Below are 230686 nucleotides of genomic sequence, written 5' to 3'. Positions count from 1 at the left end.
GACAACACCTATACCTCGCGAGCACTCGTTGAGCCCGACATCGCGAAGAACGTTTTCCGGGTGGATGCAAAGGCGGGCATTCCCACGACGGTCACCAAGTTTGTCGCGTATCACACGTCGCGCGGTGCCCCCGTCAGCGAGTTGATTGATCGCGGTCGTAGGACCCTCGATCGAGCGACGGCGGAGGGTGCGGAAGCGCACTTCACCCGCCAACGTGCCTGGCTGGACGATTTCTGGGATCGTTCCGACGTCAAGATCGCCGGACAGGATTCGATGCAGCAGGCCACACGTTGGTGCCTCTTGCAGGTCGCGATGGCGTCGGCCCGCGCGGATGGTTGGGGAGTCCCCGCAAAGGGGATGACCGGATCCGGGTATAGCGGACACTACTTCTGGGACACCGATATCTACGTCCTTCCGTTCCTCGACTACACCTCTCCGTGGTGGGCGCGCAACGCGCTACGCATGCGATCGGCGATGCTGCCCGCTGCCCGCCGTCGTGCGCGGCAGATGAGCGAAGAGGGCGCGCTCATCCCGTGGCGAACGATCAACGGGGAAGAGGCATCTGCCTATTACGCGGCGGGAACGGCTCAGTACCACATCAACGCCGACGTTGCGTATGCGGTCGTGAAGTATGTACGCGCAACCGGCGACGAGGAATTCATGGCGCGGGAGGGGGTCGATCTCCTGGTGGAGACCGCCCGCCTGTGGGCAACCCTGGGTTTCTGGCGGACCACGCCAGAGGGCGACTCGTTCCACATCCACGGTGTGACGGGCCCGGACGAGTACACGACGGTGGTCAACGACAACCTCTTCACGAACGTCATGGCCCGCTTCAACCTGCGCGCCGCGGCGGTTGTCGTCCGAGAAATGGCCGAACGTTCACCGGCCGATTACCGCGCGATGGTCAGCCGCCTGAATCTGTCAGCGGACGAGCCGGAACGGTGGGAACGCGTGGGTAACCACATGCATATTCCCTACAGCGAAGCGGCGGGAATCCACCCGCAGGATGCCCAGTTCCTCGAGCGTGAGGTGTGGGATCTCGAGAACACCCCTGATTCGCAGCGCCCGCTTCTGTTGCACTATCACCCCCTGGTGATCTACCGATTCCAGGTGCTCAAGCAGGCGGACGTCGTCTTGGCGCAGTATTTGCACGGGCGCCAGTTCACCGACGAGGAGAAACTAGCCGACTTCGACTACTACGATCCGCTGACAACCGGAGATTCGACGCTGTCGGCCGTTGTCCAAGCGGTCATGGCGGCCGAAGTGGGCTATCGCGACCTCGCGCTCGAGTACTTCGAGCATGCGTTGTTCGTCGATCTGGCGGACCTGCACGGAAACACCTCTGACGGCGTGCACATTGCTTCTGCTGGCGGATCCTGGACCGCTCTCGTGAGCGGATTCGGAGGGATGCGCGACGATGATGGCCGTCTCACCTTCGATCCGCGACTGCCTGTCACATGGCCGCAGCTGAGCTTTCCCCTGCAGTGGCAGGGCGCACGGCTCGACGTCACGGTCCGTCAACGCGAGATCGCTGTGGCGATGCGTGACATCGAGGGAACTCCCGCGAAAACAACGTTCTCCGTTCGTGGTGAGGACTTCACGGTCGCTGCGGGCGAGAGCGTTGCCGTTCCGCTCACCCACCACGGTCCGGTGATTGCCGGTAAACCGTGTCTGAAAAAGCGTTTCCGCGAGGATGGGAGTCCGCTCGAGGCCGCCGTTCCGCCGGAGTCGCCGACCTCTCCGATCCCGATCCATGAGTTAACACTCGATGAGGACGTGATGCGGGTTCCGACGAACAGCTGAGACCTCCCGCACCCACGGAGAATGTCAGTGGTCTGGCCGTAGGGTGGAGGGGTGAGCACAGCCCTGTATCGCCGCTACCGGCCCGAGAACTTCGCTGAGATGATCGGCCAGTCCCAGGTGACCGATCCGCTGATGACAGCGCTGCGCTCAGACCGCATCGGCCATGCCTATCTTTTCTCCGGTCCGCGCGGGTGTGGCAAGACAACATCGGCGCGCATTCTTGCCCGGTGCCTGAACTGTGCTCAGGGGCCAACAGACACGCCGTGCGGCACGTGTGACAGCTGCGTGGAGCTGTCACGGGCGGGCGGGGGATCACTCGATGTAGTCGAGATCGACGCCGCCAGCCACAATGGTGTCGACGATGCGCGAGATCTGCGTGAGCGCGCCGTTTTCGCTCCGGCGCGTGATCGCTTCAAGATCTTCATCCTCGATGAGGCGCACATGGTCACGGCGCAGGGCTTCAACGCGCTGCTCAAGCTGGTCGAAGAGCCGCCGGCGCACGTGAAGTTCATCTTCGCCACGACCGAGCCCGAGAAGGTCATCGGCACCATTCGCTCGCGCACGCACCACTATCCGTTCAGGCTGGTTCCTCCGGCTGCCATGCTCACGTATGTCGAGAGTCTGTGCCAGCAAGAGGGCACGATCGCCGAACAGGGCGTGCTTCCCCTGGTTGTGCGCGCGGGCGCTGGCTCGCCCCGCGACACGCTCTCGATCCTCGATCAGCTCATCGCCGGTTCTGAGGGCGACACGGTGTCGTATTCGCGAGCAGTGGCTCTCCTCGGCTACACACACGGCGAGTTGCTCGACGAGGTCACCGATGCTTTCGCATCGGGCGATGCCGCCGGCGCGTTTGCCGCTGTTGACCGTGTTGTGCAAACAGGCCAGGACCCTCGTCGCTTTGTCGATGATCTCCTCGAGCGATTGCGCGATTTGATCGTCATCGCCGCCACCGGTGCTCAGGCTTCTCAGGTGCTCCGAGGATTGCCGGCTGACGAGCTTGAGCGCATGCAGCAGCAAGCCCGGATATACGGAACGGCTCGGCTGTCGCGCACGGCCGATATTGTCAGCAGCGCACTCGATCAGATGGTCGGAGCAACATCGCCGCGTTTGCAGCTCGAGCTGATGATCGCGCGTGTTCTCACGGCCGATACGGCGCCCTCCGCGCCCGTTGCCTCGAACGCCGAGTCGCGGACCGTCGCCCCGGCACCGCGGGAAGCCGCGGCGGTTGCCGCCCCCGAGCCTCGTGCAGAGCCTGCTGCTCCCGCAGCGCAGCCCTCGGTCGCTGCGCCGCCGGTCGCGTCGCCTGTTGCGGCGCCTCCGGTTGCAGCTCCTGCCGCAGCGCCGGTGACGGCACCTCCCGTTGCTGCTCCCACGGCGCCCCCTGCGGCTGCCCCGGCGCCCGTGACCGACGCCGCTCCTACGCCACCTGTTGAGCCGCTTGTCGTCGCCCCGGGCAACCCGGCCGAAGACGACGTTCCCGCCGCTGGCTGGGCCGCCCAGCAGGCTCAGACAGCGTCGCCGGACGCATCGGACGCCGCGGTTTCCAGCACGGAAACGCACCCGGGCGCCGATGCGAGCCCCTCCGTTGCTCCTGCGAACGAGAACGCATCTGCGGCCAGCCCCGAGTCCGAGGCCCCGGCCCTCACGCTCGATGGGCTGCGACAGGCCTGGCCGCGCGTTATCGCGGTGCTCGAGAGCGCGAACCGTTCATCCTGGCTGGTGATGCAGTCGGCCAGCGCCGCGCACGTCGGCGGCGATGTCGTCGGTCTCGCGTTCACGAACCAGTCCGATCTCGGGCGGTTTAAGACGCGCGCTGCCGATGGGTCCGGCGTCAGCGAAGACCTTCGCGCGGCGATCGAGAACGTCCTCGGCCAGCGGGTGAAGTTCCTCGCGAAGCACATCCCAACGCTTGATTCCCCTCCGGCCGCCGATGTGCCACCTGCCGAGCCAGAACCCGAACCGGAGGCCGATCAGCCCCCGGCGCCGCCAGAGACCAGCTCGTACCACTCTGCTCCCGTTACCGGGTGGGCTACTGCGCCCATTCCCCGCAACGAACAGGCCGACACGGCATCCGAGAGCGCCCCCACCGACGCGCCGGAGTCCGTGCCGCCAGCTTCCGAATCCGTTTCTGCGGCGGACGCGGACGCGGCCGCGCCGCAAGAGGCTCTCGCGCCCCCGACACAGCCCGCTGCCGCCCCCGCCGCAGCGTCCACACCATCGGCCACGGTTGACGGCCCGCCCGCCGCGGCCTCCGCTGCTCTGCCCCCGCGCCAGACGGCCGCGGCGCCGCCTCCCTTCCCCTCATCCGTCGCCGCCCCCGGTATTCACCAGGTGGGGCCATCCGACGACGACATCCCTCCCGAGCCAGAGGATGAGCCGCCGTACCCCGATATCGAGCCGACTCGTCCCGTTGGCCCTACCGTGCAGTCTCGGCAGATACGGCTCGATGAGGGCATCGAAAGATACGGCGAAGCCGTCGTTCGCCAGAAGCTCGGCGCACGCTTCCTCCACGAAGAGACCTATGAACCGCCAACGCGGTTCCAGTAAAGGACACCCCACCCTCCATGTACGACGGCATCGTCCAAGAGCTAATTGATGAGCTCGGACGCCTTCCCGGCGTCGGGCCCAAGTCGGCGCAGCGCATCGCCTTCCACATCCTGCAGACGCCAACGTTCGATGTTTCGCGCCTGGCGGGCCTGCTGAGCGAGGTGCGCGAGCGCGTCAAGTTCTGCGAGCGGTGCGGAAACGTCTCCGAAAACGAGGTCTGCGCCATCTGCCGCGATCCGCGTCGCGACCAGAGCGTTATTTGCGTTGTCGAGGACGCAAAAGATGTTTCGGCCATTGAGCGAACTCGAGAGTTCCGTGGGCTGTATCACGTGCTCGGTGGCGCCATTAACCCCATGGGCGGCGTCGGACCAGACGACCTCCGCATCCGCGAACTCATGGTGCGCGTTGGCGATACCGCCGTCGAAGAGCTGATTTTGGCCACCAACCCGAACCTCGAGGGCGAGGCAACAGCGGCGTATTTGTCGCGGATGATGAAGGACATGGCGATTTCCGTCACCCGCCTCGCATCCGGTTTGCCTGTTGGTGGCGATCTCGAATACGCCGATGAGGTCACCCTCGGACGTGCCTTCGCCGGACGGCGATCCGCGTAACCGGATTCTGAGCAGACGCTTGTCGGTCGTAAGGTATCGGGAGGCGGAACTTCCCCGCCCGTCGCATCACCCGGGAGCACCACAGTGGCATTGATCGTGCAAAAATTCGGCGGTTCGAGCGTCGCGGATGCCGAGAGCATTAAACGCGTCGCAAAGCGCATCGTCGATACGCGCCGTGCGGGCAACGACGTCGTCGTCGCCGTGAGCGCGATGGGCGACACAACCGACGAGCTTCTCGACCTCGCCCAGCAGGTGGCACCGACTCCCGCCCCGCGCGAACTCGACATGTTGCTCTCCAGCGGTGAGCGCATTTCGATGGCGCTCCTCGCCATGACGATTCACTCCATGGGCTACGAGGCGCGCTCGTTCACGGGCAGCCAGGCCGGAATGATCACAACGGCCGATCACGGCTCGGCGCGCATCGTCGACGTCACGCCCGTTCGCCTGCGCGAAGCGCTTGACGACGGCGCGATCGTCATCGTCGCCGGGTTCCAGGGCTTCAACCGCGACACCCGTGACATCACCACTCTCGGCCGCGGCGGATCCGACACCACCGCCGTCGCTCTCGCGGCAGCGCTGGGCGCCGATGCCTGCGAAATCTACAGCGACGTCGACGGCATCTTCACCTGCGATCCGCGCGTTGTTCCGCTCGCCCAGAAGCTCAACACGATCACGGCCGACGAGATGCTGGAACTCGCGGCAAACGGCGCAAAGGTCCTGTACATCCGCGCCGTTGAGTACGCGCGCCGTCACAACGTGCTCATCCACGCTCGCTCCACGTTCACGTCCAACGAGGGCACTTACGTTCTGACCGAGGGAATGCCAGACCCTCGTCTCGCCAAGGGAGAAGACATGTCCGAAGTCATCGGCAAGGAAGAGCCCGTCGTCGCAGGCGTGGCCATCGACCGCAGCCAGGCCAAGATCACCGTGGTCGGCGTGCCCGACGTTCCGGGATCGGCCGCCGCGATCTTCTCGCGCGTGCAGAAGAGCGGCGCGAACATCGACATGATCGTGCAGAACGTGCAGTCTGCGAGCCCCGGTCGCACCGACATTTCGTTCACCCTTCCCAAGGAAGAGGGAACGGACGTGGCCAAGCAGCTCCAGGCGGAGCAAGCCGACATTGGATTCGAGAGCCTCGTGCACGACGACCAGGTGGGCAAGCTGTCGGTTGTTGGCGCGGGCATGCGTTCGCACTCCGGCGTCTCTCTCACCCTGTTTGACGCGCTCAGCAGCAACGGGATCAACATTGAGATGATCTCCACCAGTGAGATCCGCATCTCCGTGGTGTTGCGCGATACTGATCTTGACGAGGCCGCTCGCGCCGTGCATACGGCCTACGGTCTCGACGGCGAGATCGAAGCAACCGTCTACGCCGGCACCGGCCGCTGATCTGAGAGGGAAAACGTCATGGCACGTATCGCAGAAGCCGGAGTCTCCGTCGCCATCGCCGGTGCCACCGGTCAGGTGGGCGGCAAGATGCTCGAGATTCTTCACCAGCGCGAGTTCCCGGTCCGAGAGCTGCGTCTGTTCGCCTCGCCGCGTTCCGCCGGTAAGACCCTGACCTATGCCGGCGTTGAGGTCACGGTCGAAGACATCAACACGACCGACCTGTCCGGTATCGACATCGTGCTGTTCTCGGCTGGGGGTGCGGCCTCGAAGGAGCACGCACCGCGCTTCGCCGAGGCCGGGGCCACGGTTGTGGACAACTCCAGCGCCTGGCGTATGGACCCCGAGGTTCCGCTGGTGGTCAGCGAGGTCAACCCGCACGCCATCGACGACGCCATCAAGGGCATCATCGCGAACCCTAACTGCACCACCATGGCGGCAATGCCGGTTCTCAAGGTGCTCGACCGCGAAGCGGGACTGGAGCGACTCATCGTCTCCACCTACCAGGCAGTGTCTGGTTCGGGTCTTGGCGGCGTGCAGGAACTGCTGGGTCAGGTGCAGGCGGCGATCTCACAGGGCGGCGCGGAACGCCTCGTTCACGATGGTTCGGCAATCGACTTCCCCGAGCCCGAGAAGTACGTTGCGCCGATCGCTTTCGACGTCGTCAGCCTGGCGGGCAATATCGTCGACGATGGCCTGAACGAGACCGACGAAGAAAAGAAGCTGCGCAACGAGAGCCGCAAGATCCTCGAACTTCCGGATCTGCGCGTTTCGGGTACGTGTGTGCGCGTTCCCGTTTTCACCGGGCACTCGCTGTCGATCAACGTCGAGTTCCGCGAGGCGATCACGCCGGAACGGGCTCGGGAACTCCTCGCGGACGCCCCCGGTGTGCAGCTGGACGAGGTGCCGACGCCCCTCAAGGCCGCAGGCCAAGATGCGAGCTTCGTCGGGCGTATCCGCCAGGATGAGTCGGTGCCGAACGGTACGGGCCTCGCCCTGTTCGTCTCGAACGACAATTTGCGTAAGGGAGCGGCCCTGAACACGGTTCAGATCGCCGAGCTCGTTGCCCAGCGCGTTTCCGTGTGACATCAGGTTTGTTCGGCGCCTCAAGAACCCGAGTTCTTGAGGCGCCGTTCGTTCGTCTGGCCCGCAGGTGACGGGAGTAGGGTAGATCATCGTGAGTGAAAACGTTGACGTCGTCCTCATCGGCGGCGGAATCATGTCCGCCACGTTGGGAACACTGCTGAAAGAACTCGACCCCGATCTGAAGATCGTGGTGTTCGAGCGTCTTGGCGATGTGGCACAGGAAAGCTCGAACGCGTGGAACAACGCGGGCACGGGTCACGCGGCACTGTGCGAGCTGAACTACATGCCGGACGCGGCGAATCCAGCGAAGGCCGTTGACATCAACGAGCAGTTCCAGGTCAGCCGTCAGCTATGGGCATCGTTCATCGAAAAGGGCATCCTGGATGAGGCGAAGACCTTCATCAACGCCACGCCCCATATGACGTTCGTGCGCGGGGAAAAGGACGTCGCCTACCTGCGCGACCGCTACGAGACGCTGCGCAAACAGCCGCTGTTCTCCGGGATTGAGTACAGCGAAGACTCGCGCGTCATCAACCAGTGGGCACCGCTGCTGATGCAGAAGCGCAAGGCGGGCGAGCCTTTTGCCGCCACGCGCGTCCCCGCGGGGACGGATGTCGATTTCGGCGCGATCACGCGCCAGCTGTTCGCTCACCTGACGAACAACGGCGTGGACCTGCGTCTTGACACCGAGGTGAAGAAGCTCAAGCGTCAGAGCGATGGCTCCTGGCAGGTGCGGTATCGCCGCCGTATCGGTTCGGCGCCCGGACAGATCAACGCGAAGTTCGTCTTCGTCGGCGCGGGCGGCTGGGCCATTAAGCTCCTGCAGTCTTCGGGTATTCCCGAAATCTCGGGCTACGGTGTCTTCCCGATCGGTGGTCAGTTCCTGAAGACCACGAACCCTGACCTCGTTGCGCGTCACCAGGCAAAGGTCTACTCGCAGGCGGCTGTGGGGGCGCCGCCAATGTCGGTTCCGCACCTGGATGCGCGCATGGTCGACGGCGATGGCGCACTGATGTTCGGTCCGTTCGCGACGTTCAGCCCGAAGTTCCTCAAGCAGGGGCGCCTGTTCGACATCGTTCAGCAGGTGCGTCTGTCGAACATCGGGTCGATGCTCAAGGTGGGCCTGACGAACTTCAGCCTGGTCAAGTACCTCGCGGGGGAGCTCCTCAAGAGCCATGCCCGCAAACTGGATAGCCTGCGGGAATTCATGCCGACCGCGAAGGCCGAGGACTGGGAGCTGATCCAAGCAGGCCAGCGTGCCCAGGTAATGAAGGGCGGCAAGCTGCAGTTCGGCACCGAGGTCGTCGCCTCGGCTGACGGCTCGATCGCCGGGCTTCTCGGTGCGTCTCCCGGAGCCTCGACGACCGTGTCGATCATGCTCACGCTGATCGACCAGTGCTTTGCCGACCGTCAAGACGAGTGGCGCCCGCTCCTGGAGGAGCTGATCCCCACGCTGGGCAAGCGCCTCAACGATGATGACGCACTGGCAACGCAGACGCTGGCCAACACGGCTGGCGCCCTGGGCATCAATCCCTGACCGACCTGCATTTTTGTGATCTGAAGGACGCACCCGGTGGCGAAGCTGTATTTCCGATTCGGGGCGATGAACTCCGGGAAGTCCACCGCTTTGCTTCAAGCGGCGTACAACTACGAAGAGCGGGGACAGGCTGTTCTTTTGGCCAAGCCCGCGATCGACACAAAGGGCGCGGCCGAGATCGAGTCGCGCCTGGGGGTGACGCGTCGGGTTGATTTCCTCATCGATCCGGCGGCAAACGCCCGAGAGTTGTTCGCGAGCGAGCGTGATCGTGTGCGTCACGAAGGGCAGGACGCCCTGTTCGACGGCGATCGGCCGAGTGATGTCGCGTGTCTTCTGGTCGATGAGGCGCAGTTCCTCACACGCGAGCAGGTGGACGATTTGTTCCGCATCGCTGTTATCGATGCGATACCCGTGATGGCATACGGAATCCGCACGGATTTCCAGACGGAGGCCTTCCCAGGGTCGCGTCGGCTTCTCGAGATCGCTCATGCGCTCGAGGAGCTGAAGACGATCTGCCGCTGCGGCAGAAAAGCGATGTTCAACGGACGCCTGATCGATGGAAAGTTCGTTTTCGACGGGGACCAGGTGGCGATCGACGCCGCAACGTCTGCCGTGCGAGACGCGCATTTCGTCACATACGAGTCGCTCTGCGGCGCCTGCTATTTGGAGGAATCCGGGGGCTGGCTCGGCCGGGGCTGAACCATCGGCGAGGCCGTCTTCCCATAAGCTGAGGCCATGCGCGTACTTCTTGCCGGCGGCGCCGGTTATGTCGGAACCCACACAGCCATCGCCCTCATCGAAGCGGGTCATGAACCGGTTCTGCTGGACGATCTGTCGAACACCAGCGACGTTGTCGTCGACAGAATCGCGGAGATCACCGGAACCCGCATTCCGCTTGTCATCGGAGATGCAGCGGACGACACGATCGTCGAGGGCGTTTTCGCCGATCACGGGCCCTTCGAAGCGATTATTCACTTCGCCGCCCTCAAAGCTGTTGGTGAGTCAGTGCAGAAGCCCCTGGCCTACTATGCGAACAACCTCGACACCACCTACGCGCTGTTGCGTGTGGGGCTGGCGCAGGGCATCCGGTCGATCGTGTTCTCGTCAACCGGCACCGTGTACTCGGACCCGGCGGATCTGCCGTTCACCGAGGATGCCACCCGCAACCTCGTCGAGCTGTCAAATCCGTACTCGAAGTCGAAGCTGATGAACGAGGTGGCCCTCACCGACGTGCAGACCGCGAACCCCGAGCTCAACGTCACGCTGCTGCGCTACTTCAACCCGGTCGGCGCGCACGCGTCGGGGCTGGTCGGAGAAGACCCGAAGGGCATCCCGAACAACCTGATGCCCTTCGTCGCGCGTGTCGCCGTTGGCTCGCTACCCGAGATCGGCGTTTTCGGCGACGACTACGACACCCCGGACGGAACCGGTCAGCGTGACTACATTCACGTTGTCGACCTTGCGGAGGGTCACGTCGCCGCCCTGGAAAACGCGCAGCCGGGCGTGTCATCGTACAACCTCGGAACGGGAAACCCCGTCAGCGTTCTTCAGTTGATCGCGTCTTTCGAAAAGGCCATCGGTCGCGAGCTTCCCAAGGCGATGAAGCCGCGCCGCGCAGGCGATCTCGCTGCCACATACTGCACGCCGGCAAAGGCTGAGGCGGAGCTGGGGTGGAAGGCCACCCGCACAATCGACGATATGACGCGCGATGTGTGGAACTGGCAGCAGAAGAACCCTTCCGGCTACGCCGGCTGATCGCTTCACAAGCGTTGTCTCTGCGCGGGAACTATCCGCGCGGAGACAACGCCTGTTGTGCTCGTGCGGCTACTCGGGTGCCGGGCCGCCTTCCAGCATCCAGCCGATTCCGAACTTGTCGACGAGCTGACCGAACATGTTGCCCCAGGGGGCGGGCGCGAACGGAAGCGTGACGTCTGCGTCGTCTGACAGCTGTGTGAAGATCGCCTCCATCTCGGACGTGTCCTCGCCGTACAGGCAGATATCGACGTTGCCGGACGATCGTGTTGCGGGGCCGTCGGCCGCCATCAGCGTGATGCCGCCTTCGAGGTCGAGCTGGCCGTGCATCACCCAGTCTGGCGGGCCCGGCATATCATCAATGGGCATCTCGCGGTAGTGAGCCAGTTCGAGCGTGCCGCCCCATGCCGGGATCCTGACACGGCCCGGATCCCGGCGAAAGAGGGCAGACGAGATTATGGGGGCGTGCCTGTGGCCGTCCCTGCGTCCGCTACGGAACCAGGCCGAGGTCAGTGATGACGTGGGTGACGTCCTCCCGCGCCTCGTCGTCGAGCCCGAGCAGCGGTTTCGGCAGACACGACCTCTGGGCACGCCCGACGTGTTCGGCGATCGCGGCGACGACGCGGATGCTGCCGCCGTGCTGGGCGAAGAGATCCCACAGGGGTTGCAACCGGGCGCACTCTGCCGTTGCTGCCGCATCGTCGCCGCGGTGGGCGGCGCGGGTGATGCGCAGGGCGGGTTCGGGAAGCGTTCCCGCGAGCACCGAGTACCAGGCATCACAACCCGCCTGCAGTCCGGCTGCGGCGAAGGCATCTCCGGAGACCCCGATCGTCACGTGTGAGGGGATGATGGCGCGGATCGCGTCGACATGCGCGCGAGCGGTGGTGGGGTCTTCGGGGACGCCCGGGATCTTGATGGAGACGACGTTCGGGAGCTGGGCGACTCGCCCGTATAGCTCGTGTGAGAAGGAGAAGCCGGTTGTGCGCGGGTTGTCGTAGACGACAACGGGCAGATCCGTTGCGCTGGTGACGTCTGCGTACAGCCCGTATACGTCGTCCTCCGTGAGCGGCTGGTACGACACGGGAGCGAGGAGCAGGGCATCCGCGCCCGCCAGCTGGGCGTCTGCGGCGTGCTGGATGACGTGTGATGTGCTAACGGCGCCGATTCCGGCGATGAGGGGAACGCCCTCCGACATCTCGGCGGCGATTTCGATCGCTCGGTGCCGTTCTTCGCGAGATAGGTACACGCAGGAGCCGGTGGAGCCGAGCGCGCCGATCGAGTCCACGCCGCTGCGCGCGAGGCGCACAATCTGGGCGGCAAACGATTCTTCGTCGAGGCGATCGTCGACGAGAGGAGTGAGGGGAAAGGCGCTGAGTCCCGCGATCTTCATGACCACAGGCTAACCCTCGCTGGTGCCGTTTTCTGCGGGCGGAGCGGTGCGGAGGTCACCGGTTTGCCGCAGGGTGCGCTGCCGCGCTACTGTGGTCAGACCACACAAGGAGGGGCGATGGCAGAGCAGCCAAAAGCGTGGCGCACTGTGCTCGATCACGTTGAGCGTCGTCTCCGTGATGGCTCGCTCGGACCGGGGGACCGCCTGCCCGGTGAGCGCGACCTTGCCGCCGACCTCGGCGTTGGGCGGTCGAGCGTTCGCGAGGCCGTGCGCGTTCTGGAGGTGATGGGCGTGATCCGCACGGCAACAGGCTCGGGCCCGCGCGCGGGGGCCATTGTCACAACGTCCGCCGGAAGCGGCGTTGCCCAGGTCCTCGGGCTACACGCAGCGGCGCAGGCCTTCGCTTTCGGGGACGTCGTCGATACGCGACTCGTTCTGGAACAGGACGTTGTTCGGATGCTCGCCGAGCGGCGGACACCAACGGGTGCTGCCGAAGAGATCCTCGCTGCGATGGACCACCCGGATCTTGACCCGGCGGAGTTTCTTGCTCTCGACGCACAGTTCCACAACGCGCTGGCGGAGGCCACGGGAAATGCCGTGATCAGCACCATCATGACGGGACTGCGCGCCGCCATCGAGACCTACGTGCAGGCGGGAGCCGGCGAAATCCGCGACTGGAGCGCGATGCGCGCGCGCCTGCAGGAGGAACATCGCGGAGTCATCGCCGCGATTCACGCGGGGGAGTCGGGCGTCGCCCGCGACCGCATTCACGACCACATCTCCGGCTACTATGCCGCGACGCAACACACGGAGGAATGATCGCCATGGTACAGAGGCAGCTCCCGAATCCCGCTGACGTGCTCGAGTATCTGAAAATTCGGAAGCCGGAGCTCGGCAAGAGTGCGCGGCTGAAAAAGGCCCTCACGGTCTACGACCTGCGCCGAATCGCCCAGCGACGCACGCCCGCCGCAGCCTTCGACTACACGGACGGCGCAGCCGACCAGGAACTGTCGTTGCAGCGCGCACGCCAGGCCTTCGAAGATATCGAGTTCCACCCCGACATCCTTCGACCCGCCGAACACGTCGACACGACGACGGAGATTCTGGGCGGCACATCGGCGTTGCCCTTCGGTATCGCGCCGACCGGTTTCACGCGTCTGATGCAGACGGAGGGGGAGACCGCGGGAGCCGGAGCCGCCGGCGCGGCCGGAATTCCGTTCACGCTCTCCACTCTGGGAACAACCTCTATTGAGGACGTGAAGAAGGCGAATCCGGCGGGCCGTAACTGGTTCCAGCTCTACGTTCTTCGTGACCGCGAGGTCTCCTACGGACTGGTCCAGCGCGCAGCCGAGGCCGGATTCGACACCCTCCAGTTCACGGTCGATACCCCGATCGCCGGAAACCGTATGCGCGACAGTCGCAACGGTTTTTCGATTCCGCCGGCGCTCACGGTCAAGACGATTCTCGATGCGATGCCTCGCCCGTGGTGGTGGTACGACTTCCTGACCACGCCGAAGCTTGAGTTTGCGTCGCTGACGTCCACGGGTGGAACGGTGGGGGAGCTTATTGGTCAGGCGATGGACCCGACGATTAGCTTCGACGACCTCGCGACGATCCGCGACATGTGGCCGGGGAAGATCGTCGTCAAGGGCGTGCAGAACGTCCCCGACGCCGTGAAGCTCATCGATATGGGCGTTGACGGTCTTGTTCTCTCCAACCACGGCGGGCGCCAGCTGGACCGTGCCCCAATCCCGTTCCGCCTCCTGCCGCAGGTCGTTAAAGAAGTGGGCAGCGATGCGACGGTGATGGTCGACACCGGCATCATGAACGGCCAGGACATCGTGGCGTCCATCGCTCTCGGAGCAAAGTTCACGCTCGTCGGACGCGCATATCTCTACGGACTCATGGCGGGCGGACGAGAGGGCGTCGATCGGATGATCCAGATTCTCTCGTCAGAAATTCGCCGCACGATGGCGCTTCTCGGGGTCTCGTCGATCGAAGAGCTGGAGGCGCGTCACGTGACACAGCTCACCCGTCTCGTGCCCGTGAGGTGACGCGCGCGGGCGGCGGGGATTCGGCGGCTGAACAGTGATGCGATAGACTATTTCAGTTGCCACGGGGTGTGGCGCAGCTTGGTAGCGCGCCTCGTTCGGGACGAGGAGGTCGCAGGTTCAAATCCTGTCACCCCGACCATGAGTAACAACGAAGAAGGGCTCGGCCACAGGCCGGGCCCTTCTTCGTTCCCCCTGCGGGTCGCCGTTCCGGGGTTACCGGCCAGAAAGAGTGGATGGGTCTGGCGTGTCACCCGCGTCCCGCCCACCCTGCTCGGGTCCAGAGCCCCTCGCCCGCGTCGAGCCCGGTGTCATAGAGCGCCGGTCCGATCGGTTCCTCGACCGGTGCCGGAGCGGTGACGGGTTCGATCGGCTTGGCGAGGTCGAGAGCGTGTTCGAGCGGGAGCTCGTGCAGGGTGAGGAACCACTCGACCGCGCGGCGGCGGTGTTCCTCGCTCATCCCGCGGTGTCGACGCAACAGATCGCGGATCTGTGCGTTCAGTCCCTCGAGCGGGCTGGTGGTGCGCGGGTTGCCGTAGGTGATGTGGGTGAAGATGAGGTTCTTCCGAACGACCAGGCGGACCAGCAACCAGGCTTTCCGGAGTCGGTCATGGGTGAATCCGAACTGGCCGTTGCGGAACAGGGTCCGTTCGGTGGTGAGGTGACCGAATGACTGCCACCACTGCTCCAGGAGCAGCTGCCACTGGATCGCGGCGTCCGCGTCGCGGACGGAACTGAGGTCCATCACCAGGCGCCGTAGCGCGCGCCCTGCCGGGGTTCTGGGGTTGCGGGTGAGGTGACGGGTGATGTTCATCTGCAGGTGGAACAGGCAGCGTTGATGCTTTGTCTCGGGCCAGGCCTGTCGCAGTGCGGACGGGAGGCCGCTGCCGCCGTCGGAGATGACGATGCCGGGCGCGGGGATCTGCTCGAACAGTGCTTTCCAGGCCGCGGTGTTCTCTCGCGCGCACCATTGCCAGGCGAGGACGTGTCCGGTGTCGCTGAGAGCGATGAGCAGGCACCAGGAGCCGATGTGGATGCCATCGACGAGGACCGCGTGATAGGTCGTCTCGACCGGGCCCAGTCGCGGGGAGATGTCCCAGCACCACGCGGTCCGGCGGCGGAACGAGCGCCCGGTGGCCGTTCCATCGATCTCGGCTTGGGTGAGTTTCCCGACGAGCCAGCAAGCGAAGGCGCGGAGCTGTTCGCGGGCGGTCACGTCGGGTCGGCGGCGCACGCTCGAGGATCCGCAGGACGGGCAACGCCAGCGTTGGGTTCCGGAGCGGTGTTTCCCGTTCTTGACCAGCTTGCTGCCGCATACCAGACAGGTCGTCGAGTTCGTCGGAAGGTCCACGAGTAAGCCTCGCAGACCATGACTGTTCTCGTTCTACCGCGCGATTACGCGGCTAGATCACGAAGTCATCCACTCCTTTTGGCCGATAACCCCCGTTCCGTGTGTGTCTCCTCGCGGAAAAACGATGGTTGATGAGGCCTTGTCGGCTTCGAATGTCAGGGGTGGTTCGTACGCTGGGAGCATGCCGAACGCTCTCGCCGCCCCGCCCGCTCCTGCCGGAGTGATGGCCGGAATCGGCGCGGCGATCGACAACATTGCGGAGGCTGCTGACCACATTGAGGCGCTCTCCGACGGTGATCTTGTGGCCGTGACGCGCGAGGTCGAGCGCCTGGGCCGGCTGGCGGACGCGTTGCGGGTGCGGGTGGCCGGCGAGGTCGATGTGTTTGTCAGTTTCAGAAACGGTGCGAGACTCGCGGGATGCATCACGCAACCGCGAACGTGGCACCCTACCCTGGAGGCGTGGACATGGAAGCGGACATCAAGGAAGCGATGCGGGAGTACGACCGCGGGCTTCCCTCGTACCGCGCGCTTCGCGACGCACTGGAACACGACATCCCCCTGCACCTGCGGCAGTGGGGAGTGTCCTACTTCCGCGTCGAGGCGCGCGTGAAGAAGCGATGGTCGTTTGAGCAGAAGGTACGCCGCAACCCAGCTCGGCAGGTTCACGATGTTGTCGGCGTGCGCATCATGGCTTTTTTCCGCAGCGACCTTGCACAGATCGAACGCATGACGCGGCGCCTTCTCGAGGTCGTCGAAGACTCATACATCGACAAGGGTGATCTGCTGGACGATGAGAGCTTCGGATACCGCAGCGTCCAGTTCGTCGGACGAACGCGGGGCGACGGAACAACGTTCAAAGAAACCGAGCCGGGACTTCCCGTCGAGGTGCAGATCCGCACGATGCTCGAGCACGTGTGGGCCGAGGTCGAGCATGACTTTCGGTATAAGCCGCAATCCGAGCCGCCAACGCCGGAGATCAACCGTCGCTTCGCTCTGACAGCTGCTCTTCTGGAACAGGCAGATCGCAACCTCGACGACATTCGCCGATCGATCGAGCAGTAGACCCTACGGGCGCGGTGCCAAAGTCAGAAGGGACACCTCGGGGCGGCACGCGAAGCGCACGGGGGCGTAGACCGAGTGCCCGAGACCCGCGCTCACATTGAGCGGGATCTCACGTGCGCCATGGCGCCAGGAGGATAGGCCGCGTGCCTGGGCCAACGGGATGTCGCAGTTCGCCACGAGAGCGCCCACACCCGGAACGCGCACCTGACCGCCGTGGGTGTGGCCTGCGAAGATCATGTCCGCTCCGCGGTCGCCGAAGCCATCGAGGATGCGGCGATACGGCGCGTGGGTCACGCCGATCGTCAGGGACCCATCGGCGGCGTCCATTGCCGAGGCATCGAGCGCTTCCCAGTCTTCGAGGTCGTGGTGCGGGTCGTTCGTCCCCAGAAAGCGCAACCGGTGTCCGCGCACATCCAGCGTCACGGCCTCGTTATTGAGGCCGTACCAGCCGAGTTCTCCTTCGAGGACCTGGTCGAGTCCCTGGGTATCGAGAAGCGGCGCTGCCTTGGTGCGCTCCGAGGGCCCGAGGAAGTACCGGAACGGGTTGCGCGGACGGGGAGACCAAATGTCGTTGGAGCCGTGCACGTGCACGCCGGGCAGGCCGGCAAACGGAGCCAGAGCCGAGCGGACGGCGGGGATCGCATCCGGGTGACCGAGGTTGTCACCCGTGTCGATCACAACATCCGGTCGCAGGGACGCGAGATTCGCGATCCACTCGCGGCGACGTGTCTGCCACGGAGCCAAATGCATATCGCTGATGTGGAGAACACGGATGGGGTCGCTCCCGGAACTCAACACCGGCACCACGTGGTGTCGAACGGTGAAGAGATGACGCTCGACTCCCATTCCCCACGCCGCCGCAGCGGCGCCCACCGCGCCCACCGTCATGAGCGCGGTGAGAGGGCCGCTGCGTGGAGCCATCAGTCGTCGTCCTCATCCGGCTCGAAGGAGGTGTCGCAGTTGCGAGCCTCCCACGAGACCGTGACCGTTGTTCCCTTTTCGACGGACTCTCCGGCACTCGGGTTGGTTTCCGTCACGCGCGGACGGTTGGCGTTCCCGTTCTCGGTGCACTGTCCGAGGGACCCACGCAGACCTGCCCGGGAGAGCTCGCTGACGGCCTGAGGTGGCGTCTGTCCCGAGACGTTCGGAACCTCAACACCGTTGCCGTCCGATACGAAGATGTTCACGACGCTTCCCACCGGAGCGCGTCCCGACGGATCGGTGCGCTCGACGCGTCCCGAATCCTGGACGCCGGTGACGCGATCTGAGACGATACGCGGCTGGAAACCGGCTTCGCGGATCTTCCGCTCGGCAGCATCCGGAGCGTCGCCCACGACGGAGGGAACGTCCGCCTCGACAACACGAATCAGGTTGCTATCGGGCTCGGGGAAGGCGTCGCCGCCGTACTTGCGATTGGCCGCGGCCTGAACATCGCGGGCGAGGTTGTACCGCAGGCTCGACATCAGCGTTCCGTGCTGATTGGTCATGCGATACATGTCGATGCTGAGGAACTTCTCAACCGTGTCCTCGCCGATGCTTCCCACCCACGCCGCGGTGGTCACGTTTGTCGTGGTCTGGATCATCCATGTGCTGCGGCCCTCGGCCGTTCCCGTCTTACCGATGATGGGAACGCCATCGTTCGGGTTCGCCTGCGTTGCCGTCGCGCCAGGGCCACCCATCACCGCGGCGAGAGCGTAGGCAGTCGTAGCGGCGATGTTCTCGTCGAGCTTCCGCTCACATGTGGTATCGGGAAGTTCCAGCTCGGTTCCATCCGCCGCGACAACACCCGTAATCGCCGTCGGCTCGCACTGTACGCCGCCGTTTGCGACGGTCGCGTATGCCGAGGCCATGGTGATGGGGTCGATGCTCTGCGAACCGAGAACGGAGAAGGGACCGAGCTGATCGAGCACCGATCCACCCCCACCGGTCTTCACATCTAGCCGCTCGGCAACACCGTGAATATCGCAGATGTCCAGCTGCTCCGCCATCGCGAGGAAGCCGGTGTTGAGCGAGGTAGCGGTGAAATTGACGACGTCCGCCGTTCGACCGGCACCGTTGCCGAAGTTCTGAATCTGTGCGGGCGCGTCCGTCGGCGATCCATGACACGTCATCTGGTAGGGGCGGTTGGCACCGTTGACCATCTCGCGCACGGACCGGCCCTGCTCCAGCCAATCGATCAAGGTGAAGAGCTTGTAGGTCGACCCCACTTCGAAGCCCGTCGCAGCGCCGTGTTCTTGATCAGCCGCGTAGACGAGCGAGGTTTGCCCTTCGCCGCTCTCGACCTCATTGAATCGAGTGTTCTGCGCCATCGACAGGATTTCGCCGGTCTGCGGTTTTATCTGAACCAGGCTCGAGCCCACCCGGAGCTGATCGTGCGTTGCCGGCACGTTGGCTTCCATCGTGGCTTCAGCGGCCTGCTGCATGTCGAAGTCGAGCGAGGTGTAGATGTCGAGACCGCCGCGGCTGAGCAGATCGATGCGCTCTTCCCGCGTCTCGCCGAACACACTCGCGTAACGCGTATCGTTGACGATCGTTTCTTTCACGTACTGGCAGAAGTAGCCGGAGCCGCCCGCTGCTGAGCAACCCCGCTCGCGGTAGCTGAGCTTCGGCTCGATCGGCTGTTCTTTCGCCTCGTCGTACTGTTTCTGGGTGATCTTTCCCTCGGTCACCATGCGGTACAGCACGTAGTCGCGGCGCTCCAGCGTTCGTGCATAGCCGTTCTCGGCGCCGTTGGCTTCGCTCTCAGGAACATCGAGCCGGAACGTGTTGGGGTTCTGCACCATACCGGCGAGAGTTGCCGCCTCGGACAGCGAGACGTCCTTCGCCGACTTCGAGAAGTAGCGCTGGGCAGCGGCCTCAATGCCGTAGGTCGTGCCGCCGAAGTTGGCGAGGTTGAGATACCCGAGAATAATTTCTTCCTTCGAGTACTCCTGCTCGATCGCGATGGCGTAGCGCATCTCCTGCAGCTTGCGCTGGTATCCGTCGACGCCCTCCGAGTCGGTCGCCTCGTTATAGCACGCGATGCGCTCTTCGTCGGATTCGGCCGTGCGCTCACAAGCCTCGACCTGAACGTTCTTGACGTACTGCTGGCTGATCGACGACCCACCCTGCGTTTCGTCGCTCGCCGCGTTGCTGAGGATCGCGCGGGTTGTTCCGATCAGGTCAACGCCGCCGTGCTCGTAGTAGCGCGGGTCTTCCGAGGCGAGAAGCGCATCGAACACCAGCTGCGACACCTCGTCATATTCAACGGGTTCGCGGTTCTGGTCGTAGAACGACGCCAGCTCGAAGTCTTTGCCGTCGGTGGTCTTCGCGTAGATCGTGGTGACCTCCATGGGGCGGTCTACCTCGAGGTAGCCGGGGAGGTTCTCGAACAGCGAGATCGCACTGGACGCCGTATAGCCGGAAACGGCAATCGCGGGGGTCACCGTCGCCGTGACGAGAACACCGGCAACCGCGCTGAGACCGACGAGCCCGAGGAATCCACCGAGAACACCGCCGACCGTCCTTTTCGCATGAGGCATAGGCTAGATGGTAGGGGAGAAGCCTGAAGAGGGTTGCGCCTGCAAAGCGTTCTTCGACGTGATCCCCAGCCTGTGACCTATCTATGAGCCCTGACGACGGGAGCTATTCGTGACCACCTGGGAGTACCTCACTACCCCGCTGATGATCCACAACACAGCGGCAATTTTGAACAACTGGGGCAAGCAGGGGTGGGAACTCGTGCAGATCGTGCCGAACACCGAAGGCGGTCTTGTCGCGTATATGAAGCGCCAGACGGGCCTCGGCGAGCAGAACGCCGGCCTTGCACATGCAGCTGAGGCGGCTAAGCAGTTCGAGGGTCAGCAGTGAGCGTCGCCGCCCGCCTGGCGGAGCTGGGAATCGAGCTGCCGAGCGTCGCTGCTCCCGTTGCCGCGTACATCCCCGCGAAGGTGCATGGGGATCTCGTCTGGACATCGGGCCAGCTTCCCTTCACCGGTGGTGAGCTACCCGCAACGGGAAAGGTCGGCGAGGGCGACGGATCCGTTGCTGCGGCTGACGCGAAGGTATACGCCCGTACCTGCGCTCTGAACGCGATTGCCGCGGCTTCTGCGGCGGCGGGTGGAGTGGACCGGCTCTCCGGTGTGTTCAAGGTAACCGGCTTTGTCGCGTCTGAGTCGTCGTTCACCGGACAGCCGGGCGTTATCAACGGTGCCAGCGAGGTGCTCGGCGAGATCTTCGGCGACGCCGGCGCGCACAGCCGCTCAGCGGTCGGAGTGGCGGTTCTTCCGCTCGACGCGCCCGTCGAGGTCGAAGTGGCCTTCACGATCACGTAGCGAGACCATCGCGAAAGAGCGGCGGGGGAGGGCTGCCCCCCGCCGCTCGTGTGTCAGATCAGCGCACCTGCGCCGTGATTACACTCATCACCGACGTATCGGCGAGGGTCTGCGTGTCGCCCACCTCGCGCCCTTCCGCCACATCGCGCAGCAGACGCCGCATGATCTTCCCTGAACGGGTCTTGGGGAGTTCTCCGACGATGTACACGTCTCGGGGACGCGCGATCGGGCCGATCTGCTCGCCCACCCATCCGCGCAGCTCTCCCGCAAGACCCTCGGCGGTGTTCTCCTTCAGATAGCTCTCTTTGAGGATCACGAACGCGACGACCGCCTGGCCCGTTGTCTCGTCGTTTGCGCCGACAACGGCCGCCTCGGCCGTTGCGGGGTGGGCGACGAGGGCCGATTCGATTTCGGCTGTCGAGAGCCGGTGGCCGGAGACGTTCATCACGTCGTCCACCCGGCCCAGCAACCACACATCACCGTCCTCGTCGAGGCGTGCGCCGTCGCCCGCAAAGTAATAGCCGCGATCGGCGAACATCTTCCAGTACGTTTCGACGAACCGCTCCGGGTCTCCCCAGATGCCGCGGAGCATGCTGGGCCACGGCTCGGTCGCCACCAGCAGACCGCCGTCGCCGCGAGCAACGGGTTCGCCCGTCTCGTCAACAACAGCCACCGAGATGCCGGGAATGGGAACCTGAGCGGAACCGGGCTTCAGATCGGTGATGCCGGGGAGCGCCGAAATCATGATTGCCCCCGTCTCCGTCTGCCACCACGTATCGACAATCGGGGTGACGCCCGCTCCGATGACGTCGCGGAACCACTTCCACGCCTCGGGGTTGATGGGCTCGCCCACTGATCCGAGCAGGCGCAGCGATGACAGATCGCGTGACTGCGGGATCGACCTGCCCTGTTTCATGAAGCTGCGCACGGCGGTCGGGGCGGTGTAGAAGATCGTCACGCCGTACTTCTCAACAACGTCCCACCAGCGGCCGGGCTCCGGGTGGTCAGGCGTTCCCTCGTAGATGACCTGGGTGGCGCCGTTCGCGAGCGGACCATAGACGACATAGCTGTGTCCCGTGATCCAACCGATGTCGGCCGAGCACCAGTACACATCGTTTTCGGGGCGCAGATCGAACACGTTCTTATGGGTGAACGCAGCCTGTGTGAGATACCCGCCGGAGGTGTGCAGAATGCCCTTCGGTTTGCCCGTTGTTCCCGAGGTATACAGGATGAACAGCGGGTTCTCTGCGGGGAATGCACGGGCCTCGTGGGTAGCGGGCTCGGCGGGAACCACATCGTGCCACCACACGTCGCGGCCGGCGTTCCACTCGACCTCCTGCCCGGTACGCCGCACAACGAGGACATGCTCAACCGTGCCCTGTTCGCCGTTGCCACGATCCGCCAGAGCCTGGTCGACGGCAGGTTTCAGTGCTGATGCGCGGCCCTTGCGGTACCCGCCGTCCGCGGTGATCACTACCTTCGCCCCGGCATCGTCGATGCGTGCGCGGAGGCTGTCGGCGCTGAAGCCGCCAAAGACCACCGAGTGGATTGCTCCGAGGCGTGCCACTGCAAGAAGCGACGCGATCGCCTCAGGAATCATCGGCAGGTAGATCGCGACCCTGTCGCCGGGGCCGACGCCGAGACCCTCCAAGACGTTGGCAACCCGCTTGACCTCGCTCGTCAACTCGGCATAGGTCAGCGATCGCGAGTCGCCCGGTTCGCCCTCAAAATGCAACGCGATCCGATCGCCGTTTCCTGCTTCGACGTGGCGATCGAGACAGTTATAAGCAACGTTGAGCTCTCCGTCGTCAAACCAGCGGGCGAACGGAGGCGTCGACCAGTCGAGCACGCGGGTGAACGGGGTATCCCAGTGCAGAAGGTCGCGCGATTGCTTCTCCCAGAACGCGAGGCGATCGGCGCTCGCCTGCTCCTGGATTTCGCGGCCCGCGACGGCTTGCGCCGCGAAATCCATGGGCGGGGCGAATCGGGGATTCGAGGCGGTGGCACCTTCGAGGTGGGAAGACATCTGCGCTCCTTCGCGGCATGGTCAGCGTGCGGACCACTCAACGCCCGCACGTGAACCGTACGGGCATGCCGGTCATCAGAGCCAGAAGCGAGTTGCGTGTCCACATTGTCCGATTCGTCACGTTATCTGACGATGGGGGCACCACCGTGAGCAGCACCGGCGCCGCTTTCCTAGCGTCGTGGCCATGACGGAACCCTTTGTCGTTCAGCCCCGCAACCCGTCGGGTACGCAGCCCGTCGCCGCGACGAGCGACGAGGCCCGTCCACTCGACTCGGGCACCTTCGGCGCGCTCGCCCCCTATGTTGCGGACGCTGATGTCACGGATCTGTTCGTCAACGGGTCGTCGGGGTTGTTCGTCGATCGCGGAGCGGGAGCGGAACGGGTGACGACGTGGCGGGCATCCGAACGGGAAGTGCGAGACCTGGCCACGGCGCTCGTCGGCCGCGGCGGTCGCCATGTCGATGACCAGACGCCGCTTGTCGACGTGCGGTTGGCGGGAGGTGTTCGCGTACACGTGGCCCTTGCACCGGTGGCGACGGGCGGCACGGCGATCTCGGTGCGCGTTCCCCGGCTCGGACGAGTGGACATTGACGGCTTGCGGCGTGGCGGCGCCTTCACCGAGTCCGCCGCGGCCTGGCTGGGCCGGCTCGTCGCTCGCCGCGCCAATGTGCTTGTCACCGGAGGCGCTGGCTGTGGCAAGACCACGCTGCTGTCCGCGCTTTTGGCGGGCGCACCGCCTACGGAGCGCATTGTGACGATCGAGGACGTCGCCGAACTGCGGCTGGAGCATCCGCACCACGTGGCTCTGGAAGCACGCCAGGCCAACAGGGAAGGCGCGGGGGAGATCCCTCTGGCGCGGCTGGTGCGGGAGAGCCTCCGTATGCGCCCCGATCGCATCGTTGTCGGCGAGTGCCGAGGGGAGGAGATCCGCGACCTTCTCACGGCACTCAACACCGGCCACGACGGAGGAGCGGGAACGCTGCACGCCAACAGCATCGCGGATGTGCCCGCTCGCCTCGAGGCTCTGGGCGCGCTCGCCGGATGGGACGACCACGCCGTCGCCAGACAGGCATCGAGCGCAATCGACGTCGTCCTCCATCTCGAACGCACTGCCGACGGCACACGGCGACTGGCCGCGGCCGGAGCACTGCGCATCGACAACGGGCGCCTTGCCATCGAGGAGGTGACACCGTGGGAATGAAAAAGCCCGAAGCGCGGGTGTCCGATCCCGGTGCCACAGTGCTGCCGCTGGCCGTGCTCCTCGAAGCCGGAGCAAACCCGGCGACGGCGTGGCGGGATCTCGCCGTGCACGGTGACGAAGCAGCGAAGCACATCGTTGACAAGATCGATGCGGGAACCTCCGTTGCCCAGGCAATCGCTTCTCGCCGCGAACACGCGCAGGAATGGGGCGATGTCGCGGCCGCGTGGGAGGTCTCCGAAACGGTCGGTGCGCCGTTGGCGGACGCCTTGCGCGCAATCGCTTCCTCCCTGCGTGACGCCGGCGAGTTGCGTGACGACACTCGCGTCGCGCTCGCCGAGCCGATGGCATCCGCCCGGCTGATGGCGTGGCTTCCCGTTCTCGGCATCGTCGTCGGCATTGGCCTGGGACTTGATCCGCTCGGGGTTCTCTTCGCCTCGCCCATCGGCGCGTTGTGTCTGATCACCGGTCTGGCCCTGATGGTCGGTGCGCGGGTCTGGACAGCGCGCCTGGTCCGCGCCGCGCGTCCGCGCCCCGGAACACCAGGGATGTACGAGGAGTTGCTGGCGATCGCGCTCTCCGGCGGCACGTCCATCAGCAGGGCGCGTGCCGTTGTCGCCTCCTGTGATGAGTGGACGCCGGCAGCGGCAGAGGCATCGGAAGAAGCTGATCGCGTGCTCGAACTCTCGCGAAACGCGGGCGTGCCCGCCGCCGAACTCCTGCGAGCCTCTGCGGGATACGCCCGCCACCTGGCCCGCACGGAGGGGCGTCTGCGCGGCGCTCGCCTCGGCACACGGCTGCTCCTTCCCATGGGCGTGTGTACGCTACCGGCCTTCCTGCTGCTCGGGGTTGCACCGATGCTCATTGGCATCCTCGGTGCGACCCCGCTCCCGATGTCCGCCGGATAGCCGGCGGATCCACCAGAAATCGATAGAAGGAGATCGTCATGTATGACCCTGAAACCGTCCCGCTCGCCCTGATGGAGGACGAGCGCGGAGCATCCACCGCCGAATATGCAATCGTCACGATGGCCGCCGTTGCCATCGCGGGAGTGCTTGTGGCGATCATGCGCTCGGGCCAAGTGCAGTCGCTTCTGAACAATATCGTCCAGAACGCCCTCCAGGTCCCATGATCTTCGGCCCCACCAGGGACGACCGCGGCTCCGCTTCGGCGGAGTTCGCGGTCGCCCTGCCCGCGGCGGTGCTCGTCGTGGCGCTGGGGATTGGCGCGCTCGCCGCTGCTGGAACGCAAGTGCGATTGCAGGACGCGGCATCGAACGCCGCGCGGCTCATCGCCCGTGGTGAGCCCGAACGCGCGCCCGGTGTGGTGCACGCCGCCGTTTCCGGCGCGCATGCCGCGATTGGCCGAGACGGCGATCTGGTCTGCGTTACCGCCACCCATCGCGTCAGCATCGGCGTGTTCTCACTTCCTTTGTCGGCAACCGGCTGCGCGCTTGAGAGCGGAATCTGATGGGAGGCGCGGCCTTCACCGGAGCGTCTGTTGCAGCGACGGCGGTTGTTGTGGCCGGTCTGGCGCTTGCCGGAGGCGCGGCGGCCGAGTCCCATCGAGTCGCGGGAGCTGCCGACGCGGCCGCTTTGGCCGCCGCCGACACGCTCAGCGGATTCGCGGGAGGAGAACCCTGCGACCGGGCCCATCGCGTCGCATCGGCGGCGTCTGTAGGGGTCACGATTTGCGAACTCTCAGGCAGAGACGCGACGATCGAGGTCCGGGGTACGTTTATCGGCCTTCCCGTGATCGCACGGGCAAGAGCCGGCCCACCCCGGTAGCGCATACTCCCTTACATGGGAGGCACCGAGCATGGCGACGATCCCGACGTCGCAACACGTGAGCGGTGTGTAGGGTGTGCATCGAAGAAAGGACGCCCCCTTTGGTAGACGGCAAGAAGCTCGTGATCGTCGAGTCGCCCACGAAGATGCGCTCGATCCAGGGTTACCTCGGAGACGACTACGAGGTGCTGAGCTCTGTGGGGCACATCCGCGACCTCGCTGATAAGCGCGACATTCCTGAAAAGGACCGTGAAAAGTACGGCAAGTACTCGATCGACATCGAGGGCGGGTTCGTCCCCTACTACGTCGTCAGCGACCGAAAAACCAAGACCGTCGCTGAACTCAAGCGTGCGATGAAGGGTGCGAGTGAACTCATCCTCGCAACCGATGAAGACCGCGAGGGCGAGGCCATCGCGTGGCACCTTCTCGAGACGCTGAAGCCCAAGGTTCCCGTGAAGCGCATGGTGTTCCACGAGATCACCAAGGACGCGATCACCAAGGCCGCCGAGTCCACGCGCGAACTCGACACCTCTCTTGTCGATGCACAAGAGACGCGCCGCGTTCTTGACCGCCTGTACGGATGGGATGTTTCTCCGGTTCTTTGGCGCAAGGTCGGCTCCGGCAACTCGGGTCAGGCTCTCAGTGCCGGTCGCGTGCAGTCCGCGGCAACGCGCATGGTCGTCGATCGCGAGCGCGAACGCATGGCGTTCGTCTCCGCCGACTACTGGTCGATTTCTGCGCTCGCCGCACGGTCGGCCGAGAGCTTCTCGATTCGACTGGCCCGTCTTGACGGAGCCCCTCTGGCCAGCGGTCGCGACTTCGACGACAAGGGCCAGCTGAAGAAGGCCGTTGTTGTTCTCGACGAAAAGCAGGCCACCGAGCTGGCATCCGCCGTCGAAGCGGCCGGTTCGGCTGAGGTCACCAAGGTCGAGGCAAAGCCGGGAACGCGCCGCCCCTACGCGCCGTTCACAACTTCCACGCTGCAGCAGGAGGCCGGTCGTAAGCTCGGCATGACAGCCAAGGTGACGATGTCGGTCGCCCAGAGCTTGTATGAGCGCGGTTACATCACCTATATGCGTACCGACTCGATCAACCTGTCGGCGCAGGCCGTTCAGGCTGCGCGAGCGCAGGCCGTTGCGCTGTACGGCGACTCCGCTGTTCCGGCCAAGCCGCGGATGTACGCGTCGAAGTCGAAGAACGCTCAAGAAGCGCACGAGGCCATCCGCCCCTCCGGCGACACGTTCCGCACGCCCAGTGAGGTCACGGGGCAGCTCGGCAAGGACGAGCAACGCATGTATGACCTCATCTGGAAGCGCACGATCGCCAGCCAGATGTCCGACGCGAAGCTCGAGACGACCACCGTGACGCTCGAGACCACAGCGGCGGACAAGAAGGTTGAGTTCACCGCGTCGGGAACGGTCTACACCTTCAAGGGCTTCCTGGAAGCGTATGAAGAGGGCGCAGACGAAAAGCGCCACAAGAGCGATGAAGACCAGAACCAGCAGCTGCCGCAGGTAGCCGCTGGCGACGTTCTCGCGGTGTCGGATACGGAGGCCAAGGGCCACAGCACCTCTCCGAAGCCGCGCTACACCGAGGCCAGCCTGGTGAAGGCGCTCGAGGAAAAGGGCATCGGTCGTCCCTCGACGTTCGCGAGCATCATCGGCGTGATCCTCGACCGAGGATATGTCTCCAAGCGAGGTCAGGCGCTTGTTCCCTCGTGGCTGGCCTTCAGCGTGATCCGCCTTCTCGAACAGCACTTCGCCGAGCTCGTCGACTACGACTTCACGGCAACGCTGGAAGAAGATCTCGACCGGATCGCCCGCGGCGAGCAAAACCGTTCGCAGTGGTTGCAGGCGTTCTACTTCGGCGGCGACAACCACCCGGGACTGCGCAACATCGTCGACAACCTCGGTGAGATCGACGCGCGCGAGCTCAACGCAACGCCGATCACCGACACGACCACACTGCGCTTCGGCAAGTTCGGTCCCTACCTTGAGATCGTCGACCCTGAGAACGCCGAGGCCGAGCCGCGGCGGATTAACGTGCCGGAGGAGCTCGCACCGGACGAGCTGACGCAGGAGAAGGTGCAGGAGCTCATCGACGCTCCGGTTGCCGGAAACCGTGTGCTCGGCGAAAACCCCGACAACGGCAAGATCATCGTTGTCAAAGACGGACGCTTCGGTCCGTACCTGGAAGAAACCGAACCCGAGAGCGACGAACCCCAGGCCGATGAGGCCACGGGTGAGGTCGTCGAAGAAAAGCCCAAGAAGAAGACGACGAAGAAGGCGGCTGAGCCAAAGCCGCGCCGTGCATCGCTGTTCAAGAGCATGTCGCCCGAGACAATCGACCTATCAACGGCTCTTCAGCTCCTGGACCTGCCGCGCACCGTGGGAACAGATCCCGAGAGCGATGAAGCGATCACCGCGCAAAACGGTCGCTACGGTCCGTACCTGAAGAAGGGCACGGATTCTCGTTCGTTGGACTCGGAGCAGCAGATCTTCGACATCACACTCGAAGAGGCTCTCGAGGTCTACAAGAAGCCCAAGTACGGCGCTCGCCGCCAGGCCGCTGCTCTGAAGGATTTTGAGAAAGACGATCCGACGAGCGGCAAGAAGGTCGTCATCAAGGACGGCCGCTTCGGACCGTATGTCACGGACGGTGAGACCAACGCGACGATTCCCAAGGGGGAGAACGCCGAGGAGGTCGACTTCGAGCGGGCTGTGCAGCTTCTCGTCGATAAGCGCGCGAAGGGACCGGCGAAGAAGCGCACAACGCGGAAGACGACCACGCGCAAGACATCGACGAAGAAGAAGTGATGCGCGCCTCCGGCGGTCTCTGGATCACCTTCGAGGGCGGCGACGGAGCGGGCAAGACGACGCAGGCCGAGCTTCTGCGTGAGTGGTTCGAACAGCTCGGGCGAACGGTTGTGCGAACACGTGAGCCCGGTGGCACCGAGGTGGGCAGGACGATCCGCGAGATTGTCCTGCACCATCGGGGTGGTCTGGGGGCGCGCGCTGAGGCGCTGCTGTTCGCCGCCGACCGTGCGCACCACATCGACACGATCGTGGCGCCCGCGTTGGCGCGTGGCGAGGTGGTCATCCAAGACCGCTATCTCGACTCGTCCGTGGCCTATCAGGGCGCCGCACGAGATTTGGGCGCGGGCGAGGTTCGAGAACTGTCGCTGTGGGCGACAGGCGGGGCGCTGCCGGACGTGACGGTGCTGATGGACCTCGACCCGGGGGCAGCCCGTCAGCGGCTGGACGCGGACGACAAACCGTTCGACCGTATGGAAGCCGAAAAGGCCGAGTTTCACGCCCGCGTGCGTGACGGTTTCCTCGAGCTGGCGCGCGCTGAACCGGACCGCTTCCTTGTGGTCGACGCATCACTTCCGGCGACGGACATCGCTGGGCGCATCCGCGAAGAACTCGAACGCCGGGGACGATAAGCGCACGTCTCCCCGTCAGCGGCGGTAGCGCCAGCGGGCGACGCCGATTCCGATCGTGACCGCGCAGACGACGATGAGCGGCACGGGCGCCGCGAACATCATGATCGCCGCTGCTCCGCCGAGCGCTGTCAGCACGACGCCATCGACCGCCCACACGGCTCGCGCGGCCGCGCCGATGTCGCCCATTGGCGTGGGAATGGGCGTGAGAAGCGTAACTGGAAGCGGACCCTTGAGCGCGCCGCCTGCACGAGCGATCAGAGACAACGCGCCCGTCACGAGCGTGCTCGCGAGGGGCGCGGGGCCCCCAGCGAATCCGGTTGCGGCACACACGCTCATCCCCACGACGGCGATCGCGATCGCGGGGAACACGAGGTGGTTGGCGAGAAGTGACTCATCGCTGAGTCCGTACAACGGGAGGCCGGCGGCAACGTTTGCGGCATGTCGTATGCCATCGGTGAGGGGACCGAGGCCGGCGAACATTGCGATGCCGGCGACGGCACCCAGGAACACGCTCGGGGCTCCCGGGGCGGACGCGAGAACAACAACGAGCGTGGCGAGCACCAGGGCGGTGGTCCCCGCGATGAGGCGACCCGGTGTTCGGCTGGCACCGACAGCATCGCGGACGAAAAACGTGAGCGGAAGGGGCGCGCGGCGCGGTATCGCACGGAGCGTTCTTCCGACGCGGGGGAGGGGGCGGTAGACCGACACCGCGGCATCGAGGCTCATTGCGGTCGCGTGCCCCGTCGCCTGATCCCAGCGGCTCGCCTGATCGATGAGCACGGACAAACGGACGCGGTTGATCAGCGTCGGCGTGCACGCAATGAATGCGATGCTCACGGCCGTGAGCGCGATGAGCGCGCCGCCTACATCTGCGCCGGGATAGGCCAGCCCTGCCCATCCCCACGGGGTCAGCGCCATCGTGGACGGAATGGCCATCGAGACGGACCCGAGTGTGATGATGCCAGCCGCCGTCACCACAGCCGCTCGGGGCAGCGCCTGGCCCATCAGCCACAACACCGCGGTGATCGTTCCGACCACGGCGCCGGTCACGGCGAACGTCACACCGGCCAACAGATCTGCAGAGCCTGCGCTGACCAAACCGGCTCCGATCGCCCCGCTCGCCGCGGTGGTGAGGAGCACGACGCCGACCCCCGAACGCAGAACCGGGCCGAGGAATGCAACGGATCGCGGTATTGAGCTGGTGGCAAGGGCATGCGTGAGAAACTGGGGTCGCACGGCAGGACCTCGATCACGTCCGAGGATCAGGGAACTCGCCCACACCGTGGCGACGATCAGAGAAGTGACGTGCGCGGATGCGTCAGAGGTGAGCATCGCGATGCCATCCGGGCTGACGATGCCCAACCACGCTGCTCGAGCGATCGGCGCCACAACGGTGAGTGTGAGCATCGCTGCCAGATAGACCGCGAAGGCTCGGTCACCGGGGGAGCGTTGTCCGCGGTCTCGCCAGATCCGAAGAGCCAACCGCACGGGCCGGGTCATGCTGGCGCATCCAGGTCGAGAGTTCGATCGGCGAGCTCCTCGGCGAGTTCCGCGCTGTGTGTCGCGATGACCAGCGTTGATCCGGCATCACGACGGGCGCGCAAAACCTGGATAACGAGCGCGATGTGCTCGTTATCCATGCGCTGTTCGGGTTCGTCGAGGACAAGCACATCGAACTGCCGCGCGAGAACGAGAGCGAGGCCGAAGAGTTGCGTCTGGCCCGATGACAGCTCGTGCGGGAACCGATCGCCGAGCCAGCCCAGGCCCAGCTCATCCAGGAGGTCATCGGCCCGTGCCTCGGCTGATGTCTCTCGATCTGGCCACGTCGTCGCGACGAGCAAAACGTGGTCGCGCACCGTCAGATCGGGGGCCATCGGTGCCAGCTCGATCGCGTCTTCGACACTCGAGAGCAGGCGTGAAGAGCGACAGACCATGCGGGAGAAGAATCTCATCCCTATGGCGGATGTGGGGTGTTGTGCCTCATGGCACAGTCGATGTGACGATAAGGAGACCACGATGTCAACACCCGCACCTGTTCGCGTATCGCGCGGGCCCGTTCGCGACAGCGAGCGCAGTATCGCCCCCGATCTTGCTCGGGGTTTTGCGCTGCTCTTCATCGCTCTCGCCAACACGCCGTTTTACCTGTGGGGTGCGGCGGAAACGGGTCTGACCTCTGCGCATCCCGTCAGCGGGAGCGTTGTTGATCAGGTGGTGCAGTTCCTCATCATGCTCGTCGTGGACGGGCGCACCTATCCGCTGTTCGCCTTCCTGTTCGGCTACGGCATGGTGCAGCTCTATCGCCGGCAGATCGCCGGTGGCGCGGATGACAAGACGGTTCGCCGTCTTTTGCGCGCGCGCAACTGGTGGTTGTTGGCGTTTGGCTTCGTGCACGCGCTGCTGCTGTGGATGGGGGATGTGCTGGGCGCCTACGGGCTCGCTGGCCTCGTGCTCGTCGCGTTGTTCTTCCGTCGCAAGGACCGCACCCTGATGGTGTGGGCGTGGATACTCACGGGGCTTCTGGCGCTGTTTAGTGTCTTCGCGATGGTCGGTGGGTGGTTCTCATCGATGGTCGACCTGGACCCGGAGATGTTCGAGGCCGGCGGTTTTGACATGCACGCCGGTGCCGCGGAATCCAACTACCTGCTCTCCATGCTGACGCGCGTGGGCTTCTGGTTCGTCGTGGTCGCCGGACAGGGGCTCGTCGGACTCGTCGTACCGATCATGATCCTCGTGGCCTTCTGGGCCGCGCGCCGCGGCGTCCTTGACAATCCCGGAGAACACCTGCGCCTGCTGAAGTGGACGGCGGTTGTCGGTATCGCCGTGGGGTGGCTTGGCGCTCTGCCCGGGGCGCTTGTGCACCTTGGTGTGATTGATCTGCCGCTTCATGCCTCGTGGATGTTTGCGGGCCTCACGGCATTCACGGGAATGTTCGCCGGGCTGGGGTATGCCGCTGTCTTCGGCCTGATCGGGCACGCGATGCAGGGGCGTGAGCGTCGCACGCGATTGGGATTCACCGGCGCGGTCATGGCTGTTGGCAAGCGTTCCCTCAGTTGCTATCTCATGCAGTCGGTTCTGTGCGCGCCGCTTCTGTCGGCATGGGGGCTCGGCTGGGGAGGCCACATGTCGAGCGCCGAGATGGCACTGTTCGCGATTGCCGTTTGGGCGGTAACCCTGGTGCTTGCGGCGATCTGGGAGTCGCGCGGCTGGCGCGGGCCAGCCGAAACGCTCCTGCGCCGGCTTGTTTACCGGCGATAACGTGCTGGCAGTGCCGGGAAGAAATGTACCCTTCCTGCCAAAATGGTGAACATGATGGATTCTGACCTCGCGCCAAAGATCGTCTTCTTCGTCTGCATGGTGGGGTCGGGCGTTCTGCTCATCTGGATGGCGCAAGCGGCGGCATCGGGACGACTGAAGAGAAATCCGCTCGCGGGTATTCGCACGTCGCGAACCATGGAGAGTGATGCGGCGTGGCTCGCCGCCCACATTCGTGCTCGGCGCCCGACAGCAATGGGTGGGATCACCGCGGTCGTGGCGGGGTGTTGTGTGCTCCTGCCCGTTCCTGTTGCGGTGTTCTCCGTGATAGTTCTTGCCGGCGCCGTTGCGACGCTGGCTATTGTGATCTATGCCGCGGTCGTCGGTGGCCGGGCCGCAGCTGAGGCCTCGAGCGGCGAGAAGCAGGAGGATCTGGTCTGACGGCGTGCGCCCGTGTGGGTGCCGTGGACACCTATGCGCCGCGGTCGAGCTGGTCGAGGCGTGTAACCGCCGCACGGGCATAATCGCTGATCCACCGATCGCGGATGTCTACGAAGCCGTCGCTGATCCCGATCAGCTCTCGGCCTATTTCACAACGGGAGGGGCGCACGGGCGTCTCGAGACGGGACGTGACGTTTCGTGGGACTTCGCCGATTTTCCCGGACGCTTTCCCGTGAACGTTGTCGAAGCCCATCCTCCCCACCTCATCGTGATCGAGTGGGAGGGCGACCATGCGCTCGCTTCGACCGGGCGCACGAGGGTGACATTCGAGTTTGCGGCGATCGATGACGGTGCGCGCACCCTGGTGACCATTAGCGAATCCGCATGGTCCGCGACTCCCGCCGGTGCGCGCAGTGCCTTCGACAACTGCGAAGGATGGACGAGCATGCTCCAGGCGCTGAAAGCTCTGGACAGAGCATGGAATCAACCTGCGTGACGGGTTTTACGTCTGAGCTCGGACGGGACGGGCAACAGCGTTGCGCCGTGCCGGGCGCGCAGTGACAGCCCGAGAACAGGGCGGTGTTCGGCGCTCATCCTTCGTGTCGGAGGGAGGCCGTAGGCTGAATGGCATGACGACGACCACGGCCGCGCCTCCCCTTCCGTGGAGCGATGTCCTTGGACAGGATGCCGCCGTTGCGACGCTTCGTGCGGCAGCCGCTGATCCCCGTCAGCTCGCACACGGCTGGCTGATCACCGGCCCTCCCGGCTCCGGGCGTTCAACTATCGCGCTCGCATTCGCGGCGGCGCTTATCGCCACGGGTGAACACGAAAAGGACGCGATGGGCCAGGTGCTCGCCGGCACCCATCCCGATCTCACACGCTTGCGCACCGAGGGTGTTGTCATCACCATCGCGCAGGCCAGAGAGATCGTGGAGCGCTCGTATTACGCTCCGTCCGTCGGCCGGTATCGCGTGATCGTCGTCGAAGATGCCGATCGGATGACCGAGCGCACATCGAACGTGCTCCTGAAAGCGTTGGAAGAACCGCCCGAGCAGACCATCTGGGTGCTGTGCGCTCCCAGCGAGGCTGATCTGTTGCCAACGATTCGGTCTCGCGTTCGCACGCTCCGTCTGCAAGAGCTCGAAGTGGATGACGTCGCTCGGCTCCTCGTCGCGCGAACCGGCGTCGACGAAACGCTTGCGGAACAGGCCGCACGCCACGCGCAGCGCCACATCGGGATGGCGCAGCGCCTCGCAACCGACCAGGCATCGCGTGAGCGACGAGATCAGACCCTTCGCGATGTTCTGCGTGTTCGGGGCATCGGGGACGTCGTCGAGGTTGCCGGACGCATCGTGCAGGCGGCAAACGACGATGCGAAGGCCCTGACTGCCGAGCGCGACGAGGCCGAGCGTGCTTCCCTGTTGCGCACGGTGGGGATCGCTGACGGAGCGAAGATCCCGCCGTCCGTCCGTTCGCAGCTCAACGCCCTGAAGGACGACCAAGAACGACGTGCCAAGCGCAGTGTGCGCGATGGAATCGATCGCGTTCTCACCGACCTGCAATCGCTGTTCCGAGACATCCTGATGCTGCAGCTGGGGCGTGAGGAAGGGCTGATCAACATCGAGCTTCTCGACGATGTACGCCGTGTCGCCGAAACGTGGAAACCTCAGCGCACCATCATCGTCCTGGACGACATTGCCGAAACGCGCACGCTTCTTGCGCGCAACGTGCAGCCGGCGCTCGCGATCGAGAGCCTTCTCATTACTGTTGTCAGCGGAAGGAAGCCGTGACCCGTTTGCGAACGCTGATGGCGGGAGCAGTCATGGCTGCTCTCGTCCTGTCCGGATGCACAAGCGTTCCGAACGCGCCCGAGCAACTCCCTCCCGTTCTCGACGGTGTGCCGGACGAGCTGCTGGGGTTCTACGACCAAACCCTGGCGTGGGGCGCATGCGACCAGGAATCAACATCGGCTGATGTCGAGTGTGCCGAGGTGACGGCGCCGCTGGACTGGCACGACCCTGACCGCGGCGAGATCTCGATTGCGATCGTGCGCCCGGCGGATCGTCCCGCCTCCCCCGTGGGGTCGTTGCTGGTGAACCCGGGCGGGCCCGGCGGAGCCGGAGTCGAGTACGTCATGCAGATGACCGAGTTCGAGGCGCTTCGCGACGAACTCACCGGCGCATACGACGTTGTCGGATTCGACCCGCGCGGCGTTGGTCGTTCTACAGCGGTTGAGTGCCTCGACGCCGATCGTATGGACGACTACCTCTACGGGGTTCCCGAGGCCGAGCGCGGAAGCGACGAATGGGACGCGGCGCTCACGGACGCGGCCGCAGAATACGCGGAGGCATGCGGAGAGAACTCGGGTGAGCTGCTTGAGTTCATCACAACGGAACAGGCCGCTCGCGATATGGACCTGCTGCGCGCCGTTCTCGGTGATCACCAGCTCGCCTTCCTGGGTTACTCCTACGGGACATATCTGGGCGCTATCTACGCCGAGCTGTTTCCCGAGAACGTTGGCCGCTTCGTTCTTGACGGAGCGCTTGACCCCTCCGTTCCCGGAAGCGAAGTGGGCCTGATTCAGCTGACAGCCTTCGAGGCGACTCTCGAGCGGTACATCGACAGCTGCCTCGCGGGATCCTCGTGTCCTTTCCGCGGCACAACGGCCCAGGCGCTCGACGAGGTGAAGGGCCTGTTGGCTTCGCTCGACGCGAAACCCCTGCGTGCCGCCGACGGGCGTCTCCTCGGAGCGGACACGCTTGCCACCGCCATCCTGCAGGCGCTGTACAGCCCCGACTACTGGCCGTATCTGACGCAGGCGCTCGCGGGAGTGCAGCAGGGAAGCGCAGACGGCGCCATGTTCCTTGCTGATGTGTACAACGGCCGCGAGACCGGTGCGTACGCCTCAAACGCAACCGAGGCGTTCAACGCCTACAACTGCATGGACTATCCGCCAGAAGACACCGCGGTCGTCGAAGCCAGCCGGGACGCACTGTTGGAACAGGCACCCATCATGGGTCCCTATCTTCTCGGCGCCGACCCCTGCGAGTTCTGGCCGTTCCCGCCCGCCGGAGAACGCGCTCCGATTGAGGCCGCTGGGACGCCCCCGATCCTCGTGATCGGAACAACGGGCGATCCGGCAACGCCATTCGAGTGGGCGGAGGCGCTCGCCGATCAGCTCTCGGGCGGCGTTCTGGTCGCCTACGAAGGGGAGGGGCACACAGCGTACGGCGGCGAGAGTGAATGCATCGACGAAACAGTCGAATCGTTCCTGATCGACGGCGTCGTTCCCGACGACGGGCTTGTCTGCACGAGCTGAATTCGTTGCCTCGCATCGCCACGCCCGGGATGAAGTCTCGGTTCGCGTGAGCGTGCTCGCGCCTGTAATATAGTCTCTCGTGCCGCATGCGGCACAAGCGCCGCCTTAGCTCAGTTGGTAGAGCGATTCACTCGTAATGAATAGGTCGTCGGTTCGAATCCGACAGGTGGCTCAGAAAACCCCCGGCAAACTTCGGTTTCCGGGGGTTTCTTGCTTTCTGTGGGTCGATCAACCGCGCCGAAAGCTCGTCGTGGCCGAGAGGCGCCCGTCCGAGCGGGAGCAATGGATCGTTCCTGAGGATCACATGTATGCCGCTGGCCGCATGTCGGTGCGCGTAGCGTTGAGGAAGCGATGGGCGCCCGCCTCTCGTCTCGGGCCCGAAGGCCGCACCGATCGACGGGATACCTCATCTCTTCCACTCTCGCTTCGGCAGAGGGCCGTCTCGGCCCCGTCCGTCAAACGTATGCCGGCACGGATACGTTCCCCCCGCTCGCGAAAGCCTACACCGACGTCGCAAAGGTCGTCCGTGAGTCTGGTCTGCTGGGCCGCGCCCGGAAGTTTTACCTCTTCGTCGGCGTCGCTCTCGCCGTCGCCTTCGGCGGCGTTGTCACGGGCATGATTCTGCTGGGCGACAGCTGGTTCCAACTGTTGATGGCCGGTGCGCTTGGCCTCCTCTTCACCCAGGTGGCTTTCCTCGCTCATGAGGCGGCTCACCGCCAGATTCTCGCGGGCGGACGGGCCAACGACCGGCTCGCGACGATTCTTGCCGCGGGCGTGGTGGGTATCAGCTACGGCTGGTGGGACCGCAAGCACAGCCGTCACCACGCGAACCCCAACCGCGTTGGCAAAGACCCCGACATTGACGTCGACACCATTTCGTTCCTCGACGAAGACGCTGCTCAGGCACGCGGACTTCGCCGGGTGATTACCCGTCACCAGGGATGGCTGTTCTTCCCTCTTCTCACGCTTGAGGGTCTCAACCTCCACGTTCTGGGGCTGAAGCACCTTGTTGCCCGCGAACCGGTGAAGCAGCGCTGGACCGAGCTGGGCCTGATCGCCCTGCGGTTCACGATCTACCTCGGCGCGATCTTCTGGATCATGCCATTCGGTATGGGGATGGCGTTCCTGGGCGTGCAGCTGGCCGTCTTCGGCGTCTACATGGGCGCATCGTTCGCCCCGAACCACAAGGGCATGCCGGTGATTGCCCCCGACGCCAAGCTCGACTTCTTCTCGAAGCAGGTTCTCACCTCGCGCAACATCTCGGGCGGCTGGTGGGCAACCACCCTCTTCGGCGGACTGAACTACCAGGTGGAGCACCACCTGTTCCCGAACATGCCCCGCACACACCTGGCGAAGACGCGTGAGATCGTGCGCGAACACTGCGAGACGCTTGGAGTTCCCTACACAGAGACCACGGCGTGGCGCTCGTACGGAATCGTCATTGAGTACCTCAACCGCGTTGGTCTCGCGGCCCGCGACCCGTTCGATTGTCCGGCAGCTGCGGAGTTCCGTCGCGGCTGAGGCCGGCACAGCAACTCCGGCGCACGCCTCTTCAGCGCGTTGAACCGCGTCTGATAAGGCGCGCAGGGGGCTTCACGCGTTCGCGTGGGGCCCCCTCATCGCGTTCAATCAGGCGGTCGAGGAGCCGGAGAGCTTCGGTCGCCATCTCCTCGTGTCCGGGGTCGATCGTGGTCAGCGGTGGAACCGTGAATCTCGAGCCATCGAGAGAATCGAAGCCAACGACCTGCACATCCTCGGGGACGCGCCGTCCTGACTCCGAGAGGCCCGCCAGTACGCCGGTCGCGAGCGTGTCGGTGACAGTGAAGACGCCGTCGAACGCGAAGCCATCCCGGACAAGCCGGAGAATGGTCGCGTGACCATGCTCGGCTGACGGGATCTCAAGGGGGATGATGAGATCGTCTTCTGGCGTCATTCCGGCGTCATGGTGAGCCTGGCGCCACCCGTTCGTGCGGGCGAGGGACATGCCGCTTGCGTCGTCTCCCTCTGGTGCTCCGCCGAGGATCAGAATGCGGCGGGAACCGCGGCTTAACAGGTGCGATGTGGCGATGCGCGCACCGCCGACATTGTCCATGCCGACATGATCAAACCGGTTGGAAACGTCTTGTTCGCCGAGGATGACGACCGGCATGTCTGATCGAAGCGTCGCGATTTCTTCCGATCGCATCCCGACGACGGAGAGCAGGACGCCATCGTAAAGGCGCAGTCGTGCGACGTTGAGCGCGGAGAGTTCAGCCTCGCGCCTCGAACCGGTCTGCTCGACGACAAGGTGCCGACCGGTTGACCGCAGCAAACGGTCGAATCGTGCGGCGAGCTCCCCAAAGTACGGGTGATCAAGATTCGGGATGACCAGGGCAATCGTGTTCGTTCTCCCTGCGCGGAGGTGGCGCGCGGTGAGGTTGAGCGCGTAGCCCAGCTGTTCTGCTGCTGCCTCGACGCGCTCACGCGTCGCATCACTGACGACACGTCGGCCCGTCAGCACGTTCGACACTGTCATCGCGGAGACTCCGGCCACCCGAGCGACATCGTTCATCGTTACTGGCATGTCATCCGTTCTGCGGCGGCACGGGAAAACAAGGGTGGCGAACAGTCCTGGTTCTCGTTAGCGTATACGGAACCCTGAGTTTATCGATAAAAATGGGACTGGCCCGGTAAGAAGCGGGCCGCCAATGGTATTGATCAGGGGCGATGACCTTACAGCGATGTAACGAAGGAGTCACTCCGTGTCCGATCCCATCCGCGCCGTGATCAATCTCGATCTCCCCGGCGCGCGCATCTCTCGCCACATTTACGGGCACTTCGCCGAGCACCTGGGACGGTGCATCTACGGCGGGTTCTTCGTCGGTGAAGACTCCGACGTCCCGAACGTGCGCGGTATCCGCTCCGACGTCGTCGATGCGCTCCGGGCGTTGAACATCCCGAACCTTCGTTGGCCCGGTGGGTGCTTCGCCGACGACTATCACTGGCGCGACGGAATTGGCCCCCGCGACCAGCGACCCCGCATGGTCAACTCACACTGGGGAGATGTCGTTGAGGACAACTCTTTTGGCACACACGAGTTCATGGACCTGTGTGAGATGCTCGGAGCAGACCCATACATTTCCGGCAACGTCGGCTCCGGTACGGTCGCAGAAACAAGCGACTGGATCGAATACCTCACGCGCTCAGACGACTCTCCCATGGCTGCGCTGCGTCGGGAAAACGGGCGCGATGAGCCCTGGAAAGTGCCCTTTTTCGGAATCGGCAACGAAGCGTGGGGCTGCGGCGGACACCTGCGTGTGGAACAGTTTGCCTCGCTCGCCCGCCAGTACTCGACATACGTTCGCAATCACGCGGGCAACGAGGTCTATCGCATTGCGGCGGGTGCTAATTCCGACGATTTGCACTGGACCGAGGTTCTCATGACCTCCTTCGATGACTTGACAAAGGTCGATGCGAAGGCCGTGCCGTTTCAGGGGATCTCGTTGCACTACTACACGCTGACGGGCGACTGGCACGACAAGGGCAACGCGCTGACGTTTGACACGGAGGAATGGTATCTCGCGCTTTCGCGGGCGCTGCATATGGAGCAGCTTTTGACGCGACACGGTCAGGTGATGGATCGCCATGACCCCCATCGCCTCGTCGGCCTGGTCGTCGACGAATGGGGCACATGGTGGAACGTGGAGGAGGGAACGGAACCCGGATTCCTCTATCAGCAGAACACGCTCCGCGACGCGCTCGTTGCTTCCGTGCACTTCGATGCGTTCCACCGGCACGCGGACCGCGTTGTGATGGCGAACATCGCGCAGACGGTGAATGTCTTGCAGGCGATGCTTCTGACAGATCCGGAATCCGGTGCCCTCGTAAAGACGCCGAGTTACCACGTCTTCGAGATGAATACGGGCCATCACGACGCAGAAGGGCTTGACATTCACCTGCTCGGCGTTCCGTCACGCAGCGTCGATGGCGGTGAACTGCCGCTTGTATCCGCGTCAGCGTCCGTGAAGGGGGACACCGCCTTGGTCTCGCTCACGAACCTCGACCATGCAGAGGAGCGCACGATCGAATTGGATCTGCGCGGACGCGCTTACCTCGAGGCGACGGGGCGACTGCTGTCGGCATCTGAGCTCAGCGCGCACAACACCCCGGACGCGCCGGAGGCTGTCGCACCCGTAACACTTGACGGAATCCGTCGAACCGACATCGGGCTGTCGGTCACTCTTCCTGCCGGCTCCTACGCGACGATTTCCCTCACACTCGCCTAATCATCGGACCGACGAGCCTCACGGATCACGAACAGCGGACACGAGCCACTAGTGGGACTGCCAGGCGTCTTCGTCAGCCGCGCGCTCCGTGACGGCGAGTGGAAGGTGCTTGGTCTGAAGCTCAGCGATTGTCACGTTTTCGAGCACATCGCGCAGCGCGTGGCGCGCGGCGATCCACACCTGCTGTAGGGGAGCGGCCGCGTCGTTGTATGAGACGGCCTCTGGCCGCTGGTCGTAGACCGATACGAGCGGACCATCCACGGCCCGGATGACGTCCGCCACGGAAACATCGGCTGCTGGCGATTGCAGAAGCCAGCCACCGGCCTGCCCGCGCTGTGAACGCACAACGCCGGCGCGCCGGAGGTCGGCGAGAATCGCGAGGAGAAACGCCTTCGGGATGTCCTGGCGCGACGCGATCTCGTCGGCGCTCACAGCGCCCTGGCCGGTGAGGCTCGCGAGCTCGATGAGCGCGCGCAGAGCGTAATCGGATCGGGTGCTGACGCGCATGAGGAAATTCTCTCAGGCCACGGGGAAAACGGTTGCGTCGTCGCCGGAGTTGGGCGTGTTCAGCACACACGTTGCCGTCAACCGGTATTCCTTTTCGCGTCGGAGTCGGATTGTTGAATTCCTTGACGTGCCCTCTGGGTCGCGCGCGGACCGTCTCATATCGGACGAACAGCACACTGATATTTCAGAGGACGGTGGCTCAACGATGAGCAACATGGCAGTCAGTTACGCAGGTCCCGGCAAGGTCGAGGTTATTGACACGCCCTATCCGGAATTCGAGCTGAAGGACGGGCCAGGTGTGAACCCGGCAAACATCGGCAGGAAAGCGCACCACGGTGTCATCCTCCGCACGATCGCGACGAACATCTGCGGTTCCGACCAGCACATGGTCCGCGGTCGCACAACAGCACCCGAAGGGCTCGTGCTCGGTCACGAGATCACCGGCGAGGTGGTCGAAGTCGGCCGAGACGTCGAGTTTCTCAAGGTTGGCGACGTCGTCTCGGTGCCGTTCAACATCTCCTGCGGGCGTTGTCGCAACTGCAAGGCGCGCCAGACCGGGATCTGCCTGAACGTCAACCCCGACCGTCCGGGGTTGGCATACGGCTACGTCGACATGGGCGGATGGGTCGGCGGGCAGGCTGAGTACGTTCTCGTGCCATATGCGGACTGGAATGCGTTGAAGTTCCCCGACCGCGATCAGGCGATGGAGAAGATCCTCGACCTGACGATGCTCTCCGACATCTTCCCCACGGGCTTCCACGGTGTGGTCGGCGCCGGCGTCACAGTCGGCTCGACTGTCTACGTTGCCGGCGCCGGCCCGGTGGGTATCGCCGCCGCGACATCAGCCCTGCTCCTGGGCGCGGCAACGGTGATTGTGGCTGACCTCAACGCCGACCGGTTGGCGCAGGCTCGGAGCTTCGGCTGCGAAACGGTGGACGTTTCGCTGGGCGATCCGCAGGACCAGATCGAGCAGCCTCGGCATCCCCGGACTCTATGTCACCGGTGACCCGGGCACACAATCCTTCGGCAACGGGTCAGAAATCGCCGACGGATCAGCGTGACGCGGCGGGTTCTGGCGCGCCCAGTGCGGCGATCCGATCGGCGACGAGGCTCTGCACGGCCGCTGCGCCGGCCATCGCTCCCGTGGCAATGGCGTTCGCGACCGAGAACATCGGCTGCGGGGCGTCGGACGTCTGCGCGAGGTCTCCCGCAGCGAAGACTCCGGGCACGCTCGTACGGGTGAACGCATCGACGATCACCGCACCCGCATCGGTGATCGTCACACCGAGCTGCTGTGCGTGAGGCGCGGCCCGAGACCAGTCGGATTTCGTCAGCAGGCCGCCGAACGTATGCGTTAGAACATCACTCTCGCAGAACTCGCACGTCGCACCGGAACGTCGGTCAGCACGTGGTCCCGGCTGGAGAACGGGGGACGGCGCGCAACGATCGAGCTGCTTCTGCCTCTCGCCCGGGCGTACGGGGTCACCCTGGACGAGCTGGTCGGGGCGCCATCCACGGGTGACCCCCGCATCCATATGGCGCCGGTTGTGCGCAAGGGGATCACTTTTATCCCGCTGACACGCCGCGCGGGCGGCGTGCAGTCCTACAAGATCATCTATCCCGGATCGCCGCGACTGACGGGCGATTCCCGTGAAAACCGCGTTACCCATGAAGGATACGAGTGGCTGTACGTGCTCAGCGGACGCCTCCGCCTTCTTCTGGGAGACAAGAACCTTGTCATGGGGCCGGGCGAAGCGGCCGAGTTCGATACGCACATCCCACACGCGCTGGGCTCAGCGGATGGTCACCCCGTCGAGGTGTTGTCGTTGTTTGGAAAACAGGGGGAGCGGGCCCACTTTCGGGCGCGTGGGGATCAGAAGAACGGCGCGACGACGGCGTAGGTCGCGCACACGGCGCCGAACGCGAGCACAGCGCCGAACGCAAGCGCGAGGGGCGCGCCACCGTGTGAAAGCGCATTATTGCGGGTCAATGAGGTGTGCGCGCGCCGGTAGGCAATAGACGCGGCCGCGTATGCCGCAACAGACAGTGTCACGGAGCACATCGCGACGACGACGGAGATGGCACCGAGCACATCGATCGTGAAACGCATCGCCACGAGGCTCGCAACCGCGAAAGTGAGACAGGTGCGGCGCCAGGCCAGCAACGTGCGCTCCGCTTGAAGTCCCTCGTCGTAGACACGATCCGTCACGCGAAGGTTCCGATGATCACGAGCACAACGGCCACAAGGAGGCCAAGGATGATGATTCCGCCGACGGCGAGCCCCGGCAGAGGCTGGCCGCGGCGCATTGCTCGCTCGGTGTGCGCCCATCCGAACCATGCCTGTACGGCTGCCAGAACGCCCAACGCGATGAGAACCGCGGCGGAGGCGAGGCGCCATTCGGCGGATGCTGGCAGCGCGAGCGCCTCAAGAGCAAAGGCTCCCGCGAACATCGCGAGCGCCGTGCGCAACCACGCAAGAAATGTGCGCTCGTTAGCGAGGCTGAATCGGGGGTCAGGCTCGTCGCCGTGACCGAATACGCTGCGGGGGAATCGAGCCATGACTCAAGAGTACGCGGTGAGAAATATCCATTGACCTGGGGAAATTGAGTGATCTCATCATCTTGATGAACGTGCTCGACTTTCTAAGTGTGGACGTTCGTCGCGCATCGGCCCTCGCCCCTGTTCGCGCAGATAGCGTGGAAGGAGCGGGCCGCTTGCTGACGGGTCCGCACACCGAGACGGAAGGAGGCGCGATGACTCGCGTTTTGATCATCGGCGGACACGGCAAAGTTGCGCTGCGGCTTGCACCGATTCTCGCGGCACGCGGAGACGACGTGACGAGCGTTATCCGCAACCCCGATCATGCGACCGATGTTGTCACGGCGGGCGCGACCCCGGTTGTCGCCGACATCGAGACGATCGGCGCCGGCGAATTGGCAACGATCATCGCCGGCCATGACGCTGTTGTGTGGTCGGCTGGAGCGGGCGGGGGTTCCCCCGAACGCACATACGCGATCGACCGTGACGCGGCCATCCGATCGATGGATGCTGCCGCTGCTGCGGGGGTCTCGCGCTACGTGATGGTGTCGTACATCGGATCGGGCCCGGACCACGGTGTTCCCGAGGACCATTCGTTCTTCGCCTACGCCGACTCGAAGACCGTCGCCGACGCGCACTTGCGCGAGACGGACCTCGATTGGACGATCCTCGCTCCGGGCGGGCTCACTCTCGACGAACCAACGGGGCGCATCAACGTGGAAAACCCCGGAGACGGCCGCGTGTCGCGCGGCAATGTCGCGGCGGTCGCCGCAGCCGTTCTCGCGGACGACTCGACGATCCGGCGCACGATCACGTTCGGCGATGGCGATGTGCCCATCGCTGAGGCGATCACCGCCTAACCGTCACGGTTTTCGGGCGGGCACCGTGACAGCGCGGTGCCCGCCCCGTAGGCTCAGGACATGGGTAGGGCTCTCTTGATCGTCGATGTTCAGAACGACTTCACCGAGGGCGGCGCGCTCGCCGTTGAAGGAGGCGATGCCATCGCCGCGCGAATCACACGATTCCTTTCCGAGAATCACCATGGATACGACGCCATCGTCGCTTCACGAGACTGGCACGCTGTCGATGATGACAACGGCGGGCACTTCTCGGATACTCCTGACTATGTCGACAGCTGGCCCGTTCACTGTGTGGCCGGAACTCCGGGAGCAGAATATGACCCGTGGTTCGACTCCGGACCTGTCACACACCATCTGAAAAAGGGCCAGGGCGTTCCGGCCTATTCGATGTTCGAGGGCATCAGCGAAGACGGCGATACCCTCGCGGAGATTCTCGACGGCGCAGGCATCGATTCCGTCGATGTGGCGGGGCTGGCAACGGACCACTGTGTGCGTGCGACGTCACACGATGCTCTCGCGCACGGCGTTGACGTGCGTATCCTCACGGACCTCATCGCGGGAGTTGCCCCGGAGCCCAGTCAGCTGGCACTTCAGCAGCTCGAGGCGGCCGGGGCAACTCTCGCGACAACGCGCGTTATCTGATCCGTTTTAGTCCAGCTGATTCGCCGCCAGCCACTGCGCGGCGATATCGGGCGTCGACATCTCCTCCTGCGTGCTCTGGACATTCAGCGCAACCAGGTCATCGGCCGAGAGAGCCGCGCTGACGGCATTGATCGTCTCCGCGATCTCATCGGCGAGAGTCGCGCTGGCCACGGGAACCACGTTCGACGCGAGGAACAGGGCTTCGGGATCGTCCAAGACGACGAGGTTCTCCAACTGGATGCGCGGGTCCGCGGTGAAGACGTTCGCAACGTCCACGGTTCCGGCGACGAGATCCTCGACGGTCGTGTCGCCCGTCGCGGAGAAGTCAACGTCGACGCCGTAGACATCCGCGAGACCCGTCGGGCCATACGGGCGTTCGGAGAGCTCCGGAGGGCCGCCCAGCGTCAGCGATCCCGAGAGGCGAGCGAGATCGGCGATTGACGAGAGCCCACCCTCGTCCGCGAAGGCTCGCGTGACGGTGTACGAATCCTGGTCGCTCGCCTCGGCCGCATCCAGCGCCACGAGGCTCTCGGGAAGCGCCTCGACGAGAGCCGCTTCGACGTCTGCCGGAGAACGCGCCTCGGTTTCGTTATCGAAGAACTGCAGAAGGTTCCCCGTGTACTCAGGGAAGAGCGAGATGGCACCTTCTTCGAGCAGGGGCATGTACGCATCGCGCTGACCGATGTTGAACTGCCGTTCAACCTCGTGCCCATCGGCTTCGAGCGCCTGGGCATAGATTTCGGCGATGATTTCGTTCGAGTAGTAGGCCTGTGAGCCGACGACGATCGTGCCGTCGGCGTTGTTGCCGCCGGCAAGCGGATCAGACGAGCTGCACCCGGCGAGAGTGAGCGCAGCAGCGGAGAAAACGACAAGTGCGACGCGTGTTCGGGACATGAGGTTCCTTTCGTGGTCAGCCGAGTTCATCCTGTCAGACCTGGCGCGATCTGACCCCGCGGGGGACGGCGGTGCGCTGGGCCACGGCGAGAAGCCCGTCGAGCACCAGCGCGAGGGCGGCGACGAGGAGCGCTCCGCCGAGCACCATGTCGTACCGGCGTAGGTTCAAACCGGTAATAATCGGCAGCCCGAGTCCGCCAAGCCCGACGTACGCGGCGATGGTCACGGTGGCCACCACCTGCAGAACAGCGGCACGGATCCCGCCCACCAGCAGGGGCAGGCCGAGCGGCACTTCGACCCGCCAGAGCAGCTGCCACTCGGTCATACCCATGGAACGCGCCGCGTTGATCGTTGATCGATCGATCGCTTCGAAGCCCGTGTAGGCGCCCGCCAAGAGCGGCGGAATCGCGAGAATCACGAAAGTGATCAGGGCCGCCTCCGTCCGTTGAAGCACCCCCATCACCAGGACGAGCAGGACCAAGAGCCCGTAAGACGGCACCGCACGCGCCGCTCCCGTGAGAGCAACGGCGATTTCCCGTCCTCGTCCCGTGTGACCGATCGCCCATCCGGCCGGCACAGCGATGACGACGGCGATCGCGACGGCGAGCAGCGTCACCCACACGTGTTGCCAGAGCAGCCCGCCGAGGTGAGCTGACCCCGTCCACTGAGCGGGATCACGGAGCCAGTCGATGGCATCGATGAGTAGATTCATGCGCGTGCTCCGGCCGATGCGCGCGTCCACGGCATCAGTTTTCGGCCCGCGAGGACGAGGAGCAGATCCACGATCAGAGCGATGGCGGCGACGACGATGAGCCCGGCAAGTACCTCGGCGACGATGCGGCGTTGCAGGCCGTTCGTAAAGAGGTAGCCGAGGTTCGTCACGCCAACGAGGATGCCGACGGTGGCGAGGGCGATCGTGCTGACAGCGGCTACCCGGAGACCCGCAAGGATGACGGGCCCTGCGAGAGGAAGATCGACAGCCCAGAAGCGGCGCGCGGAGCCGTAGCCGACGGCGGTGGCCGCCAACCGGGTGGCCCCGTCAACAGAGTCGAGACCATCGACGACCGAGCGTACGAGAATCGCGATCGTGTAGATCGTCAGGGCGATGATCAGATTCGCCTCGCTTGTCGCCGGAAATCCGGCGACAAGCGGAAGGAACATCAACAACGCCAGCGAGGGGATCGTATAGAGCAGGCCGGTACCCGTGACGATGGCGCTGCGGAGAAAGCGGAACCGCCACGCAGCCCATCCGATCGGAACCGACAGCAGGAACCCGATCGCGATCGCGATGGAGCTCTGGCGCAGATGCACCAGGGCGAGAGCGCCGATCAGATCGAGGTTCTGCAGAACCCAGGTCATGCTACGAGTCGTCCTCGACGAGGCGTCCCTGTGTACGTCCCTCCGCGTCCACGAGCACGGGGCCGTGGGGAGTGCGTTTGACGCGCAACGCGCGTGAGCCGCGTTGCGCGCCGATGAAGCTCGCAACGAAGTCGTCTGCGGGATTCTCGATGATCGCGCTGGGGCTATCCACTTGCAACATGCGGCCCCCCTTCGCGAGGATGGCGACCTGATCGCCCAGGAGAAAGGCCTCGTCGATGTCGTGCGTGACGAAGACGATCGTTTTCCCGAGTTCGCGTTGTACGCGCAGCAACTCTTGCTGCAGTTCCGCGCGAACGATGGGATCGACAGCGCCGAAGGGCTCGTCCATGAGGAGGATGTTTGGGTCAGCCGCGAGGCCGCGGGCCACGCCGACGCGCTGCTGCTGGCCTCCAGACAGCTGAGACGGATAGCGATCGGCCATCGCCGTGTCGAGTCCAACGGTGTCCATGAGGCTCATTGCCCGGCGACGTGCTTCGCGTCGACTGACGCCCGTGAGACGGAGGACGGTGGCGATGTTGTCCGCCACGGTGAAGTGGGGGAGAAGACCGGAGTTTTGGAGGACGTAACCGATGCGTCGCCGGAGGTCGACAGCATCGGATGACCTCACGTCTTCTCCGTCGATGGCAACGGTTCCCGAGGATGGTTCGACCATCCGGTTGATCATGCGCAGAAGCGTCGTTTTTCCGCAACCTGACGACCCGACGAAGACGGTCGTCTTTCGCGCGGGGATGACGAGGGAGAAGTCATCGATCGCCGTGGCGTCTCCGAACCGCTTTGTTACGTTCGTGAACTCAATCATGTGAGACGCCCGTTCTCCGCCGCGGTGAGGGTTGCACCACCAGCGCAACTCTCGGGTGGGGAAACGCTAGCAAACTTCCGCCAGCGGACGCACGTCTCGCTCATGCATGAGGGCGTCGGGTCATCCCCTCCTAGACGACGTCGAACGCATTCCGGCACCGGCGCACCGTGTCCTGGTCGGCAAGGGATGCGCCGCGGGCCACGGCTTGGTAGTAGAACACGCCATGGAGGAGGTCGATACAGGACTCCACGTCAATGTCGTCTCGAAGCTCTCCGCGGTCAACGGCCGTGGAGAGGGCCTCGGCGATAGCCGCGCGACGTCTGCGTACATGAGACAACCAATAGGCGCGCTGTAGGTCCGGATTCTCCATGACCAGGGCGATGCGTTTGCGAAACTGCCGTTCGGAATAGCTGCCCGCACGAACGGAGAAGAGGGGCGAGAAATAGGCATCCACGATGGCCGACTTGATGTCGCCCGACAGATCAAGGTCTCCCGTCGTCCGACCCTCGTCCAGGGCGGAAGCGAGTAGATCCGTCAGGCTGGGCCAGCGACGATAGATCGCAGAGCGTGAGACGCCGCTGGCCTCGACGACGGGGCGCTTGACCCCTGATCTTGGACACGCTGATTCCAGCACGACGCTGGGGAAGCGAGAATCCAAGGGATGGCAAGGAAGAACTACACGGACGAGTTCCGACAGCGCGCGGTGGACCTGTACGAGTCCACGCCCGGCGCGACGTTGAAGGGCATCGCGGCGGACCTGGGGATCTCCCGCGGTGCGTTGAAGGAGTGGGTCGACAAGCACGGAACCGGGACCACGACCGCCGGGGCGACGTCGCCGCCGGTGTCGGGGCGCCCAGAGTCGCAAGGCGCACGGATCGCGCGGCTCGAGGCCGAGCTGGCCGAGTCGAAAGCGGAGAAGCTGAAGCTCGAGACGGAGCGGGACATCCTCCGCCAGGCGGCGAAGTATTTCGCCGGGGAGACAAACTGGTGAACCGCTTCCAGTTCGTCCAGAACCACAAAGACGCCTACGGCGTGAAGCGGTTGTGTGAGGTCATCGAGATCGCGCGGTCGTCGTTCTATGCGTGGCTCGCGGCAACCCCGGGACGGGCCGCGAGAGTCGCGGACGATGCCCGATTGGCGGCGCGGATCCGGGTGCTGCAGGACCCAAACCAGGGTGGTGACCGTGCTTACGGAGCGCCCCGGATCACCGCCGACCTCAACGACGGCATCCCCGCCGCCGGGCGGGTCAATCACAAGCGGGTCGCCCGGGTGATGCGAGAACACGCTCTCGCGGGGATCCGGCTGCGGCGGCGGGTGAAGACCACGATCCCGGACCAGTCCGGACAGAAGTACCCCGACCTGATCGGGCGGGACTTCTCCGTCGGCGAGCCGAACCGCAGGTATGTCGGCGACATCACCTACCTCCCCATCGCGGACGGCTCGAACCTCTACCTCGCGACCTGCATCGACCTCGGGTCCCGGAAGCTCGCCGGCTGGCAAGTCGCCGACCACATGCGCGTAGGGCTCGTCGAAGACGCTCTCCGCGCCGCCGCCCGCGACCGCGGATCGCTGGCCGGCGCGATCTTCCACAGCGACCACGGCAGCGTCTACGCGTCGAAGGCCTACGCCGCGCACTGCGAGCAGCTCCAGGTCACCCAGTCCATGGGCACGGTCGGCACGAGTGCCGACAACTCACTGGCCGAGAGCTTCACTGCCGCGCTGAAACGCGAGCTCCTCGAAGGCGCTTCGGCGTTCCCCGATCAGGCCACCGCGTATCGGGCCGTGTTCCGCTGGGCGAACCGCTACAACACTCGCCGACGCCACTCCGCGATCGGCCAGATCGCCCCGAACAGCTACGAGACCGCCTACGCGGCGACCACGTCCGCTACCCTCGCGGAAGCGGCATAACCGAACCGACACCGTGTCCACGATCGCGGGTCAAGCCCCAGGAGCAGCATCGCGGCGAGGACACCCGTGCGGTCCTGACCTGCCGCGCAGTGGAAGGCGACCGTGCCTCGACTCTGGGCGATCACCGCAAGCGCGGCGACGAGCTGCGCCGCAGATCGTTCCACGATGCGCACGTACAGCGATCCAAACGACGCCTGATCCAAAAAGCGACGGGGGTCATCAACGCTGGCGGAGAGATCCGTCATGAGGGGGAGGTGGTGGTAGTTCACGGGGAGCAGGCCGAGAGGCCCGCGCCCCGTCAGCGACACCTCTTCGGCGCTTCTGAGGTCAATGACGGCGGTGACCCCGTGACGATCAACCAGATCCTGTGCGGAGACAGCGTCGGCAATCGAGAGGTCGTCCGCGCGAAGGGCGAACCCCGAGCTGATCTGGCCGTGTTGAGTGCGAAGGCCGGCGAAATCTCGCACATTGACCGGGGCAGAAAGCGGAAAAGGCAGGGCGTCGATAAGGGTCATGTGATCTTCTTTCGGATGATGGCGCTGGCCTGGTCGATAACAGTCGCCAGGGCGATGATGCAGAGCACCATCGCGGCAAGGTGGCCGTACTCGTAGCGATTCATCGCCGTTGTGAGTTCGAGTCCGATTCCGCCGGCGCCGACGAGACCGAGAATGGTCGCGCCGCGGACGTTTCCTTCGAACAGCAGCAGCGTGTAGCTCGTGAGCAGCGGCAACGATTGCGGGAGGATCGCGTACTGAATGATCTGTCGTTTGGATGCTCCAACGGCTTCCATCGCCGTGATCGGACCGCGGTCGACGGCTTCCATCGCTTCGGCATAGACCTTGCCGATGGAACCGAGCGAACCGACGGTCATGGCGAGAATCCCCGCGAAGGGCCCGAGCCCTACGGCAGAGACAAACATCAGCGCGATCACGAGGTCGCCGAGCCGCCCACCGCGATCATCTATGACAACGATGTGATGGCCGTAGCGGGGCTGACCGCCGCGATGGAAAAGGGCGTGCGCGTTCCTCGCGAGCTGTCGATCATCGCGTGGGACGATTCCGTATTGTGCGAGCACACTTTCCCCCGGCTGACGGCCCTTCGGCACGATGTGCTGGGGTTTGGCGCGCACGTGGCTCGTCGACTGTTCGGCTTGATCGACGGAGCCGAGGCCGGTTCTTTCGGCGGAGAAGCCGCGCAGTTGACCGTGCGCTCGTCCACCGTCGCGCCGCCTGATCGCGCGGCCTGATCGCGCGGTCTACGACGAACGGCGCGACTTCACCCTGATGTGAGACCGCGCCGCTCGTGCCGGGGTGTTGCGTTAGTGCCCGGAGCCGAGGCCACCGCTCAGGCGGCGGTGGATATCGCCGGTTTCGTCGTCGATTCCTTCAATGACAACGCGCTTGCCGCGCTGGTCATACTTCGTGACAACGGCGTCGAGAGCCGCGACGGTCGACGCGTCCCACACGTGTGACTGTGCCATGTCGATGACGATGCGTTCGGGGTCGTCTGCGTACTCGAACTGCGTGGTCAGATCGTTGCTCGACGCGAAGAACAACTCGCCCTTGACCACGTAGCGGGCAGTGGGCACCGGAGCGTCGAGGTCGATCGTCCGGGTGACCGACGCGAAGTGCGCGACGCGCTGGGCGAAGAGAACTATCGCGGTCAGAACGCCGAGGCCAACGCCGACGGCGAGGTTGTGGGTCCACACCGTTGCGACAACCGTGACGAGCATGACGGCCGTTTCGCTCTTCGGCATGCGCTTCAGCGTGGAGGGGCGGATGCTGTGCCAGTCGAAGGTGGCGACGGAAACGACGATCATCACGGCAACGAGAGCAGCCATGGGAATGATGCCGACGAGGTCGCCGAGAACCAGAACGAGGATCAGGAGGAACACGCCGGCAAGGAAGGTCGAGATGCGGGTTCGTGCCCCCGACGCCTTGACGTTGATCATTGTCTGACCGATCATCGCGCATCCGCCCATGCCGCCGAACAGGCCCGACAGCACGTTCGAGATACCCTGGCCGACCGACTCGCGGGTCTTGCGCGAGTGGGTGTCGGTGATGTCGTCGACGAGCTTCGCCGTCATGAGCGACTCGAGCAGACCCACGATCGCCATCGCGAGCGCATACGGGAAGATGATCTGCAGCGTTTCGAATGTCAGCGGAACATCGGGGAAGAACAGCATCGGCAGGCTGTCGGGGAGCTCGCCCTGATCACCCACCGTCGGAACGTTGATTCCCAACGTGACAACGGCAACCGTCACGAGAATGATCGCGATCAGCGGAGCCGGAACGACCTTCGTGATCATCGGTAGCAGGTAAATGATCAGCAGACCGACGGCGACGAGCGGGTAGACCAGCCACGGAACGTCGATCAGCTGGGGAAACTGCGACGTGAAGATGAGGATTCCGAGCGCGTTGACGAATCCGACCATCACCGATCGCGGAATGAAACGCATGAGTTTGGCCACGCCGAGGATCGCGAAGATGATCTGGATCACGCCAGCCAGAAGCACGGTGGCGATGAAGTAGTCCATGCCGTACTCACGCGCGACAGGAGCGATCACCAGGGCGATGGCTCCCGTTGCCGCCGTGATCATCGCGGGGCGGCCGCCAAGGAAGGAAATGGACACCGCCATGATGAACGACGAGAACAGGCCCAGGCGCGGGTCGACTCCCGCGATGATCGAAAACGCGATCGCCTCGGGAATGAGCGCGATGGCCACAACGAGGCCCGCGAGAACCTCGCGGGTGAGAAGTCGCGGGCTCTTCAGCGCCTGAAGCACCGTCGGCTCAATGCGATAGCGGGATGCGGGATCCTTCGCTGGCGTGACGGAGGTCATACAGCTCCTTGTGTGATGACGTGGGGGAAGAGAGCGCGCGAGACACGCGCAGACCGCCGGCATAGCTCGACGGGGAAGAATGGGGAGGTCGCGGGGCAACCTCGCAAAAGGCTACCGTAACGTGAGGGTCGGGTCGCATTGATGGGAACTGAAGTGACGGACGACACGGTGATGCACATCGGAGAGCTCGCCGAGCGCACGGGACTCTCGCTCCGCACCATTCGGCACTACGACGAGATTGGCCTCGTCACCCCCTCCGGACGATCAACGGGCGGATTCCGGCAGTACAGCGCGGACGATCTGGGACGCCTCATGCTGATCCGGCGTATGAAACCCCTCGGGTACACCCTCGAGCAGATGGCCGAGCTGCTTTCCGTCATCGATGCCCGCTCCGCGGGCGATGACTCCGAGGAGACGGCCGCAGCACTCGCGCGCTTTCGCGCGGACGCCGACGCCCGCCGCGAGAAGCTCGCAGCGCAGGTGGCGATGGCCGACGAGTTCATTGACGCGCTGTCGGCGCGCTGACACAGAAAACGCCCCCTTCCCGAAGGAAGGGGGCGAAGGGTGGGCCCAGCGGGGCTCGAACCCGCGACCCGCGGATTAAAAGTCCGATGCTCTGCCAGCTGAGCTATAGGCCCACATATCAGCCTACCTGGATCGCGGCGGTGCGTGCTCAGCGGACGCGCAGGGCACCGGCTTGCACCTCAATGCCGAACCGTGTTACTTCTCCGAGGACATCGCCGTCCACCTCGAACTCGCGGGGTTCAGCGAGCTCGATCGTCAGAGACGTGACCCTGCCGTGGGTGGTTGATTCGCTGCTTTCGGCCGTGTCCGCCGAGCCCGGCAGGAGTTTTTTGAGGCCGTTGTCCCACAGCATGTTCCGCATCGTGTCGAGCCATCCGGCAATGCCGTCGGCGTTGAGGAGCAGAATGTCGAGTTCACCGTCGGAGGGATCGGCGTCGGGGAGAAGCGTGATCCCGCCCTGCACGGTGCCGCAGTTGCCGATGAGGAGAGTGTGCGCCGTGCCCTCGATCGGATCTTTTCCCGGTTCTGTGAGCATGACCCCGATGACCTCGCTGGCCTCAACGGCGCGGCCGAGGGACTCAACGTAGGCCAGCCATCCCGCCCGGTCCTTCAGCTTGTCGTCGGTTTCCGTGATCATGTGCGCGTCGATGCCAAAGCCCGCCATCACGGCGAAGGCGTGCCGCTGCTCATCGCCGTTGATCGTCGCTGTCACCCACCCCAGGTCGATGGTGCGGGTAGTGCCCGTCAACGCGCGTGTGAAGGCAGCGGTGAGGTTTCCAATCGGCACTTCGAGATTGCGTGCGAGCAGGTTTCCCGTGCCGAGGGGCGCGATCGCGAGATCCACATCGTCTGCTTCGGCAACACGCTCGGCGACGAGGCGCACCGTACCGTCACCGCCGGCCGCGACGACGACGGATGCTCCGGCCGTGATCGCCGCATCGGCGGCCCCGTATCCGGGGTCATCGACGGCGGTTTCGAACCACTCGACAACGGGATCGATGCCCGATGACTCCGCCGCTCCGGCCAGGCCCTTTTCCAGTTCTTCCCGCGAGGTCTTCGACGAGTTCCAGACGATACCAATGCGTGGGGTGGTCATACGCACATTGTGACCCCGTGGGCGCCCGGTGTCACGGATTTCACGATGGTGAGGCCGCGTGTTCATCCGGTCGTTCGGAGACGAAGCAGAGATGCCCGACGCGGCGTAGCCTGGGAGGTGATCATGAGCGACTTCTCCAAACCTGTTTTTCGGCCGTCCGACACGCTCGATCGACTTTTCGAGGCGGAGGACCCGGCCGAGGTGTCGCGCGCCGCGCATCAGACGGCGGCGACACTCCTCGCGCGCGTGAGAAACGAGGAAGACCCAGAAGTCGTAGACCGGCTCATCGGATTCACGGCGACACATGGCATCGATGACATCGCCCAGCTCTGGTCGCACATGCCCGCCAAATCCCTTCCGGGCGCGCTGTGGCGGATGTACCTGGTGCAGCTCAGCATTCACCACGACGCGCAGACCGCGTCGTTGCTGTACGAACGGGGGAGGGCGCACCTACACACGGGTGACCCGATCATTGCGGGGGCTCCGACTCCCGCCAGCCCCGACGAACTCGTCGCCCTGATCAACACGATCTTCCGTGGCGCATTCACGGGAGATTTCGCCGTCGCCCTCGATCGCACAGCCGCGTTTTGCCGTGTACAAGCATCGGGCGCGACGCACATCGCTGACGACTACGAGGTGACAGAGCCTGAGCGGGCGACGGAACTCACCACGCGCGCCGCGCGGCTCAGCAGCTTTGCCGAGGAGCTTAGCCTGGCCGCCCGGCTCTGGCGGCGCGACGACCTGATGTAGCCGTCTGCTCTGCTGAGGAGGAGCGTGCTCCCGGAGCGGAGCTCGGCGGGAAAGAAAAGACCGGGCCGCGGAAAAACGCCTCTCGGCGGAAGGCCGCTCGAAGCGGCAAATTTTGGAGCCCGGGGTTATCCGCGACCCGGCACACCCAGTCTAACCATGAGGCCCCCGGGAACATTCCCGAGGGCCTGAGGCTTTCTTCAGCCGGATCGGTTACCCGAAGCGGCCCGACACGTAGTCTTCGGTTGCCTTCATCGCCGGGGTGGTGAAGATCTTGTTCGTGTCGTCGAACTCGATCAGCTTGCCCGGCTTGCCGGTTCCGGCGATGTTGAAGAACGCCGTCTTGTCGCTCACGCGTGACGCCTGCTGCATGTTGTGCGTGACGATCACGACCGTGTAGTCGTTCTTGATTTCGGCGATGAGCTCCTCGATGGCGAACGTCGAGATGGGGTCGAGCGCGGAACAGGGCTCATCCATGAGGATCACATCGGGCGATACGGCGATGGCACGCGCGATGCAAAGGCGCTGCTGCTGCCCGCCCGACAATCCGGAACCGGGCTTCTCGAGGCGGTCCTTCACCTCGTTCCACAGGTTTGCTCCGCGCAGGGACCGCTCGACGAGCGCATCCTGGTCTGATTTCGCCATGCGGCGGTTGTTGAGCTTCACACCGGCAAGCACGTTGTCGCGGATCGACATCGTTGGGAACGGGTTCGGACGCTGGAACACCATCCCGACCTGCCGGCGGACGAGCACCGGGTCGATGCCCGGGCCGTACAGGTTGCGCCCATCGATGAGGACTTCACCCTCGACGCGTGCGCCCGGAATGACCTCGTGCATGCGGTTGAGGGTGCGCAGGAACGTGGACTTGCCACACCCTGACGGGCCGATGAAGGCCGTCACGGTTCCCGGCTGAATGTCGATGCTGACACCCTCGACGGCGAGGAAATCGCCGTAGTAGACGTTGAGGTCGTTGACTTCGATGCTCTTGGACACCTGAGAGAATCCTTCTGTTCGGGTCTCGGAAACGGTAACGGCGCTCAACGGCCGGTCATTTTGGGGGCGAAGAACTTCGCGACGAGGCGTGCGACAAGGTTGAGCGCCATCACGATGAGAATCAGCGTGAGGGCCGCGGCCCATGCGCGCCCGTGGGCGGCCGCGAAGTCCGTTCCGGGCATAATGTATTGGTTGTAGACGAAGACCGGCAGCGTCATCATGTTGCCGTTGTCCATTTCGATGGGATTCGTCTGCAAGCTGTGCGTGAAGCCGGCCGTGAGAAGCAGCGGAGCGGTCTCGCCAATCACCCGGGCGATGGCGAGCATCACCGACGTCATAATCCCGGCGATCGAGGTGGGGAGCACGATTTTCACAATCGTCAACCACTTCGGCACGCCGAGAGCGTAGGACGCCTCACGGAGCTCGTTCGGCACGATCCGCAGCATTTCTTCCGAGCCGCGCACAACGACCGGGATCATCAGCACGCTCAGCGCGAGGGCGCCCATGATTCCCATCCGGATGCCGGGGCCGAGGATGAGTGCGAACGCGGCGTAGATAAACAGACCCGCGACGATCGAGGGAATTCCCGTCATGACATCGACGAAGAACGTGATTGCACGGGCAAGCTTGCGCCCCTCGCCGTATTCGACGAGGTAGATCGAGGTCATCAGCCCGACAGGAACGGAGATCACGGTGGCGAGCAGCGTGATGATCACGGTGCCCCAGATTGCGTGAACCGCACCGCCGCCCTCGCCGAGGACATTGCGCATCGTGTACGTGAAGAACTCCGCGTCGAAGCGGCCAATGCCGTTGATAACAACAGTCCACACGACCGAGGCCAGCGGGAGGCAGGCGATGACGAAGGCGGTCGCGACAAGAGCGGTCATCAGCCGGTCTATTGCGTGGCGACGACTCTCCGCGAGCGTTGAGATCACGAAAATCGCGACGACATACAAGACCATGCCGATGAACAGGAGCCCAGCGACGTTCAGCTCGGCGAGGTCAGAGCCGGCGTTGGCGAAGGTGAACACGGCTCCGGAGATCGCGAAACACGCTCCGAGAAGCGCCCAGGGCGCCCACCGGGGGAGATGCCCGGCTGCCATCTGGTGTGGGGGAGCGGACGTGGCAGTAGTCATATCAGTTCGCTCCCGAGAACTCGGCACGGCGGTTCACAATCCAGCGCGCAACGGCGTTGACCGCGAAGGTCACGATAAACAAGACCAGACCCGTCGCGATGAGCGTGTTGATGCCCTCGTCGTGCGACTCCGGGAAAGAAAGGGCGATGTTTGCGGGGATCGTTGTCGGGTTCGCGGATGTCAGCAGCTGGAAGACGACGATGTGCGATCCCGAGAGCACCATCGTCACTGCCATCGTCTCTCCGAGCGCTCGGCCGAGGCCGAGCATCATCCCGGACACCATTCCGCCGCGAGCAAACGGCAGGACGGCCATCGTGATCATTTCCCACCGCGTGGCGCCGAGCGCCAGAGCGGCCTCCTCATGAAGCTTCGGTGTCTGCAGGAACACCTCGCGGCAGATGGCAGTCATCACGGGAAGGATCATGACGGCCAGAACCAGCGCCGCCGTGAGGATGGTGTTTCCGGTGGGAGAGACAACGCCACCGAAGAGGATGTTGAGAACGGGAACCTGGCCGACCGTGCTCCCCAGCCACACATAGAACGGCTGCAGGAATCCGGAGAACGTCAGCGCCCCCCAGAGACCGAAGACGACCGACGGAACGGCGGCGAGCAGGTCGATGATGTAGCCGAGCACGGTCGCGAGCCCGCGTGGAGCATAGTGCGAGATGAACAGGGCGATGCCGATGGCGATCGGCGTCGCGAGGACGAGTGCGAGGACCGACGACCAGATCGTTCCGAAGATGAGCGGGCCAACATAGGGCCAGAAGCTCTCACCGCGCAAGATGTGGTTATTCGACGTGTCCGCGCGAAACGCTGGAAGCGATTGAATCACCAGGAAGACGGCGACGGCGGTAAGCGTCAGGAGGATCAGCACGCCGGCGGCGAGGGCTGTTCCCGAGAACGCGAGGTCTCCGGGGCGCTTCTTCGCGACGATGCGTCCGGCATCGATCGCGGGTGCGTCCGTGGGCGGGGGCGTCTTCTCAGACGTGGACATGGGCTCCCAGTCTTCGGGTGATGAGAATGTCTGGTTCATGCGGGTGCCCCCGTGAGTGTGACAGAGTGCGTGCTCTGCCACGCTCACGGGGGCGACGCGTCGGTGCTCAGATTACCCGGCTCAGGGCCGGTCCTCGCACCGGCGTGATCAGGAGATCGCGCTGATGGCTCCGAGAACCGTCTCGCGCAGGCTGTCGGAGAGCGGAGCGCTGCCGGCGTACTCCGCTGCAGCTTCCTGGCCCTCAGCCGAAACGACGTACTCGAGGTAGGTCTTGACCAGCTCTGCCTTGTCCGCGTCAGCGTATGTCGCACACGCAACGGCGTAGGAAACCAGTGCGATCGGGTACGAACCGGCGGGCGCAGCTGCGGGGTTCACGTCGAAGACCAGGTCGGCCGCACCGCGACCCGTTTCGAGGGGCGAGCCCTCGATCAGCATCGAGGCTGCGTCTGACGAGTACGGAACGTACTCGCCGTCGACACCGACGTGCACCTGGCCGGAGCCTTCGGGGATCTGCGAGGCGTCGAGGTAGCCGATCGTTCCTTCGCCCGACTCAACAGCCGAGCGAACGCCCGCCGTCTGCTGACCCGACTCGGTGCCCTGGATCGGCCAGTCGCCGGATACCTCGAAGTCCCAGACATCGGGCGCGGTCGAGGCCATGTACTCAGCGAAGGTCTCCGTTGTGCCCGATGTGTCGGCACGGTTCACGGGAGTGATCGGAAGGCTGGGCAGCTCGACACCGTCGTTCTGCTCGGCGATCTGCTCGTCGTCCCATGTGGCGATGTCGCCCTTGAAGACAGCGGCGATCGTCTCCGGGTCCATGTTCAGCGACTCGATGCCGGGAAGGTTGAAGGCAAGAGCAACCGGCGAGACGTAGACGGGAACCTCGACGATGTCCGCGGACGTGCACGCACCGAAGTCGTTGTCGGCGATTTCCTCGAGGTGGAACGCGCGGTCGGAGCCGGCGAAGTCCGCAGCCCCGGAGATGAAGTTCTCGCGTCCGGCGCCGGAGCCCTCGGGTGCGTAGTTCACGGTGACGCCGTCGTGGATGGTCTGAAAACCGACCGTCCACGCGTCCTGTGCGGCGCCCATTGAGGACGCGCCGATGCCGGAGAGCGTTCCGGTCAGAGCAGAACCGTTTCCGGTCTCGGCCGAATCGTTGCCGTTCGAGTTGCCGGCGGGGCCCTCGTTGGCTGCGCAGCCGGCGAGCGTCAGAGCGGCGATCGCGCCGAGAGCCGAGATGCCGGAGAGGCGGGTGAGCTTCACGTGTGTATCCGATCCGTGAGGGAGGACAAAATGGTGGAGGGTGATGGGAACGGGACCCAACAGACAGTGAAGTTAAGCGGGGGATCTGTCCGGATCGGAGCGCGCAGGTAAACGCCGAGTGAACGAGCCCTGGAGGTTCGCCTGGCACGGGTTTCGCCCAGGGTCAGCGAAACCATATGATCCGGACATGGGTAAGTCGACGACACCTGAACAAAAGGCACGGAATGCCATCGCGGACGCCGAGAAGGCGGCCAAGAAGGCAAAGAGGGCCGCCAAAGCGCTCGCGGGCGATGCGCGCAGTCAGCTGAAGGAACTGGCCGCTGACGCAAAGACGGTTGCCGCAGACGCGGAGAGCAAGGTCGCGAAGAGCCCGAAGAAGGCGCGCAAGAAGGCCGAGAGGGTGGTTGTCTCGCTCAGTGATGGGAAGAAGCAGATCCTCAAGGATGCAGAAAAGGCGGCAGCCGCTGCGAAGAAGGCTGAGCAGAAGGCTCGCGCGAAGGCGAAGAAGAAGGCCAAGAAGTCCGCCAACAAGAAGGTCGACGACGTCGTTGCGGCGGCGAAGAAGGCTAAGAAATCGGCTAAGAAGACAGCGGCGAAGAAGACCTCGTCGATCGAGAAGGTCGTTCGAGAGATCTCAGATCAACCGCGTGTGGCGGCAGCCGCCGCAAAGAGTGCGGGCGAGGATGCTCAGGATCTCGCGGCGCTGACCGTTGCCCAGCTGAGGCAGCGCGCACGTGAGCTCGGCAAGAGCGGCTACTCGCGTCTGACCAAGTCTCGGTTGGTCGAAATGCTCCAGCGGTAGCGCGTCGACGAACGCGCGTCACGTGCCAGGAGTGCCACACGGCACTCCTGGCACGTCGCTTTACCCCAGGCGGTAGTCGACGACGACGGGGGCGTGATCGCTCCAGCGCGTGTCGTACGAGGGGTAGCGGTCGACGCGGTATGCCTCAACGCGCTCAGCGAGGGACGGCGTTGCCAGGTGGTAGTCGATACGCCACCCTGTGTCGTTGTCGAACGCCTGGCCGCGGTTGGACCACCACGTGTATGGTCCGTCGACCTCGCCGGCAGCGGTGCGCCCGACGTCGACGAAGCCGAGGCCCGTGCCGACCGTGCCATCGACGCAGTCGGTCTGCTGTCCGAGCGGTGCGAGCCAGCGGTCAAAGTAGGCGCGCTCGCGGGGGAGGAAACCGGACTTTTTGCGATTACCGCGCCAGTTCTTGATATCGAACTCGCGGTGCCCCACATTGAGGTCTCCCGTGACAACGGCAAGGCCGCCGTCTGCGAGCTGGGGGAGACGCACCGTCATGGCGTCGAGAAAAGACCACTTCTGTTCCTGCTTCGGAGTGTCAGCCTCGCCCGAGTGCACATAGGCGCTCACGACCGTGACAACATCGGATCCGATGGCGAAGTCTGCTTCGAGCCAGCGACCATCGGCGTCCAACGGGTCGATTCCGAGATCCGTTCGATGAGCGACGGCGGGTTCGCGTGACGCGATGGCCACGCCCGCTCGGCCCTTCTGCGGTGACTCATGCTCGAGAACATGCCACCCGGGTAGCAGGCTTTCGAGGTGTTCGCGTGTTCCGCGCACCTCCTGGATCGTGAGGATATCGACGTCCGAGGAATCGAGCCAGGCGTTCATACCCTTGCGGGCCGCTGCGCGAATACCGTTGACGTTGACGGAGGCGATGCGTGTCATGATCACCACCGTACCGGCGACCCCTGACGCCCGAATGAAGAAGGCGCCGAGCTCCTGAACGGAACCCGGCGCCTTCTTCGGACGGACGTTACTTCACGCCCGAGATAACAGCCTGCTTGACCTCGGCGATCGCCTTTGTGATCTGGATGCCGCGGGGGCATGCCTCGGTGCAGTTGAAGGTCGTGCGGCAACGCCACACGCCCTCTTTGTCGTTGAGGATGTCCAGACGAACCTGGGCCTCGTCGTCACGCGAGTCGAAGATGAAGCGGTGCGCGTTGACGATCGCTGCCGGACCGAAGTACTGGCCATCGGTCCAGAAAACGGGGCAGCTGGTCGTGCACGCGGCGCAGAGGATGCACTTGGTCGTGTCGTCGAAGCGCTCGCGATCCTCGATCGATTGGAAGCGCTCCTTGCCCTTCTCCGGAGCCGATTGCGCCTGGAGGAAGGGCTGCACCTCGCGGAATGAGTCGAAGAACGGCTCCATGTCGACGATGAGGTCCTTTTCCAGAGGCAAACCCTTGATGGCCTCGACGTAGACGGGCTTCGAAATATCGAGATCCTTGATCAGCGTTTTGCAGGCAAGACGGTTGCGGCCGTTAATACGCATCGCATCTGAACCGCAGATCCCGTGTGCGCACGAACGGCGGAACGACAGCGTGCCGTCGATGTCCCACTTGATCTTGTGCAGGGCGTCGAGAACACGGTCCGTCGGATACATCTCGACGTCGTAGTCCACCCACTTGGGCTCTTCGTCGACCTCGGGGTTGTACCGGCGCACCATGAAGGTGACGAGGTACGACTGGATCGCCTCGGAATCGGAATCGGAATCGGGAGCGGGTACAGGAGCGGCGGCCTCTGTCTGGATCGCTGTGGCAGCCATCAGTACTTCCTCTCCATCGGCTGGTACCTGGTCATCACGACAGGCTTCCAATCGAGCGTGATGTGGTCCTCGGGGTTCGGCGAGTGGGGATCGCCCGTGAGGTACGCCATCGTGTGCTTCATGAAGTTGGCGTCGTCGCGGTCGGGGTAGTCCTCACGCATGTGACCGCCGCGGCTTTCCTTGCGGTTGCGCGCAGCGTAGGCAACGATCTCGGCGAGGTCGAGCAGGAAGCCCAGTTCGATCGCCTCGAGCAGATCGGTGTTGAACCGCTTGCCCTTGTCATCGACGTAGACGTTCTGGTAGCGCTGGCGCAGGCTGTGGATCGTTCCCATCACGTTCGTGAGGGTCTCTTCCGTGCGGAACACCTGAGCGTTCTTGTCCATCTCATCCTGCAACGTCTTGCGCAGGTCGGCGACGCGCTCGGTGCCCTGAGAGCTGCGGATGCTCTCCACCAGTTCCCGGACCTCCTTGGCGGGGTCCTCGGGAAGAGGAACGAAATCTGCCGACTTCGCATACTTCACGGCGTTCTGGCCGCAGCGCTTGCCGAAGACGTTGATGTCGAGAAGTGAGTTGGTGCCGAGACGGTTCGAACCGTGCACCGAAACACACGCACACTCTCCGGCCGCATAGAGACCAGGAACAACGGTCGAGTTGTCCGAAAGGACCTCACCATCGTTGTTCGTGGGGATTCCGCCCATCGCATAGTGAGCCGTCGGCATCACCGGAACGGGCTCGACAACAGGGTCGACGCCGAGGTAGGTGCGGGCGAACTCCGTGATATCGGGCAACTTGGTCTCGAGAACCTCGGCGCCCAGGTGGGTGCAGTCGAGATAGACGTAGTCCTTCTCGGGGCCGGCTCCGCGGCCCTCGAGAACCTCCTTGACCATCGACCTGGCGACGATGTCGCGCGGCGCGAGGTCTTTAATCGTGGGTGCGTAACGCTCCATGAAGCGCTCACCCGAGGCATTGCGCAGAATGGCGCCCTCACCGCGAGCACCCTCCGTGAGCAGAATGCCGAGACCAGCGAGACCCGTCGGGTGGAACTGGAAGAACTCGATGTCCTCCAGGGGCAGGCCCTTGCGCCAGATGATGCCGACGCCGTCACCCGTGAGGGTGTGCGCGTTCGAGGTGGTCTTGAACATCTTGCCGAAGCCGCCGGTGGCGAAAACAACGGACTTGGCGTGGAAGACGTGCAGTTCACCCGTTGCCAGCTCGAGCGCCACGATGCCGGCGACCTTGGTCGAGCCGTCGTCTTCCTTCACCGTGATGAGGTCGAGCGCATAGAACTCGTTGAAGAAGTTGATGCCCAGCTTGACGCAGTTCTGATACAGCGTCTGGAGAATCATGTGGCCCGTGCGGTCTGCTGCGTAGCAAGCACGACGAACGGGAGCCTGACCGTGATCGCGGGTGTGACCACCGAAGCGGCGCTGATCGATCTTTCCGTCGGGCGTGCGGTTGAAGGGCAGGCCCATGTTCTCGAGGTCGATGACCGCGTCGATGGCTTCCTTCGCGAGGATCTCCGCCGCGTCCTGGTCGACGAGGTAGTCGCCACCCTTGACGGTGTCGAACGTGTGCCATTCCCAGCCGTCTTCTTCGACGTTGCCCAGAGCTGCCGCCATGCCGCCCTGCGCGGCGCCCGTGTGGGACCGCGTCGGATAGAGCTTCGTGACAACAGCGGTCTTCGCACCGGGGCCGGCCTCGATGGCTGCGCGCATTCCTGCGCCGCCGGCACCGACGATCACAACGTCGAACTGGTGGTAGTAGACGCCGTCTTTAAGCTCAGCGTCGGGATAAGCAGTAGAAGTCATTCCTCAGTCAATCTCTCGCGTCAGCCGACAGCGCCCTCGGCGACGCAAGCGTCCCAGAGCGTGCTCGTCTCGGTGACACCGAGGCAGGGGTCAAAGGTGAAGACGACCAGCGTGCCGAGCAGGATCATGAGCGCGGCGACGATCCAGATCACCCAGACGAGCGTCTTCTGGACGGCCTTGTTCAGCACGTAGTCGTTAACAATCGTGCGCATGCCGTTGGAGCCGTGGATGAAGGCGAGCCACAGCATGGCCACGTCCCACCACTGCCAGAACGGGTTGGCCAGCTTGCCGGCGACGAACGCAAAGTCGATTGCGCTAATGCCGTCGCCGATCATGAGGTTGACGAACAGATGGCCGAAGATCAGCACGATGAGCAGAACGCCCGAGACGCGCATGTAGATCCAGCCCCACTTCTCCAGGTTCGAACCCTTGGTGCGAGCGGGAGTACGGGGAGCGTCGATGTTCTGGACGGACATCAGTGACCACCTCCGACGTGCGAGAGGACGTTGGGGATGTGTCGTGCGGAGAAGCCGACCATCACGACGGCCCACACGGCGATAACGCACCAGAAAATCTGGCGGTGGTACTTCGCGCCCTTCGACCAGAAGTCGATGAGGATCACGCGAAGCCCGTTGAAGGCGTGGTAGACGATCGCGCCGACGAGGCCGATTTCGCCGAAGCCGAGCAACGGCGTCTTGTAGACCCCGATCACGGCGTCGTACGACTCGGGGGAGACGCGGATCAATGCGGTGTCGAGGACGTGCACCAAGAGGAAGAAGAAAATCGCGATTCCCGTGATGCGATGAAGCACCCAGGACCACATTCCTTCACGCCCGCGGTAGAGCGTCCCCCGCGGAACCTTTGATGAGGTCTGAGACACATCGGGTGTCAGACGCGCGGTTGCGGACACGATCGTCCTCTCTGATCGACACTTCGTTCCCCGATGGGAGCGCTCCGGCGACGGCGCGCAGATCGGGCCTCCTCTAGCCTACTCGCGGCAGGCCGCGGCATCGACAAAGGGCGACCTAAGTCACGCTGAACGGGCGGGAACGCGGCGCCCGAGACGCCTCCGGGGATGTCTCAGCAGTGTGCCGGACGCGTCGGATACCGTTGGGGGCATGTCTCAGCCGATCGATGACTTTTTCGCCGTGATTCCTGCCGGCGGTATCGGATCACGTCTCTGGCCGCTGTCGCGGGCTGAGTCCCCGAAGTTCCTTCATGACCTCACGGGCGAGGGATCATCCTTGCTCAGAACAACATGGGACCGCCTTCTGCCGTTGGCCGGCCCGGGCCGCATCAGCGTTGTGACGGGGCGCGCCCACGGCGACAAGGTGGAAGAGAGTCTCGGTGACATCGACCTGGCGAACGTCTTCATCGAACAAGAACCCCGCGACTCCGCAGCGGCGATCGGCCTGGCAGCGGCCATCCTTGAGCGGCGTCACCCGGGCGTGATTATCGGTTCGTTCGCGGCAGATCACGTCATCAAGCGTCAGCGCGTTTTCGAGTTCACGGTGCGTCAGGCTGTTGCCGCGGCGCGCGAGGGGTACATCGCCACGATCGGTATTCAGCCCTCAGAGCCCGCTGTCGGTTTCGGGTACATCAAAACCGGTCAGGAGCTCATCATCGACGAAGCTCCGATGGCGGCTCTCGTTGAGCGTTTCGTCGAGAAGCCCGACCTGGAAACAGCGCGGCAATACTTCGCCGACCGCTCGTACCTGTGGAACGCCGGCATGTTCATCTCGCGCGCCGATGTGCTGCTCGAAGAGTTGCGCATCAACGAACCGGAGCTCCATGACGGACTCGTGGAGATCGCGGCGGCCTGGGACACAGACGCGCGCGACGAGGTCGTGGATCGCGTGTGGCCCACGCTGAAGAAGATCGCCATCGACTACGCGGTCGCCGAGCCTGCCGCTGACAAGGGCCGTCTCGCCGTGATCCCCGGCCAGTTCGACTGGGACGATGTGGGCGACTTCGCGAGTCTGTGGACGCTCATCAGCGGCGGCGTCCGCGACGGCGTCACCGTGCTGGGCGAGAACACGAACGTCCTGAGCGACGATGCAAGTGCTCTCGTTGTTTCTCAAACGGATCGCGTTGTCGCGCTGATCGGCGTGGAAAACGTCATTGTCGTTGACACCCCGGACGCCCTGCTGGTGACCACGCCAGAGCATGCGCAGCGCGTCAAGAGCGCCGTGAACGCGCTTCACGACCGCGGCCAAGACGACGTTCTCTAGACGCGCATTCGTTCGGATCAGGCGTGCCGGTGGGCGAATGTGCACACCAGCATGTCGTTTTGTAACTATCGCGTTGCGGGCATCACCGATGAACTGATTGCTCGTTGTTGACCATGTAGCGTGTGCACAATGCCTCTGCGGCGCCGATCCGTTTGGAGACCGTGCGCTGGAGGCCCTTTCTCTCAGGAGGACACAGCAGATGAAGACAATGAAGCGTGCGGCACTCAGCGGCCTCGCCGTGACGAGTGCGGCGATTCTGCTCGCAGCCTGCGGCACAGCGCCGGAAGCAGAAACGCCGGTTGACGCGGGGGACGGTACGGAAGTTGAAGTGCCCGAAGGCCTCGACTTCCTGCCCTGCCTGATCTCGGACGAGGGCGGCTGGAACGACCGCTCCTTCAACCAGTCGGCGAAGACGGGCATGGATCGTGCCGGTGACGACCTCGGCGTGACACCGACCGAGATGGAGTCCACCAACTCCAACGACTACGGCCCCAACCTGTCGGCACTCGTTGATGAAGGATGCGATCTGATCGTGTCCGTTGGGTTCAACCTCTCGGCCGCAACGGTCGAATCGGCGCTCGCGAACCCGCACCTGAACTACGCGATCATCGACGACTGGGCAGACAACGACTTCGACGGCGAAACCGACGCTCCCAACATTCGTCCTCTCGTCTTCGACACCGTTGGAGCAGCGTTCCTCGGGGGCTACGCGGCAGCCGCGTACTCGCACGAGATCGGCGGCAGCGACTCTGTTGGCACCTTCGGTGGCATGCAGATTCCGTCGGTGACGGTGTTCATGGACGGTTTCGCGCTCGGCGTTGACAAGTACAACGAAGAGCACGACGCAGATGTCTCTGTTGTCGGCTGGAACGTCGAAACGCAGGAGGGCCTGTTCACGGGCGGCTTCGAGGCGAACGACCGTGCGCGTCAGACGGCGGAGCAGGTGCTCTCACAGGGCGTCGACGTCATTCTCCCTGTTGGCGGACCGATCTACACGCCGGCGATTGCCGCGATGCGCGACTCCTACGAGGGCGTCGTCCTCCTGGGTGTCGACAGCGACCTCGTGCTCGAAGAGCCCGACAACGCCGACATCATCCTGGTGTCCATCATGAAGGCGATCGACCAGGCAACGTATGACGCAACGGTCGAGGCGGCGCAGGATGGCGCCGACTTCAACACCGACGCCTACATCGGCACGCTGGAGAACGGCGGAACGGGCCTGTCCGGCTTCCACGACTTCGAGTCGGAGCTTCCGGATGGCCTTCTCGACGAGCTGGCTGATCTGCAGGAGCAGCTGATCTCGGGCGACCTCGTTGTCGAGTCGGAGAACTCGCCGTAATCGGCCCACACACACACAAGCGGGGCGATCGGAATCATCCGGTCGCCCCGCGTGGCGTCCACAGGGACATGTCGTCCCTCACTAGACCCCCGTTGCCCTTCAGGTTAGGTTGACTGCATGAAGCTCGAGCTCCGCGGAATCACGAAGAGATTCGGCAGCCTCGTCGCCAACGATCACATCGATCTCACTGTGGAACCCGGCGAGATCCACGCACTTCTCGGCGAGAACGGAGCCGGTAAGTCGACGCTGATGAACGTCCTCTACGGCCTGTACCAGGCCGATGAAGGCGACATCCTCATCGACGACGTCGTCCAACATTTTCAGGGCCCAGGAGAGGCGATGGCGGCCGGCATCGGCATGGTCCATCAGCACTTCATGCTCGTTCCGGTGTTTACGGTGGCCGAGAACGTCGCTCTCGGGCATGAGCAGACGACGAAACTCGGTGCGCTCGACCTCGGGCGCGCTCGTCAGCAGGTGCGAGATGTGGCCAAGCGATTCGGCTTCCAGGTCGACCCCGACGCCAAGGTCGAGGATCTCCCCGTCGGCGTGCAGCAGCGGGTCGAGATCATCAAGGCGTTGTCGCGTGATGCCGAGGTGCTCGTTTTCGATGAGCCAACGGCTGTTCTTACCCCCCAGGAGACCGACGAGCTGATGGCGATGATGCGTCAGCTCAAGGCCGAGGGCAAGGGAATCGTTTTCATCACGCACAAGCTGCGTGAGGTGCGTGAGGTTGCTGACCGGATCACGGTCGTCCGCCGTGGCAAAATCGTCGGGACCGCATCGCCGCAGTCCACGAACGCCGAACTCGCCAGCCTCATGGTGGGCAGGGCCGTCGAACTGACCGTGCAGAAATCCCCCGCCGTCCCCCGCACCGCGGGCGGACTGGAGGTGCGAGGTCTTCGCGTGCGCGGCGACGATGGCGCGATCCTGGTTGATGGCGCGAGTTTTGATGTGCGACCGGGAGAGATCCTGGCAATCGCCGGTGTGCAGGGAAATGGGCAGACGGAGCTCACGGAGGCCCTCGTGGGGCTCGAGAGCAACGTTGACGGTTCGATCAATCTCGGTGGGATCGAACTGAACGGTCGCAGCGTTCACGCGATTCTCGGCGCTGGCGTCGGATTCGTTCCGGAAGACCGCAAAATCGACGGCCTTGTTGGCACGATGTCGATCGCCGAGAATCTCATCCTCGACCGCACCGACACGGGGGAGTTCACCTCGGCCGGTACGCTGCGTCGTTCCCAGCTCGATCGTTTCGCGCACGAGTGCATCGAGGAGTTCGACATCCGTGCGCAGGGGCCAGAGACGAGGGCAGGAATGCTCTCCGGCGGAAACCAGCAGAAGGTCGTCGTCGCACGAGAAATGAACCGGGACATCCGGTTGTTGATTGCCGCTCAGCCCACCCGCGGCGTTGACGTTGGGTCGATCGAGTTCATTCACAGCCGCATCGTGGCGGCGCGCGACGAGGGCCTCGCCGTGATCGTCGTATCGACGGAGCTGGACGAGGTTGTCGCGCTCGGCGACAGGATCGCTGTGATGTATCGAGGGAAGATCGTTGGAATCGTGCCGGGGGACACCCCGCGTGAGACTCTGGGCCTCATGATGGCCGGCGCCGAGGTCGAGGAGCAGGCAGCATGAGCGAGCAGACCCCCATCACAACCGCAACGCAGAGCGTTCCCGAGCCGCCGCGTGAGAATCAGCTGATTCGCGACATGCTTCGGGGAAATGTCGTGACGACGATTCTCGCGTTTGTTGTGGCGTTTGCGGTCGGTGGCATCCTCATCGCCTTGACGAGCGACGACGTTCGCTCGTCTGCCGGATACTTCTTCGCACGTCCCGGTGACACCTTCGCCGCGCTGTGGCAGGCGATCGCCGGTGGTTACGATGCGATGTTCCGCGGCGCCATCTACAACACGCGTGCAGCCGAACCAGCCATTGCGATCAGGTCGCTGACGAACTCGATTGGCTACGCGGCTCCTCTGATCGCAGCGGGTCTCGGTGTGGCCGTCGCCTTCCGCGTCGGAATGTTCAACATCGGTGCTCAGGGACAGATCCTGATGGGAGCGGCCTTCGCCGCGCTGATCACGTTCCCCATGGGGCTGTCGATGCCGTTGCAGCTCGTGATGACGATGATCGGCGCCGTTGTTGGTGGCGCCATCTGGGCGGGAATCGTCGGTCTCCTCAAGGCGCTGACAGGCGCGCACGAGGTCATCTTGACGATCATGTTCAACTACGTCGCGGTCTACCTCGTCACGTGGATGGTGTCGACGTCCGGCGTTCTGCAGCGGGCCGGGAGTAACCAGCCGATCTCGGAACCCACACCGGCTGCCGCGCAGTTCCCCGATCTGATCGATGCGCGCTATCCGGCGCTCGACTGGGGCTTCATCTTCGTGCTGATCGCCGCGGTCTTCGTGCACTGGCTCATGGAGCGTTCGAGCCTCGGAATGCGCATGCGGGCCGTCGGTGAGAACCCGCACGCCGCAAAGGCCTCGGGCATCAGCGTGCAGCGGATGTACGTCTACGCGATGCTGATCGCCGGTGGCCTTGCCGGACTTGCCGCATCGCAACAGATTCAGGGGGCGATCACGAGCGGGTTTACCTCGACGATTGACGCCGGGTTCGGTTTCGACGCGATTACCGTTGCCCTCCTGGGCCGGAGCCGGGCGTTCGGTGTTGTTGCCGCGGGCCTCCTCTTCGGCGCGCTGAAGGCCGGGTCGTACACGATGCAGTCGTCCGAGGGCATCCCGGTCGACATCGTTCTCGTTGTTCAGGCGGTTGTTGTGCTGTTCGTCGCGGCGCCGCCTCTCGTGCGGACGATTTTCTTCCTCCCGAAGACAGCACAAGAAAAGCAGGCGAAAGCGCGCGGCAAACAGGCCAAGCGGGCGAAGATGGCGGTGGCGCGATGAGCCAGATCACGGTAGGCGACACCACGGCGATGCCGGACGAGGGCCCGATCGAGCGTGAGCACGTGAAGGTGCGATCGTGGAAGCTCCCGATCACGCTCCTCGTGATGACGGCGCTTTTGGCGCTGCTGTACAGCCTGTCACCGCGTGAGGGCATCGCGCGATTCAACCTCGCCGGCGGTCCGGCAACGATCCAGCTGGGCCAGATCAGTGTTCCGGCTGCGACCTCCGCATGGCTGAGCATCGCTGTTCTCGGGCTGCTCGCGGCATTCGCCGTGTGGAACACGCTGACTTACCGGCGGACGGCCATCTGGGTCCCCATCGCGTTCGCGGCCTTTGGGCTCTTCGGCTTTCTCGCCTGGGCAGGCGCGGGTGGCATGGTTCCCGTTGTCACACTCCTAGCCGGTGCGCTATCGCTCGCGGTGCCGCTAGTCTTCGGCGGTTTGGGCGGTGTTATCGGCGAACGCGTTGGCGTTGTCAACGTGGCGATCGAGGGACAGCTGCTGCTGGGCGCGTTCAACGCGGCGCTGGTGAGCTCGATCACGGGAAGCCCCATCGCCGGCCTCATCGGCGCGATGTTCGGCGGCGTGCTCGTTGCGCTGGTTCTTGCGGCGTTCTCGATCAAGTACCTCGTTCAGCAGGTCATCGTCGGTGTTGTGCTGAACGTTCTCGTGCTGGGTTTGACAACGTTCCTCTACAACATCCTGTTGTCTCCGAACGAGGCGGCGCTCAACAACCCGACCCGCTTCTCGACGATGCCCATTCCCGTGCTCAGCGAGATCCCGGTCATCGGCGGCATCCTGTTCAACCAGACGCTGATCGTCTACCTGATGTACGTCGCCGTCGTCGTCGTCACGTGGGGGCTGTATCGCTCGCGTTGGGGCCTGCGGTTACGTGCGGTGGGTGAACACCCCCAGGCGGCTGACACGGTCGGCATTCGGGTGAACGCGACCCGCTTCTGGAACGTGACGCTTGCCGGTGCGATTGCCGGAGCGGGCGGTGCGTATTTCACGCTCGTCTCCGTTCCGCGCTTTGGTGAGAACATGACGGCGGGACTGGGGTTCATCGCTCTCGCCACGGTCATCTTCGGCCAGTGGGATCCGATCAAGACGGCCCTGGCCGGTCTGCTCTTCGGATTCGCTAGCCAGCTCCAGGGCCTGCTCGTTGTGCTCGGAACGCCGATTCCGAGCCAGTTCATGCTGATGCTGCCGTATGTGATCACGATCCTCGCCGTTGCGGGCTTTGTCGGCACCTCGCGTGCGCCGGCTGCTGCGGGTACGCCGTACGTGAAGGGCTGACGGCGATGACGGACATCGATTGGTCAGCGCTTCGAGACGCGGCGAACGCCGCCATGAGCAAGGCATATGTGCCGTACTCGCACTATCCCGTTGGCGCCGCCGCGCTCGTCGACGATGGCCGCATCGTTTCGGGCTGCAACACGGAAAACGCTGCGTACGGTGTCACGCTGTGCGCTGAGTGTGGCCTCGTGTCGCAGCTGGCGATGACGGGAGGGGGCAAGCTCATCGCCTTCACCTGCGTCAACGGTGCCGGCGAGACGATCATGCCGTGCGGCCGTTGCCGGCAGCTGCTGTACGAACACTCACACGAGGACATGCTGCTCGAAACGGTGTCGGGTATCCGGCACGTGGATGAGGTGCTACCCGACGCCTTCGGGCCCCGTGACCTCGCGCGCGTGGCTGGCTGAGAAGGAGAGAGACACATGAGCGAGCCATTCGATGCGGTTGATGTGATCCGCACCAAGCGTGACGGCGGGGCGGTTCCCGAGGAGAAGCTCCGCTGGCTCGTTGACGCCTACACCCGCGGCTACGTTGCCGACGCGCAGATGGCGGCGTTCGCGATGGCCGTTCTGCTCAACGGCATGGGCCGCGAGGAGATTCGGGTGCTCACCGACGCGATGATCGCATCGGGGGAGCGGATGGATTTCTCCGGGATCGGAAAGCGCACAACCGACAAACACTCGACCGGTGGCGTCGGCGACAAGATTACGCTTCCGCTCGCCCCTCTTGTCGCGGCGTACGGTGTTGCGGTGCCGCAGTTGTCCGGGCGCGGCCTTGGCCACACGGGAGGAACCCTCGACAAGCTCGAGTCGATTCCCGGATGGCGGGCAGCTCTCACGAACGACGAGATGATGTCGCAGCTGGCGGGCCCAGCGGGCGCCGTGATCTGCGCGGCCGGAACGGGTCTCGCGCCCGCCGATAAGAAGCTCTACGCGCTGCGGGACGTGACGGGAACGGTTGAGGCGATTCCGCTCATCGCCTCGAGCATCATGTCGAAGAAGATCGCGGAGGGCACAGAGTCTCTTGTTCTCGACGTGAAGTTCGGTTCCGGCGCTTTCATGAAGGACGAGTCTCGCGCGCGAGAACTTGCCGAGACGATGGTGCGCCTGGGAACTGATTCCGGTGTGACGACAACGGCGCTTCTCACGGATATGTCGACGCCGCTCGGGCTGGCCGTCGGAAACGCCAACGAGGTGCGCGAATCGGTTGACGTTCTCGCCGGCGGCGGCCCTGTCGACGTCGTCGAACTCACCGTGGCGCTGGCGACCGAGATGCTGCGTATGGCGGGCGTCGATGATGCGGACCCCGCTGATGCGCTGGCGGACGGCCGTGCGATGGACTCGTGGCGGCGCATGATCGAAGCCCAGGGCGGCGACGCGGACGCGCCGCTTCCCGCGCCGAACGAGACCGAGGTCATCCGGGCCGATCGCGACGGTGTGATCACTCGTATCGATGCGTTCGGCGTCGGAATCGCCGCATGGCGCCTCGGAGCGGGACGTGCCAGGGCAGAGGACAGCGTCGACCATGCTGCCGGCATCGACCTCGCCGTGAAACCCGGTGACGCCGTGAAGCGTGGCGACATCATCATGACCCTCGGCGCGTCGGAGGCCGGGCGATTCGACCGGGCGGCTGATGCGCTGGTGGGCGCGTGGGAGATCGGCGATACTGCTCCCGGGCCCGCTCCGATCGTTCGCGATCGCATCACCGCATGAGCAGCCGTCCTCAACGCCAGGAGAAAAACATGTCCCGCCGCACATCATCCCGTGGGTCGTCACGTCGCGAGGCGATGGTGGGCAATGTCCCCATTCGTAGCCTTCCGAAGGTGTCGCTGCACGATCACCTCGACGGAGGGCTGCGAGCCTCGACGGTTTTCGAGCTCGCCCAGGAGCTCGACGTTCCGCTTCCCGCCGACAACCCGCGTGCGCTCGGAGAGTGGTTTGCGGAATCAGCGAGCAAAGGCACACTCGAGGAATACCTCGACACCTTTCATCTGACGCTTGCGGTGATGCAGACGGCCGACAACCTCACGCGAATTGCGCGCGAGTTCGTTGAGGACCTGGCTAACGACGGCGTCATTTACGGCGAGGTGCGATGGGCTCCCGAGCTGCACACGGACGGCGGGCTGACAATGGCCGAGGCCGTTCAGGCGGTCCAGGACGGCATCGAAGAGGGCGAGGACGCTGCCGATGAGGCGGGGCACGCGATTCGCGTCAGCCAGATCCTCACGGCGATGCGCCAGGCGAACCGCTCGCTCGAGGTGGCCAAGCTTGCCGTTGATTTTCGCGAGGATGGCGTTGTCGGATTCGACCTTGCCGGCCCGGAACAGGGTTTCCCCGTTTCGCGTCACGCGGAGGCACTCAGCTACCTCGCGGGGGAGTTTTTCCCCGTTTCTCTGCACGCCGGCGAGGCCGAGGGGCCGGAGTCGATCCGCGATGCGCTGATCACCGGTCGCGCTCTGCGAATCGGTCACGGCGTGCGCATCGCGGAAGACCTCGAGACGATCGAAACAGAAGATGACGAGGTGCGGGTGCGCTTCGGCGACCTCGCACGCTGGGTGCGCGACCGTGAAATCCCGCTGGAGCTATCGCCGTCTTCCAATCTGCAAACCGGCGCCACCGCGGCGTGGGGAGCGTCGCTGGAGGATCACCCGTTCGATCTGCTCTATCAGCTGGGCTTCTGCGTCACGGTGAACACGGACAACCGCTTGATGAGCCGGACCACGCTCACCCGTGAGCTTTCTCAGCTGGTGGAGACGTTCGAATACGACCTGGACGATCTTGAGCAGTTCCAGCTGAACGCAGCGGCCGCGACCTTCCTGCCCGTTGAGCTGCGCGAAGAGCTGATCGACCTGATCACCGAGGGATTCAACCGCTAAGCGCGGCGCGCTTTCAGCTCAGCGCGTTCCCCAGTTGTACAGCTGCTTGCGCAGGTGAAGGTAGAGGAACGTCTCTGTCGCGGCGACGCCGGGAACACCTCGGATCTGAGAGTTCAAGATCTCGAGGAGCTCGTCGTCGTCCTCACACAGCACCTCAGCCATGATGTCGAATGACCCCGCCGTGAGCACCACGTAGACGACGAAGGGGAACTCGCTGAGCGCATCGGCGACAGCGCGGGTGTCTCCCGAGACGCGGATGCCGATCATGGACTGCCGGTCGAACCCCATTTGTACGGGATCGGTCACGGCGACAATCTGCATGACTCCCGACTCGGTGAGCCGCTGCACGCGCTGGCGCACGGCGGCTTCGCTGAGCCCGACGCTCTTGCCGATGTCGGAATAGGAGCGACACCCATCCGTTTGCGGCGAGCTTGCTTAGGCTCTCGGGAAAGTCCTCCGGGGCTGTATGCGAAGGAGCAGAACATGACCGAGATCACACGCGACGTCGTCATCGTTGGTGCCGGCCCCACCGGCCTGCGTGCCGCAGCCGACCTCGTGGCGCAGGGCGTCACCGTAGCCGTGCTGGAAGCCCGCGACCGCGTTGGCGGGCGCACATGGACCGACACGGTCGACGGAGCGCGGCTCGAGGTGGGCGGACAGTGGGTCTCTCCCGATCAGGATGCTCTCCTGGCCACCCTCGACGAACTCGGCCTTGACACCTTCGATCGATACCGAGCAGGCGAAAGCGTCTACATCGCGAAGTCGGGTGAGCTGGCGCGATTCACGGGCGACATCTTCCCCGTCGCTGCCGAAACCGAGGCGGAGATCGTCCGGCTGATCGCGCTGCTCGACGAGCTTGCGGCCGAGCTTGATCCCGACCGGCCATGGGAGCACCCCCGCGCGAAAGAGCTCGACAGCGTCACGTTCGAGGCATGGCTGGCGGCCGAGACAGACGATGCTGAGGCACGTGACAACATCGTCTGTCTCTCAGAAGGTGGGAAGGCGCAGATCGATTCCGCACGTTTCTGAAAGCGAGGTTGTCGCCGAGGTGATGTCGGTGGTGACGGAAAGCAGGCGGGTACCGATCCTGGCGTAGTCCTCTGGCGAGAGCTCGGTGATGTCGGTGCCGCCGGTGAGCTCCTCGAGTTCGGCGTAAACGGCCGAGAGTACGGCGACCGGCTCGCGGACCTCGTCGGTGATCAGCGCAGCCTCGAGATGATCGAGATATCCGTCAACGCTTGTGGCAGCCGGCCAATCGATGTTCACGACCGTCTCGCAGTCGGCCGCAATGTCTGGGGGCAGGTTGTCGCGGATCGTCAAACCGGGGATGTCGGAGTCGCCACGTCCCGGAATGAGCTGGTTGAAGTCTTCCGTCACGCGAACTGCGTGGTTGACGACGATCGTTGTGACGACAGCGAAGGCTGAGAGCAGAGCGATGACGCCACCGACAACGGCGATGACGATGGCCGCGATGCTCGTCCCCGTTCCCCGTGTTCGCCGAACGAGAGCGACGATGGCCAGGATGAGCGCGATCAGGAAAAACGCCCATGACGCGAAGGACACGTATCCGAGGATCATCGAGAACGACGCGCCGAAGCCGAGCAGAGCGAGGATGACGCCGACGATGGCGAGGACGAGCGCGGCGATGGACGTTCCCGCGCCAGGTGAGGTGTCGTCGAAGCTCATGAGCCGATTCTGCCGTACGCGGTGGTGTGCGTGTTCTGCTGCGTCTCACGGTGAGGAACCCTGCGCCGTGCGGGCGTCCATTGTGCACCGAAACATGGCGTTCCCCGGCCGCGCGAACGCGACCGGGGAACCGTGAGACGGGAGGTCAGGCCGGTGCGGCGGCCACAACCTCCACGATGCGGGAGAACAGCGGGTGGCCGCTCTCCAGACCCGTGACGAACGATGTGAACGTCTCGGCGTCGAGTTCGGTCAGCTTGCGGCGGAGTTCGACGGACTGCTCATCATCCGGGCTGTCAAACGCGATTGCGGCACCGATCGCGGCGAGCAACCCGTCGACGCCGAGTCCGCGCTCTGCTGCCTCGGCCGCGGGGCCGATGAACCTTTCGTGACGTGACAGTTTGCGCAGCGGCTGCCTGCCGACGCGCTGGACCGTGTCCGGCAGGGCGGGATTGCGAAAGCGCTGAAGAATGGTTTCGCGATACGCGGCGAGCTCGGCCGCAGCGAAACCATGTTTCGCCTCCAGCAGGGCCCCCGTCTCTTCCAGAGCCGCGGTCACGGCGTCCGTAACCTCGGGGATCGCCAGCGCTTCGGCGATCTTCTCCGCGCCGTGCACCGCGCCAACATAGGCGGCGGCGGCGTGCCCGGTGTTGACCGTGAACAGCTTGCGCTCGATGTACGGGCCGAGATCGTCGACGAAGTGCGCACCGGGAATCGTCGGAAGAGTGTCGCCGAAGGGGCCCCGTTCTATTGCCCACTCGAAGAACGGCTCGACGGTGACGTCGATGCCGCCGCCGCCCGGCTGCCCCGGAACGATGCGATCAACGGCGGTGTTTGCGAAAACCGCACGGGGGGCGAGACGCTCCCATTCCTCGCCGGCCAGTTCCACGATCTGCGCGCGTAGCTGATCGGTGGCGCCGATGGCGTTCTCACACGCCATCACCTGCAACGGCGCCGCGTGGGGGCTGCGTGCGCGCAGACCGGCGAGCACGTGGGGCGCGATGAAGCGCAGGACGGTCGGTCCGACCGCCGTCGTGACAACGTCCGCGCCCGCAACGTGCTCTGCGACCTGCTCAGGGTGTTGCGCACTGTTGACGGCGGAAAAGCCCGTCACAACCCGGTCTGTGCCGCCATCGCCGACCTCGTGCACGGTGTAGCTGTCCGCCTCGCGCAGCGCCTCGACAAGCGGAGCAGCGACATCCGAGAACACCACCTCGTATCCGCCCTCAGCCAGCAAGAGACCGACGAAACCGCGACCGATGTTGCCTGCGCCGAAGTGAACAGCCTTCATCTGTGTCGTCTCCTCGCCCATTAGTTCAGCGTTCCCGACAGCAACTCGTACAGCTCTTCGGGGGTCTTCGCCGCCGTGAGTTTCGCAACGGCGACGTCGTCACTGAACTGCTGAGCAACCGCACTAAGAATCTCCAGGTGAGCGCCTCCCTTGCCGGCGATACCGACAACGAAGGTTGCTGTGTCACCGTCACCCCAGTCCGCTCCGCCGTCGTAGCGGACCACCGACAGAGCAGAACCCAGCACGGCGTCCTTGGCGGCGTCCGTGCCGTGAGGGATGGCCAAGCCGTTGCCCATGTAGGTGGACACGGTGTTCTCGCGCTCAACCATGGCTGCGGCATACGCGCTCGTCACGGCACCCGCCGACTCCAGGATCGCCGCGGCTTCGGCGATGGCCTCGTCGCGTGACGCGGCACCGGCGTGAATCCGCACATACTCCGGACGGAGCACGTTCTCTGCCGGTGCGGAGTCCGGAACCTCCTCAGCAGGAGATGCCGGGGTGTCCCCGGACTGCTGTGCGCGCAGCATGTCGACGATGTCGTCGTACTCCGGGGCGTTCATAAACGCCCCGACTGAGACGTGCATGGCGCTCGGTTCGTTTTGCCGGGCACGATCCGTGAGCTGCGACTGGGTGATAACGAGGTCGGCGGTTCCGTCGAGGTTCGCGATCGACTTGTTCGTCACGTTCAGGCCAACAAGGCCGGCGTCGGCAAACTTCTTGCGGAGCACGCTCGCGCCCATCGCGGAGGAACCCATGCCGGCGTCGCACGCGAAAACAACCCTCTCGATCGTCTTCGTCAGTGCCGTCTGCGCCCCGGCGAGACCGGCGAGAACGGACGACCCCTTCCCCTTGTTCGCCTGGGTCCTGGCGACGGCCGCAGAGAACTGATCGTCGGCGGCAAGATCGCGGGCCCGACTGGCGCGGAGGATGATCGCGGCGATCACGAACGTCACAGCGGCAGAGATGAACACCGCGAGCGTAATACCCACGTAGTTCATGACTTCAGGTGTGGCCTGCAGATACACCGCGATAATCGACCCGGGAGCAGCCGGAGCGCGTAGCCCCGTGTCGAAGATCATGTTGACAGCAACACCGGACATGCCACCGGCAACAACGGCGATCAGCAGCATCGGCTTCATCAGCACGTAGGGGAAGTAGACCTCGTGGATGCCACCGAAGAACTGGATGATCGCGGCTCCGGGTGCGGAACCCTTCGCGGCGCCGACGCCGAAGAACGTAAACGCGAGCAGGAGTCCGAGACCAACTCCGGGGTTCGCCTCGAGGAGGAAGAGAACCGATCGTCCGGTGGTGTCCGCCTCAGCGATTCCGAGCGGCGTCAGAACGCCGTGGTTGATGGCGTTGTTTAGGAAGAAGACCTTCGCCGGCTCAATCAGAATGCTCGTCAGCGGCAGGAGTGAGTTTTCTACCAGCCAGGCCACGCCGGTGCTGAGCACGTTGGTGATCGAATTCACGATGGGGGCGAGCACGTAGAACGCGAACACCGCGGCGAGGAAGCCGAAGATACCGGCCGAGAACATGTTCACGAGCATCTCGAAGCCCGCCTTGACCTTGCCCTCCCACACGCCGTCGAGCTTCTTCATGATCCAGGCGGCCAGCGGCCCCATGATCATGGCGCCGAGGAACATGTGGATCTGGCCGAGACTATCCGCGCCAGCAGGAAGAGCAGCGTTGGCGTTGGAGATAAGCAGATCGCTTCCGGCGATCGCGCCCATCGTCGCGATCGATCCGACGACGCCTCCGCGCTTGTCATGAATCATGAAACCGCCGGTGTAGGCGATCAGCAGAGGCAGGAGATAGTGGATCATCGGGCCGACGATCGTGGAGAGATCGGCGTTGGGCGTCCATCCCTTCTCGATGAAGAACGCCGTGAACAAGCCCCAGGCGACGAGCGCGGGAATGTTGGGCATGACCATGCCCGACATGAAGGAACCGACCTTCTGCACTCCCACGCGGATCCCGCCGGGAGTCTTCGAATGAGCTGTCTGCGTTGACATGGTGTGCTTTCTTTCGGAGCCCGGGCCCGTCGGCAACGACGGGCCCGGGAGCGGGAACGGTGTGACTAGGCCGCAGCGCGCGCGGCGGCCGTGGCCGATTCGGCATCGGTTGCCGCAAGCGCTGCTTCCGCCATGCGTTGTGCGGACGCGGCGGTGTGTTGTGAGAGCTCGGCGCGCACATCGGTCATGGCCGCGGCCGACATCGAGAGCGTCGTCACACCGAGGCCGACGAGAACAACGGCGAGAAGCGGGTCGGCCGCGGCCTCACCACAGACGCCGATGGGTTTACCCGTGTTCTTGCCGCCTTCGGCGACCATTTTGATCAGGCGCAGCACGGCGGGGTGCCACGGGCTCTGCAGATGCGCGACAGATCCCAGCATGCGATCCGCCGCCATTGTGTACTGCACGAGATCGTTCGTGCCGATCGACGCAAAGTCGGCGACGCCGAGAATGTCGGTTGCCATGATCGCGCTCGAAGGAATTTCGACCATGACACCTGCGGTCTTCAGTCCGAGCTCCTTGGCAAGAGCCGTGAAGTACTCGGTTTCTTCCACTGTTGCGACCATCGGCGCCATGACCCAGAGGTCGGCATCGGTTGACGCATCCGCCTGTGTCAGGGCCGTGAGCTGATCGCGCAGAACGTTCTCGCGGTGACGCAGCGAACGCAGCCCGCGACGACCGAGCGCGGGGTTCTCTTCATCGGCGTCCGTGAGGAAGGGCAGGGGCTTGTCTGCGCCCGCGTCGAGAGCACGCACGACGACCTTCTTGCCGGGGAACGCCGCGAGGAGCTCTTGATAGCTCGCTGCTTGGCTGGCCACCGACGGCGCTTCGTTGCTGGAGAGAAACAGGAATTCCGTGCGGAACAGGCCAACGCCCTCTGCTCCGAGCGCGATCGCCTCTGCTGCCCCGGAGGGGTCCCCGAGGTTCGCGAGAATCGGAACGGGAGTGCCGTCAGCCAGGGCGCCCGGTGTGATCGGCGCCGCCGCGGCGGCCGCGCGTGCGGCGGCGCGTTCGTGAGCCTCGGCCCGCTGCTGTGACGTCGGATCGACGATGACAACGCCTCCTGCCGCATCGACGATCACCGTCTGCCCGTCCACCACGTCGGCCGTTCCGGTTCCGACCACCGCGACAATGCCCTTTTCCCTGGCAAGGATCGCAGTGTGCGAGGTGGGCCCGCCTTCCGTTGTCACAACGGCGAGAACCTCGTCCAGATCGAGCAGCGCCGTATCGGCAGGAGCGAGATCGGGAGCGACGAGAACGAAGGGGTGACCGGGTTCCGGAACGCCGGGTGCCGGAACACCGCGCAGGGCGGCGATGACGCGCTGCGCGACATCCGCCAGGTCCGCAGCGCGCTCTCCGAGATATCCGCCTATCGCTGTGAGCTGTTCGGCGAACTCGGCGAACGCGGTGTGAACGGCGAATTCTCCCGTCGCGCCGTCGTCGATCTTGGCGTGGACGCCATCGATGAGCGTCGGATCTTCCGCCATCATGGCCTGGGCTTCGAGGACATCGCGCGCGGATCCACCCGCGCGCTCGCCCCGGGCATTCAACTCACTCGCGACATCCGCGACCGCGCGGGCCACAGCAGCCTTTTCTTCGTCGGGGGTGAGCCGTGAACGCACATCGGACGGCGGGTCCAGTCGCGCCGCCATGTGCGCGACGGGACCCTGAGCGATGCCCCGACCGATTCCCGTTCCGCGGATCTCGGCCATGAGAATTACTCCGCGTCCGTGTCGGTCTCGAGCAGCGTTGTCAGCTCATCGAGCAGTCCCTCAGCGCCTTCGCCCTCCGCCGTCAGCGTGACGACATCGCCCGTGTTTGCACCGAGCGAGATCACGCCGAGGATGCTGGCGGCGTTCACGGGTGCCCCGTCGCCCTTGGCGATTGTGACATCCAGACCGGAGCTCTTCGCGGCCTCCGCGAACTGCTTGGCGGGGCGCGCGTGTAGACCGTGCGATGCGGCGATGGTAACGGTGCGAGTGGCCATGGTGGTGTCCTTTCGAGGTGACGGAACCGCGTTCGCGGTTTCGGAGACGAGCGACTGAACGAACCCCAGTGTGCGGGTGCCGTCTCTGTCGCGTGCCACGTCCGCTGGCAGAACTCCGACCGGCACGGCTCTTGCCGCGGCGCGCGCGCGGACATCGCGAGAGGCGGTGTCAACGTGCGCTCCGAGGAGAATCGCATCGGCTTCGGAGATATCGTGCGGACGGGGCATGTCCAGGGAGGATGCGATCGCCGTCAGAGCGATCCCGGCGTGGTGTGCCGCGCGCTGAAGGCGCGCCGCCACGAAAGTGCTCGAGGCGCCGGCGCCGCAGATCACAATGATCTTCATTGATCCCATTTCTCCCATTCAGGACCATCTTGTTACGCTCCGAACACCCTGGCAATGACACTCGTTTCCGCACCTGCGGAAATGTTTGTGCCCGGTGATCAAGCACGACGTCAGCGACGGGTGGTTCACTGGTCGGCATGACGCGTAAACGGCAGGAGCAGATGCTCGGCATCCTCCTTCGCCGTCCGGGGTGGGTAACGGCGGGTTCGCTCGCCGACCAACTTGGTGTGACACCCCGTAGCGTGCGCTCCTACGTCACGGCGATCAATGCGCAGTCGCCGGGCGTTCATGCGATCGATTCCGGACCGCAGGGATACCGGGCGACACCCGCGGCAACGGGGATGATCCGAACGGTCTCGGGAGGAAACGGGGGACACCGCACGAGCGGCTCTCAGACGTCTTCCGCATGCTCTTCGATGAACCGGACGGTATCAACATCTATGACGCCGCATCGCGACTCTTCGTGAGCGAGAGCACGGTGGAAGCAGACCTGCGCCGCGTGCGTAGCCGGGTGCGAGATACCCGCGTGAGACTGGAGCGTGACGCGGATACCGCGCGCCTCGCCGGGAGTGAGCGCGACCTGCGCCTCCTCATCGGCGATCTCGTCCATGACCGCGTCGACGAGGAACGCTACGGCCCCGAGGCGCTGCGTAGCGCCGCGGCCTCGCTCCGAATTCCCGCCGATCGTCTTGAGGATTTCGCGAACGGCGTCTTCACGACGCTGTCGGACCTCGGGTATATCGTGGATGAGCTGGCCGTTGCCGATGTTGCTCTCCACGTCACCATCACGGCAGACCGTGTGCGCGGCGGACACGCCCTGACAGCGGCACGTGATCAGCCCGACGTCCGGATCATCGACGCGATGGGTGATCTTGCTGCTCGGCACTTCGGTGTGGAGTTCGGCGCGGGTGATCGAGTACATGTGGCGCAGCTGTCGCTTCTTGCGGTCGTCGGCGCTCGCTCGGAAGATCTCCCCACGCGTGAGCCTGACACGGTTGTCTCCGGGGCCGTGCGCGCCGCGATTCAGCATGTTTCGGCGACGTACGGCGTCGACGTTTCGCAACGCCACTTGGCGGTCACGCTCGAAAAGCACGTGCAGAACCTTGTCGACCGTGCCGAGCACCACGTGCTTTCTCGGAACCCCATGACGCGCGCGTTGAAGTCGGCGTCGCCGCTGCTGTTCGAAATGGCGGTGTCGTTCGTCGGTGAGCTGTCCGATGTGCTCGGCGCGGCCGTTCCCGACGACGAGATCGCCGGTATTGCCATGCATCTGGGAGGCGTTCTCGAGGCGGGACGCGCACTTCCCGATCGTCTTCGCGCCCTGATCGTGTGCCCCGGATACGAGCATCCCGGGCAGCAGCTCCGCCAGAGCATCACGAGGATGCTGGGCCACGAAATCGAGATCGTCTCCGTCGACACACGATTCAGCGAGAACAGTGCCGGAACCGACCTCATTCTCACCACGATCGAGCTGCCCGCCCGCTCCGCGGACATGGCAGACGCCATTGTGCGGATCCCGCCCTTCCTGACGGACAGGGATATCACCCGCATTTCTGACGTTGTCAGCCGGGTGCGTCGGTCGAGGCGGCTGAGCGGGCTGCGATCCGAGCTGCAGCGCTGGTTCCTCCCCGGCGCGTTCATCAGCGACATCGATCCCGCCGCGTCTCCGGAAGACATCATCCGGCGGCTCGGCGCGCTCCTCGTGGCCGAAGGGGTGATCGATGAGGCCTATGTCGACAGCACGATCGAGCGCGAGCGGCTGTCGTCCACCGCGTTCACCGAGAGCCTCGCCGTTCCTCATGCGATGACGATGTCGGCCGCGCGTACGGCGATTGCGATTGGCGTCAGCGAACAGGCGATCGGTTGGGGCACCGACCGGGTGCACGTCGTCGCATTCGCAGCGTTCAGCGCAGCCGACCGATCGGCTTTCCAGGCGGTCTTCGAGCAGTTCGTCGACGTGTTTTCCGGGCCCGACAACGGCCGCCGGATCGCCAGAAAGGGCAACGACCTCCCGTCGTTCCTGACGGAGGTCGTTGCCCTCATCGACGGATAGCGCTACTCCTCGTCGAGGACGTGTTCGACGAACTCCTCGGAGATGTCGATATAGCCGAAGAGGGTCGGGCTGAGCGCCTCTTCACGGGTGATGCCATCGTGATCGAGTGTGATCCGTGGCGAGAGCGTGACGAGATCGTCACGCTCGCACTCGAGGTCGATGGTCAGCGGTGAGCACGTTGGCATGTTCGCGGGATAGGCGCCCGTGACGGTCAGCTCGGAAGGGGAATCCAGACGAGTGAAACTCCATCTGCCCACGTCATAGGTGCGGGGTATTGCACCGTTGTCGATGGCCACATTGACGCTCGTCAGCTCGACCTGATCGACGTCCTGTGGCATCTGCACCATGATCGTGCCGACCCTTATGCCGCCAAGGGTGTCGCCCGTTGGCGCGATGACGATCACATTGGCGGTGATGTCTTCTCCCGCGCCCGTCACGACGTCGCCTGACAGCGGTGCGAAGACCAGTTGGGTGTCATCGGGCACCGCCGCGAGGGTTGACTGTACGGATTCTCACAGACATCGTCGCGCCCAGGCGCCCTACTTACATCCGCTCCGCCAGCTCTGCCCGGACAGCAGCCTCAAGCGCCGTCAGTCGTGCGCGGGCGATGTCGGCCGATTCGCCGCGCACATCGAGATAGGCCTTGAGCTTGGGCTCCGTTCCCGACGGCCGGAAGATCACGCGCGCACCGTCCGATAGCTGGTAGCGCAAAATGTCGCCACCGGGTGTGCCGTCGGCCGGGCGCAGGAGGTCGTCCGCCACCGTCACCGTCATCGCGCCGAACGATCGCGGCGGTTCGGCACGCAACGATTCCATGGCACCGGAGATGAGAGAGAGGTTCTCGACGCGCACCGATATCTGTGTGCTGGTGAAGTGCCCGAATTCTGCAGCGAGCTCGTCGAGAAGGTCCGCGATTGTTGCGCCACGGCCGCGGGCCTCCGCAACAAGACCCAGCACCGCGACGGTGGCGGAAATGCCGTCTTTATCACGAACGGTTTCCGGGTTGACGAGGTACCCGAGCGCCTCTTCATAGCCGAAGACAATTCCGGGGGCCCTCGCGATCCACTTGAATCCCGTGAGCGTTTCGCGCCACGACACGCCGAACCTCTCGGCGATGACGCCGAGGCCGGGGGAGGACACGAGCGAGGAGGCGACGGTGGCGCCTGCTCCGGCGGAGCGCGCCGCACGCGCGCCGAGAAGCAGACCGATGTCGTTGCCCGTCAGCCGACGCCAACCGTCGGCGGACGGAATGGCAACGGCAACGCGGTCGGCGTCGGGATCGTTCGCAATGATGAACTCGGCGCCGCTCGCCGTTGCCGTTTCATACGCGAGGTCGAGAGCACCCGGCTCTTCGGGATTCGGGAACGCCACGGTGGGGAATGCGCCGTCGGGCTCGGTCTGCGCGGCGACGAGAGCGGGCAGCGGGTAGCCCGCCGCCTCCACGACGGCACGCAGAGTCTCCCACCCAACACCGTGCATCGCGGTGTATACCCAGCTCATTCCCGATGCTGATGCGGGCGCGGCCGCAACGGCCGCCGTCGCGGCGACGTAGGCCTCAACGACTCCCTCATCGGCGACGAGGTACTCCGTGGATCGTGGCAGGTCGGGAACGGCGAGCGTATCGGCGACGTGCTGGATCTCGCGGGCGATATCCGCGTCTGCTGGAGTCACGATCTGCGCTCCGCCATCAGCACCGCCGAGATACACCTTGTAGCCGTTGTCGGCCGGCGGGTTGTGGCTGGCCGTCACCATGACGCCGGCATCTGCGTCCAAATAGCGGACCGCGAACGCGAGCACGGGAGTTGGGAGGCGTCGCGGCAACAAAATCGCCTCCAGACCCGCCCCCTGGAACAGCTCGGCAGAGTCCCGAGCGAACACATCGGAGTTCTTTCGTCCGTCAAATCCGATCACCACGCGCGGGGTGTTGTCGCCGCCGCGCTCGCGCAGGTAAGCAGCGAACCCCGCCGCGGCCTGGGCGACGAGCACGCGATTCATCCGCATCGGACCTGCGCCGAGTTCTCCGCGAAGACCAGCCGTTCCGAACTGCAACCGCCCGGCAAAGCGCGCCGCGAGTTCGGACGACGCGTCGCCACCGCCGGCCTCAGCAGCCTTCACCAGAGCGGTGAGCTCATCGCGTGTCTCCGGATCCGGGTCCTGCGCGATCCAGGCGCGCGCCGCCGAGATCATCAGATTCGTCCGATCACATCAGCGAGCAGTTGCGAGATTCGGCCTTCCGCCGCCTGTCCGGCCTCGATGACCTCGGCGTGGCTGAGGGGAGTGGGGGAAATCCCGGCGGCGAGGTTCGTGATCAGAGAGAAGCCGAGGACCTCCATGCCTGCTTCGCGGGCAGCGATGGCCTCGAGTGCCGTCGACATTCCGACGATGTGGCCGCCGATTGCTGACGCCATCCGCACCTCGGCGGGGGTTTCATACTGCGGTCCGCGGAACTGACAGTAGACGCCCTCGTCGAGGGACGCATCGACCTGCCGGGCGATGTCGCGCAGTCGTGACGAGTAGAGATCGGTCACATCGATAAACGTCGCGCCCTCCAGAGGAGAGTCGGCCGTCAGATTGATGTGGTCGCTGATGAGAACGGGCTGACCGGGGGCCCAGGCATCCTTGATCCCGCCGGCGCCGTTCGTCAGCACCATTGTTTTCGCGCCCGTTGCCGCCGCCGTTCGGACGCTGTGGACGACGCGCCGCACGCCATGCCCCTCGTAATAGTGGGTGCGCGCGGCGATGACCAGAACGTTCTTCCCGTCCGGTGTGCGGACGCTGCGCAGTGTTCCTCCGTGACCGGCAACGGCGGGCTTCGAGAAACCTGTCACATCGGTTGCGTCGATCTCAGCGACGGTTTCTCCGATCAGATCGGCTGACTTCCCCCAGCCGCTTCCGAGCGTGACGGCGATGTCATGGGAACTGACGCCCGTCAGCCGGGCGATGTCAGCCGCGGCGGTTCGCGCCACGGCGAAAGGGTCAGCGGGCGAGTCGAGAGGATGAGCGGGGTTCGTCATGCCCCAACGATAATCGGGGTCCAGCGCGTGGGCGGGAATGGGAGAGAATGAATCCATGACCTTCGATTTCGAGCGCAAACAGCGGATTGTGATCATCGGCGGCGGACCGGGTGGGTATGAGGCAGCGCTTGCCGGCGCTCAGCTGGACGCCGAGGTCACGTTGATCGAGAACACGGGAGTCGGTGGCGCGGCGGTTCTCACCGACGTTGTGCCGTCCAAAACGCTCATCGCTACAGCAGACGCAGCGCGCGCGATCGATGACGCCGGCGATCTCGGCGTGCAGTTCTTCGCACGCGGAGAAACCGGGAAGCCCCTCAAGCCCGAGGTCGCGATCAACCTGCACGCGATCAACAAGCGCATTCTTGCGCTGGCGGGGCAGCAATCGGAAGATATGCGCGACCGCCTGCTTCAGGCGGGGGTTCGCATCATTTCCGGGCACGGTCGGCTCGAGGGCGATAACGCCGTCATCGTCTCAACGGGGCTGGACGGCACCGACTTTGACCGTCTGGAAGCCGAAACGATCATCGTTTCCGTTGGTGCGTCGCCGCGCGAGCTGCCGACGGCGGCTCCGGACGGCGAGCGCGTGCTGACGTGGAAGCAGATGTACAACATGACGTCTCTTCCCGAGCACCTCATCGTGGTCGGTTCAGGTGTGACGGGTGCCGAGTTTGCATCGGCCTATATGAACCTCGGGGCCAAGGTCACGCTGGTGTCCAGCCGTGAGCAGGTCCTTCCCGGTGAGGATGCGGACGCCGCCAAGGTTCTGGAATCCGCATTTACCCGCGGTGGAATGACGCTGTTGTCGAAGTCACGCGCGGACACGGTCGTCAACACGGGAGATGGTGTCGAAGTCACGCTCTCTGATGGCTCTGTGATCTCTGGGTCGCACTGCCTCATGGCAGTCGGTGGCATCCCGAACACGCGGAACATTGGCCTCGAGAGCGCCGGCGTTCAGATGCAGGAATCCGGCCACATCGTCGTCAACCGCGTTGGCCGTACGTCGGTTCCCAACATCTACGCCGTTGGCGACTGCACGATGCTCATCCCTCTTGCGTCTGTTGCCGCAATGATTGGGCGCACGGCCGTTTTTCACGCGATGGGCGATGGCGTCATCCCCTTCTCTGATCGCAAGATCGCGTCGAATATCTTCACCACGCCCGAGATCGCAACGGTTGGGTGGACGACGGGCGAGGACGCCGTTGTTCAGAAGATCGACCTGGCATCGAACCCCCGCGCGAAGATGATGGGTGTCAAGCACGGGTTCGTGAAGCTCTATGCGCGCAGGGGGTCCGGAACGGTCATCGGCGGCGTCGTCGTCGCCCCGAAGGCCAGCGAGCTGATCTTCCCGATCGCGATCGCCGTCGATCGTCGTCTCACGGTGGATCAGCTTGCGCGCGTGTTCACGGCGTATCCCTCGCTCGCGGGGGCGATCACCGATGCGGCGCGGTCCCTGCACGGCATTAACATGCGCGGGTTCTAGTCGCCGCTCGTGCGGTAACGAGTGTGGCGGTGCGGTCCGGATGGACCGCACCGCCACACTCGTATCTGCGTTGCTAGATGATGTGCAGGAGCTGGTGCCCCGAGGAGATCGTCTGGCCGACAGTCGCGTCGACCTTTTTGATGGTGCCGTCCTTGTGCGCGTGAAGAGGCTGTTCCATCTTCATCGCCTCGAGAACGAGCACGAGGTCGCCCTTGACGACCTGCTGGCCTTCCTCAACGGCGATCTTCACCACTGTCGCCTGCATCGGCGAGGTGAGGGCGTCACCGGATGCGCCGGACGACACCGACTTGGCCTGGTGGCTACGGCGCGACGGCGGCACACTGGCCGGACGCCCCGCTGACACGCTCTCGGGCTGTGTGATGCGATCAGGCAGGCTGACCTCAATGCGCTTGCCGTTGACCTCGACGACCACGTTGTGACGTGCCTCGGCCACAGAGGGGTCGGAGGGCTGACCATCCCACGGGTCGATGGTGTTGTCGAAATCCGTTTCGATCCAGCGGGTGAAAACGCCGAACTCACCGGACTCCGCGGTGAACGCGGGATCGTCGACGACAACGCGGTGGAAGGGGAGAACGGTGGGAAGGCCCGCGACCTCGAATTCCTCGAGGGCGCGACGGGCGCGGTCGAGAGCCTCGCGACGGTCGCGTCCCGTGACGATGAGCTTGGCGAGCATCGAGTCGAAGGACCCGCCGATTTCATCGCCGGCTGTGACGCCCGAGTCGACGCGGACGCCCGGTCCGCCTGGCGCCTTGAACACCGTGATGGGGCCCGGCTGAGGAAGGAATCCGCGCCCGGCATCTTCGCCGTTGATTCGGAATTCGAAGGAGTGCCCCTCGGCAATCGGGTCCTCATAGTCGAGCGTTCCGCCCTCTGCGATGCGCAACTGCTCGCGCACCAGATCGATGCCCGTGACTTCCTCGCTGACGGGGTGCTCCACCTGCAGGCGGGTGTTGACCTCAAGGAAGGAGATCGTTCCGTCCGCGCCGATGAGGAACTCGCACGTTCCGGCGCCAACGTATCCGACCTCGCGAAGAATCGCCTTGGACGATTCGTAGAGGATGCGCGTCTGCTCGTCGCTGAGGAACGGAGCGGGCGCCTCTTCCACCAGCTTCTGGTGGCGGCGCTGCAGCGAGCAGTCGCGGGTGGAGACGACGACGACGTTTCCTGCCCGGTCTGCCAGGCACTGGGTCTCCACATGCCGGGGCTTGTCGAGGTATTTCTCGACGAAGCACTCTCCGCGGCCGAATGCTGCGACGGCCTCACGCGTGGCTGACTCGAACATCTCGGCCACCTCGTCGAGCGCGCGCGCCACCTTGAGGCCGCGGCCGCCGCCGCCGTATGCCGCCTTGATGGCGATCGGAAGGCCGTACTGCTCGGCGAACGCGACAACCTCGGACGCATCATCCACCGGGCCGGGAGTTCCGGGGGCGAGCGGAGCGCCGACCTTCTCAGCCACGTGGCGGGCGGTGACCTTGTCGCCGAGCTGCTCGATGGCCTCGGGGTCGGGGCCGATCCACGTTATTCCCGAGGCAATGACGGAACGCGCGAACTCGGCGTTCTCGGCGAGGAAGCCGTAGCCCGGGTGGATAGCGTCGGCCCCGGAACGGCGAGCGATCGAGAGGATCTTGTCCGCCACGAGATAGGTATCAGCGCTCGTCGTCCCGTTCAGTGCGTATGCCTCGTCGGCGAGGCGGGCGTGAAGGGCGTCTCGATCCTGGTCTGCGTAGACCGCGACGGATGAGATTCCGGAGTCGCGGGCCGCGCGGATGATGCGGACAGCGATCTCACCTCGGTTGGCGATGAGCACCTTGCGAATTGCAGACATGAATTCGAGCCTATCCAGCCGGGGCGTCCGCGATTTGATTGAACCCCACAGCAATCGGCGTGTTTCGTGTGTCGTGACACATAAAAGTGCTGATCAGTCCGTGCGATTCCACAGCGAGGTCCAGGAGAATCCCAGAGACACAATCAGGCGACGCACCGTGGATAGCGACATGCCGACCACGGTCGACGGGTCTCCGTCAACGCGATCGATGAATGCTCCGCCGAGACTGTCGACCGTGAAGGCTCCCGCCACCTGTAGCGGCTCACCCGTTGCGACGTACGTGGCGATCTCCTCGTCCGTGATGTCGTGCGCAAACGATACGCGGGCTTCCGCGACAGCGTTTCGCTCGTTCAGGACACCGTTCTCGACAGCAATAACGCTGTGACCCGAGTGCAGAACGCCCGTCTTCCCGCGCATGGAACGCCACCGGGCGGTGGCGTTCTCGGGCGTCAGGGGCTTGCCGAAAATCTCACCGCCCAGCTCGAACATCGAGTCGCCGCCAATGACGATGCCCTCGAATCCCTCGGCTGCCAGCCGGTGCGCAACATCGCGCGCCTTGTGCTGGGCGAGAACAAGGACGTGCTCGGCGGGCGGGAGCACACGGCTTTCCGCCCGTTCGAGTTTCGCGATAACGGCTTCCTCGTCAACATCCGGCGCCTCGAGACGGGGTTCGATGCCGACCTGACGCATCAGCATGAGGCGGGCGGGGGACGTTGATGCGAGACAAACCTGCATGCATCCAGACTAGGGCGGACCCGCCGGTATTCAGCGCCTCGCAGGTCGAGCTGGGACGATGGTGCATATGAACACTGGCGACATCATCGAACTCGACATCACGGGCGTCGCCCACGGCGGCGTGTTCGTTGCGCGGCATGGCACCACGGCGAGCGAGCCGGGCATGGTCGTTTTCGTTCCCGACACGATGCCGGGAGAGCGCGTGCGGGCGCGCGTGACACAGGTGAAGAAGTCCTTTGCCCGGGCCGAGGTGCTCGATGTACTCGAGGCGTCCCTCCACCGCGTCGCACACGTGTGGGCGCAGGCAGACGTCGGCACCGCGCCGCAGCAACGGCCCGGTGGAGCAGACTTCGGCCACATCGCGCTCGCACACCAGCGCGAGCTGAAGCAGCGGGTGATCACCGAAGCGTTCGAGAAGTTCGCCGGAGGCGCTGTTCCGGTCGAGGTGCTACCAGCGCGTTCTCACGAGGAGGGAACCCGGTGGCGCACCCGCGTGAGTTTGCATGTTGACGCCGAAGGTCGAGTGGGACCATATGCGGCGCGGAGCCACGATGTGATCGAGGTGACCGAACACCCTCTCGCAACCCGCGCGGTTGAGGCCGCCGCGCTGGGGCTGACGCGTGAGAAAGAAGGACGCGTTGACCTGATTCATCCGGCAGACGGCCGCGTGAGAATCGTGCGGCGCCCAGCATCGACATCGCGGCGCACCGCACCGGAAGTCGTCACGGAGCGTGTCGGCGAGCGCGAGTTCCGTGTGGACACAACAGGTTTCTGGCAGGTCCATCGAGATGCCGCAACGGCCCTGGACCGTGTTGTGCGCAGCGAACTGGCGCAGCTGCCCGTGGCAGAGGACAGCCACCACCTGGATCTCTACGGGGGCGTGGGACTGTTCGCCGCGGCACTTGCGGATCACGGAGGAACGTCTCGGGTCACAACCGTCGAATCCTCCGCGCGGGCAACGCTGCACGCGCGCGCCAACCTCGCCGATCTGAACGTCGCCGCCGTTACCGCCCGTGCCGAGCGTTTTGTCGAGCAACTCGAGCCAGCGCCGGAGCTGCGGCGCGGCGTCATTCTGCTGGACCCGCCGCGGTCGGGCGCTGGCGAGAAAGTTGTTTCGCGCATCGCCGCGCTGTCGCCGTCGGCCGTCATCTACATCGCATGCGATCCCGTTGCGCTTGCGCGCGACGTGGGGGAGTTCCGGCGTGCGGGTTATGACGTCGCCCAGGTGAGGGCGCTTGATCTGTTCCCCTCGTCGCACCATGTTGAGGCTGTCGCCGTTCTCACGCGGTAGACGAGGACGCGGCTTTTCGCCGCGCTGCTGAGCGTGGCGCGCCGTCCGGCACTAGCCTCATAGCGTGACAACGGTGGCGCTCATTGACGATCATGAATCCGTGCGGCTCGGCCTCGAGGCGGTGCTCGTCCGCGACGGCATGATCATCGCCTACAGCGGATCGACGGTTGAAGAGTATGTCCGAGACCTCCGCAGGCGCTCCCGGCGCCCCGCCGATATCGTGCTGCTGGACCTGATGCTCGGAGACGGCACCACGGTCACGGAGAACGTCAGCCGGCTCGTGGCCGATTCGGCGGTGATCATTCATTCGGTTGCCGATCGTCCGGCTGCGGTGCGGGAGGGGCTCGCGGCGGGCGCGGCGGGAATTGTGAGTAAGTCGTCGCCGATGTCCGTTGTGACGCGGGCCGTGAGACTCGTGGCGAGCGGTGAGCCGCTCGACAACGTGGAGTGGGCGGCGGCCGTTGAATCCGACACGGCCTTCGCAAACGCCCACCTCTCTGAGCGTGAGCGCGATGTTCTCCGCCTTTATGCGGCGGGACTGCCGGTGAAGGTCGTGGCGACACGGCTCGGAGTCGCCTATTCGACGGCAAAGGAGAACATCCAGCGCGTACGCGCGAAGTATCTCGTGGTCGGGCGTCCCGCTCCGACCAAGGTTGATCTCATGCGCCGTGCCATGGAGGACGGTCTTGTGGACGCGCCGACGGATTCCGGTCGGCACCCGGAGCCGACACGTGACGACTGAGCTCGGCCCCCACGCCTCGCAGAGCGGGGAGACGCGGGCGCGCATCGAACGCGCCATCGAGGTCGTCACGGCGATCGGGGCGTCAATTATCGCTTCTCAAGCTTTTGCCATCGCGTGGTCGATGCAGACGGGCGACCCCTGGGGTCGGGTGATGTTCAGCCTGACGATGGTGGCTGTTCTCGTGATGATTCTGTGTTGTCTCATGGGGCGCGGAGCGCGCACAACCAGTGGCGTTGTCGCCATCATCATCCCTGTCATGCTCGTCATGTGGATCGCAGGCATAGGCGCGGCCACGATGCAGTCGAGAGAGACGCCCTGGCCCTACTTCATGCTCACCGTTGCAACGGCTGCCGCGATCGTCGCTTTTTCACCGCCGTGGCAGCTGGTATCGGCAATCGGGGTGCCGGCCCTGTTCGCCGCGGGCCGTCTGATACACGCCGATGACACGAGTGACGGTCCGATGGCGGTGTTCTCGGACGTGTCGATGTCGCTGCTGTTGGGAACAGCGTTCGTACTTGTTGCGCGTGTCGTGCGAACGACGGCGTCGAAGATCGACGACGAACGCGGGCGGGCGATACCGGCCTATACCGCCGCCGCCGCCGCTGACGCAGCGGAACGAGAGCGCGTTGAAATCGCCGGGCTGATGCACGACAGTGTTCTCGCCGCGCTGATCGCCGCCTCGCGCGCCCAGATGCCCCGAGAGCGGGAGCTGGCCGTTTCTATGGCACGCGAAGCGCTGACACGGCTCTCAGATGAGGATGGGACCGCGGTGGTGGGGCCGAACCCGCCAATCGATCTCGCGGGGATCGCCGAGCGGCTTCGGGGGCAGATATCCCCCCTCGGCATCGAGCGCATCACCGTCACCGGGGCCCGGGAAGTCCTCGTACCGGCGCGTGCGGCGCGGGCGCTTGTTCTTGCCGCTGCCCAGGCAGCCTCGAATGCGGTGGCCCATGCGGATGGTGTGGGATTGAATGTCCGCATCGCGGAAGCCCCCGGCGGCGTGCGTATCGTCGTATCCGATGAGGGGCCGGGATTCGATGTGAGCGCGATTCCCGCAGATCGCTTGGGTATTCGCGGGTCGATCATCGCGCGCGTTGCCGCCGTCGGCGGGAGCGCGAGGGTCACGTCGAGCCCTTCGGGCACCTCCGTCGAGCTCGCGTACACGGTGCCGCATGTCGTTGAGGGCGATCGCGCGGAAATTGCGCCGGCAGACGGCAGCGCAGAGGGTGAGACGGCGTCATGACGCGTTCGACCGCGGTGCGCGCGCTGGGGATCGCGTTTGTTGCCTACTTCGTTCTTCGGGGTGTCCTGGCACCGGCTCCCTCCGCGCACCCGATCTGGGCGATGGTCGCGATCGCGGTTTTCGTGATGGGCGCGGGAGCCGCGCTTGTCCTTCCTGCCGCTGATCAGCGTCCCGTTGGTCCGGCGGCGATGACGCGCTGCGCCGCCATCGCCGTCGCCGCTGCCGCGGGGGTTTTGCCATTGATCGCCACGGGCTTCGTCCGCGATCAGGACGGGCTGATAGCGGTCAACGCAACGTGGTTCATCGGAGCGGCCGGGGCGATGCTGGCGGTTGTCTGCGTCAGACGCCACCCGATTGTGGCCTGGGCGGGAGTGGCGGCTCTCTCGACAACGAGCTCGATTGTGCTGGAGTCGTTCGGCGTTGCCATGCGCGCCGGTCTGGTGGGGTCGATTCTCTGGGTGGTGATCGCTCAGCTCATGATCGCTTTGGCGGAGCGGGCACATCAGAACACGGAACATCTGGCGGAGCTCCGCACGCACGCATCGGCGTGGCGCGCCGCTCAACTCTCTGCCGCGCGTGCCCGCAGGGAGCGCGTCAGTGTTGCGCTCAGCGTTGCCGGGCCCGTTCTCACACGCGTCATCGAAACGGGCGGCGCGATCTCCGATGAGGAGAGGAACGAAGCCGTTTTCGCAGAGGCCACACTGCGGGACGAGATCCGCGGCACGCGTCTTCTCGACGACGGAGTGCGACGCGAAATCGCCGCCGCGCGTCGCCGCGGCGCCGCCGTTTCTCTGTACGACGAGGGTGAGCTCGACCACCTGACGGCAGAAGAATTGGCGGAGGTCAGGCGGCAGATCGCCGAGGTGATCGGGTCTTCAACGTCGGAACGCATTATCGTGCGCACTTCTTCTCGCGCGGGAACTGCCGCAACGATCGTTGGGCGACGCGAGGAGGACGAGGAAGACGTCGATCTCTGGCATGAGATAGAAGTGGACCCCGGACGGTGAGAGAAAAACCCATCCGGGGCCCAGGAACGCGGAGCGATTACCCGAAAACCGTCCGCAATGGAGCCTGTCGACATCCGCCTACCCTGGGGCGGACGTGACGGCGAGTCGAGGAGCGATGCTCTCGTGACTCGATATTCAGGTTATCCGAGGCCATCTGGAATGTCATAGCGACTCGTGTCCGCCATTCGGCGGACACGAGCTTGGGGACCCGGACACACGAAACGGGAATCCGTTGTGCCTGTCCGCCAAGGGAACGGGCGATTCCGTGGTTAGGGTGGAACGCGTGACCGAACCGGACATGTCGACCACCGCGGGCAAGATCGCTGACCTGCGCGCCCGCCACAACGAAGCCGTTATCGAGCCTGAGAAAAAGGCGCTCGAGAAGCAGCATGCCAAGGGGAAGCAGACCGCACGCGAGCGGATTGCGCAACTCATGGATCCCGGCAGCTTTGTCGAGATGGATGAGTATGTACGTCACCGCACGACAGCCTTCGGCATGGACAAGTCGCGCCCTCACGGTGACTCTGTTGTCACCGGTGTCGGCGCCATCCATGGCAGGCCCGTCGCTGTGTTCTCGCAGGACTTCTCCACCTTTGGCGGATCGCTCGGCGAGGTCGCCGGCGACAAGATCGTCAAGGTGATGGAGTTCGCTCTCAAGGGAGGGATGCCCGTTGTGGGCATTTTGGACTCCGGCGGCGCGCGAATTCAGGAAGGCGTGCTCGCTCTCGGGAAGTACGCCGAGATCTTCCGGCTGAACACCGCGGCATCCGGCGTCATCCCCCAGATTTCCATTGTGATGGGCCCCGCCGCCGGTGGCGCCGTGTACTCGCCCGCGCTGACCGACTTCGTCATCATGGTCGACAAGACCAGCCAGATGTTCGTGACCGGCCCCGACGTCATCAAGACGGTCACCGGCGAGGACGTCGGTATGGAAGAGCTCGGTGGTGCACGCACCCACAACACGCGCTCGGGCGTTTCGCACTACCTCGCGGACGACGAAGAGGACGCGCTGGACTACGCGCGCACCCTGCTGGGGTACTTGCCCGACAACAACATGGTCGAGGCGCCGGACTATACGACGCACTTCGATATGGAAACAACGGATCTCGACCGTGAACTGAACGAGATTATTCCCGACTCCACGAACCAGCCGTATGACATCAACGAGGTCATTACGCGCATCGTCGACGATGGAGACTTCCTCGAGGTGCAGCCGCTGTTTGCCCCGAACATCGTCATCGGGTTCGGCCGGATCAAGGGCGCCTCGGTGGGAATCATCGCCAACCAGCCGTCGCAGATGGCCGGAACGCTGAACATCGATGCGGGGGAGAAAGCCGCGCGCTTCATGCGGTTCTGCGATGCGTTCTCCATTCCGATCGTCACGCTCGTGGACGTTCCGGGTTACCTGCCGGGAACCGACCAAGAGTGGACGGGCGTTATCCGCCGCGGGGCGAAGCTGCTCTACGCCTATGCCGAGGCCACGGTTCCGCTCGTGACGGTGATCCTCCGCAAGGCGTATGGCGGTGCGTACATCGTCATGGGATCGAAGCAACTCGGCGCCGATGTGAACCTTGCGTGGCCAACGGCCGAGATCGCCGTGATGGGCGGGCAGGGCGCCGTGAACATCCTGTACCGCAACGAGATTAAGAAGGCCCACGAGGCGGGCGAAGACGTTCATGCCGTTCGGACGCGTCTTGCCGACGAGTACACCTACAACGTGGCCTCACCATTTCTCGCGGCCGAGCGTGGCGAGATCGACAGCATTATCGAGCCGGCGCAGACGCGCGTCATGATCGCGAAGGCCTTGCGTGGCCTCCGACGCAAGCGCGCGGAACTGCCCCCCAAGAAGCACGGCAATATCCCCCTGTGATCGGTAGGGTTTCGGTATGAGCGTCATCGATGTCGGTGAGGGCGGTCCCGCTGTTCGAGTGATCGCGGGCGGTCCGACGCCTGAGGAGCTCGCGGTGGTTGTTGCCGTGATCTCCGAGCAGTACGCGAATGAAGTCGCCGGCGCCACTGTCGACATCGCCCCACCACGCGACACCTGGTCGCGTGCGTCGCGCACGCGGCGTTTCCCGAGACAGACGTGGGGGCGCTAACGTGACAGCGTCCACCTCCACGTCTCCGCGAATCGTGGAGGTGGACCAGACGGCGTCGACCAACGCCGACCTCGTCACCGCAATCGCGGCGGGGGAGGAATGGCCGCATCTCAGCGTTCTGTTTACCCGTCACCAGACCGGCGGCCGGGGGCGCCTCGACCGTGCGTGGATCGCGCCGGCGAAGAGCGCGCTGGCTGTTTCGGTTGTTGTGAACATCGCGGGCGTTCCGCGGGACCGCCTCGGCTGGATCCCGCTGGTGGCGGGAACGGCGATGGCGGAGGCCGCAGCAAAGCAGTTGCCGGGCAACAATGTCGGGGTGAAATGGCCGAACGACGTTCTGGTGAACGATCAGAAGATCTGCGGAATTCTGACCGAGGTGGTCAGCGCCGACACGGTCGTGGTCGGAAGCGGCATCAACACTCGGATGACCGCTGATCAACTCCCGGTTCCGACGGCAACCTCGTTTGCTGCGTTGGGCGTCACCGTGGATGAGGAACGCCTCCTCGACGACTACGTCGCTGAGCTGGGAATACTCGTGCAGACGCTCGAGACGGGAACTGCTGCCTCACGCGTTCGCTCAGCATGCCTCACGATCGGACAGGGCGTTGTTGCGCATCTCCCGGGCGGAGAGCAGCTTCACGGCACGGCCGTCGGCATCGATGACGACGGCCGCCTGCTCGTCGACGACCGGCCGCTTGCCGCGGGCGATATTGTGCACCTTCGTCGTTCTGCGCCGGCCGACGGAGTGTGACGATCGTGGCTGAGGAGCAGATTATCGCGCGGTTTCGGTCCAGTGGCCGCAAGCTCATGTGGTCCGCGCTCCTGCTGATCGCCGTCTCGGGAGCAACCGGCTACTTCTGGTCCGCGTTGCCGTCCCCCTTTGAGGACTGGATGCTGTTGGCGGCTGCCGGAGCGGTTGTCCTCTTCTTTGTTGTTGTTCCGTGGTGGGCCTGGGCGCAGCGCCGGTACATCGTCACGACGCGTCGCGTCGTCGTCAGCCGCGGCATTCTGATCCGCCGGCGAAGTGAGCTGCTACACGCGGCGGGGTACGGGATCGATGTCCGTCGCGGACCGCTTCAGCGGATCTCCGGAACGGGGACGATCGTTTTGTCAGGTGCCGGGGGCACGTTGGAGCTGCGAAACGTTCCGGGCCCGGGCGTCGTTCGAGAAACGCTTGCTGATCAGGTCGAGGTGGGCCGCATCCTCGCGCACCGCGAGGCGCAGCAGCAGGCCGCGGATCCGTATTTCTCCGCGGGTGAGATAATGGACCGGTGATGAAGCTCGGTGTAATCGGCGGCGGTCAGCTTGCAAGGATGATGATCGCTCCCGCGACGGAACTCGGAATCGAGATTCGCGTTCTGGCGGAAGAAGACGGGATGTCGGCGGCGATCGCCGCGACGGCAACGGGGGACTACCGCGACGTCGACACGGTCCTTGCCTTTGCCAAGGACGTTGACGTCATCACCTTCGACCACGAGCATGTTCCGCAGTCCGTTCTCGGCGCGCTCGTACACGCAGGAATCGCTGTTCATCCCGGGCCGGGAGCACTGCGCATCGCGCAGGACAAGCTCGTGATGCGGGCAACGCTGGCGCAGATCGGCGCGCCGCAGCCCGACTGGGCGCCCGCGTCGAGTCGCGATGATTTGCAGGCTTTTCTCGACGGTCACGGCGGTAAGGCGGTTGTTAAGACGCCGCGCGGCGGGTACGACGGCAAGGGTGTGCGCGTCATCTCGGCGGCAGACGAAGCTGACGACTGGTTCGATGCGTTCGCTGGCGAGCCGATCCTCGTGGAGGAGCTCGTGGACTTCCGGCGCGAACTCGCACAACAGGTCGCGCGTCGGCCGAGCGGCGAGATGGTTCCGTTCGTCGTGGTCGAGACCGTGCAGCGCGATGGAGTCTGCTCCGAAGTTTTTGCGCCCGCACCGCACGCCTCTGAGCGCGAGATGGAAGTTGCCGCAGAGATCGCGGCCACCATCGCCGAGGGCCTCGATGTGACGGGGATGCTCGCCGTCGAGCTTTTCGAGACGGTCGATGGCCGCTTGCTGGTCAATGAGCTCGCGATGCGGCCGCACAACAGCGGCCACTGGACCCAGGACGGCGCCGTCACGAGCCAGTTCGAACAGCACGTTCGCGCGGTTCTTGACCTTCCGCTCGGATCGCCTGAGCTCACGGCCGAAGCAGCGTGCATGATCAACATCCTCGGTGGGCCGCAGAGCGGATCGATGTCGGATCGATTTGCTCTCGCGATGGCAGATCAGCCCACCGCCAAGATCCACACGTACGGAAAGGCGCCGCGGCCCGGCCGAAAGGTCGGACACGTGAATGCGACGAGTGATGAGCTGGAAGACGCCGTCTATATCGCCAGGGCGGCCGCCGCGAGCTTTGCATGAATTGCGTGGAACCGGGGCCATCGTTCAGAGATTTCGGTGCGGAACCCGTACTCTGACATGGTGCTGAACTCGTCTGAAGAGCCCCTCGTCGGCGTTGTCATGGGATCGGATTCCGATTGGCGCGTGATGCATGAGGCATCCGCCGTCCTGACGGAATTCGGAATTCCCCACGAGGTCGAGGTGGTCTCAGCCCATCGCACCCCCGACAAGCTGATCAGTTACGGGCGAGAAGCCCGTTCGCGCGGGCTGAAGGCGATTGTCGCCGGTGCGGGCGGAGCAGCTCATCTTCCGGGAATGCTCGCGTCGCTCACGGCGCTTCCCGTCATCGGGGTTCCCGTGCAGCTCAAGACTCTCGACGGCCTCGACTCGCTTCTGTCGATCGTGCAGATGCCGGCGGGCATCCCGGTTGCGACGGTGTCGATTAACGGCGCGAAGAACGCCGGGCTGCTTGCGGCGCGCGTCATCGGCGCGGCGGATGCCGAGATCGCCGACCGCATCGAGGCCTATGCGCGCGACCTCGAGAAGCAGGTGGAAGAGAAGAACGTTCGGCTGAAAGCGTCACTGTCTGAGGACGCTCCCTCGTGACGATGGCGGCCGAGCGAAGGGTCCCGCGCGCGTCCGTCATCGAGCAGTCGCCCATGCGTCGTCCCGACACAACGGATGGTGCAGCGATGGCCACGCGCGGCTGGTGGCTGATCCTCCTGAACTTCGTCATCCCCGGTTCGGCTCAGGCGCTCGCGGGGAACAGGAAGCTCGGGAAGCTTGGCCTCGCCTCGACGCTCATCATGTGGGTCGTCGGGGCGGTTTTGCTACTGGGGCTTCTCCTGTGGCGAAGCGGGACGCTCTCGATCCTGCTCACTCCGCTCTTCCTCTACGCCGCGGCGCTGGTGTGCGCCGGATACGGCGTGTTGTGGGTGGTGTTGTCGCTGGATGCCCTGCGCCTGACACGCATCGTCACGGTGGCGGCGCCGCACCGATTCTTCATCGCGCTGCTCGCGCTCCTTCTTGCTCTGGTCCAGGGAGGGGCAGCTGCCTACGCCGTTCCGCGCCTGTTCACGGCAGCGGGAACATTCGGATCGATCTTTCATACCTCGGCCCCCGTTGTGCCCCCGAGCGATGGGTACTACAACGTTCTGCTCCTCGGAGCAGATTCGGGAGACGGCCGCGATTCGGTACGGTTCGACAGCATTTCCGTTGTATCCGTCGGGGCGGAATCCGGTGAGATTATCGTCACGGGCATTCCGCGCGATATCGCGCACGTTCCGTTCAGCGCCGGCAGTCCCATGCGGGCGGAGTACCCCAACTACTTCTCCGGTCTTTCCGACCCGGACTGCGGGTGGAATAGCGGAATCAATCAGCTGACCAACGCTGTGGAGTTCTGTCGGCCCGACGGCGGCGCGTCGCTCTATCCCGAGGCGAGGGCCCAGGGGTCCACGCCCGCCATCGAGGCGACCAAGGACGCGGCTGAAGGCCTCATGGGCATTGAGATTCCGTACTACATCGCGATCGATATGCACGGCTTCGAAGCGCTGATCGATGCCCTCGGCGGCGTCGATATCACGGTTACCGAGCGTCTTCCCGAGGGCGGAGGCCCCGCGTACGAGGGCCAGCCCGCAGAGGACTGGGCGTCGGGATGGATCGAGGTCGGCCAGCAGCGAATGACGGGAGAAACGGCCCTCTGGTACGCACGCTCGCGGTACACAACAAACGACTGGGACCGGATGGAGCGCCAGCGCGAGCTGCAGGACGCGATTCTGACCCAGATGTCGCCGCAGAACGTCCTGCAGCGATTCGAAGAGGTCGCGCGGGCGGGCGAGGACGTTGTGACAACCGACGTGCCGCGGGCTCTCGTATCGACATTCGTTGAGCTAGCGGCGGAGAGCAACGGCATGAGAAGCATCGAGCTTTCGCCATCGAACGGCGTTGACCAGGAATGGCCGGACGCCGACGCGGTGCACCGGATGATCCGTGAGGCGATGCATCCCGCAGCAGACTCCGCTGGCTGAGATCCTCCCAGGCTGTCAGCAGGGCGAGAGATAGGATCCAGTGTGACTTTCTGCGGCAATCAGGCGCGAGAAGCAGTGAAGCAGGAGATGAGTCTGTGACGACGATTGATCTGTCGGAGTACGACGTACCCGGCCGCGGCCGCGGTGTGCTCGATGTTATTCGGTGGCGCTACCTCCTCGGCCTCCTGATCCGCAAGAGCACGGCGTTGCGCTACCGTAACTCCGCGCTGGGCTGGACATGGTCGTACGTCAAGCCGCTCATCCAGTTCTTCATCTATTACTGGGTGATGGGCTTCATCTTCGGGATGGCTCGCGGCGAGGTCGACAACTTCCCGCTGTACCTCTTCGCCGGTTTCATCGTCGTGACGTTCTTCAACGAAGCCTTCGGCAACGCCACCACGGCAGTCGTCGACAACCGAGCCCTCGTGAAGAAAATCTATCTACCGCGCGAGCTGTTCCCCATCTCGGCGGTCATCGGTGCCTTTGTCCACTTCTTGCCACAGCTCGCGATTCTGATCGTCGTCGCCCTCGTCTACGGCTGGGTGCCCGGCGTGGCGCACTTCGGCGCCGCGCTCCTGGGACTGCTCATCGTGGCGCTGTGCGCTTTAGGTCTCGGGCTGTTCTTCGCAGGGCTCAACGTGCGCTTCCGCGACGCGCAGAATTTCGTCGAGGTGCTGCGTCAGCTGGCCACATGGGCGTCGCCGGTGCTGTACACCTGGGTTCTCATCCAGGAGCACATGCCGGCCTGGTTCCTGTACGTGTACCTGATGAACCCCATCACCATTGCGGTGGAGCTGTTCCACTTCGCGTTCTGGGAACCATCCGTCGGCCTTGACGGTTGGCACGGATTTCCCCCGCACTTCGAGCTGTACACGGGCGGGGCAATCATCCTCTGCCTGATCTTCCTCGTGATCGGCCAGCTCACGTTCCGCCGCTTCGAGCGCACCTTCGCACAGGACCTGTGATGTCGAATACACTCCTGCAGACCAGCGACGCCACGCCGTCGATCATCGTCGACCACGTCACAAAGCAGTTCCTCAAGCGCAACACACACTCCTTCAAAGAAGCGTTCATTAGGTGGGTCAAACGCGGCAAGGTCCGCGCCGATCAGTTCAAGGCCCTCGACGACGTCTCTTTTCAGATCGGGGAGGGAGAGTCTGTTGCCGTTCTTGGTTTCAACGGTTCGGGCAAGTCGACAACCCTCAAGCTCGTCTCTGGTGTGCTGGAGCCCGATGCCGGACGCGTTTTCACCCGCGGACGCGTTGCGGGTCTCATCGAGGTTGGAGCGGGCTTCCACCCCGAGTTGTCCGGGCGCGAGAACGTCTACCTCAACGCCGCGATTCTGGGGATGTCAAAGGCCCAAACCGACGCGCGATTTGACGACATCGTCGCATTCAGCGAAATCGGCGACTTCATCGATCAAGAGGTCAAGCACTACTCATCCGGAATGTTCATGCGCCTGGCATTCGCCGTGGCGATTCATGTCGACCTCGACGTTTTGCTCGTCGACGAGGTGCTCTCCGTTGGCGACGCCCCGTTCCGGCAGAAGTGCTACGCGAAGATTGAAGAGCTTGTCGCCAAGGGCGTCACGATGCTCGTGGTGAGTCACGATATGGGAACGGTCCAAAGACTGTGTCGTCGCGGCATAGTCATCCACGAGCACAAGGTGCTCTTCGACGGGGGAATAGAGGAGGCCGTCGAGGTTATTAAGTCGACGCCACACTAATCAGATGTCGTCCGAAAAGGGATTGTCCTTCCCGATCGCCGCTCCGCTCACCCCTCGCTATGTAGCGCGGCCCACGAAGCAACCTGGCGCATTCCGACCCGAGATCGAGGGTCTTCGCTCGGTCGCCTTCTTGCTGGTGGCGGTGTTCCACATCTGGTTCAACCGGGTGTCGGGCGGCGTCGACGTTTTCTTTACTGTCGCGGGCTTTCTCATAACGGTCAGTCTTCTCAGCCAGATTCGTCGCTTCGGACGGGTGCGCCCGGGGATCTTCTTCGGTCGCCTCGCGCTACGCCTACTCCCCGCTGCCGCCGTTGTTCTCACCGCGGTGATGCTTGCGATCTGGTTCTTGCTGCCCTACCCCTCGTGGCGTGACAGCTTCACAGAAGTGTTTGCGTCGGCGACGTATTGGGAGAACTGGTACCTCGCCAGGAACGCGATCGATTACCTCGCGATCGACACGATGCGTTCGCCTGTGCAGCACTTCTGGGCGATGTCGATCCAGGGGCAGTTCTACGTCATATGGGCCGTCGTCTTCACAATGGTGTTGCTGATCGCGAAGAGCACGGGAACACGGATGAAGCGGGTCGCGTTCTGGACAATCGTGGTGCTTGTGGCCGTGTCGTTCGCGTGGTCGGTTTTCCAAACCGACGCGAATCAACAGTTCGCATACTTCTCCACAGCGACACGCGTGTGGGAGTTCGGCGCCGGAGCGTTGCTTGCGCTCGTTATCGATCGACTTCGGATCCCCGCCGTGCTTGGCGCGTTGTTGTCGTGGACGGCGTTCGCCCTCATCGCGTCTCTGGGATTCTTGCTACCCGTAGCGGACATGTTCCCCGGCTGGATCGCTCTCATTCCGGTGCTTTCCGCCGTCGTGATCATCGCAACCGGTCGTACCCAGTCTCGGTGGGGTGCGACGCAGTTGCTGGCATCGAAACCCCTTGTCTGGCTTGGTCGCCTCGGCTACGGGGTGTACTTGTGGCACTGGCCGCTACTGATCTTTACGCTCGAGTATCAGGGCGTGCAACAGGCGAGTCTGGTGACGGGGGCTGGCATCATCGCCGCGTCGCTGGCGTTAGCCTGGCTGACGAACGTATTCGTGGAACGGCCACTGTTGCGAGTGCGTGACGGCGGACGTGGCCTGGGGCGCCGCCTGTCGCTGGCAGCGTCAGTGACGGCGATCGCCGCGCTCGCGGCAACCTCGTTGACAGCTACATGGAATCTCGACCGGGCTAGCGACAGCGAAGAAACCGTAATTCAGGCACGTCTTGGTGATGCATGTTTTGGAGCGCTGGCCTTGGCAGATCCGGAGCGCTGCGCCAGGCGCACGGGAACAACGGTCGTCCCGGCTGATCCAACGCATGATCTCGCTCCGATCTTCCGAGAACCCTGTTCGACGCGCTGGGACGAAAGTGACGTGCGGCTGTGCACATGGGGCGACGAGAACGCTGACACCAAGATCGTTTTGATCGGCAACTCCCATGCAGCCGTGTGGTTTCCCGCGTTGCTGTACGTAGCGGAGCAGCATGGGTGGCGCCTCGACACCTACTATCGACAATCCTGCACCTTCAACACGGCCTACCGCGAGGAACGGCGTGCCATTACCGCTGAGACGTGTCTTGAGTGGAATGAGAAGCTACAGGTGGAGTTGGCGCAAGGGCCCCACTACGACTATGTGTTGACATCGGCGCTCGCATTGAACCGGGCATATATAGATTCCGAGACGGGCGAGCAGAGTTTTGAAGCGGGAGTCGCTGGATTCCACGAGGCATGGCAGCCGCTCATCGACCGCGGGTCGACGATTCTCGCTGTGCGGGACTACCCTCGTCTCGTCGGCGAGTCCCGAACGTGCGCGCTTGAGAAGTTCCTTGACGACTGTGTCGTGTCACAGGACGAGGCGTTGATCGATGAGAACGAGGAAACGATCGCCGTGGCTGCTCGAACGGTCAATGGTGCGACGGTGATCGACATGACAGAATGGTTCTGCTCGGACGGGGAGTGCCCAACGACGATCGGCGATGTGCGGGTGTATCGCGACCACGCCCACTTCACAGAAACATATGGGCACACGCTGGGAGAGCCGCTACTGCAGGAACTTCAGCGGCAGGCAGGTCTTCCCTCGCCGAACCAGTGACGCAGCCCGGAAAGGTGTTCGTGGGCAACGGGCGCTTCTCGAACGGGGTGTAATCGGGTCTGAATCTTCCCGTATCGGGCAACGAAACGGCGACCTGTATCTCGGTAGCGAGCTCGGCGTCGGCGGAATCAGTTCGTCGGGCTCGATAGACCGGGTGGCACTTCATGGCTGGCGCTCGAGGCCAAGGAGGGGCGGTCGAAGCGCGGCTCAGCCGCGGCCGAACAGCTTCTTGATGGTGCGGCCGGCTCGCTCGGGAAGGCTATAGCGTTCAACTTCCGCAACGAGGCGACTTTCGACGTCAACGAGGCGTTGGTCAATAAACTTCGTGAGGTACAGCGGCAAACCAATTCCGTGTTGCTGCACATACTCGCGCAGTGCCGCGTCGCGGATCTGCGCGTCGACACGACGGTGATCCTCACGTGCCTCGATCACGCTGTTGCCGGAGTTTCCGCCCTGCCCAGGGCGCTGATGCCAGTAGGCATAGGGGACCGGGCCGAGGTATTCGAGAGGTCCTCGCGTCAGCACCTTCAGGGCGAAGTTCCAATCGCCAACCACGGGCAGCGATTCGTCATAGAGGCCGAGCTCTTGGTGGATGCTACGGCGATAGACGAATCCAATGGGGACAAACCGATTAAACAGCAGCGCGTCGCTGAGGGTCGGGGCAGTCAGCTGGGGCTGGAAGATATCACGCCCCGTCTCGACGAAACCGCGCTCGGTCTGTTCTTCCCAGACGATCTCGATGCGGGAGACAACACCGCCGCGATGGGTGTTATCTTCCCGTTCGAGATAGGACGCGGCTCGATCCAGGAACTCGGGGTGCCACGTGTCGTCATCATCATGCAAGACGAGAAGCGGAGCCGTTGCCGCAAGCACTCCGGCATTTGCGCTGATCCAGCGTCCACGAGGCGTTTCGTGGTGGATGATGCGCACCTGTTCACGCTGGTGGGGCGGCAGGACCGATACGAGCGCTTCGACGGGGTCGCGGTCGCCACCGTCGTTGACGATGATGCACTCCCACTCCGCGAGCGTCTGAGAGGTGATACTCCGCAGAGCGCGCTCGAGAAGGTCGGGACGATTCTTCGTGCGAACGACGACGGCGACGCGCGGCTCGGTCATCGAGTTATCGACCCATTCCTGTGTAGGCCCAGCCGGCGGCCCTCCACGCCTCGGGGTTAAAGATGTTGCGTCCGTCGAACACCACGGCGCGCGCGACCTTCGCGGCCGTCTCGACGGGGTCAAGGGACTTGAACTGCTTCCACTCGGTCACGACGACGACGGCTTCTGCGCCCTCGAGCGCCTGTTCCATCGAGTCAGCGAAGCTCAGCTGCGGGTGCATGCGCGCGGCGTTCGCCATCGCCTCAGGGTCGTACGAGATGACGTCGGCGCCCAGCCCGTTGAGGCGAACTGCGACGTCGAGTGCAGGGGAGTCGCGGATGTCGTCGCTGTCGGGCTTGAAGGCTAGGCCGAGAACGGCGACGCGGTGGTTGTGAACAATGCCGTCGAACGAATCGACGACGAGATCGACGACATGCTGGCGGCGGCGCAGGTTGATCTCGTCGACCTGCTTCAGGAATGCGAGCGACTCTCCACGACCCAGCTCCTCTGCGCGGGCTGTGAACGCGCGGATGTCTTTGGGAAGGCACCCGCCGCCGAAACCGACACCGGCGTTGAGGAAACGGCGTCCGATGCGGGCATCGTGGCCGATCGCGTCTGCGAGCATCGTGACGTCGGCGCCCGTAACCTCGGCGATCTCTGCCATGGCATTGATGAAGCTGATCTTGGTGGCGAGGAAGGAGTTCGCTGAGATCTTCACGAGCTCTGCCGTTGCGTAGTCCATGACGAGACGGGGCGTCTCACGATCGAGAATCGATGCGTATACCGAGTCGAGAATAGCGACGTCAGCATCGCGCGTTGCTTCGTCGACGCCGTACACGAGGCGGTCGGGGTCGACGGTGTCCTTGACAGCGAAGCCCTCGCGCAGGAACTCGGGATTCCAAGCGAGGCGGGCGCCCGTGGGCTTCACGATCTCGGCAAGGCGTGCGGCCGTCCCGACGGGAACCGTCGACTTTCCGGCGACGAGCGACCCAGGCTTGAGGTGCGGAACGAGTGAATCGATCGACGCGTCGACGTAGGTGAGGTCTGCGCCCGCGCTATCCTTCCGCTGCGGGGTTCCGACGCCAATGAAGTGAACATCGGCGTCAGCCGCGTTGGCGAAGTCGGTCGAGAAAGTCAGGCGACCAGAGTCAAGGCCGGCGCGCAGGATGTCCGAGAAGCCGGGCTCGTGGAACGGTGCCTCACCCGCGGACAGCTTTGCAATCTTGATCTCGTCAACGTCGATGCCGACCACGGTGTGGCCGAGGGACGCCATCGAGGCAGCATGCACGGCACCGAGGTAGCCGCATCCGATCACGCTCAGCTTCATTGGAAGGGCTCCTTGCGTAGGAAGTGGGAACGACCCGCCCGCGGAACTCCGCGTGCAGGTGCTCGAAACATCTTGCCACGCGTGGCTCAGGAAGAGCGGAAGAGCATGGCTTCTCGAACGTCTAACCGTGGACTTGCGGGTGTTTCATCAGTGTTGGCCGTATCCTGATGCCGCTATGTCAGACGTCTCGCTCACAGGAGCTCTCCCGCTGCTTTCCGTCGTTATTCCGACACACAACGTTCGGCCGTGGATGCGTCAGACGTTCGATTCCATTCTGAGCCAGCGCGGTGATGACATGGAGGTCATCGTCGTGGACGACCGTTCAACCGATGGCACTCGTGAGTTCGCAGAGCAGTACGCCCTCGACGACCCTCGTGTGTCCGTCATTAGTGCAGCGTCGCCCGGCGGCGGTTCCGCGCGAAACGCGGGTGCGCAACGTGCGCGTGGCCGTTACCTCATCTTTGCGGATGGCGACGATCTGATTCCCGATGGCGCCTATACGGCGCTTGTGGAGAGTCTGGAACGATCCGATTCCGACATGGCTGTGGGGGACTACATCAAGTTCCGCGCGATTGACACGTGGCGCCCGACGGCAACGATGGCAGCCTTTTCGCGGCCGGCAACCGGGGTCACGCTGCGGGACGAGCCCACGCTCTTGCAGTCACGGCCCTGCTGGAATAGGGCATTCCGTCGAGACTTTTGGAAACGTGAGGGCATTGAGTTCCCTGACGTTCTGCGCTCGAATGACATTGTTCCGATGGTTCGCGCTCTGTCAGCAGCCGAGTCGATCGACATCATCGAAGACTGCGTGTATGTGTATCGCGAGAGACCAGGAATCGGGTCGATGACCGCGAAAGCGGGTTCAGCGACGTCACTTCTCAGCTATCTCGATCAGGAGTCGGAGTGTGCGCGCATGATCGCGCGCATCGGCGATGAACAGCTCTCCCGCACCTACGCTTACCTCGTGTACGACCGCGATGGTTGGGTCGCGGTCCAACGGTATCTCTTGGCATGGGATGGACCGAGCGAGAACGATGACGTGGTCGCCGAGGCCATGACCATTCTCATTGGGCTTGCCCCGCAGGCACCTGCTCGTGTCACTCCATTGCGGCGACTTGCCCTTGAACTTGTCGCTCGCGGCGAATTTGCCGCGGCTCACGTTGTTGCTCGTGTGCACGGAGGCGATATCCAGGTGGCAAGCGACCATGATCGAGAGCGCATTATCGATGCTTGGCGCCAGTTGATGGCTGTCATCCCCGATATGCGACCGCTCGCGGGACGTGAGCACCACATGCTGGTGGAGCGCCTTGCGAGGCGTCTCGCGTTGCCCTGCCCATTTGAGCTCGCTCAGGAGCGCAGGGCGCTCCTCGCGGAAGCCACCGAGGTTCTGGGCGAACGTGTGAGGCTCTTTGCCGCAGATAGCTGGTCGGAACCTGCAGACGATGAGGAAACGATCGCACTGCGCGAGCGAGTATCGGGAAGGATCGATGCCGTGCGCGGCGGCGGTCTCGTTGTCATTGAGGGGACAAGCGCACTCGGCGAAGGGGAGGTGCGTCCCGCCCTCTTCGACGGTGAAGGCTCTCTTATTCACGCGTCAGCACAGATTATCGAGCCTCAGAGCGTGACGTGGTCGGCTGGCGCGGACGGGCGCTCGAACTGGACGGCGGCGTTCTCATCGCGCAGCTTACCGATGCATCGCCCGCTTACTCCTCTGCTTGTGGGGCCGAACGAGCAGGCTCTCGTTGTCACAGCAGTTCCGGGAGGGCCACTCCTTCCCGAATACACGTCGCGCGATACGTTCCTGTACGACGTGTCGGAGCGTGTCGTCGTGATTCGACGCCGGAGGCACTGGCTTCCTCGCGCATTCCGTAGAGCGCTGTGGATCGCGCGGGACCGCTTGCGCGGAATCCTCAGGCGCTAAGCGACCGCTTTCGACCTGCGACGGAGATCTCGGAGAGGAGATCACGGTACTGGCGCGCAATGTTCCAGGGAGTGATGGGCGAGAGGAACTCGGCAAACGACGCGGACGTTACATCTCGGAACAGATGCGGATCCGCCAACAGCTCAGCGATGGATTCGCGCGGGTTCTCCGGGTCGAAGAAAGCGACCCAAGCCTCGTCACCGAATTGAGTAACGAGGTGCGGATCAGCAGGCAGGATCACGGGAACCTCGAACGTCGCTGCGAGGTGCAGGCTGCCGGAGTTGAGGATCGCCCGATACGGAAAAACGGCAACATCGGCGGCACGGAACCAGCGCGCAAGATCGCTGTCGTCCACGAACTCGAGATGCGCTGTTGTCTTGACCTCGGTAGGCAGAGAAGCGATGAACTCGTCGCGAGGCATTTCTTTGACGACTCCGCCGAGCAAGAGCGCGAGCTGGGGATCAGAGAGGCTCGCGGCGGCGTCCCCGATCGCCCGAATGAGGCTGTCGACCCCTTTATAAGGACGGATCTGACCGAGGAAGAGGACGGCTCGCTCGTCGTCGAGCGAGAAACTCTGGCGGGCATCGGCGCGTGTGATCCCGGTTTCATAGATCCCCTCGTAGCTGGGATGGGGGATCACGACGGTCTTCTCAGGGTCGAGCGTCATGACCTCCGCAACCGCTTCCGGAGTGTGGGGCGCCATGACGTGGATGCGTGTGGCCTTCTGGGCGATGAGGCGCGAGAGGTCGATCTCAATGTCGCGAAAAGCTAGCTCGTGGGGGAGTCGGTTGTGAATCGTCCACACGACACCGACCTCGGAGGCACGAAGCTCGTCGAGGAGCGCGGAAAACTCGCGTAGTCGCGCGCGCGCCGTGGCCGCGTCGGGAGCCTGTTGCAGGATCGGATTGGTCCAGTGCAAGTGGAACACGTCGCCAGGCTCGAGACCACGTGCTTTGAGTATCAGTTCTTCGTAGTTGCGGGCGCGGTCGGCTGTGAAGCCATCGGCAACTGCCGAGAGCTGCAACAAATTGAGGAAGGGGTTGTCGCGGTACGCGGGAAAAACGAGCACCTGATGGCCGGAACGCATGTCATCGATGGTAGGTGGTGCAGGTGAGGATTCCGCTGAGGGCGCCGCACCGACGCGACCAGGAAACGCGCTGTTGCCCGACTTTTGTACGTGTCACACTAGTTCTCATGCGTCACATGGGAACCTCGCTTCGCCCCGCACGGGTTGCTCTGGCGATCGCTGCGGTTACGGCCCTCGTCATGTCTATTGCCCCGTCGGCCTTTGCCGAAACGGCGGATCCGACGCCGACCCCGGAACCTACTCCGACGGTTCTCGAGACACTGCATCCTGAACCGACCGCGGAGCCGGAGGCACAGCCGTCTGCGCAGCCCACTCCATTGGCAACACCCGACGTCCTGGAAGCGCCCGCCAACCCCAGCCCAATCCGCGGCGACTACCTAGGGTCGGCAACGATTCATGAGGCGAACCCCGGCAACTATTTCGAGACCCAGCGGGGCGGTATAGACGCGCAGCCCGCATGGCGGGATAACTTCCGTCCCGGCAATCTCATCAGCGATGAGAAGCTCTACACCTCCGGCACCATGACGGCATTGCAGATTCAGTACTTCTTCGAGCAGAAAGTACCGCGTTGCAACTCGGGTTATACCTGCCTGAAAGACTTCCGTCAGTCAACGGAATCGAAGTCGCCGAATAGCTACTGCACCGGGCGCTATGCGGGCGCCGCTAACGAACGCGCGTCGACGATCATCTCTAAGGTGTCGAAGGCGTGCGGCGTCAGCGAGCGGGCGCTCATCGTGATGCTGCAGAAAGAGCAGGGTCTCGTCACACACGTCTGGCCGAGCCAGTTCCGATACGACATCGCAATGGGGTATGCCTGCCCCGACACGGGCCCGGGCAACTCCGCCAACTGCGACTCCTCATACTTCGGATTCCAAAACCAGATGTATATGGCGGCCTACCAACTGCAGCGCTATTCCAAAGACACATACTTCAACTGGTTTCCCGTCGGTAAGAGCTCGCGGGTGCAATATCACCCCAACGTCTCGTGTGGAACGCAGAGCGTTCTGATCGAGAACAAGGCGACGGCGGCACTGTACTATTACACCCCCTACGTACCCAACCGTGCGTCGCTGGACGCGGGGTACGGAACAGGTGACTCCTGCTCGTCGTACGGCAACCGTAACTTCGTCAATTACTACACGGACTGGTTCGGGTCTACGCACGGACCGGAGAAACCGGCGCCGCAGGTGCCAACGTACGAAGTTTCTGGCGAGATCGGCGCGCACTGGCGTTCTCTGGGTGGGGCGCAATCTGTGCTGGGTGATCCCGTCGCAAATAAGCGTTGCGGCATCCGTGATGGTGGTTGCTATCAGGCCTTCAAGAGTGGGCGAATCTATTGGTCCGGACCCGGCACGGCGGCGGCTATTTCTGGGGCTGGCCTCGATCGGTACCGAGCGCTGGGAAGCGAGTGGAGTTCGCTCGGTTACCCCACGCGGGACACAGTTTGCGGGCTTGCCGGGGGAGGGTGCTACCAACAGTTCCAGCAGGGAAAGCTCTATTGGCACGATGGCCGCGAGGCTGTGATCGTGCAGGGAACTGCATCGCGTGCGTACCAGCGAATTGGCAATGAAAATGGCTCACTGCGTCTTCCGCTGGCGGACGCCAAGTCGTTGACGGGCGGCGCATACCAACAGTTCCAGGGCGGCAAGGTCTATTGGCGCTCCGGTGGAACGGGATATTCGGTGACCGGTACGTTCTCTCGCAAATACGGATCGCTAGGGAACGAAAACGGGACACTGGGGTTTCCCACTCGCGACCGAGTGACAACGTTGCGTGACGGCGGAAGCTACCAGCAATTCCAACGCGGCAAGCTTTATCAGCACGGGACGAGGGGCGTTGTCGCCGTTCACGGTCAGATGTCCTCGACGTACAAGAGGCACGGCAACGAGAACGGTTCCCTTGGGTATCCCACGCGTGACCGGATGTGCGGACTGACTGGCGGCGGGTGCTACCAGCAGTTCCAAAGCGGCAAGATCTTTCAAATGTCGGCGACGAGTCGTGGCTACGCGGTGCACGGCGCGCCGTCCGCGGCGTATCGAGCGCGCGGCAATGAAAACGGCTGGCTGGGGTACCCGACGTCGAACGCCTCCTGCGCTGGCGACAACTGCCGTCAGAGTTTCGAGAACGGTTCGATGACGTGGAAGAAGGGATCACGGTCAATTTCGGTTCATCGGTCGTGACAATGTCTGACAACGAGGAGCCCGATCAACCGCAATACCAGTGATCGCTCCCCGAAACTCAGCGACGTGGCGTCCCTTGCGGAAGAGGACACGTCGATCAGCGCTCGAGGCAACGCGTCTCGATAGACCCGGCCCCGGTGAAGATATCAAGCGCGGACAGGCGTGGGAGGGTCACTCCCGTGAACGTCACGTCAGGGCCAGACTTCTCCATGCGCCAACGTGCGTTCGCGAGCATGTCGAGGTACGCGGCACGTAGCCCGCTCGTCGGAAGGACATCGAGCGCAGCCTTGGCACGGGCGAGGGTCGGCTCGGGTGCGAGCGCGCCCAAGAAACCCGCAGATCGCGCCACGTTGAGTGAGAAGTGAGAGGGGCCGGCAACGACATCATCAGGGTGACCATAGACCTCCAGCGGTTTCGGTTGAGCGACGGTCCCGCCGAGTTCGCGACACCTGGATGTGAGGTGTTCGAAGCGACGCGCGCGTGCGGGGCTGTCATAGGGGTGGGAAGCGATCTCGGGCGACAAAACTGCCGCCATGTCAATGATGATGTCGCCTGAGCCAGCGAATGATGATGGCGTCAACTGTGAGTGACCGAGTCGTGCGAGGCCCCACTGCATCAGAGGGTTGACTCCCGTCATGCGTAGCCGTGCATCGTGGGCCGTGCCGTGAAGTGAATTTCGATAGCCGAGGTAGAAAAGCTCGCTCGCGCGGGGATCATCTTCGGATGCTCCAAGGCTCCGCAAAGCCAAGCGAAGCTGAGAATCCACGGCTTCCCGGATCTCCCCTGTGGCACCAGTGCGATCGACCAGTGCGTTTCGGTGTATCCATCCCCAGGCGCCTTTGATGGCGCCGGCGCCGAGGCCTTGAAGAGGGAAAGTTCGCGGCGGTACGTGCGATCCACGAACGGGGCCGTAGCCGTCGTAAACACCGAGCAAGCTCGCCGCCCATTCGGTGAGCTCGCGATCTGAAGCCTTGTGCGTTTGTGGTGACAAATCGTGCATGCGCGCGTTGAGGCCGAGCGCACGGGCGACGCCGACCGCCGCATTGACGTCATCAGCGAGTTCGGGGCGGCCGGTATCGGTGACGTCGATCGAGAGCTTGTGCGCGACACCTGATGCAGAGGCCGCGGCGAGAACGAGACGAGAGTCGTAGCCACCAGACAAGCTGAGGCTCGTGCGCCAGCGGGGTACCGTCATCAGCGTCGCCATAACGCGACCGATGTTTGCCGCACCCTCGCGAATCCCCGTTGTATAAGAATCGGGGCTCGCGGACAGACGGTCGAACAGGGGAGTGCCAGTCAGCCGCCAGGAGCACGTCCAGCGTGAGAGGCGAAGACCATGACCAGGCGGAACGAAGGAGATCTCGGTTGCAATCGTCTGCGGCGACGTTTGTCCGCCGACGATTTCAGTCCGCGGAACACGCGCGAGGAGCGACTGCTCATGAGGTGTGACACGGTCACCCATCGCCCGGCGTAGTTCGGCGAGCACAGTGAGGGAATCGGAAAGGGCGGCATATCCGTTGCCTTCGGTTGTGAGCAAGCGTGCACAGCCGAAGACATCGCGATCGATATGGAGGCCCCCATCCCAGCGTGCGATGATATGCATTCCGTCGTGAGCGCCAGCCCTGTTTCTTACGGGGGAGGGAGCGCGCACCCAGCCCATAGGGCCGAAAACCGCGCATCCGTGCTCTAGATCGAAGAGTGTCCCGCGGAAGAATGTTGTTCCCGCGACACTCCTTTTCACGTCGGCGCTAACGATGGTCAGAGTACGGCCACGGCCGAGGGAGAATCGCAAAACGTCCGTCGCAGATGCGTGGGCATTAACCCAAGAATCGCACTGCGCTCGGCGCGCGGCGTTCGTCACGATGAACGTGTAGTTCGACACGCGTCAAGGCTATGCTCTCAGGCGAGCAGGCCCGGCAGTGAAACGATGGGGCGTATGAACACACGCGATGTATCCCGCTTTCACCGTCAGGTGCTGCATCGGCACGTCTCGTGAGCTGGTGGAACGCGACGCCAGCGGTTTTCTGCGCCGTGCTTGTCGTTTTGGGTCCCGGACTCTTCGCAACGTGGCGCCTGCGGGCCGGGGTGTTGGCCCGGTTCGGCATCGCCGCGTTGGTGAGCGTGTGTTCGTGGGGTGCCGCCGCGACGATCTTTGGGGTCGTGGGTGTGCCCTTTTCCCCCTGGCAGGTGCTCCTCCCGCTCATCATCGCGGCGACGTTGAGTGAAATCGTGCGACGGGCGTTCCCCTCGTTCGAAATTGGCCCGCTTCATGCGCGATGGTGGATAGTCGCAACAGCCTGGGCGATCGGCGCTACGATCATTTTCTTCGTTGCATTCCGTGGGGTTCCGGATCCCGATCGCATCTCGCAGACGTACGACAATGTGTTTCACCTCGCAGCTACTGCGGCGATCCTGGACGGAGACTCGGGATCGCCCTTTGGGTTCCGGTCCCTCATCGAGACGGGCGTGGATGGGCTTCGGTATTACCCGTCGGGTTGGCATCTCCTCACCTCAGCGACTGCGATACTTTCTGGAGAGTCCGTCGCCGTGGCGTTCAACGCGGTGTGGCTGGTGGTTGCGACAGCCGTCTGGTTGCCAGGAGTTGCTTGGCTGACGCAGGTGATGGTCGCTGGGAGACTTGCGGAGAGCGCGGCAATTGCGGCGCTGCCCCTCGGCGCGGCAACAGGGGCATTTCCCTATGCGCTTCTCGCCTGGGGGACGATCTATCCGACGTTTCTCGCGCATGCGCTGCTCCCCGGGGCGGCAGCATTGACGATTGCCTCCATCCGAAGCGTTCTTGCTGGGCAGCGGCGACGGCCGGGTATCGCGATGGCTTCGGTCGCCATACTGTTGTCGATCGGGGCGCTGGGGGTTTCCCACCCGCGCGTGCTTCCCAGCTGGGCGCTTGTCGGAGCACTTTTCCTGACATGGATGCTGGCACGTCGCTTCCTATGTGGCGTGCGGCGCGGGGGAACATCGCGACGACGGGCAATCATGTCGCTCGTGGTTACCGGGTCGGCCGTGCTGGTGGCGTTCGGGGGAGCGCTGACATACGCGATCGTTGCGCTCGGCCTGTTCACCGAGCCACTGGCAGATCGACTGGACGGGCCGCAAGCCCGTGCTGTTCAGACCGTATGGCAGGGCATTTTGCAGATCGTGGGGCAGCGGTCGCTCACGGCAGGAACAGAGCCCGTCACAGTTTGGGCGCCGCTGCTCGGGACGGCCGTTCTCGCTGGTATTGCTATCGCGGTGCGCTTGCGCCGCGCCCGATGGCTCGTCGCTGGTTTCGTCGTGACGGCCGCCATGTTCGTTTTAGCCGCGGGGTCGGACGGGGACATCGCCAAACTTCTCACCGGAATCTGGTACAAGGATCGCTTCCGGCTCCAAGCCACCGTCGCCGTCTTTGTCGTGCCGATTGCGGCGTTGGGAGTTGCCGGTGTGAGCCGGAACTTCCGCGCGCGACGCGGTGATCGGTCAGGGGTAGTTCTTTCACTGGGCATGGCCGCCATCGTCGCGGTGGTGTCGGGCGCATCGCTGAGCATGACCGGAACATCGCAGGCCATCGCGGATGTATTCCATCAACCGGAGAGACGCGCTGACTGGGAGATTGTGTCTGACAAACAAGTGGCGTTCATGCAGCAGCAGGTGGCGCAGATCGTTCCTGAAGGCGAGCGGGTCTTGGGAAACCCATGGGATGGTTCGGCCTTGACTCAGTTGTATGCCCAGCGTGAGCCCGTGTTCCCGCACGTCAACGGACAGTGGGACGCTGACCGGTTGACCGTGGCCTGGCATCTCGATGAGATCGAAGGAAACCCTGAGGTATGTGCCGCGCTGCAGCGTCTATCCGTGACATATGTTCTGTACAACCCGCACGAGTTCGGTGGCGGAGATCCCGCGGGCAATCACTTCCCTGGACCGCATGAGGCGGTGGAGAACGGACGTTTCACGGAGGTTGCGACTGACGGTGAGTCCGTCCTCTATCGCATCGACGTCTGCGGTTGAGCCGCGCGCCTCGGAACCCTCCCAAGTTAGTGCGACAACAATGGGCCTTATGGACACCGATCTTCTTGTCGTAGGCTCTGGCTTCTTCGGCCTCACGATTGCTGAGCGCGCGGCGAACGCCGGACGCAAGGTCACCGTGATCGAGCGCCGCGCGCACATCGGCGGAAACGCTTACAGCGAGGCAGAGCCTGAAACGGGCATTGAAGTGCACCGCTACGGTGCACACCTGTTCCACACATCGAACGAGACAGTGTGGGAGTACGTCAACCGCTTCACGAGCTTCACGAACTACGTGCACCGCGTGTACACGAACCACAACGGTGTTGTGTACCCCATGCCCGTCAACCTTGGAACGATCAACCAATTCTTCCACGCGGCATACTCGCCCGCCGAGGCACGCGCGATCATCAAGCAGCAGGCTGGGGAGTTCGACGTCAAGACGGCGCAGAACTTCGAGGAGAAGGGCATCGCTCTCGTCGGACGTCCTCTGTTTGAGGCGTTCTTCCGCGACTACACCGCGAAGCAGTGGCAGACGGATCCGCACAAGCTTTCGGGCGACATCATCAGTCGTCTGCCCGTGCGTTTCACCTATGACAACCGCTACTTCAACGACACCTACGAGGGGCTGCCAACCGACGGCTACACCGCGTGGCTTGAACGCATGGCTGACCACCCGAACATTACGGTCAAGCTTGAGACCGACTTCTTCGATCCGTCGCAGCCGTTCAACAAAGCGGCCGTTGTCGGTCAGGTCCCCGTGATCTACACGGGCCCCGTCGACACCTACTTCGAGAACAGCGAGGGCGCACTCAGCTGGCGTACGCTCGACTTCGAAGAAGAGGTTCTGAACGTTGGTGACTTTCAGGGCACGCCCGTCATGAACTACCCGGATGCCGGAACGCCGTTTACGCGCATCCACGAGTTCAAGCACTTCCACCCTGAGCGCGCCGACAGGTACCCGACCGAAAAAACCGTCATCATGCGCGAGTTCTCGCGCTTTGCCGAGCAGGGCGACGAGCCGTACTACCCCGTCAACACACCCGAAGACCGCGAGCGCCTGATGGCGTACCGCGAGCTGCAGCAGGGCGAGAAAGACGTGCACTTCGGTGGGCGCCTCGGCACCTACAAGTACCTCGACATGCACATGGCCATTGGGTCAGCGCTGTCGATGTGGCGCAACGAGTTCGGCGGCAGTGACAACTAACGCGGTGCCCGCCACATCGCAGGCGCGGATGAAGCGGGTTCACAGGCCGGAGATCGAGGGCCTCAGGGCGCTCGCCGCGTTGCTTGTCGCGGTATGGCATATCTGGGTCGGCGGCGTATCTGGCGGAGTCGACGTTTTCTTCGTTGTATCAGGCTTACTGATCACGACGACGTTGCTCACTCAACTGGACCGATTCGGCAGGGTCCGTCCGTTGATGTTTTTGGGGCGCCTGATTCGGCGGTTGTTGCCTCAAGCGCTTCTCGTGTTGCTCGTTGTTATCGCTGGAGTCTGGGTATGGATGCCGGATGTTCTTCGAGACCGTGCGCTGCGAGAGGTATTCGCATCGGCGTTGTACTTCGAGAACTGGCAGCTGGCTGAGTCTGCTGTCGACTACCTCGATGCAGAAGATCCGCACACCCCGGTGCAACACTTCTGGGCGATGTCGGTCCAGGGGCAGTTCTATGTGCTGTGGGCGGTGCTGTTTCTCATCGCATTGGCGCTCGCTGCGGGGCGCGCGGCTCGAGCAAAGCGGGTAGCTTTCGGGCTGCTCATCGGCGTCGCAACCGTCTCGTTCGCCTATTCCGTGTGGTTCACATCCGTCAACCAGCCCTACGCCTACTTCTCGACGTTTGCGCGTGCTTGGGAGTTCGCGATCGGCGCGATCGTCGCGTTCGCCATCGTGAAGGTGTCGCTGCCAAGAGGGGTCGCTCTTGTTCTTGGATGGACCGGTCTCATTGGCGTGGTGTCCTGCGCCATCGTGCTGGACGTCGACAATCAATTTCCCGGCGCCGTTGCATTGTGGCCCGTGCTGGCCGCCATGATGATTTTGTTCGCGGGCACAGAACGCAACACTCTGGGGCACGCTCCCTGGTTGCTCTCTCGCAGACCGCTGGTGTGGTTGGGCGGGCTGTCTTATGGGATCTACCTCTGGCATTTTCCGCTGGTGATCTTCTATCGACACATTACGGGCGAGCACGAGATCCCTATCTCGCACGGCCTGGGAATTATTGTGGCCTCGATTGCTCTGTCCTGGGTGACCACACGTTTCATCGAGACTCCGCTGCGGGTCTACGGCGACCGCACGTCCGGAACCAGACTTGTTGCGGCACTCGCGCTTGTCGCGGTGGCCGTCGCGACGGCAGGAGCAACGGTCTGGTCGCGGGACGCGCTGAACGCTCAGGCAGTCCAACAACAGGAGGCTGCTCTGGAAGAGCTCGCCTCTGATGAACGCGCAGCCGAGTGCTTCGGGGCCGCAGCCGCAGTGGCTGACGGGTGCGACGGCGTGCAACGCGGAGAACTCCTTGTTCCTGCTCGGGGTGACTTGCTCGCGGACACTGCGGGGGCGTATGGCTGTTACACGGCCGCTGAAGCGATGGATATCACGACCTGCCGCCTCGGCGCCGAGGGCGAGGACGCGCTGCGCGTGGCGATCGTCGGAAACTCCCACGCCGCGATGTTTGCCGCCGGCTTGCGGGACGAGGCGGAAGAGCTGGGATGGAGGCTCGACACTTTCGTCGGCAACGGTTGCATCTGGGGCGAGCCGATTTCAAGCGAGCGATGTGAGCGGCGTCAGAGTCAGATTGACGACCAACTCATGACGGGGGCCCCGTATGACCTCTTGCTCGTAACAACTGGCCGCGGAGATCGAGAGCACTCGGAGGAACGTGTTTCTGCGTATCTCGACGCGTGGGAGGCGGTTGAGGCTCGAGGAACCCAGGTTATCGCCGTTACCGATAACCCACGTCTTCCCGAGGACGTCTCAGAGTGCGTTGTGCAGCGTTCCCTGGACGACATTGCCGCCGGTGCGTGCGACTTCTCGTTGACTGATGGCACGCGCTCTCCGGACCTCGTAGCCGTGGCCGCCGAGCGGACGGATGGTGCCGTGCCACTGGTCGACACGATGGATCTCTTCTGCCGAGATGAGATGTGTGGCGTTGCCCAAGGAAACGTGCTGATGTACCGCGATGGGCACCACCTCACAGGTACGTACGTTCGCACAATGATGCCGTATGTCGTTGAGCGCATTGAGGATGTATTCGTGCGCTGACGGTGCGCAAGAACTCGTCGACGTCAGCGCTATGGTGGGTCGTAAATTCGCCTCAGTAAGGTTCTCTTCGTGTCCGTAGACTTCGCGCGCCTCATCGCCGGTGCGACAACCGCTGTTTTCGCCCTTTCTTTGGTTTCTTGAGCGACGAGCGCTGCCGATGATGCGGACGGATCGATAATCTCGCCGGCCGAAGAGAATGTGCAGAACGCGAATGATGCCACTCCGGATCTCGTGGAGCCGGAGCCGGAGCCGGAGCCCGACTACGACGTTGCCGATCTGCTGACCTGGCCGATTTCCACCGAATCAGTGGGCCCGTTGCATCTCGGGATGTCGATCGACGATGCCGCCCAGATTCTGGGTGCGGAGATCCAGCATGACGAACGTCCGAGCTTTGCCGGATGCTCGCTTGTGCAAGCCGGGGAGTCAGAGTTCTGGGACGCGGGGCTGTGGGTCACGGCGTACGACGGTGTCGTTACTGAGATGGCCGCGCGGTACAGGGGGCCGAAGGACATCGAAGGAGTCGGCATCGTCGAAGATCATGACGAGCTTCCTGCGCTGCTGGGTGAACCGGTCGCACAGGGCTGGGTGCATGGTGCGGGACCGATCTGGGTTCATGAGGGGCAGGGTGTCGGTGTCGTCCTGATCGCGAGCCAGCCAGAGCAGAACCAGGATCTGCCCGCAACAGTGACGGTGATTGACTTGGCGCACTCGTCAACTGACCCCGCCACTTACACCTCCCGCTGCATGTGATCCCGAGTCGACGCGCCTGCAGGTCGCGCACGTTTCGCTGACATATGATCAGCGCGATGACTCGGGTAAGAAGTGGGCGGCGCGGCATGCGGCGGTATGCCCATTCGCTGTGGTTGCTCTCTGCGCGCGATCTGCGCGTGCGGTACGCGACGAGCTGGCTCGGATACCTGTGGAGCGTTCTCGATCCGCTCGTGATGAGCCTGATTTACTGGTTTGTCTTCACGCAGATCTTCCACCGGACGGTTGGTGCTGAGCCGTACATCGTGTTTCTCATCTCGGCCCTTTTGCCGTGGATGTGGTTTAACTCGGCTACGGGCGACCTGACGACGGCATTCAATCGCGACGCAAAACTCGTGCGATCGACGGCGATTCCCCGCTCGATTTGGGTAGGGCGCATTGTGTTGTCGAAAGGGTTCGAGTTCCTTTTCTCGCTTCCGGTTCTCGCGGTATTCGCCATCTTCGCCGGAGCAAACCTTACTTGGGGCGTCTTGTGGTTCCCCGTCGCCGTCACGCTGCAGGCCTGCCTGCTCGTGGGACTCGGGCTCATCATCGCGCCGCTGTGCGTTCTTTACACCGATCTGGCGCGTACGACGAAGCTCATCCTGCGCGCGCTGTTTTATGCGACGCCCATTATTTACAGCGTTCAGGATCTCCCCAACGGTTTCGACTGGCTGGGAATCGCCAATCCCCTCGCCGGTATCTTCTCGCTGTATCGGGCAGCGTTCTTCCCCGAGCAGTGGGATACCGTCTCGATCGCTTCGAGCGCCGCGATTTCCGTCGCGGCTCTCATCATCGGCGTCATCGTGTTTCGACGCCTCGAGCGTTCCGTTCTGAAGGAGCTGTGATGACGAACGTCGCGATCTCTGTTTCGGATCTGGGCGTGCGTTTTCGCCGCAATAGGCGGGGTCGCCGCAGCATCAAGTCGATGTTCGCGAGTTCCAGCCGTCGCACGCCGAAGGGGGAGTTCTGGGCACTACAAGGTGTCTCGTTTGATGTGCGGCCGGGGGAGTCGATCGGCGTTGTTGGGCGGAATGGGCAGGGTAAATCGACGCTCTTGAAGCTCGTCGCCGGGGTCTTGTTGCCCGACGAGGGATCTGTCACCGTCAACGATGGTGTTGCCCCTCTCATTGAGCTCACCGGCGGTTTCGTCGGCGACTTGACCGTTCGCGAAAACGTCCGCCTTACGGCGGGCCTGCACGGCATGTCGAAGAAGCAGATCGCCGAGCGGTACGACGAGATCATCGCGTTCGCCGAACTCGAGGAATTTCAGGATTCAGCGTACAAACACCTCTCGAGCGGCATGAAGGTGCGGCTCGCCTTCTCGGTCGTGTCGCAGCTTGACGAGCCGATTCTGATCGTCGACGAGGTTTTGGCGGTTGGCGATAAGTCCTTCCGTCAGAAGTGCTACCAGCGCATCGATGCGCTTCTCGCCGAGGGACGCACGCTGTTCTTCGTGAGCCATAATGAGCGCGACCTCAAGCGGTTCTGCTCTCGGGGTCTCTATATTCGCGACCACCGTCTCGCGATGGATTCTCCGATCGACGAGGTTCTCGCGCAGTACTCCGCGGACAACGAGGCATAGGGGCAGATCGACTCGTGACCGACGCGTGAGGCGAGACTAGAGCTCTCGGATGATGCGGGCGGGAATACCGCCGACGAGAACGCCGTCGGGTACGTCCTCGGTCACGATGGCGCCCGCAGCAACGATCACGCCTGAACCTACTGTGACGCCAGCCAGCACGGTGGCGCCCGCGCCAATCCAGGTGCCGTCTCCGATCACGATGGGGTCGTGGCGCGGTGTGCCTGCACGTTTCGACGCAGGGCCAATATCGTGCGTGTCCGAGACGAGGCGCACGAAGGGGCCGAGATTTACTCGATTACCGATCGTGGTCTTGGGGCGGATATACGCGTCGCGATTGATGAACACTTCGTCGCCGATTGTGACGCTTCCCGTGATCTCGCTTCCACGATAAATCTTGGTGCGGTCGCCTATTCTGATCGTGACCGAGGCGTTGTGCAACATGCGCACGGAGGAATCGATCTGTGCGTCTTCGCCGATCTCGAGCATAGGACCAGTATGTCAGCCCGCCAGCGGCGGCATGATGCCAAAGTCGCGGTTGCGTGAGATCTGCCATCCATCACGCATGCCGCGCCACAGGTTCGACCAGCCCGTTTTCGTGATCTTCCGTTCGACAAAGGCGAGACGGATCATCTCTTTGACGAATGTCGCGGCCGTGCCGAGCGCAAAAGCGAGGGGGCGGTAGTCGCCGTTCGCGGCATAGTAGTGACGCATGATGCCGCGGTTACGCATGATGTAGTAGCGGTACATGTCGCTGGAGGCGTTGAGGTGCCGTGTTCCCATGTCCCACTGCTTGATTTCGCGTGTGCGGCGCAGCACGAACTCGTTGACGATGACACACGGCTCGTGCCGTGAGGCGAGGTAACCGTAGACCGTGTCGTCCCAGTAGATGAAGAACCGTGGGTCGGGCAGGCCGATCTTCGCCACCAGATCGCGGTGGATGAACATTCCCTCGAAGCAACCGGAGTTCATCTCGCGGTAGCCAGAATCGTCGAAGCCGGCCGGTGCGAAGGGGATCGGGATACCGAGAGAGGGTGAAACGCGGTACTGCCAGTAGAACTCGGAGCCGTCATAGTCGTAGCGGCGGCCCTGAATGTGGCGGAAGCGGGGCGTCCAGGCGCTCAGCCGCGACAGACCGTCGGGAACAACCTCGACGTCATCGTCCATCAGCCAGATCCACTCCGAGCCGAGATCGTACGCGGTGCGCATCCCCTCGCTGAAGCCGCCGGAACCGCCCGTGTTGGTGTCGAGTCGGCGGTAGACGATCTCCGCCCCGATCTTGCCGTCGAACCCGGCCACGATATCGGTTGTGTCGTCCGTCGACGCATTGTCGATGACGACGACGTGACCCGGTTTCGGATCCATGGTGCTGATCGATGCGAGCAGACGCGTCAGCAGGTGTGAGCGATTAAAGGTGACGATGACGATCGTCGACGTGCGGGGATCGAATTCCTGCGCCACGGTGGTGTCCTTCGGTCCTTCGGTCATGTGTTCGCCTCAAAGCTCTTCTGCCACGAATCCTCGGAGACGAGCTGGTCGAACGCGGCGCGGTACTCGCGCTGCAGCCTCGGCCATTCGCGCTGCAAACGGCGATGGAGCCGGATGGACTCCAGCAGCATGCCCCGGAACTTTCCACGGTCGCGTGTGTAGATCTGCTTCCCGGAACCATCGGCGGCGCTGACGATCGCGGAATCGAATGCGGGCAGCCGCCACCAGTGCGCATCGTCCTTGCCGAATTCCACCTCGGGCGTAGCAACGTTTTCGGTGGCCGGCTTTTTCAGCCAGTGAGTCAGAAGCGTCTTCGCCGTGAACCAGCGCAGCCTGATGCCCTCGGGGCTGTCGAATTCGTGACGGCGGCGGCGGGCGAATACCTGCCGACCCTTGCGGGAATGCAGGACCTGCTCGGGATCGCGATGAACGATTGTCTCCGGGAAAGTCTTCGCCAGTTCGCGCGCTTCCGGCATGCGTTTGGCGAGCGCCTCGCGCATGTGAGCGGGGCCGGAGAGCACATCGCGCAGGGCACGGTTGCGCAGAGCGACCGGGTAGTACTGCATCATCATCAGGTGCTTGAGATCGACGCGCCTGCTGTGACGGATCAGGGTGCCGCCCTCCGGCGCGGAGGAGTGCACGAGACCGGCGACGATGCGATTGCGCGCATGGAAGTATGCCTGCCAGTCGATGGAGTCGTCCTTGCCCACCCAGGACACGTGCCACAGCGCCGCGCCCGGGAGCGAAACGGTGGGAATGCCGGCTGAGCGTGCTCGCAGGCAATACTCCGCGTCATCCCACTTGATGAAGCCGGGCATCGCGAGGCCGACCTTTTCGATGGCGGCCTTCGGAATGAGGCACATCCACCAGCCGTTGTAGTCGGCGTCCATCCGCATGTGCAACAGAGGTGACTGGCGCAGGTTCGCCTCACGGAAATCGTGCGGCATCTGTTCCTGGAACAGGTTCCGCCACATGAAGGGGTGCTCGTCGATGACCTCGGCCCATGCGTGGAGGCGCGGCCGATCGAGGAGATCGAACATGTGTGCGCCGACGAGAACGGGTGTTGTGGCAAAGCGGCCGAACGTGACGGCGCGGCGAATCGACTCGGGTTCGATGCGAACATCGTCGTCGAGCAACTGCACGAAGTCGCTCTCGGAGCGCTTCATCGTCTCGCTCATTGCGCGGGCGAAGCCGCCCGACCCCCCAAGGTTCGCTTGGGTGATCACCTGCAGCTGTTCGCCGAGTGCCTCGGCGACGGCGGGGTACGCGCTCTGCCCGTCAACGCGATCCGTTCCCTGGTCGACGAGGAAAATTCTGTCGACAACGTCGAGAACATCGGGGCTTGCCGCAAGGGCTTCGAGTGTTTCGACGCAGTACGTTGGCTTGTTGTAGGTGGTGATCCCGAGCGACGCCTTACCGCTCCGGGCCGGTTCGTGATCTGTTGTCCACTGGGCTCCCGCAAGAACAACGTCCTCACGGTCGGCGACGATGTCGAACCAGATCCAGCCGCCGTCGGAGAACTGTGTCAGCGGAATGTCGAAGGTCGATGTTGCTTCGCCGGCGACCTCCGCCGTGTCAATGCGCTGCTGCACGGCCGACCCGTTGGATCGGTACACGAGAATCGTGGCGGCGCCCTCTGTGCGCACCGTGAGGCGCACCTGACGAACGCTGGTCCAATGCTGCCAGTACGACGCCGGAAACCCGTTGAAGTACGAGGCCAGTGACGTGCGGTTGCCCGCGGCAACGCGCAGGCGCGTCCGGTCGAGAACGTCCCCGATGTGAGCACTGTTCGTCACACGGACGGGCTTTTCATCGATGACGGACCACGTGTCAGCATCGAGATACAGCGGAAGAAGATCGGGGTCGCGGTCGGTGGGGAAGACCACATTCTGCAGAACGAACGACATAAGAGGAGTACTCCGACGGGATCCGGGGAAGCCCGACGCGCAGCGGGCCGCCCTGAGCCTACCCGGACCAGGTGAAGGTTCTACGGAAGCCGGCGCGGCGGAGGGGGAATCGGTGCCGCTGGGTCGATGCGGGTGCGCCATGAACGTTCCTGCCCGGCGCGAACAGCGCAGACGACGAGCAGCATCCAGCCCAGATCCGTGAGGGCGTAGCTTTCGAACGCCGACTCGACCAGCAGCGCAATGAGCACCAGCGGGAGCCAGGCGTACACAACCGAGCGCCGATCAGTCGCCGCGAGCCATGCCCGCGTGAGCGCCACGAGCGCGAGGATGACGAAGAGCACCAGCCCCACCCAGCCCAGCTGCAGAAGAACGTCAAGGTAGGCGTTGAGTCCCTGGTGGTGGGGAACTCCGATCGTGATGTCGATGATGTTCGTGGGGAACGGTCCGCCCTCCCACGAGCCGAACCAACTCCAGCCCCAGATGGGCTTGTGCCGCACCCATTCGAGCATCACGAACCACAAATCGGCGCGAGCTTGGAAGCCGGTCGTTGCGGCGAACATCGAGATGATCGTGTGACGGGCGGCATAGACGATGACCAGGAGCACGATCGTTATCGCCGCGAGCGTCGCGTGCGCACGGGGGCGGCGCGCGCGGGGGAGCCGGCGCACGCTCGCGAGCGCGACAACGGCCAGCAGGGTGATGGTGACCACCACGAAGGCGCCGGGCGAGCGGGCCAGGATGAGCAGAAGCGCGGCGAGGGTGATCGAATAGACCGCCACGTGGCGAGGGATTGCGCGCGCCCGCCACTCGATGATGAACGTGATCAGCGCGAGCACGGCGACAAAGCCGAGCAGATTGCGTGAGCCGAACAGTCCTTGAACCGGACCGCCGTACGCAATGTCGCCGGTGATGCGGAGGAACGCGAACGGCACGTCGAGCACGATCCCCGACAGGACTTCTAAGGCGAGCGATGCCGTCAGAAGCCAGCGCAGCACATCACCAACGCCGCGCACGATCTGCAGGGTGTCGCGCACATGTGCGATCGTGATGGCGATCACCGCCCATCCCGCAAGCGCGATCCAGGCCGTCAGCGTGCGGCCCTTGGCACCGTCGAGCGCCCAGGCCACGCTCGCGAGTGCCCACGACGCGTAGAGAACAAGGCTGGTGGGCGCGAATCCGATAACGGACAGTTCGTCCCGGCGCAAGACGAGGATGGCGATGCCGATCGCAGCGAGACCCGCAACGATCGTCGCGAGAGTCACGGGGCCGTTGGCATGGTGTATCGCGGTCGTCCCGAACGCCGCAGCCAGCGCGGTGAGCGTATACGCGCGGGCGAACGTTGGTGAGCGCAGCAGGTCTACGAGCGCCTGCGCCGCAGTTCCGTGCAGTGAGCTCACGGTAGATCAGTTCGGGCAGGGGAGGGAAAGACGCGCCGCCGGCTTCGTCGCGGGCCAGCGCTTTCCGGATAGGCCAAAACGGGGGAGGCCACGAGCTTGAAGGAGAACGCGGTAACGAGCATCCAGCCCCACAGCATGATCGGGTTGGACTCGGTCATCCCCTGCGTGAGCAGTGCCCACAGCACGAGAAGTGGCAGAAGAGACAGCGGCGAGTAGGGGTGATCGCTTCGGGCATCCCACCGCGGCCGGTCAACGGCGAAGAACCAGGACCGCCACACGGCGCCGCCGAAGATGATCGCGATCAGGGCAACGCCGACAGCGCCGAGCTGGAGGAACACGTCGAGCCACATGTTGTGCGCTTGGAACACCGTGATGGAGTGGTCAACGATCCAGCCGTCGAACGCTTCGTGCCATGGCACCCACGGCGATGAGAACCCGTGCCCGAAGACGGGGCGTTCTACGGCCCGGGCGGTCACGGCCTCCCAGATCCCGTCGCGGCCCGTCAGCCCTTCGGAACGGCCAAGAAGGGTGAGGATCCGGTCGTAGGTCAGCGCAACGGTCAACGCGCAGGAGGCAACGATCGCCCCAAAGATCGCGTAGGCGCGAGCGCGCCCGAGGGACGTCGACTGACTCCGCGTGACGAGGGCGATCACCAGAATGGCCACACACACGGCCCCCGACACGAACGCCGTGGCGGAACCGGCGCGCAGCATCAGCCATGCGGTGAGAACGATCCAGGCGATATGCATGGCTATCGCTTCGCGCGCGCGCCGTCCCAGAACCGCCTGCCGCAGAGATGCCGCGAACACGATCAGCGCGATAACGCAGAGAAATCCGAGAAGGTTCGAGTTGCCGACGATTCCCTGGATACGCGGGCCGATGAGAACCGCGTCGAAAAGATTGCCGCGGACCCAGTACCAGTGCGCATCCGGCTCCCCGTCGAGGGGGAAGAAGTTCGGCATCAGCGGGCGTCGGAGGACGAGCGCAACAGCGGCCTCCATGATGAGGGAGAGACCCATAATCCAGCGCAGCGCCGACTCGAGCGCACGCACGAGTTCTGTCCACGTGAGCGACGACGCCAGGAACAGGCCCTGCACCGTGAACGATACGAGGACGACCCAGGTGGTTGCTGTCGCGCTCGGCCACTCGGACCAGGTCACGGACACGAGCGCCAGCGTGAGATAGCCGAGGGCCGCCCAGGGCAGCGACCTCCACGAGAACGCCTCGTCGCCGCGCGAGCGTGCGATACGAGGAATCCAGATGCCGAGCGTGGCGGCCGTGAGAACGCCGAGCAGGGCGGCGACGCCGATCGGTCCGAGAAGGTTGTACCACCAGGAATACGCCAGACCAGAGAACACCACGAGCACCGCATAGGCGCGCAGCAAGAGGTGCGACGTGCGCTCGCGTTCGGGAGCGCACGGAGGGGGGCCAACGGGATGCCCGGACAGCTGCGCCATAGGGGATAGCCTACGGGGCGCGGGCGCCTGACTCATGGGCATCGGGCGTGTTCCCGAACCCTTACGCTTAGGGAATGCTTGTGACGTTGACGAACGCTCCTCGTGACTACGAATGGGGCTCGCGCACTCTCATCGCTGGCCTGCAGGGTCGTGGGATTTCTGATGTCCCCGAAGCAGAGATCTGGTACGGAGATCACCCCTCGGATCCGTCCGAGGTGGGTGACGGCACCGGTCGCACCCTTGACGCATGGCTGCGCGACGAAAACGTCACGCCCGGAGTGGGGGGCAGGCTTCCCTATCTGCTGAAGGTTCTCGCTGCGGGCCGCTCGCTGTCGATTCAAGCGCACCCGACGAAGGACCAGGCCGTCGAGGGTTATGCCCGTGAAGCGAGCCTTCCGGCGGGCGCTGCGCGAAATTACGCGGACGACAACCACAAACCCGAGATGATCGTTGCGCTGTCCGACACCTTTACCGCGATCTGCGGACTTCGGGAGATCGGTGCGACGCAGCGTCTTCTCGCGAACATCGGACCCGCAGCCCATCCTCTTGCGGAACGAATTCGCGATGAGCACAGCCTCGGTGAGGCCGTGCGCTGGTTGCTCTCCGGCGACGCGCAGGGCGTCGTTGACGCGATCATCGCCGCCCTCGGCGACGCGCGTGCGACCGAGTTCTCCGCTGAGCTGTCCAACGCCAGGGCCAACGCTGCCGAGTTCCCCGGTGACGCGGGCGTCGTCGTGGGACTTCTCATGAATCTCGTCCAGTTGCGCCGCGGCGAGGCGCTGTTCTTGCGCGCGGGGCAGCTGCACGCCTACCAGTCGGGACTCGGCGTCGAGATCATGGCGGCGAGCGATAACGTCCTTCGCGGCGGTCTGACGCCGAAGCACATCGATGTCGATGAGCTCATGAACGTCCTCGATCGTTCGGCCGGCCCCATTCCCGTGATCCTCCCGACTGTGTTCAACGGAGACAGCCACGGTCTCGACCAGTTCCCGGCGCCCGTCGGCGACTTCCAGCTCTTGCGAGGCTCAGTTTCTGCGGGGTCAACGGCGCGTCTGCAGCCCAATGGCCCCATGATCGTGCTCAGCACGGGCGGAGCCGTTCAGGTGAACGCGGGAGGAACAGTGGTTCACCTGCGACCGGGCGAGGCCGCGTTCGCCACGCCGGATGAGCAGCTTGTTGAGATGGGCGGCGACGGCGAGTTTTTCGTCGCCCAGCCCGGCCACGAGCCGCGCGACGACACGCCGAACGCGACAAAACCTTCAATGCGGGGATGAAAGCTTTAGTATCAGCGACTTGATATTCGCGAATCACACGGGTGTAATTACTTCTGGGGAAGGGACCTGTTCAGGGACTGTCCAAGGGGGAGAACATCATGACCGCATCGCAGTATCGATCCGAAGCACCGGCAGACTGGTTCGTTGACCCTGTCGACCTGGGGGTTCCGGGAGTCCGGCCCGACGAGCCCGTCGACGACGGCGCGCTGTCCTGGCAGAGCGATGCGCTGTGCGCTCAGACCGACCCAGAGGCCTTTTTTCCGGAAAAGGGCGGGTCGACCCGCGATGCGAAGCGCATCTGCACCACCTGTGCCGTACGTACGGAGTGCCTCGAGTACGCCTTGCAGAATGACGAGCGATTCGGCATCTGGGGTGGGCTGAGCGAGCGCGAACGGCGCCGCCTGAAGCGTGCACAGCAGGAACAGCAGGCTTCCTGACCTTCGGGCCTGCTGAGCGCAGGCATCGACCCGTGCGTGTCCCTGACCGTCTCTCAGTGGGACAGGCTTAGGCTGTGTCCGTCATGCCCGCCTCAGTTCACGTCGTGCTCGTCGCGCGATCTTCCCCCGGATCCGCGATACGTCTCGAGCGCACGGTCTCCGCGATTCACGCACAGACCGCACCCGTTTCGGGGATCACGATCGTTGTCTGCGGCGACCCCGCCCCGCTTCGAGCAGCGATCGATCAAGCCGGAGTTCGTCGCGTCCTGACAACAGGGGAGTCAACGACCTTCGCCGCGGCGGCGGAAATGGCGCTCGCACGTGTTCCTGACGGCCGCGCGGTCTGGCTTTTGTCCGACGCAACAGTCCCCGAAGACGACGCGCTCGCGGCCCTTGACGCCGCTCTTGAGCGGCAGCCATCTGTGGCGATTGCGGCGCCGAAGCTCGTTCGAACGGGTGACCGGCGCATGCTGGAATCGTTTGGCGTCACGATGACGGCATCGGGACGCGCTGTGGAGCTCGCCCACGCAGAATACGACCAGGGCCAGCACGACGCAGCCGATGACGTTCTGGGCGCCGATATTCGCGGAATGCTCATTCGCGCCGACGCGCGTGAGGGGCTGATGCCCGATCGCGCCCTCATGGGAGCCGACGAGGGGCTTGACCTGGGCGTTCGCGCCCGACTCGGCGGACGACGCCTCGCGCTCGCACCGAACGCGCGCGTTGCGGTGTGGGTTCCGCGACAGTTCTCGATCACCCGTTCCTATGTGTCCCGTGTGGCCCGCCTGCACAGGCGCCTTGTCTACTCGCCGATCTGGGCGCTGCCGCTGGTGTGGCTCACGCTGCTCCCGCTCGCGCTGTGGAACACCGCTGTCGCCCTTGTGCAGAAGCGACCAGGTCGCGTCGCGCCCGAGTGGATGGCGGCCGTGACGGCCTTCGTCCGTGTGCCGGCGATTGTCCGCAGCCGTGCCAGAATTCGTCACGTTCGCACCGGTTCCTGGCGACAGGTGGACCCTCTCCGCATCGGATACGCAGAGGTCCGTGAACGCGAGATCGCGGCAGAGGAACACGCCCCCCGCGTCCGTGAGCCCCTTCGGTTCTTTTCCGGCGGCGGAGCCTGGGCAGTTATCGCCGCGGCCACCGTGGGAATCGCGGCCTTCATCGCTCTTCTGACCTGGCCCGCGATGGCGGGCGGAGCTCTTCTTCCGCTCCGCCGCACCGTCGCGGGTCTCTGGCGCGATGCCACGTGGGGGCTCCGTGCCGAAGGCCTCGGCGAAGTCGGGGCCACCGATCCCTTTGCCGCGATCGTCGCCGTTCTGGGATCGCTCTGGCCCGCATCGCCGTCGTATGCTCTTGTCCTTCTCTGGCTTGCTGCGATGCCGTTGGCCGTTCTCGGAGCCTGGTTCGCCGCGACGCGTTTCGCGAACGGGGCCGACGCTCGCGTGGCGATCGCCGTTCTCTGGGGCATCGCGCCTCCCCTCTGGGATGGGCTGATGGAAGGGCGTCCCGCGGCCGTCATCGCTCATCTTGCGCTGCCATGGGCCGTCTACGCGGCGGCAGCGGCGCACCGGTCCTGGCCCGCGGCGGGAACAGCCTCGCTCCTCATCGCTGCCACGCTCGCCTCGGCACCATCGCTCGCACCGGCGATCGTCATCGTCTGGATCGTCGGCATCGTCCTGGCGTTCTCGTGGCGCCGAGCGTCTGTGGGCCGCATTGTCTGGTTGATGATTCCGTCGTTCGCGCTCTTCGCGCCGCTGGCGTTCGAACAGATTCAGCGCGGCACACCGCTGGCAATCTTCGCCGACCCCGGCGTCGCCGCCTCGTCGGGGGCAGCCTCTCCGCTCGTGGCGGCCGGGTTCGCCGACGGGCAGGCCGCGGCTTGGGCGCGTTTCCTCACCGACCTTGGCCTGGACTCCTTCGCACGGTTCGGGGCCTGGTCCGCCGTTTTGCTCGTCCCCGTCGTCGCCCTTGCACTGGCCGCGCCGCTCACGGGCCGCGGCAAGCCGGTTCTTATCGCCCTCACGGCGGCCGCCCTGGGCGTTGTGACAGCGGTCATCCAGCCCCATCTTGTTGTCACCTACGCCGGGGGCGTTCACCATGGCGTCTGGCCAGGAACGGGCCTGAGCCTTGCGTGGTTCGGCATGATCGCCGCCGCGGCCGTCGCGCTGGAATCGGGATCCCTTCGGCCGTGGCGCGGACTCACAGCGACGGTCGCTATTGCGTGCGTCGCTCTCGCGGTTGTTCCGCAGCTCACCGCCCTCCACCGCGGAGCAACGCCTCTGCACGCGGGCGTGGGAACGACGCTGCCCGCCTATATCTCGGCAGAAGCGCGCGATGACCGATCCGTGGGAACGCTGATCCTTGAACCCCTCGATCAGGGCGTGAGCGCCCGCGTTGTGTGGGGCGCGAGCGAAACGCTGGGCGGACAATCCACCCTCGACCGCACGCACCTTGCGATGCGGGAGAGCGATGAGACCCTGGCCGTTCTCGCCGCTGACATCATCTCTGGCAGCGCCACCTCTGTGAACGACGACCTTCGCGGGCTCGGGTTGTCGTTCGTGCTGCTGCGGGACAACCCCGCCGCAGCGGGCCCCGTGCAGCGTGCCATGTCACTCACCGCGCAGTCGTCGATGGATGCTCGGGCCGGTTTCGTTCGGGTGGGCGAGACCGAACGCGGCGTTCTCTGGCGCGTCGACGATGCCATTGCCGAACGCGAGGGGCTGGACGGCGCTGACGCCTCGATTGCCTGGATGATCGGCGGCGGACAGGCAGCGATCGTCCTCGCGGCGATTTTGCTGGGATTCCCCACGCGCGACACACGCCGCGCGTCACGTCAGTGGCCGCGCTCCGTTGTGTCTTCACCGGAGGACGACTGATGAAACGCACGCTCACGCGCCGTATCGCCGGAACCACTTTCGGGCTCGCTCTGACCGCGGCGGTGGTCGGCGCCGCCGTTCTTCCCTGGCCGGACATCACGGCCGCGGGAGTTGGCAATACCACCGAGGCGCCGCACACGATCGTGACGCCCGTTCCCGGGGAAGCTCTTCTCGCCTGCGACGGACCGATTCTTGCGCTCGGCCGTGATGCGAGCGACGCCCAGGGTCTCATGGCCGTGACGGACCCCGCGATTGCTGCCCTGAATGCGCGCAGCGAAGCACCCGATACGGACGGGCGCACGACGATCGACGGCGTCGGCGAGGCGACCACGATTGTGCAGCTACCAGACGGGACCGACCCCATCGCGGTATCAGGAGCGGGATCGGCGCTGCTGAACGAACCAGATATCACCGGTTTCGCGGCGTCCGCCTGCCGCGCACCCACTCCCGAAGCATGGCTCGTCGGCGCAACCGTGGCAACAGGAATTACGGACATCGTCGTCGTCGCCAACCCGTCCGAAGTGGCCGCGACCGTGTCGCTCGAAGTCTTCGGCGTCGACGGGCGAACACGGCCGCCGGGCGGAGAGTTCGCTCTGCCCGCCGGCGCCGCGCGTGCCATCCCCGTTGCGAGTATTTCCGGTGCCGAACAGAGCCCCGTCGTGCGCGTGATCGCCTCCGGCGCTCCCGTGCGAGCGTCCCTGCAGTCGAGCCGTGTGATGACACTGGACCCCGTCGGTGTCGACGTTCAGGCCGCTGCCGCGCCCGCGACGAGCGCCGTGATTCCCCGGCTCACCATCACGGAGTCCGCGGCGGAATCACCCGACGAGCCGACGGCGCTCCGGCTGTTGAGTATTGAAGGTGTCGACGCGGTGGCCGATGTCACCGTGGTCTCAGAATCCTCCGGGGGAGTCGCCTTTTCCGCGACCCTTGAGCTCGCGGCCGATCAACCCCTCAGCGTCGACCTGGCCGATCTCGCCGCCGGTTCGTACACCGTTCGCGTCGATGCAGAGTCTCCGATCGTCGCCGCGGTCCGCAACGTCGCCGGAGCTGACTATGGGTGGTCCGTTGCGGCCCCTGAGCTCGATGAGACGAGCCTGGTCACCCTGCCTGACGCTCCGGAAGGGCAGTTCCAGGTGGCGATCGCGAATACGGGCGATGAGCCGGTCACGGTCGTGGTCGATCGTCTCGACCGCGATGTGTCTACGCGCACCCTCGACATTGGCGTGGGGCGCTCCGCGTCGTTCCGCGCTTTCTCCGAGGGGACGTACCGTATCGACGTTTCGGACGGAACCGTGGCCGCGTCGGCGAGCCATGTCGTCGACGGCGCGATCGCATCCTTCCCCGTTCAGCCCGACCCCGCTGAGCCGGAGCCCGTCACCGTCTTCCACTGAGCGGCGCGCTAGCGAAAGCTCTCATGCCGGAGAACCGTCCATCCACGCGGCACCGAGAGTTGATCGGTGTGCGAGTGGCAGAGGTCGTGCGCATGCGGATCGTTTCCGCCGCCGAGAGGACCGAGCGCCGCCAAACGATCGTCGTAGTCGAAAGTCATGGTGGAAACAGCGGGGCGCTGGCACCCAACCTTCGAACAGCGGCGATCGTCCATCCTCAGACTCTAAGCTGGTTATATGAAGTGGTGGGATCGCGCACGCCGCGACGAGCAGGTTCCGAAGGTGTCTCGTCCGTCGCCGAACCGGCACGGTCGACACGGGCGCGCAGGGCGGAGCGCCCTGACCAAACCACCGATTCCTGCCATCGGATCCCGCTACGACCGTTTCGAGATGACCGTTGGTGCGGCGTCATCTTTTCTGCGTGGTGCCTGGCCAGACCTGAAAGACATCCGGTTCGAGATCGCCAGTATGCCCCTGCACGAGGGGGAGAGCGGAACGCCGCGCTGGCTCGTTGATCGCGATAACAACCGCATTCTCATTTACCGGGTGCCGGTCGAACGGCTGTCGAAGGCGCACGGGCTGCCGATGCATCGAACCGATGTCCACCACCAGCGCATCCTCATCGAGAGCGCTGTCTTCGGGGGAGCGGCGGAGTTCCTCGGCCGGGAACCGTGGGAGCTCGGCGCGGACGATATGCATTAGGCGTTCGTTCAGCTCAGACGGCGCGTTCCGCTGACGGCTCGGACGAGAACACCACGACGCTGTCACCCGCGAGCCGGGCAACGCGTATGTTCTCGTTCTCGAGAGCCGTTCGATCACGTTCGCGGCGTACTGCCGCGACGCCCTGCAGAACGACCTCGGGCGATGCGTCCGGGAGCGGCGTCACGAACGGCGCCACGTCGTGCATCAGGTCGGCGGCCAGGCGCGCGCGGATGCGGGGATCGATCTTCGCGCCCCCGGTAGCGAAACGCGTGACGCGGGAGTCGACGCGGGGCGGCAGGCGCGATACATCGGCGATCTCCGCCCAGTGCACCAGCTCAGGGGGGACACCAGGAGCGGGCGGCGGGAGCTTCGGACGGCGCACGCGCTCGCTATAGGTTCCGGCGACGAGATCACCGAGGCGCTGCGCGCGCGGTGTGAACGTTCCAACGAGGATCGCAATGCCACCGAACGTCATGTAAATCTCGAGAACGCCTACGAGCGCACGAATAAACGCGTGTCGGAATCCGATGGCGCCGCCGTCGGTGCGCACGATCCTCCCGCCCGCTGCGAGCTTGCCGAGGCTGCGGCCACGCGTCATTGTCTCCACGGTCAGCGGGAGGCCGACAAACGACATGACGAGAAGGACGATCGTGAGGATCTGGATCGTTCCCTGGTCGATGATGCCGGCCGCAGCGATCGTTCCCGCTCCCCACAGCAGAGCGAGAAAGAGGAGCCAACCGGCCACCATGTCGATGAGACCGCCAAGCGTGCGCATCCCCAGCCCGATGGGCTGCAGGTCGAGTGCGACTGCCTCGCCGGTGAGGACCTCGTCGTCTGCAACGAGTGCCCGCGGGCCAGTTGGCCGCGCAATTGCCGAAGGGGACATGCTCCCAGTCAACCAGACCAGGCGCGATGGGCGCCGTCCCGAGATGCGCTGCCGTCGTGACACGGTGGTCCCGTACAGTGGAACGGGTGAACATCGACGCCCTGATCGACGCGAGGCGGCCCGAGTGGGATCGCCTCCACGACCTCGCGAAGCGACGCACGCTGACGGGGCCCGAAACCGATGAGCTCATTCGTCTGTATCGGGCAGGATCGGCTGATCTGGCCGAAATGAAGACGACAACCGGCCGAACTCCGGCGGGCGACTATCTCTCGAACGTTCTCGGAGCGGCGCGCTATCGAATCACCGGTGCACCGGAGAATGCCGCCAAGCAGTTTCCGCGGTTCTTCCTCGAGCAGCTCCCCGCCGCCCTCTATCGGTTGCGATGGGACACACTCGTTGTCGCGGTGTCCTTTATTGCGATCACCTGGGTTGTCGGTTGGTGGGCATCATCAGATGCTCAGCTGATGGCGACGATCGGTGACGAGACGCAGTTGCGCCAGTACGCCGACGAAGACTTCGTTGCCTATTACAGTGATCACCCCGAGGCGGTTTTCGCGGGAATGGTGTGGACGAATAACGCGTGGATCGCGGCGCAGTCCATCATGTTCGGTATCACCGGCATTTGGCCGCTCTACGTGATGATGCAGAACGCCGTCGGTCTCGGCATATCGGCGGCCGTGATGTTCTTCTACGACCGCGGCGACGATTTCCTGCTCTTCATCCTGCCGCATGGTCTCCTGGAGATGACGGCGATTTTCGTTGCGGGAGCCGCCGGTTTCCGGATCTTCTGGGCGTGGATCGCGCCGGGGCGCGTTTCGCGCGGCACTGCTCTTGCGCGCGAGGGTCGCGCCCTTGCGACTGTTGTCGTCGGTTTGATTCTCGCGCTCGCGCTCTCGGGCATCGTTGAGGGCTTTGTCACGCGCCAAGAGTGGCCGCATGTCATCAAGATCGGTATCGGAGCGGTGGCGCTGGGTGTTTTCCTCGCCTACATGCTCATCTGGGGTCGTCGAGCCTCCCGCCGCGGCGCGACGGGCGATCTGACCGAGTTCGAGGCGGGAACGTCGCGGCTCGTCGCCGGGTAGCGCGGATCGCGCGGTCCCGAATTCACTCTGACGCAAAAAGGGGGCGTAGCGGGAGTGTTTCCCCGCTACGCCCCTCTTTCTGCGTCAGATTATGCGCCGAGCTTTGCCTTGATGCCGGCAACGATCTTCTCGTCGACCTGGCCCCAGTACCAGAAGAAGCGTTCCTTCACGGCGTCGACCGTGAGGCCCTGGTACTGACCGGCGAGGGTCGCGTGGAAGCGATCCTTCTCGCCATCGTCGAACACGTCGTTGTAGAGCGTGCTTGCCTGGCCGAAGTCGTCGTCTTCGCTGTGCAGCGTGTACGCGCTACGCACGAGGGCGCCATCGGTTTCCCACGTCGCTTCGGTTCCGCGCTCGGCGTCCGCGTGCGGGTAGCCGAACGAGTTGGTCGCGTGCACGGGCGTGCCGGCCGGGTTGAAGTGGTACTGCATGTTGCCCTCGTGCATGTAGTTGAACACGGGAGCAGCGTGCGGCTGGTTGACCGGCAGCTGGTTGTAGTTCGTGCCGATGCGGTAGCGCTGTGCATCGGGGTACGAGAACACGCGGGCCATGAGCATCTTGTCGGGCGAGATGCCCGTGCCGGGAACCTGGTTCCCGGGCGAGAAGGCAGCCTGCTCGATCTCGGCAAAGAAGTTCTGCGGGTTGCGGTTGAGCGTGAACTCACCGACCTTGATGCGGGGGTAGTCCGCGAAGGGCCAGACCTTGGTCATATCAAACGGGTTGAACCGGTAGGTCTTTGCGTCTTCGTACGGCATGACCTGCACGTGAACCTCCCACGTGGGGTTCTCACCGCGCTCGATGGCCTCGAACAGGTCGCGACGGTAGTAATCGGCGTCCTCGCCTGCGATGCGCTCCGCGTCCTCGCTGGACAGGGGAACAACGCCCTGCTTCGAGACGAAGTGGTACTGGATCCAGAATCGCTCGCCCTCGGCGTTGACCCACTGGTAGGTGTGCGAGCCGTAACCGTTGAGGTGCCGCCACGACTGCGACAGGCCGCGGTCACCCATGAGATACGTGACCTGGTGGGCCGACTCGGGCGAAAGGGTCCAGAAGTCCCACTGCATGTCGGCGTTGCGAAGCGCAGCGGCTCCCGTGCGCTTCTGCGAGTGGATGAAGTCGGGGAACTTCATGGCGTCGCGCAGGAAGAACACCGGGGTGTTGTTGCCGACCACGTCGAGGTTGCCCTCGGAGGTGTAGAAGCGCAGAGCGAATCCGCGCACATCGCGCCAGGTGTCGGGCGAACCCTGTTCACCGGCAACCGACGAGAAACGTAGCAGAACCTCGGCCTCGCTGCCGGGCTGGAACACCGCGGCGCGGGTGTACTTCGACACGTCCTCGGTGACGGTGAAAGTACCGAAGGCGCCGCCACCCTTGGCGTGGGGGTTGCGCTCGGGCACGCGCTCGCGGTTAAACGAGGCGAGCTTCTCAACGAGGTAGCGGTCGTGCAGGGCGGTGACCCCGTCGGAACCGGTTGTGAGCGAGAATTCGTCGCTCGTGACCGGCGTCCCCGTTTGGGTCGTGGTGTAGGTGATATCAGCCAATGCCGTTCCTTTCGCAGCTGGGACAGATGGCACGGAAGGTCACGCTCGCCTCGAGGACGCGCATGCCGTGGGTGTGGGAGGGCTCGAGACAGGGGGCGGCGCCGACGACGCACGGAACGTCTTCGACCTGGCCGCAGACGATGCACTGCACATGGTGGTGGTTATCGCGCGCCGCGAGTTCGTAGAGCGCGCTTGGCGCGCCGGGCAGGCTGACGCGCTGCGCGATTGACGCTGTTGTGAGACCTCCGACGATGCCGTGGACGGTCTGCAGGGCGATGCCCGGGATCGTCATCTGCACCTCGCGGTGAATGTCGTCTGCCGACGAATGAGGTCGTCTGGCGAGACTGTCGAACACCGCGACGCGCTGTGCTGTGACGCGCAGACCAGCGCGACGCAGGGCGTCAGCGGCGCTCGGGGTCACGGTTGAGGTTGTCATCGATGACAACCCTACCTTGTTCTGAATGATTCGTAAAAGCGAATCATGAATAAAAACGAAGAGAGCCCTACAGCCGCCCGGCTTTCTTCAGCGCCAGATACCGATCTGCGATACGCGGCGGCAGAGACTCCGCGGAATCGGCGATCGCTTCCGCGCCGGCGCGGGAGATCGCCCGTGCAACAGCCTCTGCTTCCTGCGCCGTCTGCTCGGCGGCCGCCGCGTGGAACAGCTCGGAAACACCCGCCGCGCTGTCGAGCGGAGAGGGGGCAATCGTGGTGTCCGTCACGGTGCCGACGAGAACAGTCGTTCCGGCGCTCGGCAAACTCGCAAGCGCCGAGAGGAAGCGCCGAGAGGAAGCGATTGACTCTTGGGCCGTCAGAACGACGATGAGGCTGGGCCGTCTAGCAAGCCGCTGCGCTGCAGAGAACGCGCCGTCCCAGCCGGTATCGATCAGCTGGGCTTCAACGGGCGCCAGCTCGTCTGCGATGTCGGGCAAGAGGCGGTTCCCGTCGACGCCCGTGACGCGCGCTCGCGTGACGCGGTCGTAGGCGAGGAGGTGAACGTGGTCACCAGCACGATTGGCGAGGGCGGCGAGGAGCATGGCGGCTTCGAAACTCGCATCCAGTCGCGTTTCGTCATCGACGCGCGCCGCTGCTGTTCGTCCCGTGTCAATGACGATCGTCACGTGCCGGTCGCGTTCGGGACGCCACGTGCGCAGCATCGTCGTTCCCGCGCGTGCCGTCGCCCGCCAGTCGATCGATCGCACATCATCGCCGCGGATGTATTCACGGAGGGAATCGAATTCGGTTCCCTGCCCACGCACCTGAAGGCTTGTCGAACCGTCGAGCTCACGAAGGCGTTGCACGCGGCTGGCCAGGTGGCGTCTCGCTCGAAACGGTGGCAGCACCCTGATCGCTCCCGGCGCCGCGAGACTGGCCTGGCGCCCGGCGAATCCGAGCGGCCCGCGCAGGCGAACGGTCATGAACTCACTGCGGAGTTCGCCGCGGCGGCGGGGGAGCAACGGGACCTCGAAAACGCGCGACTCGCGCGAGGGAATCGTCGCCGACAACCGGTCGCTCGGCGCGCCGGCCGTCGGTTGCCAGGCGTCGCGTGCCGTGAGGTGCGCCCGCCGGTGACCACCGTTGATGATCTGCACGCGGGTCACGGTCCGCTCGCCGAGCTTGGTTCGTGCCGGCACATCGCGTGAAATCCGCAGTGCACCAGGAGATGCCGCCGCCGCGACGTCGACTGCGACGGCGGCGGCGCACACCACAATCCACGCCGCGAGAACTGCCCAGGCGCTGAAGCCCGCTGCGGGGAGGAGCACGAGCGGGAGAGCGCCTGCCGCGACGAGCAGGGGGAAGCGACCGGTGACGAACATCTGTCAGCGGGGGACGGGCGTTGTCCGCACGACGGACGCGAGCGTCTTGTCCACCGAGACGCCCTCGATTTCGGCATCCGGACGCAACTGGATGCGGTGGCGCCACACAGGCGTGAGCATCGCCTGGATGTGATCGGGCGTAATCGCGGGGTAGCCGCCGAGCCACGCCCACGCCTTCGACGCGGCGAGGAGGGCCGTTGCCGCGCGCGGGCTGGCGCCCACCTGAACGCTCGCGGATTCGCGTGTTGCCCTCGCGAGATCGACGATGTACGCGAGCACATCGTCGGTTGCCTCGACAGCATCAACCGACTGCTGTGCCCGGAGAATCTCATCGGCCGTGACAACGGCAGAAACGCCCTCGAGGACGCGCGGGGAGAAACCGTCAGCATGGCGACGAAGAATGTTGACCTCGGCATCGCGCTCCGGCATGCGGATCATCAGCTTCAGCAGGAAGCGGTCGAGCTGTGCCTCCGGCAGTGTGTACGTACCCTCGTGTTCGATCGGGTTCTGCGTTGCTGCAACGAGGAACGGCTCCGGAAGGGGGCGCGTGACGCCGTCGCTCGAAACCTGGCGTTCCTCCATGGCCTCAAGAAGCGCCGACTGTGTTTTTGGCGGGGTGCGGTTGACCTCATCGGCGAGGAGGATGTTCGTGAAAACGGGGCCCTCTCGGAATTCGAACTCACCGGTCTTCGCGTCATACACGAGAGATCCAGACACATCGCCCGGCATGAGGTCGGGGGTGAACTGCACACGCTTCGTATCGAGCCCTGTTGCACGGCTAAAGGAACGAACGAGGAGGGTCTTGGCAACGCCCGGAACGCCCTCGAGAAGGGCATGGCCGCGCGCCAGGAGGGCAATGAGCAGGCCGGTGACGGCTCCGTCTTGTCCGATAACGGCCTTGCCCACTTCTGTCCGCACGCGCGCGATCACCTCGCGCAGGTCGTCGGCATCGGTCACAGGTGTCTCCTGCTCGGTCATGGGTGGCGTCCTTCCCAAAGGTCGGTCGAGGTGAGATCGTCTTCGAGGGCTCTGAGCCCCTCGGCGAAGGCGGCAAAGGCGGCGTCATCGTGCGGAATGGTCGTGAGAATGTCGTGAATCGCGGGCGCGCTACGCTCGGTGAGGTCCGCGGCGCTCATCGCGATGTCCTGGGGGGATGCGCTCGGGGGAAGAGCCAGTCTGCGACGGATTCTGTCGATCGCGCCGCGGCGAAGCGCATCCGCCGCGTGGGCGGTGTCGTTCGCCGCCCGGTACAGGCGCGCTCGTCCCTCGAGTGTTTCGTTCGCACGCACCGTGACCGGGAGATTCTCGGCCACGAGCGGCCCGAAGCGGCGCCCTCGCCACAGCGCGGCGGCGCCGGCCGAGAGCAGCGAGAGAACGATGAGCGGCGTCACCCAGGTGGGCGCGAGGTCTGTCAGCGACGCGGGGTTTTGTCCGCGGGCGTCCGCCGCCGACGGGGTGTACCAGACGAGGTGATCCGTGTCGCCGAGGATGTCGAGCGCAAGCGCGGCATGGCCGTGTTCGGCGAGAGAATCGTTGGCGATGATCGCGCGAGCATCGAACACCGTGACGGTCGATTCCGTCGTCACCGGCGTCTGTAGCAGCGCGAACCCCTCGCCAACGGGATAACACGCCATGACATCGTCGGTCTCGGGCAAAGCGTATGCCGCGCCGGGGGAGATGTCACCGGCAGCCTCCGCGGCGGAGAGAACACACTCGGGCGAAACAGGGCCCTGACCGTGCCCGCCGAAGCCGATTCCGGGGAAGAAGGCGTCGGCACCAGCGAAATCGGTGTCGAGGAGAACCGTGTGGCCGGCCTTCTCCGTGAGAGAGGCGAGGTCGTCCGGCACGAGCTTCCGCGTGTCGGTGATGACCAGTGTTGACTCCGGCGTCAGATCAGCCTCAGCATCCGCCCGCGAACCGACGACATCCACGGCGACTCCGTCTTCTTCGAGCAGCGTCACGATCGCGAGCGCGCCGTCGTAGCGCGGGCTGTCGGCGGCGAGGGGGTCCGGCGCGGACCAATTGCGTTCGAGAGCAACCGCGATGATTCCGGCGCCGATGATGGCGACAATGATCAGCACCCACGCCAAAACGCCCCGTGTCAGAGAACGCGGGGTGATGGCCTGCGCATCAGGCGCCTTCGCCGTTGTTGCGATGAGGCTCATACGAACATCGCCTCCGCAGTCGCGGAGGGACGGGTTCGCGCGATGCTCTCGTCGAGAGCAACAACCTGCAGTGCGACGTCCTGCTGTGCGGCACGTCGCAGATAGCGGACATCGTCAAAAGTGGCCGCGGCTGCCCGGAGATCCTCGGAACGGTCGGAGAAAGCGGTCGCGGCGCGAGCGGCAAGGGTGCGCGCGGTTGTTCCCGGGGGCGCCGTGACGATCCCACGTTCTTCGAGACCGCGCGCGAGCGCCCGAAATCCGAGGATGACGACCTCGTCCCAGTCAGAGCGCTCCATCGCCGCGCGAGTTGCCTGGCGCAGATCACGGGCGGACCGGCCATCGTCGGCAAAAACATCCGCCGAGCCGGGGGCGCGGCGGTGCTCGCCACGGGGGAGACCCCAGATGACCAGGGCCACGACAACGCCGGCAACAATAAGGCCGACGATGATGACGGTCCAGATCGTGCTCCACTGCGCCCCGCCGATTTGGGGGTTGAGAAGCGAACTGATGGCGTCACCGATCGTCTGCGCAACCCGGTCGAACAGTGTCGGTTCCGTTTCGGCGTAGATCGGCTTTTGTAGTTCGCGTTCGGCGCGCTCCCTCGCCTCGTCGGAGCCGGTGAGAAGCGCGGCGAGAGCCGGGACCGTTGTCATACGGGAGGGGCGGACGGCGGCTGCTGCCACGGCGGAACAGCACCACTCGTTCCCGAGGGCGGGGCCGGTGGGGCCGTTGGCGGGGCGTAGGAGGGAGGAGGAGTCGCTGTCGCGGGCGGATACGGCTGCTGCTGTTGCTGCGGCGGCGGGGTGTGCGCATACGGCGACGGGCGCGCATCCGGATCGAAAGTGTACGGATCGTCGGCGTCGAGACCCTGATGGGTGCGCTCGACGTAGCGCTGCATCCGAAGGTCAATGCCCTCATCGCGCATGCGTGCATCCAGATAACACAGCGCGCCGCCGGAGGCGATGACGATCATCAGCACGGCGGTGAACGCGAAACTAATGATCGAGGGAATGACAGAGAAGATCAGGGCAGTGACCGCGAAACCTGTGTCGTCGATCGCCGCGGGGTCCCCGAACGGGAACAGAACAGCGGGAAGGAACGACAGAGGGAGTATGACTGCGAAGGAGACAAGCATTGCCGCCACATTGGCGATGAGGGCAAGAATGATGAGCACGCCGAAGGTCGACCAAAAGCGACCGCGCGTGAGCTTCCAGGAGCGGACGATGCCGCGGATGGGGCCCGCGCCTTCGAGCACGATCGCGGCGGGAACAAGGTAGAGCTTTGTGCCGAGCCAGGCCGGAAGAACGAGACCGCCGAGAGCAGCAACAATCATGAACAGCGCAGCGGCCGCGATCGCTCCGGGGGTTCCCATGATCGCGGTGAGCACGATCGGGACAACGAGAATGCCGATCGCGATGGTTTGTGCGAGACCGAGCAGGAGTGTGTAACCGATCAGCGGCCAGAATGCCGGGCCGACACGGCGCCAGAGCTGGCGCAGAGAAGACTTCTCGGCCAGTGCTGCCATCCCTGTTTCCGCCACGACAACACCTTGTGCGAGAACGGTGACGGCGGTGACGAGGAATCCCAGAACGATCGAGACGATGATGATGAGCCCGATGGAACCGGCCATCAGCGTGTCGAACTCCGGGGAGTTCGGGTCGACCGTGTCCACCCGGGACAGCGTCGCAAAGGTGACGGCGCCGATCACGACCGTCAAAATCGTCATCGCGAGTGTTTGCACGCCGACGACGAAACCGAGGAGAACCTTCGGGTTGCCCTTCAATACGGCAAAAGCACGACCGAGGATCTGTCCAAACGACAGCGGATACAGGGGAATGAGGCCCTGCCGCGGAAGCGGCGCCCACCCCGAATTGATCGAATCAGTCACGTGTGTTCCTCCCTGGCTATCGTGTCACAGCGGGCCGGGGCACGGGCGGCGACACCCGTACGCGCCCGCGCGCCGAACCCACACGACTGCGGCGGACGTCTAGGCTGTGTGACCATGACCAGTCGCATTCTCGTGGTCGACGATGACACCGCTCTCGCCGAGATGATCGGCATCGTCCTGCGCACGGAAGGCTTCGATACCGCCTTTTGTGCAACAGGGGCCGAAGCCGTCGATGAGTGGCGCCGGACGGCGCCCGACCTCGTGCTGCTCGACCTCATGCTGCCCGGCAAGGACGGCATCGAGATTTGCTCTGAGATCCGCGCTGAATCGGGTGTGCCGATCATCATGCTCACGGCTCGGTCCGATACGACCGATGTCGTCGCGGGGTTGGAAGCCGGGGCCGATGATTACATCGTCAAGCCTTTTAATCCGAAGGAGCTCGTCGCCCGGATCCGCACCCGGCTGCGACCTGTCGCGCCGGAAGACTCCACGGTTTTGCGGATCGGCGACCTCGCAATCGACGTCCAGGCGCACGAAGTGATGCGCGCAGACGAATCGATCTCCTTGACCCCGCTCGAGTTCGAGCTTCTGGTGGCACTCGCATCGAAGCCGCAGCAGGTGTTCACGCGTGAACAACTGCTTGAGCAGGTATGGGGGTATCACTACAAGGCGGATACTCGCCTGGTCAACGTCCATGTTCAGCGACTGCGATCCAAGGTGGAGCTGGACCCCGACAACCCGCGCATCGTGATGACCGTCCGTGGCGTCGGCTACCGCGCGGGCAGCCCCGCCTGATCAGCCACGGGCCGTGACTCCGCTCACGAGGTGGGTTTCGAGAACGTGGCGACGCCCGATCCGCCGCTGGCGTCGGTCGTTGCGTTTTCGCACCGTCCTGATCACGACGCTGACAACGGCCTTGGCGATCGCAGTCGCTGCGGTGTGGGCAGCCCTGGCGATTCAGACTGACTTATTCGAGGCCCGACGCGGCCAGGCTCTCGAGGATACGAATCGCGCTGTCGCTCTCACACAGATGAGGGTCAACGAGGCCGACGTCGCCGGGGACCGGGCGGCCATCCAGGCGCTCACGAACGACATGCTCGATGACCTCGCAACAACGTCGTCGACGCAGCTGATTCTCGGATTCCCGATCGAGGCACAGTCGACGGCGGATGCTCCGAGCGCGTTCTCCTCTCGACCGGATCTGTTCTCCGCCGCGCTGTTGTCCGATGGTCTGCGTGAGCAGGTGACGATCGTTCCCGAGAGTCAGTGGTGGCAGTCGATCGGATTGCCGACCGAATCGGGCGTTGATGTGCCCGCGATCGTGGTGGGGCAGCAACTGGAGATGCCAGACGTTGGCGTTTTCGAGATCTACCTCGCCTATCCGATGACAGACGTGGCCGAGACGCTGGCATTCGTGCAGTTCACGCTCTGGGTCATGGGAATCGCTCTGATCGTTCTCGTCGTCGGCGTTGTGTGGATCGTCATGCGGTTCGTGTCGACCCCGATTGTCGACGTTGCCAAGACGAGCGCGCGGTTCGCCGCTGGCGATCTGTCAGCGCGTCTGGATGTGCACGGCGAAGACGAACTCGCGACCCTCGCGCGCTCGTTTAACCAGATGGCGGACAGTATCGAATCGCAGATTCGCGAGCTGGCCGAGCTCTCTCGTGTACAACAGCGCTTCGTGTCCGATGTCTCGCACGAGCTCAGAACACCGTTGACCACGATTCGTCTTGCCGCCGGGATGCTCTACGACGAACGCGAGAACTTCAACCCGGTCGCGGCGCGATCTGCAGAGCTGCTGCACGAGCAGGTGTCACGATTCGAGGAGCTGCTTGTCGACCTGCTCGAGATCAGCCGTTACGACGCCGGCTCTGTTCAGCTTGAGCGGGAACAGGTGAGCCTCTCGGCCCTGACCGGCGCTCTGACAGAGGATATGGCTGCTCTTGCGACACGGCACGGAGGTGAACTGCGTTTCCGCGGCGATGACGGGCCCGACTTCGTCGACATCGACCCGCGCCGTGTGCGTCGCATCCTGCGCAATCTGATCGGAAACGCGATCGAGCACGGGGAACACCAGCCGATCGATATCACCGTCGCATCGAATGAATCGGCCGTGGCCGTTGGCGTGCGCGACTACGGCCTCGGGATGGAACCCGGCCATGTCGAACGCGTTTTTGATCGCTTCTGGCGTGGCGATCCGTCTCGGCAGAGAACCCTGGGCGGCACGGGCCTTGGCCTGTCGATCGCTCTTGGCGATGCGACCTTGCACGGAGGGACACTGGAGGTGTGGTCGCATATCGGCGTCGGGACGCACTTCGTGTTGACCCTGCCTCGCCGTGCCCATGAAGAGATCGGTGCATCGCCGATATCCGTCGAACCCATCGCGCAACTGGAAGAGGGAGCGTTCCGTACGAGAACAGAGAACGACACCGAGACCCTCGTCATCCGGCACGAGAAGCCGCAGCAAGAGGAGGGGCGTTCGTGAACAGGCTTGTCCGTGTCACCGCCGTCGTCGCCGCGACGATCGTCATGCTGGCCGCATGCGCCGGTCTCCCCACCGCGGGCTACGTTCAGCCGGGCAACCAGACGGGCACAGCGCAGGCCGACGCCGTATGGCAGTTCACACCGGACGGCCCGTCGGAGGACGCGTCGCCGGCGGAAATCGTGCTCGGCTTCCTCGAAGCCGGTGAGAGTCCGACCGGGAACTGGGACATTGCACGGGAGTTCCTCACCGATGACTTCGCGGCGGAGTGGCGGCCCGAGTCGCAGGTGACCGTCGAGAACATCAGCGATAGAACCATCGCTGATTTCGTGGGTGATGCTGAAGAGATCGCCGATGCGGGCAGCGGCGAGTTGCGGGTGAGCGTGACCCCAACAGCCTTCGTCGGCGAAGACGGACAGTACGTTCCCGCATCTGGCGGGGCGCGAGCGCTCAATTTTCAGCTGGTGCGAGACGACGCCGGGCAGTGGCGCGTATCGGCAGCCCCGGACGGGGTGGTTGTCGCCAGTGGCCGCTTCGACTACATCTTCAGCGAACACGTTCTGTACTTTTTCGCCGTGGGAAGCGCCAGACTCGTTCCCGATATGCGCTGGTTCCCGAACACGACAGGAATGGCCTCGCGGATTGCCCGGACGCTTGTCGACGGCGGGCCGTCGGACTGGCTTGACGGCGCGGTGACGACGGCGTTCGACGGCGTGAACATGGGTCGACAGAGCGTTCCGCTGGCAGACGACGGGATGGCAACGGTCGATCTTTCCGGGCTCGTCCGGGAGAGATCCGATCTCGATCGCGGGCGGATGCTGGTGCAGCTGCAGTCCAGTCTCGCCTCCGCCGGCGTACACGCCGTGCAGATCACCGTGGACGATCAGCCCCTTCGGATACCCGAGATTACCGTCGACTATGCGCAGCCGGACGCCAGGGCGCTCGTGATGACGCACGATGAGTTCGGGTTCCTCGGCAGGGAGACCGACCGCATCCCCGGACTCAGCGACGTGATTGAAACGCGCTTCACCGCGGAGGCGAGCGAGGACGACGCGGCAACCTCGATCACGGTCGCCGGGGACCACTCTCACGCCGCTGTTCAGTCAGAGGACGGCACAGTGTGGCGCGTTCGTGACGATGGCACGCTCGACGATCTCGTGTACGGATCAGAATGGGTGGCGCCCGCCCTCGACCCGTTCGGCTTTATCTGGTCAGTACCCGAGGAGCGGTCATCAGCGCTTCAGGCCTGGGGAGACGACGGCGAGCCGATCTCCATCGCTGGACTCGACGAACTTTCGGAGATTGACGACATCCGGATGGCGCGTGACGGCGCACGCCTCGCGATCGCCGGCGCCATAGACGACAGGCCCGTTCTTTTCGTTGCCGGGATCACCCGCGCGCCCGACGGGACGCCGATCGAGCTGGCCGGAGTTCTTGAGGCAACGGCTCTTCCCGAGCGGGCGGACGTTATTGCGTGGGTCGCCGACACAACGGTCGCCGTCGCGATCCCGGGTGACAACAGGACCATCGTGATCGAACAGACGATCGGCGGCAGATCAGAACGCCTCACCGCCTCGTTCGCGATCACCATGATGACCTACGGCAACCCGCAGTCGAACGAGCGCATGCTCACGCGGGACGGTGAGCTTTTCGTCCGCAAAATCACCACGTGGCAACAAGCGGGGGAAGGCGTTTCTCTGCTGGCGACGCAGCTCGGTTCCCCCGCACCCTAGCCTTAGGCGTTTCACACGGCTCCTTCGTCCGTCGTTATCCCCGGAACCCCGCGTCCGCGCGCGGGACTTGCGACGCTATCGCCATGACCTCTTTGCGCCATGCGTTGGACGATGCGATGACGTTGCTGTTTCCCGTCGAGTGTGCGGGGTGCGCGGAACCAACGGGCGCGCTCTGTGAGACATGCCGACAGGCGCTGTGCCCGATTGTCGTGCGCCTGGACATCGGTGACGGCGCATCGCCCCCGCTGGCGGTGTACTCCGCCCTGCGTCTCGACGGAGCCGCCCGTCACGCCATCCGCGCGCTGAAACAGCGCGGACGCACGGGAACCGCTCGAGCGCTTGGCGAAGCTCTCGGAGCCGCCGTCAGGGCCGCGCGTGAGGCGCATGGAGGAGGCGCTGACGTCGTCCCCGTTCCGACCTCGCGGGCCGCCCTTCGCCGCCGTGGATACGCCGTCCCCGATCTGCTGGTGCGCAGAGCCGGCACACTCCCGCTTCGCGCTCTCACGAGTGCGCGCATCGTCGCTGATCAACGCGGTCTGGGACGGCGGGAGCGGCGGCGCAATGTCGCGCATTCCATGCGGGCGCGGCTCCGGCCAGGAACGCGCGTCATTTTGGCCGATGATGTTCTCACAACGGGAGCAACCCTTTTGGAGGCGCGCCGTGCCATCGAGGAGGCGGGTGGCATTGTGATCGCCGCCGTCACCGTCGCTGACACGCCCGGGAAAACAGAACATGACGGGGATGCAGAAAATACGTGACATGCGGGCGACGAACATCTACCGTGGGGTTCACCAAGCGACCGATGGTTCGCTCACTCCGGGCGAACCGGATGGGGAGGCAGAAGATGGACACCAGCATCGTCGGCGTCGGAGTCAGTATCACCGACCGCTTCCGAACCGTCGTGGAGGAGAAGGTCTCACGCGTTGAGACCCTCGCCCCTCGCGCCGAACGTCTCGACGTGAAGGTCACACAGGCCGCACATCGACACGGACGTGTGGAGGAAGCAAAGGTCGAGCTCACCGTCACCACGAAGGGCAAGGTTGCCAGGGCGGAGGCTCGCGAGGAAGACAAGTTCGCGGCGCTCGAAACAGCGCTCGACAAGCTCACAACGCAGCTGCGTCGGGCCAAGGACAAGAGGGTCTCTGACCGTCAGCGTCCGCGGAGCGCGCACCTCGCAAAGGACAGCGGTTCCCTCGAAGGAATCGACATCACGCCCGTCGACGTGGCAACGTTGCATGCTGTCGCAACGGGCGCGGTTCCGATCCAGAACACGGAGGACGAAGAGGAATACACCCCCGTCGTCATCCGGACGAAGACGTTCGGTCCCGAGTGGATGACGGTCGAAGAAGCCGTCGACCGCATGGAGCTGGTCGGGCACGACTTCTTCTTGTTCGTCGACGTCAAGACAGATCACCCGAGCGTCGTCTATCGGCGCCGAGGGTGGGACTACGGTGTCATCTCGCTGGAAACGCAGGCGCCGCCGGCGAAGCAACTCGCCAGCTGATCAATGATCGCGACTGTGGCCCGCTCCGTCAGGAGCGGGCCACAGTCGTTTATTCGATCTTTTCAATCGTTGATAGCGGAAAACCATCGAGGGGGGCAGACGGGGTAACGCCGTCGATTCCCGCGCGCGTGACGATGACGGTGGGAACGGGGAACAGCAGTGCCCCGGCGTGGTCCTCGACGATTGCCCGTGCGGCGAGACGCAGCATTTCCGTCCGTTCCGCGTCGCTGGAGACCAACTCAGACTGGGTGAGGCGTTCGAGAGCGTCATCGCTGGCGATCCCCAGGGCAACGACGGCGTCGCGATTACGGAGGAGGTCCTCGGCGGACGAGCGAACGGCGACGACCGCATCGACGTCGCCGAGCTGATCGACGGAATCCGGTTCGATCACGCGAACCTCCGCGGAAATGCCGATACCTGCGAGGCTCTGCGCGACGGCTCCTGCCGTGCGCTCTGTGGGTCCGGGAAGGAGGGCACCGATGGTGACCGCCGTTTTCGTATCGGTGCCTGTAGCGCGGATCACATCCTGCGCCGCCTCGGCATCTGCTCCGAGTGAGGACGAGAGCTCGTTCCGCCACGGAGACGCATCTTCCGTGAGCGCCGCGACCTCCTCGGCGCTTTCTCCCCACACCTGCGACAGGAGATCGGCGGGATCGATGGCCATCAGCGCGGCTTCTCGGACAGCAGGATCCGCGAAGAGCCCGTGGTCGTGCCGAAAGGCGAGAACGGACACACTGCCGGTGTCGACAAAGGACAGGGTCGTCTCGGCAGTCGTGGCGCTACGGACGAAATCGGCTGCCTGATGTTCGCCGATCGCAATGTCGACGATCCCGGTAAGGAGGGCGTTGTCCATGACGGATGCCTCATCGAACCGGTGGAAAACGGCGGAACCGTTGGACGCTGTCTGCCCCCAGTAATCATCGAACCGCGTGATGCTCGTCGTCGCGCCGGGGATCCATCCATCGAAAGAATAAGGTCCCGTGCCATCGAGAGTGCCGTCATCCGGGCCTGCGCGGGTAATCCACACATCCGTCAGCTGGGTCAGAAAAGACATGCGCCGCTCAGAGAGCCTCACCGCAACGGTGTGATCGTCAACGGCTGTGACGTCATCGATGATCGCGAAGCGCTCGCGTCGCTCCTCTGAGGCGTCCTCTCCTGCCTGTCGCAAAAGAGCCGCCACAACGTCATCGGCCGTGAGTGGGTCGCCGCCATGAAACACGACGCCTTCGCGCACCGTGAACGTGTAGAGGAGGCCATCGTCAGAAACGTCGTACGCCGATGCGAGCCGAGGAACCACATCACCATCCTTGGACACGTCAACAAGCGCCTCCAGCACGTTCCCCGCAAACACCTGTGTTGCCCCCGGGTCGTCGGCCGTCGGGGACAGCGACGTGGTCGGCAGAAGCGATCCCACGTTGATCGTCGCATCGGGCTGGAGGGCCGGCGACGTCGTCTCCGTCGCCTCTGCCGTCGGCAGAGCCGACGGAGAGGCGACAGGGGCAGGAACGGCGTCGGCCGTGCACCCCGCGAGCACCAGGAGGGCGGTGACACCGACGAGAGCCGCCGGGAGACGGCGCACGCGATCGTGGGGAAAACGCATCGTTGTGCCCATCCTTAGTCGAAGATTCCGCCGAGGAGGCTGCCGATCACGGCACCGCCGAGCATCGGGCCGAGGAGCCCGCCTCCGCCGCCGCCACCGCGCGACGGCGGTCCGCCCCATCCGCCGCCCCACTCGTCGGGGCGGGACGAATCAATGTCGCGCTGAGCAAGACGCAACGCCTCGTTCGCCAGCTGCGCCGTGCGCCGCGCGAGTTGCTGGGCGTGTTCCCTGGTGTCTTCTTCGCGCATGAGAGGGTCAACGTCGATACGCGTGCGTTCCGCTTCCGCAAGGCGCGTGCGCGCATCTGCGCCGATCCAACCCCGGTGACCATCGACGAGGCTCCGCGTCACGGCGATCGCCCGGTCAGCGGCATCGACATCATGCTGAACGTGCAGAAGAGACGGAACAGGGCGCGCTGCGCGCTCGCGCGCCAGCGACACGGCACGGTCGAGAGCCGCGTTGACCTCACCGATACGGGCAAGATCTGCGAACGGATCGGTGGGGGTTCCGGGAGCGGGAAGCGCCCTGAGCTCGTTTTCGAGTGCGGCAATCGCCGCAGCAACGTCGCGCGTCTGCGGACCGAGCCGCGCCTCCTGAATGTCGCCGCGCGAATCGGCGACGACATCAGCGAGCGTTGACTGGGCTCGCATCGCCTCGATTTCGAAGTCGTCGACGCCGTCGATGATCTTTCCGGCGCGCCGGACTGCCTCGGTCGCCGTTTCGAGCGCCACCATGGCGTCATCACGGTGCCCGCTTTCGCGACGGCGGGCGGCCACATCGGCAGAGTGATCGGCGAAGTCGAGCAGTTGCCGCGCCTCGACAGCGTTCGCGCCGACGCGCTGCATCGCCTCGGGGGAGTACCGCTCGGACAGACGCGCGATCGCCGCCTCTGTTGCGGGAAGCCGCTCGCGCATCAGCGCTGACTGCGTCCGAATGCGCTGGAGTTGCATCGGTGCTTCACGCACCTTCTCAATACGCTCCCTCAGCACCTCTGTGCGTTCGTCCAGCACCTGCTCCGCCCACTCGCAGAGCTGCAGAATGCGCTCGCCGCGGGCCCGGACATCGCCCGGCTCAGTGCCGAGCGCATCATGGTTCTGCTGGTGAAGGGCGAACGCTTCTCGCATATGAGTGGCAACAGCGTGAAGCGCCTCGCTGAGATCATGCGTCGCTTTTTCGCCGAGCTCCGCCTGCGCAAACGACAGCTCGTCGCGCGTCGTACGGATGCGTTCGTCTGTTTCGACGAGCGCCTGCTGGGCGCGACGAACGAGCTCCGCATCCTCACGGTCTCGCTTGGCCTGCTCTTCGCGCTTTCGCCTGCCCCAGAACACCATGACACTGAGTCTATTTCGTGTCAGCATCGCGCCGGTTCGTGGTTTGCGGGCGCGCTCATGACGAAGGGGTCCTAGGATGGGCGGGTATGCCGTCCGCGCGCGGTCGGTATGCGGCGTGCAGACCGCGCGCCCGCCAATTCGAGGAGTGAAAACGTGGCCAATCCGTTCGAGATGCTGCTTCGCGCAGGCGAGGGTCGCCTGCGCCGCCGTCTGCAGCGAGTCGTCGACGCCGTGAACGCGCTCGAAGAGGACTACACCAAGCTGAGTGACGACGACCTGCGCGGCGAGACCGCAGCGCTGCGCGCCCGCCACGAGAAGGGCGAGTCCCTCGACAAGCTTCTTCCGGAGGCGTTCGCCGCCGTCCGCGAGGCAGCAAAGCGCACCCTGGGCATGCGCCCCTACGACGTGCAGCTGATGGGTGGAGCCGCGCTTCACCTCGGCAACATCGCGGAAATGAAGACCGGTGAGGGTAAGACGCTTGTCGCCACGCTCCCCGCTTATCTCAACGCGATCGCCGGCAAAGGTGTTCACGTCATTACCGTCAACGACTACCTGGCGACGTACCAGTCAGAGCTGATGGGTCGCGTCTTCCGTGCGCTCGGAATGACGACGGGCGTCATCGTCGCCGGACAGAACCCCGCCCAGCGCCGCGAGCAGTACGCGGCCGACATCACGTACGGAACGAACAACGAGTTCGGCTTCGACTACCTCCGCGACAACATGGCATGGCGCAAGGAAGACCTCGTGCAGCGCGAGCACTTCTTCGCCATCGTCGATGAGGTCGACTCGATCCTCATCGACGAGGCGCGAACGCCGCTGATCATCTCCGGCCCCGCCGCAGGCGAGGCCAACCGCTGGTTCTCCGAATTCGCGAAGATCGCACGCAGGCTCGAAGCAGGAGTCGACTACGAAGTCGACCTGAAAAAGCGGACGGTTGGCGTTCTGGAGCCCGGTATCGAGAAGGTCGAGGACCACCTCGGCGTCGACAACCTTTACGAATCCGCCAACACTCCGCTGATTTCGTTCCTGAACAACTCGATCAAGGCCGTGGCCCTGTTCCACCGCGACCAGGACTACGTCGTTCAGGACGACGAGGTGCAGATCGTTGATGAGCACACCGGGCGAATTCTCGCGGGGCGTCGCTACAGCGAGGGTATGCACCAGGCGATCGAGGCGAAGGAGGGTGTGTCGGTTAAGGCCGAGAACCAGACCCTCGCAACCGTCACCCTGCAGAACTACTTCCGCTTGTACGACAAGCTCGCCGGTATGACAGGAACGGCCGAGACCGAGGCGGCAGAGTTCATGTCGACCTACAAGCTCGGTGTCCTCCCCATTCCGACCAACCGTCCCATGATCCGCAAGGACGAGCAGGACGTCATCTACCGCACGGAAAAGGGTAAGTTCGCTCAGGTTGTCGATGACATCGCCGAGCGCCACGAGAAGGGGCAGCCCGTTCTCGTTGGCACCGTGAGCGTTGAGAAGAGCGAGCTGCTGTCGAAGCTTCTGAAGAAGCGGGGCATTAAGCACGAGGTTCTCAACGCGAAGAACCACGCGCGCGAGGCCGAGGTGGTTGCGCTCGCCGGACGCCTCGGCGCCGTCACGGTCGCGACCAACATGGCCGGCCGTGGTACCGACATCATGCTCGGCGGTAACGCCGAATTCATCGCGGTTTCCGAAATGAAGCAGAAGGGCCTCGACCCGGAGGAAGCTCCGGAAGAGTACGAAGCCGCGTGGAACGAGGTCTTCGACAACGCCAAGAAGCACGTTGAGGACGAGGCCGAGAAGGTTCGCGAGGTGGGCGGCCTCTACGTGCTCGGAACCGAGCGCCACGAGTCTCGCCGCATCGATAACCAGCTTCGCGGTCGTGCCGGACGTCAGGGTGACCCCGGTGAAAGCCGCTTCTACCTGTCGCTCGAGGACGAGCTGATGCGCCGGATGAGCCACCCGCTCGCCGACGCCATGCTCGCGCGAACCGATTTCGACGACACACAGGTCATCACCGGTCGCGCGATTACCGGGTTGATCAAGAACGCACAGGCCGCGATCGAAGGTCGCAACGCTGAGTCGCGCAAGAACGTCCTGAAGTACGACGATGTTCTCAACCGTCAGCGCCTGGCGATTTACTCGGACCGTCGCGTGATTTTGCAGGGTGATGACATCCAGGCACGCGTCGAGCGGTTCCTCGAGGATGCCGTGAGCGATGTTCTCAAGGAACACACCTCATCGGGTCACAACGAGAGCTGGGACTTCGACGCTCTGTGGACGCAGCTGAAGCAGCTCTATCCCATTGGTGTCACGATCGACGAGGTCGTCGCCGAGGCTGGCAGCCGCAAGGGCGGTATTGATGCTGCGGGTCTGCGGCAGGAGATCCTCAGCGACGCGCGCATTGCTTACAGCAAGCGCGAGGAGAAGCTCGGAGAGCCCGCGATGCGCGAGCTCGAGCGTCGCGTTGTTCTGCAGGTTCTTGACCGCCAGTGGCGCGATCACCTGTACGAGATGGACTACCTCAAGGACGGCATCGGGCTGCGCGCCATGGCGCAGCGTGACCCGCTGATCGAGTATCAGCGCGAGGGTCACCAGATGTACGAAACGATGATGTCTCAGATCAAGGAGCAGACGGTCGGCTACCTGTTCAATCTCGAGGTTGAGGTGAAGCAGTCCAGCGACGGTGCCGCGACGGTGGAGTCGGAGGGCCTCCAGAAGAGCGGTCAGTCGAACCCCCAGCAGCTGGCATACTCCGCGCCGACGGAGACGGGCGCGACCGAGGTGCGCAATGCTCAGGGCAAGGTCCAGCGCGGCGGCGCGCAGCAGAAGGCCCAGGGGCGGTCGAGCGCCTTCGGCCCGGCCGCTGGTGCGCAGCAGGAGCCGATGAATCGCGAGCAGCGACGCAAACAGGCAAAGAAGAAGTAACGGCACACCGACAGAGGGGGCCATCCGAATGGGTGGCCCCCTCTTTTGGGTCTATCCTGTCTCGATGAGCACCATCCGACCTCTCGACCAGTCCTCGAAGCTTCGCAACGTCCTGTACGAGATTCGCGGGAAGGCCCTCGCGGAGGCGGACCGGTTGGAACGAGCGGGCCACACGGTGCTCAAGCTAAACACGGGAAACCCAGCCATTTTCGGGTTCGAGGCGCCGTATCAGATCGTGCGCGACATGCTCCGTGCCGTTCCGACCGCCCACGGCTACACCGACGCGCGAGGCATCCCCGCTGCTCGCCGTGCCATTGTCAGCCGGTACGAGAACGTCGAGGGGTTCCCCGTCTTCGACATCGACGATGTTTACCTCGGCAATGGCGTTTCCGAACTCATCACGATGACAACGCAGGCGCTTTTGGACCAGGGGGATGAGGTGCTGATCCCGGCGCCCGACTATCCGCTGTGGACGGCGATGACGAGTCTGTCCGGCGGAACACCGGTTCACTACCGATGCGATGAGGACAATGGCTGGGAGCCGGACCTCGAGGACATCCGGTCCAAGATCACGCCGAACACCAAGGCGATTGTGGTGATTAATCCCAACAACCCGACAGGCGCTGTGTACTCGCGTGAGGTGCTGGAGGGAATCGCGCAGGTGGCGCGGGAGAACTCGCTGCTCGTTCTCGCGGACGAAATCTACGACCGTATCGTTTTCGACGATGCCGTGCACATTCCGATGGCAACGGTTGCGCCCGATCTGCTGTGCATTACGTTTAATGGCCTGTCCAAGACGTATCGGGTTGCCGGATACCGATCGGGGTGGATGGTGATTTCCGGCCCGAAGGATCATGCCAAGGGCTTCCTGGAGGGCATTCAGGTTCTCGCATCAACCCGGTTGTGTCCGAACGCACCCGGCCAGCACGCGGTTCTTGCCGCGCTCACGGGGGTCCAGTCGATCAACGCCCTCATCGCGCCCGACGGACGCCTGCACGAGCAACGCGATGTCGCCTGGGAGGGGCTAAACACCATTCCCGGCGTGAGCTGCGTGAAGCCACAGGGCGCACTGTATGCGTTCCCCCGCCTAGATCCCGAGGTGCATGAGATTCACTCTGACCGAAAGCTCGTTTACGACCTGCTGGTGAAGGAGCACATCCTGCTGGTTGAGGGAACGGGCTTCAATTGGGCGACGCCGGATCACCTGCGCGTTGTGACGCTGCCCGAGGCCCGTGTGCTCACAGAGGCGATCGAGCGATTCGGTAACTTCCTCGCGTCGTATCGCCAGTAGGAGCGGAATCAGAGAACGGCCAGTGAGGTCGCGCGCCAACGCGCGTCGTATCCTTCGAGGCGAATGGCGATTGCGCGCGTGCGCGCGGGCATTTCGACGATCACCGTTGCTTCGACAACTCCGTCGGCCGGCTGCGACCGGTGAACGGAGGCGACGCGATACACGGGCTGTTTCGCCGGACGTCCCTCAGCACTGCGGGCGCGTGCCGCCAGTCCGGCGCGGGTGACAAGCGCGTGGTAGGGAGCGACGTCGAGCCAGCGCGCGAGCTGATCGACGTCTCGGGCGCCGGCGATGACCTCGAGAACCCCGCCGGCGAGCGTCGCAATGAGGGGCTCGGGGTCGGGGAGCTGATCGGAACGTGTTCGCGGAGCGCCGAGGATCTCCGGCGATACACGGCGAGGGCGGCGTCTACTCGAGGAAGGGAGCGGCATGGCAGAAGGTGGCATGACGGGCTTTCGGAGAGGGGACAGAACACCGATGTGCTCAGAGGGACAGCACGTGGATACCGGTTTGCCTACCTCAGCATGTCGCGCAACGTGCGCCCAAGATGCGTATATGCCTGTGGAAGGGTGGGCGACGACTGCGTCCCTGACGATACTGTCTGCGCATGAGCGAAGAACGGTGGGCCGCGCTATTCGAGGATCTCGAACATCAGCTGTCTGCCGGTATCGCCGAACACGACGCCGAAATGGCGAGAGAAAGTGAACGAACCCGCATCGCATCGGTTACTCTCCGCCATCGGCTACGCGCCGTGCCCGCGGGGTCCGAGGTGACATTCGACCTGCTCGACGGAGAGCCATTGCGTGGCCGTGTTGTTGCGACGGGCGTCGATTGGGTTGCTGTCGAATCCGCCGACGTCGGTGCGGTATCGCTGATTCCGCTCGTGTCGTTGGTCTCTGTGTCCACCTCGGAGGACGCGCGACAGGCGAGTTTTCTCGTCACCGAAACCGACCCCCTCGCAGAGCGGATGACCCTGGCGTTCGTGCTGAGGGGGATTGCCAGGCGCCGCATTCCGTGCGCCGTGATGTGGGTGGGTGGACGAGAGACATCAGGAACATTCATCGCCGTTGGCGCGGACGCCGCCGACCTCGTCGTTCACGATCTCGGAGAGGTGCCGACGGGGCGTTCGGCCGCGAACGTGCGGACGATCGTCATCTCGGCGATGCGCCGCATCCGGCTCCCACGCGGCGTCCGGTTGTGAGCGCGCTGTCCTAGGGAGTGTCGTGTGGGAGCGTCACGCGTGATCCCCAGAGTTCCGGAAGGCTGGCGACGTTCGACTCGTGCCACAGCGCATGCCGGCGACTGTTCTCGTTCTGCGCCTCGAGGTAGTCACGTACGCTGCCGCGTTCGATTCGCCAGGCGGCCGGAGCGCCGAGCCGCACACCCCGGAGTTCGCCATCGAGAACGAGGGTGACGACCTCCTCAGGAGACAGCGCAAGGAGCTCAGCCACCTCGGCTGGGGTAAAGAAAAGCGCGCCCTGGTCCGTGGACATGACCCCATTATGACGCTCCGACGCTGCGAAGGAGGGGTGGTATGAGTGCCTGTGGAAAACGCCGGTGCCGGTTTTGCGATTTCTGGCACGATCGGTGCGCATGAAGAGTATTTCCCGTTCTGGTCGGCGCCAGCGTTCGCCATTGCTTGATCTGCGGCTGGCGGTCGGAATCGCTCTTGTTGCGGCTTCTGTCGTTGGCGTGTGGTGGGTTGTGCAGAGCGCACGCGAGACCTTCCCCGTGTTGGCGGCAGCGTCGCCCATCGTTCCCGGCCAGGTGATCTCCGCGGGAGATGTCGTCGAAATCGAGGCGCAGCTGGGCCAGGCAGAGTCGCTGTATTTGCCTCCGGAAGCACTCATCGATGGCCTGGTCGCGACGCGTTCGATTGGGCAGGGTGAGCTCATCGCCACTGCGGCGACGGGCGACATCACGGCGTCCGATCTCACGAGCGTCGTTGTTCGGAGCGCTCTCGAAGTTCCCGCAGGCGTTTCGGCAGGAAGCACGGTCGAACTGTGGGCGGCGCGGCTCGAAGCGCCGGGGCAATACGAAGAGCCGCTCGTGATCGTCTCGGACGCCGTCGTTGCGAGTGTGCTCGCTGATGACGGCATGGTCTCCCGCGAGGGCACGCGACTGGAGCTGGTGATCGGGCGAGGTGATGTGTCCGTCGTGCTCGACCACGTCGCAGGAGGATCAGCGCTCTCGGCCGTCCCCGTTCACGCCGGAGGCACGTCGTGACAACGATCGTCGCCGCCGACGAACCACACGGATCCCGTATCGCCCGCGATCTCTCCGCCGAGGGAATCGACGTCGCAGGATTGCTGCGGCCGCACGACATGGTCCAGGCCGTAGCTGACGCCGCGAGTCGGACGCGGGAGATGCTGCGGGACGCCGAAACGATTGTTCTCCACACGACGCGAGCCGTTCTCGTTCCCGACGTTGTCGCGCTCTGCGACCGCAATGCGGTTCGGATCGTCCCCGTGGCCGCGCGCGCAGCCGAGAGCAGAGCGGCGGCGTCCTTCGGCCTGGACCGCGCACACGATATCGACGGCGACGCCGCGGAGATCGCGGCAGCGATCGTCACAGGGGGAGACCTGCCTCGCGATGTTTCGGATGGCGGGCAGCAGCGTGGTGCGATCACGGTTGTGTGGGGTCCGCATGGTGCGCCCGGGCGCACAACACTGGCGATGGCCATTGCCGCGTCTCGCGCGATGGGAGGCGTTCGCACGGCGATCGTCGACGCCGACACACACGCTCCGGCAGTAGCCCAACGGCTCGGACTGGCGGACGATGCGCCGGGTTTTCCCGCGGCGTGCCGCCAGACCGACTACGGCGTCCTGGACGGGCCCGAACTGACCAGACTCAGCGTGCCCGTGGAAATTGGCCGCCAGCCGCTGGAAGTGCTCACCGGGATCAACCGGCCATCACGATGGCCGGAGCTCTCCGCTCGGCGGGTGCATGCGGCGCTAGACACGGCCCGCTCCTGGTGCGACGATGTGATCGTCGATGTCGCAGCTCCGCTGGAGTCGAGCGAGGAGGTTCTGAGCGACGCCGATGCTCCGAGCCGGAACGCCGCGACGCTCGCCGCGCTCGCGGCCGCTGATCGCGTCGTGGCGGTCGCCTCGGCCGATGCGGTGGGCTTGGCGCGATTCGTTCGCGGCGTGACGCAGATTCAGGAGATCGCACCGACAGCCACCATCATTCCCGTCGTCAATCACCTTCGTCGTGGCGCGCTGGGCGTTGACGGGAAGTCGCAAGCGCGCCGGCTTCTCGGAAGGTTTGCGGCGCTTGACCAGATCGCGTTTCTTCCGCACGATATGCGAACCGCAGATCGGGCGTTGCTCGATGCTCGACCCGTGCTGTCACCGCGACGCGGCTCGCCCCTTGCGCAGGGGATACGCGGACTCGCCGCTACGCTGTGAAGGGTGTCGACCCTCAGTGATCTGCTTACTGCCCAGAACCGTCTCGGAGAGACGGACATCGAATGGCTGCACCGTGTGCACGGCGACGGGCAACTGCTCGCCGACCTCGCGTCGGCGGACATCGTCATCTGGGGTCAGACAGAAGACGACTCCTTCCGGGCCGTCGGTCATGTTCGCCCGAGCGGTGCGTCCACCCTGTTTTATCGCGATATCGTCGGCGAGAAAGTGCGACCGCAGTGGCAGCGTCAGGTGACGGACGCCTTCGATTCGGGCGTCATCGTCGATTCGACGAGTCCCGAGTGGTTCGAGGAGACGCCCACCCGCGTTAAGGCCGTTCCGATCGTGCGCCGCGACGAGGGCGGCACCGCCGTTATCGGTGTTCTGACGCGTCACACCAACCTGGGCGAAGTGCGCGCACCGTCGCGTCAGCAGCACACGTTCGACGAATGCGCCGATGCAATCTTTGGCATGATCGCCACGGGCGATTACCCCGACGTGACCGCCCCCATGGGCCCGCGGCGCGGAACACCTCGCGCGGCGGACGGTTTGATTCGTCTCGACGTCGACGGTGTTGTGACATTCGCCAGCCCGAATGGGCTGAGCGCCTTCAACCGCATTGGGTTCGTCGACGAGCTCGAGGGGGAGACCCTCTCGGACGTGGCGCGCAAGGTACTTCCGGCCGCGCTCGATGCATCCGCTGATGAGGCGTCGCTTCCCGTTTTGTTGTCGGGGCGTTCACCATGGCGCAGCGATGTTCAGGCTCGGGGCGTGACGGTTTCGCTGCGCGTTATTCCGTTGCGCGATCATGGCCAGCGCCTGGGAGCGATCGTGCTCTGTCGCGATGTCAGCGAACTTCGTAGTCAGGAGCAGGAGATCCTGACGAAGGACGCGACCATCCGTGAGATTCATCACCGCGTCAAGAACAACCTGCAGACGGTCGCGTCGCTGTTGCGAATTCAGTCGCGCCGAACCTCGAGCGAAGAAGCTCGCGAATCGCTGCTGCAAGCCATGCAGCGCGTCGCGGCGATCGCTGTTGTCCACGACACCCTGTCCGAAGGTCTCGCGCAAAACGTCGACTTCGACGAGGTCTTCGCGCGCGTTCTGCGCCTCGTCGCCGAAGTTGCCGCCGCTCAGAACACCGTGGCCAAGACGCGAACAACGGGTGCCTTTGGAACTCTTCCGAGCGAGTACGCGACGCCTCTCGCTCTCGCGCTCACCGAGGTGGTCACCAACGCTGTTGAGCATGGTCTGGCCGGACGGGAGGGCGAGGTGGAGATCATCGCCGAGCGTTCCGAAGAACGGTTGAGCGTGCGTGTTCGCGACACGGGGGCTGGTCTTCCCGAGGGACGCGTCGGACGGGGTCTGGGTACACAGATCGTTCGGACGCTGATTCAGGGCGAGCTCAGCGGAACGATCGAGTGGAGCACGACGAGCGGAACGGGAACGGCGTTTGACGGCGGAACCGGCGTCGACATCAACGTTCCGATGCGCTGGATCAAATAGCAGCGTCTCAGCGGGCGCGGGAGTGTGCCGCAAAAACAGAAAATGTGTGCCCCGGTCGCGAGCGACCGGGGCACACGTCACGGCGTTGTCGCAGGAGACGATTCTCGCGCGACAGCCGGCTGCTTAGCTTGCGCGACGGGCGCGGGCAGCGCGACGCTTGAGAGCGCGGCGCTCGTCTTCGCTGAGCCCTCCCCAGACGCCCGAGTCCTGACCGGTCTCGAGGGCATACTGCAGGCAGACCTCCGTGACGGTGCAGCGAGCGCACACCGACTTTGCCTTTTCGATCTGGTCGACGGCCGGCCCAGTGTTGCCGACCGGGAAGAACAACTCGGGGTCAACCGTGAGGCAAGCAGACTTGTCGCGCCAATCCATGCGGGGGTGCTCCTAGCGAGGTGGGGTTGTGTGGGGGTGAATTTCAGCGCGAGTCTGCGGGTCGACTACGCTGGATGTGAGTCAGGATCTCTCTTCCTGGGCCCCACCACGCTGTGGGAAACACACCGTTAACAATTGTCATACAGGTGATGCCGTCAGGCAAGGGTTTTTTCAGATCCGTGCAGTTTCGGACGGAACATACAAGGTTCCCTCGCCTGGCTCAGCCGCGAAGGGATTCATGTCTTCCTCCTCCGGTTCGCGCTCCGCTTCGACGATCGCGGCGTCCGCTCTTCTGATTGTGGAGGGCATCGGCATTGCGGTTCTCGCGGCCTGGCAGGTCGTTGAACTGTTCCGCGGCGAGGTGATGTCGCTCGCCAGCTCGATTGCGCTGATCGTGATGACCCTCGCAGCAGCGGCCGGTGTGTGCGCCTTCGGTGTCGGCGTGGCCGCGGGGCACTCGTGGGGGCGGTCGGGGGGAATTGTCGTGCAAGCGATGATCTTCGCGATTGCCATTGGTGCGATTACGGGCGAGTTCGCGAACCTGAATGCGGGGATGGTTCTCGGGATTCCGGCCGTGGTGACGTTCGTTTTGCTTTTGGCCGCTGCCCGTGCTGCTCGGCCGCCGGCTCCGGAAAAGCTCTGACTTGAGTTCACCTCCTGTCTGCCCGCACCCGCGAGGGTGCGGGTTTTTTAGTGTTCCGGGAATACTCGATGCGGTGTGGCGTTGGACTTGACAAGGCAGGGCTCAAGTTTGAAACTTGAGTCTGCTCACATCAACTTCGCCATGGAGGAGACATGACAAACACGAACATCCCGCAGGACGCCGACTCCTTCGACGAGTTCCTCGCGCGCTACTTGCAGGGAGATCGTGCGCGCCAGGGGCGGGCGATCGATATCCGGAAGCTGATGAGCTCGCGCACCTACCAGGTGATCCAGCGCGCGGGTGGGTTCGCCCTGAAACGCGGCCAGAGCGAACTCGACGCGTTGCACCTGCTCAGCGTGTTGACGAACGACGCCACAGTGCGCAGCGCGCTGGAGGGGATCGGGGTCGAACCCGATGCCCTGGCCGAACAGGCACAGGCGTCCTTGCCGCAGGCTTCTGGGCCGTCGGGAGCAGAACACGCGCAGATGACCGCGTCCGTGCAGCGCGCACTGTTCCACGCGCTCCAGGTCGCGCGCTCATCCGGGTCGACCTACATCGATCCCGAGCACCTCTTCTTCGCTCTTGTTCTCGCGCAGGACAGCCCATCGGGGCGCATTCTCGCGGCGCACGGAGTGACCGCTGATGCTCTCCTGCACGGCGCACGCGAGCAACAGGCTGCGACGGCGAACGGGGAGCAGGAGGAATCTCCGTCGATGCTGGACACCTACGGCCGTGACTTGACGCAGCGCGCGCGTGATGGCCTGATCGACCCCGTCATCGGACGCGCAGACGAGGTGGAGAGCACGATCGAGATTCTCGCGCGCCGCACCAAGAACAACCCGGTTCTTGTTGGCGAGGCCGGCGTGGGCAAAACAGCGATCGCCGAGGGCCTTGCCAGCGCCATCGTCGCAGGTGAGGTGCCACAACAACTGCACGGGAAGAGGGTGATCAGCCTTGACATGGCCAGCATGCTCTCCGGAGCGCGCTATCGCGGCGATTTCGAAGAACGCCTGACCACCGTCCTCGAGGAGGTTTCGGCGTCGGCTGGCGAGGTCATCCTGTTTATCGACGAGTTGCACACGATCGTAGGCGCCGGAGGCGGAGGAGACAGCGGATCGCTTGATGCCGGAAACATCTTGAAGCCTCGTCTCGCGCGCGGTGATCTGCGCCTGATCGGTGCCACAACGCTGAGCGAGTTCCGTCGGATCGAAAAAGACGCGGCCCTGGCACGGCGGTTTCAGCCCGTGCGCGTTGACGAGCCAAGCCCAGCAGACGCCATCGCCATTCTGCAGGGCCTGCGCGGCGCCTATGAAGAGCACCACAATGTTACCTATACAGATGAGGCGCTTCAGGCCGCCGTTGTGTTCAGTGACCGATACGTGCCGGAGCGCGTTCTTCCCGACAAGGCGATCGATCTGATCGACCAGGCGGGAGCGCGCGTGCGCCTTGGTCGCGGTGCTGACGTGGACGTCGACGCGCTTCGTGAGCAGCTGGCGATGCGAGAGGCCGAGAAAAACCTCGCCGTGTCCTCCGAACGGTACGAAGAGGCGTCGCGCCTTCGCGATGAGATAGCCGACCTGCAGAAGCGACTGAGCGAGGCTGCGCACACGAACACGGAGACCACTGTCGTCGTCGGCGAGGCGGAGATTGCCGAGGTCATTAGCCGCGCGACCGGAATCCCGGCGAACCGCGTGACGGAGACGGAACGTGAGCGACTTGCCGGCCTCGAGTCCGAGCTCCACGAGCGCGTTGTCGGCCAAAGTGATGCGGTCACGGCGGTCGCACGCGCTGTGCGCCGAAGCCGGACGGGTATGGGAGACGCAAACCGGCCCATCGGCTCCTTTCTTTTCTTGGGTCCGACGGGGGTGGGTAAGACCGAGCTCGCCAAGGCCCTCGCCGGAAGCCTGTTCGACGATGACTCCGCCATCGTCCGCTTCGACATGAGCGAGTTCGGCGAGCGTCACACCGTCAGTCGCCTCGTCGGTGCTCCTCCCGGATACGTCGGCTTCGACGAGGCCGGTCAGCTGACGGAACGCGTGCGGCGCCGGCCGTACTCGATCGTGCTCTTCGATGAAATCGAAAAGGCTCATCCCGACGTCTTCAACGTCCTGTTGCAGCTTCTTGACGACGGCCGTTTGACGGACGGGCAGGGTCGGACGGTGGATTTCCGCAATACCGTTGTGATCATGACGTCGAACCTCGGAAGCGAGTTCCTGGCGTCGCGCGCCGGCACGATGGGCTTCACTTCCGGCTCCCGTGACCTGCATGACGACGATGTGCGTGCGCGCGTCATGGGGAGGCTGCGAGAGAACATGCGACCGGAATTCCTCAACCGCATCGATGACATCGTGCTCTTCCGGAAGCTCGATCCCGAACAGCTGAGCGAGATTGTCGCTCACCTCCTCGACGCAACGGTGAAACGGCTCGAGGCGCGTGAGGTTGTGCTCGAGGTGACGGACGACGCACGCGAGTGGCTTGCGCGGAACGGTCATCAGCCGGAATACGGCGCTCGGCCGCTTCGCCGACTGATTCAGCGGGAGGTCGACGATCGAATCGCCGATCTGTTCGTCTCCGGAGAGCTGACGAGCGGATCAACCGCCGTCGTGAGTGCTACGGATACGGGAATCGTCGTCTCGGCCCGCGTTCCCCAGCCGGCGTAGGAGATCGTGCGGGGCACGGCGAAGCTCAGAGCATCGCTGTGCCCCGCACGCACACTAGGGGGTGCGGGCGTCGTACGCGTGGCGGATGGCACCAACCGTGTGAGCGGGTAGCTCCGCGAGAACCGGGGGCCGCCACGCGGGGCGTGACCCGTCGAGAGCCCACGCGGCCTGAGCAGCCGCCCCCATCGCCACATATTCGCCGGGCTCAGGAACGATGACGGGAACATCGAACACCTCCGCGGCGATCTGACGGATCGCGGGGCTTTTCGCCGCGCCTCCCGTCAGCATGATCCGCTCAGCAACGACCCCGTGTGATCGGATCGCATCGAGTCCGGCCGCGAGCGAGCACAGAACTCCCTCGATCACGGCGCGCGCCAGGTTCTCGCGCGTTGCCGCCGCGAGAGTCATGCCGAAAAGCGTTGCCGTTGCGTCCGGCAGATTCGGTGTGCGCTCTCCTTCGAACCACGGCTGCAGAACGAGGCCGCCGGATCCTGGCTCCGCTGAGAGGGCAAGGTCCGACAGTTCCGCATGGGTGACGCCGAGCAGAGCGGCCACCTGGTCGAGAGCCCGTGCGGCGTTCAGGGTAGTGACGATCGGCAGAAACCCTCCGGCAGCGTCGGCGAAGCCCGCCACCGTTCCCGTGGGGTCGCTGACGGGAGTCGCCGACACCGCGAACACGGTGCCGCTGGTGCCGATCGATACACCGATATCGCCCGTCTGTGCGCCGAGGCCAAGCGCCGCGCCGGCGTTGTCCCCCGCGCCCGCCGCGACGATGAGGTTCGGCCCGTTTACCCCCTCGGACGGCGCGAGCACCCGTGGCAGGACCACGTCGCGGGCATCACGGCGCAAAGCGCGTGACAGAAGCTCGCGGTCGTAGGCGTTTCGGCCGGGGTCGAAGTATCCCGTGCCGCTCGCATCGGAACGATCGGTGACGAGTTCGTCGAGAACAGGCCCGTTCGCCGACTCCTCCCGCGGTCCGAAGCCGCGAAGCCGCCACGTGAGCCAATCATGCGGAAGGGCGACGGCGGCGATTCGCGCGGCGATCTCGGGCTCGTTATCGGCGATCCAGCGCAGCTTGGTCACGGTGAACGACGCAACGGGGACCAGGCCCGTGCGGCGAGCGTACACATCCTCTCCGACCTCGCTGACGAGATCGGCCGCGGCACCGGCCGAGCGAGTGTCGTTCCAGAGAAGCGCCGGGCGGAGAACTCTGCCGTCGGCGTCCAACGCGACGCATCCGTGTTGCTGCCCCGCGACCGACACGGCGGCGACGTCCGCGAACCCGCCGGCTTCCGAGGCTGCCTGCTGAAGCGCTTCCCACCACGCCGACGGGTCGACTTCCGTTCCGTCGGGGTGTGATGCGCGGCCTTCGCGCACGATTGCTCCCGTGGCCACATCAACGATGGTGACCTTGCAGCTTTGCGTCGACGAATCGATGCCGGCGACGAGTCGGGAAGGGGTGCTCATCTCAGCGTGCGCCGAGCAGGTGTTCGGTGGCGAGCTGCTGCAGGCGGACGAACCCGAATCCGTGGCCGCCGAGGTAGCTGTCGGCGTCGAAGTTCTCGTACGCCGAAGCGTCGGCGAGGAGATCCGCGTACGACTCGCCTGCCGAGAGTGTGGGCTGCGCCAGTTCGGCGACCTTCGACACCCTCAGCGCCTCCTGTACCTCGGGGTCGGCGCGGAAAGCGTCAGCGCGCTCCTTCAGCAGGAGGTAGGTACGCATGTTCGCGGAGACCGAATCCCAGATTCCCTGCTCGTCCTCTGTGCGGCTCGGCTTGTAGTCGAAGTGGCGCGGGCCGTCGTACGCGGGGCCGCCGTTCGGTGCGCCGTGCTCCAGAAGATCAACGAGAGCGAACGCGTTGTGAAGATCGCCGTGTCCGAAGACGAGGTCCTGGTCGTACTTGATGCCGCGCTGGCCGTTGAGGTCGATGTGGAAGAGCTTGCCGTGGAACAGCGCCTGTGCGATGCCGGCGGCGAAGTTCAGACCGGCCATCTGCTCGTGTCCCGTTTCGGGGTTCAGACCGACCATGTCGGGTCGTTCGAGCGAGTTGATGAACGCGAGGGCGTGTCCGAGGGTCGGCAGGAGGATGTCGCCGCGGGGCTCGTTCGGCTTCGGCTCGATCGCGAAGCGCAGATCGTATCCCTTGTCGACGACATACTGGCTGAGCAGGTCGACGGCTTCCTTGTACCGAGCGAGAGCGGACTGAACGTCTTTGGCTGAGTCGTACTCGGCGCCCTCGCGGCCTCCCCACATCACGAACGTTTTTGCCCCGAGCTCGGCGGCGAGATCGATGTTGCGGAGCACCTTGCGCAGGGCGAAGCGTCGGACGGCGCGATCGTTGGAGGTGAATCCACCGTCCTTGAACACGGGCGCGCTGAACAGGTTTGTCGTGACCATCGGCACGATGATTCCGGTGTCGGACAGTGCCTGGGTCAGGCGGTCGATCTGCTTCTGACGTTCGGCATCGGTCGATCCGAAGGCGAACAGGTCGTCGTCGTGGAACGTCAGGCCGTATGCGCCGAGCTCCGCGAGCTTTTCGACGCCGTGGACGACGTCGAGCGCAGGGCGGGTGGGGCCGCCGAACGGGTCGGTGCCGTTGTAGCCAATGGTCCAGAGGCCGAAGGAGAAGCGATCGGCCTTGGTGGGAGTAAGTGACATGGAGTGACCTCGTTCAGCAGCGTCGGTGAATTGTTGCGATTGAGAACATATCAGGAAATGATGAGGACGAGCAACAGGCGTCCCGGCTCTTTGCGACGGGTGTTGCGGTGTGCGTCGCAGTCTGCGTATAGTCGACGCCGCGGGCAGTCGAAGCGCTTCGAATGAAAAGGCGCCGTCGCCACTTTCGGGCGCGTGGGGATCAGAAGAACGGCGCGAGACACACGATTTCTGGCAGGACGGCAACACGCTCTTTGCGACCGTTCCGACGAAGAACATCACCTCACGCGGAGACACGCTGAACTGTGCCATTCTCACGGTGGCGCTTCACGCTCCGCGCCCAGGAGTCATCGGAGTGCGCATCGTGCACCACGATGGCGGACCGCGAAAGGTCAGCTTCGACTTGCCGGGCGCCGAGGACGGGCACGGGAGCATCTCGATCGACGCCACGAGCGCTTCTCTGACCAGCGGCGACATCACGGCCACGATTCTGCTCGGCGCACCGTGGAGCCTCACCTTCACGGAGAACGCCACGGGCCGCGTTTTGACATCGAGTGGTAGCAAGTCGCTTGGCTATGTGCGCACGGCACCCGGCGCCGTTGTCGACGGCGGTATCACTTCGCAGCCCGGCGCGGAAACGTCTCGACCGCACACCGAAACGTTTATTCACGAACAGCTGTCCCTCGGTGTCGGAGAGCTGATCTATGGCCTCGGTGAGCGTTTCGGACCCCTGGTCAAGAACGGCCAGTCCGTTGACATCTGGAACGCCGACGGCGGAACATCCAGCGAGCTTGCCTACAAGAACGTGCCGTTCTACCTCTCCAGCCGTGGATACGGCATCTTCGTCGACAACCCCGGTCATGTCTCCTACGAGATTGGCTCCGAGGCCGTCGAACGCGTGCAGTTCTCCGTGACGGGGGAGTCGCTCGAGTACTTCGTTGTCGGAGGAGGTACCCCCGCGGCGGTGCTCCAGCAGTACACGGCACTGACGGGGCGCCCCGCAAAACGGTGGTGTCAAAGCGTGGAAGCAACATGGGGTTCGCCGGCCAGTAGTCGGGCGAAGGATTCTGTCGGTGTCAGGAAGCCCAGTCGGCGGCGGGCCGGTTGTTGATCTCTTCGGCGATGGTGGTGAGGTAGGGCTGGTGGTCGGGGATCACGGTGCCCTTGGGGAGGTACTCCCGGTAGAGCCGGTTCGTGTTCTCGTTGGACGGCCGCTGCCATGGCGAGTGAGGGTCAGCGAAGTAGACCGGCATGTGCGTGGCCAGGGAAACCTTCGCGTGCTGCGCCATCTCGGAGCCCTGATCCCAGGCCAGTGAGGCCTGCATCATCCTGGGTAGCTCGGTGAAGTACTCTATGACCGCGTCCGCCGTGCCCTCGGCATGTTTGGAGGGCAGGGCGAGCAGGCCCGTGAACCCGCTCATCCGCTCCACCAGGGGCGCGGCGCACGAGGCCCCGTTCTTCCCGATGATCAGGTCGCCCTCCCAGTGCCCCGGCACCCGCCGCTTCGCTGCGTCCTCGCCCCGCTCCGCGAGCGGGACCATCCCCACGATCGGCCCGCCCCTGGTCCGGCCGGTGGTGCGGGGCCGGCGCTTGGTCCGCTTGGACTGCAAGAAGATCCCACGCTTGGCGAGTTCTCCGCGGGGGATCGCGTAGATGTACTGGTAGATCGCTTCTCCGCTGACGGTGCTGCCCTGAGCGTCGGGAGAGTTCGCCATGCGTTCAACGGTCGGGTCTGCGGCCTCCAGACGCAAGCGGCCCGCAATCTCGTTCGGTGTCCATGACGCTGCGAGGTCGGCGTTCACCCTCGCCTGGAGCACCGGGTCCTTCGCCACTTTCCGGACCTGCGGGCGCGAGCGTTGGCGTTGCGCTTTCACGTCCGCGGTCACCGCTTGATAGCCACGGGACTTCGTCGAGTTCCGTCGCATCTCCCTGGAGACCACTGACGGGCATCTGCCCAGGTGAGCAGCGATGCGACGGACTCCCCACCCGGCCTTCGATCCCGTCGAGATCTCCATCCGCTCCGTGAACGTGAGCCGCCGCCGCACCATCCCAGGCATCCTCGCCTCGAGCCCCCACCGACCGGGAGTGTTGCTACGACGCTATGACACCACCAACCGACAGTCATCTCTTGCCGATTTACATTCATCCGACGACCTGAATGAAGCCAGCAGCCGAATGCACTCGACGGTCTACGTCGAAGTCGTGGTCTGGTCCAGGTCTCGGCGTCCCTTGCGGAGCCCGATTTCGTAGGCTGTAAAGGAAATGAGCGTCAGTGCGATTAACGGCAGCACGAACCACGCCATGGCTACGGTGAATCCCTCCAGTGCATCGTGCGCCGTGGCAGCCAGCACAAGGTATCCGGTGTAGGCGGCGTACAAAACCACGAACAAGCCGCCCTCCCAACGCGCCACCGCGAAGCCCGTGAACGCGATCGGCAGTAGTGCCACTGCGGCCGCCAGCATTACTGGGATATCGAAGGCCACTGCGGCGCCGGATACGGGAATGCCTTCAAGAGAGATGAGCGCGGTTAGTCCTAGCACTACCCCTATGTTGATGATATTGCTGCCGACCACGTTGCCCACCGCTAGGTCCCGTTCACCGCGACGCACGGCAATGATGGACGTCGCCAGCTCGGGCAGCGATGTCCCGACAGCCACAACGGTCAGTCCGACCACGAGGCTGCTTACGCCCAACGTGGTGGCTATGTTCACTGCTCCTTCCACGAGCAGCGTGGCACCGGCGACCAGCAACGCGACCCCCAGCAGCACAAAGAAGAGCGACCTGCTGACCGAGGCGCCTAGCGCAGCCCCTTCCTCGTCGGCTGGATCGACGGTTGCCGAATCTCCTGTCCCTTCCCGGGCATTCACCGCGGTCTTGGCGTCCCGCCGACTAATCACCACGGACATTATGGTGTGGATCACCACACCGAAAAATAGTATCAGCCCGTCCACCGCACTGATCCTCCCATCCAGGGACACGAGGAGCAGTAGAACTGACAAGACGACCATCAGGGGCAGGTCAAAGCGGACCAGCCTCCGCTTTACAGCGAGGGGAACGACCAGCGCGGACAGTCCCAGGATGAGCAGGACATTAACGATGTTGCTGCCAACCACATTGCCCACGGCAAGCCCCGGTTCATCACGCAGTACAGCACTGACGCTCACTGCGAACTCGGGTGCCGACGTCGCCGCTGACACTACGGTGAGACCGATCACCAATGACGAAATCCCGAAACGTCCGGCCAGTGCTGACGCCCCACGCACCAAAAATTCCCCACCCAAGACCAGCAGCACCAGTCCTATCACGATCCGTCCAATATCAAGCACATCCATGAGTAGGAGTGTACGGACCACAGTTCAGGCCCTGCCACGAGCACCCGCTGACCTCGAGATTTCACTGGGGTGTGGTCTCGACGGGTGGGCGTCATAGAGAAAGGTGCTCCTGGCCTGGGATGATACGGGGTGTCGAGTCTCGTAATCCCTGGCCGGAAGGAGCACCTTTCAGGTGTCCCACCCTACCGTGTTCTTCTACCCCCGCCCGCGTGTGGACGTCGCTGAGGTCCCGGCGGCCTCGCATGCGGGCGCGGTGCTGCTGACCGACACGATCCACGCCACCGGCCTCGCCTCTTCGCTGCGTGAAGCGTTGGGTTCATGGACGAAACCGCTGGCCGAGCATCACGCCTCCAAGGTCCTGCTGGACCTCGCGATGACTCTCGCGGTGGGCGGGGAGGTCGCCCGTGACACCGACCTGCTGCGGTGCGAGCCGGGCCTGTTCGGTGACGTCGCCTCGGCCCCAACGATCTCCCGCACGCTCACCACCCTCGCTGAGGACGCGCCCGCCGTGATGACCGCGATCGCCAGGGCTCGCAGGGCCGCGCGCGAGCAGGCCTGGGCCCTGGCCGGCGAGCATTCCCCGGCCGAGGGGACGAGCGCGAAGACCCCGCTGGTCATCGACCTCGACGCCACCCTGATCAACGTCCATCGTCCAGCTCGCCGGCGTCATCGTCGCCTGGATGCAGGCCATCGCGCTGGCCGGCCATGATGCACGTCACTGGGAGCCCAAACGGTTTCGCGCACGGTTGTTCGAGATCCCCGCGACCATCGTGCGCCGCTGTCGGCACAAGATCCTGCATTCGAGGCTCATCGCATTTGAGGGTGTAGCAAGGGTCTGAAGCCGCCTGATTCGAGGAGGCTGCGGGCGATGTAGTTGGTGAGGTTGCGGAAGCCGAGGGCGGAGCCGCGCAGGTGTTCGAGCCGGCCGTTGATCGCCTCCGTCGGACCGTTGCTGGTGCCCAGTCGCTCGAAGAACGCCAGCACGTCGGCGGCGCGTTTGGTCAGTGTCCGGCCGAGCTTGCCCAGTTCCTCGAGGGTGTCGGGGACCTTCTTGCTCAGCGCCGCGATCACCTTCTCCATCTTGGCTTTAGCCTTTGCGCGGTCGAATTCTCGATACGCGGCGACCATGGCCTGGTAGATCTCCCAGGTCGCTTCGACCGCGGCGTGCTTCTCGTGGGCGAAGAGGACGCTGAGGCGTTCTTTTTGGCGGTCGGTCAGCAGGCTCATCCCGGTGTGGAGGGTGCGGCGCGCCTTGTAGAGCGGGCCGTCCTTGCGGTCTCTGCGCTCGTGGAGCTGTTGCTGGACGCGTCGTCGGCAGTCGTCCAGAGCGTCTCCGGCCAGGCGAACGACGTGGAAGGGATCCATCAGCGCTACCGCGCCCGGTAGGGCTTCGCTGGCGGCGGTCCTGTATCCGGTGAACTCGTCCATCGCCACCACCTCGATGCGGTCCTTCCATGCCTCGGGGTGGGCCTCCAGCCAGGCCTTGAACGCCGCTTTGGAGCGGCCCTCGATCATGTCCAGCAGCCGTGCGGGCCCGGTCCCGTCCCTGGCTGGGGTGAGGTCGATGATCACGGTGACGTACTTGTCGCCGCGCCTGGTGTGGCGCCATACGTGCTCGTCGACCCCGATCACGCGGACTCTGTCGAAGCGGGCGGGGTCATCGATGAGCAGCCGCTGGCCCTCGGCGAGGACGGCGTCGTTGGCGGTGTGCCAGGCATCCCCTAGCCCGGCGGCGACCCGTGCGATCGAGAGGTGGTCGATGACCAGGTCTTCCAGTGCCTACCGCATCCCACCGCGGGAGAGTTTCGCCCGCTCAGTCGCTGCGGCGGTGGTGTCCTCGCCTCAGCGGTTCCCGCAGTGACCACAGATACTGCCGGATCCGCACCAGCAGCGTCGTGGGCCGGTGGCCGAACGGCTGGTGAGTGAGGGACCGAGTGATCGTGCCGCGCGAGGTCGAACTCGCTCCGCAAGCGCGGCACCACGGATCCTCCTCCGCGAGTCGGCATTCGAGCACCGCCCGTTCCGCCGTTAGCCATTGACCGACAGCGACGAGGCCGAGCTCGTCCAGGCGCGCGAAGGTCGTCAGATCGGGACTGTCGAAGATGGCGTTGGGCACGTCGAGGTCGTCCTGATGGCGAGCGTGAGGACTTCCACCATCGGGAGACCTCGACGTCTATCCGCGCACCGACGTGCCCACCCTCGCGACACGCAGCTACCCCCTCAACTGCGAAGAGCGGTGAAAGCCGCGGCGCGTATAACGTTGTCACGACAACACGAGTAGGCACAAAGGGGCAGTATGGCGACGCGCAGCGGGATCGAGGCGGTCAGAGCCGCGAACCTCGGAGAGGTGTTGCGCCGCGTTCACCACGATGGGCCGACATCGCGTGCTGAGCTCACGGCGGGGACGGGGCTGAACCGGTCGACGGTTGCGGACCTCGTCCAGGCACTGGCGGAAGATGGCCTCGTGAATGAGGGCGAACCGAATCAGACGCGTCGCGTCGGCCGGCCGTCGCCCGTTGTCTCCGCGAGCCCGGATGTCGTCGCGATCGCCGTCCTCCCGGAGGTCGATGCGCTCGAGATCGCGGCCGTTGGTTTCGGGGCGGAACTGCGCGAGTACGTGCGCTTCGGGCCGGTCCGGACGACGCAGGCTGTGGCCGAGAAGGTCGCCGAGCAGCTCGCCCTCTGGCGCGCGGGCGCGCTGTCCGCTGTGCGCATCGTGGGGCTGGGTGTCGCGGTCCCCGGGCTGGTGCGATCACAGGACGGCCTCATCCGGCTCGCGCCCCACCTCGGATGGGAAGACGAGGACCTTGGCACGATGCTGAGCGCGCGCACAGGACTGAGCGTTTCTGTCGGCAATGATGCATCTCTCGGTGCACGGGCGGAACACCTTTTCGGCTCGGCGCACGACGTCGCTGATGCCGTTTACCTCAACGGAGGAGCCTCGGGTATCGGCGGCGGAATTGTTCTCGGCGGGCGTCTCATCGGCGGCGCAGACGGCTATGCGGGGGAATGGGGCCAGAACCGGCCCAGCATCGCAGGTGGTGACCGCCGTACTGACCACGGCGTTCTGGAAGACGAAGTCAGCAGATCACGATTGCTCGAGGTGCTGGGCATCGCGGTTGCGGATGATGCGCTACTGGCGACCTCACTGGCCGCGTCGGATGATCCCGCGGTGCGGGCCGAGGTCGACAGACAGCGCCGCATCCTCGCATCGACGCTCGCGAACGCCATCAACGTCCTCAATCCGCGCCGAATCGTTCTCGGGGGTTTTCTCGCGATGCTGCGCGAGCGTGACGCGGAAGAATTCGAGCGGCTTGTGCGCGAAAGTGCGCTCGACGCGCCCGGGAGTCAGAGCGAGGTCCGTTCCGCGCAGCTCGGGGATAAGCGGATCCTGATCGGCGCAGCGGAGGCGGCGTTCGACACCCTGCTTGCCGATCCCCTTGCTTAGCTCGGTGGAGTGAGCAAAATGCTCGACGCTCTCCATCTGAATGCTGTGAGAAAAGTGGAAGCGTCGAGCAATATGTCGCTTCGGTTTCCGGTCTGTTCAGCGATCTGACAGAACCGCCCCCATAGCGTTATTCCTGCTGTGAACGGCCCCGGGGGAGTGCTCCCCTCGGGGCCGTTGGGCATTTACCGGGCGGCGCCGGTTCGCTGGCGCGGCTCGAGAGGTCACAGGGCGTCGAGGGCCTGCCGCAGGTCGGCGATGATGTCGGCGGGATCCTCCAGCCCCACCGAGAGGCGGATCGTCGACCAATTCATCCCGGCGGCGACAAGCTGCTCCGGCGTCATGTGGTTGTGCGTCATTGACGCGGGATGACAGATCAGCGAGCGCGCATCGCCGATGTTGGCGACCAGCTTGACGGTCTGGAGCGCGTCGATGAATCGTGCGGCATGCGCGAAAGCATCTTCGTCGCCCGTGCCGGCCGGTTGCGAGAGCTCGAAGGCGTAGACCGAGGGAATGCCCTTCGGGTACAGGCGCTCGCCCGCGTCGAAATACGGGTTGTGGGGAAGCCCCGGAAAATGCACCACCTCGACGGCGGGGTGGCTGTCGAGGAACACCGCGACCTCGCGAGCCGACGCGACGTGGCGTGACACGCGCAGCTCCAGTGTTTCGAGACCCTCGATCAGCTGGAAGGCGTTGAACGGGCTGAGCGCCGGGCCGAGGTCCGCGATGAACTTGCTCTTGAGCAGGGTCGTGAAGGCGCCCTCGCGCCCGAATGCCTCCCACAGCGCGACATCACCGAAGCGCCAGTGCGGAACGAAGAGCCCGGGCCATTTTTCTGGCTCGGCCGCGAAATCGAATGTTCCCAGGTCGACAACGACGCCGCCGAGCGAGCTGCCGTGCCCCCCGATGAACTTCGTCGCCGAGTGGACAACGATGTCGGCTCCGTGGTCCTTCGGGCGGATGAGATACGGCGTGGCGACGGTGTTGTCGATCACGAGGGGGACACCGGCGTCGTGGGCGATCGCTGCGATCGCCGAAACATCGAGAACCTGTGCGACGGGGTTTGTCACCGTCTCCGCGAAGAACAGGCGCGTCTCCGGGCGAACGGCGGATCGCCATTCGTCGTGATTGTTTTGGTCGACGAAGGTGACCTCGATGCCGAAATCACGGAAGGTGTCGTCGAAGAGGTCGATCGTTCCGCCATACAGCGAGCTGGAGGCCACGATGTGACCTCCGGGGCCAGCGAGCGCTGCCGTTGCCACGGTTGTCGCGGCCTGCCCGGATCCTGTCGCCGCCGCGGCGACCCCGCCCTCTAGCGCCGCGATGCGCTGTTCGAAAACCGCCTGAGTTGGGTTGCCGTTTCGGCTGTAGATATTCCCCTGCTTGCGCAGAGCGAAGAGCTCTCGTGCGTCGGCGAGGGACGGGAACTGGTACGCCGACGACTGGTAGATCGGCGGGACGACAACGTTGTGGGGGGTGCCGGGCGTATAGCCCACGTGTAGCTGCGTCGTCGCGAATGCGTGGCCGTCGGCGTTCGTCATGCGGCTATTGTGGCGCGGGGAGTCGGACGATCCCCAACGCGCGTGACGCATTGTGTCACGCGGGCGGGGCTGTCGATGCTCGCACAACAAGCCGGGTCGGCAGGCGCATGTGCGCGGAAGTGTCCTTCCCCTGCAGCATTTCGATGATGGCCTCGACGGCGGCTGCGCCCATCTCGCGAAGCGGTTGCCGCACGGTGGTGAGGGCAGGCGATGCGCTCGCGGCATCAGGAATATCGTCGAATCCGACGATGGAAAGGTCCTCGGGAACGCGCAGACCCCGTTCGTGCGCCACGCGGATCAGCTCGATCGCCGAGACGTCGTTGGCCGCGAAGACCGCAGTGGGGCGAACCTCAGCGTCAAGGAGGGCGACGGCGCCGCTGTTGGCGTCGTCGGCACGGTACCCGCCCGTTGTGACGAACGTCGGGGGAATCGGGAGGCCGGCATCGTGCATCGCCTCGCGATATCCGCGCTCTCGCACGTGCGCGGATTCGAGGTCGTCACGCCCGCGCAAATGGCCAACGCGCGTGTGGCCGAGCGAGATGAGGTGTTCGGTGGCTGCGCGAGCACCGGAGAGGTTGTCGCCGTCGATCGTTGCCGGGCCGCCGGAGCCCGTGTGCGGGTCGATGGCAACGAGCGGGATCGACGCATCGGGCGACGCAAGCGTGGGGGTGACGAGAATAGCCGCGTCGATCAGGGTTCCGCCCAACCGCGAGAGCGATCGGTTCTCCCACCCCCGATGGTTGCCGACCGATACCGCCCCGGCGTAGACGAGCACGTCGTACTGCGTGTCGCTGAGCGCGTCGGAGATCCCCTGGAGCAATTGGAGGGCGAACGGCTCGAACTCGGCAACGAGGACGCCGATGACGTTCGTCTTGCTCTGGCGCAGTGACGTGGCGACGAGGGAGCGCTCGTAGCCGAGCTTGTCGACAACCTGCATCACGCGCGCGCTTGTCGCGACCGCGATTCCATCGCGGCCGTTGATGACCTTCGACACCGTCGCCACGGAGACTCCGGCCGCGCGAGCGACGTCGGTGATGGTCGTGCGCCCCGTTTTCGCGGGTCCGGCGGTGATGCTCATGTCTCAACGGTAGTCGAACACGGGCGGTGGCATCGGGATAGAAAACGTTATCGATAACGATTGACATTGACTTGTCGGGAGTGGCAACATATCCATCGAGCCGGGCGATACCCGTCATCCGGCCCGGGCGAACAGCACTCAACGAGGAGAAACGCCATGCACACACGACGACGAATTCTTGCGACGGGAGCCGCGGTTGCCGCCGCCGCTCTCGTTCTGGCCGGTTGCGCCGGTTCCTCGGAACCGGACGACACGATGCAGCTCTGGCACAATTCAACGACCGGACCCGGCAAGCAGTACTGGGATGACGCCACCGCAGCATTCGCGGAGGAAACCGGCGTCACCATCAACGTTCAGTCGATCCAGAACGAAGATATGGACGGTCGCCTGCAGACCGCCGTCAACTCGGGAGACATGCCCGATCTGTTCATGGCACGCGGTGGCGGCAAACTGGCCGATGTGGTCTCCGCCGGAGCTGTCAAAGATCTCTCCGATCTGATCGATAGCGATGTTCGCGCCGACTACGGCGACGGCGTCTTTGACGCCTTCACCATCGATGGGGCCATCTACGGACTCCCCGTCGCTGTTCTCCCCGGCGGGATCTTCTACAGCGAGGATCTCTTCGCCGCCGCCGGAATCGACGAGGAACCCGAGACGATCGACGAGCTGCTGGAAGCAGCCGCGGCAATCGAGGAGACGGGCGTCTCGCCGATCGCCCTCGGCGCACAGGATGCGTGGCCAGCGGCGCACTGGTACTACTTCTTCGCGCTGCGTGAGTGCAGCCAGGACGTCATCGGTGACATCGCGACATCGCAGGACTTCTCGGACCCCTGCTGGCTTGCCGCGGGCGAGAGCATGCAGGCGTTTGCTGACGCGGAGCCCTTCAACCGGGGCTTCCTCACCACCTCCGCTCAGCAGGGAGCAGGGTCCTCAGCAGGGCTTCTCGCAAATCACCAGGCCGCGATGGAGCTCATGGGCGGATGGAACGTCGGCGTGATTGCGTCGTTGACCCCGGATGAGCAGCCGCTTGCCGACCTGAACTGGTTCCCCTTCCCCGCCGTCGACGGCGGACAAGGCGATCCAAGCGCAATGATGGGCGGCGTCGACGGATACTCCTGTTCCGCCACTTCTCCTCCTGCCTGCGAGGAGTTTCTGAACTTCATCGCGTCCACCGAATGGCAGGAGCGCTACGCCGAGGCGTACCAGACGATTCCCGCGGCGCCATCGGCTCAGGCTGCTGTTGACGAGCCCGTCCTTCAGCCGTTGATGGCTGCGTACAACGACTCTGCATATGTGGTCGTCTGGCTCGACACGATGCTCGGTCAGAACGTGGGCAATGCCCTCAACACCGCTGTTATCGAGATGCTCAGCGGCAACGGATCACCCGACGATCTCGTCGACACCGTTACGGCTGCGGCCGCGAGAGGCTAATTCCTCCTATGTCGTCCACTCTCATTCATGAGAAGCGTGCCGGGGGTCGTGCGTCCGCGCCGACCCCCGCACGCGGGGCCCGCCGAGCGCGGACCTCCCCAGACACGTGGCGTAAACGGGGCGAAATCGCTCTGCTCGCGGGCCCCGCAATGGTCGTGTTCGTCGCCTTTGTCATCTTCCCGGTCGCCATGGCCGCGTTCTACGGCTTTTTCCGCTGGAACGGTTTCGGTGCTCCGACGGAATTCATCGGGCTCGACAACTATGTGCAGATCCTGCAGGATTCCCGGTTCCGAGACGCCGTCGGCAACAACTTCTTCATCGTCTTCGCGTCGCTGATCATCCAGGGGCCATTGGCGATCCTTTTCGCCCTCCTTCTCAACCAGAAGCTGCGCGGACGAACGATCATTCGTGTCCTGATCTTCGTCCCCTATGTCATCTCAGAGGTCGTCGTCGGCACCGGGTGGACGCTCATGCTGCAAGACGCGGGAGCGGTCAACTCCCTGCTGAGCAAGATCGGCCTCGAAGCGGCGACCCAGTCATGGATCGCCGACCCGAATATCGCGATGACGACGCTGATCGTCATCATCTCGTGGAAGTACATCGGCTTCGCGGTGATCCTCATGCTGGCCGGGTTGCAGTCGGTTCCGGAAGAGCTCTATGAGGCGGCCGCGCTGGACGGAGCGGGATTCTGGAAGACCCAGTGGTACGTGACGCTGCCCTTGCTGGGACCAACGATTCGCATCTGGGCGTTCCTCTCCGTCATCGGTTCGCTGCAGCTCTTCGACCTCGTCAACATCATTTGGGGGCAGTACGTCGCCGCGACAGCCGGCACGTCCACCATGGCGACCTATATGTACCTCAACGGGCATCTTGCGGGGAACTACGGATTCGGTAATGCCGTCGCCGTTGTGCTCTTCCTGATTTCGCTGACGGTTGCCCTGATCTACCAGCGCTTCGTGCTTCGACGCGATACCGCCGGTGCGCTGACGGGCGCAAGCGGAAGGACAAAGCGATGACACAAACGCAGGTAGCTATTCGCGCCGTTGGAGTGAGCGCGAAACCCGTCGGCATGCGCCGCAACGCGAGCAGGTCATGGACCTATCTCGCCGCCACGGTCCTCGTGGCCGTGTGCATCGGCCCGGTGCTGTACATCATTCTCGGTGGTTTTCGGAGCAACTCTCAAATCACGGCCGACCCGTCCGGTTTCCCCTCGCCCTGGGTGCTCGGAAACTACGTCGACGTCCTCGGAAGCAGCCAGTTCTGGGTGGCGATGTGGAACTCCACACTGGCATCGGGTGGCACAACGGCCGGCACCGTGATCCTCGGTGTGATGGCGAGCTACGTCATCGCCCGATACGACTTCGTCGGCAAGGGTGCCATGTACTCGCTCTTCGCGGCGGGTTTGATGTTTCCCGTCACCGTTGCGATTACACCGTTGTATCTGCTGGTCCGTAACTTGGGGCTGGTGAACAACCTCGGCGGCATCATTTTGCCGCAGATCGCTTTCGCTCTGCCGACGACCATCATCATCCTCGTCCCGTTCCTCCGCGCTATTCCGCGGGAGCTGGAGGAAGCCGCGTCGATCGACGGCGCCAGCCGCCTGGGATTCTTCTGGCGCATGGTGATTCCGCTCAGCCTCCCCGGCGTTGTGACGGTGGGGATTTTGACCTTCGTCACCTCCTGGAACTCCTACATGCTTCCCCTGTTCATCCTCACGGACGAAAACCTCTTCACGCTTCCTCTCGGCGTGCAGAACTTCGCCTCGCAGTACTCGGTCGACACCGCCCGTGTGCTGGCATACACCTCGCTGTCAATGGTCCCCGCACTGATCTTCTTCAGCCTCTTCGAACGCCGAATCGTTGGCGGCCTGACGGGAGCGATCAAGGGATGACCGGCACGAATACTCAGGAGCTATCAATGGTACGAACGACGGTCCCGGCCATGCCCGTGATGAGCGCGCGCGTCAGCACGCTGCTGGCGGACATGACACTGGAGGAGAAGGTCGCGCAACTGGTGGGCTACTGGATCGACCAGGGCGGCAGCGTTGTCGCCCCCATGCAGGACGAGATGGCCGCGGACGACGCGGCACCGCTCGCGCAGTTCACCCGACACGGCATTGGCCACTTCACCCGCGTTTTCGGCACGCGCCCCGTCGAGCCAGCCGCACGCGCTGCCTGGTTGCGTCAGGAGCAGCGACGTCTCGTCGCCGAAACGCGCGCAGGAATACCCGCTCTCGTGCACGAAGAGTGTCTAACCGGCCTCGCCGCGTGGAAGGCAGCGTCCTTTCCGACGCCGCTCGCCTGGGGCGCATCGTTCGACCCGGAACTCGTCGAAGAGATGGCGACAACGATCGGAGCGTCGATGCGCGAGCTCGGCGTGCACCAGGGACTCGCTCCCGTGATGGACGTCATTACCGACCCCCGGTGGGGCCGGGTCGACGAGTGCATCGCAGAAGATCCCTACCTGGTCGGAACCATCGGAACATCCTTCGTGCGTGGCCTTCAATCGGAAGGCGTGCACGCCACTCTGAAACACTTCCTCGGCTACTCCGCTTCGGCATCGGGGCGAAACCATGCGCCGGTCCACGCCGGTCCCCGTGAAATCGCTGACGTCTATCTGCCGCCGTTCGAGATGGCTATCCGTGACGGCGGCGCGAAGAGCGTGATGAACAGTTACGCGGAGATCGACGGCGTACCCGTTGCAGCGAACCGAGAGCTGCTCACGACACTCCTGCGCGACCAGCTCGGTTTCGATGGCGTTGTCGTTGCTGATTACTTTGCGGTCGCCTTCCTCGAAGTGATGCATCAGGTTGCCGCAGACCGAGGCGAGGCAGCACAGACGGCGCTCGAAGCGGGCATCGACGTCGAACTCCCCAGCGGAGACGCCTACCTCGAACCGCTCATCGCCCGGGTCCGTTCCGGCGACCTCGACGAGGCCTACATCGATCGTGCCGTCGCTCGAATACTCGGACAGAAGGAAGAACTGGGGCTGCTCGAGCCCGACGCCTTTACAGAGGATTCGCCATCGGTGATTGACCTGGATACACCGCACCAACGCGACATCGCTCGCCGCCTCGCAGAAGAATCGGTAATCCTCCTCAGCAACGACGGCACGCTTCCGATCGCCCAGCCTGTCTCGCGTGTTGCCGTGATCGGGCCGAACGCCGACAGCACGGCGGCGCTGCAGGGGTGCTATTCCTTTGCGAACCACGTGCTCGCGCATCATCCGGGAGTTCCTCTCGGAATCGATATGCCGACCGTCGCTGACGCCATCCGCACGGAGCTGCCCGCCGCAGAGGTGGTGACCGCGAGGGGCTGCGATGTCGAAGGTGACGACCGAACCGGGTTCGCCGAGGCGGAGAACGTCGCGGCGGCGGCCGACATCGCGATCGTCGTCGTCGGGGACCTCGCCGGTCTTTTCGGACGAGGAACCGTTGGCGAAGGCAACGACGTCGAATCTCTGGACCTCCCTGGCGTTCAGCGGGAACTCATCGAGAGGGTCGTCGCCACGGGGACCCCGACCGTGATGGTCACCCTGACGGGGCGCCCCTACGCGATCGGTTGGGCGCTTGACGATGGCTCCCACCGGCCGGCCGCCGTCGTGCAGGCGTTCTTTCCCGGCGAGGAAGGGGCCTCCGCCGTGGCCCGGCTGCTGTCCGGAAATGCCGTTTTCTCGGGACGCCTTCCCGTAAGCCTTCCTCGCTCGGCGGGCGCGCAGCCGTACGGGTACCTGCGGCCAACGCTCGGTGGTGCATCAAGCGTTACATCGGCTGACCCGACCTCCGTGCGACCGTTCGGATTTGGGCTGTCGTACGCGTCGTTCGCCTATTCGGAGCTGGATGTGACGTCGTCTGTTCGCGCAGGAGATTCGTTCACGGCAAGCCTCACAGTCACCAATACCTCGAACGTGGATGGCGTGGAGACGGTACAGCTCTATGGGCGCGACACCGTGGCATCCGTGACACGCCCCGTTGCCCAATTGCTTGGCTATGCGCGGGTCGCGCTCGCTGCGGGGGAGTCTCGGCGTGTGACCCTCTCGGTGCCAACACAGCGTTTTGCGTTCAGCGACCGGCGGATGGTGCGGATCGTTGAACCTGGGGACGTCGAGGTGTGGGCTGCTTCGCATGCCGCTGCCAACGCGGCGGAGCCTGACGCTGACGCCGCAACGGGCGGGGTCATTCACAATGAGCGCGAGGCCGTGCGGGTTGTTCTTCCGGGCATCGCAACCCCGCGTGCACGCCTCGTGATCACGGGAGAGGTGCATGAGGTGACGGCCGCCGATCCCCGTATCGTCGACGTTCGCGTCGGCTGAGCGCGCCGCGTCATTTCATGATTTCTGGCACTTTTCGGCCCCGGACCGGGGCCGAAAAGTGCCAGAAATCATGAATTGGGGAGGATGAGGAGCTTTCCTGCCGCGCCCTTCGCGGTGGCTTCCTGGGCCTCGGCGGCGCGGTCGAGGGGGAAAGCGTCGCCAAGCTCGACGTCGAAGTAACCCGCGGCGATGAGCGCGAGAGAAACGGGCAGAGCCTCGGAGCGCCACGCGTTCTGCTGCTCGGTCAACGGCGTGGCCGAACCACCAGCGAAGGCGCGCAGTCCCATCTCATCGGCCTGAGCTCCGAGCACGATCGTCGCGATGCGGCTGCTGTCGTCCAGCAACTCGACCGATGCTTCGAGAACGCCATCTGCTCCGGCGCAATCCAGGATCGCCGTCACACCATCCGGCGCCATCTCGAGCACGCGCCCCGTGAGCCCGTCTCCGTAGCGCACGGGTTCGGCGCCGAGGTTGCTCACACGGTCAGCGCGGGCGTCGCTCGTTGTTGCAATCACGCGCGCGCCGAAGAGGACGCCGAACTGGATGGCGGCCTGACCGACGGACCCGGATCCGCCGTGGATGAGGAGGGTGTCGTCCTCGCGAACGCCGAGCGACTTCAGAGCCTGGTAGGCGGTTCCTGCGGGGATGCCGAGCGCTGCGCCCTGCGCTGCCGAGACACCGGCGGGCCGCACGGCAGCCTTGGACGCCGAGATGACGATATCGGTTGCGTAGGTTCCGAGGGTTCCCGTGAAGGCAACGGGGTCGCCGGCGCGGAACCCGTCGACGTCGTCGCCGACCGCGGTGACGGTTCCCGCTCCGTCCAGCCCTGTTCCTCGCGGCGAGGTAAACGGTGGAGCCGCACGGATCCCCTCTCGCAGCTTCTGGTCGATCGGGTTGACGCCGGCTGCTTCGATGCGCACGGCGATTTTCCCTGGGCCCGGCTGCTGCTCGGGGATCTCATTGACGGTGAGGACCTCCGGCCCTCCGAGCTGGGTGTACTGCACTGCTTTCGCCATACCTCCAGGGTAGGGCGGGAGAGCGCGGGTGTGTCTGTCAATTGTTCGCTGACGGCGCAGGCCGAGCTTGTGACATCTCCCACGAACAGACACACCCGCGCGGTGCTCGGCTACCGGAGAAGCCGGCCCTCCTCACTCCGGGAGGACGAGTGCTCCGTCGACGCGACGGGGAATGTTCAGGGGGTTCGATTCGCGCAGCTCAGCGGGGAGAAGGCGTTCCGGTGCTTCCTGGTAGGCGACGGGGCGCAGGAAACGGCGCACGGCGGTGGCACCAACGGATGTGTGCTGACTTGTTGTGGCGGGCCACGGACCTCCATGGTGTTGTGCCCAGCTCACGGCGACGCCCGTCGGCCTCGTGCAGGTGCTCCGACACGCTACGCCAGATCGACGGGTGAGCCTCGCGGCCGATGACCGTAGTGGCGATCACGTGCAGGTCCCGGACGTCCTCACCCCATGGCCGCGCAAGGGGGATCTGCACGAGGCGGGTCGCGAGTGAGGAGATCGTGGTCATCCCGCGAGCTCTTCTCCGTGCGCGATGATGGCAGCGAGGCGGTTGATCTGCTCGGGGGACGGATCGATGAGGGGCGCGCCGTCTTTGACACCGGCGATCTGGGGATTTTGGAGCAGCCGGGCGATCGACGATGGCGTGAACTGGGCGTTGGCACGGTGGTAGACGACGAGGGGGAGATCTGTTGCCGCGGCGATCTGTTCGACGTAGGCGATGAGGCCCTCTTGTGGAGCGCCCACGAGGTCCTCGTCGACGCGATCATGTGCGTCGAACGCTGTGACGGGGAAGAACAGGACGCGATCGGGGATGTTCAGCGTTGTCATCGGAGAGCCTCCTGTGGTTCGGGCGTTGTGTCAGGTTCACGGACGTTGTCGCGCCACAGGCGCGAGGCTCGCCAACCGAGCAAGCGCTCGGCGCGTTCGCTCGAGAACATCGATTGGTGCGCCGTGATGCTGTCCGCGTGCTCGGCGAAAGCCGGGAGATGAGCGCGAATTGCGTCGGCCGTTGACTGTGTGGCGAGAGCATCCGGCGCGCCAACGAAGAAGGTCTCGCCGTTGGGGATCTCGTGCGCTTTGGTGATCCACGTCGCAACGAAGTCTCCCGCGTCACGAGCATCGACGTAGTTGAACAGGGCGACAGCGGACAGCAGCGGGTTGGCCAGGCGTTCGTTCACCGTGTGGCCCTGCTGTGTGGGAGCCCCCTCCCATTCTTCGGGGGCAATCACGTAGCAGGGGCGGAAGATGCCGAGGCGCAGGGCATCGCCGCGCCGAACGGCCATTCGGACGATGCCTTCCATGGCCACCTTCGACGTGGAATAGCCGTTCCAGGGGGCGACGGGGTGATCCTCGTCCAGGGGAAGGTAGTCGGGGGTCCATCCGGCCGGTGCGTGATAGCCGAGCACCGTCGGGCTCGATGCGAGGAGCATCCTGTTGGCGCCGCACGCTGTGGTCGCTTCGAGAACCGACCACACGAGCTGTGTGTTGATGCGGTACATCTCGGGATCCGGGAGCTGACCGGGCACGGCGATCGCCGCGAGGTGCACAACGGCATCGGGCCGTTCGGCGGCGAACGCCGCCTGGGTAGCGTGTTCATCGAGCAGATCGACGGTTACCTGCCGGCTCCGAACCCGGTCGGACGTGACTCTGTCGAAGGAGACGACGTCATAGCCGTGATAGATCAGACGATCGATGACGCTTGCTCCGAGGCGACCGGCTCCTCCGGTGACGGCAACGCGGGTCATGATGGCTCTGCCGGGGAGAGGGCTTTTGTCGCGGGGCCGATGTTCAGCTCGGTGATGGTTACCGGGACGCGGTCGGCCAGCGAGCGGTTTCCGGCGAGGCCGACGACGACGCTGCGGGCGCCGTCCGACCAGTCTGCCCGGAATCCCAGAGGATCGGGGCGGGTACCGACGAAGACATCGTGCAGCAACTTCGCATCGCCGCCGCCGTGTCCGCCTTCGCCGCGAGGGATCGGTATTTCTTCTGCGGGGGAGAAGTGCTTCTGGACGACGAGGCGTTCTCCCTCGGGGCGGGTGTCCGTTGCGGTCACGTCATCGGGAGTCGCGCTGGGGTCGACGACGACGTCTTTTCCATCGCCCGCGAGGGTGGCGCCGCGTTCGACGACAGTGAGTTCGGCGCGACCCTGAGTGCCGTTGATCGCGACGATGTATCCCTCCCACGGTGAGTGGGCATTGAGGGAGTACGACATTGTGGCCCCCCGCGCATAGTCGACGATGAGCGCGAGGTTGTCCTCGATCGTGATGCCGCCCGAGAACACATCGCGGTCGCGGAGGTAGCCGTCGTGGTGTTCCTGATCGAGGTACAGGCCACGCAGCTTGTCGTCGTTACGCATGTCCAGTGTGAAGCGGTCGGAGAGCGATGAATCGGCCGATCCGCGGTCGGGGCGCTCACCGAGGCCGCGTGCGGCGGCGTTGTCGGCGCCGTAGAAGCGCAGACCTCCGCTGGCGAAAACGCGCGAGGCAACGTCGTCCAGCCACCAGCCGACGAGGTCGAAGTGATGACTGGATTTGTGGATGAGAAGCCCGCCGGAAGTGCTCTTGTCGCGGTGCCAACGGCGGAAGTAATCGGCTCCGTGTGACGTGTCGAGCATCCACGAGAAGTCGACGCTGGTGACCTCGCCGATTTCCCCAGAAGCCACGATGTTTTTCAGTGCGGCGTTGCGGGGCGAGTAGCGGTAGTTGAAGGTGACGGTGACCGATCGGCCGGTTCGCTCGGCTGCGTCTGCGATCGACCGCAGCCCGTCCGCCGTGGTTGTGAGCGGTTTTTCCACGATCGCGTCGGCCCCGGCCTCGAGCGCGGCAACGACATAGTGCGCGTGGGTGACGTCGGGCGTGGTGACGATAACCCTGTCGATCGCGTGGGCGCGGACGGCGCCCGCGATGTCGTCTGTGTCGAATCGCGCCGGTGTGCCGAGCCCGGGATGCTGGGCACGTGACCAGTCGAGACGGCCGGGGTTCGTGTCGCTCCAGGCAACGAGCTCCGCCACGTCGGCGTGCGTTGTGGCGATGGCGTCGAGGTACATCTGGGCGCGTGAGCCTGTGCCGATGATGGCGTACCGCAGGCGGGTCATGGGTCTCCTCGTTGAGATGAGAAAGCGGTTTCTCAGATGGGTCGATTGTGGGCGTCAGCGGGGGGAGATGTCAAGCGCGGAGAGCGTTAGGACAGATCGAGCATGGCGGGACGATGGCGTCCGCGCACGGCGATCGTCGGCCACGCCGGGTCCGTGCTGAGGATGTCGACATGGCCACCGTCGATGACAACGGTGTCTTCCACTTTGGCGCCAGGGACCCAGGGGTTCCAGGCGAACGCCCCGCCATTCACGACGATGTCGGCGGAAGACGGTGTGGCCTTCGGGTCGCGTCCCGCATATCCGGTGGGGCCGCCCTGGTGGTGCAGTCGCCAACCGGATGCGCCGTCCGGATCCATACCGTTGCGCGCATATGAAATGCCGATGTCTGTGAGGACGTCACCGAGACGGCGGCCGGGGCGGCTGGCCTCCCACGCATCCGCCTCGACCTCATAGATTGCCGCGTCCGGTGCGGTCCCGCCGACCCCCACCCAGCGGGAGAGGCTCAGGTGTAGGCCATGTCGCCTAGCTGTGGCAACGGCCATGGCGCGTCGGCCGAGCGGGGCCGCCGTGGGGAGCGGGTGTTGGACGCCGGATCGCGATTCGCCTGCGACGAGAACGACAGCGGGCTCGATGGCGCGCTCGTACATCGCGCTGGCGACGGCGGCAGCGAGCGCGTGTTCGCTGTGTGCGGGCCGGGCCGTCAGGAGCGCCTGGGTCATGGCCGTGGCAGCGTCCTGACCCAGTGTGCGATAGCGATCGCGCTCGACCGGCAGAAGCTGCGCCCGCGCGGCGCGCAGCTCAATATCAATCCTGCTCTCAGCGATCTCATCACCTGCCACTTCATCGAACGGCGCGTGCCAATCGACAACGTCAATCCGGCACGCGCTGAGTTCTTCCTCCGCAAGACGGAACGCCTCATTCTTCGGGGCGCGAACAACGACGGTGCCATCGCGATCAACGCGGGCGGAGAAAACGGGCGGGCCGCCCGTGGGAATCGCGGTTCGCGCACCGTCGAGCAGCCAAGCGAGCGATGCTGCGCTCGTGAGGCGTACGGCCTCGGCATTGTGCCTTGCCAGCACGGTGCTGAGGCGGAAGATCTTCTCGCCGCGATCGCTCGAGGCAGGGAGATGGGAGTCGATGATCATGATTGCTGCTCCGATGCGTCGTTGCGGGCGGGAAGCGAGGGTGACCAGGATCTGGGCTGATGATGTCACTAGGACCCTCGATCGTCACCGCAGTGGCCAAAGCGCCGCGAGCGGCCGTGTCGTAGTAGACAGTAACCGGTTTCTCGCGTAGCGTGAACCAAAGAAGCTCATCAGCGTGGAAGAGGATCGACGATGGCTGGAAAACGCGCCCGGCGCACCCTCACGCGGGAGACGACGATCTCCGATATCGCCGCGGCGGCCGGTGTGTCAAAAGCGACGGTGTCGCGTGTCATGAACGGCGTTTCGACGGTCAATGAAGAGATCGCGAAGCGCGTGCGAGACGTCGTTGTCGAGCTCGGATACTCGCCGAGCCAAACAGCCCGATCGCTGTCGCTTGGTGTCAGCCAGACGGTCGGCGTTCTCGTTCCTGACCTGGAGAACCCGATGTTCCACCAGGTTCTCAATGGGTTCAACCGTGCTGCGGCGCGAGACGGCTATCGGGTGCTCGTCGCCGACGCTTTCGAAGACGCCGATCGAGAGGCAGAGGTGGCGATCGACTTACGTGATCGCACCGACGCCGTCGCGCTTTTCGCGCCCCGCATGACGCGCGAGAACCTGCTCGAGCTGATTCCGCGGATATCGCCTGTCGTTGTCTTCAACCGCACAACGGGAAAAAACGCTGGTTCGGTTCTCATCGACTACCGCGAGGGCATCACGCTGATCGCGCGCCATCTGATCAACCTCGGGCATAAGAAGATCGCCTACTTGTCGGGACCGACATCCAGCAGATCAAACTGGGAACGCCAGAAAGGGCTCGACGATCTGCGCGCACATGAACCGGACGTGGACATCATCGATGTGCCATGTGGGCATTCGTTTCAGGATGGCTACGAAGCATGGTCCGCTTTTTCACACACTGGAGTATCGGCGGCCATTGCGTTCAACGATGTCGTCGCTCTTGGATTGCTGGGACGGTTGGCAGAAGAAGGCGTGTCCGTCCCCGAGGACTTATCGGTTGCAGGTTTCGACGACATCCCCTTCGCGAGCTATTCCTCACCGTCGCTAACGACGATGACAGCCCGTCTCAGCGGAATCGGCGAGCGCGTCTGGCAGGTATTGCGTGCTGAGATGACGGATTCGCCGGATCGCGAGCCCGTTGTGTTCTCTCCGGAGCTTGTGGTCCGTGGAACGACGAAGGTGAAAGCGTGATCCGCGAGCTGCTACGACCGCTCTCGCGCTTTCGGGGGCGACCAGGCGCGATGACGTCACGGCAATCGAGCTGGACATGTTCCGCGCCAACGACATCGAGGCTGATGACACCTCGGCAGTGATCATGATGCTCGCGGGCGGGCATCGACTGACGACGGCCGTCACGCTTGCCGCTGCGCACACGCGGGATCCGTACGTCGATGTTGTTGGTGATCGCGGAACGCTGCGGTTGTTTTACAAGACGGACGAAGTGCAGCTCATCGCCAGTGGCGGGGTGGTTATTGACTCGGACACTTACGAGACGACGCACCTGATTGACAATCTGCTCGACGCGCGTGGCGTGCATGCGCCTCTGGCGTCCGCCCTCGCCGAGACGGGTGCCTTTATGCGACTGGTAGATGCCGTCGTATCGGCACCGATGCCGCGTCGTAGAGCTTACTGCTTCAGGCGAACGAGGCGTTCGTGACCGGCCTCCTCCACGTCGGCGATGTTCTCGCGCGAACGAACGAAGTCGTTGAAGGAGCGATAGCCGAGCGCCTTCTCGCTAAACGATGGGTCCATGCGCCGGATGTGCTGTTTGACGGCCGAAGCGTACAGCCATCCCTGATCGTCACCCTTGTCCTGGCCGACGCGCAGAGCACGTTCGAGCAGACTCGATGCGACGGCGTGAAGATCTTCGGGCGGGGTCTCGCCGAACGTCAGGCCCGTGAGTTCCTCCTCGAGAACGGGAGGTGCTTCCGACTCTTGCTCAGGCTCGGGGGCTTTTTTCGCTCGTGCGGCCCGCTTGGGCTCGTCGCGCCGCTTCTGCTCCAGGGCGGGCACGCCGGGGAGGGTGTCATACGGTTCAAACTCATCACACGCCGCCGCGAGGGATTTTGCGGTGGATCCTGCCACGCCCACGCCGACGACGAGCCGTCCCAGGCGGCGGCACCGCTGTGCGAGCGGGACATAGTCGCTGTCTCCGGCGACGATCGCGACGTGAGTCAGATCGGGAAGGCGGAACATGTCCTCAACGGCATCGACGGCGAGACGAATGTCGGCGCCGTTTTTTGCATACGCCGCTGCCGGGAACAGCTGCACGAGATCGACGGCGCGCCCCACCAGCTGGCGGCGATAGATGGCGTTGACGGGAGAAGACCAATCGGCGTAGGCGCGCGTCAGGACGAGCGTGCCGTAGCTGGCGGAGAAATCGAGGATCGCTCCGACGTCAACAGTTGCCGCCGCCAGCCGCTCGGCGATCTCCGGTTCGGTCGGATCTTCTGCGATTCGGGCCCGGTCGCGGTGGTAGGAGTTGCGCCCGTGAACGCGGTCGTACCAGCTCATGACGATGTTGTCGAAGTCGAGGTAGACGGCTACGCGGCCGTCGGTGGCGTTCATCACCTGCTCGACCCTACGCCGGGCTGCTGAATGCGGCGATTCCTGCTGGTGGCATTGTCGGCGATGCGTCAGGAGGCGGCCATTGGAAACCGGTTCTCCATGTGATAGCTGTGCTGTCACAGCAACCGGTTTCTTGTCCGAGGAATCGACACATCGTAGGACCGGATCATTGTCGATCCGCGGTGGCGAAGACGCCACAAGGAGGCTCCCCATGGCGGTGGTGCACGAGTTCGCGAAAACACGGAAAGCGCCGGCGGAACGACGCAAGGGCGATGGAAAGGCCGCGGCGGTTTTTCTCGCACCGTGGTTCGTGGGACTCGCGTTCATCACGGCGTTCCCCCTGTTCGCCCCGCTGTTCTTGTCCTTTACGGACTACAGCCTGCTCGCGCCCCCCGAATGGGTCGGGCTCGACAACTACGTTCGGATGTTCACCGACCCGCGCTTCTTCACGGCGCTCGAGGTCACGTTCATCTATGTTTTCACCTCGGTTCCGCTGCAGCTGATCGGCGCCTTCCAGACCTTCACACAGGCGTACATCGTCTCAAACGGAACGGGCGGCCCGGTCGACTCGACGTTGTTCTACACGCTCTACCTCTACCAGCGCGGTTTCACGGCGTACGACATGGGATACGCGTCGGCGCTCGCTTGGTTCCTCCTGCTCATCATCGCGGGGATGACGGCCGTCAACTTCCTCGCCTCGAAGTACTGGGTGTTCTACGATGACTGATCTCTCCGTTCGCTCTCTGAAAACCGACGTCGTTCCCACCGAGACGGAGTCGATGCTCCTCAGCCCCCGGGCGTCACGGCGAATGCGTCGACGTGCGTTCGGCGGCTGGCGGCGCGCTCTCAAGCACGTGGGACTCATTCTGTTCGGGTTCGTCATGCTGTATCCGCTGCTGTGGATGCTCGCGAGCTCCTTCAAGCCGACAGAGTTGATCTTTCGCGAGCCGGGCCTGATCCCCAGCGAGTTCGATTTCTCGAACTACTCCGAAGGGTGGAACGCGCTTCTCCATCCCTTTAGCCATTACTTGATCAACTCCGCAATCGTCGTGCTCGGATCGGTTCTCGGAAATCTCGTGTCGTGCTCCATGGCGGCATACGCGTTCGCGCGGCTGAAGTTCCGGGGCCGAACCGTGTGGTTCGCCATCATGCTGATGTCGATCATGCTGCCCATCCACGTGATCATCGTCCCGCAGTACATCCTTTTCTCGTCGCTGGAGTGGATCAACACCTTCCTGCCGCTGATCGTTCCGAAGCTCCTTGCCACCGACGCGTTCTTCGTCATCCTCATGGTGCAGTTCTTCCGCGGGATTCCGAAGGAGCTGGAGGAGGCTGCGCGCCTCGACGGATGCGGGCACGCCCGGATCTTCTTGCAGATCATGCTTCCCCTCGCGATTCCGGCCCTCGCCACGACGACGATCTTTACCTTCATCTGGACCTGGAATGACTTCTTCAGCCAGTTGATCTTCTTGACCCGGCCCGATATGTACACCGTTCCGATTGCGCTTCGTACCTTCGTGGACGCGACGAGCAGCAGCTCATGGGGACCGCTGTTCGCCATGTCGATCGTGTCGCTCATCCCCGTGTTCTTTGTCTTCCTCTTCGGGCAGAAGTACCTCGTGAAGGGAATCGCGACGACCGGGATCAAGTGACCGACCGCGATGGCGCGGTCGGTGCAGAGAACAGCGACGTTCACCACACATCACCCCTCCACGCACCAAGGAGACAAGACATGCGATCCACAACACACGGGCGAGCGGCAGCAGCGCTCACATTCACCGCGGCCAGCGCTCTCATTCTGGCCGGATGCGGCGGAGATAGCGGAGTACCGGGCGGAAACGATGGCGGAGGAGGTGGCGACGCCGGTAATGGCGACGTCGAAATCCGCTTTTCGTGGTGGGGCTCGGACGCCCGCCATGAGGCCACTCAGCAGCTGATCGATCTGTTCGAGGAGAAGAACCCCGGCATCACGGTGATTCCCGACTACACCGATTGGGGCGGGTATTGGGACAAGCTCGCCACATCGGTTGCAGGAAACGACGCGCCCGATGTGATCACTCACGAGGAACGCTTCATCTCGGACTACGCCACCCGGGGTGTCATCACCGACATGTCGCAGCTGAGCATCGACACCTCGGAGATCCCCGAGGCCGTTCTCGGAACCGGTCAGATCGACGGCGCTCAGTATGGGATCCCGACCGGTGTCAACGCGTACACGATCGTCGCCGACCCCGTGCTTTTCGAAGAAGCTGGTGTCGACTGGCCGGACGACAGCTCCTGGACATGGGCCGACTTCGTTGACATCGCGGGTCACCTTTCCGAAGGGCTCGGCGCGGGATCGTGGGGCGTTCAGGACATCGGCTTCAACGAGGCCGGCCTGAACGTGTTGGCACGTCAAAAGGGCGAATCGCTCTACAACGAAGACGGAACCATCGGTGCCTCCGCCGAAACCATTGCTGAGTTCTTCCAACTCGGTCATAACCTGCAGGACAACGGAGGAGCTCCCGACGGATCGCGAACCGTCGAGATCCAGAACGCCGGCCCGGAGGGTTCGCTCCTGGGAACCGGCTCGGGCGCGATGGGGTGTGGTGGTCAAACCAGCTGGGCGCGTTGAGCTCGGCCTCCGGACATGATCTCGAGCTGCTGCGGATGCCAGGAGAGAGTGAATTCGACCGGGCCGGAATGTACTTCAAGCCCGCGATGTACTACTCGATCTCCGAGCGCAGCGCGCATCAGGATGAGGCGGCGGCGTTCGTCGACTTTCTCCTGAACGACGAAGACGCGGCGGCGATCATGCTGACCGATCGTGGTCTTCCCGCGAACCTCGACGTGCGTGAGTCGATCCTCGGCTCGTTGGAGTCGGCGGATCAGCGCATGGCCGATTTCATGACGGAGATTGAAAGCGAGATTGTCGACTCCACGCCGGTTCCGCCCAACGGTTCTGGCGAGGTGCAGGACATTATGATCCGAGTAAACACGGAGGTTCTGTTCGGTAGCCTTTCGCCAGAAGAAGCGGCACAACGCTTCATCGACGAGGTCAATGCGGCTACCGCCAGCTAACCTCGACGCGCCTCTGCCGCGCCCCGATAACCCGGGTCGCGGCAGAGGCGCGTTCTTGTGCCCCGGCCGAGTTATTCCCCGGGGTAGACAACGCCCACTTGGCGGCGAATCTCGTCGAGTGTTCCCATGATCGCGACGGTTTCGTCGATCGGGAGGATGTCGCCGTCTGTGCGGCCAGCGGCGACGAGACGCTCAGCCTCCAGCGCCTGATATTGCATTCCTCGCCCTTCGTGCGTGGGGGTGAACCGCTCGAGCACCGTGCCGTCGCCAGCCGTGACGGTGAAGGACGTCGACGCGTACCAGACGCGATCGATGTCGATGCGTGCGTCGGTGCCGAGAATTTGGGCGGCGTTCGCACCGGCGCCGCGCGATGACGAGAGCGTCGTCGACACGGCTCCCGATGCGTGCGTCATCACCGTGGCCACTTCGGCATCAGCCCCGGTATCGAGCAGGCGGCCGACCGCATGGACTGCTGCCGGCTCGCCCAGAATGTCCCAGGCGAACGAGATGGGGTAGACGCCGAGATCAAGAAGTGCACCCCCACCGAGCGACAGATCATTCAGGCGGTGCGCAGGATTGATCGGAAGTGCCTGCGTGTGGTCAGCAGAAATCGCGCGGATCTCACCCAGAGTTCCGGCTTCGAGAATCTCGTGGATGCGTCGCATGTGGGGCAGATACCGGGTCCACATCGCCTCCATGACGAGAACACCGTTTTCCGCGGCGAGATCGCGAAGGTCCTGCGCCTGTGAGTGGTTGAGGGTGAATGCCTTCTCAACGAGGGCATGTTTGCCCGCGCGCAGCGCGAGTGCTGCGTTCTCTGCGTGCATCGGGTGGGGTGTTGCGACATAGACGATGTCGACATCAGGATCGGCCGCGAGCGACTCGTATGAGTCGTGCGCGCGGGGAATGCCGAACTCGGCGGCGAATGCCTCGGCACCTCCGCGACTGCGGGACCCGACGGCCGCAATGTCGAGACCCGCTGTGCGCAGGTCGCTGGCGAAGGCGTGTGCAATGCCACCGGTTGCAAGGATTCCCCATCGAAGTGCCATGGGCTGAGCTTATCGTTCGCGGAGATGTAATTTCGCCATGAATAGCGATATCATCGATATCTAACGATGAATGGGGGTGCTCATGGGAGCACAGCACGATCATGGGCCATCGAGCGAGGATATGGCGGCGTCGCCCGCGCTGAGCAAACGGCTGGCCATTGCGATCGGACTTGTCTCGACGATCGTCATCGCGCAGCTGATCGGTGCGATCGTTACCGGTAGCCTTGCGATCCTTGTCGACGCCGTCCACTCGATTACCGACTCGGCCGGTCTCGTGGTCGCGTTCATCGCGGCGCGCCTCATGATGCGCCCGCCGACAACCACACGAACATGGGGGTTCCGGCGGATCGAGATCCTGGCCGCGCTCGCGCAAGCCGTATTCCTCATCGGCGCGGCTGCCTACGCTGTTGTTGAAGGGATCGATCGGTGGAGAAACCCGCACGTTGTCGACGCGTCCGCGCTTCTCGTCTTCGCTCTCGCGTCGCTCACTCTCAATGTCGTCGCCGCGCTCGTGCTGGTGGGCCGGCGCGGCGCGAACCTCAACATGCGCGCCGCGTTCCTCGAAGTCGTCATGGACGGGCTGGGAACCGTTGCCGTCGCGCTGTCGGCGATCCTCATGATGACGACCGGTTTCGCGCGCGCGGACACGATCGCTGCGCTGGTGATCGGTGCGCTGATTCTGCCGCGCGCAGGCCTCCTGTTCCGTGACGCGGTGCGCGTTCTCATGGAGTTCACTCCGCGCGGACTTGATCTCGAGGAGGTCCGCACTCATATCGGGGCGATGCCGCACGTTCTCGACGTGCACGATCTGCATGCATCAACCGTCTCGACGGGGATGAAGACACTCTCTGCGCACATCGTTCTCGACGACGAGTGCTTCCACGACGGCCACGCTCCCGAGACACTCGAGAGTATTGGAGTGTGCATGGCGGATCACTTCGACATCATGCACACCACGTTCCAGCTTGAGACCGCTGCACACCGACGTGACGAGGAGGGCGGTGTGATTCACCCCTGACGGAGATGCTCTGCAGCGGCCAGAAGATCGGCAAGCGCCTCTGTGCGCGCGAGGGAGAACAGCGAGGCGCGTCCCTCGGCGCGGGACGTCACGAGGCCCTGACTCCGGAGGCTCGCGAGATGTGTCGACACGGTGCTCTGGGCGAGCCCGAGATGTTCCGTCAGCTCGACCACACGATGCTCGCCGAGCCGCAGGTGGTGGAGTATCGCGAGCCGCGACGGATCGCCAAGGCTACGGAAGAGTGCAGCGGCCCCCGAAATATCGTCATCCGCGTCACTGCTGGTCATACATCGATGATAGAGGCTGGAGCGACGCGGTTGATCTGACTCGCTCGGCACACGCGACAAGTGCCTGTCTCCCCACGCGGGGAGACAGGCACTATCAGGATCAGAGAAATTACAGCGAGGCCAGAGCGGCGTTCAGCGTCGCTGACGGACGCATCACGGCCGAAGCCTTGGCATCGTCGGGGCGGTAGTAGCCGCCGATGTCGACCGGGCGACCCTGCACGGCGATGAGCTCGCCAACAATTGTCTCTTCTTCCGCAGACAGCTTCTCGGCCAGCGGGGTGAACGCTGCCGAGAGTTCGGCATCGTCCGTCTGCTTCGCGAGCTCCTGCGCCCAGTACAGGCCCAGGTAGAAATGGGAACCGCGGTTGTCGATCGTGCCGAGCTTGCGGCCGGGTGAACGGTCGTTCTCGAGGAACGCCGCTGTTGCGGCATCGAGTGTGTCGGCGAGAACCTTGGCCTTGGCGTTGCCCGTTGTCTGCGCGAGGTGCTCGAACGAGGCGGCCAGCGCGAAGAACTCACCCAGCGAGTCCCAGCGGAGGTAGTCCTCTTCGACGAGCTGCTGGACGTGCTTCGGCGCGGAGCCACCGGCGCCGGTCTCGAAGAGGCCGCCACCCGCCATGAGCGGAACCACGGAGAGCATCTTGGCCGACGTTCCCACCTCGAGAATGGGGAACAGGTCGGTGTTGTAGTCACGCAGGACGTTGCCGGTTACCGAGATGGTGTCCTCGCCGCGGCGAATGCGCTCAAACGAGAGCGTCGTGGCCTCTGCGGGGGCCATGATGCGGATGTCGAGCCCGTCGGTGTCGTGCTCGGGCAGGTACTGCCGCACCTTCGCGATGAGGTTCGCATCGTGCGCGCGCGTCTCGTCCAGCCAGAAGATCGCGGGCGTGTTCGAGAGGCGAGCCCGGGTCACGGCGAGCTTCACCCAGTCGCGAATCGGGGCATCCTTCGTCTGGCATGCGCGCCAGATGTCGCCGGATTCCACCGCGTGCTCGAGAACGACCTCACCCGCCGAGTTCACAACACGGACGGTGCCGGAAACCGGGATCTCGAAGGTCTTGTCGTGGGAGCCGTACTCCTCGGCCTTCTGCGCCATGAGGCCGACGTTAGGAACGGTTCCCATCGTGGCAGGGTCAAGCTTTCCGTTCAGACGGCAGTCGTCGATTGCCGCCTGGTAGACACCCGCATAAGACGAGTCGGGGATCACCGCGAGCGCGTCCGCTTCTTCGCCGTCGGGGCCCCACATGTGGCCGCCGCCGCGGATCATCGCAGGCATTGACGCATCGATGATGATGTCGCTCGGCACGTGAAGGCCGGTGATGCCCTTGTCGCTGTTAACCATGGCGAGGCTGGGGCCGTCAGCGATGGCCTTTTCGAACGCCGCCGCGATCTCTGCGCCGTTGTCCAGCGCGCCGAGACCGGCGTAGATGGCGCCGAGACCGTCGTTTGCCGACAGGCCGGCTGCGGCGAGATCCTCGCCGAACTGCGCGAAGACGGGAGCGAAGAACGTCTTGACAACGTGGCCGAAGATGATCGGGTCGGAGACCTTCATCATCGTTGCCTTGAGGTGCGCCGAGAAGAGGATGCCCTCGTCCTTGGCCTGCTGAACGGTCTCGGCCAGAAAGGCGTCGAGTGCCTTGGCACTCATGAAGGTCGCGTCGATGACCTCGCCCTCGAGCACGGGCAGCTTTTCCTTCAACACCGTGACGTCGCCGTCGGCGTCAACCAGTTCGATGCGCAGCACGTCGGCGGCGGGGGAGATGAACGACTTCTCGTTCGAGCGGAAATCGTTCGCGCCCATCGTTGCCACGCGCGTCTTCGAATCGGCGGACCAGTCGCCCATCCGGTGCGGGTGCGCCTTGGCATATGCCTTCACGGCGCCGGGTGCGCGGCGGTCGCTGTTGCCCTGGCGCAGGACGGGGTTGACCGCCGATCCCTTGACCTTGTCGTAGCGGGCGGCGATGTCCTTCTCATCCTCGGTCTGCGGGTCTTCCGGCAGGTTCGGAACGTCGTAGCCCTGCTGCTGCAGCTCGGCGATGGCCGCCTTGAGCTGCGGAACCGATGCCGAGATGTTGGGCAGCTTGATGATGTTGGCCGACGGGTCGTTGGCCAGCTCGCCCAGCTCGCTGAGGGCATCGCCGATGCGCTGCTCCGCGCGGAGGCGCTCAGGGAACTGCGCCAGGATGCGACCGGCGAGAGAGATGTCGCGGGTTTCGAACTCAACGCCCGCCTTACCCGCATAGGCCTCGATGAGGGGAAGCAGTGAGTACGTCGCCAGGAGGGGCGCCTCGTCGGTGTGCGTGTAAATGATCTTGGACATGCGTGACCTGCGCTCCAGAGCTCGTGATTGTGGCTTCACAGACAGGATCGCACAGCAGAGCGTTCCTGCCGCGTGATCTCTTGATATCAAGATACCTGCTCCGGTGTTCCGGGGCGAAAGCGAGGAGGCGTTCCGAGCTCTCCGCGCCGTAAGATCAGGCTGTGGCCGTGCTCATCGCTTGTCTCGCGGTTGTCCTTCTGAACGCCTACGCGGCACTCCTCATCATCCTGCGGTCGCTCGTGTACCGGGTGCGGCTGTACCGGCCCATGTTGCTCAACATCGGTCTCTCCTTCGTTCCCGTTCTCGTCTCCCTCGTCGCTATCGCCGGGTTGCTGGGAATACCGACGCTGCTCTCGATGACGGAGATTCGCCCGAACGTCGCTTCCGCCGCGATCTGGGCCTACCTCGTCGTGGGAACTGCGGCCTGGCTGCTGTTGTTCCCGAACGCGATCTACCTCATCACCGAGCTGAACTTCAGCCATCGTCGTGAGGAAGATCCTGTTCCGCTCTGGTACGACATCATTCAGACGCTCACCGTGACGCTGTCCGGAATCGCGAACGCCGTTGTGAGCCTCGCTGTTGTCCAGACGGCTTTTCTGGTGATTACGGACCCGAATACGAGTGAGGGAATTCCGCTGTCGAGCTGGTCGTTTGCGGCAACCATCATCGTCCTCGGGGCGATCGGCGTGTACCTCGGGCGGTATCTCCGCTTCAACAGCTGGGATGTACGCCATCCGCTCTCGATGCTCAGGAAGCTCGTCATGCATCTTCGGCAGCGCGGAAAGGCCATCGAAGCCGGCGGTTTCGTGCTCACCCACGCCGTGCTCATCGGAATGATCTACGTGCCGCTGTATCTGCTCGGGTTTGGAGCGCTCCGGGGCTGACGGTGCCCTAGCTGCCGAGCGCCTTCACGATGCGCTGAACCGACACCGTTTCGGCCGTTCCGAGACGCTGGGCGAACAAGCTCACCCGGAACTCTTCGAGCATCCATCGGGCGCGCACGAGGTTTTCTGGGGCGGTGATCGGCAGCGGAATGTCGCCGCCCGCCTCCCGGAAGGCCTTCTCCGCGCGCTCGAACTCTGTCATCCAGGCGCGATCGCGTCCCGGTGCGTCTCCGAGGTTTTCGAGACGGATCCGCGCGGCCTCCAGGTAGCGGGGAACGTGGCGCAGACGCTCGGCTCCGGTTTCCAGAACGAACCCGGGGTGGATGAGGTTCTGCAGCTGGCCGCGAACGTCTCCGAGCGCGCCGAGTAGCGTCATGGCGTTTTGTCCCTTGAGCGCCCGCTCTACCTCGCGGGCAGAGGTGAGGATCTTCGACACGAGCGAGACGAGGGCGAAGACATCGTCCACGGATGCCGCCGTCACCTGCGCACGCAGCGCCTCGAAAGCCTCGCGGGTGCGAACGGGACCCGCCGCCGCGATGAAACGATCGGCGACCGCCGCACGACAATCATCGATCACCGCCTTCGGCGAGGAATAGGGTGACGCGGCGAGGGCCAGCTTTTCCTTCGCGGTGAGGTGCTCCTGAATATAGGAAACGGGCGACGCCACCGTCAGGAGGAGAAGGCGCCGTAGCCCCGCGCGCGTGGCGATGGCAGCGTGTTCGGCTGTTGCCTCAACGCGAATCGACACAGAAACCTTCTCGTCGATGATGGCGGGATAGCCGCGCACGACGCCGCCAGCAACGCGCTGGTCAATCGCTTCCGGAAGGTTGCCGAACGACCAATCCGTGAGCTCCGACTGTTCGATGTTCGCCGGAGCGGCGTGTCCGGCGGACATCGTGCCGGGAGAGGGCGCGTGTTGCCCTTTCGGCGGCTGCGAGAGCTGTCGGGCCACCTGTTCGCGAGCGCGCGAGGCAAGCCGGGCCTGCAACTCGGGAAGATCGCGCGACGTTCCCGCCGTGCGGCCGCGCCCATCGACGGCACGGAACGACATCCGCAGATGACCGGGAACGCGGTCCCAGTCGATGTCTGCGGCGGAGACCAGCTGATTCGCCTGGCGCTGGACCAGGCGGGCAACGGCATCGGCCAGCGAGGACGCGGGGCGTCCGTCCGAGTCCTCGGGGCCGGAGCCGACGAGTTCGGACGAGAGCTTCTCCGCCCAGTCGGCGGCGGGAACCACGTGGCGACGGATCACTTTCGGCAGGGCACGGAGCATTGCGGTGATGAGCTCATCGCGCATTCCCGGCACCTGCCAGTCGAAGCCGGTGTTTTCCAGCGAGGCGAGAAGGGCGAGGGGAACGACGACGGTGACACCGTCGTCGTCTGCGCCGGGCTCGAAACGGTATGTCAGCTGCAGGGTCTGATCACCCTGCGTCCAACGCGTGGGGAAGTCGCCGGCGTCGCTGGAAGCATCGCCCTCGATCAGATCGCTCTCGCGCATCGTCAGGAGCTTCGGCGTCTTCTGTAGCGCCTGCCGCCACCAGGATTCGAAGCTGCGAACGTCGAAGACCTCCGCAGGAATGCGCGCGTTGTAGAACGCGAAAACTGCCTCGTCGCCGGCGAGGATGTCGCGCCGGCGCTCGCGCTCTTCGAGTTTTTCGAGGCGGCGGCGGAGCTCGTGATTCTGGCGAAGGAACTGCGTGACCGGCTTCGCGAGTTGCGCCGGGTCCCATTCGCCTTCGACGAGCGCGTGTCGAACGAACATCTCGCGCGCGGCAGGGCGGTCGATGCGCGCGAACTGAATACGGCGCCGCGGCACGATGTCGACGCCGTACAGCGTCACCTTCTCGTGCGCAACCGCGGCTCCGGCGTCCTTCGACCAGTGGGGCTCTGAGATCTGGCGTTTCACCAAATCGCCGGCGAGGTCTTCCGCCCAGGCGGGGTCGATCGCCGCGACAGTGCGGGCGAAGAGTCGCGATGTCTCGACCAGTTCTGCGGACATGACCGCCTTCGGACGCTGCTTCTTGAGGCCGGACCCGGGGAAGATCGCGAACTTCACGCCGCGCGCGCCGCGGTACTCGGCGAAGCGGGCCCCGCGCGCTGAGGCGTTCTTTGCGGTCTCTCGCTCGTCGAGCACGCCGATTTGCGAGAGCAACCCGGCCAGGATGGCGCGGTGGATGGCATCACCCTGGGGGTGTCCCGTCGGGGGAGCGGCGGAACGCGCGCGCGGACCGTCGGAGGGGGACCCTTTTCGGTCGCGGCCGCCGAGCTCGCGGGTGAGGGGACGCAACTGGCGGTGCACATCGAACCACTCACGCACGCGCACGTAGTTCAGATAGTCCGCCCGCACTTCGCGGCGGAACGCGCTCGATCCGAGTTCCCGCTGGCGGTCGCGCAGGTGGTTCCAGAGGTTCAGGAGCGTCAGGAAGTCGCTTGCGGGATCGACGAAACGCGCGTGTGCCTGCTGCGCCTTCTCACGCTCTTCCTCCGGCCGTTCACGCACATCCTGAATGGATAGTCCGGCGACAATCGCGAGAACATCCTCCGTCACACCGTCTTTGTTCGCCTCGATGAGCATGCGCGCGAAGCGGGGGTCGATTGGCAGGCGCGCGATATCGCGTCCCGTGCGGGTCAGGCGCGGACTGCCGCCGCCTCGTCCGAGAGAGACGGCGCCGAGTTCCACGAGCAGATCGAAGGCGGCCTTCACTCCGCGTGAGTCGGGTGGGAGCAGGAAGGGGAATGTCTGGATATCACCGAAGCCGAGCGAGAGCATCTGCAGGATGACGGACGCCAGCGAGGTGCGAAGAATCTCGGGGTCGGTGAACTCAGGACGCTTTTGGAAATCATCGTGCGCGTAGAGGCGAATCGCGATGCCGGGGCTCGTACGGCCGGCGCGACCGGAGCGCTGCCGCGCGGAAGCCTGCGAAACGGCCTCGATGGGGAGGCGCTGAACCTTCGCCCGGTGCGAATAGCGGGAGATGCGCGCGGTTCCCGTGTCGATCACATACCGAATTCCCGGAACGGTCAGCGATGTTTCGGCGACGTTTGTCGCGAGAATCACGCGTCTTTTCAGGCCCGTCACGCGTGATCGTTCGAAAACGCGATGCTGCTCGGCGGCGCTGAGCCTGCCGTAGAGCGGAAGCACCTCGACGCGGGCGGTCTGGCTGCGGAACGCCCCCTGCACGGCGTCCATGGCGTCTCGGATCTCTGCCTCGCCCGGCAGGAAGACCAGAACGTCTCCGGGGGCTTCCCGATCGAGCTCGCGCAGGGCGTGCACGATGGCCTGTACCTCGTCGTCGGCGTCATACGGACGCTCGTCAACGGGATCGGCGTCCTCCGCATCCTCAGGCGGCGGTGATGCGGAAGTGGCCGCCGACGACACCATGGGCCGGTACCGAATATTGACGGGGTAGGTGCGCCCGGAGACCTCAATGATCGGGGCGGGTTCACCATTTGGTTCGGCGAAGTGCGCGGCAAACGACTGCGGGTCGATCGTCGCCGAGGTGATGATGACCTTCAGGTCGGGGCGCTGGGGGAGTAGCTGTTTCAGGTATCCGAGGAGAAAGTCGACGTTGAGCGAGCGTTCGTGCGCCTCGTCCACGATGATCGTGTCGTACTTCTTCAGCAGTCGATCGCGGTGGATCTCGTTCAGCAGAATGCCGTCTGTCATCAGCGCAACGCGCGTTTCGGCGGATACCTGATCCGTGAAGCGCACTTTGTAGCCGACGAGGCCGCCGAGTTCACTGCCGAGTTCTTCGGCAACGCGTTCCGCGATCGTGCGGGCCGCGATGCGTCGCGGCTGGGTGTGGGCGATCGACTTACGCCCCAGCTCCAGCGCCATTTTCGGCAGCTGCGTTGTCTTTCCGGAACCGGTCGCGCCGGCGACAATAACCACCTGGTGATCGCGGATCGCGCCCATGATCTCGTCGCGCGCCTCGCTGACGGGCAGCTCGGGCGGATACGAGATGACGGGTTCGGCGGAAGACATAGCGTTTCAGTCTATTCCTGCGCGGGCGGGTGCGGCGCGACGCTGCGCGGAGCGGTGTCTGCGCCTGCTGAATGCCTCGTCCCGAACCGAGCACGGTCTGAGCGGGAGTAGCCTGAGCGCATGACTGTTCCTACCGTCAAGCTCAACTCCGGTTACGACATCCCTCAACTCGGCTTCGGCGTCTTCTTGGTGCCCCCGGCAGAGGCGGAGAAAGCCGTCAGCGAGGCGCTTGAGATTGGCTATCGCCACATCGACACCGCCGCGATCTACAAGAACGAGGAGGGCGTTGGCGCCGCGATCGCGAAGAGCGGTATCGACCGCTCCGAGCTGTTTATCACCACGAAGCTCTGGAACGATCGCCAGTCCGGCGAGCAGCCGCACGATGCGATGCGCGAGAGCCTCGACAAGCTCGGCCTCGACAGCGTTGATCTGTACCTCACGCACTGGCCGACGCCCGAGCGCGACACCTATTCGAACGCCTGGCAGAAGCTGATCGAGATTCGCGACGCCGGCCTGGCAAAGTCCATCGGCGTCTCCAACCATCTGCCGGCGCACCTCGATCGCATCGTGGAAGACACGGGAGTCGTCCCGTCGATCAACCAGATCGAGCTTCACCCCGCGCATCAGCAGCAGGACGTTCTGGACTGGGCTGCCACGAGCGGCACCAAGATCGAGTCGTGGGGGCCGCTCGGTCAGGGGAAGTACCCGCTGTTCGAGAACCCTGCCGTTGCCGCTGCTGCGGAGACGCACGGGAAAACGCCGGCTCAGGTCGTCATCCGCTGGCACCTCGAGCGTGGTTTCATCGTGTTCCCCAAGTCGGTGCGCAAGGAGCGTATGGCCGAGAACCTCGACGTGTTTGACTTCTCGCTCACCGCAGCCGAGATTGACGCCATCAACGCGATCGATCCGGGCGACGGGTCGGGGCGTGTTTCTGCCCACCCCCTCGAGGTCAACTGATCTCACAACGCTGAAGCGGGGCCGCCTCCGGGCGGCCCCGCTTCAGCGTTTCTGCTATGACGCGGTATCCCGTGCGAAGACGACGAACGCGAGAACGTACCCTCCGGTCATCGAGATACCTGACATGAGCGAAACGTAGGAGAAAAAGCCCGGTGCGAGCGCGGTGAGGGCAATTCCCACGACAGTGAGGGAGGCCCCAATGACCAGGCCGATTCTCGTGTTCTTTTGTCGTCTCGCGTCCAGAGCGGACGTCGGTTCCGCGTTTCGCGGAATGAAGACTCCCGCGAAAACGGCCAAAAGAGCCGTGGCAGCGATGATTGCCATTCCGGGGATGACGTGGCCAAAGACGACAAACGTGATCCCCGTCGCCGCCGCGAGGGGGAAGAAGATGAATCTGATCGCCTTCACCAAGGCTCTTTGTGAACCTGTCACATCATTACTCGTCATCAGTACCTCCGCCGGAGACGCGAATCATGTGTGGGGACCGAGACGACAACGACACCCCGATCACTCGGCGCGGCGGGCGGACGCCTTCACCTCTCGCGAATGCATGGCCATGATCACGACCTTGCGCCAATAAGGCTCACCCGCGAGGTGCGGACTCTCGGCGTAGCGGTTCACGGCCGACAGTAGCGTGGTCAATCCGCACGCCCCGCCGAACAATGTGGCGGGCCAGATGGTGTCCGAACGAACCACCGTCGCCAGAAAAAAGAAACCAATGCCGACGATGATCGCGCTAACTCTCGTGCGGCGCGTTCCGCGTTCCACCGCCAGGCCGACACCGACACCGACGAGAACCGCGAGGGCCAAGAAGCCCCACATGCTGGTGATCAGTTCCATGACGGCGTTCCCTGCTCTCGGCGTATTTCTCGCGGCCCTATGTCGTCGCTACGTCCCGAGCGTAGCTTGGTACAGATCACGGGCGCTCAGGCCCGTTTGCTGAGCAACCTCACGGGTGGCTTCCTTCAGGCGCGTTCCCTGTTCGACCAGGACGCGCACCTGCGCGACGCCCTCATCGAGGGGAACATCACGACGCTGGGCGCCGGCGACCACGATGACGAGCTCTCCGCGCACACCCGCAGACGCCCAGTCGGCCAGCTCGGCCAGGGTTCCGCGCGCGACCTCCTCATGCATCTTGGTGAGCTCACGGGCAACGGCAGCCAAACGGTCCGTTCCGAAGACGTCCGCCATATCGGTGAGAGTCTGTGCGACGCGCGTTGGCGCCTCGAAGAACACGAGCGTTCTCGGGTCCTGAGCCACCGCGGAGAACATCCGCTTTCTGTCGCCCTGTTTCCTCGCGACGAATCCCTCGAACGTGAAGCGATCGGTGGGTAAACCCGACACGGCCAGGGCGGTCAAGACGGCGCTCGGGCCGGGGATCGCCGTCACCTGCACACCGGCCGCGGTCGCAGCGTGCACCAGCCCGTAGCCGGGATCGCTTACGGTGGGCATGCCCGCGTCGCTGAGGACGAGAACATCCTGATCTCGCGCCAACTCCACAATCTCGGCGGCCTTTTGCTTCTCGTTGTGATCGTGCAGGGGGATCAGGCGGGGCCGGTTGTCGATGCCGAGTGCCTTGAGTAGCTTCTGGGTGGTGCGGGTGTCTTCCGCGGCGATTGTTGTCGCCTGGCCGAGCATCTCGATCAGACGCGTCGAGGCGTCGCCGAGGTTTCCGATCGGGGTGCCGCCGAGGATGATCATTTCTTCACCCTAAGCTGACGGGGTGAGGGAGCGATCCACGCTGAAGGGAGCCGAGCGCATCGCGCGCTGGGCCGTTCCGCTGTCGGTAACGGCCGTGGCGGCGGCCGTGCGCATTGCCGGTGTCGGCGGTCCGCAGGAGCTGATCTTCGACGAAACGTACTACGTGAAGGACGCGTGGACGCTGCTCAATCTCGGCTATGAAGGGTCGTGGCCCGACGACCCCAACCCGGCCTTCACGGCCGGACAGGTCGATGGATACTCGGATGAGGGGGCATTCGTCGCGCATCCGCCGTTCGGGAAGTGGATCATTGCCCTCGGCATGATGATCTTCGGAGCCGAATCGGCCTTCGGGTGGCGGTTCGCAACGGCCGTTGTTGGAACCGCGATGGTGCCGCTGCTGTATGCGTTCGCACGGCGCATCACACGCTCGGTCTGGTTCGCGGGCGCGGCGGCAGTGCTTCTCGCTCTCGATCCGTTGGCCATCGCGATGAGCCGCGTCGCGCTTCTCGACACCCCGCTCGCGTTTCTCGTTCTCCTTGCCCTGTGGTTCGCCCTGCTCGATCGTCCGGGAACGGTCGCGGCGATTCGCGCCGGTGTCGCGGACAACCGCATCGCCGGTCCGACGCTGTGGCGACGGCCGTGGCTCCTAGCGGCGGGCATCACCCTGGGGCTGGCAACAGGCGTGAAGTGGTCCGGGTTGTACGCGCTCGCCGCCCTCGGCATCGCCGTCGTGCTTGCCGACATGTTCGACCGCAAGCGCGCCGGCGTCGAGCGCTGGCTGGAGGCCGCGATCGGGCGGCAGGCGCCGGCGTCCTTCGTGCTCCTTGTTCCGACAGCGCTTCTGAGTTACCTCGTCACATGGACAGGGTGGCTGATGACAACGGGCGGCTACGACCGGTCGTCGAGCGCGAATCCGATCGTCGCGCTCTGGAACTATCACCGCGGCGTTCTTGCCTTCCACGAGGGGGTCACAACGCCCCACACCTACGCCAGTCCCGCGTGGGAGTGGATCCTGATGCTCAACCCGACGCTGATGTACCGCCAAACGGCGGAGACCTGTGCGCTCGGAGACGACTGTGTTGGTCTGATGGCGGCGCTGCCCAACCCCATTCTGTGGTGGGCAGGCATGCTGTCGATCCTCTGGATCCTGGTGCGGTTCGTGCGGGCGCTCATTCTCCGTACACCGCTGGTTGCCGCCGATGGCTGGGTCCTTGTGGGCGTTGCCGGAACCTTCGCGCCGTGGCTGCTGTTCCCCGAGCGCACAATGTTCTCGTTCTATGCGATCACGCTGTTGCCGTTCGTGATTCTCGCCGTCGTTTTCCAGCTTCAGAGGATGGTGGCGCCGCGGGAGCTCGTTCTGCTCAATGAACCAACGCGCGCCGAAGTCCTTGCCGAGCGAGAGCGCGCCGCTCAGGAGCAACGCGCGTGGCTGATCACATCCGGCGTGTTCGTTGGGCTGCTCATCGCCGTCGCTGTTTTCTACCTCCCGTTCGGCACGGGAATGCTCGAACCGCAGGGGCTCTACCGCGCTCATCTCTGGCTTCCGGGCTGGTTCCTTTAAATCAGACCGACAGTGATCCGTCGTTCTGGATCTCGTCCCACACAGTGTGCATGTGGGTACGGGAGTGGTGTTCGGCGAGGGCGGAGTCGCCCGAGGTGACGGCGTCAGCGACGGCAGCGTGCTCTTCCAGCGTTCCGGGAGCGGGAACAGACGGCGTCAGACCGAGTCGTGACCGGCCGCGGAGGACCTCTTCGACCGGCCGCGTCAGGGCCGCGAGCTGCGGATTGCCGGAAGCGCGCAGCAGGAGCAGATGGAACGCGACGTCCACCTCGAGAAACTCATCGGATGCCCCGTGTCCCTTGGCCCCTAGTTCATGGAGGGCCTGTGCGAGGCGACGAAGTTCTGCGCGCTGGCCGGGGGAGGCGCGCTGTGCGGTGAGGCGCGCCGCCATCGGTTCCACCGCCACGCGCAACTCCATGAGGGCCTCAAGCTGCTGTTGCCGGAACGGGCCGCGCAGGTTCCACTCGATGAGCTGAGGGGAGAAGGCGTCCCATTCTTCGCGTGGACGAACGGTAATGCCAACGCGGCGCCGGGACATCACCATGCCGATGCTCTCGAGGACTCGGATGGCTTCGCGTGCCACGGTGCGGGAGGCTGCGCACTCGTCTTCGATGCGTGCGAGGGTCAGGATGCTTCCGGGGGGAAGGGCGCCGGACGCAATGCGCTCGCCGAGATCATCAACGACGCCATCGTGGATGCTGCGTGACATCGATGCCTCCTTGCTTCGCCACTAGTGCTACCTTACAGTGTCTATAAGTAGTACCTTTGGCGTCTGTCACCACCGATGGTGGCAGACGATACGTCCGGAAGAATTCGATGGAGAATCACCATGACTGCTGAGTGGGAGCAGACGCTCGGGGCTGGACCCCTGTTGGGCATCGCGGCTGGCGCCGTCCTCCTTATCCTTTTTCTTGTCATCCAGCTGCGCCTGCACGCGTTCCTCGTGCTGGTGCTCGTTTCGCTGCTGACGGCCGTCGCAACGGGTATTCCCGCCGGGCGGGTGGTCTCCACGCTGACGGACGGTTTTGGCGGCACCCTCGGGTCCGTCGCCCTGCTGATCGGACTCGGCGCCGTGCTCGGACGACTGATCGAGTCATCCGGTGGTGCGAAGGCCGTTGCCGATTCCATGGTGCGGATCTTCGGTGAGAAGCGCGCCCCGTTCGCGCTCGGTCTGACCTCCCTCGCACTCGGTTTCCCGATCTTCTTCGACGCCGGTTTGATCGTCATGCTGCCGATCATCTTCGCCGTCGCGCGTCGCATCGGTGGCAAGAACCTGTTGCTGTTCGGATTCTCCGGCGCCGTGGCGTTCTCGGTGATGCACGTCTTCGTGCCGCCGCACCCCGGCCCCGTCGCCGCAGCCGATTTCTTTGAGGCCAACATCGGCCTCGTTCTGCTTCTCGGCCTCGTCATCGCGTTCCCCACGTGGTACGTCTCCGGATACCTCTGGGCGAAGTTCGTGAACTCGCGCTACCCGATGATCGTTCCTGCACTGTTCGGCGCGACCGACGACGACCAGCCGAAGAACCCGCCGAAGACGTCGACGGTCATGATGATCCTGCTGTTGCCGCTTGTGCTGATCTTCCTCAACACCGGCCTGAACACTCTCAACACGATGGGTGTCACGGACGCCGACGAGCTATGGGTGCAGGTGCTCATGCTCATCGGAGCATCGCCGATCGCCCTGCTCATCACCGTTCTCGTGGCGCTTCTCGTTCTCGGTAAGTTCCGCGGCGAAAAGGGCTCCGCGCTGGAGAAGCTGGTCGATGGCACGTTCGGCCCCGTCGCCTCGGTCATCCTGATCACCGGCGCCGGTGGAATGTTCGGTGGGGTGCTTCGCGCGTCCGGTATCGGTGACGCCCTCTCGGGATCGCTTGCTCAGCTGGGCCTGCCGGTGATCGTCGCGGCCTATGTGATTGCGGTGATCCTTCGCCTCGCGCAGGGCTCCGCAACGGTTGCTCTCGTGACAACGGCCGGACTCATTGCCCCGGCAGTGACCGGCGGAGACTTCAGCGCGATGCAGGCTGCGGCCATCACGCTCGCCGCTGCCGCCGGTTCGGTGTTCGCCAGCCACGTCAACGACTCCGGCTTCTGGCTCGTCGGACGCCTCATGGGGATGGACGTGAAGACCACCCTGAAGACCTGGACCGTGCAGCAGTCGATCGAGTCGGTCGTCGGGTTCGCGCTCGTTCTCGTGATTTACCTCATCTTCTGATCCGCTGGAGGGAGGACCCATGAATTCCGAACTGTTCGACGTTTCCGGACGCCTCGCTCTCGTCACCGGATCATCTCGGGGCCTCGGCCGTGCTCTTGCAACAGCGCTGGCCGAGGCAGGGGCCCGTGTGATTATGCACGGCCGCGACGCTGAAGCGCTCGATAACACCGCCAGCGCGATCGGTGACCAGACGGGAACGCGCCCCGCGCATATCGCCTGTGATCTGACGGACGCGGCCGCCGTCGAAGCGGCGATGAGCAGCCTCATCACTGAGCACGGTGTGCCGGACATTCTGGTGAACAACGCCGGCTTGCAGCGTCGGGCGCCCTTTACCGAGTTCCCCGTCTCCGACTGGGATGCGGTGATCGCGAGCAATCTCTCGAGTGCCTTCTACGTGTCTCGCTTCATCACTCCGGCGATGGCGGAGCGGGGATCGGGCAAGGTCGTCAACATCGCCTCGGTGCAGTCGAAGCTGGCGCGGCAGACGATCGCCCCGTACTCGGCGTCCAAGGGCGGCGTCGCGTTGCTCACACAGGGCATGGCCGCCGACCTCGCTCGATACGGCGTGCAGGTCAATGCGATCTCACCCGGTTATTTCGCAACAGAGATGAATCGCGCGCTGGTTGAGGACGAGCAGTTCAACAACTGGTTGGTCAACCGCACCCCCGCTCACCGCTGGGGGGACTTCAGCGAACTGCGCGGAGCTTTGCTGTTCCTTGCCTCAGACGCGTCGAGTTTCGTGTCCGGACAGAACATTTTCGTCGACGGCGGCATGACCGCCGTCGTCTAGGGAGAACATCATGAGCGAGACGATGCGGGCCGTCTGGATCGACGGGAAAGATGAGATCGCCGTGCGCGAGGTTCCGGTTCCGGAGGTGTCGGACGGTGAGGTGCGCGTGCGCGTTACGCACGTGGGAATCTGCGGCTCAGACCTGCACTACTTCTTTGACGGGGCCAACGGCGAGTATGTCGTGCGGGAACCGCTGATCCCCGGCCACGAACTATCGGGAACGGTTGATCACGACCCGTCCGGACGATTCGCGACCGGAACCCCCGTGACGGTGCACCCGGCACGATTCGGCACCGAGGTGCACGGAACAGCGGGACAGCCGCACCTGTGGCCGAACGGTTCGTATCTCGGCAGCGCCTCCACGTGGCCCCACACCCAGGGCGCCATGAGCGAACTGCTCATCGTGCGGCAGGAGATGATCCGCGTTCTTCCGGAGACGCTCCCCGTGTCGCGAGCCGTGTTGGCGGAGCCGCTCGGCGTCGCCCTGCACGCGGCGACGCGTGCAGGTGACCTCGCCGGTGCGCGGGTTCTCGTCTCGGGAGCCGGGCCGATCGGCTTGCTCGCCCTTGTCGCGGCGAAGGCACGCGGTGCCGCCCACGTCACGGTGAGCGATGTCTTGACGGAACCGCTGCAGCGCGCCACGGCTCTCGGCGCCGACGCCACGGTGCAGGTCACCGCGGAAGCGCTGCGACCGGAGTCATTCGACGTTGTTCTCGAATGCTCGGGGGCGACAGTGGCGATCAGCGCCGCTGGAGTTGCCGTGCGTCGACGCGGAACGGTCGTGCAGGTGGGGATGGTCCCGAACGAGCCACGCCCCGTGAACCTCGCCCCGTTTATCTCAAAGGAAGTCACCCTGCTGGGCGCCTTCCGTTTCCTCGACGAAATTGACGAGGCCGTCCAGATTCTTGATGCTCAGCCAGAAATCGAGAGCGTCGTCACACACATTCTTCCTGCCGCCGACGCGCGGCACGCGTTCGAGGTCGCACGAGATTCGCGCGTATCCGGCAAGGTCGTTGTGGACATGAAACAGGGAGAGTGATCTGAGTGGGACAGGCGCGCGACGTCGTCATCGGCATCGACATGGGAACGACCGCAACTAAGGTCGTTGCCTACCGGCCGGACGGCTCGGCGCTGGCGCAGGCATCCAACGGTTACCCGTTGGATGAGCCCGCGCCGGGGCACGCGGAACAAGACCCTCGGCACATCCTCGATGCCGTGTATCGCGGTGTGAATGAGGTCGTCGCCGCGGTCGGATCCGACCGCATCGCTGGTCTGTCCTTCTCCAGTGCCATGCACAGCATCATGGCGCTCGCCGCGGATGGTAGGCCGCTCACTCCCGTGATCACGTGGGCTGACACGCGTGCGGCAGAAGAAGCCGGTCGCCTGCGCGACTCGGGATCCGGGCTTGCCCTGCACCGGCGAACGGGAACGCCCGTTCACCCCATGTCACCGCTGAGCAAACTCGCCTGGTTCCGGCTGAACGAGCCCGAGTTGATGGCGCGCGCGGCAATGTGGGCGGGCATCAAAGACTGGGTCCTTCTGCAGATGACGGGCCGGCTCGTGATGGACCACTCGCTCGCGTCCGCCACCGGCCTCCTCGACATCCACCAGCTGATGTGGGACGACGAGGCGCTGCAGATCGCCGGGATCACGGCGGATCAGCTCCCGGAGCTCGTCTCGACCACGGCGCAGGTGGGGAGTTTGACCTCCGCTGCGATCGCTGCCACGGGCCTCGCCCCCGACACCGCCGTGATCGCCGGCGCGGGCGATGGGCCGTTGGCGAATCTCGGCGTTGGCGCGGTGCGAACCGGCGTTGCGGCGTGTTCGGTAGGGACGTCCGGTGCCCTACGCGTCGTTGTCGATCGCCCGGCCGTTGATCCGCTCGGCGGCGTGTTTTGCTACGCCCTCACCGAGAATCGCTGGGTGATCGGCGGGGCCATTAACAATGGCGGCGTCGTACTCGACTGGGTCCGCAGCGAAATCGCCGGCGGCGACGCGGGCCTGTCAACGGCTCAGCTGCTCGACGAAGCCATGACCGTTCCCGCCGGCGCGGGAGGCCTCCTGATGCTGCCGTATCTGCTGGGGGAGCGCGCACCCCGATGGGGCGGCGTCGCGCGCGGTGCGTTCGTCGGACTCACCCGCCAGCACAAGCGTGCGCACCTGGTGCGCGCGGCGGTCGAGGGCGTCGCTCTTCAGCTGACGCTGGTGTTGCAGTCGATGCGTCAGGCCGATCTACCGATCGATGAAATTCGTGCAACGGGCGGGGTGATGAAGCACCCCATCTGGCGGCAGACGCTCGCGAGTGCCTTCGACAGCCCGATCGGACGCCCGGACACACCGGAAGGGTCAGGGTTCGGCGCCGCGCTGTTGGGGATGGAGGCGCTCGGCCTCATCGAATCGATTGACGTGGCGGCCGAGATGGTTCCCGCCCGCAAAACGACCGAGCCGATTGCCGCCGATGCGGCGGTCTACGCCGAGCTGCGCCCCGTTTTCGAGAGGCTCTACGGTGCGCTCCTGCCGGCCAACGTCACGTTGCAGGACATCGGCAGCCGCTTGCCGTTGACGCACGCCCAATAGCAAGCGGCTGCCGAGATCGTCCTCTCAGGGCAGACGAATCAGACGGACGTCGTCGATCGTGCCCCAGGCGCCGGCTGAGAGGTCCCACGAGATCGTCACGGTCACGTCCTGACGATGCGTCACGCGCAGGGGACCCGTCTCCGCCGTACGGTACGCGCGCCACCCGTCGAAGGCGAGCGGAGTCTCCGCCGACCGCGTCTGCGCGAGATGAGCGCGCGGTGAGGCCTGCGGCGGAAGGTGCGTTGGAGTGGCCGTTGCGGTCAGCACGACAGTGTCTTCTGAGCCCGTGTCGCCGCCCTGCGATGTGGCGATCGCCACGTATTCGCCCGCAGCGAGGCCACTGACCGTCTGCGATAGAGAACCGGTGAAGTCCGCGTCATGCCACACGTGCAGGGCGTTTTCGCCTTCGAATGCGTCGGCGTGCCATCCGATCGATCCGCCGGTGCCCTCGAGCGTCCACTGCGCTGCGCCGTCTCCCTCGAAGCCTCCGCCCGGAAGCCAGGACGGTTCGCGTTCATCGTCGTCCGTGGGGTCTTCGCCCTCTCCCGTTCGGACAAGGTCGAAGATGCGCAGTGAGGGAAGGGGAGTGCCGTCGAAGGCGAACAGGGCTTGGTTGTCGACGGCGGAGCCACCGTGCCAGACGCCCGCGTCGTGCGGGTCATACTCGCTTGCCCAGCTGCTTGCCCAGCCCGATCCGTCGCGCTCCCACAGGATGCGGTTGTTCTCCACGTCGGTCGGCGCGCCAACCGGCAGCCATGCGGGCTCCCAGTAGTAGACCCCCACACCGGCCGGCCCGACGTCGGCAACCGCCTGAACCACATCGCGAAACGCCGTCGCCTGGCCCTGCGGGCTGACAGGGTAGGCAGCCGCCTGCTCCTCGCGAACGATGGTGTTCTCATGCCCGTCTCCGTCGTCGAGCGTGTACGCCCACGAGGTCTCGACGACGGCGACATTTTTGTCGTAGGTCGTGGCGACGTGCGAGAGAACCTCGGTGAGGTTCTCGGTCGAGCCGTGCCAGAACGGATAATACGAGGAGGCGAACACGTCATAGTCCACGCCGCGGGTGTCGAGCTCGGCGGCGAAAGAGGCGTATTGCCCCGCCCGCTCAGGGTTGGTGAAGTGCAACGCAACCTGGGCCTCCGGGGCCGTGTCGCGCACCGCCGCCGATCCGGCCGAGAAGATCGCAGCCATGGCGTTCCACCCACTGTGCCCTGCCACAGCGCTGTTGGTTTCGTTGCCCACCTGCACCATGCGAACGTCGATGTCTGCGTCGACGAAGCGGACGAGCGTGTCGGCGGTGAAGTCGTAGACAGCGGACGCGGTCTCGTGGACGGAGAACCCTTCCCAAGCCTTCGGCGTCTGCTGTTTGCCGGGGTCGGCCCAGAAGTCGGAATAATGGAAGTTCACGAGTACTCCGAGACCGGCGGCATCCGCGCGCGCTCCGATCTCCAGGGCGCGCTCTACGCCGACGTTTCCGCCGCCGTAGCCGTTGCCGTTCGTGTCAAAAGGATCGTTCCACACGCGCACGCGCACATCGGTCACGCCGTGCTCGGCGAGAACATCGAACAGATCCGCGGGCGTTCCATCGGTGTTCCGGAAGACCACGCCAGACTCTTCGAGCGACAACACGGACGAGACGTCGACGCCTAACGGGAAGTCATCCGGAAGATCTGCGACGGCGGGAACGGTGAGATCAGACGTTCGGGTGTCGGCGACGGCGGGAATCGCGGCGAGGCTGGCGGCGACGGTCAGCGCCGCCGCCGATGCGATGAGAGGTCGAACATTCATGTGCACTCCTTCGTGCAGAGAAGATCAGCCCTTCACCGACCCGGCTGTGAGGCCGCCGACGATGTAGCGCTGAAGGGACAAGAACAGAACAAGAACGGGAAAAGACGCGACAACGGCGCCCGCCGCGAACAAGCCCCACCGGCTGGTGAGCTGGTTCGACACCCACTGATACATCCCCACCGCGAGCGTCCAGTTCGGCTCGCTGGTGAGCACGATCTTCGCGAGGATGAAGTCGCCGAACGCCGAGATAAAGGCGAGGAGCCCGACCACCGCGAGAATCGGCGTGACAAGCGGCATGATGATCCGCCAGAACACCTGTGCGTGCGTTGCGCCGTCGATTTTCGCGGATTCATCGAGATCCTGCGGGATGGAGTTGAAGAACCCATACATCAGGAAGGTGTTCGCGCCAAGTGCGCCGCCGAGATAGATGCAGATCAGCGCGATTCGCGAGTTGATTCCCAGGGCCGGCACCACCTCACCGAGCGCGAGCAGCATGAGGAACACCGCCACGAAGGCAACGGTCTGTGGGAACATCTGGATCACCAGAAGCGACGTCAGACCCACACGCCGCCCGGTGAACCGGAATCGTGAGAATGCATATGCTGCCGCAGCGCCCATGATGACGGCGCCGAGCGACGAGGCGATTCCGACGTACAGGGTATTGCCCATCCACGTCCAGAAGTGCGTTCCCGCGAGGGCTTCGTAGCTTCCCAGATCGAACGAGCGGAAGAGCTGGCTCGAGCTTGCCAGACTGCCGCGGGCGTCAAGGGAGGCGCTCACGATAAACAACAGGGGGAACATGGCGTAGCACAGGATGAGGATCGCTACGGGGTACTTCCATCCGACCTCTGCCCACCAACGGCCGCGTCGTGCTCGTGCACGCGTCCGGCCGACGCCGCTCGTCGTGACCAGTTCCGTTGTGGTGGACATCAGGAGATCTCCTCGAGCTTGCGGGTCTGCCGCAGCGCAATCGCCGAAATAATGCCGATGACGATGAAAACGATGATCGACAGTGCGCTGGCCAGGCCGTAGTCGGCGGAACCCCCCTGAATGCCCGAGATGCGATAGATCGCGGAGATGAGGATGTCCGTCGTGCCCAGGTTCGTTCCACTGCCCATCGCCGGACCGCCTTCCGTCAGCATGAAGATGATCGTGAAGTTGTTGAAGTTAAAAGCGAAGGAAGCGATCGCCAGCGGCGCCGTTGCGACGAGCAACTGCGGAAGGATGATCGACGAGAACGAGCGCCACCGGCCGGCGCCGTCGATGGTCGCCGCCTCGAGGGTGTCTCGGGGCAGGGCTTGTAGCGCGCCGGTGCACACGAGGAACCAGTACGGGTAGCTCAGCCAGAGGTTCACCCAGAGGATCGCGATTTTCGCGAGCCACGGGTCTCCCAGCCAGTTGATGTTCGCCCCGAAGAAGAACAAGTCATTGATGACGCCGAACTCGGAATTGAGCATGCCGCGCCAGAGCAGAGCTGACATGAAGGCGGGAAAGGCATAAGGCAGGATGAACAGGGTGCGCAGAACTGCTCTGCCGCGCACGCGTTCGTCGTTGTAGATGAGCGCGAACAGCAAGCCGAGACCGAATGCGGTGACAACCGACAAGATGGCGAAGGCGAACGTCCACACCGTGACCTGCGTCAGGGGTCCGCGCAGGTCAGGGTCTGTTGCCGCGCGGATGAAGTTCTCGAAGCCGACGCCGACGTACCAGCCCGTTGCGAGCTCCTGTCCGTCCGCGGAGCGGAACTTTCCGCGGTCAGACGGTTCGTAAACGGTTCCGGTCGATGAATCGGTCAGCGTCTGAGCGGCGTCATCCCACGTCAGGGTCGACGAATAGACGGTTGCGGTAGATCCTTCGCGAGTACGCATCGATCCGTCTTCCGCATCGCCGGAGACGGGGACGCGAAGCGACACAACCTCGCGCTGGAGGGCGGCATCGGTTAAGACCTCCGCGCGGGGGATCACCTGATAACCCGGAACAGTGTCGGGAGATCCACCCGCGCCGATCGTGGCGCCGGATACGCGCGCCAGCGGCTCGTCAGCCGTTCCCACGCGCACCTCGGTGCCATCGGCGATTGCAAACCCTAGCTCGCCATCGCGCTCAACGATGGCGATGGGATAGCTCTCGGCCCCCTCGACGCGGCGCTCATCGTGGATGAGCGCCGCGTCGACCGCCTGGTCCATCGACCCCGCGTGCCCCGTTCCGTAGTTCGTGAACGCGACATAGCCGGTGTACGCGAAAACGAAGATCTGGAAGATCAAGAGGAAAGACAGCCCGGGAAAGAGGTACTTCATCGGCACAGCGCGCCGGGAGAAATACACGATGTCGGCCGAGATCGTCAGCGCCACCGTCGCGATGAGGATCAGCCAAGACTCGGCAGCCCACGCCGACAGCGCGATCGAGATTCCGAGCGCGTTCACGAGGGCCATGAGCGCGAGCTTCACAAGGAAGCCCGCGCCGCCGGTGCCCCATGAGCGCGCGTGCGACACGCCGCGCGGACGGGAAGGGGACAAGGGAACGGTCATCTCAGCCGATCGTCGACTCGAGCTCGGTGACCATGGCGTTCCACGTCGACGCGGGGTCGGATCCGTTGATGATTTGCACCTCTGCGGCGTTCCAGAGGTCCCAGACATCGCCCATCTCGGGAATTGACGGCATGGGAACCCCGTTCTGGCTCGACTCGAGGAAACCGGCAACGATGGGGTCAGACGCCACCTCGTCCGCGAGGACCGACAGCGCGGGAATCCGGGGATCTGCCTCGTAGAGGGTGCGTTGTGCGTCTTCCGTTCCGAGGAAGTTCACGAGGAACTCCTGCGCGAGGAGGGAGTTCTCGCTCTGCGACGACAGATAGAAGCCCTGAACGCCGACGAATGGCGCAGCGGGCTCGCCTCCGGCAGAAGGAATCGGACCGACCGCGATGTTCTCGACGTCGGTGAACGACGGCAGAGCCCAGGGGCCCTGAACGGTAAAGGGCGTCTCGCCGGAGTTGAACAGCTCGTTGTTGATGTCATAGTCGATCGTCGTCGACAGGTAGCCCGTGCCCTGGGAACCGTTGTCGAACAGCCACTGTGCGAAGGCCTCGCCTGCCTCGCCGCCCATACCGACGTCGCTCGTGTACGAGCCGTCATCGTCCTGGACGAAGACGGGGGCGCCGAACGATGTCTGGAACCCATACATCGTGTATCCGTCGCCGGTTTCGCCCGCGGTGTTGATGGCGACGGGGCGATCGGACACCGCGAGGCCGGCGGCGATCATGTCGTCCCACGTCTCCGGCGCTTCTTCGCCGACGAGATCGGCGTTCTGAATGAGGGCGATCGTTTCGAGTGAGTACGGAAGAGCGTAGAGCTGACCGTCGTACGTCATGGCCTCGATGGCGACTGGCTCGAAGTCGTCGGCTGCCGGGCCGATGTCGATTGTGTCGACTACGCCCGCTGTGACGAGCGCGCCGAGCCAGTCGTGTGCGCCAACGGTGATGTCTGGCCCTTCTCCCGTGGGGACCTGGACGATGAAGTCGTTGCGAAGATCTTCGAAGTTCTTCTGCACGAGGGTGACGGTGGCGCCCGTTTCTGCCTCGAAGGCGGTCGCCGCTTCCCGCAGGGCGCCTTCGCGCTCGGCGTCCGTCCACACAACCAGCTCCGGCCCGCCGGGGGCAGGCTGCTGCTGTGTGTCTTCGGTCTCACCCGGTGCGGGCGCATCGGAATCGGCGCCGGCTCCGCAGCCGGCGAGGACGAGCGCTCCAGCAAGGGCGCCGCCGATGATGAGCTTTCTGTTCATGCGTGTCTCCTTGTGTTGTGTATCGCGACGTTGCGACAGGGGTTATGTCTCGTGGATGATGCGGACGCCCCCGGCAGGGACGCAGAAGGTGCGGCCCGTTTCCTGGGTGAGGAGGTCGGTGCCGGGTGTGGCGATGTCTGCGTCGTTCTCGGCATGGTTGATGGCGATCGTGTACGAACCACGCGGCCCTTCGCGGCGGACGACCTCAAGCCCGCGCGGAGGGCGAGTGGGAGAAAGCCCCGCCTCGGCATACACCTGATCGAAGACGTGTGTGAGCGCCTCGGCGTCGAGGCGTGTCGAGATGTACCAGCCCGCACCTGATCCGTGCGCTTGGCGGGTCACAGCGGGCGCACCTGCGGCGGGCCCATCTGCGTAGTGCGCGACCACGTCGGCGCCGCGGAGTCGCAGGTCTTCCTGCCAATGGTCGGATGTCGTCACTGTGCCGTTTTCCCACTGCAGGTTGGCCGTTGTGCCACGACGCAGGGGGAGATGCTCGTGGACCTCGACGCCCAGCGCTGTACGGAGCGACGCGAGGAAGCCGCCTTCGGAAACCGCATCGTGCTCGTCGACCACGGCAGAGAAATAGGACACGACGAGGGTTCCCCCCTGCTCGACGAAGCGGGTGAGGTTTTCGGCGTCCGCTTGCCGCAGAAGGTACTGGGCGGGGGCGACGACCACCCGGTAGCGGGAGAGGTCGTGCGAAGGCAGCGCGAAGTCGGTCGTGACGCCGTCGCGCCAGAGGCGTTCATAGAACGCGCGCACTCGCTCGTTGTGATCGAGATCATCGACGGGACGCCATTCGAGATCCTGAGCCCAGAACGACTCATAGTCCCAGAGGATCGCGACGTCCGCTTTCACCCGCGAGCCCTGAAGATCGGCGATAGCGGTGAGATCTGCGCCGAGTTGTGTGACCTCCTGCCAGATACGCGAGGTCGTTCCGGCGTGGGGGAGCATTGCGGAGTGAAACTTTTCGGCTCCGCGCCGTGAAGCGCGCCACTGAAAGAACATCACGGCGTCGGCGCCGCGCGCGACGTGGGCGAGAGAGTTGCGGGCCATTTCTCCCGGCCGCTTGGCAATGCCGGTGGGTTGCCAATTGATGCCGCTCGTGGAGTGCTCCATGAGCATCCACGGCATCCCGCCGGCGACAGAGCGCGTCAGGTCGGCGGCGATCGCCAGGCCGATCTCGGGGTGCTCATCTGCCGCAACCAGATAGTGATCATCGCTGACGACGTCGACGTGCTTCGCCCATTCCCAGAGGTCGCATCCGCCGTGCTGGTTCGCCATGAAATTCGTCGTGATGGGTTGCGCCGCGTGCTGTCGAATGGCGTCGCGCTCGGCAAGGAAGCACTGTCGCAACTGGTGATCGCTGAAGCGATGGAAATCGAGTTTCTGAGCAGGGTTCACAACGCTCGGGGCTACCGCCGGCGTTGAGATGTACTCCCAGCGGCCGTAGTGCTGGCCCCAGAACGCCGTCCCCCACGCTGCGTTGAGGGCATCAAGTGAGCCGTATCGTTCGCGGAGCCAGTCGCGGAAAGCCTGCGCTGTTGTCTCGGAGTGATCGTCGAAAACAGGAGCCCCATATTCGTTGTGCACATGCCACATCACGACGGCCGGGTGGTGTGCGTATCGCTCGGCGAGCGCGGAAGCGATTCGCACGATGGCCTCGCGGTAGGCGGGCGAGGACGGGGACACCATTCCGCGCGACCCGAATCCGAGCCGGGTGCCGTCTGCTGTTGTGACACGTGATTCCGGGTAGCGGTGGAAAAACCATGCGGGAGGGGACGCCGTTGGCGTTCCCAGATCGACCGCGATTCCGCTGCCGTGAAGCAGGTCCAGGACCTCATCGAGCCACGAGAAATCGAACTGGCCCTCATCGGTCTCGATCAGCGCCCACGAGAAGATGCCGACGCTGACCAGGGTCACTCCGGCCTCGCGCATCAGGCGCACGTCTTCGAGCCATGTTTCGCGCGGCCATTGCTCGGGGTTGTAGTCCCCGCCGTAGGCGAGGCCGGTGATCGCGGGCCAGGGCTGTGTGGGCGGAAAATGCGGCATTGCGCTCCGTCGTGTTGGGCGGTCCCGTGCGGGAAGTCACACCACTGTGACCGGTCCCAGTCTTGACAAAGCGAGCGGAGAATACCAAGGGGGATACCCGAGCCGTTATGAAACTGTGACCGATCACAGGCTGCGATAAGCTCCGGCCATGAGTGGTGTGGTGAAGCGGCGCAAACCGACGATCAGAGACGTCGCCGAGGTCGCCGGTGTCTCGCGCGGAACAGTGTCACGCGTGCTCAACGGCGGGCACTGGGTCTCGCCCGACGCGCGCGAACTGGTCGAAAAGGCCATTCAGGAAACCGGATACACCGCCAACCATCACGCTCGCAGTCTGGCGACGGGGCGATCGAATTCCCTCGCCTTCCTCCTCACCGAACCGCATCACCTGCTCTTCGAAGACCCCACGTACTCGCTTCTGTTGCGCTACGCGGCTGAAGCCGTTTCGCGGCGCGGCCAGACGCTCGTCCTCCTTGCTGCGGGAACGGACGACGAGCGGGCAAACGTGCTCCAGTACGTCAACGCCGGGCACGTCGATGGTGTGATGCTCATTTCGAGCAGCGAACGCGATCCCTTCGTCGGGAACCTCGTGCGCGCGCACGTTCCTACCGTGAGCTCTGGAATTCCTCTCGGAGCACAAGACGATCTGCCCAGCGTTGCGGTCGATGAAGACGCATCGGCACGCACAATGACTCGATTCTTGAAGGAGCGCGGATACCAACGCATTGCGCACATCGCTGGCCCTCAGGACACGCCGGGTGGGCGCTTCCGCCTCGCAGGTTTTCGTGCCGAAATGGGGGACGGCCTCGATGAAGACCTCATCGCCGTTGGCGACTATGGCCGGGCGAGTGGGTATGAAGCGATGCGCGGAATCCTGTCTGCGGGGACCGCGCCAGACGCTGTCTTCGCCGCATCCGACCGAATGGCTGCGGGTGCCGTCGACGCGCTCCGGCGCGCGGGCCTCGATGTTCCCGGCGATGTCGCCGTCGCCGGATTCGATGATTCGGGCCTGGCGGCAACACATGATCCTCCTTTGACGACGATGCGTCAGCCGTGGCGCCAGATCAGCGACGAGATGGTTGACGTCCTTCTCACCGTGATCGACGGTGGCGAACCCCGGTCCGTGACGCTCGCGACCACGCTGGAGGTACGCGCCAGCACCGCGTAGCGCCGCTCGCGCTTCTCTGACTCGGCCGACGACGAATTGCGGGTCCGCGCGCACAGAGAGGCCACCGCCGCCTGTCACAATGGGGCGCGTGACGAAGATGCTCCGCGCAACCGCGCTGCTCACCGTGTCCGCTCTCGGCCTTGCCGCCTGTTCGGCAGGAGATGACGGCCTCGATGACGCCGTGTCGTCTCTGGAAACCGCGCTGGAATCCCGTGTGCTCGAAACATACCCGGAGTTCGCGGACGTCATCGAACCCCTGGCAGAGTTCCCGCTCACCGTTACGGCCGGCGAGGTCGAGCGCGGTGATGATGACGATGCCACGGTACCTCTGACCTGGGTATGGGATATCGACGGCCACGAGTGGACGTACGAGACGGCGGCAACGCTGCGCTTCGATTCCGACGCCGAGGTGTGGTCTGTTGACGCGGATCCGGCCCTGATCGCCGACGATCTCACGGCGGACGAGTCTCTGGCCGTGTCGTATGTCGCTCCGGACCGGGCCGAGATCATTGGCGCTGACGAAGAGGTGCTTGTCACCGAGCGACCTGTTGGTCGCTATGGTCTCGACAAGAGCTGGATCGATGATGACCACGTTGCCGAGAGCGCGGCGGCGGTTGCTGAAGCCGTCGACATCGATGTGGATGACTTCGTTGCTCGCGCGGAAAATATGGGCGACATGGCGTTCGTCGAGGCGATCGTTCTGCGACCTCACGATGCCGAAGAGCGCGTAGCGAATGACTTTCTTGAGATTCCGGGCGCCAATGTGATCGAAACGACAATGATGCTCGCACCGACGAGCTCCTTCGCCCGGGAGATTTTGGGCGTCGTTGGCGAAGCGACGGCCGAGATCATCGACGGTTCGGACGGCGAGATCCGGACAGGTGACATCGTGGGGCTCTCAGGCCTGCAAGCGCGCTACGACGAGGACCTCCGCGGCGCCCGCGGCATCACGATTGCCGCGGTGGTCGACGACGAGGATGCCGAGCCGCGCGTTCTCGCCGAATGGGACGCCACCCCGGCGGACCCGCTGCAGATCACGCTCAACAGCGGTCTGCAGCAGTGGGCGGAGAGCGTTCTCGGAGGAACAGGATCCGCGAGCGCGCTCGTTGTGATCGACCCCGCAACGGGCGACATTCTTGCAGCAGCGAACCGCGAAACGGGTGGGTTCGACGCGGCAACGTCCGGCAGGTACGCACCAGGGTCGACGTACAAAGTGGTCACGGCACTCGCGCTCTTGCGCTCAGGATTGTCGCCGGACGACACTGTGACGTGCTCACCCGAGCTCACCGTGGATGGCTACACCTTTCACAACCACGACGGTTACCCCGCTGATGCACTTGGCGAGATCACTCTGCGTGAGGCGATTGCGCAGTCCTGCAATACGGCGTTGATCGGCGAGCGAGATCGGATCAGCGACGCCGACCTGCGAGAGGCAGCCGAGGCGCTCGGAATCGCGGGTCCCGACGACGCCACCTCCGAAACGCAGCGCGCAGCGAACCTCATCGGCCAGGGCGTCGTCACCGCGACGCCGCGCGAGATGGCCACTGTGGCCGCTTCGGTTGCCGGCGGTCGTACCGTGTCCTCGCACATTCTCGCCGATTCGGCCGAGCAGCCGGCATCGACCCTGTCAGAGCAGGAAGCGGCGCAGCTGCATGAGCTGATGCGTACGGCCGTGACGGAGGGGTCCGCGAATCTCCTCGCGCACCTGGATCCTCCTGTGTCCGCCAAGACGGGAACAGCGGAGCACGGCGAACCCGGCGAAGACGGACAGCTGCCCACCCACGCCTGGATGATCGGATTCTCGGAGGGCATGGCAGTGGCCGTTTTCGTTGAGGAAGGGGAGAGCGGATCCTCCGTTGCCGGACCGCTCATGGAGGCCTTCTTCGCCGGTGCGTAATACGCCAGGTTCGGGCCCATAGAATCAACAGGTGACTTCCGGCGGCTCGTTCTACATCACCACGCCCATCTACTACCCCAGCGATGTTCCCCACATCGGCCACGGGTACACGACGGTGGCCGTGGACACTCTCGCGCGTTGGCATCGCCAAGCTGGGGATGACACCTGGATGCTGACCGGCACCGACGAGCACGGTCAGAAGATGATGCGTGCCGCTGCGGCCAACGGGGTAAGCCCCCAGGAATGGGTCGACAAGCTCGTCACCGAAGAGTGGTTCCCGCTTCTGGAGACCCTCGACGTCGCCAACGACGACTTCATTCGCACGACGCAGGAGCGCCACGAAGAGTCGGTGAAGGCGTTCATTCAGGCCATCTACGATCGCGGCCACATCTACGCGGGCGAATACGAGGCGCTGTACTGCGTCGGCTGCGAGGAGTTCAAGCCGGAGAGCGAGATCGTCGCGGGAACCGGGGAGTTCGAGGGCCTGAAGGTCTGCGCGATCCACTCCAAGCCGCTTGAGCTGCTGCACGAGAAGAACTACTTCTTCAAGCTGAGCGATTTCAGCGATCGTCTTCTTGCGCTGTACCGCGATCAGCCGGATTTCGTGCAGCCCGAGTCGGCGCGCAACGAGGTCGTTGCTTTCGTTCAGCAGGGGCTCAAGGATCTGTCGATTTCGCGTAGCGCCTTCGACTGGGGCATCCCCGTTCCCTGGGACGAGTCGCACGTTATCTACGTGTGGGTTGACGCTCTTCTCAACTACGCCACGGCGATCGGATACGGCGAGGACGAGAAGAGTTTCGACCGCCGCTGGCCCGGATATCACGTGGTCGGCAAGGACATTCTGCGTTTCCACGCCGTCATTTGGCCGGCGATGCTCATGGCTGCAGGCCTGGACGTTCCCCGTGGCGTTTTCGCTCACGGATGGTTGCTCGTCGGCGGCGAGAAGATGTCGAAGTCCAAGGCAACGGGTATCGCGCCCAAGATGCTCGTCGACACCTTCGGCTCTGACGCCTACCGCTTCTATTTTCTTTCGGCGATCGCTTTCGGGCACGACGGTTCCTTCTCCTGGGAAGACCTCTCTGCTCGGTACCACGCCGAGCTCGCAAACGGTTTCGGCAACCTCGCATCGCGCACCGTGGCGATGACGGCGAAGTACTTCGACGGTGTTGTTCCGGAGCCGGGCCAGTACGCCGACGTAGACCTGGCGATCCAGAAGACGATTGCCGACGCGACGACGAACGCGGATGCGGCGATCGAGCGCTTCCGAATCGACGAGGCGATCTCCTCTATCTGGACCATTGTTGACGCGCTGAACGGATACATCACCGAGACGGCACCGTGGGTGATCGCCAAGGACGACGCCCAGCGCGAACGTCTGGCAACGGTTCTCTACACGTGCCTCGAGGGGCTCCGTGCGCTGGCCGTTTTGTTGTCGCCCGTGATGCCGGCTTCCACCGAGAAGCTGTGGGAGGCACTCGGCGCCGCCGAAGCTCTCGGTGAGCTGCCGCAGCAGCCGGTACGCGATGCGGGAACGTGGGGCCAGTTGCCTTCCGGCACGCCCGTTGCGAAGCTCGCGCCGTTGTTCCCGCGCATCGAGGAGGACTGACCCTCCTCGTGGCCGAGACCTACGTAAAGCAGCGCGAGAAGGTGGGCCGTAAGGATGTGTCCCGCCCCGCGAACCCGGAGCCGCTTACCGTTCCCGTGTTCGACAATCACTGCCACTTGGAAATCGCCGACGGTGACGATGCGCTGACGCTTGCTGAGCAGCTCGATCGCGCGGCGGCGGTCGGCGTTGCCGGCGTTGTGCAGGCATCGGGCGATATCGCGTCGTCCCAGTGGGCTGCCGAGGCGGCAGAAAGCGATTCTCGCGTGCTCGCCGCCGTCGCGATCCATCCGAACGACGCACCCATCTACGCCGCCGAGGGGCGTCTCGATGAGGCGATCAGGATCATCGATGAGCTTGCCGGGCGCCCGCGTGTGCGTGCCATCGGCGAAACCGGCCTCGACTACTTCCGCACGGATGAAGAGGGCCGGCCCGCGCAGATGGCCTCGTTTGAGGCACACATCGCCCTGGCGAAGAAACACGGCATCGCGATGCAGATCCATGATCGCGAGGCGCACCGCGACGTGCTCGACACGCTCATCCGCGTCGGGGCGCCGGAGCGGACGGTGTTCCACTGCTTTTCCGGCGATGAGGACATGGCTCGCGAGGCGGCTGAGCACGGGTACTGGCTGTCCTTCGCCGGCAATGTGACGTTCAAGAACGCGCAGAATCTGCGCGATGCCCTCGCCGTCACACCCCGCGAGCGGATCCTCGTCGAAACCGACGCTCCGTTCCTCACGCCGGCGCCGTTCCGCGGTCGGCCCAATGCGCCGTATCTCGTGCCTATCACGATGCGCTTCATGGCGGCAGAACTCGGTGCGGACGTCGACGAGCTGTGCGCCCAGGTGCGACAAAACACCATCGACGTATACGGAGAATTCGCATGAGTATCCGATTGCTTGGCGCCTCCGACATTCGTCGACTGGCGACGGAACTTGACGTCACGCCGACGAAGAAGCTCGGACAGAACTTCGTCGTCGACGCCAACACCGTGCGCAAGATCGTCGCGGCGGCGCGGGTTGTGCGAGGAGAACGCGTCGTCGAGATCGGGCCGGGGCTGGGGTCGTTGACCCTGGCCATCCTGGAAACGGGAGCCGATGTGACGGCCGTGGAGATCGACTCTCGGCTGGCATCACGGTTGCTTCAGACGGCGTCCGAACAGGGCGTGCCGGATGGCGCGCTGACGGTGGTCGAACACGATGCGATGACCGTAACGGGCCTCCCCGGCGACCCACAGGTGCTGGTCGCGAACCTTCCGTACAACGTGTCGGTTCCGGTACTGCTTCACTTCATGGAGACGTTCGAGAACCTGCGGCGCGGCGTTGTGATGGTGCAGGCGGAAGTCGGTGAGCGTCTCGCGGCTGAGCCTGGATCGAAGATCTATGGTTCCCCGAGCGCGAAAGCGGCGTGGTACGGAGACTGGCGCCTCGCCGGCACCGTCTCGCGCCGTGTGTTCTGGCCCGTTCCGAACGTCGACAGCGTTCTGGTCGGGTTTGAACGCGCGGATGCGGAACTCGGATCGCTGGCGGAGCGCAAGCAGACGTTCCGGCTCATCGATCTGGCGTTTCAGCAACGGCGGAAGATGCTCCGCCAGGCGCTGTCGAAGGATCTCGGTGGAACGGCAGCGAGTGCGTCAGCCATTCTCGAGAGGGCCGACGTCGCACCGACGGCGCGGGGTGAGGAACTCACCGTGCACGACTTCCTCCGGGTTGCGCGCAGTATGACGGATTCCGACGCAATCAGCTGAGCGGTTTCGTCACGGCTCTGGCAAGGAAGACGAACGCCGCCAGGCCTCCTGCGACAACCGCGAGGCCGATTGCGGTGCTTCCCGTCAGCGCAAGCGCAACGTATCCGAGGAGAGCGGATGTTGCCGCTACTCCGACATAGGGAAGCTGCGTGATCACGTGCGTGATGACGTTGCTGGCCGCACCCGTCGCCGACAGGATGGTGGTGTCGGAAATCGGCGATGAGTGATCGCCGGCGACGGCTCCGGCGAGCACCGCGCCGAGAACCGGCAAGAGCAGCGATGGCTCGTCCATCGCGTTGACGATGCCTCCGGCCAGCGGAAGCAACAGCCCGAACGACCCCCAGGACGTTCCCGTCGCGAAGGCCATCCCCGCGGCGAGAACAAACACGATCGGGACCAGCCACAGCGCCGGAAGGTTGGCGTCGACGATGAGGTCGCCGAGGAAGGTTCCCGTGCCAAGTTGTTCAATGAGATCGCCGAGCATCCAGGCGGGGATCAAAATCCCGACAGCAGGCATCATGGACTTCACGCCCTCCGACCAGCCGCGGCCGAACGTTCGCGCGGTGAATTCCGCGTTGCCGCGTGTGTTCACCACGTAGAAGATGACAGCGGCCGTGAGCCCGAGAGCCACCCCGAACAGCAACGCCGTGCTCGCATCGGTATCCGCGAGAATGTCGATGAGATTCCAGCTGCCCGATGCCGCACGGCCCGTCCAAGCGATGCCGGCGAAAACACCGACGACAAGAAGCACGAACGGGATGAGAAGCGCGTGGATCGATCCGGGTCGGTGCGCGGGAAGATCTTCCGACAGCTGACCGGGAACCGTGTCGTTGGCATCAAAGGTCTGTCCGGTCGTGACAGCGCGCTGTTCTTCGCGACGCATCGCCCCGATATCGATCCGGAACACGATCGTGAGCCACACGAGCACGACGGCAGCGATGGCGTAATAGTTGGCTGCGGCCGCTCCGGCGAAAGCGAGGATTCCGCTCATCTCGAGCGAGGACGCAGCGATGATCGGAGCGAGAATGCCGAGGATGTACGCGCCCCAGCTGGAGACGGGCGAGAGCACAGCGACGGGCGCTGACGTCGAGTCGATAATGTAGGCAAGTTTCGCGCGCGAAACGCGGTGTTGATCCGTGACCGGGCGGGAGATCTGACCGACAGCGAGCGCGTTGAAATAGTCATCGATGAAGATGACGATGCCGACGATCGCGGGCAGAAAGAGCGCCCCGCGCCGATTGTCGATGCGCCGTGACGCCCAGGCGGCGAATGCCGCTGTTCCGCCAGACATGGTGATGAACGCCGCCACAACGCCGAGCAGGAGCGTGAAAATCAGGATGAAGACGTACCACGTGTTAAGGCCGTCGTCCCAGAAGATCACGGCGAAGGCGTTCCACACGGCGAGGGCGGTGTCGACCGGATGGAGATTGTTGATCAAAAGCGCTGCGGAGACGACGCCGATCCCGAGGCTGAGCAAAACGCGCTTGGTAATGATGACAAGCGCGATGGCGAGGATGGGCGGCAGGAGCGTGAGCAGCGGGAACGCCGTGGTGAGCTCGGACATGATCCCTTTCGGCGCGGAGAGGTCAGGCTTCCCATCCAACCGGGTATGTCGTTCCATGTCGAAGCGATACATGGGGGAGAGTAGCGTACACCGGGTGACCGATGACGCTCTCTTTCGCACGGCGACGGATATCGCCGACCTCCACCGCCCCTATACCGCTGCAACCGATCGATACGCTCGCGGAGGCTACCGCCGCGTCGGCAGCAGCGGTCTTCACCTGCCGCCCATTTCGCTCGGACTCTGGTGGAACTTCGGCGACAACAT

General features: G+C 64.5%; 202 protein-coding genes, 3 tRNA genes and 8 pseudogenes (2 of these 213 only partly in view). 118 read left to right on the top strand and 95 right to left on the bottom strand.

Features of this window, described 5'->3' with window-relative positions; all coding sequences use genetic code 11:
- From G6N81_RS05010 to galE, 8 genes are all read left to right on the top strand, one after another.
- Window positions 1-1803 carry the 3' portion of a glycoside hydrolase family 65 protein gene (locus tag G6N81_RS05010; protein ID WP_165133932.1) on the top strand. The gene continues 738 nt to the left of window position 1, outside the view, so only the last 1803 of its 2541 coding nucleotides appear in the window; the start codon falls outside the window, past its left edge; it ends in the stop codon at window positions 1801-1803.
- A 51-nt stretch (window positions 1804-1854) separates the two neighbouring features.
- On the top strand, window positions 1855-4350 hold the full coding sequence (locus G6N81_RS05005) for a DNA polymerase III subunit gamma and tau (protein ID WP_165133929.1): 2496 nt from the start codon (window positions 1855-1857) through the stop codon (window positions 4348-4350).
- A gap of 17 nt (window positions 4351-4367) precedes the next feature.
- Window positions 4368-4961 carry a recombination mediator RecR gene (gene recR / locus G6N81_RS05000; RefSeq protein ID WP_165133926.1) on the top strand — a complete coding sequence of 198 codons (594 nt, stop codon included), beginning with the start codon at window positions 4368-4370 and terminating at the stop codon, window positions 4959-4961.
- Window positions 4962-5045: 84 nt separating this feature from the next.
- The gene (locus G6N81_RS04995; RefSeq protein ID WP_165133923.1) at window positions 5046-6350 is read left to right on the top strand and encodes an aspartate kinase; all 1305 of its coding nucleotides are present in this window, start codon (window positions 5046-5048) and stop codon (window positions 6348-6350) included.
- Between the two features lie 18 nt (window positions 6351-6368).
- On the top strand, window positions 6369-7433 hold the full coding sequence (locus G6N81_RS04990) for an aspartate-semialdehyde dehydrogenase (RefSeq protein WP_165133920.1): 1065 nt from the start codon (window positions 6369-6371) through the stop codon (window positions 7431-7433).
- Window positions 7434-7566: 133 nt separating this feature from the next.
- A complete protein-coding gene (gene mqo, locus G6N81_RS04985; protein WP_241245120.1) occupies window positions 7567-8970 on the top strand; it encodes a malate dehydrogenase (quinone) in 1404 nt (467 codons plus the stop codon).
- A 36-nt stretch (window positions 8971-9006) separates the two neighbouring features.
- Window positions 9007-9669 carry a thymidine kinase gene (locus G6N81_RS04980; RefSeq protein WP_165133894.1) on the top strand — a complete coding sequence of 221 codons (663 nt, stop codon included), beginning with the start codon at window positions 9007-9009 and terminating at the stop codon, window positions 9667-9669.
- Between the two features lie 36 nt (window positions 9670-9705).
- Window positions 9706-10725: a UDP-glucose 4-epimerase GalE gene (galE, locus tag G6N81_RS04975; protein WP_165133891.1), complete on the top strand. Its 1020-nt coding sequence runs from the start codon at window positions 9706-9708 to the stop codon at window positions 10723-10725.
- 69 nt (window positions 10726-10794) lie between these two features.
- Here the strand turns inward: galE and G6N81_RS04970 are convergent, their stop codons facing one another.
- Together G6N81_RS04970 and G6N81_RS04965 are read right to left on the bottom strand one after the other, a co-directional pair.
- Window positions 10795-11091, bottom strand: a complete 297-nt coding sequence (locus G6N81_RS04970; RefSeq protein ID WP_165133888.1) for a VOC family protein — start codon at window positions 11089-11091, stop codon at window positions 10795-10797.
- A gap of 121 nt (window positions 11092-11212) precedes the next feature.
- A complete protein-coding gene (locus G6N81_RS04965; RefSeq protein WP_165133885.1) occupies window positions 11213-12112 on the bottom strand; it encodes a dihydrodipicolinate synthase family protein in 900 nt (299 codons plus the stop codon).
- A gap of 117 nt (window positions 12113-12229) precedes the next feature.
- Between G6N81_RS04965 and G6N81_RS04960 the strand changes: the two genes are divergently transcribed.
- From G6N81_RS04960 to G6N81_RS04950, 3 genes are all read left to right on the top strand, one after another.
- A complete protein-coding gene (locus G6N81_RS04960; RefSeq protein ID WP_165133882.1) occupies window positions 12230-12931 on the top strand; it encodes a FadR/GntR family transcriptional regulator in 702 nt (233 codons plus the stop codon).
- Window positions 12932-12936: 5 nt separating this feature from the next.
- Window positions 12937-14166, top strand: coding sequence for an alpha-hydroxy acid oxidase (locus G6N81_RS04955; RefSeq protein WP_165137798.1), 1230 nt, complete (start codon window positions 12937-12939; stop codon window positions 14164-14166).
- Window positions 14167-14228: 62 nt separating this feature from the next.
- Window positions 14229-14305: transfer RNA gene (locus tag G6N81_RS04950), tRNA-Pro, on the top strand.
- 108 nt (window positions 14306-14413) lie between these two features.
- Here G6N81_RS04950 and G6N81_RS04945 read toward each other — a convergent pair.
- Window positions 14414-15514, bottom strand: a complete 1101-nt coding sequence (locus G6N81_RS04945; RefSeq protein ID WP_165131554.1) for an IS1249 family transposase — start codon at window positions 15512-15514, stop codon at window positions 14414-14416.
- A gap of 465 nt (window positions 15515-15979) precedes the next feature.
- Between G6N81_RS04945 and G6N81_RS04940 the strand changes: the two genes are divergently transcribed.
- Window positions 15980-16576, top strand: a complete 597-nt coding sequence (locus G6N81_RS04940) for a GTP pyrophosphokinase (protein ID WP_241245119.1) — start codon at window positions 15980-15982, stop codon at window positions 16574-16576.
- Between the two features lie 3 nt (window positions 16577-16579).
- Here G6N81_RS04940 and G6N81_RS04935 read toward each other — a convergent pair whose 3' ends face one another.
- Together G6N81_RS04935 and G6N81_RS04930 are read right to left on the bottom strand one after the other, a co-directional pair.
- Complete coding sequence (locus G6N81_RS04935; protein ID WP_165133876.1) at window positions 16580-17497, bottom strand: metallophosphoesterase; 918 nt, start codon at window positions 17495-17497, stop codon at window positions 16580-16582.
- Window positions 17497-20097, bottom strand: a complete 2601-nt coding sequence (locus tag G6N81_RS04930; RefSeq protein WP_165133873.1) for a transglycosylase domain-containing protein — start codon at window positions 20095-20097, stop codon at window positions 17497-17499. The genes G6N81_RS04935 and G6N81_RS04930 overlap by 1 nt, the downstream gene beginning before the upstream one ends.
- Before the next feature lie 109 nt (window positions 20098-20206).
- Here G6N81_RS04930 and G6N81_RS04925 point away from each other — a divergent pair, with 109 nt between their 5' ends.
- The gene (locus G6N81_RS04925; RefSeq protein ID WP_165133870.1) at window positions 20207-20425 is read left to right on the top strand and encodes a Sp36 family protein; all 219 of its coding nucleotides are present in this window, start codon (window positions 20207-20209) and stop codon (window positions 20423-20425) included.
- Entirely contained in the window at window positions 20422-20889 is a 468-nt protein-coding gene (locus G6N81_RS04920; RefSeq protein WP_165133867.1) for a RidA family protein, read from the top strand. Before G6N81_RS04925 ends, G6N81_RS04920 begins: the two co-directional genes overlap by 4 nt.
- Before the next feature lie 58 nt (window positions 20890-20947).
- Here G6N81_RS04920 and acs read toward each other — a convergent pair whose 3' ends face one another.
- Window positions 20948-22915 (bottom strand): acetate--CoA ligase, encoded by a 1968-nt coding sequence (gene acs, locus G6N81_RS04915; protein ID WP_165133864.1) that lies wholly within the window; start codon window positions 22913-22915, stop codon window positions 20948-20950.
- A 184-nt stretch (window positions 22916-23099) separates the two neighbouring features.
- Between acs and G6N81_RS04910 the strand changes: the two genes are divergently transcribed.
- The 7 genes from G6N81_RS04910 (at window position 23100) to tmk (ending at window position 29345) form a co-directional block, all read left to right on the top strand.
- A complete protein-coding gene (locus G6N81_RS04910) occupies window positions 23100-24116 on the top strand; it encodes a TadA family conjugal transfer-associated ATPase (RefSeq protein WP_165133861.1) in 1017 nt (338 codons plus the stop codon).
- Window positions 24113-25021, top strand: a complete 909-nt coding sequence (locus G6N81_RS04905; protein ID WP_165133858.1) for a type II secretion system F family protein — start codon at window positions 24113-24115, stop codon at window positions 25019-25021. The genes G6N81_RS04910 and G6N81_RS04905 overlap by 4 nt, the downstream gene beginning before the upstream one ends.
- A 38-nt stretch (window positions 25022-25059) precedes the next feature.
- The gene (locus G6N81_RS04900; RefSeq protein WP_165133855.1) at window positions 25060-25245 is read left to right on the top strand and encodes a DUF4244 domain-containing protein; all 186 of its coding nucleotides are present in this window, start codon (window positions 25060-25062) and stop codon (window positions 25243-25245) included.
- Complete coding sequence (locus G6N81_RS04895) at window positions 25242-25583, top strand: TadE family type IV pilus minor pilin (RefSeq protein WP_165133852.1); 342 nt, start codon at window positions 25242-25244, stop codon at window positions 25581-25583. Before G6N81_RS04900 ends, G6N81_RS04895 begins: the two co-directional genes overlap by 4 nt.
- Complete coding sequence (locus tag G6N81_RS04890; protein ID WP_165133849.1) at window positions 25583-25900, top strand: Rv3654c family TadE-like protein; 318 nt, start codon at window positions 25583-25585, stop codon at window positions 25898-25900. Before G6N81_RS04895 ends, G6N81_RS04890 begins: the two co-directional genes overlap by 1 nt.
- 101 nt (window positions 25901-26001) lie before the next feature.
- Window positions 26002-28716, top strand: coding sequence for a type I DNA topoisomerase (topA, locus tag G6N81_RS04885; protein ID WP_165133846.1), 2715 nt, complete (start codon window positions 26002-26004; stop codon window positions 28714-28716).
- Window positions 28716-29345, top strand: coding sequence for a dTMP kinase (gene tmk, locus G6N81_RS04880; protein ID WP_165133843.1), 630 nt, complete (start codon window positions 28716-28718; stop codon window positions 29343-29345). The genes topA and tmk overlap by 1 nt, the downstream gene beginning before the upstream one ends.
- Window positions 29346-29360: 15 nt before the next feature.
- On the opposite strand, the gene G6N81_RS04875 is transcribed toward tmk, so the two are convergent.
- A complete protein-coding gene (locus G6N81_RS04875) occupies window positions 29361-30845 on the bottom strand; it encodes a hypothetical protein (protein WP_165133840.1) in 1485 nt (494 codons plus the stop codon).
- Window positions 30842-31297 carry an ABC transporter ATP-binding protein gene (locus G6N81_RS04870; protein WP_241245076.1) on the bottom strand — a complete coding sequence of 152 codons (456 nt, stop codon included), beginning with the start codon at window positions 31295-31297 and terminating at the stop codon, window positions 30842-30844. The genes G6N81_RS04875 and G6N81_RS04870 overlap by 4 nt, the downstream gene beginning before the upstream one ends.
- A gap of 64 nt (window positions 31298-31361) precedes the next feature.
- On the opposite strand from G6N81_RS04870, the gene G6N81_RS04865 reads away from it, so the two are divergent.
- From G6N81_RS04865 to G6N81_RS04835, 7 genes are all read left to right on the top strand, one after another.
- Window positions 31362-32600 (top strand): DUF418 domain-containing protein, encoded by a 1239-nt coding sequence (locus G6N81_RS04865; protein ID WP_165133834.1) that lies wholly within the window; start codon window positions 31362-31364, stop codon window positions 32598-32600.
- A 51-nt stretch (window positions 32601-32651) separates the two neighbouring features.
- Complete coding sequence (locus tag G6N81_RS04860) at window positions 32652-33038, top strand: SdpI family protein (protein ID WP_165133831.1); 387 nt, start codon at window positions 32652-32654, stop codon at window positions 33036-33038.
- 4 nt (window positions 33039-33042) lie between these two features.
- Window positions 33043-33534, top strand: coding sequence for an SRPBCC domain-containing protein (locus tag G6N81_RS04855; protein ID WP_241245075.1), 492 nt, complete (start codon window positions 33043-33045; stop codon window positions 33532-33534).
- 133 nt (window positions 33535-33667) lie between these two features.
- Window positions 33668-34828 carry a DNA polymerase III subunit delta' gene (locus G6N81_RS04850; protein ID WP_165133828.1) on the top strand — a complete coding sequence of 387 codons (1161 nt, stop codon included), beginning with the start codon at window positions 33668-33670 and terminating at the stop codon, window positions 34826-34828.
- Window positions 34825-36357, top strand: a complete 1533-nt coding sequence (locus G6N81_RS04845; protein ID WP_378731488.1) for an alpha/beta hydrolase — start codon at window positions 34825-34827, stop codon at window positions 36355-36357. Before G6N81_RS04850 ends, G6N81_RS04845 begins: the two co-directional genes overlap by 4 nt.
- A 99-nt stretch (window positions 36358-36456) precedes the next feature.
- Window positions 36457-36529, top strand: a tRNA-Thr gene (locus tag G6N81_RS04840).
- Between the two features lie 179 nt (window positions 36530-36708).
- Window positions 36709-37878 carry a fatty acid desaturase family protein gene (locus G6N81_RS04835; protein ID WP_165133825.1) on the top strand — a complete coding sequence of 390 codons (1170 nt, stop codon included), beginning with the start codon at window positions 36709-36711 and terminating at the stop codon, window positions 37876-37878.
- Between the two features lie 31 nt (window positions 37879-37909).
- Here G6N81_RS04835 and G6N81_RS04830 read toward each other — a convergent pair whose 3' ends face one another.
- Window positions 37910-38920 (bottom strand): LacI family DNA-binding transcriptional regulator, encoded by a 1011-nt coding sequence (locus G6N81_RS04830; RefSeq protein WP_165133822.1) that lies wholly within the window; start codon window positions 38918-38920, stop codon window positions 37910-37912.
- A 178-nt stretch (window positions 38921-39098) separates the two neighbouring features.
- Between G6N81_RS04830 and G6N81_RS04825 the strand changes: the two genes are divergently transcribed.
- Window positions 39099-40622 carry an alpha-N-arabinofuranosidase gene (locus tag G6N81_RS04825; RefSeq protein WP_165133819.1) on the top strand — a complete coding sequence of 508 codons (1524 nt, stop codon included), beginning with the start codon at window positions 39099-39101 and terminating at the stop codon, window positions 40620-40622.
- A gap of 48 nt (window positions 40623-40670) precedes the next feature.
- Here the strand turns inward: G6N81_RS04825 and G6N81_RS04820 are convergent, their stop codons facing one another.
- Complete coding sequence (locus G6N81_RS04820) at window positions 40671-41129, bottom strand: RrF2 family transcriptional regulator (RefSeq protein ID WP_165133816.1); 459 nt, start codon at window positions 41127-41129, stop codon at window positions 40671-40673.
- 205 nt (window positions 41130-41334) lie between these two features.
- Between G6N81_RS04820 and G6N81_RS04815 the strand changes: the two are divergent.
- Window positions 41335-42116, top strand: a pseudogene (locus G6N81_RS04815) (alcohol dehydrogenase catalytic domain-containing protein); the annotation flags it as partial.
- 65 nt (window positions 42117-42181) lie between these two features.
- Here the strand turns inward: G6N81_RS04815 and G6N81_RS12870 are convergent.
- The gene (locus G6N81_RS12870) at window positions 42182-42664 is read right to left on the bottom strand and encodes an FAD-dependent oxidoreductase (protein ID WP_338144005.1); all 483 of its coding nucleotides are present in this window, start codon (window positions 42662-42664) and stop codon (window positions 42182-42184) included.
- On the opposite strand from G6N81_RS12870, the gene G6N81_RS04805 reads away from it, so the two are divergent.
- Window positions 42548-43030: a cupin domain-containing protein gene (locus tag G6N81_RS04805; RefSeq protein ID WP_338144010.1), complete on the top strand. Its 483-nt coding sequence runs from the start codon at window positions 42548-42550 to the stop codon at window positions 43028-43030. The two genes, G6N81_RS12870 and G6N81_RS04805, sit on opposite strands and share 117 nt — an antisense overlap.
- Here G6N81_RS04805 and G6N81_RS04800 read toward each other — a convergent pair.
- Together G6N81_RS04800 and G6N81_RS04795 are read right to left on the bottom strand one after the other, a co-directional pair.
- Window positions 43003-43338 (bottom strand): DUF202 domain-containing protein, encoded by a 336-nt coding sequence (locus G6N81_RS04800; RefSeq protein WP_206527955.1) that lies wholly within the window; start codon window positions 43336-43338, stop codon window positions 43003-43005. The two genes, G6N81_RS04805 and G6N81_RS04800, sit on opposite strands and share 28 nt — an antisense overlap.
- Window positions 43335-43688, bottom strand: coding sequence for a YidH family protein (locus G6N81_RS04795; RefSeq protein ID WP_165133810.1), 354 nt, complete (start codon window positions 43686-43688; stop codon window positions 43335-43337). Before G6N81_RS04795 ends, G6N81_RS04800 begins: the two co-directional genes overlap by 4 nt.
- 194 nt (window positions 43689-43882) lie before the next feature.
- Between G6N81_RS04795 and G6N81_RS04790 the strand changes: the two genes are divergently transcribed.
- Window positions 43883-44527 carry an SDR family oxidoreductase gene (locus G6N81_RS04790; protein WP_165133807.1) on the top strand — a complete coding sequence of 215 codons (645 nt, stop codon included), beginning with the start codon at window positions 43883-43885 and terminating at the stop codon, window positions 44525-44527.
- Between the two features lie 60 nt (window positions 44528-44587).
- Window positions 44588-45169 (top strand): isochorismatase family protein, encoded by a 582-nt coding sequence (locus G6N81_RS04785; protein ID WP_165133804.1) that lies wholly within the window; start codon window positions 44588-44590, stop codon window positions 45167-45169.
- Between the two features lie 6 nt (window positions 45170-45175).
- Here G6N81_RS04785 and G6N81_RS04780 read toward each other — a convergent pair whose 3' ends face one another.
- The 5 genes from G6N81_RS04780 to G6N81_RS04760 form a co-directional block, all read right to left on the bottom strand.
- Window positions 45176-46063 (bottom strand): ABC transporter substrate-binding protein, encoded by an 888-nt coding sequence (locus G6N81_RS04780; protein WP_165133801.1) that lies wholly within the window; start codon window positions 46061-46063, stop codon window positions 45176-45178.
- Between the two features lie 34 nt (window positions 46064-46097).
- Window positions 46098-46775, bottom strand: coding sequence for an ABC transporter permease (locus tag G6N81_RS04775; RefSeq protein WP_165133798.1), 678 nt, complete (start codon window positions 46773-46775; stop codon window positions 46098-46100).
- Window positions 46772-47422: an ABC transporter permease gene (locus G6N81_RS04770; protein ID WP_165133795.1), complete on the bottom strand. Its 651-nt coding sequence runs from the start codon at window positions 47420-47422 to the stop codon at window positions 46772-46774. Before G6N81_RS04770 ends, G6N81_RS04775 begins: the two co-directional genes overlap by 4 nt.
- A 1-nt stretch (window position 47423) precedes the next feature.
- The gene (locus tag G6N81_RS04765) at window positions 47424-48242 is read right to left on the bottom strand and encodes an ABC transporter ATP-binding protein (protein ID WP_165133792.1); all 819 of its coding nucleotides are present in this window, start codon (window positions 48240-48242) and stop codon (window positions 47424-47426) included.
- A 130-nt stretch (window positions 48243-48372) separates the two neighbouring features.
- On the bottom strand, window positions 48373-48900 hold the full coding sequence (locus G6N81_RS04760) for a TetR-like C-terminal domain-containing protein (RefSeq protein ID WP_165133789.1): 528 nt from the start codon (window positions 48898-48900) through the stop codon (window positions 48373-48375).
- A 3-nt stretch (window positions 48901-48903) separates the two neighbouring features.
- Here G6N81_RS04760 and G6N81_RS04755 point away from each other — a divergent pair.
- Window positions 48904-50150, top strand: a protein-coding gene (locus G6N81_RS04755; protein WP_378731473.1) for an IS3 family transposase whose coding sequence is annotated in 2 segments (ribosomal slippage) — window positions 48904-49219 and window positions 49219-50150 — 1248 coding nt in all. Because the reading frame shifts where the segments join, the coding sequence is not laid out codon by codon here.
- On the opposite strand, the gene G6N81_RS04750 is transcribed toward G6N81_RS04755, so the two are convergent.
- Together G6N81_RS04750 and G6N81_RS12550 are read right to left on the bottom strand one after the other, a co-directional pair.
- Complete coding sequence (locus tag G6N81_RS04750) at window positions 50108-50665, bottom strand: tyrosine-protein phosphatase (RefSeq protein ID WP_165133783.1); 558 nt, start codon at window positions 50663-50665, stop codon at window positions 50108-50110. The genes G6N81_RS04755 and G6N81_RS04750 overlap by 43 nt on opposite strands.
- Entirely contained in the window at window positions 50662-51069 is a 408-nt protein-coding gene (locus G6N81_RS12550) for a PhnE/PtxC family ABC transporter permease (RefSeq protein ID WP_241245115.1), read from the bottom strand. The genes G6N81_RS04750 and G6N81_RS12550 overlap by 4 nt, the downstream gene beginning before the upstream one ends.
- Before the next feature lie 57 nt (window positions 51070-51126).
- On the opposite strand from G6N81_RS12550, the gene G6N81_RS12545 reads away from it, so the two are divergent.
- Window positions 51127-51396 (top strand): substrate-binding domain-containing protein, encoded by a 270-nt coding sequence (locus G6N81_RS12545; RefSeq protein WP_338144004.1) that lies wholly within the window; start codon window positions 51127-51129, stop codon window positions 51394-51396.
- A 72-nt stretch (window positions 51397-51468) separates the two neighbouring features.
- On the opposite strand, the gene G6N81_RS04740 is transcribed toward G6N81_RS12545, so the two are convergent.
- Window positions 51469-52992: a SulP family inorganic anion transporter gene (locus G6N81_RS04740; RefSeq protein WP_165133780.1), complete on the bottom strand. Its 1524-nt coding sequence runs from the start codon at window positions 52990-52992 to the stop codon at window positions 51469-51471.
- Window positions 52993-53133: 141 nt separating this feature from the next.
- Here G6N81_RS04740 and G6N81_RS04735 point away from each other — a divergent pair, with 141 nt between their 5' ends.
- Entirely contained in the window at window positions 53134-53517 is a 384-nt protein-coding gene (locus tag G6N81_RS04735; protein ID WP_241245074.1) for a MerR family transcriptional regulator, read from the top strand.
- A 40-nt stretch (window positions 53518-53557) separates the two neighbouring features.
- On the opposite strand, the gene G6N81_RS04730 is transcribed toward G6N81_RS04735, so the two are convergent.
- Together G6N81_RS04730 and G6N81_RS04725 are read right to left on the bottom strand one after the other, a co-directional pair.
- A tRNA-Lys gene (locus G6N81_RS04730) sits at window positions 53558-53630 on the bottom strand.
- A 35-nt stretch (window positions 53631-53665) separates the two neighbouring features.
- Window positions 53666-54613 carry a diacylglycerol/lipid kinase family protein gene (locus G6N81_RS04725; RefSeq protein WP_165133777.1) on the bottom strand — a complete coding sequence of 316 codons (948 nt, stop codon included), beginning with the start codon at window positions 54611-54613 and terminating at the stop codon, window positions 53666-53668.
- 123 nt (window positions 54614-54736) lie between these two features.
- Between G6N81_RS04725 and G6N81_RS04720 the strand changes: the two genes are divergently transcribed.
- Window positions 54737-55363 (top strand): DNA-directed RNA polymerase subunit beta, encoded by a 627-nt coding sequence (locus G6N81_RS04720; protein WP_165133774.1) that lies wholly within the window; start codon window positions 54737-54739, stop codon window positions 55361-55363.
- Between the two features lie 210 nt (window positions 55364-55573).
- On the opposite strand, the gene pstB is transcribed toward G6N81_RS04720, so the two are convergent.
- The 4 genes from pstB to G6N81_RS04700 form a co-directional block, all read right to left on the bottom strand.
- Window positions 55574-56353: a phosphate ABC transporter ATP-binding protein PstB gene (gene pstB / locus G6N81_RS04715; RefSeq protein ID WP_165133771.1), complete on the bottom strand. Its 780-nt coding sequence runs from the start codon at window positions 56351-56353 to the stop codon at window positions 55574-55576.
- A 44-nt stretch (window positions 56354-56397) separates the two neighbouring features.
- Window positions 56398-57489 (bottom strand): phosphate ABC transporter permease PstA, encoded by a 1092-nt coding sequence (pstA, locus tag G6N81_RS04710; RefSeq protein WP_165133768.1) that lies wholly within the window; start codon window positions 57487-57489, stop codon window positions 56398-56400.
- A gap of 1 nt (window position 57490) precedes the next feature.
- The gene (gene pstC, locus G6N81_RS04705) at window positions 57491-58483 is read right to left on the bottom strand and encodes a phosphate ABC transporter permease subunit PstC (protein WP_165133765.1); all 993 of its coding nucleotides are present in this window, start codon (window positions 58481-58483) and stop codon (window positions 57491-57493) included.
- A 147-nt stretch (window positions 58484-58630) separates the two neighbouring features.
- Window positions 58631-59746 carry a phosphate ABC transporter substrate-binding protein PstS gene (locus G6N81_RS04700; protein ID WP_165133762.1) on the bottom strand — a complete coding sequence of 372 codons (1116 nt, stop codon included), beginning with the start codon at window positions 59744-59746 and terminating at the stop codon, window positions 58631-58633.
- A 187-nt stretch (window positions 59747-59933) separates the two neighbouring features.
- Here G6N81_RS04700 and G6N81_RS04695 point away from each other — a divergent pair, with 187 nt between their 5' ends.
- A complete protein-coding gene (locus G6N81_RS04695) occupies window positions 59934-60548 on the top strand; it encodes a hypothetical protein (RefSeq protein WP_165133759.1) in 615 nt (204 codons plus the stop codon).
- 60 nt (window positions 60549-60608) lie between these two features.
- On the opposite strand, the gene G6N81_RS04690 is transcribed toward G6N81_RS04695, so the two are convergent.
- The 5 genes from G6N81_RS04690 to sdhC all read right to left on the bottom strand — a co-directional run bounded on the left by G6N81_RS04690 (window position 60609) and on the right by sdhC (window position 65040).
- Window positions 60609-61442 carry an exodeoxyribonuclease III gene (locus G6N81_RS04690; RefSeq protein WP_165133756.1) on the bottom strand — a complete coding sequence of 278 codons (834 nt, stop codon included), beginning with the start codon at window positions 61440-61442 and terminating at the stop codon, window positions 60609-60611.
- An 88-nt stretch (window positions 61443-61530) separates the two neighbouring features.
- A complete protein-coding gene (locus G6N81_RS04685) occupies window positions 61531-62322 on the bottom strand; it encodes a succinate dehydrogenase iron-sulfur subunit (protein ID WP_165133753.1) in 792 nt (263 codons plus the stop codon).
- Window positions 62322-64130, bottom strand: coding sequence for a succinate dehydrogenase flavoprotein subunit (gene sdhA / locus G6N81_RS04680; RefSeq protein WP_165133750.1), 1809 nt, complete (start codon window positions 64128-64130; stop codon window positions 62322-62324). The genes G6N81_RS04685 and sdhA overlap by 1 nt, the downstream gene beginning before the upstream one ends.
- Window positions 64131-64150: 20 nt before the next feature.
- Window positions 64151-64606 (bottom strand): succinate dehydrogenase hydrophobic membrane anchor subunit, encoded by a 456-nt coding sequence (locus tag G6N81_RS04675; protein WP_165133747.1) that lies wholly within the window; start codon window positions 64604-64606, stop codon window positions 64151-64153.
- Window positions 64606-65040, bottom strand: a complete 435-nt coding sequence (gene sdhC / locus G6N81_RS04670; protein ID WP_165133744.1) for a succinate dehydrogenase, cytochrome b556 subunit — start codon at window positions 65038-65040, stop codon at window positions 64606-64608. The genes G6N81_RS04675 and sdhC overlap by 1 nt, the downstream gene beginning before the upstream one ends.
- A 208-nt stretch (window positions 65041-65248) precedes the next feature.
- On the opposite strand from sdhC, the gene G6N81_RS04665 reads away from it, so the two are divergent.
- The 8 genes from G6N81_RS04665 (at window position 65249) to G6N81_RS04630 (ending at window position 74773) form a co-directional block, all read left to right on the top strand.
- The gene (locus G6N81_RS04665) at window positions 65249-66361 is read left to right on the top strand and encodes a mannose-1-phosphate guanylyltransferase (protein WP_165133741.1); all 1113 of its coding nucleotides are present in this window, start codon (window positions 65249-65251) and stop codon (window positions 66359-66361) included.
- Between the two features lie 199 nt (window positions 66362-66560).
- On the top strand, window positions 66561-67700 hold the full coding sequence (locus G6N81_RS04660) for a BMP family lipoprotein (RefSeq protein WP_165133738.1): 1140 nt from the start codon (window positions 66561-66563) through the stop codon (window positions 67698-67700).
- Window positions 67701-67817: 117 nt separating this feature from the next.
- Window positions 67818-69335: an ABC transporter ATP-binding protein gene (locus G6N81_RS04655; RefSeq protein WP_165133735.1), complete on the top strand. Its 1518-nt coding sequence runs from the start codon at window positions 67818-67820 to the stop codon at window positions 69333-69335.
- Window positions 69332-70603 (top strand): ABC transporter permease, encoded by a 1272-nt coding sequence (locus tag G6N81_RS04650; protein WP_165133732.1) that lies wholly within the window; start codon window positions 69332-69334, stop codon window positions 70601-70603. Before G6N81_RS04655 ends, G6N81_RS04650 begins: the two co-directional genes overlap by 4 nt.
- The gene (locus G6N81_RS04645; protein ID WP_165133729.1) at window positions 70600-71898 is read left to right on the top strand and encodes an ABC transporter permease; all 1299 of its coding nucleotides are present in this window, start codon (window positions 70600-70602) and stop codon (window positions 71896-71898) included. Before G6N81_RS04650 ends, G6N81_RS04645 begins: the two co-directional genes overlap by 4 nt.
- Before the next feature lie 5 nt (window positions 71899-71903).
- Window positions 71904-72305, top strand: a complete 402-nt coding sequence (locus G6N81_RS04640; protein WP_165133726.1) for a cytidine deaminase — start codon at window positions 71904-71906, stop codon at window positions 72303-72305.
- Between the two features lie 15 nt (window positions 72306-72320).
- Window positions 72321-73610 carry a thymidine phosphorylase gene (locus tag G6N81_RS04635; RefSeq protein WP_165133723.1) on the top strand — a complete coding sequence of 430 codons (1290 nt, stop codon included), beginning with the start codon at window positions 72321-72323 and terminating at the stop codon, window positions 73608-73610.
- Between the two features lie 74 nt (window positions 73611-73684).
- The gene (locus tag G6N81_RS04630) at window positions 73685-74773 is read left to right on the top strand and encodes an adenosine deaminase (protein WP_165137792.1); all 1089 of its coding nucleotides are present in this window, start codon (window positions 73685-73687) and stop codon (window positions 74771-74773) included.
- A gap of 18 nt (window positions 74774-74791) precedes the next feature.
- On the opposite strand, the pseudogene G6N81_RS04625 reads toward G6N81_RS04630, so the two are convergent.
- Window positions 74792-75196, bottom strand: a pseudogene (locus tag G6N81_RS04625) (Lrp/AsnC family transcriptional regulator); the annotation flags it as partial.
- A gap of 60 nt (window positions 75197-75256) precedes the next feature.
- Here G6N81_RS04625 and G6N81_RS04620 point away from each other — a divergent pair.
- Entirely contained in the window at window positions 75257-75802 is a 546-nt protein-coding gene (locus G6N81_RS04620) for a flavin monoamine oxidase family protein (RefSeq protein ID WP_165133720.1), read from the top strand.
- Here the strand turns inward: G6N81_RS04620 and G6N81_RS04615 are convergent.
- The 6 genes and pseudogenes from G6N81_RS04615 to G6N81_RS12685 form a co-directional block, all read right to left on the bottom strand.
- On the bottom strand, window positions 75761-76459 hold the full coding sequence (locus tag G6N81_RS04615; protein ID WP_165133717.1) for a DUF5336 domain-containing protein: 699 nt from the start codon (window positions 76457-76459) through the stop codon (window positions 75761-75763). The two genes, G6N81_RS04620 and G6N81_RS04615, sit on opposite strands and share 42 nt — an antisense overlap.
- Before the next feature lie 145 nt (window positions 76460-76604).
- Window positions 76605-77747, bottom strand: a complete 1143-nt coding sequence (locus G6N81_RS04610; protein ID WP_165137790.1) for a mannitol-1-phosphate 5-dehydrogenase — start codon at window positions 77745-77747, stop codon at window positions 76605-76607.
- A gap of 20 nt (window positions 77748-77767) precedes the next feature.
- Window positions 77768-79762 carry a PTS mannitol transporter subunit IICBA gene (locus G6N81_RS04605; RefSeq protein ID WP_165133714.1) on the bottom strand — a complete coding sequence of 665 codons (1995 nt, stop codon included), beginning with the start codon at window positions 79760-79762 and terminating at the stop codon, window positions 77768-77770.
- 65 nt (window positions 79763-79827) lie between these two features.
- Window positions 79828-81474 (bottom strand): phosphoenolpyruvate--protein phosphotransferase, encoded by a 1647-nt coding sequence (ptsP, locus tag G6N81_RS04600; protein WP_165133712.1) that lies wholly within the window; start codon window positions 81472-81474, stop codon window positions 79828-79830.
- A gap of 5 nt (window positions 81475-81479) precedes the next feature.
- Window positions 81480-81749 (bottom strand): HPr family phosphocarrier protein, encoded by a 270-nt coding sequence (locus G6N81_RS12690; RefSeq protein ID WP_241245114.1) that lies wholly within the window; start codon window positions 81747-81749, stop codon window positions 81480-81482.
- 195 nt (window positions 81750-81944) lie between these two features.
- Window positions 81945-82094: pseudogene (locus tag G6N81_RS12685) on the bottom strand (PTS sugar transporter); the annotation flags it as partial.
- Between the two features lie 137 nt (window positions 82095-82231).
- On the opposite strand from G6N81_RS12685, the gene G6N81_RS12930 reads away from it, so the two are divergent.
- On the top strand, window positions 82232-82561 hold the full coding sequence (locus tag G6N81_RS12930) for an HTH domain-containing protein (RefSeq protein WP_165133707.1): 330 nt from the start codon (window positions 82232-82234) through the stop codon (window positions 82559-82561).
- Window positions 82501-84147, top strand: a complete 1647-nt coding sequence (locus tag G6N81_RS04585; RefSeq protein WP_165133705.1) for a BglG family transcription antiterminator — start codon at window positions 82501-82503, stop codon at window positions 84145-84147. The genes G6N81_RS12930 and G6N81_RS04585 overlap by 61 nt, the downstream gene beginning before the upstream one ends.
- Before the next feature lie 2 nt (window positions 84148-84149).
- Here the strand turns inward: G6N81_RS04585 and G6N81_RS04580 are convergent, their stop codons facing one another.
- From G6N81_RS04580 to G6N81_RS04570, 3 genes are read right to left on the bottom strand one after another with little or no spacing between them, the layout of a single operon-like run.
- Window positions 84150-84632 carry a hypothetical protein gene (locus G6N81_RS04580; RefSeq protein ID WP_165133703.1) on the bottom strand — a complete coding sequence of 161 codons (483 nt, stop codon included), beginning with the start codon at window positions 84630-84632 and terminating at the stop codon, window positions 84150-84152.
- Window positions 84633-84690: 58 nt separating this feature from the next.
- Window positions 84691-86334, bottom strand: coding sequence for a phospho-sugar mutase (locus tag G6N81_RS04575; RefSeq protein WP_165133701.1), 1644 nt, complete (start codon window positions 86332-86334; stop codon window positions 84691-84693).
- A complete protein-coding gene (locus G6N81_RS04570) occupies window positions 86334-87161 on the bottom strand; it encodes a purine-nucleoside phosphorylase (RefSeq protein WP_165133699.1) in 828 nt (275 codons plus the stop codon). The genes G6N81_RS04575 and G6N81_RS04570 overlap by 1 nt, the downstream gene beginning before the upstream one ends.
- 55 nt (window positions 87162-87216) lie before the next feature.
- On the opposite strand from G6N81_RS04570, the gene G6N81_RS04565 reads away from it, so the two are divergent.
- The gene (locus G6N81_RS04565) at window positions 87217-88641 is read left to right on the top strand and encodes an NAD(P)H-quinone dehydrogenase (RefSeq protein ID WP_165133697.1); all 1425 of its coding nucleotides are present in this window, start codon (window positions 87217-87219) and stop codon (window positions 88639-88641) included.
- Between the two features lie 73 nt (window positions 88642-88714).
- Here the strand turns inward: G6N81_RS04565 and G6N81_RS04560 are convergent, their stop codons facing one another.
- A complete protein-coding gene (locus G6N81_RS04560) occupies window positions 88715-90487 on the bottom strand; it encodes an acetyl/propionyl/methylcrotonyl-CoA carboxylase subunit alpha (RefSeq protein WP_165133694.1) in 1773 nt (590 codons plus the stop codon).
- A gap of 93 nt (window positions 90488-90580) precedes the next feature.
- Window positions 90581-91222, bottom strand: coding sequence for a Maf family protein (locus G6N81_RS04555; RefSeq protein WP_165133691.1), 642 nt, complete (start codon window positions 91220-91222; stop codon window positions 90581-90583).
- Between the two features lie 67 nt (window positions 91223-91289).
- Between G6N81_RS04555 and G6N81_RS04550 the strand changes: the two genes are divergently transcribed.
- The 14 genes from G6N81_RS04550 (at window position 91290) to G6N81_RS04485 (ending at window position 105857) form a co-directional block, all read left to right on the top strand.
- The gene (locus G6N81_RS04550; RefSeq protein WP_165133688.1) at window positions 91290-92513 is read left to right on the top strand and encodes a class I SAM-dependent RNA methyltransferase; all 1224 of its coding nucleotides are present in this window, start codon (window positions 91290-91292) and stop codon (window positions 92511-92513) included.
- 64 nt (window positions 92514-92577) lie between these two features.
- Window positions 92578-93255 (top strand): response regulator, encoded by a 678-nt coding sequence (locus tag G6N81_RS04545; protein ID WP_165133685.1) that lies wholly within the window; start codon window positions 92578-92580, stop codon window positions 93253-93255.
- A complete protein-coding gene (locus G6N81_RS04540) occupies window positions 93245-94498 on the top strand; it encodes an ATP-binding protein (protein WP_165133682.1) in 1254 nt (417 codons plus the stop codon). The genes G6N81_RS04545 and G6N81_RS04540 overlap by 11 nt, the downstream gene beginning before the upstream one ends.
- Window positions 94495-95505, top strand: coding sequence for a hypothetical protein (locus tag G6N81_RS04535; RefSeq protein ID WP_165133679.1), 1011 nt, complete (start codon window positions 94495-94497; stop codon window positions 95503-95505). Before G6N81_RS04540 ends, G6N81_RS04535 begins: the two co-directional genes overlap by 4 nt.
- 298 nt (window positions 95506-95803) lie before the next feature.
- Window positions 95804-97375 (top strand): acyl-CoA carboxylase subunit beta, encoded by a 1572-nt coding sequence (locus G6N81_RS04530; protein WP_165137788.1) that lies wholly within the window; start codon window positions 95804-95806, stop codon window positions 97373-97375.
- A 16-nt stretch (window positions 97376-97391) separates the two neighbouring features.
- Window positions 97392-97604 carry an acyl-CoA carboxylase subunit epsilon gene (locus tag G6N81_RS04525; protein WP_165133676.1) on the top strand — a complete coding sequence of 71 codons (213 nt, stop codon included), beginning with the start codon at window positions 97392-97394 and terminating at the stop codon, window positions 97602-97604.
- Window position 97605: 1 nt separating this feature from the next.
- Window positions 97606-98355 (top strand): biotin--[acetyl-CoA-carboxylase] ligase, encoded by a 750-nt coding sequence (locus G6N81_RS04520; RefSeq protein WP_241245073.1) that lies wholly within the window; start codon window positions 97606-97608, stop codon window positions 98353-98355.
- Window positions 98356-98360: 5 nt separating this feature from the next.
- A complete protein-coding gene (locus G6N81_RS04515) occupies window positions 98361-98879 on the top strand; it encodes a PH domain-containing protein (protein WP_241245072.1) in 519 nt (172 codons plus the stop codon).
- Complete coding sequence (locus G6N81_RS04510) at window positions 98879-99994, top strand: 5-(carboxyamino)imidazole ribonucleotide synthase (protein ID WP_165137784.1); 1116 nt, start codon at window positions 98879-98881, stop codon at window positions 99992-99994. Before G6N81_RS04515 ends, G6N81_RS04510 begins: the two co-directional genes overlap by 1 nt.
- A 99-nt stretch (window positions 99995-100093) precedes the next feature.
- Window positions 100094-100579, top strand: a complete 486-nt coding sequence (gene purE / locus G6N81_RS04505) for a 5-(carboxyamino)imidazole ribonucleotide mutase (RefSeq protein ID WP_165137782.1) — start codon at window positions 100094-100096, stop codon at window positions 100577-100579.
- 53 nt (window positions 100580-100632) lie between these two features.
- Complete coding sequence (locus G6N81_RS04500) at window positions 100633-102000, top strand: LCP family protein (protein ID WP_241245071.1); 1368 nt, start codon at window positions 100633-100635, stop codon at window positions 101998-102000.
- Window positions 102001-102095: 95 nt separating this feature from the next.
- A complete protein-coding gene (locus tag G6N81_RS04495; protein ID WP_241245070.1) occupies window positions 102096-102965 on the top strand; it encodes an ABC transporter permease in 870 nt (289 codons plus the stop codon).
- Window positions 102965-103726, top strand: coding sequence for an ABC transporter ATP-binding protein (locus G6N81_RS04490; protein WP_206527903.1), 762 nt, complete (start codon window positions 102965-102967; stop codon window positions 103724-103726). The genes G6N81_RS04495 and G6N81_RS04490 overlap by 1 nt, the downstream gene beginning before the upstream one ends.
- Before the next feature lie 4 nt (window positions 103727-103730).
- Window positions 103731-105857: an acyltransferase family protein gene (locus G6N81_RS04485; RefSeq protein ID WP_165133667.1), complete on the top strand. Its 2127-nt coding sequence runs from the start codon at window positions 103731-103733 to the stop codon at window positions 105855-105857.
- Between the two features lie 207 nt (window positions 105858-106064).
- On the opposite strand, the gene G6N81_RS04480 is transcribed toward G6N81_RS04485, so the two are convergent.
- Complete coding sequence (locus tag G6N81_RS04480; RefSeq protein ID WP_165133664.1) at window positions 106065-106973, bottom strand: glycosyltransferase family 2 protein; 909 nt, start codon at window positions 106971-106973, stop codon at window positions 106065-106067.
- Window positions 106974-106977: 4 nt separating this feature from the next.
- A complete protein-coding gene (locus G6N81_RS04475; protein ID WP_165133661.1) occupies window positions 106978-108279 on the bottom strand; it encodes a UDP-glucose dehydrogenase family protein in 1302 nt (433 codons plus the stop codon).
- A gap of 175 nt (window positions 108280-108454) precedes the next feature.
- Between G6N81_RS04475 and G6N81_RS04470 the strand changes: the two genes are divergently transcribed.
- Window positions 108455-110200, top strand: coding sequence for a glycosyltransferase family 2 protein (locus G6N81_RS04470; RefSeq protein WP_165133658.1), 1746 nt, complete (start codon window positions 108455-108457; stop codon window positions 110198-110200).
- On the opposite strand, the gene G6N81_RS04465 is transcribed toward G6N81_RS04470, so the two are convergent.
- A complete protein-coding gene (locus G6N81_RS04465; RefSeq protein WP_165133655.1) occupies window positions 110190-111287 on the bottom strand; it encodes a glycosyltransferase in 1098 nt (365 codons plus the stop codon). The two genes, G6N81_RS04470 and G6N81_RS04465, sit on opposite strands and share 11 nt — an antisense overlap.
- Before the next feature lie 116 nt (window positions 111288-111403).
- Between G6N81_RS04465 and G6N81_RS04460 the strand changes: the two genes are divergently transcribed.
- On the top strand, window positions 111404-113467 hold the full coding sequence (locus tag G6N81_RS04460; protein ID WP_165133652.1) for a hypothetical protein: 2064 nt from the start codon (window positions 111404-111406) through the stop codon (window positions 113465-113467).
- A 97-nt stretch (window positions 113468-113564) separates the two neighbouring features.
- On the opposite strand, the gene G6N81_RS04455 is transcribed toward G6N81_RS04460, so the two are convergent.
- Complete coding sequence (locus G6N81_RS04455; RefSeq protein WP_165133649.1) at window positions 113565-115070, bottom strand: hypothetical protein; 1506 nt, start codon at window positions 115068-115070, stop codon at window positions 113565-113567.
- A gap of 389 nt (window positions 115071-115459) precedes the next feature.
- On the opposite strand from G6N81_RS04455, the gene G6N81_RS04450 reads away from it, so the two are divergent.
- From G6N81_RS04450 to G6N81_RS04425, 6 genes are all read left to right on the top strand, one after another.
- Complete coding sequence (locus tag G6N81_RS04450) at window positions 115460-117469, top strand: DUF6541 family protein (RefSeq protein WP_165133646.1); 2010 nt, start codon at window positions 115460-115462, stop codon at window positions 117467-117469.
- Between the two features lie 49 nt (window positions 117470-117518).
- A complete protein-coding gene (gene glf, locus G6N81_RS04445) occupies window positions 117519-118673 on the top strand; it encodes a UDP-galactopyranose mutase (protein WP_165133643.1) in 1155 nt (384 codons plus the stop codon).
- A complete protein-coding gene (locus G6N81_RS04440; RefSeq protein ID WP_165133639.1) occupies window positions 118663-120720 on the top strand; it encodes an acyltransferase family protein in 2058 nt (685 codons plus the stop codon). Before glf ends, G6N81_RS04440 begins: the two co-directional genes overlap by 11 nt.
- A gap of 198 nt (window positions 120721-120918) precedes the next feature.
- Window positions 120919-121470: a hypothetical protein gene (locus G6N81_RS04435; protein ID WP_165133636.1), complete on the top strand. Its 552-nt coding sequence runs from the start codon at window positions 120919-120921 to the stop codon at window positions 121468-121470.
- Between the two features lie 56 nt (window positions 121471-121526).
- Window positions 121527-122315: an ABC transporter permease gene (locus tag G6N81_RS04430; RefSeq protein ID WP_165133633.1), complete on the top strand. Its 789-nt coding sequence runs from the start codon at window positions 121527-121529 to the stop codon at window positions 122313-122315.
- Window positions 122315-123052, top strand: a complete 738-nt coding sequence (locus tag G6N81_RS04425) for an ABC transporter ATP-binding protein (protein ID WP_165133630.1) — start codon at window positions 122315-122317, stop codon at window positions 123050-123052. The genes G6N81_RS04430 and G6N81_RS04425 overlap by 1 nt, the downstream gene beginning before the upstream one ends.
- Window positions 123053-123088: 36 nt before the next feature.
- Here the strand turns inward: G6N81_RS04425 and G6N81_RS04420 are convergent, their stop codons facing one another.
- From G6N81_RS04420 to G6N81_RS04400, 5 genes are all read right to left on the bottom strand, one after another.
- Window positions 123089-123538 carry an acyltransferase gene (locus G6N81_RS04420; RefSeq protein ID WP_241245069.1) on the bottom strand — a complete coding sequence of 150 codons (450 nt, stop codon included), beginning with the start codon at window positions 123536-123538 and terminating at the stop codon, window positions 123089-123091.
- A 12-nt stretch (window positions 123539-123550) separates the two neighbouring features.
- Window positions 123551-124537 carry a glycosyltransferase family 2 protein gene (locus G6N81_RS04415; protein WP_165133627.1) on the bottom strand — a complete coding sequence of 329 codons (987 nt, stop codon included), beginning with the start codon at window positions 124535-124537 and terminating at the stop codon, window positions 123551-123553.
- Entirely contained in the window at window positions 124534-126444 is a 1911-nt protein-coding gene (locus G6N81_RS04410) for a glycosyltransferase (RefSeq protein WP_165133624.1), read from the bottom strand. The genes G6N81_RS04415 and G6N81_RS04410 overlap by 4 nt, the downstream gene beginning before the upstream one ends.
- An 80-nt stretch (window positions 126445-126524) precedes the next feature.
- Entirely contained in the window at window positions 126525-127841 is a 1317-nt protein-coding gene (locus tag G6N81_RS04405) for an O-antigen ligase family protein (protein WP_241245068.1), read from the bottom strand.
- A complete protein-coding gene (locus G6N81_RS04400) occupies window positions 127838-129298 on the bottom strand; it encodes an O-antigen ligase family protein (protein ID WP_165133621.1) in 1461 nt (486 codons plus the stop codon). Before G6N81_RS04400 ends, G6N81_RS04405 begins: the two co-directional genes overlap by 4 nt.
- A gap of 74 nt (window positions 129299-129372) precedes the next feature.
- Between G6N81_RS04400 and manA the strand changes: the two genes are divergently transcribed.
- From manA to G6N81_RS04380, 4 genes are all read left to right on the top strand, one after another.
- The gene (gene manA / locus G6N81_RS04395; RefSeq protein WP_165133618.1) at window positions 129373-130572 is read left to right on the top strand and encodes a mannose-6-phosphate isomerase, class I; all 1200 of its coding nucleotides are present in this window, start codon (window positions 129373-129375) and stop codon (window positions 130570-130572) included.
- A 98-nt stretch (window positions 130573-130670) separates the two neighbouring features.
- On the top strand, window positions 130671-131009 hold the full coding sequence (locus G6N81_RS04390; RefSeq protein WP_165133615.1) for a WhiB family transcriptional regulator: 339 nt from the start codon (window positions 130671-130673) through the stop codon (window positions 131007-131009).
- 83 nt (window positions 131010-131092) lie between these two features.
- Window positions 131093-133885 carry a glycosyltransferase gene (locus G6N81_RS04385; RefSeq protein ID WP_165133612.1) on the top strand — a complete coding sequence of 931 codons (2793 nt, stop codon included), beginning with the start codon at window positions 131093-131095 and terminating at the stop codon, window positions 133883-133885.
- Window positions 133885-135276, top strand: a complete 1392-nt coding sequence (locus tag G6N81_RS04380) for a DUF5719 family protein (RefSeq protein ID WP_165133609.1) — start codon at window positions 133885-133887, stop codon at window positions 135274-135276. Before G6N81_RS04385 ends, G6N81_RS04380 begins: the two co-directional genes overlap by 1 nt.
- A gap of 8 nt (window positions 135277-135284) precedes the next feature.
- Here the strand turns inward: G6N81_RS04380 and G6N81_RS04375 are convergent, their stop codons facing one another.
- A complete protein-coding gene (locus G6N81_RS04375; RefSeq protein WP_165133606.1) occupies window positions 135285-135488 on the bottom strand; it encodes a DUF3499 family protein in 204 nt (67 codons plus the stop codon).
- A gap of 22 nt (window positions 135489-135510) precedes the next feature.
- Between G6N81_RS04375 and G6N81_RS04370 the strand changes: the two genes are divergently transcribed.
- A complete protein-coding gene (locus G6N81_RS04370; protein ID WP_206527902.1) occupies window positions 135511-135975 on the top strand; it encodes a hypothetical protein in 465 nt (154 codons plus the stop codon).
- 13 nt (window positions 135976-135988) lie between these two features.
- Here the strand turns inward: G6N81_RS04370 and G6N81_RS04365 are convergent, their stop codons facing one another.
- The gene (locus G6N81_RS04365) at window positions 135989-136861 is read right to left on the bottom strand and encodes an RDD family protein (RefSeq protein WP_165133603.1); all 873 of its coding nucleotides are present in this window, start codon (window positions 136859-136861) and stop codon (window positions 135989-135991) included.
- Window positions 136862-136947: 86 nt separating this feature from the next.
- Between G6N81_RS04365 and G6N81_RS04360 the strand changes: the two genes are divergently transcribed.
- Entirely contained in the window at window positions 136948-137943 is a 996-nt protein-coding gene (locus tag G6N81_RS04360; RefSeq protein ID WP_165133600.1) for a stage II sporulation protein M, read from the top strand.
- 89 nt (window positions 137944-138032) lie between these two features.
- On the opposite strand, the gene G6N81_RS04355 is transcribed toward G6N81_RS04360, so the two are convergent.
- The 7 genes from G6N81_RS04355 to G6N81_RS04325 all read right to left on the bottom strand — a co-directional run bounded on the left by G6N81_RS04355 (window position 138033) and on the right by G6N81_RS04325 (window position 145354).
- A complete protein-coding gene (locus G6N81_RS04355) occupies window positions 138033-139484 on the bottom strand; it encodes a catalase (RefSeq protein ID WP_245324933.1) in 1452 nt (483 codons plus the stop codon).
- The gene (locus G6N81_RS04350) at window positions 139477-139920 is read right to left on the bottom strand and encodes a Fur family transcriptional regulator (RefSeq protein ID WP_165133597.1); all 444 of its coding nucleotides are present in this window, start codon (window positions 139918-139920) and stop codon (window positions 139477-139479) included. The genes G6N81_RS04355 and G6N81_RS04350 overlap by 8 nt, the downstream gene beginning before the upstream one ends.
- Before the next feature lie 67 nt (window positions 139921-139987).
- Window positions 139988-141301 (bottom strand): DUF58 domain-containing protein, encoded by a 1314-nt coding sequence (locus G6N81_RS04345; protein ID WP_165133594.1) that lies wholly within the window; start codon window positions 141299-141301, stop codon window positions 139988-139990.
- Window positions 141302-141304: 3 nt separating this feature from the next.
- Window positions 141305-142279: an AAA family ATPase gene (locus G6N81_RS04340; RefSeq protein ID WP_165133591.1), complete on the bottom strand. Its 975-nt coding sequence runs from the start codon at window positions 142277-142279 to the stop codon at window positions 141305-141307.
- A complete protein-coding gene (locus G6N81_RS04335) occupies window positions 142276-143466 on the bottom strand; it encodes a DUF4350 domain-containing protein (RefSeq protein ID WP_165133588.1) in 1191 nt (396 codons plus the stop codon). The genes G6N81_RS04340 and G6N81_RS04335 overlap by 4 nt, the downstream gene beginning before the upstream one ends.
- Complete coding sequence (locus G6N81_RS04330; protein WP_165133585.1) at window positions 143463-144149, bottom strand: DUF4129 domain-containing protein; 687 nt, start codon at window positions 144147-144149, stop codon at window positions 143463-143465. The genes G6N81_RS04335 and G6N81_RS04330 overlap by 4 nt, the downstream gene beginning before the upstream one ends.
- Window positions 144116-145354 carry a DUF7847 domain-containing protein gene (locus tag G6N81_RS04325; RefSeq protein WP_165133582.1) on the bottom strand — a complete coding sequence of 413 codons (1239 nt, stop codon included), beginning with the start codon at window positions 145352-145354 and terminating at the stop codon, window positions 144116-144118. Before G6N81_RS04325 ends, G6N81_RS04330 begins: the two co-directional genes overlap by 34 nt.
- Window positions 145355-145468: 114 nt before the next feature.
- Between G6N81_RS04325 and mtrA the strand changes: the two genes are divergently transcribed.
- The 5 genes from mtrA (at window position 145469) to hpf (ending at window position 151073) form a co-directional block, all read left to right on the top strand.
- Window positions 145469-146149, top strand: coding sequence for an MtrAB system response regulator MtrA (gene mtrA / locus G6N81_RS04320; protein ID WP_165133579.1), 681 nt, complete (start codon window positions 145469-145471; stop codon window positions 146147-146149).
- Between the two features lie 79 nt (window positions 146150-146228).
- A complete protein-coding gene (mtrB, locus tag G6N81_RS04315; protein ID WP_241245067.1) occupies window positions 146229-147839 on the top strand; it encodes an MtrAB system histidine kinase MtrB in 1611 nt (536 codons plus the stop codon).
- The gene (locus G6N81_RS04310; protein WP_165133573.1) at window positions 147836-149569 is read left to right on the top strand and encodes an LpqB family beta-propeller domain-containing protein; all 1734 of its coding nucleotides are present in this window, start codon (window positions 147836-147838) and stop codon (window positions 149567-149569) included. The genes mtrB and G6N81_RS04310 overlap by 4 nt, the downstream gene beginning before the upstream one ends.
- 83 nt (window positions 149570-149652) lie before the next feature.
- Window positions 149653-150327 (top strand): ComF family protein, encoded by a 675-nt coding sequence (locus tag G6N81_RS04305; protein WP_165133570.1) that lies wholly within the window; start codon window positions 149653-149655, stop codon window positions 150325-150327.
- A gap of 86 nt (window positions 150328-150413) precedes the next feature.
- On the top strand, window positions 150414-151073 hold the full coding sequence (gene hpf, locus G6N81_RS04300; RefSeq protein ID WP_206527901.1) for a ribosome hibernation-promoting factor, HPF/YfiA family: 660 nt from the start codon (window positions 150414-150416) through the stop codon (window positions 151071-151073).
- 49 nt (window positions 151074-151122) lie between these two features.
- Here hpf and G6N81_RS04295 read toward each other — a convergent pair whose 3' ends face one another.
- Window positions 151123-152673, bottom strand: a complete 1551-nt coding sequence (locus tag G6N81_RS04295; RefSeq protein WP_165133567.1) for an ABC transporter substrate-binding protein — start codon at window positions 152671-152673, stop codon at window positions 151123-151125.
- A 14-nt stretch (window positions 152674-152687) separates the two neighbouring features.
- Complete coding sequence (locus G6N81_RS04290) at window positions 152688-154004, bottom strand: coiled-coil domain-containing protein (protein WP_206527900.1); 1317 nt, start codon at window positions 154002-154004, stop codon at window positions 152688-152690.
- Between the two features lie 153 nt (window positions 154005-154157).
- On the opposite strand from G6N81_RS04290, the gene secA reads away from it, so the two are divergent.
- On the top strand, window positions 154158-156914 hold the full coding sequence (secA, locus tag G6N81_RS04285; RefSeq protein ID WP_165133561.1) for a preprotein translocase subunit SecA: 2757 nt from the start codon (window positions 154158-154160) through the stop codon (window positions 156912-156914).
- 64 nt (window positions 156915-156978) lie between these two features.
- Window positions 156979-158205 carry a pyridoxal phosphate-dependent aminotransferase gene (locus tag G6N81_RS04280; RefSeq protein ID WP_165133558.1) on the top strand — a complete coding sequence of 409 codons (1227 nt, stop codon included), beginning with the start codon at window positions 156979-156981 and terminating at the stop codon, window positions 158203-158205.
- An 8-nt stretch (window positions 158206-158213) separates the two neighbouring features.
- On the opposite strand, the gene G6N81_RS04275 is transcribed toward G6N81_RS04280, so the two are convergent.
- Window positions 158214-158636, bottom strand: a complete 423-nt coding sequence (locus G6N81_RS04275) for an Rv3235 family protein (RefSeq protein WP_165133555.1) — start codon at window positions 158634-158636, stop codon at window positions 158214-158216.
- 176 nt (window positions 158637-158812) lie between these two features.
- Between G6N81_RS04275 and G6N81_RS04270 the strand changes: the two genes are divergently transcribed.
- Complete coding sequence (locus G6N81_RS04270) at window positions 158813-159406, top strand: hypothetical protein (RefSeq protein ID WP_165133552.1); 594 nt, start codon at window positions 158813-158815, stop codon at window positions 159404-159406.
- Window positions 159407-159416: 10 nt separating this feature from the next.
- On the opposite strand, the gene G6N81_RS04265 is transcribed toward G6N81_RS04270, so the two are convergent.
- Window positions 159417-159698, bottom strand: a complete 282-nt coding sequence (locus G6N81_RS04265; protein ID WP_165133547.1) for a helix-turn-helix domain-containing protein — start codon at window positions 159696-159698, stop codon at window positions 159417-159419.
- Window positions 159699-159798: 100 nt separating this feature from the next.
- On the opposite strand from G6N81_RS04265, the gene G6N81_RS04260 reads away from it, so the two are divergent.
- The 3 genes from G6N81_RS04260 to G6N81_RS04250 are packed head-to-tail and all read left to right on the top strand — an operon-like array spanning window position 159799 to window position 163118.
- Window positions 159799-160431 carry an SAF domain-containing protein gene (locus G6N81_RS04260; protein ID WP_165133544.1) on the top strand — a complete coding sequence of 211 codons (633 nt, stop codon included), beginning with the start codon at window positions 159799-159801 and terminating at the stop codon, window positions 160429-160431.
- Complete coding sequence (locus G6N81_RS04255) at window positions 160428-161615, top strand: CpaE/TadZ family protein (protein WP_165133541.1); 1188 nt, start codon at window positions 160428-160430, stop codon at window positions 161613-161615. The genes G6N81_RS04260 and G6N81_RS04255 overlap by 4 nt, the downstream gene beginning before the upstream one ends.
- A gap of 3 nt (window positions 161616-161618) precedes the next feature.
- Window positions 161619-163118, top strand: a complete 1500-nt coding sequence (locus G6N81_RS04250; protein WP_165133538.1) for a sensor histidine kinase — start codon at window positions 161619-161621, stop codon at window positions 163116-163118.
- 123 nt (window positions 163119-163241) lie between these two features.
- Here G6N81_RS04250 and G6N81_RS04245 read toward each other — a convergent pair whose 3' ends face one another.
- Window positions 163242-163490 carry a WhiB family transcriptional regulator gene (locus G6N81_RS04245; RefSeq protein ID WP_055967481.1) on the bottom strand — a complete coding sequence of 83 codons (249 nt, stop codon included), beginning with the start codon at window positions 163488-163490 and terminating at the stop codon, window positions 163242-163244.
- 238 nt (window positions 163491-163728) lie between these two features.
- On the opposite strand from G6N81_RS04245, the gene G6N81_RS04240 reads away from it, so the two are divergent.
- Together G6N81_RS04240 and G6N81_RS04235 are read left to right on the top strand one after the other, a co-directional pair.
- A complete protein-coding gene (locus G6N81_RS04240) occupies window positions 163729-164133 on the top strand; it encodes a histidine kinase (RefSeq protein WP_165133535.1) in 405 nt (134 codons plus the stop codon).
- A 152-nt stretch (window positions 164134-164285) separates the two neighbouring features.
- Window positions 164286-166793 (top strand): ATP-dependent Clp protease ATP-binding subunit, encoded by a 2508-nt coding sequence (locus G6N81_RS04235; protein ID WP_165133532.1) that lies wholly within the window; start codon window positions 164286-164288, stop codon window positions 166791-166793.
- Between the two features lie 54 nt (window positions 166794-166847).
- Here G6N81_RS04235 and xylB read toward each other — a convergent pair whose 3' ends face one another.
- A complete protein-coding gene (gene xylB / locus G6N81_RS04230; RefSeq protein WP_165133529.1) occupies window positions 166848-168260 on the bottom strand; it encodes a xylulokinase in 1413 nt (470 codons plus the stop codon).
- A gap of 1 nt (window position 168261) precedes the next feature.
- Window positions 168262-169452 (bottom strand): xylose isomerase, encoded by a 1191-nt coding sequence (gene xylA / locus G6N81_RS04225; RefSeq protein ID WP_165133526.1) that lies wholly within the window; start codon window positions 169450-169452, stop codon window positions 168262-168264.
- A gap of 109 nt (window positions 169453-169561) precedes the next feature.
- On the opposite strand from xylA, the pseudogene G6N81_RS04220 reads away from it, so the two are divergent.
- Window positions 169562-170260 (top strand): annotated as a pseudogene (locus G6N81_RS04220) (hypothetical protein); the annotation flags it as partial.
- Between the two features lie 203 nt (window positions 170261-170463).
- Here the strand turns inward: G6N81_RS04220 and G6N81_RS04215 are convergent.
- Both G6N81_RS04215 and G6N81_RS04210 read right to left on the bottom strand, forming a co-directional pair.
- A pseudogene (locus tag G6N81_RS04215) lies at window positions 170464-171497 on the bottom strand (IS30 family transposase).
- Between the two features lie 141 nt (window positions 171498-171638).
- Window positions 171639-172781 (bottom strand): calcium/sodium antiporter, encoded by a 1143-nt coding sequence (locus G6N81_RS04210; RefSeq protein ID WP_165133523.1) that lies wholly within the window; start codon window positions 172779-172781, stop codon window positions 171639-171641.
- 172 nt (window positions 172782-172953) lie between these two features.
- On the opposite strand from G6N81_RS04210, the pseudogene G6N81_RS04205 reads away from it, so the two are divergent.
- Window positions 172954-173430, top strand: a pseudogene (locus G6N81_RS04205) (transposase); the annotation flags it as partial.
- A gap of 158 nt (window positions 173431-173588) precedes the next feature.
- Here the strand turns inward: G6N81_RS04205 and G6N81_RS04195 are convergent.
- Window positions 173589-174897 (bottom strand): annotated as a pseudogene (locus G6N81_RS04195) (ISL3 family transposase).
- 180 nt (window positions 174898-175077) lie between these two features.
- On the opposite strand from G6N81_RS04195, the gene G6N81_RS04190 reads away from it, so the two are divergent.
- A complete protein-coding gene (locus G6N81_RS04190; RefSeq protein ID WP_165133517.1) occupies window positions 175078-176229 on the top strand; it encodes an ROK family protein in 1152 nt (383 codons plus the stop codon).
- Window positions 176230-176450: 221 nt separating this feature from the next.
- Here the strand turns inward: G6N81_RS04190 and G6N81_RS04185 are convergent, their stop codons facing one another.
- Both G6N81_RS04185 and G6N81_RS04180 read right to left on the bottom strand, forming a co-directional pair.
- Window positions 176451-177767, bottom strand: coding sequence for an O-acetylhomoserine aminocarboxypropyltransferase/cysteine synthase family protein (locus G6N81_RS04185; RefSeq protein ID WP_165133514.1), 1317 nt, complete (start codon window positions 177765-177767; stop codon window positions 176451-176453).
- Window positions 177768-177822: 55 nt separating this feature from the next.
- Window positions 177823-178845, bottom strand: a complete 1023-nt coding sequence (locus tag G6N81_RS04180; RefSeq protein WP_165133511.1) for a LacI family DNA-binding transcriptional regulator — start codon at window positions 178843-178845, stop codon at window positions 177823-177825.
- 156 nt (window positions 178846-179001) lie between these two features.
- On the opposite strand from G6N81_RS04180, the gene G6N81_RS04175 reads away from it, so the two are divergent.
- From G6N81_RS04175 to G6N81_RS04160, 4 genes are read left to right on the top strand one after another with little or no spacing between them, the layout of a single operon-like run.
- Window positions 179002-180276: an extracellular solute-binding protein gene (locus G6N81_RS04175; RefSeq protein ID WP_165133508.1), complete on the top strand. Its 1275-nt coding sequence runs from the start codon at window positions 179002-179004 to the stop codon at window positions 180274-180276.
- Window positions 180277-180284: 8 nt separating this feature from the next.
- On the top strand, window positions 180285-181292 hold the full coding sequence (locus tag G6N81_RS04170; protein WP_165133505.1) for a carbohydrate ABC transporter permease: 1008 nt from the start codon (window positions 180285-180287) through the stop codon (window positions 181290-181292).
- Between the two features lie 53 nt (window positions 181293-181345).
- Entirely contained in the window at window positions 181346-182167 is an 822-nt protein-coding gene (locus tag G6N81_RS04165; protein WP_241245111.1) for a carbohydrate ABC transporter permease, read from the top strand.
- On the top strand, window positions 182164-184587 hold the full coding sequence (locus G6N81_RS04160) for a beta-xylosidase/alpha-l-arabinosidase (protein WP_378731396.1): 2424 nt from the start codon (window positions 182164-182166) through the stop codon (window positions 184585-184587). The genes G6N81_RS04165 and G6N81_RS04160 overlap by 4 nt, the downstream gene beginning before the upstream one ends.
- A 68-nt stretch (window positions 184588-184655) precedes the next feature.
- On the opposite strand, the gene G6N81_RS04155 is transcribed toward G6N81_RS04160, so the two are convergent.
- From G6N81_RS04155 to G6N81_RS04130, 6 genes and pseudogenes are all read right to left on the bottom strand, one after another.
- A complete protein-coding gene (locus G6N81_RS04155; RefSeq protein WP_165133496.1) occupies window positions 184656-185603 on the bottom strand; it encodes a quinone oxidoreductase family protein in 948 nt (315 codons plus the stop codon).
- Window positions 185604-185735: 132 nt separating this feature from the next.
- Window positions 185736-185954 (bottom strand): annotated as a pseudogene (locus tag G6N81_RS04150) (aldehyde dehydrogenase (NADP(+))); the annotation flags it as partial.
- 156 nt (window positions 185955-186110) lie between these two features.
- Entirely contained in the window at window positions 186111-186434 is a 324-nt protein-coding gene (locus G6N81_RS04145; RefSeq protein ID WP_165133492.1) for a dihydrodipicolinate synthase family protein, read from the bottom strand.
- A complete protein-coding gene (locus G6N81_RS04140) occupies window positions 186431-187351 on the bottom strand; it encodes an NAD-dependent epimerase/dehydratase family protein (RefSeq protein ID WP_165133489.1) in 921 nt (306 codons plus the stop codon). The genes G6N81_RS04145 and G6N81_RS04140 overlap by 4 nt, the downstream gene beginning before the upstream one ends.
- The gene (locus G6N81_RS04135) at window positions 187348-188700 is read right to left on the bottom strand and encodes a Gfo/Idh/MocA family protein (protein ID WP_165133486.1); all 1353 of its coding nucleotides are present in this window, start codon (window positions 188698-188700) and stop codon (window positions 187348-187350) included. Before G6N81_RS04135 ends, G6N81_RS04140 begins: the two co-directional genes overlap by 4 nt.
- An 86-nt stretch (window positions 188701-188786) precedes the next feature.
- Window positions 188787-189914, bottom strand: coding sequence for a M24 family metallopeptidase (locus G6N81_RS04130; protein ID WP_241245064.1), 1128 nt, complete (start codon window positions 189912-189914; stop codon window positions 188787-188789).
- Window positions 189915-190037: 123 nt separating this feature from the next.
- Here G6N81_RS04130 and G6N81_RS04125 point away from each other — a divergent pair, with 123 nt between their 5' ends.
- Window positions 190038-191054 carry a LacI family DNA-binding transcriptional regulator gene (locus G6N81_RS04125; RefSeq protein ID WP_165133483.1) on the top strand — a complete coding sequence of 339 codons (1017 nt, stop codon included), beginning with the start codon at window positions 190038-190040 and terminating at the stop codon, window positions 191052-191054.
- A 76-nt stretch (window positions 191055-191130) separates the two neighbouring features.
- On the top strand, window positions 191131-191520 hold the full coding sequence (locus tag G6N81_RS04120; RefSeq protein WP_165133480.1) for a hypothetical protein: 390 nt from the start codon (window positions 191131-191133) through the stop codon (window positions 191518-191520).
- Here G6N81_RS04120 and G6N81_RS04115 read toward each other — a convergent pair.
- Complete coding sequence (locus G6N81_RS04115; protein WP_165137756.1) at window positions 191490-192431, bottom strand: NYN domain-containing protein; 942 nt, start codon at window positions 192429-192431, stop codon at window positions 191490-191492. The genes G6N81_RS04120 and G6N81_RS04115 overlap by 31 nt on opposite strands.
- 211 nt (window positions 192432-192642) lie before the next feature.
- Between G6N81_RS04115 and G6N81_RS04110 the strand changes: the two genes are divergently transcribed.
- The 4 genes from G6N81_RS04110 to G6N81_RS12680 all read left to right on the top strand — a co-directional run bounded on the left by G6N81_RS04110 (window position 192643) and on the right by G6N81_RS12680 (window position 195491).
- On the top strand, window positions 192643-193158 hold the full coding sequence (locus tag G6N81_RS04110; RefSeq protein ID WP_165133477.1) for a carbohydrate ABC transporter permease: 516 nt from the start codon (window positions 192643-192645) through the stop codon (window positions 193156-193158).
- Window positions 193159-193240: 82 nt separating this feature from the next.
- Window positions 193241-194083, top strand: a complete 843-nt coding sequence (locus G6N81_RS04105; RefSeq protein ID WP_241245110.1) for a carbohydrate ABC transporter permease — start codon at window positions 193241-193243, stop codon at window positions 194081-194083.
- An 80-nt stretch (window positions 194084-194163) separates the two neighbouring features.
- The gene (locus G6N81_RS04100; protein WP_241245063.1) at window positions 194164-195045 is read left to right on the top strand and encodes an ABC transporter substrate-binding protein; all 882 of its coding nucleotides are present in this window, start codon (window positions 194164-194166) and stop codon (window positions 195043-195045) included.
- Window positions 195042-195491: a type 2 periplasmic-binding domain-containing protein gene (locus G6N81_RS12680; RefSeq protein ID WP_241245062.1), complete on the top strand. Its 450-nt coding sequence runs from the start codon at window positions 195042-195044 to the stop codon at window positions 195489-195491. The genes G6N81_RS04100 and G6N81_RS12680 overlap by 4 nt, the downstream gene beginning before the upstream one ends.
- 71 nt (window positions 195492-195562) lie before the next feature.
- Here the strand turns inward: G6N81_RS12680 and G6N81_RS04095 are convergent, their stop codons facing one another.
- On the bottom strand, window positions 195563-196540 hold the full coding sequence (locus tag G6N81_RS04095; protein WP_165133474.1) for a Gfo/Idh/MocA family protein: 978 nt from the start codon (window positions 196538-196540) through the stop codon (window positions 195563-195565).
- A gap of 121 nt (window positions 196541-196661) precedes the next feature.
- Between G6N81_RS04095 and G6N81_RS04090 the strand changes: the two genes are divergently transcribed.
- A complete protein-coding gene (locus tag G6N81_RS04090) occupies window positions 196662-197558 on the top strand; it encodes a cation diffusion facilitator family transporter (protein WP_241245061.1) in 897 nt (298 codons plus the stop codon).
- Here the strand turns inward: G6N81_RS04090 and G6N81_RS04085 are convergent.
- The gene (locus G6N81_RS04085) at window positions 197549-197845 is read right to left on the bottom strand and encodes a metalloregulator ArsR/SmtB family transcription factor (RefSeq protein ID WP_165133468.1); all 297 of its coding nucleotides are present in this window, start codon (window positions 197843-197845) and stop codon (window positions 197549-197551) included. The genes G6N81_RS04090 and G6N81_RS04085 overlap by 10 nt on opposite strands.
- A gap of 109 nt (window positions 197846-197954) precedes the next feature.
- Window positions 197955-200165: an NADP-dependent isocitrate dehydrogenase gene (locus G6N81_RS04080; protein WP_165133465.1), complete on the bottom strand. Its 2211-nt coding sequence runs from the start codon at window positions 200163-200165 to the stop codon at window positions 197955-197957.
- 161 nt (window positions 200166-200326) lie between these two features.
- On the opposite strand from G6N81_RS04080, the gene G6N81_RS04075 reads away from it, so the two are divergent.
- Entirely contained in the window at window positions 200327-201049 is a 723-nt protein-coding gene (locus G6N81_RS04075; protein ID WP_165133462.1) for a DUF1361 domain-containing protein, read from the top strand.
- Window positions 201050-201056: 7 nt separating this feature from the next.
- Here G6N81_RS04075 and hrpA read toward each other — a convergent pair whose 3' ends face one another.
- Window positions 201057-205034 (bottom strand): ATP-dependent RNA helicase HrpA, encoded by a 3978-nt coding sequence (gene hrpA, locus G6N81_RS04070; protein ID WP_165133459.1) that lies wholly within the window; start codon window positions 205032-205034, stop codon window positions 201057-201059.
- A gap of 120 nt (window positions 205035-205154) precedes the next feature.
- Here hrpA and G6N81_RS04065 point away from each other — a divergent pair, with 120 nt between their 5' ends.
- Window positions 205155-205991: an aldo/keto reductase gene (locus tag G6N81_RS04065; protein ID WP_165133456.1), complete on the top strand. Its 837-nt coding sequence runs from the start codon at window positions 205155-205157 to the stop codon at window positions 205989-205991.
- 54 nt (window positions 205992-206045) lie between these two features.
- On the opposite strand, the gene G6N81_RS04060 is transcribed toward G6N81_RS04065, so the two are convergent.
- From G6N81_RS04060 to rsmI, 3 genes are all read right to left on the bottom strand, one after another.
- Complete coding sequence (locus G6N81_RS04060) at window positions 206046-206399, bottom strand: hypothetical protein (protein WP_165133453.1); 354 nt, start codon at window positions 206397-206399, stop codon at window positions 206046-206048.
- Window positions 206400-206498: 99 nt separating this feature from the next.
- Window positions 206499-206831, bottom strand: a complete 333-nt coding sequence (locus G6N81_RS04055; protein ID WP_165133450.1) for a hypothetical protein — start codon at window positions 206829-206831, stop codon at window positions 206499-206501.
- A gap of 48 nt (window positions 206832-206879) precedes the next feature.
- Window positions 206880-207692 carry a 16S rRNA (cytidine(1402)-2'-O)-methyltransferase gene (gene rsmI / locus G6N81_RS04050; RefSeq protein ID WP_165133447.1) on the bottom strand — a complete coding sequence of 271 codons (813 nt, stop codon included), beginning with the start codon at window positions 207690-207692 and terminating at the stop codon, window positions 206880-206882.
- 22 nt (window positions 207693-207714) lie between these two features.
- Here rsmI and G6N81_RS04045 point away from each other — a divergent pair, with 22 nt between their 5' ends.
- Complete coding sequence (locus tag G6N81_RS04045) at window positions 207715-209253, top strand: dolichyl-phosphate-mannose--protein mannosyltransferase (RefSeq protein WP_165133444.1); 1539 nt, start codon at window positions 207715-207717, stop codon at window positions 209251-209253.
- A gap of 1 nt (window position 209254) precedes the next feature.
- Here G6N81_RS04045 and G6N81_RS04040 read toward each other — a convergent pair whose 3' ends face one another.
- On the bottom strand, window positions 209255-209962 hold the full coding sequence (locus G6N81_RS04040; protein ID WP_165133425.1) for a FadR/GntR family transcriptional regulator: 708 nt from the start codon (window positions 209960-209962) through the stop codon (window positions 209255-209257).
- 120 nt (window positions 209963-210082) lie between these two features.
- On the opposite strand from G6N81_RS04040, the gene G6N81_RS04035 reads away from it, so the two are divergent.
- The 4 genes from G6N81_RS04035 to G6N81_RS04020 are packed head-to-tail and all read left to right on the top strand — an operon-like array spanning window position 210083 to window position 214832.
- Window positions 210083-211465 carry a GntP family permease gene (locus G6N81_RS04035; protein ID WP_165133422.1) on the top strand — a complete coding sequence of 461 codons (1383 nt, stop codon included), beginning with the start codon at window positions 210083-210085 and terminating at the stop codon, window positions 211463-211465.
- Window positions 211466-211484: 19 nt separating this feature from the next.
- A complete protein-coding gene (locus G6N81_RS04030; protein ID WP_165133419.1) occupies window positions 211485-212255 on the top strand; it encodes an SDR family oxidoreductase in 771 nt (256 codons plus the stop codon).
- A 22-nt stretch (window positions 212256-212277) separates the two neighbouring features.
- Window positions 212278-213294 (top strand): L-idonate 5-dehydrogenase, encoded by a 1017-nt coding sequence (locus G6N81_RS04025; protein WP_165137750.1) that lies wholly within the window; start codon window positions 212278-212280, stop codon window positions 213292-213294.
- Between the two features lie 5 nt (window positions 213295-213299).
- Window positions 213300-214832: a gluconokinase gene (locus tag G6N81_RS04020; RefSeq protein WP_241245060.1), complete on the top strand. Its 1533-nt coding sequence runs from the start codon at window positions 213300-213302 to the stop codon at window positions 214830-214832.
- 24 nt (window positions 214833-214856) lie between these two features.
- Here the strand turns inward: G6N81_RS04020 and G6N81_RS04015 are convergent, their stop codons facing one another.
- From G6N81_RS04015 to G6N81_RS03995, 5 genes are read right to left on the bottom strand one after another with little or no spacing between them, the layout of a single operon-like run.
- Window positions 214857-216620, bottom strand: a complete 1764-nt coding sequence (locus G6N81_RS04015) for an arabinogalactan endo-1,4-beta-galactosidase (protein WP_165133416.1) — start codon at window positions 216618-216620, stop codon at window positions 214857-214859.
- 24 nt (window positions 216621-216644) lie between these two features.
- Window positions 216645-217550 carry a sugar ABC transporter permease gene (locus G6N81_RS04010; protein ID WP_165133413.1) on the bottom strand — a complete coding sequence of 302 codons (906 nt, stop codon included), beginning with the start codon at window positions 217548-217550 and terminating at the stop codon, window positions 216645-216647.
- The gene (locus tag G6N81_RS04005) at window positions 217550-219145 is read right to left on the bottom strand and encodes an ABC transporter permease subunit (RefSeq protein WP_165133410.1); all 1596 of its coding nucleotides are present in this window, start codon (window positions 219143-219145) and stop codon (window positions 217550-217552) included. Before G6N81_RS04005 ends, G6N81_RS04010 begins: the two co-directional genes overlap by 1 nt.
- A gap of 1 nt (window position 219146) precedes the next feature.
- Window positions 219147-220394: a sugar ABC transporter substrate-binding protein gene (locus G6N81_RS04000; RefSeq protein ID WP_165133407.1), complete on the bottom strand. Its 1248-nt coding sequence runs from the start codon at window positions 220392-220394 to the stop codon at window positions 219147-219149.
- 42 nt (window positions 220395-220436) lie between these two features.
- Window positions 220437-222446: a beta-galactosidase gene (locus tag G6N81_RS03995; protein WP_165133404.1), complete on the bottom strand. Its 2010-nt coding sequence runs from the start codon at window positions 222444-222446 to the stop codon at window positions 220437-220439.
- 148 nt (window positions 222447-222594) lie between these two features.
- Between G6N81_RS03995 and G6N81_RS03990 the strand changes: the two genes are divergently transcribed.
- From G6N81_RS03990 to rsmA, 5 genes are all read left to right on the top strand, one after another.
- Window positions 222595-223611, top strand: coding sequence for a LacI family DNA-binding transcriptional regulator (locus tag G6N81_RS03990; RefSeq protein WP_165133401.1), 1017 nt, complete (start codon window positions 222595-222597; stop codon window positions 223609-223611).
- A 97-nt stretch (window positions 223612-223708) separates the two neighbouring features.
- Window positions 223709-225508, top strand: coding sequence for a penicillin-binding transpeptidase domain-containing protein (locus tag G6N81_RS03985; protein WP_241245109.1), 1800 nt, complete (start codon window positions 223709-223711; stop codon window positions 225506-225508).
- Window positions 225509-225539: 31 nt separating this feature from the next.
- Complete coding sequence (gene metG / locus G6N81_RS03980) at window positions 225540-227114, top strand: methionine--tRNA ligase (RefSeq protein WP_165133395.1); 1575 nt, start codon at window positions 225540-225542, stop codon at window positions 227112-227114.
- An 8-nt stretch (window positions 227115-227122) separates the two neighbouring features.
- Window positions 227123-227998, top strand: coding sequence for a TatD family hydrolase (locus tag G6N81_RS03975; protein ID WP_165133392.1), 876 nt, complete (start codon window positions 227123-227125; stop codon window positions 227996-227998).
- A complete protein-coding gene (rsmA, locus tag G6N81_RS03970; RefSeq protein WP_165133389.1) occupies window positions 227995-228858 on the top strand; it encodes a 16S rRNA (adenine(1518)-N(6)/adenine(1519)-N(6))-dimethyltransferase RsmA in 864 nt (287 codons plus the stop codon). Before G6N81_RS03975 ends, rsmA begins: the two co-directional genes overlap by 4 nt.
- On the opposite strand, the gene G6N81_RS03965 is transcribed toward rsmA, so the two are convergent.
- Window positions 228851-230422 (bottom strand): Na+/H+ antiporter NhaC family protein, encoded by a 1572-nt coding sequence (locus G6N81_RS03965; RefSeq protein WP_165133386.1) that lies wholly within the window; start codon window positions 230420-230422, stop codon window positions 228851-228853. The two genes, rsmA and G6N81_RS03965, sit on opposite strands and share 8 nt — an antisense overlap.
- Window positions 230423-230516: 94 nt before the next feature.
- Between G6N81_RS03965 and mgrA the strand changes: the two genes are divergently transcribed.
- Window positions 230517-230686, top strand: the 5' end (the start) of a protein-coding gene (gene mgrA / locus G6N81_RS03960) for an L-glyceraldehyde 3-phosphate reductase (protein ID WP_277602644.1). Its footprint extends 901 nt past the window's final position; the window shows 170 of its 1071 coding nt (coding positions 1-170); the start codon lies at window positions 230517-230519; the stop codon falls past the right edge of the window.

The sequence above is a fragment of the Microbacterium amylolyticum genome (assembly GCF_011046975.1).
Taxonomy (GTDB): Bacteria; Actinomycetota; Actinomycetes; order Actinomycetales; family Microbacteriaceae; genus Microbacterium; species Microbacterium amylolyticum.
Note: the sequence above shows the minus strand (reverse complement) of the source record. Positions and strands in the feature narration are given on the sequence as shown.

Bases quoted from the DNA above. Each gene is read 5' to 3' on its own strand.
- recR (WP_165133926.1), top strand. From the start codon at position 4,368: ATGTACGACGGCATCGTCCAAGAGCTAATTGATGAGCTCGGACGCCTT.
- G6N81_RS04990 (WP_165133920.1), top strand. From the start codon at position 6,369: ATGGCACGTATCGCAGAAGCCGGAGTCTCCGTCGCCATCGCCGGTGCC.
- mqo (WP_241245120.1), top strand. From the start codon at position 7,567: ATGTCCGCCACGTTGGGAACACTGCTGAAAGAACTCGACCCCGATCTG.
- galE (WP_165133891.1), top strand. From the start codon at position 9,706: ATGCGCGTACTTCTTGCCGGCGGCGCCGGTTATGTCGGAACCCACACA.
- G6N81_RS04970 (WP_165133888.1), bottom strand. From the start codon at position 11,091: ATGCCCATTGATGATATGCCGGGCCCGCCAGACTGGGTGATGCACGGC.
- G6N81_RS04965 (WP_165133885.1), bottom strand. From the start codon at position 12,112: ATGAAGATCGCGGGACTCAGCGCCTTTCCCCTCACTCCTCTCGTCGAC.
- G6N81_RS04960 (WP_165133882.1), top strand. From the start codon at position 12,230: ATGGCAGAGCAGCCAAAAGCGTGGCGCACTGTGCTCGATCACGTTGAG.
- G6N81_RS04955 (WP_165137798.1), top strand. From the start codon at position 12,937: ATGGTACAGAGGCAGCTCCCGAATCCCGCTGACGTGCTCGAGTATCTG.
- G6N81_RS04940 (WP_241245119.1), top strand. From the start codon at position 15,980: ATGGAAGCGGACATCAAGGAAGCGATGCGGGAGTACGACCGCGGGCTT.
- G6N81_RS04935 (WP_165133876.1), bottom strand. From the start codon at position 17,497: ATGGCTCCACGCAGCGGCCCTCTCACCGCGCTCATGACGGTGGGCGCG.
- G6N81_RS04930 (WP_165133873.1), bottom strand. From the start codon at position 20,097: ATGCCTCATGCGAAAAGGACGGTCGGCGGTGTTCTCGGTGGATTCCTC.
- acs (WP_165133864.1), bottom strand. From the start codon at position 22,915: ATGTCTTCCCACCTCGAAGGTGCCACCGCCTCGAATCCCCGATTCGCC.
- G6N81_RS04910 (WP_165133861.1), top strand. From the start codon at position 23,100: ATGACGGAACCCTTTGTCGTTCAGCCCCGCAACCCGTCGGGTACGCAG.
- G6N81_RS04905 (WP_165133858.1), top strand. From the start codon at position 24,113: ATGAAAAAGCCCGAAGCGCGGGTGTCCGATCCCGGTGCCACAGTGCTG.
- G6N81_RS04900 (WP_165133855.1), top strand. From the start codon at position 25,060: ATGTATGACCCTGAAACCGTCCCGCTCGCCCTGATGGAGGACGAGCGC.
- G6N81_RS04895 (WP_165133852.1), top strand. From the start codon at position 25,242: ATGATCTTCGGCCCCACCAGGGACGACCGCGGCTCCGCTTCGGCGGAG.
- G6N81_RS04890 (WP_165133849.1), top strand. From the start codon at position 25,583: ATGGGAGGCGCGGCCTTCACCGGAGCGTCTGTTGCAGCGACGGCGGTT.
- tmk (WP_165133843.1), top strand. From the start codon at position 28,716: ATGCGCGCCTCCGGCGGTCTCTGGATCACCTTCGAGGGCGGCGACGGA.
- G6N81_RS04875 (WP_165133840.1), bottom strand. From the start codon at position 30,845: ATGACCCGGCCCGTGCGGTTGGCTCTTCGGATCTGGCGAGACCGCGGA.
- G6N81_RS04870 (WP_241245076.1), bottom strand. From the start codon at position 31,297: ATGAGATTCTTCTCCCGCATGGTCTGTCGCTCTTCACGCCTGCTCTCG.
- G6N81_RS04865 (WP_165133834.1), top strand. From the start codon at position 31,362: ATGTCAACACCCGCACCTGTTCGCGTATCGCGCGGGCCCGTTCGCGAC.
- G6N81_RS04860 (WP_165133831.1), top strand. From the start codon at position 32,652: ATGATGGATTCTGACCTCGCGCCAAAGATCGTCTTCTTCGTCTGCATG.
- G6N81_RS04850 (WP_165133828.1), top strand. From the start codon at position 33,668: ATGACGACGACCACGGCCGCGCCTCCCCTTCCGTGGAGCGATGTCCTT.
- G6N81_RS04835 (WP_165133825.1), top strand. From the start codon at position 36,709: ATGGGCGCCCGCCTCTCGTCTCGGGCCCGAAGGCCGCACCGATCGACG.
- G6N81_RS04830 (WP_165133822.1), bottom strand. From the start codon at position 38,920: ATGCCAGTAACGATGAACGATGTCGCTCGGGTGGCCGGAGTCTCCGCG.
- G6N81_RS04820 (WP_165133816.1), bottom strand. From the start codon at position 41,129: ATGCGCGTCAGCACCCGATCCGATTACGCTCTGCGCGCGCTCATCGAG.
- G6N81_RS12870 (WP_338144005.1), bottom strand. From the start codon at position 42,664: ATGGATGCGGGGGTCACCCGTGGATGGCGCCCCGACCAGCTCGTCCAG.
- G6N81_RS04795 (WP_165133810.1), bottom strand. From the start codon at position 43,688: ATGGCTCGATTCCCCCGCAGCGTATTCGGTCACGGCGACGAGCCTGAC.
- G6N81_RS04790 (WP_165133807.1), top strand. From the start codon at position 43,883: ATGACTCGCGTTTTGATCATCGGCGGACACGGCAAAGTTGCGCTGCGG.
- G6N81_RS04785 (WP_165133804.1), top strand. From the start codon at position 44,588: ATGGGTAGGGCTCTCTTGATCGTCGATGTTCAGAACGACTTCACCGAG.
- G6N81_RS04780 (WP_165133801.1), bottom strand. From the start codon at position 46,063: ATGTCCCGAACACGCGTCGCACTTGTCGTTTTCTCCGCTGCTGCGCTC.
- G6N81_RS04775 (WP_165133798.1), bottom strand. From the start codon at position 46,775: ATGAATCTACTCATCGATGCCATCGACTGGCTCCGTGATCCCGCTCAG.
- G6N81_RS04770 (WP_165133795.1), bottom strand. From the start codon at position 47,422: ATGACCTGGGTTCTGCAGAACCTCGATCTGATCGGCGCTCTCGCCCTG.
- G6N81_RS04765 (WP_165133792.1), bottom strand. From the start codon at position 48,242: ATGATTGAGTTCACGAACGTAACAAAGCGGTTCGGAGACGCCACGGCG.
- G6N81_RS04750 (WP_165133783.1), bottom strand. From the start codon at position 50,665: ATGACCCTTATCGACGCCCTGCCTTTTCCGCTTTCTGCCCCGGTCAAT.
- G6N81_RS12550 (WP_241245115.1), bottom strand. From the start codon at position 51,069: ATGTTTGTCTCTGCCGTAGGGCTCGGGCCCTTCGCGGGGATTCTCGCC.
- G6N81_RS12545 (WP_338144004.1), top strand. From the start codon at position 51,127: ATGGCCGTAGCGGGGCTGACCGCCGCGATGGAAAAGGGCGTGCGCGTT.
- G6N81_RS04740 (WP_165133780.1), bottom strand. From the start codon at position 52,992: ATGACCTCCGTCACGCCAGCGAAGGATCCCGCATCCCGCTATCGCATT.
- G6N81_RS04735 (WP_241245074.1), top strand. From the start codon at position 53,134: ATGGGAACTGAAGTGACGGACGACACGGTGATGCACATCGGAGAGCTC.
- G6N81_RS04725 (WP_165133777.1), bottom strand. From the start codon at position 54,613: ATGACCACCCCACGCATTGGTATCGTCTGGAACTCGTCGAAGACCTCG.
- G6N81_RS04720 (WP_165133774.1), top strand. From the start codon at position 54,737: ATGAGCGACTTCTCCAAACCTGTTTTTCGGCCGTCCGACACGCTCGAT.
- pstA (WP_165133768.1), bottom strand. From the start codon at position 57,489: ATGACTACTGCCACGTCCGCTCCCCCACACCAGATGGCAGCCGGGCAT.
- pstC (WP_165133765.1), bottom strand. From the start codon at position 58,483: ATGTCCACGTCTGAGAAGACGCCCCCGCCCACGGACGCACCCGCGATC.
- G6N81_RS04695 (WP_165133759.1), top strand. From the start codon at position 59,934: ATGGGTAAGTCGACGACACCTGAACAAAAGGCACGGAATGCCATCGCG.
- G6N81_RS04690 (WP_165133756.1), bottom strand. From the start codon at position 61,442: ATGACACGCATCGCCTCCGTCAACGTCAACGGTATTCGCGCAGCGGCC.
- G6N81_RS04685 (WP_165133753.1), bottom strand. From the start codon at position 62,322: ATGGCTGCCACAGCGATCCAGACAGAGGCCGCCGCTCCTGTACCCGCT.
- sdhA (WP_165133750.1), bottom strand. From the start codon at position 64,130: ATGACTTCTACTGCTTATCCCGACGCTGAGCTTAAAGACGGCGTCTAC.
- G6N81_RS04675 (WP_165133747.1), bottom strand. From the start codon at position 64,606: ATGTCCGTCCAGAACATCGACGCTCCCCGTACTCCCGCTCGCACCAAG.
- G6N81_RS04665 (WP_165133741.1), top strand. From the start codon at position 65,249: ATGTCTCAGCCGATCGATGACTTTTTCGCCGTGATTCCTGCCGGCGGT.
- G6N81_RS04660 (WP_165133738.1), top strand. From the start codon at position 66,561: ATGAAGACAATGAAGCGTGCGGCACTCAGCGGCCTCGCCGTGACGAGT.
- G6N81_RS04655 (WP_165133735.1), top strand. From the start codon at position 67,818: ATGAAGCTCGAGCTCCGCGGAATCACGAAGAGATTCGGCAGCCTCGTC.
- G6N81_RS04650 (WP_165133732.1), top strand. From the start codon at position 69,332: ATGAGCGAGCAGACCCCCATCACAACCGCAACGCAGAGCGTTCCCGAG.
- G6N81_RS04645 (WP_165133729.1), top strand. From the start codon at position 70,600: ATGAGCCAGATCACGGTAGGCGACACCACGGCGATGCCGGACGAGGGC.
- G6N81_RS04640 (WP_165133726.1), top strand. From the start codon at position 71,904: ATGACGGACATCGATTGGTCAGCGCTTCGAGACGCGGCGAACGCCGCC.
- G6N81_RS04635 (WP_165133723.1), top strand. From the start codon at position 72,321: ATGAGCGAGCCATTCGATGCGGTTGATGTGATCCGCACCAAGCGTGAC.
- G6N81_RS04630 (WP_165137792.1), top strand. From the start codon at position 73,685: ATGGTGGGCAATGTCCCCATTCGTAGCCTTCCGAAGGTGTCGCTGCAC.
- G6N81_RS04620 (WP_165133720.1), top strand. From the start codon at position 75,257: ATGACCGAGATCACACGCGACGTCGTCATCGTTGGTGCCGGCCCCACC.
- G6N81_RS04615 (WP_165133717.1), bottom strand. From the start codon at position 76,459: ATGAGCTTCGACGACACCTCACCTGGCGCGGGAACGTCCATCGCCGCG.
- G6N81_RS04610 (WP_165137790.1), bottom strand. From the start codon at position 77,747: ATGAAGGCTGTTCACTTCGGCGCAGGCAACATCGGTCGCGGTTTCGTC.
- G6N81_RS04605 (WP_165133714.1), bottom strand. From the start codon at position 79,762: ATGTCAACGCAGACAGCTCATTCGAAGACTCCCGGCGGGATCCGCGTG.
- ptsP (WP_165133712.1), bottom strand. From the start codon at position 81,474: ATGGCCGAGATCCGCGGAACGGGAATCGGTCGGGGCATCGCTCAGGGT.
- G6N81_RS12690 (WP_241245114.1), bottom strand. From the start codon at position 81,749: ATGGCCACTCGCACCGTTACCATCGCCGCATCGCACGGTCTACACGCG.
- G6N81_RS12930 (WP_165133707.1), top strand. From the start codon at position 82,232: ATGACGCGTAAACGGCAGGAGCAGATGCTCGGCATCCTCCTTCGCCGT.
- G6N81_RS04585 (WP_165133705.1), top strand. From the start codon at position 82,501: ATGCTCTTCGATGAACCGGACGGTATCAACATCTATGACGCCGCATCG.
- G6N81_RS04575 (WP_165133701.1), bottom strand. From the start codon at position 86,334: ATGATCTCGGCGGCGCGCGCCTGGATCGCGCAGGACCCGGATCCGGAG.
- G6N81_RS04570 (WP_165133699.1), bottom strand. From the start codon at position 87,161: ATGACGAACCCCGCTCATCCTCTCGACTCGCCCGCTGACCCTTTCGCC.
- G6N81_RS04565 (WP_165133697.1), top strand. From the start codon at position 87,217: ATGACCTTCGATTTCGAGCGCAAACAGCGGATTGTGATCATCGGCGGC.
- G6N81_RS04560 (WP_165133694.1), bottom strand. From the start codon at position 90,487: ATGTCTGCAATTCGCAAGGTGCTCATCGCCAACCGAGGTGAGATCGCT.
- G6N81_RS04555 (WP_165133691.1), bottom strand. From the start codon at position 91,222: ATGCAGGTTTGTCTCGCATCAACGTCCCCCGCCCGCCTCATGCTGATG.
- G6N81_RS04550 (WP_165133688.1), top strand. From the start codon at position 91,290: ATGAACACTGGCGACATCATCGAACTCGACATCACGGGCGTCGCCCAC.
- G6N81_RS04535 (WP_165133679.1), top strand. From the start codon at position 94,495: ATGACGCGTTCGACCGCGGTGCGCGCGCTGGGGATCGCGTTTGTTGCC.
- G6N81_RS04530 (WP_165137788.1), top strand. From the start codon at position 95,804: ATGTCGACCACCGCGGGCAAGATCGCTGACCTGCGCGCCCGCCACAAC.
- G6N81_RS04525 (WP_165133676.1), top strand. From the start codon at position 97,392: ATGAGCGTCATCGATGTCGGTGAGGGCGGTCCCGCTGTTCGAGTGATC.
- G6N81_RS04510 (WP_165137784.1), top strand. From the start codon at position 98,879: ATGAAGCTCGGTGTAATCGGCGGCGGTCAGCTTGCAAGGATGATGATC.
- purE (WP_165137782.1), top strand. From the start codon at position 100,094: ATGGGATCGGATTCCGATTGGCGCGTGATGCATGAGGCATCCGCCGTC.
- G6N81_RS04500 (WP_241245071.1), top strand. From the start codon at position 100,633: ATGCGTCGTCCCGACACAACGGATGGTGCAGCGATGGCCACGCGCGGC.
- G6N81_RS04490 (WP_206527903.1), top strand. From the start codon at position 102,965: ATGTCGAATACACTCCTGCAGACCAGCGACGCCACGCCGTCGATCATC.
- G6N81_RS04485 (WP_165133667.1), top strand. From the start codon at position 103,731: ATGTCGTCCGAAAAGGGATTGTCCTTCCCGATCGCCGCTCCGCTCACC.
- G6N81_RS04480 (WP_165133664.1), bottom strand. From the start codon at position 106,973: ATGACCGAGCCGCGCGTCGCCGTCGTCGTTCGCACGAAGAATCGTCCC.
- G6N81_RS04475 (WP_165133661.1), bottom strand. From the start codon at position 108,279: ATGAAGCTGAGCGTGATCGGATGCGGCTACCTCGGTGCCGTGCATGCT.
- G6N81_RS04470 (WP_165133658.1), top strand. From the start codon at position 108,455: ATGTCAGACGTCTCGCTCACAGGAGCTCTCCCGCTGCTTTCCGTCGTT.
- G6N81_RS04465 (WP_165133655.1), bottom strand. From the start codon at position 111,287: ATGCGTTCCGGCCATCAGGTGCTCGTTTTTCCCGCGTACCGCGACAAC.
- G6N81_RS04460 (WP_165133652.1), top strand. From the start codon at position 111,404: ATGGGAACCTCGCTTCGCCCCGCACGGGTTGCTCTGGCGATCGCTGCG.
- G6N81_RS04455 (WP_165133649.1), bottom strand. From the start codon at position 115,070: ATGCATATCATCGCACGCTGGGATGGGGGCCTCCATATCGATCGCGAT.
- glf (WP_165133643.1), top strand. From the start codon at position 117,519: ATGGACACCGATCTTCTTGTCGTAGGCTCTGGCTTCTTCGGCCTCACG.
- G6N81_RS04430 (WP_165133633.1), top strand. From the start codon at position 121,527: ATGACTCGGGTAAGAAGTGGGCGGCGCGGCATGCGGCGGTATGCCCAT.
- G6N81_RS04425 (WP_165133630.1), top strand. From the start codon at position 122,315: ATGACGAACGTCGCGATCTCTGTTTCGGATCTGGGCGTGCGTTTTCGC.
- G6N81_RS04420 (WP_241245069.1), bottom strand. From the start codon at position 123,538: ATGCTCGAGATCGGCGAAGACGCACAGATCGATTCCTCCGTGCGCATG.
- G6N81_RS04415 (WP_165133627.1), bottom strand. From the start codon at position 124,537: ATGACCGAAGGACCGAAGGACACCACCGTGGCGCAGGAATTCGATCCC.
- G6N81_RS04410 (WP_165133624.1), bottom strand. From the start codon at position 126,444: ATGTCGTTCGTTCTGCAGAATGTGGTCTTCCCCACCGACCGCGACCCC.
- G6N81_RS04400 (WP_165133621.1), bottom strand. From the start codon at position 129,298: ATGGCGCAGCTGTCCGGGCATCCCGTTGGCCCCCCTCCGTGCGCTCCC.
- manA (WP_165133618.1), top strand. From the start codon at position 129,373: ATGCTTGTGACGTTGACGAACGCTCCTCGTGACTACGAATGGGGCTCG.
- G6N81_RS04390 (WP_165133615.1), top strand. From the start codon at position 130,671: ATGACCGCATCGCAGTATCGATCCGAAGCACCGGCAGACTGGTTCGTT.
- G6N81_RS04385 (WP_165133612.1), top strand. From the start codon at position 131,093: ATGCCCGCCTCAGTTCACGTCGTGCTCGTCGCGCGATCTTCCCCCGGA.
- G6N81_RS04380 (WP_165133609.1), top strand. From the start codon at position 133,885: ATGAAACGCACGCTCACGCGCCGTATCGCCGGAACCACTTTCGGGCTC.
- G6N81_RS04375 (WP_165133606.1), bottom strand. From the start codon at position 135,488: ATGGACGATCGCCGCTGTTCGAAGGTTGGGTGCCAGCGCCCCGCTGTT.
- G6N81_RS04370 (WP_206527902.1), top strand. From the start codon at position 135,511: ATGAAGTGGTGGGATCGCGCACGCCGCGACGAGCAGGTTCCGAAGGTG.
- G6N81_RS04365 (WP_165133603.1), bottom strand. From the start codon at position 136,861: ATGTCCCCTTCGGCAATTGCGCGGCCAACTGGCCCGCGGGCACTCGTT.
- G6N81_RS04350 (WP_165133597.1), bottom strand. From the start codon at position 139,920: ATGACAACCTCAACCGTGACCCCGAGCGCCGCTGACGCCCTGCGTCGC.
- G6N81_RS04345 (WP_165133594.1), bottom strand. From the start codon at position 141,301: ATGTTCGTCACCGGTCGCTTCCCCCTGCTCGTCGCGGCAGGCGCTCTC.
- G6N81_RS04340 (WP_165133591.1), bottom strand. From the start codon at position 142,279: ATGACCGAGCAGGAGACACCTGTGACCGATGCCGACGACCTGCGCGAG.
- G6N81_RS04335 (WP_165133588.1), bottom strand. From the start codon at position 143,466: ATGAGCCTCATCGCAACAACGGCGAAGGCGCCTGATGCGCAGGCCATC.
- mtrA (WP_165133579.1), top strand. From the start codon at position 145,469: ATGACCAGTCGCATTCTCGTGGTCGACGATGACACCGCTCTCGCCGAG.
- G6N81_RS04305 (WP_165133570.1), top strand. From the start codon at position 149,653: ATGACCTCTTTGCGCCATGCGTTGGACGATGCGATGACGTTGCTGTTT.
- hpf (WP_206527901.1), top strand. From the start codon at position 150,414: ATGGACACCAGCATCGTCGGCGTCGGAGTCAGTATCACCGACCGCTTC.
- G6N81_RS04295 (WP_165133567.1), bottom strand. From the start codon at position 152,673: ATGCGTTTTCCCCACGATCGCGTGCGCCGTCTCCCGGCGGCTCTCGTC.
- G6N81_RS04290 (WP_206527900.1), bottom strand. From the start codon at position 154,004: ATGGTGTTCTGGGGCAGGCGAAAGCGCGAAGAGCAGGCCAAGCGAGAC.
- G6N81_RS04280 (WP_165133558.1), top strand. From the start codon at position 156,979: ATGAGCACCATCCGACCTCTCGACCAGTCCTCGAAGCTTCGCAACGTC.
- G6N81_RS04275 (WP_165133555.1), bottom strand. From the start codon at position 158,636: ATGCCGCTCCCTTCCTCGAGTAGACGCCGCCCTCGCCGTGTATCGCCG.
- G6N81_RS04270 (WP_165133552.1), top strand. From the start codon at position 158,813: ATGAGCGAAGAACGGTGGGCCGCGCTATTCGAGGATCTCGAACATCAG.
- G6N81_RS04265 (WP_165133547.1), bottom strand. From the start codon at position 159,698: ATGTCCACGGACCAGGGCGCGCTTTTCTTTACCCCAGCCGAGGTGGCT.
- G6N81_RS04260 (WP_165133544.1), top strand. From the start codon at position 159,799: ATGAAGAGTATTTCCCGTTCTGGTCGGCGCCAGCGTTCGCCATTGCTT.
- G6N81_RS04245 (WP_055967481.1), bottom strand. From the start codon at position 163,490: ATGGATTGGCGCGACAAGTCTGCTTGCCTCACGGTTGACCCCGAGTTG.
- G6N81_RS04240 (WP_165133535.1), top strand. From the start codon at position 163,729: ATGTCTTCCTCCTCCGGTTCGCGCTCCGCTTCGACGATCGCGGCGTCC.
- G6N81_RS04235 (WP_165133532.1), top strand. From the start codon at position 164,286: ATGACAAACACGAACATCCCGCAGGACGCCGACTCCTTCGACGAGTTC.
- xylB (WP_165133529.1), bottom strand. From the start codon at position 168,260: ATGAGCACCCCTTCCCGACTCGTCGCCGGCATCGATTCGTCGACGCAA.
- xylA (WP_165133526.1), bottom strand. From the start codon at position 169,452: ATGTCACTTACTCCCACCAAGGCCGATCGCTTCTCCTTCGGCCTCTGG.
- G6N81_RS04210 (WP_165133523.1), bottom strand. From the start codon at position 172,781: ATGGATGTGCTTGATATTGGACGGATCGTGATAGGACTGGTGCTGCTG.
- G6N81_RS04190 (WP_165133517.1), top strand. From the start codon at position 175,078: ATGGCGACGCGCAGCGGGATCGAGGCGGTCAGAGCCGCGAACCTCGGA.
- G6N81_RS04185 (WP_165133514.1), bottom strand. From the start codon at position 177,767: ATGACGAACGCCGACGGCCACGCATTCGCGACGACGCAGCTACACGTG.
- G6N81_RS04180 (WP_165133511.1), bottom strand. From the start codon at position 178,845: ATGAGCATCACCGCCGGACCCGCGAAAACGGGGCGCACGACCATCACC.
- G6N81_RS04175 (WP_165133508.1), top strand. From the start codon at position 179,002: ATGCACACACGACGACGAATTCTTGCGACGGGAGCCGCGGTTGCCGCC.
- G6N81_RS04170 (WP_165133505.1), top strand. From the start codon at position 180,285: ATGTCGTCCACTCTCATTCATGAGAAGCGTGCCGGGGGTCGTGCGTCC.
- G6N81_RS04165 (WP_241245111.1), top strand. From the start codon at position 181,346: ATGCGCCGCAACGCGAGCAGGTCATGGACCTATCTCGCCGCCACGGTC.
- G6N81_RS04160 (WP_378731396.1), top strand. From the start codon at position 182,164: ATGACCGGCACGAATACTCAGGAGCTATCAATGGTACGAACGACGGTC.
- G6N81_RS04155 (WP_165133496.1), bottom strand. From the start codon at position 185,603: ATGGCGAAAGCAGTGCAGTACACCCAGCTCGGAGGGCCGGAGGTCCTC.
- G6N81_RS04145 (WP_165133492.1), bottom strand. From the start codon at position 186,434: ATGACAACGCTGAACATCCCCGATCGCGTCCTGTTCTTCCCCGTCACA.
- G6N81_RS04140 (WP_165133489.1), bottom strand. From the start codon at position 187,351: ATGACCCGCGTTGCCGTCACCGGAGGAGCCGGTCGCCTCGGAGCAAGC.
- G6N81_RS04135 (WP_165133486.1), bottom strand. From the start codon at position 188,700: ATGACCCGCCTGCGGTACGCCATCATCGGCACAGGCTCACGCGCCCAG.
- G6N81_RS04125 (WP_165133483.1), top strand. From the start codon at position 190,038: ATGGCTGGAAAACGCGCCCGGCGCACCCTCACGCGGGAGACGACGATC.
- G6N81_RS04120 (WP_165133480.1), top strand. From the start codon at position 191,131: ATGTTCCGCGCCAACGACATCGAGGCTGATGACACCTCGGCAGTGATC.
- G6N81_RS04115 (WP_165137756.1), bottom strand. From the start codon at position 192,431: ATGAACGCCACCGACGGCCGCGTAGCCGTCTACCTCGACTTCGACAAC.
- G6N81_RS04110 (WP_165133477.1), top strand. From the start codon at position 192,643: ATGGCGGTGGTGCACGAGTTCGCGAAAACACGGAAAGCGCCGGCGGAA.
- G6N81_RS04105 (WP_241245110.1), top strand. From the start codon at position 193,241: ATGCGTCGACGTGCGTTCGGCGGCTGGCGGCGCGCTCTCAAGCACGTG.
- G6N81_RS04100 (WP_241245063.1), top strand. From the start codon at position 194,164: ATGCGATCCACAACACACGGGCGAGCGGCAGCAGCGCTCACATTCACC.
- G6N81_RS04095 (WP_165133474.1), bottom strand. From the start codon at position 196,540: ATGGCACTTCGATGGGGAATCCTTGCAACCGGTGGCATTGCACACGCC.
- G6N81_RS04090 (WP_241245061.1), top strand. From the start codon at position 196,662: ATGGCGGCGTCGCCCGCGCTGAGCAAACGGCTGGCCATTGCGATCGGA.
- G6N81_RS04085 (WP_165133468.1), bottom strand. From the start codon at position 197,845: ATGACCAGCAGTGACGCGGATGACGATATTTCGGGGGCCGCTGCACTC.
- G6N81_RS04080 (WP_165133465.1), bottom strand. From the start codon at position 200,165: ATGTCCAAGATCATTTACACGCACACCGACGAGGCGCCCCTCCTGGCG.
- hrpA (WP_165133459.1), bottom strand. From the start codon at position 205,034: ATGTCTTCCGCCGAACCCGTCATCTCGTATCCGCCCGAGCTGCCCGTC.
- G6N81_RS04065 (WP_165133456.1), top strand. From the start codon at position 205,155: ATGACTGTTCCTACCGTCAAGCTCAACTCCGGTTACGACATCCCTCAA.
- G6N81_RS04055 (WP_165133450.1), bottom strand. From the start codon at position 206,831: ATGGAACTGATCACCAGCATGTGGGGCTTCTTGGCCCTCGCGGTTCTC.
- rsmI (WP_165133447.1), bottom strand. From the start codon at position 207,692: ATGATCATCCTCGGCGGCACCCCGATCGGAAACCTCGGCGACGCCTCG.
- G6N81_RS04040 (WP_165133425.1), bottom strand. From the start codon at position 209,962: ATGTCACGCAGCATCCACGATGGCGTCGTTGATGATCTCGGCGAGCGC.
- G6N81_RS04035 (WP_165133422.1), top strand. From the start codon at position 210,083: ATGACTGCTGAGTGGGAGCAGACGCTCGGGGCTGGACCCCTGTTGGGC.
- G6N81_RS04030 (WP_165133419.1), top strand. From the start codon at position 211,485: ATGAATTCCGAACTGTTCGACGTTTCCGGACGCCTCGCTCTCGTCACC.
- G6N81_RS04025 (WP_165137750.1), top strand. From the start codon at position 212,278: ATGCGGGCCGTCTGGATCGACGGGAAAGATGAGATCGCCGTGCGCGAG.
- G6N81_RS04015 (WP_165133416.1), bottom strand. From the start codon at position 216,620: ATGAATGTTCGACCTCTCATCGCATCGGCGGCGGCGCTGACCGTCGCC.
- G6N81_RS04010 (WP_165133413.1), bottom strand. From the start codon at position 217,550: ATGTCCACCACAACGGAACTGGTCACGACGAGCGGCGTCGGCCGGACG.
- G6N81_RS04005 (WP_165133410.1), bottom strand. From the start codon at position 219,145: ATGACCGTTCCCTTGTCCCCTTCCCGTCCGCGCGGCGTGTCGCACGCG.
- G6N81_RS04000 (WP_165133407.1), bottom strand. From the start codon at position 220,394: ATGAACAGAAAGCTCATCATCGGCGGCGCCCTTGCTGGAGCGCTCGTC.
- G6N81_RS03995 (WP_165133404.1), bottom strand. From the start codon at position 222,446: ATGCCGCATTTTCCGCCCACACAGCCCTGGCCCGCGATCACCGGCCTC.
- G6N81_RS03990 (WP_165133401.1), top strand. From the start codon at position 222,595: ATGAGTGGTGTGGTGAAGCGGCGCAAACCGACGATCAGAGACGTCGCC.
- G6N81_RS03985 (WP_241245109.1), top strand. From the start codon at position 223,709: ATGCTCCGCGCAACCGCGCTGCTCACCGTGTCCGCTCTCGGCCTTGCC.
- rsmA (WP_165133389.1), top strand. From the start codon at position 227,995: ATGAGTATCCGATTGCTTGGCGCCTCCGACATTCGTCGACTGGCGACG.
- G6N81_RS03965 (WP_165133386.1), bottom strand. From the start codon at position 230,422: ATGTCCGAGCTCACCACGGCGTTCCCGCTGCTCACGCTCCTGCCGCCC.